At 48.1% G+C, this 226,126-nt stretch carries 242 protein-coding genes, 3 tRNA genes, 1 other RNA gene and 2 pseudogenes (2 of these 248 cut by a window edge); 160 read left to right on the top strand and 88 right to left on the bottom strand.

The features are described 5' to 3' along the window. Both XMD579_RS02995 and XMD579_RS02990 read right to left on the bottom strand, forming a co-directional pair. Positions 1-241 carry the 5' portion of a hypothetical protein gene (locus XMD579_RS02995; protein ID WP_173505790.1) on the bottom strand. Its footprint begins 2,108 nt before the window's first position, so only the first 241 of its 2,349 coding nucleotides appear in the window; its start codon is at positions 239-241; its stop codon lies beyond the left edge, outside the window. Continuing rightward, positions 242-988, bottom strand: coding sequence for an SH3 domain-containing protein (locus XMD579_RS02990; RefSeq protein ID WP_173505789.1), 747 nt, complete (start codon positions 986-988; stop codon positions 242-244). Between the two features lie 697 nt (positions 989-1,685). Here XMD579_RS02990 and XMD579_RS02985 point away from each other — a divergent pair. Then, positions 1,686-1,874, top strand: a complete 189-nt coding sequence (locus XMD579_RS02985) for a hypothetical protein (protein WP_173505788.1) — start codon at positions 1,686-1,688, stop codon at positions 1,872-1,874. Between the two features lie 517 nt (positions 1,875-2,391). Beyond that, positions 2,392-2,844 carry a JAB domain-containing protein gene (locus XMD579_RS02980; RefSeq protein ID WP_173505787.1) on the top strand — a complete coding sequence of 151 codons (453 nt, stop codon included), beginning with the start codon at positions 2,392-2,394 and terminating at the stop codon, positions 2,842-2,844. A 230-nt stretch (positions 2,845-3,074) separates the two neighbouring features. On the opposite strand, the gene XMD579_RS02975 is transcribed toward XMD579_RS02980, so the two are convergent. From XMD579_RS02975 to smpB, 7 genes are all read right to left on the bottom strand, one after another. Continuing rightward, positions 3,075-3,572: a hypothetical protein gene (locus XMD579_RS02975; protein ID WP_173505786.1), complete on the bottom strand. Its 498-nt coding sequence runs from the start codon at positions 3,570-3,572 to the stop codon at positions 3,075-3,077. Between the two features lie 225 nt (positions 3,573-3,797). After that, complete coding sequence (locus XMD579_RS02970) at positions 3,798-5,243, bottom strand: phage/plasmid primase, P4 family (protein WP_173505785.1); 1,446 nt, start codon at positions 5,241-5,243, stop codon at positions 3,798-3,800. Further along, a complete protein-coding gene (locus tag XMD579_RS02965; RefSeq protein WP_173505784.1) occupies positions 5,243-5,437 on the bottom strand; it encodes an AlpA family transcriptional regulator in 195 nt (64 codons plus the stop codon). Before XMD579_RS02965 ends, XMD579_RS02970 begins: the two co-directional genes overlap by 1 nt. A gap of 121 nt (positions 5,438-5,558) precedes the next feature. Further along, complete coding sequence (locus XMD579_RS02960; protein WP_173505783.1) at positions 5,559-6,188, bottom strand: hypothetical protein; 630 nt, start codon at positions 6,186-6,188, stop codon at positions 5,559-5,561. Further along, positions 6,169-7,362: an integrase arm-type DNA-binding domain-containing protein gene (locus XMD579_RS02955; protein ID WP_173505782.1), complete on the bottom strand. Its 1,194-nt coding sequence runs from the start codon at positions 7,360-7,362 to the stop codon at positions 6,169-6,171. The genes XMD579_RS02960 and XMD579_RS02955 overlap by 20 nt, the downstream gene beginning before the upstream one ends. Before the next feature lie 186 nt (positions 7,363-7,548). Then, positions 7,549-7,908, bottom strand: a transfer-messenger RNA (tmRNA) gene (gene ssrA, locus XMD579_RS02950). Positions 7,909-7,951: 43 nt separating this feature from the next. Then, on the bottom strand, positions 7,952-8,428 hold the full coding sequence (gene smpB / locus XMD579_RS02945) for an SsrA-binding protein SmpB (protein ID WP_173480194.1): 477 nt from the start codon (positions 8,426-8,428) through the stop codon (positions 7,952-7,954). Positions 8,429-8,541: 113 nt separating this feature from the next. Between smpB and XMD579_RS02940 the strand changes: the two genes are divergently transcribed. Further along, positions 8,542-8,973, top strand: a complete 432-nt coding sequence (locus XMD579_RS02940; RefSeq protein ID WP_173494981.1) for a type II toxin-antitoxin system RatA family toxin — start codon at positions 8,542-8,544, stop codon at positions 8,971-8,973. A gap of 8 nt (positions 8,974-8,981) precedes the next feature. Beyond that, positions 8,982-9,281 (top strand): RnfH family protein, encoded by a 300-nt coding sequence (locus tag XMD579_RS02935; RefSeq protein ID WP_173482670.1) that lies wholly within the window; start codon positions 8,982-8,984, stop codon positions 9,279-9,281. 31 nt (positions 9,282-9,312) lie between these two features. Here the strand turns inward: XMD579_RS02935 and XMD579_RS02930 are convergent, their stop codons facing one another. Beyond that, positions 9,313-9,633 (bottom strand): outer membrane protein assembly factor BamE, encoded by a 321-nt coding sequence (locus XMD579_RS02930; protein ID WP_173480197.1) that lies wholly within the window; start codon positions 9,631-9,633, stop codon positions 9,313-9,315. A 67-nt stretch (positions 9,634-9,700) separates the two neighbouring features. Then, complete coding sequence (gene recN / locus XMD579_RS02925; RefSeq protein ID WP_173505781.1) at positions 9,701-11,377, bottom strand: DNA repair protein RecN; 1,677 nt, start codon at positions 11,375-11,377, stop codon at positions 9,701-9,703. 166 nt (positions 11,378-11,543) lie between these two features. On the opposite strand from recN, the gene grpE reads away from it, so the two are divergent. From grpE to dapB, 5 genes are all read left to right on the top strand, one after another. Next, entirely contained in the window at positions 11,544-12,134 is a 591-nt protein-coding gene (gene grpE, locus XMD579_RS02920; protein WP_173505870.1) for a nucleotide exchange factor GrpE, read from the top strand. A gap of 105 nt (positions 12,135-12,239) precedes the next feature. Continuing rightward, on the top strand, positions 12,240-14,165 hold the full coding sequence (dnaK, locus tag XMD579_RS02915) for a molecular chaperone DnaK (protein WP_173489029.1): 1,926 nt from the start codon (positions 12,240-12,242) through the stop codon (positions 14,163-14,165). 114 nt (positions 14,166-14,279) lie between these two features. Further along, on the top strand, positions 14,280-15,407 hold the full coding sequence (gene dnaJ, locus XMD579_RS02910; RefSeq protein WP_173480200.1) for a molecular chaperone DnaJ: 1,128 nt from the start codon (positions 14,280-14,282) through the stop codon (positions 15,405-15,407). A 3-nt stretch (positions 15,408-15,410) separates the two neighbouring features. Beyond that, entirely contained in the window at positions 15,411-16,208 is a 798-nt protein-coding gene (gene cysE, locus XMD579_RS02905; RefSeq protein ID WP_173494985.1) for a serine O-acetyltransferase, read from the top strand. A gap of 22 nt (positions 16,209-16,230) precedes the next feature. Beyond that, positions 16,231-17,040 (top strand): 4-hydroxy-tetrahydrodipicolinate reductase, encoded by an 810-nt coding sequence (gene dapB, locus XMD579_RS02900; RefSeq protein ID WP_173505780.1) that lies wholly within the window; start codon positions 16,231-16,233, stop codon positions 17,038-17,040. Between the two features lie 175 nt (positions 17,041-17,215). Here the strand turns inward: dapB and XMD579_RS02895 are convergent, their stop codons facing one another. The 3 genes from XMD579_RS02895 to XMD579_RS02885 form a co-directional block, all read right to left on the bottom strand. After that, entirely contained in the window at positions 17,216-18,448 is a 1,233-nt protein-coding gene (locus XMD579_RS02895) for a glycine betaine/L-proline ABC transporter ATP-binding protein (protein WP_173489032.1), read from the bottom strand. Continuing rightward, positions 18,441-19,337, bottom strand: coding sequence for a proline/glycine betaine ABC transporter permease (locus tag XMD579_RS02890; protein ID WP_173482989.1), 897 nt, complete (start codon positions 19,335-19,337; stop codon positions 18,441-18,443). Before XMD579_RS02890 ends, XMD579_RS02895 begins: the two co-directional genes overlap by 8 nt. Before the next feature lie 77 nt (positions 19,338-19,414). After that, positions 19,415-20,410 carry an ABC transporter substrate-binding protein gene (locus XMD579_RS02885; RefSeq protein WP_173482988.1) on the bottom strand — a complete coding sequence of 332 codons (996 nt, stop codon included), beginning with the start codon at positions 20,408-20,410 and terminating at the stop codon, positions 19,415-19,417. Between the two features lie 203 nt (positions 20,411-20,613). On the opposite strand from XMD579_RS02885, the gene XMD579_RS02880 reads away from it, so the two are divergent. Beyond that, positions 20,614-21,096 (top strand): MarR family winged helix-turn-helix transcriptional regulator, encoded by a 483-nt coding sequence (locus XMD579_RS02880; protein WP_173480206.1) that lies wholly within the window; start codon positions 20,614-20,616, stop codon positions 21,094-21,096. On the opposite strand, the gene XMD579_RS02875 is transcribed toward XMD579_RS02880, so the two are convergent. Then, the gene (locus XMD579_RS02875) at positions 21,090-21,407 is read right to left on the bottom strand and encodes a helix-turn-helix domain-containing protein (protein ID WP_173480207.1); all 318 of its coding nucleotides are present in this window, start codon (positions 21,405-21,407) and stop codon (positions 21,090-21,092) included. The genes XMD579_RS02880 and XMD579_RS02875 overlap by 7 nt on opposite strands. Beyond that, entirely contained in the window at positions 21,407-21,988 is a 582-nt protein-coding gene (locus XMD579_RS02870; protein ID WP_173505779.1) for an NUDIX hydrolase, read from the bottom strand. The genes XMD579_RS02875 and XMD579_RS02870 overlap by 1 nt, the downstream gene beginning before the upstream one ends. Before the next feature lie 53 nt (positions 21,989-22,041). Between XMD579_RS02870 and XMD579_RS02865 the strand changes: the two genes are divergently transcribed. Together XMD579_RS02865 and XMD579_RS02860 are read left to right on the top strand one after the other, a co-directional pair. Continuing rightward, a complete protein-coding gene (locus XMD579_RS02865) occupies positions 22,042-22,638 on the top strand; it encodes a CoA pyrophosphatase (RefSeq protein ID WP_173505778.1) in 597 nt (198 codons plus the stop codon). Next, positions 22,638-22,856 carry a DUF1289 domain-containing protein gene (locus tag XMD579_RS02860; protein WP_173480210.1) on the top strand — a complete coding sequence of 73 codons (219 nt, stop codon included), beginning with the start codon at positions 22,638-22,640 and terminating at the stop codon, positions 22,854-22,856. The genes XMD579_RS02865 and XMD579_RS02860 overlap by 1 nt, the downstream gene beginning before the upstream one ends. Here the strand turns inward: XMD579_RS02860 and XMD579_RS02855 are convergent. Then, positions 22,804-24,081, bottom strand: a complete 1,278-nt coding sequence (locus tag XMD579_RS02855; RefSeq protein ID WP_173480211.1) for an HlyC/CorC family transporter — start codon at positions 24,079-24,081, stop codon at positions 22,804-22,806. The two genes, XMD579_RS02860 and XMD579_RS02855, sit on opposite strands and share 53 nt — an antisense overlap. Before the next feature lie 65 nt (positions 24,082-24,146). Next, positions 24,147-24,941 carry an inner membrane protein YpjD gene (locus XMD579_RS02850; protein WP_173480212.1) on the bottom strand — a complete coding sequence of 265 codons (795 nt, stop codon included), beginning with the start codon at positions 24,939-24,941 and terminating at the stop codon, positions 24,147-24,149. Positions 24,942-25,102: 161 nt separating this feature from the next. On the opposite strand from XMD579_RS02850, the gene ffh reads away from it, so the two are divergent. From ffh to XMD579_RS02740, 22 genes are all read left to right on the top strand, one after another. Next, the gene (gene ffh, locus XMD579_RS02845) at positions 25,103-26,485 is read left to right on the top strand and encodes a signal recognition particle protein (protein WP_173482986.1); all 1,383 of its coding nucleotides are present in this window, start codon (positions 25,103-25,105) and stop codon (positions 26,483-26,485) included. A 168-nt stretch (positions 26,486-26,653) separates the two neighbouring features. Continuing rightward, positions 26,654-26,902 carry a 30S ribosomal protein S16 gene (rpsP, locus tag XMD579_RS02840; RefSeq protein WP_173480214.1) on the top strand — a complete coding sequence of 83 codons (249 nt, stop codon included), beginning with the start codon at positions 26,654-26,656 and terminating at the stop codon, positions 26,900-26,902. A 20-nt stretch (positions 26,903-26,922) separates the two neighbouring features. Next, a complete protein-coding gene (gene rimM, locus XMD579_RS02835) occupies positions 26,923-27,456 on the top strand; it encodes a ribosome maturation factor RimM (RefSeq protein WP_173480215.1) in 534 nt (177 codons plus the stop codon). Between the two features lie 3 nt (positions 27,457-27,459). Further along, positions 27,460-28,200, top strand: a complete 741-nt coding sequence (gene trmD, locus XMD579_RS02830) for a tRNA (guanosine(37)-N1)-methyltransferase TrmD (RefSeq protein WP_173480216.1) — start codon at positions 27,460-27,462, stop codon at positions 28,198-28,200. A gap of 28 nt (positions 28,201-28,228) precedes the next feature. Then, entirely contained in the window at positions 28,229-28,585 is a 357-nt protein-coding gene (gene rplS, locus XMD579_RS02825; protein WP_173480217.1) for a 50S ribosomal protein L19, read from the top strand. A gap of 127 nt (positions 28,586-28,712) precedes the next feature. Continuing rightward, on the top strand, positions 28,713-30,047 hold the full coding sequence (locus XMD579_RS02820) for a hypothetical protein (RefSeq protein WP_173505777.1): 1,335 nt from the start codon (positions 28,713-28,715) through the stop codon (positions 30,045-30,047). Then, entirely contained in the window at positions 30,047-30,973 is a 927-nt protein-coding gene (xerD, locus tag XMD579_RS02815) for a site-specific tyrosine recombinase XerD (protein WP_371731422.1), read from the top strand. Before XMD579_RS02820 ends, xerD begins: the two co-directional genes overlap by 1 nt. Positions 30,974-31,008: 35 nt before the next feature. Beyond that, positions 31,009-31,725 (top strand): DsbC family protein, encoded by a 717-nt coding sequence (locus XMD579_RS02810; protein ID WP_173480219.1) that lies wholly within the window; start codon positions 31,009-31,011, stop codon positions 31,723-31,725. Positions 31,726-31,964: 239 nt separating this feature from the next. Further along, a complete protein-coding gene (locus XMD579_RS02805) occupies positions 31,965-33,266 on the top strand; it encodes a homoserine dehydrogenase (RefSeq protein ID WP_173480220.1) in 1,302 nt (433 codons plus the stop codon). A 12-nt stretch (positions 33,267-33,278) separates the two neighbouring features. Further along, the gene (gene thrC / locus XMD579_RS02800) at positions 33,279-34,673 is read left to right on the top strand and encodes a threonine synthase (protein WP_173480221.1); all 1,395 of its coding nucleotides are present in this window, start codon (positions 33,279-33,281) and stop codon (positions 34,671-34,673) included. Between the two features lie 35 nt (positions 34,674-34,708). Then, positions 34,709-35,506: a YdcF family protein gene (locus XMD579_RS02795; protein ID WP_173505776.1), complete on the top strand. Its 798-nt coding sequence runs from the start codon at positions 34,709-34,711 to the stop codon at positions 35,504-35,506. After that, entirely contained in the window at positions 35,503-37,233 is a 1,731-nt protein-coding gene (gene recJ / locus XMD579_RS02790; RefSeq protein ID WP_371815169.1) for a single-stranded-DNA-specific exonuclease RecJ, read from the top strand. Before XMD579_RS02795 ends, recJ begins: the two co-directional genes overlap by 4 nt. Before the next feature lie 21 nt (positions 37,234-37,254). Then, positions 37,255-37,437: a hypothetical protein gene (locus tag XMD579_RS02785; RefSeq protein WP_173505775.1), complete on the top strand. Its 183-nt coding sequence runs from the start codon at positions 37,255-37,257 to the stop codon at positions 37,435-37,437. After that, positions 37,425-38,312: a deoxyribonuclease IV gene (gene nfo / locus XMD579_RS02780; RefSeq protein WP_173505774.1), complete on the top strand. Its 888-nt coding sequence runs from the start codon at positions 37,425-37,427 to the stop codon at positions 38,310-38,312. Before XMD579_RS02785 ends, nfo begins: the two co-directional genes overlap by 13 nt. Then, on the top strand, positions 38,309-38,944 hold the full coding sequence (locus tag XMD579_RS02775) for an NUDIX domain-containing protein (protein WP_173505773.1): 636 nt from the start codon (positions 38,309-38,311) through the stop codon (positions 38,942-38,944). The genes nfo and XMD579_RS02775 overlap by 4 nt, the downstream gene beginning before the upstream one ends. After that, positions 38,937-39,389, top strand: coding sequence for a DUF1249 domain-containing protein (locus XMD579_RS02770; RefSeq protein ID WP_173489036.1), 453 nt, complete (start codon positions 38,937-38,939; stop codon positions 39,387-39,389). Before XMD579_RS02775 ends, XMD579_RS02770 begins: the two co-directional genes overlap by 8 nt. Then, positions 39,389-39,976, top strand: coding sequence for a YqiA/YcfP family alpha/beta fold hydrolase (locus tag XMD579_RS02765; RefSeq protein ID WP_173489037.1), 588 nt, complete (start codon positions 39,389-39,391; stop codon positions 39,974-39,976). Before XMD579_RS02770 ends, XMD579_RS02765 begins: the two co-directional genes overlap by 1 nt. Positions 39,977-39,988: 12 nt before the next feature. Further along, positions 39,989-41,881, top strand: coding sequence for a DNA topoisomerase IV subunit B (parE, locus tag XMD579_RS02760; protein WP_173480227.1), 1,893 nt, complete (start codon positions 39,989-39,991; stop codon positions 41,879-41,881). Positions 41,882-42,087: 206 nt separating this feature from the next. After that, positions 42,088-43,227 (top strand): glutamine-hydrolyzing carbamoyl-phosphate synthase small subunit, encoded by a 1,140-nt coding sequence (carA, locus tag XMD579_RS02755; RefSeq protein WP_173480228.1) that lies wholly within the window; start codon positions 42,088-42,090, stop codon positions 43,225-43,227. A 46-nt stretch (positions 43,228-43,273) separates the two neighbouring features. Continuing rightward, entirely contained in the window at positions 43,274-46,495 is a 3,222-nt protein-coding gene (gene carB, locus XMD579_RS02750; RefSeq protein WP_173480229.1) for a carbamoyl-phosphate synthase large subunit, read from the top strand. Then, on the top strand, positions 46,492-46,974 hold the full coding sequence (greA, locus tag XMD579_RS02745) for a transcription elongation factor GreA (protein ID WP_173480230.1): 483 nt from the start codon (positions 46,492-46,494) through the stop codon (positions 46,972-46,974). The genes carB and greA overlap by 4 nt, the downstream gene beginning before the upstream one ends. A 51-nt stretch (positions 46,975-47,025) precedes the next feature. Further along, a complete protein-coding gene (locus tag XMD579_RS02740) occupies positions 47,026-47,442 on the top strand; it encodes an acyl-CoA thioesterase (protein ID WP_173483789.1) in 417 nt (138 codons plus the stop codon). A gap of 262 nt (positions 47,443-47,704) precedes the next feature. On the opposite strand, the gene XMD579_RS02735 is transcribed toward XMD579_RS02740, so the two are convergent. From XMD579_RS02735 to yhbY, 4 genes are all read right to left on the bottom strand, one after another. After that, positions 47,705-49,018: a TRAP transporter large permease gene (locus XMD579_RS02735; protein WP_173482976.1), complete on the bottom strand. Its 1,314-nt coding sequence runs from the start codon at positions 49,016-49,018 to the stop codon at positions 47,705-47,707. Continuing rightward, complete coding sequence (locus XMD579_RS02730; protein ID WP_173480233.1) at positions 49,015-49,527, bottom strand: TRAP transporter small permease; 513 nt, start codon at positions 49,525-49,527, stop codon at positions 49,015-49,017. Before XMD579_RS02730 ends, XMD579_RS02735 begins: the two co-directional genes overlap by 4 nt. Positions 49,528-49,542: 15 nt before the next feature. Further along, the gene (locus XMD579_RS02725) at positions 49,543-50,586 is read right to left on the bottom strand and encodes a TRAP transporter substrate-binding protein (RefSeq protein ID WP_217361972.1); all 1,044 of its coding nucleotides are present in this window, start codon (positions 50,584-50,586) and stop codon (positions 49,543-49,545) included. Positions 50,587-50,830: 244 nt separating this feature from the next. Beyond that, a complete protein-coding gene (gene yhbY / locus XMD579_RS02720) occupies positions 50,831-51,133 on the bottom strand; it encodes a ribosome assembly RNA-binding protein YhbY (protein WP_173480234.1) in 303 nt (100 codons plus the stop codon). Between the two features lie 98 nt (positions 51,134-51,231). Between yhbY and rlmE the strand changes: the two genes are divergently transcribed. The 14 genes from rlmE (at position 51,232) to pnp (ending at position 65,686) form a co-directional block, all read left to right on the top strand. Next, a complete protein-coding gene (gene rlmE, locus XMD579_RS02715) occupies positions 51,232-51,855 on the top strand; it encodes a 23S rRNA (uridine(2552)-2'-O)-methyltransferase RlmE (protein ID WP_173498470.1) in 624 nt (207 codons plus the stop codon). Between the two features lie 52 nt (positions 51,856-51,907). Next, positions 51,908-53,899: an ATP-dependent zinc metalloprotease FtsH gene (ftsH, locus tag XMD579_RS02710; protein WP_173480236.1), complete on the top strand. Its 1,992-nt coding sequence runs from the start codon at positions 51,908-51,910 to the stop codon at positions 53,897-53,899. 57 nt (positions 53,900-53,956) lie between these two features. Beyond that, the gene (folP, locus tag XMD579_RS02705; RefSeq protein ID WP_173494991.1) at positions 53,957-54,826 is read left to right on the top strand and encodes a dihydropteroate synthase; all 870 of its coding nucleotides are present in this window, start codon (positions 53,957-53,959) and stop codon (positions 54,824-54,826) included. 1 nt (position 54,827) lies between these two features. Next, a complete protein-coding gene (gene glmM, locus XMD579_RS02700) occupies positions 54,828-56,177 on the top strand; it encodes a phosphoglucosamine mutase (protein WP_173482973.1) in 1,350 nt (449 codons plus the stop codon). A gap of 77 nt (positions 56,178-56,254) precedes the next feature. Next, positions 56,255-56,617 carry a preprotein translocase subunit SecG gene (secG, locus tag XMD579_RS02695; protein ID WP_173480239.1) on the top strand — a complete coding sequence of 121 codons (363 nt, stop codon included), beginning with the start codon at positions 56,255-56,257 and terminating at the stop codon, positions 56,615-56,617. 7 nt (positions 56,618-56,624) lie between these two features. Continuing rightward, positions 56,625-56,709, top strand: a tRNA-Leu gene (locus tag XMD579_RS02690). Positions 56,710-56,754: 45 nt separating this feature from the next. Further along, positions 56,755-56,831, top strand: a tRNA-Met gene (locus XMD579_RS02685). Positions 56,832-57,170: 339 nt separating this feature from the next. Beyond that, positions 57,171-57,626, top strand: a complete 456-nt coding sequence (rimP, locus tag XMD579_RS02680; RefSeq protein WP_173480240.1) for a ribosome maturation factor RimP — start codon at positions 57,171-57,173, stop codon at positions 57,624-57,626. 32 nt (positions 57,627-57,658) lie between these two features. Further along, positions 57,659-59,152, top strand: coding sequence for a transcription termination factor NusA (gene nusA / locus XMD579_RS02675; RefSeq protein ID WP_173480241.1), 1,494 nt, complete (start codon positions 57,659-57,661; stop codon positions 59,150-59,152). A gap of 28 nt (positions 59,153-59,180) precedes the next feature. After that, the gene (gene infB / locus XMD579_RS02670; RefSeq protein WP_173480242.1) at positions 59,181-61,688 is read left to right on the top strand and encodes a translation initiation factor IF-2; all 2,508 of its coding nucleotides are present in this window, start codon (positions 59,181-59,183) and stop codon (positions 61,686-61,688) included. Between the two features lie 8 nt (positions 61,689-61,696). Next, a complete protein-coding gene (gene rbfA, locus XMD579_RS02665) occupies positions 61,697-62,077 on the top strand; it encodes a 30S ribosome-binding factor RbfA (RefSeq protein ID WP_173480243.1) in 381 nt (126 codons plus the stop codon). A 1-nt stretch (position 62,078) separates the two neighbouring features. Continuing rightward, positions 62,079-63,023, top strand: coding sequence for a tRNA pseudouridine(55) synthase TruB (gene truB / locus XMD579_RS02660; RefSeq protein WP_173480244.1), 945 nt, complete (start codon positions 62,079-62,081; stop codon positions 63,021-63,023). 102 nt (positions 63,024-63,125) lie between these two features. Further along, positions 63,126-63,395, top strand: coding sequence for a 30S ribosomal protein S15 (rpsO, locus tag XMD579_RS02655; protein WP_173480245.1), 270 nt, complete (start codon positions 63,126-63,128; stop codon positions 63,393-63,395). Between the two features lie 179 nt (positions 63,396-63,574). Continuing rightward, positions 63,575-65,686, top strand: a complete 2,112-nt coding sequence (gene pnp, locus XMD579_RS02650) for a polyribonucleotide nucleotidyltransferase (RefSeq protein ID WP_173482972.1) — start codon at positions 63,575-63,577, stop codon at positions 65,684-65,686. A gap of 596 nt (positions 65,687-66,282) precedes the next feature. On the opposite strand, the gene XMD579_RS02645 is transcribed toward pnp, so the two are convergent. From XMD579_RS02645 to rsuA, 3 genes are read right to left on the bottom strand one after another with little or no spacing between them, the layout of a single operon-like run. Next, a complete protein-coding gene (locus XMD579_RS02645) occupies positions 66,283-66,966 on the bottom strand; it encodes a YciC family protein (RefSeq protein ID WP_173480247.1) in 684 nt (227 codons plus the stop codon). Positions 66,967-66,972: 6 nt separating this feature from the next. After that, a complete protein-coding gene (locus tag XMD579_RS02640) occupies positions 66,973-68,007 on the bottom strand; it encodes a methyltransferase (protein ID WP_173505772.1) in 1,035 nt (344 codons plus the stop codon). Then, positions 68,000-68,698 carry a 16S rRNA pseudouridine(516) synthase RsuA gene (gene rsuA, locus XMD579_RS02635; RefSeq protein WP_173480249.1) on the bottom strand — a complete coding sequence of 233 codons (699 nt, stop codon included), beginning with the start codon at positions 68,696-68,698 and terminating at the stop codon, positions 68,000-68,002. The genes XMD579_RS02640 and rsuA overlap by 8 nt, the downstream gene beginning before the upstream one ends. A gap of 122 nt (positions 68,699-68,820) precedes the next feature. On the opposite strand from rsuA, the gene XMD579_RS02630 reads away from it, so the two are divergent. Beyond that, positions 68,821-69,654 (top strand): 6-carboxytetrahydropterin synthase, encoded by an 834-nt coding sequence (locus XMD579_RS02630; RefSeq protein ID WP_173505771.1) that lies wholly within the window; start codon positions 68,821-68,823, stop codon positions 69,652-69,654. Here XMD579_RS02630 and panC read toward each other — a convergent pair. The 6 genes from panC to dksA form a co-directional block, all read right to left on the bottom strand. After that, on the bottom strand, positions 69,651-70,499 hold the full coding sequence (gene panC, locus XMD579_RS02625) for a pantoate--beta-alanine ligase (protein WP_173480251.1): 849 nt from the start codon (positions 70,497-70,499) through the stop codon (positions 69,651-69,653). The genes XMD579_RS02630 and panC overlap by 4 nt on opposite strands. Positions 70,500-70,502: 3 nt before the next feature. After that, positions 70,503-71,297 (bottom strand): 3-methyl-2-oxobutanoate hydroxymethyltransferase, encoded by a 795-nt coding sequence (gene panB / locus XMD579_RS02620; RefSeq protein WP_173482967.1) that lies wholly within the window; start codon positions 71,295-71,297, stop codon positions 70,503-70,505. 35 nt (positions 71,298-71,332) lie between these two features. Then, on the bottom strand, positions 71,333-71,815 hold the full coding sequence (gene folK / locus XMD579_RS02615; RefSeq protein WP_173505770.1) for a 2-amino-4-hydroxy-6-hydroxymethyldihydropteridine diphosphokinase: 483 nt from the start codon (positions 71,813-71,815) through the stop codon (positions 71,333-71,335). Between the two features lies 1 nt (position 71,816). After that, positions 71,817-73,250, bottom strand: a complete 1,434-nt coding sequence (gene pcnB / locus XMD579_RS02610; protein WP_173505769.1) for a polynucleotide adenylyltransferase PcnB — start codon at positions 73,248-73,250, stop codon at positions 71,817-71,819. Between the two features lie 389 nt (positions 73,251-73,639). Continuing rightward, a complete protein-coding gene (gene gluQRS, locus XMD579_RS02605) occupies positions 73,640-74,509 on the bottom strand; it encodes a tRNA glutamyl-Q(34) synthetase GluQRS (RefSeq protein ID WP_173505768.1) in 870 nt (289 codons plus the stop codon). Positions 74,510-74,558: 49 nt separating this feature from the next. Further along, positions 74,559-74,990 (bottom strand): RNA polymerase-binding protein DksA, encoded by a 432-nt coding sequence (dksA, locus tag XMD579_RS02600; RefSeq protein ID WP_173480256.1) that lies wholly within the window; start codon positions 74,988-74,990, stop codon positions 74,559-74,561. A gap of 171 nt (positions 74,991-75,161) precedes the next feature. Here dksA and XMD579_RS02595 point away from each other — a divergent pair, with 171 nt between their 5' ends. Further along, positions 75,162-76,334, top strand: coding sequence for an aminotransferase class I/II-fold pyridoxal phosphate-dependent enzyme (locus XMD579_RS02595; RefSeq protein WP_173480257.1), 1,173 nt, complete (start codon positions 75,162-75,164; stop codon positions 76,332-76,334). Here XMD579_RS02595 and XMD579_RS02590 read toward each other — a convergent pair. Next, entirely contained in the window at positions 76,331-76,645 is a 315-nt protein-coding gene (locus XMD579_RS02590; RefSeq protein WP_173489050.1) for a Rieske 2Fe-2S domain-containing protein, read from the bottom strand. The two genes, XMD579_RS02595 and XMD579_RS02590, sit on opposite strands and share 4 nt — an antisense overlap. Before the next feature lie 52 nt (positions 76,646-76,697). On the opposite strand from XMD579_RS02590, the gene XMD579_RS02585 reads away from it, so the two are divergent. Further along, entirely contained in the window at positions 76,698-77,324 is a 627-nt protein-coding gene (locus XMD579_RS02585; RefSeq protein WP_173505767.1) for a hypothetical protein, read from the top strand. On the opposite strand, the gene XMD579_RS02580 is transcribed toward XMD579_RS02585, so the two are convergent. Continuing rightward, on the bottom strand, positions 77,288-78,832 hold the full coding sequence (locus tag XMD579_RS02580; RefSeq protein ID WP_173483795.1) for a bifunctional aminoglycoside phosphotransferase/ATP-binding protein: 1,545 nt from the start codon (positions 78,830-78,832) through the stop codon (positions 77,288-77,290). The genes XMD579_RS02585 and XMD579_RS02580 overlap by 37 nt on opposite strands. Before the next feature lie 80 nt (positions 78,833-78,912). Between XMD579_RS02580 and mrcB the strand changes: the two genes are divergently transcribed. Together mrcB and XMD579_RS02570 are read left to right on the top strand one after the other, a co-directional pair. Further along, positions 78,913-81,249, top strand: coding sequence for a penicillin-binding protein 1B (mrcB, locus tag XMD579_RS02575; RefSeq protein WP_173505766.1), 2,337 nt, complete (start codon positions 78,913-78,915; stop codon positions 81,247-81,249). Positions 81,250-81,311: 62 nt separating this feature from the next. Then, complete coding sequence (locus tag XMD579_RS02570) at positions 81,312-81,896, top strand: type IV pilus biogenesis/stability protein PilW (protein ID WP_173489053.1); 585 nt, start codon at positions 81,312-81,314, stop codon at positions 81,894-81,896. A 42-nt stretch (positions 81,897-81,938) separates the two neighbouring features. Here XMD579_RS02570 and XMD579_RS02565 read toward each other — a convergent pair whose 3' ends face one another. From XMD579_RS02565 to XMD579_RS02540, 6 genes are all read right to left on the bottom strand, one after another. Then, entirely contained in the window at positions 81,939-82,253 is a 315-nt protein-coding gene (locus XMD579_RS02565; protein ID WP_173494998.1) for a type II toxin-antitoxin system RelE/ParE family toxin, read from the bottom strand. After that, a complete protein-coding gene (locus XMD579_RS02560) occupies positions 82,241-82,498 on the bottom strand; it encodes a type II toxin-antitoxin system Phd/YefM family antitoxin (protein ID WP_173480264.1) in 258 nt (85 codons plus the stop codon). The genes XMD579_RS02565 and XMD579_RS02560 overlap by 13 nt, the downstream gene beginning before the upstream one ends. Before the next feature lie 117 nt (positions 82,499-82,615). After that, the gene (locus XMD579_RS02555) at positions 82,616-86,362 is read right to left on the bottom strand and encodes a calcium-binding protein (RefSeq protein ID WP_173505765.1); all 3,747 of its coding nucleotides are present in this window, start codon (positions 86,360-86,362) and stop codon (positions 82,616-82,618) included. Positions 86,363-86,645: 283 nt separating this feature from the next. Then, a complete protein-coding gene (locus tag XMD579_RS02550; protein WP_173483800.1) occupies positions 86,646-86,894 on the bottom strand; it encodes a hypothetical protein in 249 nt (82 codons plus the stop codon). Beyond that, the gene (locus XMD579_RS02545) at positions 86,895-88,202 is read right to left on the bottom strand and encodes an HlyD family type I secretion periplasmic adaptor subunit (protein ID WP_173505764.1); all 1,308 of its coding nucleotides are present in this window, start codon (positions 88,200-88,202) and stop codon (positions 86,895-86,897) included. After that, on the bottom strand, positions 88,199-90,352 hold the full coding sequence (locus XMD579_RS02540; RefSeq protein WP_371815167.1) for a type I secretion system permease/ATPase: 2,154 nt from the start codon (positions 90,350-90,352) through the stop codon (positions 88,199-88,201). Before XMD579_RS02540 ends, XMD579_RS02545 begins: the two co-directional genes overlap by 4 nt. Positions 90,353-91,432: 1,080 nt before the next feature. Here XMD579_RS02540 and rfaH point away from each other — a divergent pair. Next, on the top strand, positions 91,433-91,912 hold the full coding sequence (rfaH, locus tag XMD579_RS02535; protein ID WP_173505763.1) for a transcription/translation regulatory transformer protein RfaH: 480 nt from the start codon (positions 91,433-91,435) through the stop codon (positions 91,910-91,912). On the opposite strand, the gene XMD579_RS02530 is transcribed toward rfaH, so the two are convergent. After that, positions 91,905-92,852 carry a tyrosine-type recombinase/integrase gene (locus XMD579_RS02530; protein ID WP_173505762.1) on the bottom strand — a complete coding sequence of 316 codons (948 nt, stop codon included), beginning with the start codon at positions 92,850-92,852 and terminating at the stop codon, positions 91,905-91,907. The two genes, rfaH and XMD579_RS02530, sit on opposite strands and share 8 nt — an antisense overlap. A 142-nt stretch (positions 92,853-92,994) precedes the next feature. Between XMD579_RS02530 and XMD579_RS02525 the strand changes: the two genes are divergently transcribed. The 12 genes from XMD579_RS02525 (at position 92,995) to XMD579_RS02470 (ending at position 104,097) form a co-directional block, all read left to right on the top strand. After that, complete coding sequence (locus XMD579_RS02525) at positions 92,995-93,423, top strand: helix-turn-helix domain-containing protein (protein WP_173480272.1); 429 nt, start codon at positions 92,995-92,997, stop codon at positions 93,421-93,423. Beyond that, positions 93,420-94,151 (top strand): nucleotidyl transferase AbiEii/AbiGii toxin family protein, encoded by a 732-nt coding sequence (locus XMD579_RS02520; RefSeq protein ID WP_173480273.1) that lies wholly within the window; start codon positions 93,420-93,422, stop codon positions 94,149-94,151. Before XMD579_RS02525 ends, XMD579_RS02520 begins: the two co-directional genes overlap by 4 nt. A gap of 172 nt (positions 94,152-94,323) precedes the next feature. After that, entirely contained in the window at positions 94,324-94,656 is a 333-nt protein-coding gene (locus XMD579_RS02515; protein ID WP_173483803.1) for a MarR family EPS-associated transcriptional regulator, read from the top strand. 145 nt (positions 94,657-94,801) lie between these two features. Then, positions 94,802-95,068 carry a type II toxin-antitoxin system Phd/YefM family antitoxin gene (locus XMD579_RS02510; RefSeq protein ID WP_173480275.1) on the top strand — a complete coding sequence of 89 codons (267 nt, stop codon included), beginning with the start codon at positions 94,802-94,804 and terminating at the stop codon, positions 95,066-95,068. After that, positions 95,065-95,382 carry a type II toxin-antitoxin system RelE/ParE family toxin gene (locus tag XMD579_RS02505; RefSeq protein ID WP_173480276.1) on the top strand — a complete coding sequence of 106 codons (318 nt, stop codon included), beginning with the start codon at positions 95,065-95,067 and terminating at the stop codon, positions 95,380-95,382. Before XMD579_RS02510 ends, XMD579_RS02505 begins: the two co-directional genes overlap by 4 nt. A 236-nt stretch (positions 95,383-95,618) precedes the next feature. Next, positions 95,619-96,743 (top strand): non-hydrolyzing UDP-N-acetylglucosamine 2-epimerase, encoded by a 1,125-nt coding sequence (gene wecB / locus XMD579_RS02500; protein ID WP_173505761.1) that lies wholly within the window; start codon positions 95,619-95,621, stop codon positions 96,741-96,743. 38 nt (positions 96,744-96,781) lie between these two features. Next, a complete protein-coding gene (locus XMD579_RS02495) occupies positions 96,782-97,969 on the top strand; it encodes a nucleotide sugar dehydrogenase (protein ID WP_173505760.1) in 1,188 nt (395 codons plus the stop codon). Next, entirely contained in the window at positions 97,966-98,718 is a 753-nt protein-coding gene (locus tag XMD579_RS02490) for a glycosyltransferase family 25 protein (RefSeq protein ID WP_173505759.1), read from the top strand. Before XMD579_RS02495 ends, XMD579_RS02490 begins: the two co-directional genes overlap by 4 nt. Positions 98,719-98,767: 49 nt before the next feature. After that, entirely contained in the window at positions 98,768-99,727 is a 960-nt protein-coding gene (locus XMD579_RS02485; RefSeq protein ID WP_173505758.1) for a glycosyltransferase, read from the top strand. A gap of 1,073 nt (positions 99,728-100,800) precedes the next feature. Beyond that, positions 100,801-101,724 carry an EpsG family protein gene (locus tag XMD579_RS02480; RefSeq protein ID WP_173505757.1) on the top strand — a complete coding sequence of 308 codons (924 nt, stop codon included), beginning with the start codon at positions 100,801-100,803 and terminating at the stop codon, positions 101,722-101,724. A 158-nt stretch (positions 101,725-101,882) separates the two neighbouring features. After that, complete coding sequence (locus XMD579_RS02475) at positions 101,883-102,782, top strand: hypothetical protein (RefSeq protein ID WP_173505756.1); 900 nt, start codon at positions 101,883-101,885, stop codon at positions 102,780-102,782. Between the two features lie 91 nt (positions 102,783-102,873). Next, on the top strand, positions 102,874-104,097 hold the full coding sequence (locus XMD579_RS02470) for a glycosyltransferase family 4 protein (protein ID WP_173505755.1): 1,224 nt from the start codon (positions 102,874-102,876) through the stop codon (positions 104,095-104,097). Between the two features lie 410 nt (positions 104,098-104,507). On the opposite strand, the gene XMD579_RS11340 is transcribed toward XMD579_RS02470, so the two are convergent. Beyond that, complete coding sequence (locus XMD579_RS11340) at positions 104,508-104,768, bottom strand: hypothetical protein (RefSeq protein WP_254443730.1); 261 nt, start codon at positions 104,766-104,768, stop codon at positions 104,508-104,510. Positions 104,769-104,945: 177 nt separating this feature from the next. Here XMD579_RS11340 and XMD579_RS02460 point away from each other — a divergent pair, with 177 nt between their 5' ends. Both XMD579_RS02460 and XMD579_RS02455 read left to right on the top strand, forming a co-directional pair. Then, entirely contained in the window at positions 104,946-105,404 is a 459-nt protein-coding gene (locus tag XMD579_RS02460; protein WP_371815166.1) for a Fic family protein, read from the top strand. A gap of 2 nt (positions 105,405-105,406) precedes the next feature. Continuing rightward, positions 105,407-106,483 (top strand): transposase, encoded by a 1,077-nt coding sequence (locus XMD579_RS02455; protein ID WP_217364069.1) that lies wholly within the window; start codon positions 105,407-105,409, stop codon positions 106,481-106,483. A 390-nt stretch (positions 106,484-106,873) separates the two neighbouring features. Here XMD579_RS02455 and XMD579_RS02445 read toward each other — a convergent pair whose 3' ends face one another. After that, positions 106,874-107,770: a tyrosine-type recombinase/integrase gene (locus XMD579_RS02445; protein ID WP_173505754.1), complete on the bottom strand. Its 897-nt coding sequence runs from the start codon at positions 107,768-107,770 to the stop codon at positions 106,874-106,876. A 49-nt stretch (positions 107,771-107,819) separates the two neighbouring features. Between XMD579_RS02445 and XMD579_RS11485 the strand changes: the two genes are divergently transcribed. Beyond that, positions 107,820-108,056 (top strand): helix-turn-helix transcriptional regulator, encoded by a 237-nt coding sequence (locus tag XMD579_RS11485; RefSeq protein WP_173505753.1) that lies wholly within the window; start codon positions 107,820-107,822, stop codon positions 108,054-108,056. A gap of 74 nt (positions 108,057-108,130) precedes the next feature. Here the strand turns inward: XMD579_RS11485 and XMD579_RS02435 are convergent, their stop codons facing one another. Further along, positions 108,131-109,030 (bottom strand): hypothetical protein, encoded by a 900-nt coding sequence (locus XMD579_RS02435; RefSeq protein ID WP_173505752.1) that lies wholly within the window; start codon positions 109,028-109,030, stop codon positions 108,131-108,133. 576 nt (positions 109,031-109,606) lie between these two features. Between XMD579_RS02435 and wecA the strand changes: the two genes are divergently transcribed. The 7 genes from wecA (at position 109,607) to XMD579_RS02395 (ending at position 113,642) form a co-directional block, all read left to right on the top strand. Continuing rightward, positions 109,607-110,665 (top strand): UDP-N-acetylglucosamine--undecaprenyl-phosphate N-acetylglucosaminephosphotransferase, encoded by a 1,059-nt coding sequence (gene wecA / locus XMD579_RS02430; RefSeq protein WP_173505751.1) that lies wholly within the window; start codon positions 109,607-109,609, stop codon positions 110,663-110,665. Between the two features lie 77 nt (positions 110,666-110,742). Beyond that, complete coding sequence (locus XMD579_RS02425; protein ID WP_173505750.1) at positions 110,743-111,885, top strand: Wzz/FepE/Etk N-terminal domain-containing protein; 1,143 nt, start codon at positions 110,743-110,745, stop codon at positions 111,883-111,885. 2 nt (positions 111,886-111,887) lie between these two features. Continuing rightward, positions 111,888-112,121 (top strand): DUF2442 domain-containing protein, encoded by a 234-nt coding sequence (locus XMD579_RS02420; protein WP_173505749.1) that lies wholly within the window; start codon positions 111,888-111,890, stop codon positions 112,119-112,121. Between the two features lie 141 nt (positions 112,122-112,262). After that, positions 112,263-112,508, top strand: a complete 246-nt coding sequence (locus XMD579_RS02415) for a type II toxin-antitoxin system CcdA family antitoxin (RefSeq protein ID WP_173498274.1) — start codon at positions 112,263-112,265, stop codon at positions 112,506-112,508. After that, positions 112,508-112,804, top strand: a complete 297-nt coding sequence (locus XMD579_RS02410) for a CcdB family protein (RefSeq protein ID WP_173498273.1) — start codon at positions 112,508-112,510, stop codon at positions 112,802-112,804. Before XMD579_RS02415 ends, XMD579_RS02410 begins: the two co-directional genes overlap by 1 nt. A 327-nt stretch (positions 112,805-113,131) precedes the next feature. Next, entirely contained in the window at positions 113,132-113,386 is a 255-nt protein-coding gene (locus XMD579_RS02400) for a type II toxin-antitoxin system Phd/YefM family antitoxin (RefSeq protein ID WP_173498272.1), read from the top strand. Continuing rightward, a complete protein-coding gene (locus tag XMD579_RS02395) occupies positions 113,379-113,642 on the top strand; it encodes a Txe/YoeB family addiction module toxin (RefSeq protein WP_173505748.1) in 264 nt (87 codons plus the stop codon). Before XMD579_RS02400 ends, XMD579_RS02395 begins: the two co-directional genes overlap by 8 nt. Positions 113,643-113,911: 269 nt before the next feature. Here the strand turns inward: XMD579_RS02395 and XMD579_RS02390 are convergent, their stop codons facing one another. Both XMD579_RS02390 and XMD579_RS02385 read right to left on the bottom strand, forming a co-directional pair. After that, positions 113,912-114,238, bottom strand: coding sequence for a type II toxin-antitoxin system PemK/MazF family toxin (locus tag XMD579_RS02390; protein ID WP_173498270.1), 327 nt, complete (start codon positions 114,236-114,238; stop codon positions 113,912-113,914). Next, positions 114,238-114,492, bottom strand: a complete 255-nt coding sequence (locus tag XMD579_RS02385; protein WP_173498269.1) for an AbrB/MazE/SpoVT family DNA-binding domain-containing protein — start codon at positions 114,490-114,492, stop codon at positions 114,238-114,240. The genes XMD579_RS02390 and XMD579_RS02385 overlap by 1 nt, the downstream gene beginning before the upstream one ends. Positions 114,493-114,701: 209 nt before the next feature. On the opposite strand from XMD579_RS02385, the gene XMD579_RS02380 reads away from it, so the two are divergent. Both XMD579_RS02380 and XMD579_RS02375 read left to right on the top strand, forming a co-directional pair. After that, positions 114,702-114,959 (top strand): AbrB/MazE/SpoVT family DNA-binding domain-containing protein, encoded by a 258-nt coding sequence (locus XMD579_RS02380; RefSeq protein WP_173494777.1) that lies wholly within the window; start codon positions 114,702-114,704, stop codon positions 114,957-114,959. Further along, positions 114,959-115,324, top strand: a complete 366-nt coding sequence (locus XMD579_RS02375; RefSeq protein ID WP_173498267.1) for a type II toxin-antitoxin system PemK/MazF family toxin — start codon at positions 114,959-114,961, stop codon at positions 115,322-115,324. Before XMD579_RS02380 ends, XMD579_RS02375 begins: the two co-directional genes overlap by 1 nt. Before the next feature lie 64 nt (positions 115,325-115,388). Here XMD579_RS02375 and XMD579_RS02370 read toward each other — a convergent pair whose 3' ends face one another. Continuing rightward, on the bottom strand, positions 115,389-115,928 hold the full coding sequence (locus tag XMD579_RS02370; RefSeq protein ID WP_173505747.1) for a cytochrome b: 540 nt from the start codon (positions 115,926-115,928) through the stop codon (positions 115,389-115,391). Positions 115,929-116,065: 137 nt separating this feature from the next. On the opposite strand from XMD579_RS02370, the gene moaA reads away from it, so the two are divergent. From moaA to glp, 3 genes are all read left to right on the top strand, one after another. Beyond that, positions 116,066-117,067 (top strand): GTP 3',8-cyclase MoaA, encoded by a 1,002-nt coding sequence (moaA, locus tag XMD579_RS02365; protein ID WP_173488487.1) that lies wholly within the window; start codon positions 116,066-116,068, stop codon positions 117,065-117,067. Positions 117,068-117,144: 77 nt separating this feature from the next. Beyond that, positions 117,145-117,690: a molybdenum cofactor biosynthesis protein B gene (gene moaB, locus XMD579_RS02360; protein ID WP_173488488.1), complete on the top strand. Its 546-nt coding sequence runs from the start codon at positions 117,145-117,147 to the stop codon at positions 117,688-117,690. Next, a complete protein-coding gene (glp, locus tag XMD579_RS02355; RefSeq protein ID WP_173505746.1) occupies positions 117,690-118,895 on the top strand; it encodes a gephyrin-like molybdotransferase Glp in 1,206 nt (401 codons plus the stop codon). Before moaB ends, glp begins: the two co-directional genes overlap by 1 nt. A gap of 70 nt (positions 118,896-118,965) precedes the next feature. Here glp and XMD579_RS02350 read toward each other — a convergent pair whose 3' ends face one another. The 3 genes from XMD579_RS02350 to fusA form a co-directional block, all read right to left on the bottom strand. Further along, complete coding sequence (locus tag XMD579_RS02350) at positions 118,966-119,229, bottom strand: type II toxin-antitoxin system RelE/ParE family toxin (RefSeq protein ID WP_173482924.1); 264 nt, start codon at positions 119,227-119,229, stop codon at positions 118,966-118,968. Next, positions 119,226-119,486: a type II toxin-antitoxin system Phd/YefM family antitoxin gene (locus XMD579_RS02345; protein WP_173480304.1), complete on the bottom strand. Its 261-nt coding sequence runs from the start codon at positions 119,484-119,486 to the stop codon at positions 119,226-119,228. The genes XMD579_RS02350 and XMD579_RS02345 overlap by 4 nt, the downstream gene beginning before the upstream one ends. Positions 119,487-119,680: 194 nt before the next feature. Further along, positions 119,681-121,765, bottom strand: a complete 2,085-nt coding sequence (fusA, locus tag XMD579_RS02340) for an elongation factor G (protein WP_173480305.1) — start codon at positions 121,763-121,765, stop codon at positions 119,681-119,683. A 294-nt stretch (positions 121,766-122,059) separates the two neighbouring features. Here fusA and tuf point away from each other — a divergent pair, with 294 nt between their 5' ends. The 29 genes from tuf to rplQ all read left to right on the top strand — a co-directional run bounded on the left by tuf (position 122,060) and on the right by rplQ (position 137,413). Continuing rightward, positions 122,060-123,283: an elongation factor Tu gene (gene tuf / locus XMD579_RS02335; RefSeq protein ID WP_173480306.1), complete on the top strand. Its 1,224-nt coding sequence runs from the start codon at positions 122,060-122,062 to the stop codon at positions 123,281-123,283. Positions 123,284-123,642: 359 nt separating this feature from the next. Continuing rightward, positions 123,643-123,954: a 30S ribosomal protein S10 gene (gene rpsJ / locus XMD579_RS02330; RefSeq protein ID WP_173480307.1), complete on the top strand. Its 312-nt coding sequence runs from the start codon at positions 123,643-123,645 to the stop codon at positions 123,952-123,954. Between the two features lie 116 nt (positions 123,955-124,070). Continuing rightward, complete coding sequence (gene rplC / locus XMD579_RS02325; RefSeq protein WP_173480308.1) at positions 124,071-124,709, top strand: 50S ribosomal protein L3; 639 nt, start codon at positions 124,071-124,073, stop codon at positions 124,707-124,709. 11 nt (positions 124,710-124,720) lie between these two features. Then, complete coding sequence (rplD, locus tag XMD579_RS02320) at positions 124,721-125,326, top strand: 50S ribosomal protein L4 (protein ID WP_173480309.1); 606 nt, start codon at positions 124,721-124,723, stop codon at positions 125,324-125,326. After that, positions 125,323-125,622, top strand: coding sequence for a 50S ribosomal protein L23 (gene rplW, locus XMD579_RS02315; protein ID WP_173480310.1), 300 nt, complete (start codon positions 125,323-125,325; stop codon positions 125,620-125,622). The genes rplD and rplW overlap by 4 nt, the downstream gene beginning before the upstream one ends. Before the next feature lie 14 nt (positions 125,623-125,636). After that, entirely contained in the window at positions 125,637-126,464 is an 828-nt protein-coding gene (rplB, locus tag XMD579_RS02310; RefSeq protein ID WP_173480311.1) for a 50S ribosomal protein L2, read from the top strand. A 12-nt stretch (positions 126,465-126,476) separates the two neighbouring features. Further along, complete coding sequence (rpsS, locus tag XMD579_RS02305) at positions 126,477-126,752, top strand: 30S ribosomal protein S19 (RefSeq protein ID WP_173480312.1); 276 nt, start codon at positions 126,477-126,479, stop codon at positions 126,750-126,752. Positions 126,753-126,764: 12 nt separating this feature from the next. Then, entirely contained in the window at positions 126,765-127,094 is a 330-nt protein-coding gene (gene rplV / locus XMD579_RS02300) for a 50S ribosomal protein L22 (RefSeq protein ID WP_173480313.1), read from the top strand. 25 nt (positions 127,095-127,119) lie between these two features. Then, positions 127,120-127,800: a 30S ribosomal protein S3 gene (gene rpsC / locus XMD579_RS02295; protein WP_173480314.1), complete on the top strand. Its 681-nt coding sequence runs from the start codon at positions 127,120-127,122 to the stop codon at positions 127,798-127,800. Positions 127,801-127,811: 11 nt separating this feature from the next. After that, the gene (gene rplP, locus XMD579_RS02290; RefSeq protein WP_173480315.1) at positions 127,812-128,225 is read left to right on the top strand and encodes a 50S ribosomal protein L16; all 414 of its coding nucleotides are present in this window, start codon (positions 127,812-127,814) and stop codon (positions 128,223-128,225) included. Continuing rightward, entirely contained in the window at positions 128,225-128,416 is a 192-nt protein-coding gene (rpmC, locus tag XMD579_RS02285) for a 50S ribosomal protein L29 (protein WP_173480316.1), read from the top strand. The genes rplP and rpmC overlap by 1 nt, the downstream gene beginning before the upstream one ends. Further along, on the top strand, positions 128,417-128,680 hold the full coding sequence (gene rpsQ / locus XMD579_RS02280; protein ID WP_173480317.1) for a 30S ribosomal protein S17: 264 nt from the start codon (positions 128,417-128,419) through the stop codon (positions 128,678-128,680). Between the two features lie 84 nt (positions 128,681-128,764). Further along, positions 128,765-129,133 (top strand): 50S ribosomal protein L14, encoded by a 369-nt coding sequence (gene rplN, locus XMD579_RS02275; RefSeq protein ID WP_173480318.1) that lies wholly within the window; start codon positions 128,765-128,767, stop codon positions 129,131-129,133. Between the two features lie 100 nt (positions 129,134-129,233). Further along, entirely contained in the window at positions 129,234-129,548 is a 315-nt protein-coding gene (gene rplX / locus XMD579_RS02270; protein WP_173505745.1) for a 50S ribosomal protein L24, read from the top strand. A gap of 14 nt (positions 129,549-129,562) precedes the next feature. Then, positions 129,563-130,102 carry a 50S ribosomal protein L5 gene (rplE, locus tag XMD579_RS02265; RefSeq protein ID WP_173488491.1) on the top strand — a complete coding sequence of 180 codons (540 nt, stop codon included), beginning with the start codon at positions 129,563-129,565 and terminating at the stop codon, positions 130,100-130,102. Positions 130,103-130,116: 14 nt separating this feature from the next. After that, positions 130,117-130,422 carry a 30S ribosomal protein S14 gene (gene rpsN, locus XMD579_RS02260; protein WP_173480321.1) on the top strand — a complete coding sequence of 102 codons (306 nt, stop codon included), beginning with the start codon at positions 130,117-130,119 and terminating at the stop codon, positions 130,420-130,422. Positions 130,423-130,516: 94 nt separating this feature from the next. After that, positions 130,517-130,909 (top strand): 30S ribosomal protein S8, encoded by a 393-nt coding sequence (gene rpsH / locus XMD579_RS02255; protein ID WP_173480322.1) that lies wholly within the window; start codon positions 130,517-130,519, stop codon positions 130,907-130,909. A gap of 11 nt (positions 130,910-130,920) precedes the next feature. Continuing rightward, entirely contained in the window at positions 130,921-131,454 is a 534-nt protein-coding gene (gene rplF, locus XMD579_RS02250) for a 50S ribosomal protein L6 (protein ID WP_173480323.1), read from the top strand. 9 nt (positions 131,455-131,463) lie between these two features. Next, complete coding sequence (rplR, locus tag XMD579_RS02245; RefSeq protein WP_173480324.1) at positions 131,464-131,814, top strand: 50S ribosomal protein L18; 351 nt, start codon at positions 131,464-131,466, stop codon at positions 131,812-131,814. 11 nt (positions 131,815-131,825) lie between these two features. Then, on the top strand, positions 131,826-132,329 hold the full coding sequence (gene rpsE, locus XMD579_RS02240) for a 30S ribosomal protein S5 (RefSeq protein ID WP_173480325.1): 504 nt from the start codon (positions 131,826-131,828) through the stop codon (positions 132,327-132,329). 3 nt (positions 132,330-132,332) lie between these two features. After that, positions 132,333-132,512 (top strand): 50S ribosomal protein L30, encoded by a 180-nt coding sequence (rpmD, locus tag XMD579_RS02235; protein WP_173480326.1) that lies wholly within the window; start codon positions 132,333-132,335, stop codon positions 132,510-132,512. A 16-nt stretch (positions 132,513-132,528) separates the two neighbouring features. Beyond that, complete coding sequence (rplO, locus tag XMD579_RS02230) at positions 132,529-132,963, top strand: 50S ribosomal protein L15 (protein WP_173480327.1); 435 nt, start codon at positions 132,529-132,531, stop codon at positions 132,961-132,963. After that, positions 132,963-134,288: a preprotein translocase subunit SecY gene (secY, locus tag XMD579_RS02225; RefSeq protein WP_173480328.1), complete on the top strand. Its 1,326-nt coding sequence runs from the start codon at positions 132,963-132,965 to the stop codon at positions 134,286-134,288. The genes rplO and secY overlap by 1 nt, the downstream gene beginning before the upstream one ends. Positions 134,289-134,304: 16 nt before the next feature. After that, positions 134,305-134,421: a 50S ribosomal protein L36 gene (gene rpmJ / locus XMD579_RS02220; RefSeq protein ID WP_007021200.1), complete on the top strand. Its 117-nt coding sequence runs from the start codon at positions 134,305-134,307 to the stop codon at positions 134,419-134,421. A 144-nt stretch (positions 134,422-134,565) separates the two neighbouring features. Then, the gene (gene rpsM, locus XMD579_RS02215; protein ID WP_173480329.1) at positions 134,566-134,922 is read left to right on the top strand and encodes a 30S ribosomal protein S13; all 357 of its coding nucleotides are present in this window, start codon (positions 134,566-134,568) and stop codon (positions 134,920-134,922) included. 19 nt (positions 134,923-134,941) lie between these two features. Further along, entirely contained in the window at positions 134,942-135,331 is a 390-nt protein-coding gene (gene rpsK, locus XMD579_RS02210; protein ID WP_173480330.1) for a 30S ribosomal protein S11, read from the top strand. 20 nt (positions 135,332-135,351) lie between these two features. Next, entirely contained in the window at positions 135,352-135,972 is a 621-nt protein-coding gene (gene rpsD / locus XMD579_RS02205; RefSeq protein WP_173480331.1) for a 30S ribosomal protein S4, read from the top strand. Positions 135,973-135,994: 22 nt separating this feature from the next. Continuing rightward, on the top strand, positions 135,995-136,999 hold the full coding sequence (gene rpoA / locus XMD579_RS02200; RefSeq protein WP_173480332.1) for a DNA-directed RNA polymerase subunit alpha: 1,005 nt from the start codon (positions 135,995-135,997) through the stop codon (positions 136,997-136,999). A gap of 33 nt (positions 137,000-137,032) precedes the next feature. After that, positions 137,033-137,413, top strand: a complete 381-nt coding sequence (rplQ, locus tag XMD579_RS02195) for a 50S ribosomal protein L17 (protein ID WP_173480333.1) — start codon at positions 137,033-137,035, stop codon at positions 137,411-137,413. Here the strand turns inward: rplQ and XMD579_RS02190 are convergent. The 15 genes from XMD579_RS02190 to paaG all read right to left on the bottom strand — a co-directional run bounded on the left by XMD579_RS02190 (position 137,410) and on the right by paaG (position 150,029). After that, positions 137,410-137,805 (bottom strand): iron-containing alcohol dehydrogenase, encoded by a 396-nt coding sequence (locus XMD579_RS02190; protein ID WP_254443729.1) that lies wholly within the window; start codon positions 137,803-137,805, stop codon positions 137,410-137,412. The two genes, rplQ and XMD579_RS02190, sit on opposite strands and share 4 nt — an antisense overlap. Beyond that, positions 137,756-137,983 carry an iron-containing alcohol dehydrogenase gene (locus tag XMD579_RS11330; protein ID WP_371731426.1) on the bottom strand — a complete coding sequence of 76 codons (228 nt, stop codon included), beginning with the start codon at positions 137,981-137,983 and terminating at the stop codon, positions 137,756-137,758. The genes XMD579_RS02190 and XMD579_RS11330 overlap by 50 nt, the downstream gene beginning before the upstream one ends. A 57-nt stretch (positions 137,984-138,040) precedes the next feature. Further along, positions 138,041-139,048, bottom strand: a complete 1,008-nt coding sequence (locus XMD579_RS02185) for a TRAP transporter substrate-binding protein (RefSeq protein WP_173505744.1) — start codon at positions 139,046-139,048, stop codon at positions 138,041-138,043. 94 nt (positions 139,049-139,142) lie between these two features. Next, positions 139,143-140,471: a TRAP transporter large permease gene (locus XMD579_RS02180; protein WP_173480335.1), complete on the bottom strand. Its 1,329-nt coding sequence runs from the start codon at positions 140,469-140,471 to the stop codon at positions 139,143-139,145. A gap of 12 nt (positions 140,472-140,483) precedes the next feature. Beyond that, complete coding sequence (locus XMD579_RS02175; protein ID WP_173480336.1) at positions 140,484-141,014, bottom strand: TRAP transporter small permease; 531 nt, start codon at positions 141,012-141,014, stop codon at positions 140,484-140,486. Next, positions 141,011-141,469: a DUF3237 domain-containing protein gene (locus tag XMD579_RS02170; RefSeq protein ID WP_173480337.1), complete on the bottom strand. Its 459-nt coding sequence runs from the start codon at positions 141,467-141,469 to the stop codon at positions 141,011-141,013. The genes XMD579_RS02175 and XMD579_RS02170 overlap by 4 nt, the downstream gene beginning before the upstream one ends. 118 nt (positions 141,470-141,587) lie before the next feature. After that, a complete protein-coding gene (gene paaZ / locus XMD579_RS02165) occupies positions 141,588-143,645 on the bottom strand; it encodes a phenylacetic acid degradation bifunctional protein PaaZ (RefSeq protein ID WP_173480338.1) in 2,058 nt (685 codons plus the stop codon). A gap of 28 nt (positions 143,646-143,673) precedes the next feature. After that, on the bottom strand, positions 143,674-144,750 hold the full coding sequence (gene paaE / locus XMD579_RS02160) for a 1,2-phenylacetyl-CoA epoxidase subunit PaaE (protein WP_173480339.1): 1,077 nt from the start codon (positions 144,748-144,750) through the stop codon (positions 143,674-143,676). A 14-nt stretch (positions 144,751-144,764) separates the two neighbouring features. After that, a complete protein-coding gene (paaD, locus tag XMD579_RS02155; protein ID WP_173480340.1) occupies positions 144,765-145,283 on the bottom strand; it encodes a 1,2-phenylacetyl-CoA epoxidase subunit PaaD in 519 nt (172 codons plus the stop codon). Further along, a complete protein-coding gene (gene paaC / locus XMD579_RS02150; RefSeq protein WP_173505743.1) occupies positions 145,270-146,031 on the bottom strand; it encodes a 1,2-phenylacetyl-CoA epoxidase subunit PaaC in 762 nt (253 codons plus the stop codon). Before paaC ends, paaD begins: the two co-directional genes overlap by 14 nt. Before the next feature lie 8 nt (positions 146,032-146,039). Then, positions 146,040-146,321 (bottom strand): 1,2-phenylacetyl-CoA epoxidase subunit PaaB, encoded by a 282-nt coding sequence (gene paaB / locus XMD579_RS02145; RefSeq protein ID WP_173480342.1) that lies wholly within the window; start codon positions 146,319-146,321, stop codon positions 146,040-146,042. A 14-nt stretch (positions 146,322-146,335) separates the two neighbouring features. Beyond that, on the bottom strand, positions 146,336-147,325 hold the full coding sequence (gene paaA, locus XMD579_RS02140; RefSeq protein WP_173480343.1) for a 1,2-phenylacetyl-CoA epoxidase subunit PaaA: 990 nt from the start codon (positions 147,323-147,325) through the stop codon (positions 146,336-146,338). Positions 147,326-147,444: 119 nt separating this feature from the next. Further along, positions 147,445-148,752: a phenylacetate--CoA ligase PaaK gene (gene paaK, locus XMD579_RS02135; RefSeq protein ID WP_217364075.1), complete on the bottom strand. Its 1,308-nt coding sequence runs from the start codon at positions 148,750-148,752 to the stop codon at positions 147,445-147,447. Positions 148,753-148,779: 27 nt separating this feature from the next. Beyond that, positions 148,780-149,235 carry a hydroxyphenylacetyl-CoA thioesterase PaaI gene (gene paaI / locus XMD579_RS02130; protein WP_173480345.1) on the bottom strand — a complete coding sequence of 152 codons (456 nt, stop codon included), beginning with the start codon at positions 149,233-149,235 and terminating at the stop codon, positions 148,780-148,782. 2 nt (positions 149,236-149,237) lie between these two features. Further along, the gene (gene paaG, locus XMD579_RS02125; protein ID WP_173480346.1) at positions 149,238-150,029 is read right to left on the bottom strand and encodes a 2-(1,2-epoxy-1,2-dihydrophenyl)acetyl-CoA isomerase PaaG; all 792 of its coding nucleotides are present in this window, start codon (positions 150,027-150,029) and stop codon (positions 149,238-149,240) included. A 158-nt stretch (positions 150,030-150,187) separates the two neighbouring features. Here paaG and paaX point away from each other — a divergent pair, with 158 nt between their 5' ends. Next, positions 150,188-151,111 carry a phenylacetic acid degradation operon negative regulatory protein PaaX gene (gene paaX, locus XMD579_RS02120; protein WP_173480347.1) on the top strand — a complete coding sequence of 308 codons (924 nt, stop codon included), beginning with the start codon at positions 150,188-150,190 and terminating at the stop codon, positions 151,109-151,111. A gap of 26 nt (positions 151,112-151,137) precedes the next feature. Here the strand turns inward: paaX and XMD579_RS02115 are convergent, their stop codons facing one another. From XMD579_RS02115 to XMD579_RS02100, 3 genes are all read right to left on the bottom strand, one after another. Then, entirely contained in the window at positions 151,138-151,335 is a 198-nt protein-coding gene (locus XMD579_RS02115) for a hypothetical protein (protein WP_173505741.1), read from the bottom strand. Positions 151,336-151,374: 39 nt separating this feature from the next. Further along, the gene (locus tag XMD579_RS02110) at positions 151,375-151,653 is read right to left on the bottom strand and encodes a hypothetical protein (RefSeq protein WP_173505607.1); all 279 of its coding nucleotides are present in this window, start codon (positions 151,651-151,653) and stop codon (positions 151,375-151,377) included. Between the two features lie 559 nt (positions 151,654-152,212). Further along, the gene (locus XMD579_RS02100) at positions 152,213-152,815 is read right to left on the bottom strand and encodes a transferase hexapeptide repeat family protein (protein WP_173480350.1); all 603 of its coding nucleotides are present in this window, start codon (positions 152,813-152,815) and stop codon (positions 152,213-152,215) included. An 82-nt stretch (positions 152,816-152,897) separates the two neighbouring features. On the opposite strand from XMD579_RS02100, the gene XMD579_RS02095 reads away from it, so the two are divergent. The 8 genes from XMD579_RS02095 to XMD579_RS02060 all read left to right on the top strand — a co-directional run bounded on the left by XMD579_RS02095 (position 152,898) and on the right by XMD579_RS02060 (position 160,171). After that, on the top strand, positions 152,898-153,698 hold the full coding sequence (locus tag XMD579_RS02095; RefSeq protein WP_173480351.1) for an enoyl-CoA hydratase-related protein: 801 nt from the start codon (positions 152,898-152,900) through the stop codon (positions 153,696-153,698). 398 nt (positions 153,699-154,096) lie between these two features. Beyond that, positions 154,097-154,501, top strand: coding sequence for an alpha/beta fold hydrolase (locus tag XMD579_RS02090; RefSeq protein ID WP_173505740.1), 405 nt, complete (start codon positions 154,097-154,099; stop codon positions 154,499-154,501). 21 nt (positions 154,502-154,522) lie between these two features. After that, positions 154,523-156,064: a 3,4-dehydroadipyl-CoA semialdehyde dehydrogenase gene (locus XMD579_RS02085; RefSeq protein WP_173480353.1), complete on the top strand. Its 1,542-nt coding sequence runs from the start codon at positions 154,523-154,525 to the stop codon at positions 156,062-156,064. Further along, the gene (locus XMD579_RS02080) at positions 156,064-156,846 is read left to right on the top strand and encodes an enoyl-CoA hydratase-related protein (protein WP_173480354.1); all 783 of its coding nucleotides are present in this window, start codon (positions 156,064-156,066) and stop codon (positions 156,844-156,846) included. Before XMD579_RS02085 ends, XMD579_RS02080 begins: the two co-directional genes overlap by 1 nt. Positions 156,847-156,850: 4 nt before the next feature. After that, entirely contained in the window at positions 156,851-158,401 is a 1,551-nt protein-coding gene (locus tag XMD579_RS02075) for a 3-hydroxyacyl-CoA dehydrogenase (protein WP_173505739.1), read from the top strand. A 14-nt stretch (positions 158,402-158,415) separates the two neighbouring features. Continuing rightward, entirely contained in the window at positions 158,416-159,618 is a 1,203-nt protein-coding gene (gene pcaF, locus XMD579_RS02070; RefSeq protein WP_173480356.1) for a 3-oxoadipyl-CoA thiolase, read from the top strand. Positions 159,619-159,733: 115 nt separating this feature from the next. Further along, positions 159,734-159,988, top strand: a complete 255-nt coding sequence (locus tag XMD579_RS02065; RefSeq protein WP_173505738.1) for a hypothetical protein — start codon at positions 159,734-159,736, stop codon at positions 159,986-159,988. Continuing rightward, positions 159,989-160,171 carry a hypothetical protein gene (locus tag XMD579_RS02060; protein WP_173488503.1) on the top strand — a complete coding sequence of 61 codons (183 nt, stop codon included), beginning with the start codon at positions 159,989-159,991 and terminating at the stop codon, positions 160,169-160,171. Positions 160,172-160,322: 151 nt separating this feature from the next. Here the strand turns inward: XMD579_RS02060 and XMD579_RS11325 are convergent. The 3 genes and pseudogenes from XMD579_RS11325 to fabA form a co-directional block, all read right to left on the bottom strand. Further along, positions 160,323-160,601, bottom strand: a pseudogene (locus XMD579_RS11325) (helix-turn-helix domain-containing protein); the annotation flags it as partial. A gap of 105 nt (positions 160,602-160,706) precedes the next feature. Beyond that, positions 160,707-161,927, bottom strand: a complete 1,221-nt coding sequence (gene fabB, locus XMD579_RS02050; RefSeq protein WP_173480359.1) for a beta-ketoacyl-ACP synthase I — start codon at positions 161,925-161,927, stop codon at positions 160,707-160,709. Between the two features lie 41 nt (positions 161,928-161,968). Continuing rightward, positions 161,969-162,484 (bottom strand): 3-hydroxyacyl-[acyl-carrier-protein] dehydratase FabA, encoded by a 516-nt coding sequence (fabA, locus tag XMD579_RS02045; RefSeq protein WP_173480360.1) that lies wholly within the window; start codon positions 162,482-162,484, stop codon positions 161,969-161,971. Between the two features lie 121 nt (positions 162,485-162,605). Between fabA and tmpT the strand changes: the two genes are divergently transcribed. Further along, positions 162,606-163,238 (top strand): thiopurine S-methyltransferase, encoded by a 633-nt coding sequence (tmpT, locus tag XMD579_RS02040; protein ID WP_173483846.1) that lies wholly within the window; start codon positions 162,606-162,608, stop codon positions 163,236-163,238. 150 nt (positions 163,239-163,388) lie between these two features. Here the strand turns inward: tmpT and XMD579_RS02035 are convergent, their stop codons facing one another. After that, positions 163,389-164,357, bottom strand: a complete 969-nt coding sequence (locus XMD579_RS02035; RefSeq protein ID WP_173483847.1) for a polyprenyl synthetase family protein — start codon at positions 164,355-164,357, stop codon at positions 163,389-163,391. Positions 164,358-164,611: 254 nt separating this feature from the next. On the opposite strand from XMD579_RS02035, the gene rplU reads away from it, so the two are divergent. The 4 genes from rplU (at position 164,612) to proB (ending at position 167,758) form a co-directional block, all read left to right on the top strand. Continuing rightward, positions 164,612-164,923 (top strand): 50S ribosomal protein L21, encoded by a 312-nt coding sequence (gene rplU / locus XMD579_RS02030; protein WP_173480363.1) that lies wholly within the window; start codon positions 164,612-164,614, stop codon positions 164,921-164,923. A 24-nt stretch (positions 164,924-164,947) separates the two neighbouring features. After that, positions 164,948-165,205: a 50S ribosomal protein L27 gene (rpmA, locus tag XMD579_RS02025; RefSeq protein WP_173482883.1), complete on the top strand. Its 258-nt coding sequence runs from the start codon at positions 164,948-164,950 to the stop codon at positions 165,203-165,205. A 227-nt stretch (positions 165,206-165,432) separates the two neighbouring features. Further along, the gene (gene cgtA / locus XMD579_RS02020) at positions 165,433-166,632 is read left to right on the top strand and encodes an Obg family GTPase CgtA (RefSeq protein WP_173480365.1); all 1,200 of its coding nucleotides are present in this window, start codon (positions 165,433-165,435) and stop codon (positions 166,630-166,632) included. A 1-nt stretch (position 166,633) separates the two neighbouring features. After that, positions 166,634-167,758 carry a glutamate 5-kinase gene (gene proB, locus XMD579_RS02015; protein ID WP_173483848.1) on the top strand — a complete coding sequence of 375 codons (1,125 nt, stop codon included), beginning with the start codon at positions 166,634-166,636 and terminating at the stop codon, positions 167,756-167,758. 240 nt (positions 167,759-167,998) lie between these two features. Here proB and rpsT read toward each other — a convergent pair whose 3' ends face one another. Continuing rightward, on the bottom strand, positions 167,999-168,265 hold the full coding sequence (gene rpsT, locus XMD579_RS02010) for a 30S ribosomal protein S20 (RefSeq protein ID WP_173480367.1): 267 nt from the start codon (positions 168,263-168,265) through the stop codon (positions 167,999-168,001). Positions 168,266-168,508: 243 nt separating this feature from the next. Here rpsT and murJ point away from each other — a divergent pair, with 243 nt between their 5' ends. From murJ to XMD579_RS01950, 12 genes are all read left to right on the top strand, one after another. Further along, positions 168,509-170,002, top strand: a complete 1,494-nt coding sequence (gene murJ / locus XMD579_RS02005) for a murein biosynthesis integral membrane protein MurJ (RefSeq protein ID WP_173505866.1) — start codon at positions 168,509-168,511, stop codon at positions 170,000-170,002. A gap of 112 nt (positions 170,003-170,114) precedes the next feature. Next, a complete protein-coding gene (gene ribF / locus XMD579_RS02000) occupies positions 170,115-171,047 on the top strand; it encodes a bifunctional riboflavin kinase/FAD synthetase (RefSeq protein WP_173483849.1) in 933 nt (310 codons plus the stop codon). A gap of 15 nt (positions 171,048-171,062) precedes the next feature. Next, complete coding sequence (ileS, locus tag XMD579_RS01995; RefSeq protein WP_173505737.1) at positions 171,063-173,873, top strand: isoleucine--tRNA ligase; 2,811 nt, start codon at positions 171,063-171,065, stop codon at positions 173,871-173,873. Next, the gene (gene lspA / locus XMD579_RS01990) at positions 173,851-174,351 is read left to right on the top strand and encodes a signal peptidase II (protein WP_173505736.1); all 501 of its coding nucleotides are present in this window, start codon (positions 173,851-173,853) and stop codon (positions 174,349-174,351) included. Before ileS ends, lspA begins: the two co-directional genes overlap by 23 nt. Continuing rightward, positions 174,352-174,780, top strand: coding sequence for a peptidylprolyl isomerase (locus XMD579_RS01985; protein WP_173505735.1), 429 nt, complete (start codon positions 174,352-174,354; stop codon positions 174,778-174,780). 57 nt (positions 174,781-174,837) lie between these two features. Beyond that, the gene (locus tag XMD579_RS01980) at positions 174,838-175,254 is read left to right on the top strand and encodes a type IV pilin protein (protein ID WP_173498248.1); all 417 of its coding nucleotides are present in this window, start codon (positions 174,838-174,840) and stop codon (positions 175,252-175,254) included. Continuing rightward, entirely contained in the window at positions 175,254-175,721 is a 468-nt protein-coding gene (locus tag XMD579_RS11310; RefSeq protein ID WP_173505734.1) for a GspH/FimT family protein, read from the top strand. Before XMD579_RS01980 ends, XMD579_RS11310 begins: the two co-directional genes overlap by 1 nt. Before the next feature lie 7 nt (positions 175,722-175,728). Then, a complete protein-coding gene (locus tag XMD579_RS01970; protein ID WP_173494741.1) occupies positions 175,729-176,349 on the top strand; it encodes a PilW family protein in 621 nt (206 codons plus the stop codon). Positions 176,350-176,351: 2 nt separating this feature from the next. Further along, entirely contained in the window at positions 176,352-177,434 is a 1,083-nt protein-coding gene (locus XMD579_RS01965; RefSeq protein ID WP_173505733.1) for a hypothetical protein, read from the top strand. Further along, entirely contained in the window at positions 177,434-179,464 is a 2,031-nt protein-coding gene (locus tag XMD579_RS01960; RefSeq protein ID WP_173505732.1) for a hypothetical protein, read from the top strand. Before XMD579_RS01965 ends, XMD579_RS01960 begins: the two co-directional genes overlap by 1 nt. A gap of 35 nt (positions 179,465-179,499) precedes the next feature. After that, positions 179,500-179,982: a prepilin-type N-terminal cleavage/methylation domain-containing protein gene (locus tag XMD579_RS01955; RefSeq protein ID WP_173505865.1), complete on the top strand. Its 483-nt coding sequence runs from the start codon at positions 179,500-179,502 to the stop codon at positions 179,980-179,982. 308 nt (positions 179,983-180,290) lie between these two features. Continuing rightward, positions 180,291-181,919, top strand: a complete 1,629-nt coding sequence (locus tag XMD579_RS01950) for an NAD+ synthase (protein ID WP_173495185.1) — start codon at positions 180,291-180,293, stop codon at positions 181,917-181,919. A 135-nt stretch (positions 181,920-182,054) separates the two neighbouring features. On the opposite strand, the gene XMD579_RS01945 is transcribed toward XMD579_RS01950, so the two are convergent. Then, a complete protein-coding gene (locus tag XMD579_RS01945; protein ID WP_173505731.1) occupies positions 182,055-185,975 on the bottom strand; it encodes a NahK/ErcS family hybrid sensor histidine kinase/response regulator in 3,921 nt (1,306 codons plus the stop codon). A gap of 278 nt (positions 185,976-186,253) precedes the next feature. Here XMD579_RS01945 and XMD579_RS01940 point away from each other — a divergent pair, with 278 nt between their 5' ends. From XMD579_RS01940 to XMD579_RS01865, 16 genes are all read left to right on the top strand, one after another. Further along, positions 186,254-186,508 carry a DUF4212 domain-containing protein gene (locus XMD579_RS01940; protein ID WP_173482871.1) on the top strand — a complete coding sequence of 85 codons (255 nt, stop codon included), beginning with the start codon at positions 186,254-186,256 and terminating at the stop codon, positions 186,506-186,508. A gap of 10 nt (positions 186,509-186,518) precedes the next feature. Then, positions 186,519-188,234 carry a sodium:solute symporter family protein gene (locus XMD579_RS01935; RefSeq protein ID WP_173482870.1) on the top strand — a complete coding sequence of 572 codons (1,716 nt, stop codon included), beginning with the start codon at positions 186,519-186,521 and terminating at the stop codon, positions 188,232-188,234. Between the two features lie 244 nt (positions 188,235-188,478). Then, positions 188,479-190,305 carry a DUF294 nucleotidyltransferase-like domain-containing protein gene (locus XMD579_RS01930; protein WP_173482869.1) on the top strand — a complete coding sequence of 609 codons (1,827 nt, stop codon included), beginning with the start codon at positions 188,479-188,481 and terminating at the stop codon, positions 190,303-190,305. 40 nt (positions 190,306-190,345) lie between these two features. Next, on the top strand, positions 190,346-190,966 hold the full coding sequence (locus XMD579_RS01925; RefSeq protein ID WP_173480382.1) for a 3'-5' exonuclease: 621 nt from the start codon (positions 190,346-190,348) through the stop codon (positions 190,964-190,966). 79 nt (positions 190,967-191,045) lie between these two features. Then, positions 191,046-191,696 carry a cytochrome c biogenesis heme-transporting ATPase CcmA gene (gene ccmA / locus XMD579_RS01920; RefSeq protein WP_173505730.1) on the top strand — a complete coding sequence of 217 codons (651 nt, stop codon included), beginning with the start codon at positions 191,046-191,048 and terminating at the stop codon, positions 191,694-191,696. Continuing rightward, positions 191,696-192,376: a heme exporter protein CcmB gene (gene ccmB, locus XMD579_RS01915; protein ID WP_173505729.1), complete on the top strand. Its 681-nt coding sequence runs from the start codon at positions 191,696-191,698 to the stop codon at positions 192,374-192,376. The genes ccmA and ccmB overlap by 1 nt, the downstream gene beginning before the upstream one ends. A 5-nt stretch (positions 192,377-192,381) precedes the next feature. Further along, entirely contained in the window at positions 192,382-193,131 is a 750-nt protein-coding gene (gene ccmC / locus XMD579_RS01910) for a heme ABC transporter permease CcmC (RefSeq protein WP_173480385.1), read from the top strand. 55 nt (positions 193,132-193,186) lie between these two features. After that, complete coding sequence (gene ccmD, locus XMD579_RS01905) at positions 193,187-193,366, top strand: heme exporter protein CcmD (RefSeq protein ID WP_173480386.1); 180 nt, start codon at positions 193,187-193,189, stop codon at positions 193,364-193,366. Further along, positions 193,363-193,824, top strand: coding sequence for a cytochrome c maturation protein CcmE (gene ccmE, locus XMD579_RS01900; protein ID WP_173480387.1), 462 nt, complete (start codon positions 193,363-193,365; stop codon positions 193,822-193,824). Before ccmD ends, ccmE begins: the two co-directional genes overlap by 4 nt. Next, a complete protein-coding gene (locus tag XMD579_RS01895) occupies positions 193,821-195,782 on the top strand; it encodes a heme lyase CcmF/NrfE family subunit (RefSeq protein WP_173488515.1) in 1,962 nt (653 codons plus the stop codon). Before ccmE ends, XMD579_RS01895 begins: the two co-directional genes overlap by 4 nt. Before the next feature lie 9 nt (positions 195,783-195,791). After that, complete coding sequence (locus tag XMD579_RS01890; RefSeq protein WP_173480389.1) at positions 195,792-196,325, top strand: DsbE family thiol:disulfide interchange protein; 534 nt, start codon at positions 195,792-195,794, stop codon at positions 196,323-196,325. Further along, positions 196,322-196,783: a cytochrome c-type biogenesis protein gene (locus tag XMD579_RS01885; RefSeq protein ID WP_173505728.1), complete on the top strand. Its 462-nt coding sequence runs from the start codon at positions 196,322-196,324 to the stop codon at positions 196,781-196,783. Before XMD579_RS01890 ends, XMD579_RS01885 begins: the two co-directional genes overlap by 4 nt. After that, positions 196,783-198,030 carry a c-type cytochrome biogenesis protein CcmI gene (ccmI, locus tag XMD579_RS01880; RefSeq protein ID WP_173488517.1) on the top strand — a complete coding sequence of 416 codons (1,248 nt, stop codon included), beginning with the start codon at positions 196,783-196,785 and terminating at the stop codon, positions 198,028-198,030. The genes XMD579_RS01885 and ccmI overlap by 1 nt, the downstream gene beginning before the upstream one ends. Positions 198,031-198,076: 46 nt before the next feature. Next, positions 198,077-199,684, top strand: a complete 1,608-nt coding sequence (gene zipA / locus XMD579_RS01875; RefSeq protein WP_173505727.1) for a cell division protein ZipA — start codon at positions 198,077-198,079, stop codon at positions 199,682-199,684. Between the two features lie 11 nt (positions 199,685-199,695). Further along, the gene (ligA, locus tag XMD579_RS01870) at positions 199,696-202,023 is read left to right on the top strand and encodes an NAD-dependent DNA ligase LigA (protein WP_173505726.1); all 2,328 of its coding nucleotides are present in this window, start codon (positions 199,696-199,698) and stop codon (positions 202,021-202,023) included. Next, positions 202,023-202,274, top strand: a complete 252-nt coding sequence (locus tag XMD579_RS01865) for a YheU family protein (RefSeq protein WP_371731417.1) — start codon at positions 202,023-202,025, stop codon at positions 202,272-202,274. Before ligA ends, XMD579_RS01865 begins: the two co-directional genes overlap by 1 nt. A gap of 45 nt (positions 202,275-202,319) precedes the next feature. On the opposite strand, the gene mnmC is transcribed toward XMD579_RS01865, so the two are convergent. The 4 genes from mnmC to galU are packed head-to-tail and all read right to left on the bottom strand — an operon-like array spanning position 202,320 to position 208,072. Next, positions 202,320-204,287 carry a bifunctional tRNA (5-methylaminomethyl-2-thiouridine)(34)-methyltransferase MnmD/FAD-dependent 5-carboxymethylaminomethyl-2-thiouridine(34) oxidoreductase MnmC gene (mnmC, locus tag XMD579_RS01860; protein ID WP_173505725.1) on the bottom strand — a complete coding sequence of 656 codons (1,968 nt, stop codon included), beginning with the start codon at positions 204,285-204,287 and terminating at the stop codon, positions 202,320-202,322. Between the two features lie 15 nt (positions 204,288-204,302). After that, entirely contained in the window at positions 204,303-205,568 is a 1,266-nt protein-coding gene (locus tag XMD579_RS01855) for a UDP-glucose/GDP-mannose dehydrogenase family protein (RefSeq protein ID WP_173505724.1), read from the bottom strand. Continuing rightward, entirely contained in the window at positions 205,565-207,184 is a 1,620-nt protein-coding gene (pgi, locus tag XMD579_RS01850) for a glucose-6-phosphate isomerase (protein WP_173505723.1), read from the bottom strand. The genes XMD579_RS01855 and pgi overlap by 4 nt, the downstream gene beginning before the upstream one ends. Before the next feature lie 9 nt (positions 207,185-207,193). Next, positions 207,194-208,072: a UTP--glucose-1-phosphate uridylyltransferase GalU gene (gene galU, locus XMD579_RS01845; protein WP_173482860.1), complete on the bottom strand. Its 879-nt coding sequence runs from the start codon at positions 208,070-208,072 to the stop codon at positions 207,194-207,196. Positions 208,073-208,202: 130 nt separating this feature from the next. Between galU and XMD579_RS01840 the strand changes: the two genes are divergently transcribed. After that, positions 208,203-209,981: an O-antigen ligase gene (locus XMD579_RS01840; protein ID WP_173505722.1), complete on the top strand. Its 1,779-nt coding sequence runs from the start codon at positions 208,203-208,205 to the stop codon at positions 209,979-209,981. On the opposite strand, the gene XMD579_RS01835 is transcribed toward XMD579_RS01840, so the two are convergent. Genes XMD579_RS01835 through tsaD form a run of 9 tightly spaced genes read right to left on the bottom strand, consistent with a single transcriptional unit; the run spans position 209,966 to position 217,686 of the window. Continuing rightward, positions 209,966-210,337, bottom strand: coding sequence for a Na+/H+ antiporter subunit G (locus tag XMD579_RS01835; RefSeq protein ID WP_173480399.1), 372 nt, complete (start codon positions 210,335-210,337; stop codon positions 209,966-209,968). The two genes, XMD579_RS01840 and XMD579_RS01835, sit on opposite strands and share 16 nt — an antisense overlap. 19 nt (positions 210,338-210,356) lie before the next feature. Beyond that, positions 210,357-210,626, bottom strand: coding sequence for a K+/H+ antiporter subunit F (locus XMD579_RS01830; protein WP_173480400.1), 270 nt, complete (start codon positions 210,624-210,626; stop codon positions 210,357-210,359). Further along, positions 210,620-211,117, bottom strand: a complete 498-nt coding sequence (locus tag XMD579_RS01825; protein ID WP_173482858.1) for a Na+/H+ antiporter subunit E — start codon at positions 211,115-211,117, stop codon at positions 210,620-210,622. The genes XMD579_RS01830 and XMD579_RS01825 overlap by 7 nt, the downstream gene beginning before the upstream one ends. Continuing rightward, the gene (locus XMD579_RS01820; RefSeq protein WP_173505721.1) at positions 211,114-212,625 is read right to left on the bottom strand and encodes a monovalent cation/H+ antiporter subunit D; all 1,512 of its coding nucleotides are present in this window, start codon (positions 212,623-212,625) and stop codon (positions 211,114-211,116) included. The genes XMD579_RS01825 and XMD579_RS01820 overlap by 4 nt, the downstream gene beginning before the upstream one ends. Further along, complete coding sequence (locus tag XMD579_RS01815) at positions 212,622-212,966, bottom strand: Na+/H+ antiporter subunit C (protein ID WP_173480403.1); 345 nt, start codon at positions 212,964-212,966, stop codon at positions 212,622-212,624. Before XMD579_RS01815 ends, XMD579_RS01820 begins: the two co-directional genes overlap by 4 nt. Then, positions 212,966-215,758 carry a monovalent cation/H+ antiporter subunit A gene (locus tag XMD579_RS01810; RefSeq protein ID WP_173495194.1) on the bottom strand — a complete coding sequence of 931 codons (2,793 nt, stop codon included), beginning with the start codon at positions 215,756-215,758 and terminating at the stop codon, positions 212,966-212,968. Before XMD579_RS01810 ends, XMD579_RS01815 begins: the two co-directional genes overlap by 1 nt. 43 nt (positions 215,759-215,801) lie before the next feature. After that, on the bottom strand, positions 215,802-216,281 hold the full coding sequence (gene folK, locus XMD579_RS01805; protein WP_173480405.1) for a 2-amino-4-hydroxy-6-hydroxymethyldihydropteridine diphosphokinase: 480 nt from the start codon (positions 216,279-216,281) through the stop codon (positions 215,802-215,804). Beyond that, positions 216,281-216,637, bottom strand: coding sequence for a dihydroneopterin aldolase (gene folB / locus XMD579_RS01800; RefSeq protein ID WP_173482854.1), 357 nt, complete (start codon positions 216,635-216,637; stop codon positions 216,281-216,283). The genes folK (XMD579_RS01805) and folB overlap by 1 nt, the downstream gene beginning before the upstream one ends. After that, complete coding sequence (gene tsaD / locus XMD579_RS01795) at positions 216,637-217,686, bottom strand: tRNA (adenosine(37)-N6)-threonylcarbamoyltransferase complex transferase subunit TsaD (protein WP_173505720.1); 1,050 nt, start codon at positions 217,684-217,686, stop codon at positions 216,637-216,639. The genes folB and tsaD overlap by 1 nt, the downstream gene beginning before the upstream one ends. Before the next feature lie 175 nt (positions 217,687-217,861). On the opposite strand from tsaD, the gene rpsU reads away from it, so the two are divergent. The 5 genes from rpsU to XMD579_RS01770 all read left to right on the top strand — a co-directional run bounded on the left by rpsU (position 217,862) and on the right by XMD579_RS01770 (position 222,656). Further along, entirely contained in the window at positions 217,862-218,077 is a 216-nt protein-coding gene (gene rpsU / locus XMD579_RS01790) for a 30S ribosomal protein S21 (RefSeq protein ID WP_169451420.1), read from the top strand. 70 nt (positions 218,078-218,147) lie between these two features. Continuing rightward, positions 218,148-218,591, top strand: a complete 444-nt coding sequence (locus XMD579_RS01785) for a GatB/YqeY domain-containing protein (protein WP_173483871.1) — start codon at positions 218,148-218,150, stop codon at positions 218,589-218,591. 35 nt (positions 218,592-218,626) lie between these two features. Then, positions 218,627-220,543 (top strand): DNA primase, encoded by a 1,917-nt coding sequence (gene dnaG, locus XMD579_RS01780; RefSeq protein WP_173505719.1) that lies wholly within the window; start codon positions 218,627-218,629, stop codon positions 220,541-220,543. Positions 220,544-220,684: 141 nt separating this feature from the next. Continuing rightward, a complete protein-coding gene (gene rpoD, locus XMD579_RS01775) occupies positions 220,685-222,517 on the top strand; it encodes an RNA polymerase sigma factor RpoD (RefSeq protein WP_173505718.1) in 1,833 nt (610 codons plus the stop codon). A 62-nt stretch (positions 222,518-222,579) separates the two neighbouring features. Then, positions 222,580-222,656 (top strand) — tRNA-Ile (locus tag XMD579_RS01770). A gap of 459 nt (positions 222,657-223,115) precedes the next feature. Here the strand turns inward: XMD579_RS01770 and XMD579_RS01765 are convergent. Beyond that, positions 223,116-223,469, bottom strand: coding sequence for a hypothetical protein (locus tag XMD579_RS01765; protein WP_173480417.1), 354 nt, complete (start codon positions 223,467-223,469; stop codon positions 223,116-223,118). A 340-nt stretch (positions 223,470-223,809) separates the two neighbouring features. After that, positions 223,810-223,915: pseudogene (locus XMD579_RS11280) on the bottom strand (prepilin-type N-terminal cleavage/methylation domain-containing protein); the annotation flags it as partial. Positions 223,916-224,188: 273 nt separating this feature from the next. On the opposite strand from XMD579_RS11280, the gene pilB reads away from it, so the two are divergent. Continuing rightward, positions 224,189-225,904 (top strand): type IV-A pilus assembly ATPase PilB, encoded by a 1,716-nt coding sequence (pilB, locus tag XMD579_RS01755; protein ID WP_173505717.1) that lies wholly within the window; start codon positions 224,189-224,191, stop codon positions 225,902-225,904. Positions 225,905-225,940: 36 nt separating this feature from the next. Next, positions 225,941-226,126, top strand: partial view of a type II secretion system F family protein gene (locus XMD579_RS01750; RefSeq protein ID WP_173505716.1) — the start only. The gene runs 1,062 nt beyond the window's last position; the window shows 186 of its 1,248 coding nt (coding positions 1-186); its start codon is at positions 225,941-225,943; its stop codon lies off the right edge, out of view.

Genomic DNA, 226,126 nt, shown 5'->3' with positions numbered 1-226,126 from the left:
GATTATCTTGGGAAATGGCTTTTTCAGTATCTGACTTTATTTGTATGACGCTGCTGCTTTCAGCGCACCAATTGCCAGAACTATCAGTTTTTACCTGAACTGATATGCCCAACTTTGTTGATCTGGCTAGCGTTGTAAACTCCGCAGAATTACTTGCAGTTGAAGCGGGGGCTACCAGTCCACACGAAATTGTTCCCATTAATATTAATAATGGAGTTCTATTTGTGAAACGCAACATCATTTAAATCTCCCAAACACCATCGCTGCCCTTGCAGGCTGTGAATGAGGAGTTTTCAGTTTCGCCATTCCCGCTCAAAGTTGATTCAATTTCTTTACATTCTGTCTCGGCTGCTACATCGTCAAGCTCTATACCCTGATCAGCGAATAAACTGTCAAGATCGATTGCTTGCTCACCTGCAATAGCATTCTTGGTTGACGTGTTTTCATCGGCTTCTTTCATGAGAGTATGAAACACATAGCCAAATGAAGTGCCATTGTTTGAAATGAGGTACCAAGTTCCATTTTCTACTGATCCAACAACTTCAAAAGTTGAAGACTGTTTAACGTTTGTGATTATAGGCTTACTTGTGCTTGGACCACTTCTAACGTTAACTGATGCCGCTGTTATCTCGTATGGTTTACCAATAACTTTCAGATTGTTAGGTGCGTCGACAGTCTTGATCTTGGCAATCTTCATGTTTCTTGTCTCTACGCTTGTATTGGTTACTCGCATGGATCCTGAGACATTTTCACCATTGATTTTTACATCATCCCTGCCATTTAAAAGATCATTAGCACTTTGATTAATCAGAGTGCGATCATTTGTGCTCATTGCTATTTTTATCTGTTGATCTAGCGCGGCTGTGAATGTGTTTATATTTCTTTCAAGATCACTCAGAATAGCTTGAGTGTTTTGTCTAACCATAGCCTCGTTACAGCCTGTTAGTAGAGTAGAAGCGAGTGCTATTGGAATAATCTTATTTTTCATATGCTTAGAGGTCTGTTTTATTTTAATTAGCGGAACAATTTATCATTGAACGCTTTGCTTACACACTATACATAAGTCACAAATATCTCTTGTAGGCCTTTAAGCTTAAGACGTATTTCATACGTTTTATATGCTTGCTTTGTGTCTGTAACCGCCGACCATTATTGCTAGTACATACACCAAAACTAGCACTTCTGAATTGCGTACACGACCATACGCCTAGTTCTCATGTACCAATCCAAGAACCTTTACATACAAGCCTCTTCACAAAACGTGTTTTGAAGTACGCTGAAGTACAGAAAATTCATGAAGGAGAGTTCTTGTAACTAGGCGCTTGGGTAGTGAACGGACGGATAACCAGATACGTAGCGATACTAAATCCGTCTGCTTTTGACTATTGTTGAGCGGCTATTTACGACCTAAGCTATCACTATCTATTGATGGTATAGTTGAAACGGAGTTAGCAATAAACTCTTTGGAGAGAAGTTAGAACTGAGTGGACACATCGATCCCTGCCCCAAAAAACCAACAGTATGTCACTAATGTCTAACGGATAGATCCTGCAGCATTAGAAACTATAACGACATTGTTTAGGGGAGGGTCTATTTACAATATCTTGTCGATACTACCGTAGGGAGATTTTTCCTATTAATTAATAGTTTTGACTGACGAATTACGAGTTTGATGGAGAAAAATCTTGAGCAGAAATGCAAATAAAGTTAATGGCAAAACAGGATGCTTGATATGGATTGTCATCTTCCTTTTTATTGCTTTTTTTATCGCTGCTGTTGCTGATGAACATCACAACCCTGCATTAAATAAATTTATGGATTTCTTCAAATTAAGTGGAAGTGAATACTACATATCAACCAAGAGTAGACGCTAGATAATATTTCACTTCGGATGCTGAATCCAAGAATATCCCACTGATCATACACTCTTGCTTAGGCCCTAACCGCTCAGCAGCCATTGTTGGTTCTTTTCATTAAACCTCGTTAGTCTCGCCAAAGTTTTCGTCTTAACACAGGTCAAATACTTATAGCAGCAGAAGGGGATGGCGTGTGCTCAAACCCAGATATTCAAAAAGACATTTGTCGATTTATAAGACAATCCGCTGGATTCAACCAATCAAAATAAACAGGAAAATAACAAATGGCCAAAAGAGCAGAAGCCATGTGCTAGGCTTATTTTATGCTTTCAGCCTCGTTAACCATTACTCCCTAGTTCCCCTTCAATGCTAACCAAAACGGTCATACGTAAAATTGCTCGCGTTTAGTGAGAGTGTATTACTTACTTACACAACTTACTGATCACACATGCCCCCCTAGTTGTATTTATCCAAGGTGCTCTTTTCCCGAAGTTCGATTCTTGTGGGTGGAATCTAATAACTAGGGGATAAGCCCATGAGTAAATATACAAACCAAGAGCGGCGGATTATCAATGCTGCGTTACACGTCATACACAACAAGCTCAGCCAAGAGAATGGCCTGGCATTACCAGTAGAGATACAGAACTATCTGCGAATAAGACTGGCATGTGACAAGGACGAATGGCTCTGCGCCATGTTTATGAACAATCAATACAGGATGATCAGCTTTGAGAGGCTCTTTAGAGGGCCTGTGAGTATTTCTAGCATCGTGCTTAGAGTGATTGCTCGTAAGGCCTTAGAACTAAATGCTGGGGCTGTGGTGTTGTGCCAGAACCATTCGGAGGGTGACGTAGTACCTAGGGATGAAGATCGGGAGTTAACAGGTAAGGTCAGAGATGCGCTGGCGTTGTTTGGCATTCAGTTGCTAGATCACATCTTCGTATCTAGAAAGGATTCGTACTCGTTGGCTGAGTATGAGTTGTTGTAATGGCTAAAAGCATACATCCCCTAGTTTTATGAACAGGACCCAGGCGATGTTTTTGATTTCTTCAGGATAGATGGCATAGCCATAAGAACGTTCTCAGCCTCTGCCGAGGCTTCGTCATCTTTACCCCTTAGTCTTTTGCTTACGGAACATCGAAGCACTTCGCTTCGCTCCGTAGCTTCCAGTTCCGACGCAACGACACGGGGTAAATCTGACCACTAGGTGTGTGAGGATTATGATTTGGTTGTCATATCCTTCCAAATCTGTGCAATCCTCTTAAATTCATAAGGCGGTATGAACATGTAGGGGTTAAGCATGTATGTGCCTGGCTTAGGTTGCTTCAGTACTCCTAGTTCCTGAAGTTTGGCTCCATTTTTGTTCTCACTCATCCTAGTTCTAATGCTCTTGTGCAGCTCGTTATCTTTGTTTTTATCTAGAACGATCTGATTAGGATTATCCACTCTCCGCTTTTTATAGTGGTTCCCAATAGTTTGGTTAACTAGGATGTCTTTCAGCTCCGCTATCAGGCCAATCTGTGTTGGTGATAACGTGCTTAAAACTCTAATGGCATCGATGGCTACATCTTCAGGGAAGTCCTTCGTTGCTTTGCCATTCCCTATAACTAGGAAGGGTGGCACTTTTTCATTTTTCTTTTTGTTAACTAGGATCTCGTAGTGTTCGTTTGAGTTTAGATCTCCTAGTTTCTGATCAAGTTCAATCATGCTGGTCATAAATAAATTCCTATAATTTCAATAGATTTTGATCCTAAAAATCGATAATACTCATAGGTCAAAACTGTATTAAGTATCTGTTTTATATGTGTTTTTATGTATTATTTAAATAATATATAAGGGTTCGTTATCTAGAAGGTTTTGGCTGGGGCGTGGAGTGACAGCAGTTTGCAGCTTGTACTTCACAAAAAAGTTAACTGTAAATTGCCGTCACTCGTGTCACTCTCATTCGATCAAGCGGTATTGATCATCGAATTGAATGCCCTGGTAACCGCGATCTTTGTTAGATCTGTATGGGCTCACCTGGCCTTTCATGTGGGTATCGAAGTACCAAGCAATGCGTTTGCTAAAGCCCTGTTTGGTTTCTGGGTGTTTAAGGTTGGTCTCGCACCATTGTTGGTAGTATTCAAAAAGCTGTTTGGTTGTTAGTTTTTGGCCAGGTACAGACTTGGTGTTTTCTTGAAGGAATTCAGAAACTGAATCCAGGTCACGCCTGTAGTTGTCACGTTCATCAAGTACCTTTTTAGGGGTCTGAATACCGTTTTTACGCCAGTCAGCAAGTCCAGCTAACGCCCAATTAAGGATGCCAGGTAGTTCGTCTTTGAGCTTCACAAGGAGGTTTTTATCCTTTTGTGAATCAGGCACTACATGACCAAACTCAATAAAACGGAATCGACGCCAAAAACCCTCATCATTAATGTTTCCGTATGGCTTATCGTTGCCGTACATCACTACTTTTGCGGTAGATTTGAACGTGATTGGATTGCCACGAAGGAACCTGCCAGTAATCTCTTCATCACCAGAGATTGATTTCAGCATCTGTGCATTGAAGGTTTCGTTATCGTTGGTTTCATCTGTAATAGCTAGTCGTGAACCAGCTAGCGTTGCTAGGCTTGCATGAGCGCCTAGGTTTAGTGCACTGCTTTTTTTCTGCATGAAGCTATCAGATGAAGCTTTAACGCCGTAGGTACCTAGCAGGGATTTAACCAAGTCGATAAACGTTGATTTTCCGTTAGCGCCTGTTCCGTAGAAGTAGTAGATCTCCTGTTCTTTTGTGCTAGCGGTTAGGAAGTAACCAACAAGGCGTTGCAGGTACTTGATCATATCCTGATCACTCTGCATCGAGGTAGCCAGGAAGCTTTCCCATAGCGGGCATTTAGCGTCTGGATGGTATGTTGTGCCCAATGACTTCATGACTAAGTCGCCTGCTACAGCTGGTCGAGTTGAACCTGCTTCAATGTCGTATACCAAGTCCTGAATGCCAATAAGGTTATGATTTGCGTTTAGCTTTTTTACACCCTTTGCTGTTCTGATCTGTACGACCTTCAATACAGCATTCACCTTGCTTTGGTTCATTTGTTTTTTCAGCCATGCTGGATCACTTGCTTCAATCTCTGGGTATTCACCGTGGAAAATATCGAGAATGATTTGGTAGTAGAAGTCCCAAACTAGGTTTTCTGCATCTTCAGCTTCATGCCAAACGCCGTTCTGGAATACTTTCCACTCTTTGCGAGCGGTATCAAACAGAATGTTGTCCTTGTGCTTTGCTACAAGTAATTCAGCAATAATTATGTTGTGCTCCCCGTCAAGAAGCTTTTCCGTGATCTGGTCAGTGTTAACTCCAGTTGTCGGAGCCGCTTCTAGGATGCTAGTTGTGTTTAGAGAGTTCATTACGCTGCCTCCTGATCACGAAGGGCGATGCGAGATTCAATCCACTCTTCTAGTTCTGATTGAACCCAAGCGCTTGAGCGCTCGCTTAGTTTGATTGGTTTTGGGAATGCGCCTTGCTGAGCAAGGGCGTAGATGTATGAACGTGATAGGCCGGTAGTGGCGATTACGTCTTTAAGCTTTAGTAGTTTAGGCATGATATGCACCTTTTCCTTTTCGAATTGCGCCGTCATTCGGCGTAGGTGCATTACAAATTTTTAGAGGGGTTGCTCCCTCACAGGTGGGGGAAGAGGATTCCCCAGGTGGGGAAAGTCCTAATTAGTTCTTTTGTGTCTCCAGGTACTTCATGGCTTCAGCAAGCAAGCGTTCATCGACCTTGCTGAGGCCGTAATTGTTAACGTCTAATTCTGATGCTAGCTCCAATAACAACTCCTTAATCTGGCTCTTATTGGGGCTTGTGCCTGATGCATACTTGGGGCTTTTGGCTAGGTGGTGCATTAGTAGTCCGATTACTTTCAGAGCCGTGGTGGATGGTTGCTGGATTGTTTGTTTTTGGTCATTCGTAGCAGCCATAACGCCCTTCCTGAGATACAAGTCTTCTGCGGTTATTGCAAAATCATCTTCATTTGGAAAATTGATTACCTCAAAGCCAGCAGGACTATCAGAATTAAGAACCTGGCTCAAAGAAGTCTTCCCGGTTATCCATAGTTCTTTAATTACGTGTTCGGATAGAAGTATGGTATCCCCTATCTCGAAATCTTGGACGTAACTTTCATTTTTTACAGGACCACGCCAGGGTTCGGTGTAATGGAATGTGACAAAAGTCATTTCTGGTATTACGTAAAATATTTCAGTCCCGCCATCTAGCGCTTGGTGCATTAAAGACTTAAACGTAATTTTTTTGCTTTGAATATGGTCGGATATCGCTTCAAGGTCTTGTAGATTCATTCTTTAACTCATCTAGGTAGTCTGCCCAGTGTTGCATCATCTCAGTTCTTTGAGCTAGGTGCTTGGTGCGGTTATAAGCACGTCCGTTAGGATCTTTAACGACGTGGGCAAGTTGCTGTTCGATCCACTCTATCCTGTAATCCAATACTTCGTCTAGAAGTGTCCTTGCCATAGCTCTAAAGCCGTGGGCTGTCATCTCTTCGTTGCTATATCCCATTGAACGTAACGCTACTCTCAAAGTGTTTTCTGACATGCATCTAGAAGCGCCGCGGGTAGAGGGGAAGATGTACTTTGATTTTCCTTTCAATGCATCAAGTTGATCTAAAATTTCTCTAGCTTGGCTACAGATCGGAATGATGTGCTGTTGTTTAGTCTTTTCTGAAACTAGCTCAACACGGTTCTCATCAATATTAATATTTGACCATTCTAAGTGTCGTAATTCACCCGGGCGGCAAAACCATAGTGCTGAAAGCTTTAGTGCAGACTTTACATGAATTGAGCCTGGGTACTCTTCAATAGCTACTAAAAGCTTACCAACTTCCTTAGGGTCCGTTATAGCGGAAAAATGTTTTTTTATTGGAGTCTTTAGTGCTGATTCAAGACCTTCAGTTGGGTTTGAAGTTGTCATGCCTATTATCTTTGCGTGATTGAATATTTGGCTGGCAATTTGCTTTGTTCGGTGTGCAGTTTCTATAGCCCCTCTAGATTCGATGATTCTTAAAGTTTCTAGTAGGGTAGGTGTATCAATGTTTCCAATATCCAGTTGCCCCAGTCTTGGGATTAAGTCGTTTTCTACAGCTCTGGTAACGCGCCTTTGATGCCCTTCTGACTTGTCATGCATACGAGCCTGAAACCAGTCTCTAGCTACAGCCGAAAATGTGTTGGATTCGTTTGTTGGTGTTCCTTTTCGTTTTGCCTTTTTGGCTGCACTAGGATCTATTCCATCTCTTAATAATTGACGTGCTTTTTCATGTTCAATTCGAGCAGCTTTTAAAGATATTTCCGGATAAACCCCAATAGCTAGCTTCTTCTCCTTCCCATCGAATCGGTACTTGTAACGCCAGTATTTTCTACCAGTCTTTGTTACTTCAAGATAAAGGCCCTTCTCATCGGACAGGCGGTAGGTTTTTTCTTTTGCTTTAGCTGCTTTGGCTTGAATGTCTGTGAGTGGCATGAGGCGTCTCCAAATTATTATCCGGGGGCTCCAAATGTATCGCCCAAAGGAAAGGCCCCCTGATGAGCCCCCAAGATCGTCTGGATGGTAGTGGATTTTGGAGGATTGTATAGGAAGGAGAGTATCCCCAAGGCCCTTTAATTTCAAGGCCTTGAGGACTTCTTAGGACTTTCTAAGATTTGAATTTGGTGGAGGTGGCGGGTTTCGAACCCGCGTCCGTCAATCCTCTGCCTCAAGCTCTACATGCATAGACATCTCTATTGAGTTAACCCGTCACGAGCCGAGAGTCAGGCTGTTATGGGCGAGCCTTTTTGAGTTTTAACCCTTTGCCTTAAGGCGAAGTCTCCGGGCGATTCTATCTCATATGACACTGCCGAAACTCTGAGTTATAGACACCTTAGAGGGCAGCGCTAGCAGGCTTAGGCTGCTAGAGCGTAGTTATCGTCGTTTGCAACTATAACTGTGTGATGAGGGATTTACGAGAATCATCACATTCTCGACATGCACCTAAGGGTTCGCAATCGGCGTCGAATCCAAGTCACCCCCAGAACTGGCCAGTATAGCGTTTGCTATCTGGGTTACAAGAACTCTATTGGTTCTTGCTTAGAACACGCTGCTTTTCACGGTTCCAATCGCGCTCTTTTTCAGTCGCACGTTTGTCGTGAAGCTTCTTACCTTTTGCTAAACCGATCTCACACTTAATTTTGCTCTCTTTCCAGTAGAGGCTCAGTGCAACACAGGTGAAACCTTTGGCTTCGACTGCACCGGCTAGGCGGTTCAGTTCTGTGCGGTTTAGAAGCAGTTTGCGTGGTCTAACCGGATCTGCAACAACGTGTGTGCAGGCGGTTTTTAATGGCGAGAAGTGGGCACCTAATAGCCAAGCTTCACCGTTTTTAAAATCGATGTAAGACTCAACCAGTTGTGCGCGGCCTTCGCGTAGGCTTTTGACTTCCCACCCGGTCAGCACAAGGCCAGCTTCGAATTTATTTTCGATGCTGTACTCGAATCGTGCACGTTTATTTTGGCAGATGGTGTTTCCGCCAGGAGCTTTCTTCTTTTTTGCCATGCGGCGGATTATATAGAGCTGTTGTAAGCAAAGGAAGGAATCCTCTTGTTCAAAGCGTATATAAACTGGACAATAAGCAGCTTGTAACTGTTATTTGAGACTTGCCACCCGTTATGACGGTCGTAAATAGAACCGCCCTTGTATTACACACCGCTGAGCAGATGTTTGATCTGATCAACGATGTGCGTCGCTACCCAGAGTTCCTGCCTTGGTGCTCTGGCACGGAAGTGATCGCTGAGAGTGATGATATGCTCGAAGCGACACTGAAGCTCGCTAAAGGGGGGCTTAGTTATGATTTTACGACGCGTAATCGTCTGGTCCGTCCCGCTTCAATGACCATTGGTTTGGTTAATGGCCCCTTTAAAAGTCTTGAGGGGGTTTGGACGTTCACTGAGTTGTCAGATGAAGCTTCTAAGGTAGAACTCAATCTCAGTTTCGAGTTTGAAGGCAAGCTAACTGGAATGGCGATGTCTAAAGTGTTTAATAGTGTCGCGACAACTTTGGTGGATGCCTTTGTGTCGCGCGCTGATCAAATTTACGGATGAGGTGATCAGTGATTAATGTTGAAGTGGCCTATGCTCTGCCGACTGAGCAGAAGATCATTGCTCTGCAAGTAGAAGAGGGCACAACGGCTTATGATGCGGTTGTTCGCTCGCGCATTGCTGAGCTGTATAAACAGATCGATATCAACAGCGACCCAATGGGTATCTTCAGCCGTGCGATCAAGGACCCTAAAGCAGAGGTCTTGCGTGACGGTGATAGAGTAGAGATCTACCGCCCGTTAATTGCTGACCCTAAAGAGGTTCGCGCTCGTCGAGCAGCCGAAGCTAAAGCCAAAAAAGCCAACTCGTAAGTTGGCTTTTTTGTATTCGTTGAGCTCTGCGTTACTGAGGTTTCAGATCGCCTTCCAAACGCACCAGCTTGTCGTTTTCAAAGTAGACGCGAAACTGACGTAGCTCTACCACTTCATCCTCTTGTACCAACTGGAAGACATAGTCCCATCGGTTCTGGTTGAAGGTATCCGTTAACAGGGGTGTTCCTAGCACATAGCGAACTTGGCTCGGCGTCATTCCAGGGCGAAGCTGATCTACCATCTCTTGTGTCACCTGGTTGCCTTGCGGAACATCCATTTTGTACACGCCTGGAAAGGTTGTACAGCCGGTCACGAGAGTAGCAAGAAAGGCAGAGATGATGAGCTTGCGCATGTTCAGGTTGTTCCTGTTACTGTTCAAAGTGGCTTTAGTTTACACGCCACTGTTTGAATCGACCAGTCTATAGCGCGCTGGTCAGCATCTCTTTAGCGTGCTCAAGGGTGGTATCAGTCATCTCAAGTCCACCCAGCATTCGAGCGATCTCATTAATGCGCTGATTTTCGGTGAGTGGTGTGATTTTGGTCTCAACCGAACCGGTGTCTGCGCCTTTGCTGACAAACAGGTGTTGGGTTCCTTGTGAAGCCACCTGAGGTTGGTGTGTGACACAGAGAATTTGTGCTCGTTCACTCAATTGACGTAACAGCCGTCCAACGACTTCGGCAATGCCTCCGCCAATACCGACATCGACTTCGTCAAAAATGAGTGTCGGGGTGTCAGTCGTCTTAGCCGTTACAACTTGAATCGCAAGGCTAATTCGTGACAGCTCACCACCCGAGGCAATTTTGGCCAGCGGTTTTGCGGTTTGGCCCTGATTGGTATTGATCAGGAACTCAATCTCTTCCAAGCCCTGAGCCGTAATGTATTTAGGATCGATATCACTCAAACTGGCTGTGAAACGCGCGCTGTTCATGCCCAGCATGGCAAGTTGTTCATTCACCTCTTTATCAAGCTGTTTGGCTGCTTTGCTGCGCAGCTTGCTAAGTTGGCGGGCTTTCTCAATCAATGCGGCATAAGCCGTCGCAACCTCTGCTTCGAGTTGCTCTAAGTTCTCATCGACGTGTGCCAAAGAGTCGAGTTCAGTATTTAGTTGGTCTTTTAATTCCGGTAACTGCTCTGGTGCAATGCGGTGCTTTCTGGCTAGATCGTAGATGCTGGTTAAGCGATCTTCCACCTCTTGTAGGCGCTCAGGGTCCAACTCAACGCGTTGAACAAAATGGCTCAGCTCGCGTTCGGCCTCTTCCACTTGAATCAGAGCGGCGTTAAGCATCTCGGCGGTCTGCTGAAGGGCAGGAGAGTCCGCTTCAATGTCGCCCAACAGGTGCAATGCTTGGTTGAGTATTGCCGTGGCGTTGCTCTCTTCACCCTCACTAAGAAGCATCTGGATCTGTTGGCCACTGTTAAGGATTGACCCTGCGTTGGAGAGTATCTTCTGCTCCTCTTCTAAGGCTTGCAGTTCACCTGTTTGAGGGTCTAAACGGTTGAGCTCTTCCGTTTGATAGCTCAGCAGTTGCAGTTGCGCATTCGCCTCTTCACTCATGTCTTGAAGGCGTTTCAACTCACTCTGCTTTGATTGCCACTGGGTAAAGAGTTTACGTACTTCCTGTGCTGTCTCATTGGCTTTGGCGTAGTTGTCTAGCAGGGTGCGGTGAAAATCACGCTTTAATAGTCGTTGGTGTTCGTGCTGGCCGTGTATATCGACAAGCAGCTCACCCAGCTCTTTGACGCGGTTCAGTGGGCAGGGGTGGCCATTAATATAGCTACGGCTGCGACCGTCGGCACTCAGTGTACGGCGTAAAATACACTCGTTAATCTCTTCCGACTCTAGCTCATTCGCCTCTAACCAGCGTTTCGCTTCGGGTAGTGCTTGTATATCGAACGCGGCGCTAATCTCAGCTCGTTTTGCCCCTTCTCGAACCGAGTCGGCTTCAGCGCGTTTGCCTAAGGCTAATCCCAGTGCATCAAGCATGATCGATTTACCGGCACCGGTCTCACCGCTGACGACGGTCATTCCCGATTTCAGTTCCAGGTCGAGTGTCGAGACGATCGCAAAGTTTCGAATGCTGAGTAGCGTTAACATGGCTTAATACCTGTTTGGATATACAGTTACTGTATTTTTAACCAATGTTTGTGAATTAGGCAACAGAAAAGTGCAGTCTTAGGTCAAAAAAGCGCGTGGAAGGGTTGAATTTCAGATGGTCGATACCACATAGGAGACAAGATTGAATGATTCTGGAGATAACACCATGGCGAATGAAGATCAGACACACCAAGATCAGGTTGAAGAGAGTCAAGTTGACGCGACGGCTGAAGAGAATCTTGTAGAGCCTGAGCTGGTTGAGACGGAAGAGCTGACCGTTGAATCCCTTCAAGAAGAGCTAGCCGCTGCGAATGCGACGATTGCTGAGCTGCAAAAACAGCTGGCAGAGCTTGAACCTCGTGCCCAAGCGGAGATCGCTAACCAGCGTCGCCGTGCCGAGGTTGAGGTGGATAAAGCGCGTAAGTTTGCCGTTGAAAAATTTGCCGAAGAGCTACTGCCGGTCATCGACAGTTTAGAGCGCGCTATTGAAGCGAGCCAGGTCGAAGATGAGGTGGTTAAACCGCTTCGTGAAGGCGTTGAGATGACGCACAAAATGTTCATCGATGGCGTTGCTAAATTCAATCTAGAAGTGGTCAACCCAGAGGGTGAGGCGTTCAACCCAGAGCACCATCAAGCGATGTCGATGGTTGAAGCGGAAGGTGCAGCACCAAACTCTGTCATTGCTGTGATGCAGAAAGGCTACCTACTTAATGGTCGCCTAGTTCGTCCTGCGATGGTGATGGTTGCTAAAGGTTAATACCTTTTTACAAACCAGACTTGATATTTGAAAGACCACACCCATATAGGGGTTAAGGTAAAACAGTTTTAAACACCCAGTGCGGTGTCATTAGGAGATTTAAACATGGGTAAAATCATCGGTATTGACCTAGGTACTACCAACTCGTGTGTAGCAGTACTTGAAGGCGATAAAACTAAAGTTATTGAGAACGCTGAAGGCGATCGCACCACTCCGTCGATTATTGCTTACTCAGCAGAAGGCGAAACTCTGGTTGGTCAGTCGGCGAAACGTCAGGCAGTTACTAACCCAGACAACACTCTATTCGCGATCAAGCGTCTAATCGGTCGTCGTTTTGAAGACGATGTTGTACAGAAAGACATCAAAATGGTGCCTTACAACATCGCTAAAGCGGACAATGGCGATGCCTGGGTTGAGGTAAAAGGCGAGAAGCTAGCACCGCCTCAGATCTCTGCAGAAGTTCTTAAGAAGATGAAGAAGACTGCTGAAGATTACCTAGGCGAATCGGTAACGGAAGCGGTTATTACGGTTCCTGCTTACTTCAACGACTCTCAGCGTCAAGCAACAAAAGATGCGGGTCGTATCGCAGGCCTAGAAGTTAAACGTATCATCAACGAGCCAACCGCTGCAGCACTTGCATACGGCATGGATAAAGCAGCCGGTGATCGCACGATTGCAGTGTACGACCTAGGTGGTGGTACTTTCGATATCTCGATCATCGAAATTGCAGACGTTGATGGCGAGCACCAGTTTGAAGTACTTGCAACCAACGGTGATACATTCCTAGGTGGTGAAGACTTCGACCTTGCGGTTATCAACTACCTAGCAGACGAGTTTAAGAAAGAGTCTGGCATCGATCTACACAACGATCCGCTAGCGCTACAGCGTCTAAAAGAGGCGGGTGAGAAAGCGAAAGTTGAGCTTTCATCGGCACAGTCTACTGACGTTAACCTGCCTTACATCACTGCGGATGCAACAGGTCCTAAACACTTGAACGTTAAACTGTCTCGTTCGAAGCTAGAGTCACTGGTTGAAGATCTTGTACAACGTTCACTTGAGCCATGTCGCATTGCACTGCAAGATGCTGGCCTATCCGCTTCTGAAATCGACGACGTTATCCTCGTCGGTGGTCAGACTCGTATGCCAATGGTGCAGGCGAAAGTGGCTGAGTTCTTCGGTAAAGAGCCACGTAAAGACGTTAACCCAGACGAAGCGGTAGCGATGGGTGCTGCGCTTCAGGGTGCGGTACTGTCAGGTGATGTGAAAGACGTTCTTCTACTGGACGTAACACCACTGACTCTAGGTATCGAAACCATGGGTGGCGTTGCTACACCATTGATCGACAAGAACACGACTATCCCTACGCGTAAGTCGCAGACCTTCTCGACAGCGGAAGACAACCAGACAGCGGTAACCATTCACGTTGTTCAGGGTGAGCGTAAGCAAGCGACTCAGAACAAGTCGCTGGGCCGTTTCGACCTTGCCGATATCCCACCAGCACCACGTGGCATGCCACAGATCGAAGTGACCTTCGACATCGATGCTAACGGTATCCTAAACGTTTCTGCTAAAGACCAGGCGACTGGCAAAGAGCAGTCGATCGTTATTAAAGCCTCTTCTGGTCTAAGCGATGACGAAGTTGAGAAGATGGTTCAGGATGCCGAAGCGCACGCTGAAGAAGATAAGAAGTTTGAAGAGCTAACGGCAGCTCGTAACCAAGGTGATGCCATGGTTCACACAGCACGTAAGACGCTAGAAGATGCGGGTGATAAGGCTTCTGATGAAGAGAAATCGAACATCGAAGCAGCCATCACTGCACTTGAAGAGGCGTTGAAAGGCTCTGACACTGCAGAGATCACAGCAAAAACTGAAGCGCTAACAGAAGCGGTTTCGGGTGTTGCTCAGAAGATGTATGCAGAGGCTGCACAACAAGCAGAAGCTGGCCAAGGCGCTGAAGCGGAAGCAGCTCGCGATGCAGGCGATGACGTTGTTGATGCTGAGTTTGAAGAAGTCAAAGACGACAAGAAGTAAGCTTAGCAAGCAATAACGAGAGTTAAGACTCTCACAAAATCGTGTGTCAGCGCGGGGGTCTTTACTCCCGCGTTGTCATATTCACGATAGCGTAATTACAGGTTTACACGCAGTATGAGCAAGCAAGATTATTATGAACTCTTAGGTGTCTCTCGTGATGCATCTGACCGTGACATCAAAAAGGCTTACCGTCGCTTAGCGATGAAGTATCACCCTGACCGCAACCCGGATGACGAGGCGGCTGAACTCAAGTTTAAAGAGATCAGCGAAGCGTACGAAGTACTGTCGGATGCGCAGAAGAAAGCGGCCTACGATCAGTATGGTCATGCTGGGTTGGGTGGCCAAGGTGGTATGGGCGGCGGCTTTGAAGGTGGCTTCTCAGATATCTTTGGCGATGTCTTTGGCGACATGTTCGGTGGCGGCGGTGGTCGTGGTCGCGGTCGTTCCAGCGTGCGTCGCGGTGCCGATCTGCGTTACAACCTCGATTTGAGTCTTGAAGAGGCTGTGCGCGGTTGTGAAAAGACGCTAAAAGTTCCTACCTACGTCTCTTGTGAAACCTGTGATGGTAGCGGCGCTAAGAAGGGCACAACGGCTAAGACCTGTGGTACCTGTGGTGGTGCCGGTCAGGTCCGTATGCAGCAAGGTTTCTTTGCGGTTCAGCAGACCTGTCCAACCTGTCATGGCGAAGGCAAAGTCATCTCTGATCCTTGTAATGTCTGTCACGGCCAGGGCCGCACGCAGAAGACCAAGACATTGGAAGTTAAGATCCCAGCGGGTGTTGATACCGGTGATCGTATTCGTCTATCTGGCGAGGGCGAAGCAGGAGCCCACGGCGGCCCTTCAGGCGATCTCTATGTTCAAGTGAGTGTTAAAGATCACCCAATTTTTGAACGCGACGGTGCCAATCTCTACTGTGAAGTGCCGATCAGCTTTGTCGATGCGGCGTTGGGCGGTGAACTAAACGTGCCAACACTGGATGGTCAGGTTAAACTGAAGATCCCGGCCGAGACACAGACTGGCAAAATGTTCCGTCTGAGAGGCAAGGGTGTGAAGCCAGTGCGCGGTGGCGCGTTGGGTGATTTGATGGTTCGCGCGGTTGTTGAAACTCCGGTCAGCCTCACTTCACGTCAGAAAGAGTTGCTAGAAGAGTTCCGTGACTCTACGGAAGAGCACCAGAAACATGGACCGAAGAAGCACGGCTTCTTTGATTCAGTAAAAAAATTCTTTGAGGATATGACCTAAGTTATGGGTGATCAGGCGGTTGCAGAGGTATGGCAAGCACTTCAGAGTGAGGCGAGTACATTAAGTGCTAACGAGCCGCTTCTGTCGAGTTTCTATCATACGACGATAAACAGCCATCCGACCTTGCGTTCGGCACTCTCTTATCTGTTGGCTGAAAAGCTGTCGGATGATGTGGTGCCGGCCGTGGCGATGCGTGAGATCTTTGAGGTCGCTTATGAAGCGGACCCTAAACTGATCGAAGCTGCCTGTGCCGATCTCCTTGCCGTCTACACGCGTGACCCTGCAATCCGTGACTACAGCACGGTACTGTTGTACTTAAAAGGGTATCACGCGCTTCAATCCTATCGAGTGGCTAACTATATGTGGCGTCAAGGGCGTCAATCCTTGGCAAACTATCTACAGAGTCGCATGAGCTCAACCCTGCAGGTTGATATTCACCCCGCTGCTAACATCGGTCAGGGTGTAATGTTTGACCACGCAACAGGCATTGTTATCGGTGAAACTTGTGTCATTGAGAATGACGTCTCGATACTGCAATCAGTGACCCTAGGGGGTACCGGTAAGGAGTCGGGCGATCGACATCCGAAAATCCGTGCTGGGGTTTTGATTGGCGCTGGTGCTAAGATTCTTGGCAACATCGAAGTCGGCCAAGGTGCCAAAGTGGGTGCAGGTAGTGTGGTTTTAGAGCCTGTAGAGGCGCATACGACGGTAGCGGGTGTCCCTGCCAAAGTGGTGGGTTGCCTAATGAGTGATATGCCAGCCTTGGATATGGACCAAGGGCTGAGTGTCACTGACGAATAGATTTTTAGTTAAGGAAAAAGAGATGACACGTATTGCCATCACGGGTGCCGCAGGGCGCATGGGGAAAACATTGATCGAAGCTGTAGACGCGGCAGAGGGTGTGACCCTAGGCGCAGCCATTGTGCTTCCTGATAGTTCTTTGATCGGTGCCGATGCAGGTGAGTTGGCAGGCGTGGGTCGTCTGGGTGTCGCAATTACTGGCTCGTTGGAGACTGTGACAGACGATTTTGATGTATTGATCGACTTTACTAGCCCAGAGTCGACCCTTGCTAATCTTGAGATCTGTAAAGCGGCCGGTAAGTCGATGGTGATTGGTACGACGGGGCTAACCGAGTCGCAGAAGGCGAAGTTGGCAGAGGGCGGTGAGACTATCTCAATTGTCTTTGCGCCGAACATGTCTGTTGGCGTAAACCTCTGTTTCAAACTGCTTGAAGTGGCTGCCAAGGCTTTGGGTGATGATGGTGGATACGACATCGAAGTGATCGAAGCACACCACCGTCATAAGGTGGATGCGCCATCAGGCACAGCATTGCGTATGGGTGAAGTGGTTGCCGATGCGCTGGGACGTGATCTGAAAGAGTGTGCGGTCTATGGTCGTGAAGGTCAGACCGGTGCGCGCCCTGAAAAAGAGATCGGTTTCGAGACCATTCGTGCTGGTGATGTGGTTGGTGATCACACTGTACTCTTTGCCACAGAGGGTGAGCGAATCGAAATTACCCACAAAGCGTCTAGCCGTATGACCTTTGCAAAAGGCGCTGTACGAGCAGCAGGTTGGTTGTCAGGCAAGGGTGCAGGTTTGTTCGATATGCAGGATGTTTTAGAGCTTCGTTAAGCCCGCTCCAGAGAGTTGAGGACTGTACTTTTCCTACCGCTCTCTGATAATATTTATCTGTTGTTGTTCCTTTTATGGGCCCGTGTCGAGTTACTCGCACGGGCCCTGTTTTATTCAGGGCGAAAAAAAGCCAGCTACATGAGCTGGCTTTTTTGTGTCTGTATCAATGGGCTTGTTAAACCTTTTGATTCTCTACAGATTCTGACTCTGTTTCAGAAGAGTCGACCAGTACTTCCGCCAAGCTTGAGCGAGATAGCTCACCTTGCAGCTGGCCCTCCTCATCCACAACAGGGATTGGGTGATCCGCTTCAAGCGTCTCCGGGATAACCGTTTCAAGTACTGCATCAGAGGTGATGGTCGTTGTCTCGGTTAGATCGGCTTCTTCCCAAGTGGAATCTGCATTACCGCCCTTAGCTTCCTCTTCAAGCCATTCTTGAGTGACGGTGCCTTGGTAGCTACCTGAATCGTCCACCACGTGACCGTAATCGTAAGCGCCTCTCTTCATCTCTTTCAGCGCTTCACCGATGGTTTCAGCTGTAATACGGTGTTCCGGCTCCTTCATAACAGTCTCTACCGTCAATGCGCGGGCACGGTTCACATCCTTAACGAACGCTTCTACGTATTCATCGGCAGGGTTAAGTAGAATCTCTTCTGGCTCACCTTGCTGGACCAGCAGGCCATCTTTAAGAATCGCGATACGATCACCTAGGCGTAGTGCTTCGTCCAAATCGTGCGTGATGAAGATGATGGTCTTATTGAGCTTGTGTTGCAGTTCAATCAGTTGATCCTGCATCTCTGAACGGATCAGAGGATCCAGTGCCGAGAAGGCTTCATCCATCAAGAGGATTTCAGCATCAGTACAGAGTGCGCGAGCAAGACCAACACGCTGTTGCTGACCACCCGATAGCTGGTTTGGGTACTGCTCTTCATAGCCTTTCAGACCAACCGTCTCTAACCACTCAACCGCTTTCTGCTCACGAACTGACTTGTCGACACCTTGGATTTTAAGCCCGTATGCGACGTTATCGAGTACTGTGTAGTGAGGCATCAAACCGAAGCGTTGAAACACCATCGACATCTTGTGACGACGGAACTGTTCAAGCTCCTTAGTGTTGAGTTTCATGACGTCGGTGCCTTCAACAATGATCTCACCCGCAGTCGGTTCAATTAGGCGGTTGAAGTGGCGAATCAGTGTTGATTTGCCTGAGCCGGATAGGCCCATGATGACAAAGATCTCACCGCGTTTGATTTCGAGATCGATCTCTTTAAGACCGACGGTGTGGCCAGTTTCCGCTAGGATCTCATCCTTGCTTTTACCCGCTTTAACCATCGGCATAACGCTTTCTGGTTTGTCGCCAAAGACTTTGTAAAGATCTTTAACCTGAATCAATACGTCTGAATTACTCATGGCCACCTCCTAGGTGCGCCTGAGTGCGCTTTCCGTATGCCTGTGAAACGCGGTCAAAGATGATCGCAAGTACAACGATGGCTAAACCATTCAGAAGACCGATGGTGAAGTATTGGTTGGTGATCGATTTAAGTACCGGTTGCCCAAGGCCTTTTACACCGATCATAGAGGCAATAACGACCATGGCGAGCGCCATCATGATGGTCTGGTTGATGCCCGCCATAATTGTCGGCATCGCCAACGGCAGCTGAACACCTAAAAGACGCTGACGTGGGTTAGCACCATAGGCCGTCGCTGCTTCAAGTACCTCTTTATCAACCAGGCGAATACCCAAATTGGTTAAGCGAATTACAGGCGGGATAGCATAGATCACTACCGCGATCACGCCAGGGATACGGCCAATACCCAGAAGCATAACGACCGGGATCAGGTAGACGAAGGCTGGCATGGTCTGCATGATATCGAGCATCGGAGTGACAGTGGATTGCACGCGGTTAGATCGCGCCATGGCAATGCCGATTGGGATACCCAATACAATAGAGATCAGTGTGCAGACGGTGATGATACTCATGGTCCGCATGGTGTCGTCCCACATGCCAAAGTAGCCAACCACAACCAGGGATACAGCAACGCCGATCGTCAGTTTAGCTGAGCGACTTGCAGCATAGGCAAGACCAGCAATGACACCCAGAACCAACCACCAAGGGCTGTTGAGTAGGAGTTTTTCAAACCAGATTAAGAAGGTAAGAAGCGGATCAAAAAATGCTTCGATAGAGTCGCCATATTCACGTGAAAAGTCACGATATGCACCGTCCATCGTTTTGCGAAGCTGCAGTAGTGAGCTTCGGTCCATCTCAGGAATATCCGTTAACCAGGATTTCTCTGCCATAGATACCTCTTGTTATTACACAGAAACGCCTCGCTTTTATTCAAAGCGAGGCGTGAGTATAACGCAGTTGTTAAGGATTAAAGAGCGCCTTCAACCTTAGCCGCTTGATCAGCTGTTAGCCACGTTTTCCAAATGTCTGCGTGCTCGGTTAGGAAGTACTCAGCTGCGTACTCACCATCTGCTTGGTTCTCATCCATCCACGCTAGAAGGCTGTTAAGCTGTGGGTTTGTGAAAGAACGGTTAGCTAGGTACTCAGCTGCTGCTGGAGCGCGATTAGAGAACTCAGCAGTTGTGTATGTGTAGACAGGTGATTCAGGGTACATAGACGGTTTTGGATCCTGACAGTCTGCTTTGTAGATACAGTCGATGAAATGCTGCTCATCAACACCTGAACCGAAGTCCACTTTAACCATCTCGTACTTACCAAGAATCGCTGTTGGTGCCCAGTAGTAACCGAACCAACCTTGGCCGCGCTCGTATGCACGTGCAATCGAACCGTCTAGGCCTGCTGCAGAACCTGGATCAACCAGTTCAAAGTTAGCATCGGCTAGGTTAAGTGCTTTGTGAAGGTTGCCTGCAGTGATCTGACAGCCCCAACCAGAAGGACAGCCTACGAAACCTGCTTTTGAATCATCTTCTGGGTGTGGGAACAGTGCTGCGTTTGCTTTGATACCCTCGATTGTTGCAAGGCTTGGATCCTTCTCAACCATGTATTTAGGTACCCAGAAGCCCTCTTCACCGCCATCGCTGAAGACTTTGCCAGCAACCGATAGTTTGCCTTCTGCTACCGCTTTCTCTAGACCCTCTTTGAAAGAGTTAGTCCAAAGCTCAGGTGCGATGTCTGGCTGCTGTTTCTCAATCATTGACGTTGAAGTCGGAACGGTGTCGCCAGGAACAACTTCAGCGTTACAGCCAAATGCGTGCTCTAGGATGAAGCGGTCAACGTTGGCGATAAATGTTGCTGATGCCCAGTTCATGTCGGCAATCTGAACGTCACCACAAGACGCGTGTGAACCTGCAAATGCAGTTGAGCTAGCGGCTAGCAGTGATGCAGCAAGAATCTGTTTTTTCATGTGTCTGTTCCCATTCGTTTTCAGTTTCTTATTAGGTTATTAACCTGTCGTGATGAACATCCTAACAGGTCTAATTATTAGAGTTCAAATAATTATAGTTGTAATTATTTAAATAGTGATTGATGATGAAAAGGGGATGGGCTATAAATGCGCCCGCTCAGCAGGTTGTTAATCGTGCTACTTATCTCAATGACAGGCTTTACATGACAGACATTCAGCAATCACAAGATGTACTCATTGCTCTACGTAAGATTATTCGTGCGACGGATATTCAATCAAAGCGTATTGCGAAGAGCTGTGGCCTCACCATTCCGCAGGTAATGGTGTTGCGTGCAATTGGGGATCTGGGTGATGTGACTGTTAAGACGCTGTCGGAAAGCGTTTCACTGAGTCAGGCGACGGTAACGACTATTTTAAACCGCTTAGAGCAGCGCGGTTTAGCGGTGCGTGTTCGTTCAGTGACCGATAAGCGTAAAGTAAATGCGCGTCTGACCGAAGAGGGTGCTTCTACCCTTGGTTCCGTTCCACCACTTCTGCATGAGCGTTTTGAAGAGCGCTTTTCTAAGTTATCTGAAGCGAAGCGATTCCAGGTCGTTAATACCCTGCAGGATCTTGCTCAGATGATGGATGCTGAGGCGATCGACGCTTCGCCGCTTCTCGATTTGGCGGCGACGGCGAATCAGTAGTCGAGCTGAAGTTTTATCTCTAACGATTCTGCGATTGATTCAATATTCTGGTTAACCCAGTCTGGATCAATACAGCCCCACTGATCAATGCGGTAGACGCCCTGGTTATTCAAAGCCCCCTCAGTTTGTTGAAATGAACACTCGATCGACAGATCATCCAGATCTTTAATGGCATCCTGCAGTGTCCGTCTTGGCATGCCTGTGAGTTTCTGTAGGTGGGTGAGGTTGCCTGGGTGCTGATCAATACACCAAGCGATCAGCAGTTTGCGTTGGAAGGCTTTGGCCGCTTTGCTCTCTTTTAACACTGGCATTAAATGTGAATCTCATGCTGGGTGGTCGATGCGTTGTTCTGCTCGTTGTGGCGATCGATACTGATTCTGTGGAAGTTAAACGGCCCGCCAGCGTTTCTCTCTTTAAAGAACAGACGCAGTGCGTTGCTGACCGTCGGGAAGGCGATCTCATCCCAAGGGATCTCATCTTCGCTGAACAGTGCGACCTCATTGGATTCTGACGTCGTTGAAAAGCTTGGGGTGCGCATCTTGGCTAGGAAGAAGAGCTGCAGCTGATTCACATGCACAATGGAGGTGTGGGTGTAGAGCGAGATAATATCGACTTCCGCTTCAGCCTCCTCCCAAGTCTCACGCATGGCGCCCTGTTCGGTCGTCTCACCATTCTCCATAAAGCCTGCCGGTAGGGTCCAATAGTTTTTGCGTGGTTCGATGTTGCGACGACACATCAATACCTTGTCCTCCCAGATGGGTAGGCAGCCGGCGATGATTCTGGGGTTGGAGTAGAAGATCGTCTCGCAGTTGGGGCAGACGTGTCTGGGAAGGTGGTCACCCTCTGGAATGGTCCATTCAACAGGTGTGGCGCACTCGCTGCAGAACTTCATCGAATCTCCTATCTTTTGCGTAGCTTTCTTCTATTAGGTGTATGATTAAACTAATGATTTCGAAAATAGAGCAAACCCTGACTCACTACAAGCCTTGGCAGCTATCTGACCACTATTCGTTTGATCAGCAGGCGGGTGTGATGATGTTAATCACCGATCTGGCGGTACCAGAGGTGATACTGACCTTGCGACACAGCAAACTGTCGAGTCATGCCGGAGAGGTGGCTTTTCCAGGCGGTCGTAGAGATCCCGAGGATCAGGATATTCTTGCTACGGCTTTGCGTGAGACCCATGAAGAACTGGGTATTGAACCCTCACAGGTTAGGCCATTGGGCGCTTTAAGTGATGTGCTCTCTAAGCATCGCCTCAAAGTGGTTCCCTGGGTTGGTGTTGTGCCGCATACGGTTGTCGAGCAACCTAATCCCGATGAGATCGAAGCTGTTTTTCGAGTACCGTTGAGCTTCTTTATGGAGCCGGGCCGTGCGCGATTTGATCAGTTCATGGATCTATCCGGTAAGACTCGATATGCACCAGCATGGGATTATCAAGGCTATGAGATCTGGGGGCTAACCGCCTGGGTCATTGCTGAGCTATTAAACAGTGCCTTTGATGCACAGATTCAAACCAGACCGAGGCCAGAGCGAACATAATGGATTCAGAAAAACCGATTCCCAATCCTTGCATGGGCGTGTGTGCTCTCGATGAGGACGATCTCTGTATTGCCTGTCGTCGTTCAGGTCTAGAGATCGCCTATTGGAGTACTTACTCCAACGAGAAGAAGCGTGAAGTCTGGGCGTTGATTCGAGAGCGGGAGGCTACTCCTCCTCGTCACTCTCGATCTCGAGACGCTGGACACGAACCGTCTTAATCAGGTTGTCACTGATTTGTAGCGTCTCTAAACGGTACTCATTCAGTTCGATACAGACGTTAGCGTCGGGAATGGATTCGAGCTGCTCCGTGATCAAACCGTTAAGCGTTTTTGGCCCTTCGGTCGATAGCTCCCAATTCAGTGCTTTATTGATCTCACGAATATAAGCCGAGCCATCGATAAAGTAGCTGCCATCTTCCTGTTGGTGGATGTCTTCATGGATATCCGATTGATCGTTGGAGAGCTCGCCGACGATCTCTTCTAAGATATCTTCCAGGGTGACAATGCCTTGTACATCACCGTACTCATCCACTACGACGCCGATGCGGCGGCTCTCTTTCTGAAAGTTAAGGAGCTGTGTCTGCAGCGGTGTGCTCTCTGGAATAAAGTAGGCCTCATGAACCACCGCCATAATAGCGGGTTTGGTGACCTTGCCCTGTTGAATCAACTGGGCCAGATTGCGCATGTGAAGTACGCCGACGATCTGATTGATGTCGCCACGGTATACCGGCAGGCGGGTATGTTTGGTCTTAGAGAGCTGCTCAAGAATCTGGTCCATCTCATGGTCCAGATCGATGCCCTCTACCTCGTTGCGTGGAATGATGATGTCATTAACGGTCACTTCACCAAGCTCCAGGACCCCAAGTAGCATCGATTGATTCGATTGAGGGATCAGAGCGCCTGACTCATTCACGATGGTACGTAACTCTTCGGTACTAAGATTGTGGGCATCTTCCCCGGTCGTCTTGATACCGAGTAGACGGAAAATTCCATTGGTAATGAGGTTGACGGCAAACACCAAGGGGTAAAACACTTTAAGTAGCAGTACTAAAACATAGGAGGCCGGAAAAGCCACCTTCTCTGGATACATGGCTGCCAGTGTCTTTGGTGTCACTTCCGCAAAAATCAGCACGACCAGCGTCAAGGCACCGGTCGCGATGGCGATACCTGCATCCCCCCAGATTCGAACCGCAATGACGGTCGCGATGGCTGATGCGAGAATGTTGACGAAGTTGTTGCCAATCAAAATCAGGCCGATCAGACGATCTGGGCGATCTAGCAGTTTGGCGGCTTTGCGTGCACCTAGGTGGTTATTCTTCGCTAAATGCTTCAAACGGTAGCGATTGAGCGACATCATGCCAGTTTCTGAACTAGAGAAAAATGCAGAACAGAGGATCAGAATAAACAGAAGAATTGAGAGCGAGCTTATCGACGCGTCTTCCAAGGGGAAATGCCTATATTGTTAACGGAAGCTCATTTTGTGTAGATGGGGCGTGGGTGTCAACCCAATTAAGCCCCAAGTATTAGCTCTAGAACGGCTTTTGAACCAAAGAAGCCGAGCATCAGCAGAACAAATCCGCTGAGTGTCCAGCGTAGAGCCGTGCGGCTTCGCCAACCAAACATCGCACGTCCTGTTAGCAGAATGGTGAAGACAACCCAAGCGCCAAGGGATAGCAGCGTTTTGTGAGCGAGGTGTTGTGCAAACAGATCATCGGTGTAGACGTAACCCGTTATCAACGCCAGCGTCAGTACCACCTGACCCGCAGTAATCAAATCAAACAGTAGGTTCTCCATCACCTGCAGTGGTGGCAGGGTATTCAGTAAGCCTCTGGTCTTATGGCTTTTCAGAGCATGCTCCTGCTTAGAGAGCAACAGAGCTTGCAGTGCGGCAAGCGTGAACAGGCTGTAGGAGATAATAGACAACAGAATGTGGCTTAGCAGTCCAGCGCTGTAGCTTGATTTGGTCCCTTCGCCAGGGAAAGCATAGGCCAGAGCCAGAGTGATGGCGGCCATTGGAAAGACCCACATAAACAGATTGTCGAGCTTATGACGTAGGCTACCCAATAGCAGAAGAACGACCACGGCGATCGAGATCATCGAGCCGGCAACAAAGAAGCTGAGGTTTAAGCCAAATCCGCCCGAAATGATCTGTAAAGTCGCGATCAGTTGAAAAATGACGGCGATGAAACCAAAAGCCTGTATGCGGTTGCGCGGTCCGCCTTGTTGAGTCGCGAACTGCTTCATTTGCCACTGGCTGGCAATCAGATAGAGGCCAATGGCGGCAAGGGTAAATAGCGATAGCATCCAAAACTCCGGACTGTGTAAACCTAATTCCACAAGTGTGGCACAAATTGCTGGGATGCGAAATATACAGTCAGCCTGTCCCTGCGCTATACTACGGCGCAAATTTGGCGGGATATCTCGATATCGAAACGACCCATTAGACCCGCGCAATGAGGAATAGAATGTTTGCAAATCTTCAAGAACGCTTAACTGGCACGCTTCGCTCCGTTACAGGACGCGCGAAACTGACCGAAGACAATATTAAGGATACGCTGCGTGAAGTACGTATGGCGCTTCTTGAGGCTGATGTTGCCCTGCCGGTGGTTAAAGAGTTTGTAAACGCGGTCAAAGAGCGTGCGGTTGGACAAGAAGTTTCTAAGAGCCTAAGTCCTGGTCAGGTTTTCGTTAAGATCGTTAACGAAGAGTTGGTTCGCGTGATGGGTGAAGCGAACGAGCAGCTTAACCTTGCGGCAACGCCACCTGCTGTGGTGATGATGGCCGGTCTGCAGGGTGCGGGTAAAACCACCTCGGTTGCAAAGCTGGCGCGTTTCCTCCGTGAGCGTGAAAAGAAGAAAGTGTTGGTCGTATCAGCTGACGTCTACCGTCCAGCAGCTATTCGTCAGCTAGAGACTCTGGCCGGCGAGGTGGATGTCGAGTTCTTCCCGTCGACTATTGAACAGAAGCCGATCGATATCGTTAATGGCGCGACGGCGCATGCAAAAATTCAGCACCATGATGTTGTCATTGTCGATACCGCGGGTCGTCTAGCGGTTGATGATGCCATGATGGCTGAGATTAAAGAGCTGCATGCAGCGGTTAATCCGGTCGAGACGCTGTTCGTCGTTGACTCTATGACGGGTCAAGATGCAGCGAATACTGCAAAAGCCTTTAATGAAGTCTTGCCTCTTACCGGTGTGATTCTGACTAAGACCGATGGTGATGCCCGAGGCGGTGCGGCTCTGTCGGTACGCCACATTACTGGCAAGCCTATTAAGTTCCTAGGTGTTGGTGAGAAGGTCGATGCCCTTGAGCCTTTCCACCCTGATCGTGTTGCTTCGCGTATTTTGGGTATGGGTGATGTGCTCTCCTTAATTGAGGAAGCTGAGCGCAAGATTGATAAGGATAAAGCGGAAAAGCTGGCGAAGAAGGTCAGCAAAGGTAAAGGCTTTGATCTAGAAGACTTCCGTGATCAGATCAATCAGATGAACAACATGGGCGGTATGATGTCGATGATGGAGAAGATGCCGGGTATGGGGCAGATGATCCAAGCGGCACAAACGGCTCAGGCTGAGCAGGGCATGAAGAAGTTTGCCGTGATCATCGACTCGATGACGGCTAAAGAGCGTCGCAACCCAGATATTATCAGCGGCTCGCGTAAACGTCGTATTGCAGCTGGTTCGGGTACCAACATCCAAGAGATCAATCGCCTGCTTAAACAGCACAAGCAGATGGCTAAGATGATGAAGAAGTTTGGTTCTAAATCGGGTATGGCGAAACTGGCGCGTGGCATGAAAGGGATGATGCCACCGGGTATGGGCGGTCCTGGTGGTTTCCCACGTATGTAATTGATCAAACTCTGATCAAAAAATAGCTTTTAATGGGCGCAGTATTCACGTAGAATCTGCGCCCTATTTAATTTGGCCTTCATCTGTCTGGGCGATTTGCTGGGATTGGTGAAGAAACAACAATGATGGGCGATCTCAAAACCCATCCGCGAAATAAAGGGGTCCTTAATGGTCACTATTCGTTTGTCCCGTGGTGGCGCTAAAAAGCGTCCGTTCTATCACATTCATGTCGCAGACTCTCGTTTTGCGCGTGACAGCCGCTTTATTGAGCGTGTTGGTTTCTTCAATCCGGTTGCTCGCGGCCAGGAAGAGCGTCTACGTCTTGATCTAGAGCGCGTAGAGTACTGGGTTAGCAAGGGCGCTCAAATGAGCGAACGTGTTAGCACACTGGTTAAAGAAGCACGTAAAGCTAAGTAATTGATTAAGGCCTGATAGCAGTGGCAGAGATTGCAGCAGAGGACTACGTAGTTCTTGGACGCTTCAACTCACCTTTCGGTGTACAGGGTTGGATTAAAGTCTACTCATACACTGATTCGATGGAGAATATCCTCAGCTATCGCCCCTGGTTGGTAAAACAACAAGGTGAATGGGTACCGGTTAAGGTAACCAGCGCTAAAAAACAGGGTAAGGGTTTAATCGCAAAATTGGACTCTATAGATTCACCCGAAGCAGCCCGCCAATATTGTGAAGCGGAGATTGCAGTACCACGCTCGGTTCTACCAGTGTTGGATGACGGTGAGTACTACTGGAGTCAATTAGAGACATTATTGGTTTATACCGAATCCGGCGAATTGTTGGGTCGGGTAGATCACCTAATAGAGACCGGCGCAAATGATGTGTTGGTTGTTAAAGGTACAGACGAGAGCGTTGATCGTGAGACACGATTGATCCCATATGTACCGGATCAGGTGATCAAACAAATTGATTTAAACGCTGGAACAATGCGGGTCGATTGGGACCCAGAGTTCTAAGTTGTGTGGTTTGGGATCGTATCGCTGTTCCCTGAAATGCTTGAGGCGGTTAGCCGTTTTGGTGTTACAGGCAGAGCAGTTAAAAACGGACTGATCCAAGTCGAGAGTTGGAATCCAAGAGATTTTACTCACGACAAACATCGCACCGTCGATGATCGCCCCTTTGGTGGTGGTCCTGGGATGTTGATGAAGGTTCAGCCATTGAGAGATGCGATAGCGGCGGCGAAAGCGGCAGCACCCAGTCAGGCTAAAGTGATCTATCTGTCGCCACAAGGCAGACGCTTAGATCAACAAGGTGTGACAGAACTGGCCACGGCAGAGAGTTTGATCTTTGTCTGCGGTCGCTACGAAGGGGTTGATGAACGCCTGATCGAAGCGGAAGTGGATGAAGAGTGGTCACTCGGTGATTTTGTCCTGAGTGGTGGTGAGCTCCCAGCCATGGTGATGGTTGATGCGATATCAAGAATGGTGCCTGGTGTACTGGGTGACCAAGCCTCTGCTGAAGAGGACTCCTTCTCGGAAGGATTGCTTGATTGTCCACACTACACACGACCAGAACAGTTAGATGGCGTTGGCGTACCGTCGGTATTGATGAGTGGAAATCACGCAGAGATACGTAAATGGCGCCTAAAACAGCAGTTAGGAAGGACCTATGAGCGTCGCCCTGATCTGCTAGAGAAGATCGATTTGGACCCAGAACAGCAAACGTTGTTAAACGAATACATCGGCGAGACTAAAAAGTAGTCCGCAGTTGAAAAGTTAGGAGCGAGCGATGAGCAGCAAAAACTTAATCATTCAGCAGATCGAAGCTGAACAAACTGGTAAAGAAGTACCGAACTTCGGCCCAGGTGACACTGTAGTAGTTCAAGTACGTGTAGTAGAGGGCAACCGTAGCCGTCTACAGGCGTTCGAAGGTGTAGTTCTAGGTAAGCGTAACCGCGGCCTAAACTCTGCTTTCACTGTACGTAAAATCTCTCACGGTGTGGGTGTAGAGCGTACTTTCCAGACCTACAGCCCAGCGGTTGAAGCGATCGAAGTTAAGCGTCGTGGTGACGTTCGTCAGGCGAAACTTTACTACCTACGTGAGCGTAGCGGTAAGTCTGCACGTATCAAAGAGAAGCTTAACTAAGTTAATTTTATTAACTGAGTTGATCTCGATTAAAAAAGGCGACCATGGGTCGCCTTTTTTATTGCTCAAATTTCTCCTATTTCTAATAGTGGTCTAGTATGAAGTGATGACTGTTGGGGGGAATCCTTTGCGTTGGTTTAAAACCGTTCTACTGTTATTGATAGCGACGCTACTGGTCGGTGGGGGCGGTTATGCCTATGTCTATTACAAAGCTAAAGCCTATATCGATGATACGTTGACGGTTCTGCTGCCTGGCTATCGTGTGCACTATGAGCAGTTGGTTCTGGATCCACGCGGTGAAGTCCGAATTGAGTCGCTGCAGGCGGCTCCTTTCGGTTATGAGTCTGCCATTAAAGTGGCCAATATCAGTATTCGAGCGGACGCGCCGCTCTTCTTCCTGCAGCCCTCTCCTGTCAGCAGTGCTTCTGACTGGCCCAGTTTCTTGGCCATCAAAATCGATAAGTTAAGAATGGATCTGGCATCCGATTTTATGGAGACGGCTCTTGCGAACCAGAGTGCTGCTGCGAGCAAAGGGTTGGTCAACATCGCGGCACTGGGTTGTGGCGATGTACGTGAATTCTCTCTGCCTGTGTTGCGAGATATGGGATACCCCGAAATTCAGGCGGATCTTAACATTCGCTTAGACCCAGATAACGATAATGGACGTCTAGTCTTGGGTAGTCAGATTCAGCTGTTGGGTATCGCCTCGCAGCGATTGGTGTTGGAGGTCAGCTTTACACCAGGATATTTGGCACCACAAACGTTGTTGGCGGCCAGCCCGCGAGTCCAGCGTTTTCAGTTTGCCTACCAAGACCTTGGATTTAATGCTCGCCGCGATACCTACTGTGCTGAACAGACTGATGTAACCGAGGCGGAGTATCGCTTGGCGCATGCCGATCTGTTAAAAGCTCAGGCTACACAGTTGGGTATGCAGGTACCAGAGCGGCTTTGGAATGCCTATGAGCAGGCCATTGCTCCGGGCTCAAGTGTTGATTTGGGCATCTCACCCGCAGGCGGTATGGGCAGTGAGCTGTTCGTATTGATGAACGCCCCCCACGTCTTAGCTGAACGCTTGAATCCCTCTTTGCGCATTAACTCTGTGGGGCTTGATTTAGCGGGATTGGATTGGGAGTCCTTGTTGCCAGATGCGGAGCAGGCTGAACAGTTAACCCCTCAGGAGGAGGGGTTGGTCAATGTTGAGCAGCTCAAGGAGAAGATTCTCTCTAGCCGCGAAGTGCAAAAGCTTGAGGATTCTAAGCAGTTCTATCCTGCTAGCTTTGATGAGTTGGATGACTATCTACAGTATCAGATTCGTCTCTACACCCACTTCGGGCGCTTTATTGAGGGGCGTTTGATCGAGGTGGCAGACAATAAGTTAGTTCTACTAAGAAGGGTCGATCAAGGGTATGCTTCCTACTCTGTTGATCGAAACTTTTTAGAAACTATTGAGGTCTACCGTTAGTGCCGGATGCACGTTTTACTGCGCAAAGCCCTGACTCCAAAGATGCCGCGTTAATCAAAGAGTTTATTCAAGGCTTGTGGATGGAGCGTGGCTTAAGTGATAACACGCAGAGCTCCTATCGACGCGATCTTAATCAGTTTGCCTGTTGGTTGAATCAGCAGGGAAAATCACTGATGGCTGTTACGCAGTCTGATTTACAGCACTATCTTGCCTGGCGCCTCTCTGAAGCGTTTAAAGCCAGCTCTACTGCACGACAACTCTCCTGTATCCGTGGATTTTATCGCTACCTATTGCGCGAAAGTGTGATCGACGTTGACCCTACGTTGAATATCTCCAATCCAAAGCGCGGGCGCGCGTTGCCAAAGTCCATTTCCGAAGCAGAAGTGGATGCGCTGCTTGAGGCGCCGGATGTTGAAGATTCACTGGGGTTGCGAGATCGAGCTATGTTGGAGCTGTTGTACGGATCCGGGTTGCGTATCTCTGAGTTGATTGGGCTTGAGGTGGGTCAAATTGACCTGAGGGCTGGGCTATTACAGGTTGTCGGTAAGGGTGATAAAGAGCGACTGGTCCCTGTTGGCGAGGCGGCCATTGATTGGTTGAAACGCTATCAATCAGCTGCACGGCCACTGTTGATGGGTGCTACCAACCCTGAAGCGCTCTTCTTGAGTCGTCGAGGACAGCAGATGACCCGACAGACCTTTTGGCATCGTATTAAATTTTGGGCCCAGCAGGCGGGCGTTAAATCAGAACTATCGCCCCATACGCTTAGACATGCGTTTGCAACACACTTGTTGAATCATGGGGCGGATCTTCGTGCCGTGCAGATGCTATTGGGGCATGCCAATTTATCGACCACCCAGATCTATACGCAAATTGCCACGCATCGCTTAGAGCAGTTGCACAAGCAGTTTCATCCGCGGGGTTAAACTGGCACACTGGGCGCAATTTTTAAGGAGTTAAGATGAAAACCTTGTTCGTACTGTTGTTGTCCCTTGTGACTTTGCCGGCTCTGGCAAATACAGAGACCCTGATTGAAGAGAAGCTGAAAGCGGTTGATCCTTCGATTCCTATTACGCTGATTGAGCCGTCCGATATGACCGGTTTTTATGAGGTGCTACTCGGTTCTGGTGAGGTGCTCTACGTCAGTGAAGATGCGCAGTTTATTCTGTCGGGCAAGGCGTATCAGATCACACAAGAGAACCGTCTGATCAATCTTACCGAGAAGCGCTTAAGTGGGATGCGTTTAGATGCCATGCAGCAGGTGGCTGATAGCGATATGGTTATTTTCCCAGCTAAAGGTGAGAAGAGAACTCGACTTTATGTCTTCACCGATATCGATTGCCCCTACTGTCAGAAGCTGCACGAAGAGGTGGATGCTCTGAACGAAGCGGGTGTCGAAGTCGCTTACTTAGCCTTTCCTCGCTCTGGTCCTGGCGGTGCTACTGCGTCACGTATGGATCAGATCTGGTGTGCCGATGACCGCTTAGCAGCAATGGAGTCAGCGCTAGATGGTGGCTCTGTTAAAGCGGATGGCTGCCAAACACCCGTGCTTGAACAGCTGGCGCTGGGTCAAAAGCTAGGGGTTACCGGCACCCCTGCGATGATTACCGAGACGGGTGATCTATTACCGGGTTACATGCCAGCCGAGCGTCTGCTGCCGGTGTTGGGGATTAAGTAATCTCTGGAAAATGCTGGTAGGGTCGTGACAGGCTGAAAGCCAGTCACGGTTCTCTGTAGTTGGGTTGAAGCACTGGTGTCAGGCTTCAGCCTGACATCCGCCCTCTAATTACGCTTTTTATCAGTAAAACCTCCCTAATACCCATAGTTCAAACACCCTTTTTTAGCTATAATATGCCCCATTTTTTAACGCTCTGGGTCGGGTGAACCGCTCGAGCTCACTTCGAATGAGGTAAGGTTGTGAAGCCGGTAAAAGTTGGCATCTGTGGAATGGGTACTGTCGGTGGCGGTACGTTCGATGTTCTTAATCGCAATGCGTCTGAGATTGCACGTCGTGCGGGTCGTCGAATTCAGATTGAACAGGTCGCTATGCGTCGCCCTAACCCTGCGTTTGATACGACAGGAATCCACGTTACATCGGACATTTTCGAGATCGCAACCAACCCTGAGATCGATATCGTCATTGAGCTGATCGGCGGTTACGAGACAGCCTTTGATCTCGTGATGACGGCCATTCAAAACGGTAAACACGTCGTCACTGCGAACAAGGCGTTGATCGCGGTGCATGGCAACGAGATTTTTGCGGCTGCGCAAGAGAAGAATGTGATGGTCGCGTTTGAGGCCTCAGTTGCTGGTGGCATCCCAATCATCAAAGCGATTCGTGAAGGTCTATCTGCGAACAAGATCGACTGGTTGGCTGGCATCATTAACGGTACCGGTAACTTCATTTTGACCGAAATGCGTGACAAAGGTCGTGCCTTTGAAGATGTATTGGCGGAAGCTCAGGCGTTGGGCTACGCAGAAGCGGATCCGACCTTTGATGTTGAAGGCATAGACGCAGCGCACAAGCTGACCATACTTGCCTCAATCGCGTTTGGTATCCCACTGCAGTTCGAAAAAGCCTACACCGAGGGTATCAGTAAGATCACTTCACAGGATGTGAACTACGCTGAAGAGCTAGGCTACCGCATCAAGCACCTAGGTATTAGCCGCCGCACAGCGAAGGGTATTGAGCTACGTGTTCACCCAACGATGATTCCAGAGAAAGCGTTACTGGCCAATGTCGATGGTGTCATGAATGCCGTCCTTGTTGATGGTGATGCGGTGGGTCAAACCCTCTACTATGGTGCGGGTGCCGGTGCTGAGCCAACGGCTTCTGCAGTAGTTGCTGATGTGGTGGATGTGGTTCGTACACTCACTGCTGACCGTGACAACCGAGTTCCCCACTTGGCTTTCCAGCCTAGCGAGCTTTCAGATGCTGAAGTGCTTCCTGTTGAACAGGTTGAGAGTGCTTACTACCTTCGCTTGCAAGCCGTTGAGCGCCCAGGCGTGATGGCTCACATTACCCGCATCCTCGGTGAAAAAGGGATCAATATTGAAGCCGTGATTCAGAAACCGATCCGTGAATCACAGGTGCCTGTCATTCTGCTGACTCAACGAGTGGTTGAATCGACAATGAACGAAGCGCTTCGCGAGATCGAAGCACTGCCAGACGTTGTGGGTGAAGTGACCCGCATCCGTGTTGAACAGCTGGCTGATTAAGAGGAATTTTCGATGCGTTATATTTCGACTCGTGGTGATGCGCCCGCACTCAATTTTGCGGATGTGCTATTAGCTGGTTTGGCGTCTGATGGGGGTCTCTATGTACCTGAGACTCTACCGACTTTCTCGAAAGAGGAGATCGCAAGCTGGGCAGGCCTTAGCTATGCGGATCTTGCCTTCAAAGTGATCAAGCCGTTCGTTGAAGAGTGCATTAGCGACGGGGATCTTAAATCGATGATCGATGAGACCTACGCTGTCTTTAAACACGATGCCGTAGCACCTTTGGTTCAGATCGATAGCAACGAGTTCGTTCTTGAGCTGTTCCATGGTCCTACCTTGGCATTCAAAGACTTCGCACTGCAGTTGCTCGGTCGTTTGATGGATCATGTGCTGAAACAGCGCAATGAACGCCTGGTGATTATGGGTGCTACCTCAGGTGACACGGGTTCTGCAGCGATCGAAGGCTGTCGTCACTCTGATCACTTGGATATCTTCATTCTTCACCCTTACAACCGTGTCTCTGAAGTACAGCGTCGTCAGATGACGACCGTATTGGAAGACAATGTCTTCAATATCGCCTTGGAAGGTAACTTTGATGACTGTCAGGAGATGGTGAAAGACAGTTTTGCTGATCAGAGCTTCCTAAACGGTATGAAGCTGGGTGCAGTGAACTCAATCAACTGGGCTCGTATCATGGCTCAGATCGTCTACTACTTCTCAGCCTCGCTGACCTTGGGTGGCCCTCATCGTCCAGTCTCTTTCTCGGTTCCAACGGGTAACTTCGGTGATATTTTTGCCGGCTACCTCGCTAAACAGATGGGTCTGCCGATCGATCAGTTGGTGGTAGCGACTAACCGTAATGACATTCTTCACCGCGTCATCAGCGGTAACGATATGTCTAAAGGTCAGCTTGAGCATACTCTGTCGCCATCGATGGATATTATGGTCTCGTCGAACTTTGAGCGTCTTCTATTTGATGTTTATGGTCGTGACGGTAAAGCCGTTGCTGATCTGATGGCGCGCTTTAAGAGAGAGTCTGTTCATCTTGGTGATGGTGAGTGGGATAAGGTTCGCGAGCTGTTTAACAGCTACGCCGTTGATGATGAGACAACCTGTCAGGTTATTGCTGATGTCTACGAGTCGACTGAGTACCTACTGGATCCGCACACAGCGATTGGTGTTAAAGCAGCACGCGAATGTCGTCGTGATATGAGTGTTCCGATGGTCACTCTGGCCACCGCGCACCCGGTTAAGTTCCCAGATCCAGTTGTGAAAGCGGGTCTTGAATCGCCTAGCTTGCCGGCTCATATGAGCGATCTGTTTGAACGAGAAGAGCGTCTGTCGGTGCTGGATAATGATCTGGCCACAGTACAACAGTTTGTGGCGACTCACTCGCACAAGAGCTAAATGAATCGCCCCTCACTTGAGGGGCGTTTTTTTGTATGGACAGTTTCTTCTCACTCTCAAAGCTTTTCTGGTTTCTCGCTGCACCTGACCATCTTTTGGTCTGGTTGATGCTGCTTGGCCTTTTTTTGCTTTGGTTAGGTAAACGCCGTTTAGCCGGCTGGTTGCTCTCCATTGATCTACTGCTGTTGATGGCGGTTCTATTGATGCCCTTGGGAGATGCGGTTTTGTGCCCTTTGGAGTCACGTTTTAAGCAACCGGATCTGAATCAGATTGAGCCCGCCGGGATCGTGATTTTGGGCGGCGGTGAAAACCCTGAGCTCTCTTCGGTTTGGCAACAGTCCCAGTTCAATGCCGCTGCTGAGCGGGTGATGGTGATTCCAGCCTTGGCTAAGCGTTTTCCTGAAGCGAAAATCATCTTTACCGGTGGCAGTGGGTCCGTTCTCCGTCAATCGTTCAAAGGGGCGGATGGTGTGGCCGATTATCTGGGGCAAATAGGTCTTGCGGATAGGGTCCTTTTGGAGAACCAGTCCCGAAACACCTATGAAAATGCGCTATTGTCGGCAAAATTGTTGGGTGCTGTGCCTGATAAGCCGTGGTTGTTGGTGACCTCGGCTTTTCATATGCCGCGCTCTGTAGGTATCTTTGAGAAACAGGGTTGGCAGGTCATTCCCTACCCAGTGGATTACTACACGACGACTACAACAGGCTTTAAGTTGGATCCAAGGCTGTGGCGTAACATGCGAGACCTTCACACCGGTTTGCGCGAATGGATAGGCCTGGTTGTCTACTACCTAACCGATAAAACTGATCAGCTTTTGCCAGGTGAGTCTTGAGCGAAGCGATGATTATTGAGCGCCCAATAGGCGCTGTCTCAACCTCACTTGCCTCCTTGCATCCGGTGATTGCCCGTATCTATGCCGGACGCGGAGTGTCTGAACTCAGCGAGCTTGAAAAGGGGTTGGAGACCCTGCTTCCCGATGGTGCCATGTTAGGCATCGATGCGGGGGTGGCAAGGCTTGTCACTGCTCTTCAGCAGCAGGAGTCGATCCTGATCGTTGGCGATTTTGATTGTGATGGTGCGACCAGTACGACGACGGCGTTACTGGCTCTGCGTGCGTTTGGTTTTAATCAGGTCGACTATCTCGTTCCAAATCGATTCGAATACGGCTATGGCCTCTCTCCGGAAATTGTTGAGGTTGCTCAGCAGAAGCAGCCCGATCTAATCATTACCGTCGATAATGGCATCTCCAGTATCGAAGGTGTTGATCGAGCCAATACGCTAGGGATCGATGTGATCGTGACCGATCACCACCTGCCGGGCTCGGTATTGCCCAAGGCGGTGGCAATCATTAATCCCAATCAGGCCGGTTGTCAGTTTATGGCGAAATCGACCTGTGGTGCCGGTGTCATCTTCTACCTCTTAATCGCACTTCGTCGTCAGCTGCAGCAGCTTGGTTGGTTTGAGAAGAGCGGAGTTAAGGCTCCGAATTTGGCTAACTATCTTGATCTTATTGCCCTGGGTACGGTAGCGGATGTGGTGCCTCTGGAGCGGAATAACCGAACACTGGTACATCAAGGGTTGGCGCGAATCCGTGCTGGTAGAGCGCGCCCGGGCCTGCTTGCGCTTTTAGAGGTTGCTGGGCGTGATCATCAACGCATCAGTAGCTCTGATCTGGGGTTTGCCGTTGCACCACGCCTAAATGCAGCAGGTCGTTTGGATGACATCAGCTTGGGTATAGAGTGTCTTCTAGAGGAGGACCCACAACGTGCACGAGAATACGCTGAGCAGCTGGATGCCTTAAACCGCGAGCGACGCTCCATTGAGTCTGAAATGCAGGCTCAAGCGATGGCCTATTTAGAGTCGTTGGATCTCTCTGAAGCTGAACGTCCAGCCGGCATAGCGCTCTTTAACGAGCAGTGGCATCAGGGCGTTATTGGTATTCTAGCCTCTCGCGTTAAAGAGAAGCTGCATCGACCGGTGATTGTGTTTGCGCCGGGTGAAGAGGGTGAGATTAAAGGATCGGCTCGTTCCATTGAGGGGTTCCATATACGCGATGGGTTGGATCGTATAGCGACCGAACACCCTGGCTTAATTTCAAAGTTTGGTGGTCATGCGATGGCAGCCGGTTTGACCATTTCTAAAGCGGATCTAGCCCGTTTCGAGACTGCTTTTGCGGCTGAAGTGACTCGTCAGACACGCAAAGAGGATCTGGATCGAGTGATCGAGACGGATGGTGAGCTGGCGCCTAATCAATTTACCATGGAGCTGGCCCAGATGATTCAAGAAGCGGGCCCCTGGGGACACCAATTCCCAGAGCCAAGCTTCCATGGTGAGTTTCGACTGTTGCAGCAGCGTATCGTCGGTCAAAAACATCTGAAAATGGTACTGCAAGAGCCGACAACAGGCTTGGCACTGGACGCAATCGCCTTTAATGTAGAGTCTGATATTTGGCCGAATGCGTCGATTACTCGTGTACGTGCCGTCTACCGATTGGATATCAATGAATTTCGTGGGCAGCGCAGCTTACAGCTGATGGTGGAGTGGCTTAAGCCACTCTAGCCCGATAATAAGGAGAAGAGAATGAACGATTTTACGACAGACGAACTGGGTATTTTGGTCTCTGTATTTGAGCGTGCTGGAGTCGCTGAAGATGGATCCGCTGAGGGCAGTCTTTTGAAGGTGATCAAAGGCGCACACTCTGAGCGAATGGAGCTTGAGTCGATGGACTTTGATGACTGTGCAGGTGGTGCGTGCAAGCTGTAAGCAATACTCAGAAGCCCTACTATGTTGGTGCTCATGTCAGTGCAGCGGGTGGGGTGCAAAATGCGCCATTGAATGCGGCGGCGATCGGTGCCAATGCGTTTGCGCTGTTTACTAAAAATCAGAGACAGTGGGTAGCCAAGCCGCTTGCCGATGAGACAATCGAGCAGTTTAAAGCGAACTGTGCCGAGCATAGCTTTCTTCCAGAGCAAATTCTTCCGCACGACAGTTACCTGATAAATTTAGGGCACCCAGAGGCAGAGCCTCTGAAGAAGTCACGCGACGCCTTCGTTGATGAGATGCAGCGTTGTGAGCAGTTAGGACTCTGCTATCTGAACTTTCATCCGGGCAGTCATCTTAAAAAGATCGATGAGAAAACCTGTTTAGCGACCATCTCGGAATCGATCGATATCGCGACTCAGGAGACAGAACAGGTCATCGCTGTGATTGAGACGACGGCGGGGCAGGGATCCAATTTAGGTTACCGATTTGAAGAGATCGCAGCGATCATCGACAAAAGCCGATTCCCTGAACGCATCGGTGTCTGCATCGATACCTGCCATATTTTTGCTGCAGGTTATGATCTGCGCACCTTTGAAGCCTGTGAGCAGAGCTTTGCCGAGTTTGAACGACTGATCGGCTTTGATAAGTTGTGCGGTATGCACATTAACGACTCTAAAATAGCGCTCGGTGGCCGCGTCGATCGTCACCACTCATTGGGTCAGGGGGAAATTGGCTGGGAGGCGTTTCGTTACATCATGCAGGATGATCGTTTTCGCGGAGTACCTCTCTGCCTTGAGACGATTGATGAGACGACTTGGCCAGAAGAGATTCAGCAGTTGCGTCAATTTGCGGGCGAGAAACAGGCTGCGCAATGAGTTCTGAGCACTCCAAATCGGCTTGGGCTCCCAGCTTTGGGCAACAAGATTACCGATTGATCAACGATGAGACGGCCTTTCAGGGCTACTTTCGGGTTAAGCGGCTAACGCTTGAGCATAAGACTTTTTCAGGTCAATCGATTGAGATCACACGCGAGCTGTTTCAGCGCGGAGATGCGGTCTGTGTGCTGCTTTATGATCCTGCGAAGGACTCTGTTGTGTTGGTTGAGCAGTTTCGGGTTGGGTCTCTGCAGGGCCCCTCTCCTTGGATGCTTGAGGTGGTTGCTGGCGTGGTGGAAGAGGGTGAAACCTCTGAGCAAGTCGCTAAGCGTGAGTCGATTGAGGAGGCGGGCTTGGTGATCGGCGAGCCGCGTAGAATTATTCGTTATCTGCCCAGTGGCGGTGGCTGTGATGAGTGGATCGATCTGCTTTATGCTGAGGTGGATTCGGAACAGGCTAGAGGCATTCATGGTTTGCCGGAGGAGGGTGAAGATATTCGTGTTCACGTCCTTTCGAGTGATGATGCCATAGAGTTAGTCAATCAGGGTGTTATTAATAGTTCGCCTGCCATCATAGCTTTGCAGTGGCTGGCGCTGAATAAATTGAGTTTACAAGGTGCTGTTGATGCATGATGTGAAGCGTAAGTATGTGCCGGATTTGGTAAAACAGAGTGTTGTCTCTGAGACCAACTATGCCCGTCTGATGCGTCTGCTTCCTGCTCAGCAGGAGTCCGTTGAGTTTCGTATCGAGTGGCATCAACACGCCTATGTTGTCGCCATTAAGCGCGATGAGGAGTTTGCCTACACTTCGACCTGGACACTCTCTTACTGGCCAGAACAGGCCTCACCATGGTTTAACCCTCAGTCTTTTGTGATACGTCTCTATCATGATGCACGGATGGCGGAAGTGGTCTGTTTAAAACGTCGCTCACAACTGCCTGGACGTTACGATTACCCTAATGATGCGATGCATCAGCCAGATGAAAAATACCAGCTTAATCAACATCTTGCGGAGTGGTTAGGACACTGTGCGACTCAGGGTGTGCGTCATGATGTGAAGGTGGTGAGCGGACAGTAATGCATTTTCTCTATATTCACGGTTTTAACAGTTCACCCGAGTCGCTTAAAGGTCAGCAGTTGATACGCCACTTTGAGTCGATCGGTAGGGCATCGCAGCTATCAGTACCCGCATTGTCGCACTGGCCAGAAGAGGCGATGCAGCAGCTAGAGACGATTGTTCAGCAGCATGACGAGCTACTATTGATTGGCAGCTCTTTGGGTGGTTTTTATGCGACTTGCCTCAGTGAGCGCTACGCACATGTAAAAGCCATTTTAGTTAACCCGGCGGTTGCGCCACACACACTGTTGGGTGCGTTACTAGGTCCGCAAAAGAATTTCTACTCTGGCGAAGAGTATGAATTGACGCTTGAACATATGGCTCAGTTAGAGCGGTTGTATTATCCTCAACTGACATACCCGGAACGTCTACTGCTGATGCAGCAAGAGGGAGATGAGACCCTCGACTATCGTGAGGCTGTAAGCTATTACAGTGAGTCCTCGCAGATTGTTCAACCGGGCGGCCATCACGGCTTTGAGAATTTTGAATCCATGTTGCCGACGATTTTTGCCTTTGCTGAGAATCGCTGGCAGCCTGAGAACGGCTAGGAAAAGAGAGATATGTCAAAGGACTATAATGCTGGTTCGATCGAGGTACTAAGCGGGCTAGACCCAGTAAAGCGTCGCCCGGGAATGTACACAGAAACGGATCGTCCCAATCACCTAGCACAAGAGGTGATCGACAACTCAGTCGATGAAGCTTTGGCGGGCCATGCAAAGCAGATCGATATCATTCTGCACCCCGACAACTCACTCTCTGTGTCCGATGATGGTCGCGGTATGCCGGTGGACATTCACCCAGAGGAGGGTGTCCCCGGGGTTGAGCTGATTCTGACCAAGCTGCATGCCGGCGGTAAGTTTAACAATGACAACTACAACTACTCGGGCGGTCTCCACGGGGTAGGTGTCTCTGTTGTTAACGCACTCTCTAAACTGTTGGAGGTGCAAATTCGTCGTGGTGGTCAGGTGCATCGCATCGGCTTTGCAGACGGCGAGAAAGTATCGGATCTTGAAGTGGTCGATACCTGTGGTCAGCGCAATACCGGTACCACCGTTCGATTTTTGCCCGACCCTAGTTACTTCGATTCGCCTAAGTTTAGTGTCAGTCGTCTGAAGCATAATCTGCGTGCCAAGGCGGTTCTCTGTCCCGGTTTAAAAGTGACCTTTACCGATCTCTCTACGGGTAAGAAAGAGAAAGAGGAGTGGTACTACGAAGATGGCTTAGTGGCGTATCTGAAAGGTAATACACAAGTTTATGAGACCCTTCCTGAAGAGCCATTTTGTGGCTCTTTGCAGGGTGAAGAGGATGCCGTTGAGTGGGCTGTCCAGTGGCTAAAAGAGGGTGGCGAGATGACCTGCGAAAGCTACGTCAACTTGATCCCGACCGCGCAAGGCGGAACCCATGTGAATGGCCTGCGTACCGGTCTTTTGGAGGCGTTGCGTGAGTTTTGTGACTTCCGCAGTCTGCTGCCACGCGGTGTGAAACTGTCGCCAGAGGATGTCTGGGATCGTTGCTGCTTTATTCTTTCAGCCAAGATGCGTGACCCGCAGTTTTCTGGTCAAACCAAAGAGCGTCTCTCTTCGCGTCAAATTGCGGCGTTTATCTCGGGTGCGGTAAAAGATGCCTTCCTATTATGGCTCAATAAGCACGTTGAAGAGGGTGAGGCGATTGCTGAATTGGTGATCGCCAATGCACAAAAACGTCTGCGTTCTGCTAAGAAAGTGGTACGTAAAAAGGTAACGCAGGGGCCCGCTCTACCAGGTAAATTAGCCGACTGTTCGGGCACCGATCCTATGCGCAGTGAGCTCTTCTTAGTCGAGGGTGACTCGGCAGGCGGTTCAGCAAAGCAGGCACGTAGCCGAGACTTTCAGGCGATCATGCCGCTGCGTGGTAAGATTTTGAATACCTGGGAGGTCGACTCTTCAGAGATCCTCGGTTCGCAAGAGATTCACGATATTTCGGTGGCTATTGGCGTGGATCCGGGTGCCGAGGATCTGAGTAATTTGCGTTACGGTAAGGTCTGTATTCTTGCCGATGCCGATTCTGATGGTGCGCACATCGCTACGCTGATCTGCGCACTTTTCCTAAGACACTTCAAACCTTTGGTGGCTGCAGGGCATGTCTATGTCGCTATGCCGCCGCTGTTCCGAATTGATGTGGCGAAAGAGGTCTTCTACGCTCTGGATGAGTCTGAGAAGAATGGCATCGTTGAGCGCATCAAAGCGGAGCGCAAAAACGCGCGCATCGGTGTGCAACGATTCAAGGGCTTGGGTGAGATGAACCCGATGCAGTTGCGTGAAACAACGATGGATCCCGATACCCGTCGTTTGGTTCAGTTAACGCTGGAGTCTGGAGATGATACTCACCAGGTGCTTGATATGTTGTTGGCGAAAAAACGGGCTTCGGATCGCAAGAGCTGGCTTGAGGAGAAAGGCAACTTAGCTACAGTTTAAGTTGACTTTTACTCACCATATTCGACCGATTCGGCATGGACTTGCGCAGCTAATTCCCTTAGAATACCGCAGGTTTTGCCCGCGATAGCGGCGCATCCCACCGAAGAGATGTTTTTGAAAGCGAGGCGGACCCCAAGTTGGCCTCGCTTTTTTGCAGCCAAGCCACAGTAATTTTTCATATCTAGCCAGCGCGCGGGGAGGTTCTTTTGACGCAGCCAGCCATCTTAGCCCTTGAAGACGGTTCTATTTTTAGGGGTATTTCGATCGGCGCCGAAGGCGAATCATCAGGTGAGGTTGTATTCAACACCTCAATGACCGGTTATCAAGAGATCCTTACCGATCCATCCTACTGCCGCCAGATCGTGACACTCACCTACCCACACATTGGTAACGTGGGTTGTAACGCTGAAGATGCAGAATCTGATCGTACTTGGGTTGCAGGTCTTGTGATTCGTGATCTGCCACTGCTTGCGAGCAACTTCCGTTCTGAGCAGGCGCTAGATGAGTACCTAAAAGAGCGCAACATCATGGGTATTGCCGGCATCGATACACGCCGCTTAACTCGTATTCTTCGTGAGAAAGGTGCCCAGAATGGTTGCATCGTTGCGGGTGATAACATAGATGAAGCGAAAGCACTCGATGCTGCTCGTGGCTTCCCTGGCCTGAAAGGCATGGACTTAGCAAAAGTCGTTACACGTGACAGTTCTGATGCTTGGCGCACGTCCACTTGGGAGCTTGGTACTGGCTACACAGAGAAAGCCGATGCTGATCAACCGTTCAACGTAGTGGCTTACGATTTCGGTGTTAAACAAAATATTCTACGCATGCTGGTTGAGCGCGGCTGCCGTTTGACGGTTGTGCCTGCACAGACTCCAGCATCTGAAGTGCTTGCAATGAATCCAGATGGCGTTTTCTTGTCGAATGGTCCTGGTGACCCAGAACCATGTGATTACGCGATCGATGCGATCTCTGACATTCTAAAAACAGAACTGCCAGTTTTCGGCATCTGTCTTGGTCACCAGCTACTTGCGCTTGCGTCAGGTGCTAAAACTGAGAAGATGAAGTTTGGTCACCACGGTGCCAACCACCCCGTTCAGGATCTAGATAGCAAGCAGGTGATGATCACCAGCCAGAACCACGGTTTCGCGGTGGCTGAAGATTCACTACCTAGCACACTACGTGCAACACACAAATCACTGTTCGATGGCTCACTACAGGGTATTGAGCGTACTGATCGTCCAGCGTTCAGTTTCCAAGGGCACCCAGAAGCGAGCCCTGGTCCACACGATGTGGCACCACTCTTCGATCGCTTCGTTGAGATGATGCGCTCACGCCAACAGGGCTGAGTTGTAACGGGTAACTTAGAGAAACAGATTTAGACCAGGTTTTACGATGCCAAAACGTTCCGACATACAAAGTATTCTTATCCTAGGTGCAGGCCCGATCGTTATCGGTCAGGCGTGTGAGTTTGACTATTCTGGCGCACAAGCGTGTAAAGCGCTTCGCGAAGAGGGTTACCGAGTTATTCTTGTTAACTCAAACCCAGCAACGATCATGACCGATCCAGCGATGGCTGATGCGACATACATCGAGCCAATCAACTGGAAAACGGTTGCTAAGATCATTGAGAAAGAGCGTCCAGATGCGCTGCTACCGACTATGGGTGGTCAGACTGCACTGAACTGTGCGCTTGATCTCGACCGCGAAGGCGTATTGGCTGAGTTTGGTGTAGAGATGATCGGCGCTACTCAAGATGCGATCGATAAAGCGGAAGACCGTGAACGTTTTGACAAGGCGATGAAGAACATCGGCCTTGAGTGTCCACGCGCCTCTATCGCTCACTCGATGGAAGAGGCTCTTCAGGTACTGGATCAGGTTGGCTTCCCAGCGATCATCCGTCCATCATTCACTATGGGTGGTTCTGGTGGTGGTATCGCCTACAACCGTGAAGAGTTCATCGAAATCTGTGAGCGTGGTCTGGATCTATCACCAACCAACGAGCTTCTTATCGATGAGTCGTTGATCGGTTGGAAAGAGTACGAGATGGAGGTTGTCCGCGACAAGAACGATAACTGTATCATCATCTGTTCGATCGAAAACTTTGATGCCATGGGCGTACACACTGGTGACTCGATCACAGTCGCACCAGCGCAGACCTTGACCGATAAAGAGTACCAGTTGATGCGTAATGCTTCGATTGCAGTTCTGCGTGAGATCGGTGTTGAAACAGGCGGTTCGAACGTACAGTTCGGTGTTTGTCCAAAGACTGGACGCGTTGTGGTGATCGAAATGAACCCACGCGTATCGCGCTCTTCAGCACTGGCTTCAAAAGCAACAGGTTTCCCAATTGCGAAAGTGGCGGCAAAACTGGCGGTCGGTTACACCCTTGATGAGCTTCAGAACGATATCACTGGCGGTCAAACACCAGCTTCCTTCGAGCCTGCCATCGACTACGTGGTAACGAAGATCCCTCGTTTCACCTTTGAAAAATTCCCACAAGCAAATGATCGCCTAACGACTCAGATGAAGTCGGTGGGTGAGGTGATGGCGATTGGTCGTACTCAGCAAGAGTCTTTGCAGAAAGCGCTACGTGGTCTAGAGGTTGGTTCTGAAGGCTTCGATCCGATTGTTGATATTACCGCTGAAGATGCACGCGATAAGATCGTTTACGAGCTAACAACTCCAGGTTCTGAGCGCATCTGGTACATCGGCGACGCCTTCCGTATGGGTATGAGCGTTGATGAGATCTACAAGCTGAGTGGCGTTGATCCTTGGTTCTTGGTTCAGATCGAAGACATCATCAAAGATGAGCAGCGTGTATCGGAAACCGCACTGAGTGAACTCTCTACAACCGATCTGTTCATGCTGAAGCGCAAAGGTTTCTCAGATGCTCGTCTAGCCAAGCTATTGGGTGTTTCAGAGAAGCAGTTCCGCAAGCATCGTCAGGCAGCTGGTATTAAGCCAGTCTACAAACGTGTCGATACCTGTGCCGCAGAATTTGCGACTGATACCGCTTACATGTACTCAACGTACGAAGAGGAGTGTGAAGCGAACCCATCGGATCGTGACAAGATCATGGTCATCGGTGGTGGCCCTAACCGTATCGGTCAGGGTATCGAATTTGACTACTGCTGTGTTCATGCAGCGCTTGCAGCGCGTGAAGATGGCTACGAGACCATCATGGTTAACTGTAACCCTGAAACCGTCTCTACCGACTATGACACATCAGACCGCCTCTACTTCGAGCCGATCACTCTAGAAGATGTGTTGGCAATCGTTGAAGTTGAACAGCCTAAAGGCGTGATTGTTCAGTACGGTGGTCAGACTCCTCTGAAATTAGCCGTAGCTCTAGAACAGGCTGGCGTTCCAATCATTGGTACCTCGTCTGAAGCGATCGACCGTGCTGAAGACCGTGAACTGTTCCAGCAGATGCTTAAGCGTCTTGGTCTGAAACAGCCAGAGAACTCAACAGTACGTAGCCTTGAAGAGGCGATCATTGAAGCCGAGAAGATCGGTTACCCACTGGTTGTTCGTCCATCTTACGTATTGGGTGGTCGTGCTATGGAGATCGTCTACAAAGAGGACGAGCTGCGTAAGTACATGAATACAGCCGTTCAGGTCTCTAACGAATCACCTGTCCTGCTTGATCACTTCCTAAACGCAGCGATCGAAGTGGATATCGATGCGGTCTGTGACGGTAAGCAGGTCGTGATTGGAGCGATCATGCAGCACATTGAGCAGGCGGGTGTTCACTCAGGTGACTCAGCATGTTCATTCCCTCCGTACAACCTTGCAGCAGACGTCCAGGACGAGATGCGCGAGATGGTGCGCAAGATGGCACTTGAATTGGGTGTTGTTGGCTTGATGAACGTCCAGTTAGCCTACCAAGATGGCGAGATCTACGTGATCGAGGTGAACCCTCGTGCATCACGTACAGTTCCTTTCGTATCTAAGTGTATCGGTGTTTCTCTAGCGAAAGTCGCTGCACTGGTTATGACCGGTAAGTCATTGGAAGAGCTAGGCTTTACGAAAGAGATCGTACCAAGCTACTTCAACGTGAAAGAGGCGGTATTCCCGTTCAATAAATTCCAGGGCGTTGACCCAATCCTTGGCCCAGAGATGAAGTCTACGGGTGAAGTCATGGGTACCGGTGAAACCTTCGGTGAAGCATTCATGAAGGCTCACTTGGGAGCTGGCGACAAGCTACCTAAGCCAGGTACTGCGTTTGTTTCAGTGCGTGACGTCGATAAAGAGGCCGCTTGTGAACTGACTAAACAGTTGGTTGAACTTGGCTTCGATATCGTTGCAACCAGCGGTACAGCAGCACTACTGGAGACTCACGGCATTACAGCTAAGGTTGTGAACAAGGTCACTGAAGGTCGTCCAAACATCGTTGATATGTTGAAGAACGGCGAAGTTAACTACGTTGTAAACACAACGGAGGGCCGTAAAGCGATTGCTGATTCAGCCGATATCCGTCGTGCAGCACTGCAGCATAAAGTGCCTTACTCAACGACGATGGCCGGTGCCGTCGCGATTACCGAAGCACTTCGTTACGGTGAAGAGCGTACCGTGCGTCGTCTTCAAGAGATCCACGCGGAGGCGTCTGCATGAGTGTCAATCGTGTTCCCATGACCGTTGAGGGCGAAGTGGCACTTCGCGCTGAACTGGAGCGTCTTAAAACCCAAGATCGCCCAACCGTGATTGCAGCGATTGCTGAAGCACGTGAGCACGGTGACCTTAAAGAGAATGCTGAGTACCACGCAGCGCGTGAACAGCAGGGCTTTATCGAAGGTCGTATCGCGGACATTGAGAGCAAGCTTTCAGTGGTTCAAGTGATCGATGTCACCAGCCTGCCTCACACGGGTAAAGTGATCTTTGGTACGACGGTTGATCTAATTAACGTCGATACCGACGCGGAAGTGACCTACAAGATCGTCGGGGACGATGAAGCAGACATCAAACTGAATAAGATCTCTATCAACTCCCCGATTGCACGAGCACTGATCGGTAAAGAGGAGGGTGACATCGCCGCGGTTGAGACCCCGGCCGGTGTGACTGAATATGAGATTGCAGAAGTTAAGCATATCTAAGCTGATTCAAAAAACCGCCTTCGGGCGGTTTTTTATTATTTGGAGTTCCTCATGTCCCAAGAAACCCCTACAGGCCGTCTTACTACCCGTACCATCGCAATGCCGGCTGATACCAACCCCTCAGGCGATATCTTCGGTGGTTGGGTATTGTCACAAATGGATATGGCGGCCGGCATCTGTGCGGGCCAGCGTGCACAGAGTCGAGTGGTGACGGTTGCACTGGATGGTATGAGCTTTATCCGCCCGGTTCGTGTAGGAGATGTACTGGGTGTCTACACCGAAGTGGTTAGAGTCGGCAGTAGTTCAATGGATATCAAAGTGGAGTGCTGGGTGCGCCGCAGTCGCATAGGTCATCGTGAAAAAGTGACCGAAGCGATCTTCAAGTTTGTCGCACTGGATGATGAGGGTAACTCCAAGCCAGTACCACCAGCACAAGAGCTTCCGGAGTATGTAGAGACACTGCTCTAGCGTAATTTCAAAGCAGGTGACAAGCTTCGGAATATTTTCGCGGTTTGCCCTACGGGCAATTCGCTCCTACAGTAGGACTCCGTTACGGGCTTGTCGCGAAGTCCTATTGTAGGAGGGAATTCAGCTCTGCTGAAACCCCGATCGATTTCAACAGCGGATGACAGGCTGAAGGCCAGTCACCGAAAAGATCGCCACATCTTCGATATGGCTCCAACAAAAAAAACCGCCATAAAGGCGGTTTTTGCAGTACGATTTAACGCGCTTAATCTGGAATAATACCCCAAGTCAGAACAGGGAATAGCAGTAGCAAAGCTACGCGGACGAAGTCTGACGCCAAGAAGGGTAGAACACCCACAAAGGTATCCCTCATCGGAACGCCCTCTGCAATCTTGTTGATAATGAAGACGTTCATCCCTACCGGTGGGGTGATCATGCCGACCTCAACCACGATCAAACAGATGATACCGAACCAGAGCGCGGTCTGCTCTTCAGTCATGCCGAAGTCTAAACCCATGATGGCTGGGAAGAAGATCGGTACTGTCAGAAGGATCATCGAGAGTGAATCCATCAAACAGCCCAGCACTAGGTAGACAGCTAACATCAACATCAGTACCAGCATAGGCGACAATTCGCGATCCAGAATCCACTCCGCCAGTGTCTCTGGCATGCCGCTTAGACTCAGGAAGGCGTTGAAGATGTCGGCACCCAGAAGGATGACAAAGATCATCGCGCTGTTGATAGCGGTCTGCTTGATACAGTCGATGAATCCATCCCAGGTAAGTTGGCGGTTGATTAGCGCAATGACGATTGTACCGACCACACCGTAAGCGGCTGCTTCAGAAGGTGTGAAGATACCGCCGTAGATACCACCCAATACACCAATGAATAGGAAGCTTGCAGGTAGCAGTTCAAGCAGTGCCTTACCGCGTTCAGACCAGCTCGCTTTCGCGCTCTTGTCCGCGTAGTGAGGCTTCAGCTTCACCAGAATCGCGATAACCAGCATGTAACCCATGATCGCCATGATGCCGGGTACCATCGCTGCCATGAAGAGCTTGACGATGTTCTGCTCAGTCATGATTGCGTAGATGATCAGCACGATGGATGGTGGGATTAGAATGCCTAGGGTACCACCAGCAGCTAGTGCGCCTGTTGCCATAGCACCGTGGTAGCCGTGGCGTTTCATCTCTGGAAGTGCAACCTGACCCATAGTCGCAGCCGTCGCCAAAGATGAACCACAGATCGCACCAAATACACCACAGCCGCCAACAGCGGCTAGCGCCAGACCACCGCGGTAGTGGCCAATAAAGGCGTTAACACCGGTGAATAGTGAACGGCTAATACCTGAACGAGTTGCGAGGTTACCCATCAGTAGGAACAGAGGAATGATCGATAGCGAATGGCTTGCCATCTGCCCGAATGATGAGCCCTTCATGTAGAACATTAGGGTGCTGAAGTCGTCGATGATTGAGTAACCGACCGCACCGGCTAGCATCATTGCGATGCCGATCGGCACACGCAAAAACATGATGACTAGCATGAACAGGATAATGACGCCTGCCGTTAATTCGTCACTCATTTCACACCCTTATATTCTGCAATCATCGCCAGTGGTTTAAGTACACCAGCGATAGAGGTAAGGCTAAAGCCAAAGGCGATGGTCATATAGAACCACCACTCTTTCATCCGCAGCATCATCGTCTCATTGCCGTATTTCTGAGCGGCTAAACCGCCTTCATAGGCTTGTGTCGCAAGGAAGTAAAAGAGCACGGCCAAAATTATGCTGCCGATTACATCCATAGTGAGACGGAAAGGCGCGGGAGCTGAGGCTGTTAAGACGTCTACAATGACGTTGCCAAAGCGCATTTGGCAGTAAGGCATTGCTAACGCAACAACCACAGCGGTAAACATTTGGACAATCTCGGTATCACCATTAATGGGTGAGGAGAAAAAGTATCGTCCTGCCACGCTGGTCACCGTAGTGAATGCCATGATCGTCAGGATGAATCCTGATAAAAGAGCGAGCCACAAAGTGGCTCGCTCGTAGAGGTCTGCTAGAGACCGGGTTTTCAGTAACAGTGTTGTCACTTGAACACCTTTTGTTTATTTGCTGTATTTCTCAAGCATAGCGTTAGCAGAGTCAAGAAGCTTCTGACCTGGTAGACCTAGGCCGTCCATCTCTTTAACCCACTCAACAGGTACGTTAGCGGTTACTTCCTGCATTTTCTTCACTTCTGCAGCTGGCATCTGTGAGCGAGTTGCGTTCTCGTCAATCAGCTTACGACCGTAGTTTTCAGCGTTTTTGAAGAACTCACCGCCTAGCTTGGCGAAGTACATGCCAGCGTGGTCATCCATGATCTGTTGAAGATCAGCAGGCATTGATTCGTACTTAGCTTTGTTCATGCCCAAAAGGAATACTGCGGTGTATAGACCACGGCCATCTTCTGTTTGAACTTCAACCGCGTTGTCGACAAGCTCATGAAGTTTGAGAGCAGGTACGATTTCAAATGGAATCACTGTGCCGTCGATCACGTTTTTGGCCAGTGCCTGTGGCATCTCTGGTACAGGCATACCGACTGGAGTAGCGCCTAGAGCATCTAGAGCAGCAGCAACTGGACGGCTTGGGTTACGAATCTTTTTGCCAGCGAAGTCAGCAACAGAGTCGATTGCGTCACCTTTAGAGTAAACAACGCCACGGTCATGCGTCCAGAATGCTAGAGGGTGCATATCAGCAAACTCTTTCTGAACTTCTGGGTTAGCTTCGTAGTAAGCCTGAAGTGCCTGCGACGTTTCGTATGCATCCGTTACCATGAATGGGTTTTCAAATGCAGAGATCGCTGGGAAACGGCCTGGAGTGTAACCAGGAAGCGTCCAGATGATGTCAACGAAACCGTCTTGAACTTGGTCAACTAGCTGAGGTGGTTTACCACCCAGAGACATTGAACCGTAAATCTTGATCTTGATACGGCCTTCAGACGCTTCTTCAATAGAATCAGCCCATGGCTGGAAGAACTTAGCGTGTGCAGGTGCCTTCGCAGGAAGGAAGTGGTGCATCTTTAGGTTAAATTCAGCGGCCTGTGCAGAAGCTGCAATAGCAGCGCCAAGAACTGCAACACCGGCAGTCTGAGCGATAATACGTTTGATCATTATTTTTCTCCTTGGGGTTTTAAACAAGACATCGACTAACTTGTTAATACTAGCTCAAGAATCATTAAACTCGTTGAATTGGATCTAGATATTAGTAGTTGGTTTTCTTCTATTAAAGCGTCTCGTTGCTTAACACTATTTTTTAAATGGATATTCAACAACCCCTTATTCACATTTTTGAATAGGGGGTTGGTTACATTTAATTAAGCTGTAAGGCCTGTAATATCAATAAATTAACAAATGGTTAACGCATTAGATTGGAGAGTTTTGGATTTGGTTCATCCGATGCTCTGAATAGCACGGCTACGTTACCGATCTCTTGCACCAGTTCCGCTTCAACGACAGCGACTAGCTCTTTGATCAGTTCGCGCTTTAGGTCACGATCGCCAACGGCGAACTTTACTTTGATCAGTTCGTGATCTTCCAATGCTCGGTCGACTTCTAACTGAACGTTTTCAGTCAGTCCGTTGCCGCCAACCATAACGATTGGGTTTAGAGTGTGTGCACGCGTGCGAAGACGCTTTTTTTGATCAGTTGTTAAGCTCATATTAGAATTAGTGCCTTAAATTTGGTGGGCGTTACAATTTCTTCATTTTAACCCCTTTGTTGCATGCATCATAGAGTGATGCTTTCTAGGAACATCCCTTGGCAAGATCTAAAAGCAGTGGTCGTTGGTTAAAAGAGCATTTTGACGATCAATACGTAAAGCGTTCTAAAGATGATGGGTACCGTTCACGCGCCTGCTACAAGTTGATGGAGGTGAATGATAAGGATCATCTTCTAAAGCCCGGAATGACGGTTGTCGATCTGGGCGCTGCGCCAGGTGGTTGGTCTCAAGTGGCGGCCGAAATTGTTGGTGACTCCGGCCGTGTAGTGGCTTCGGACATTCTTGAGATGGCTCCGCTGGGCGGTGTTACATTCGTTCAGGGCGACTTTACGGAAGATTCCGTCTTCGAGGAGATCCTCTCTGCGATAGGAGATGAGCCAGTAGACCTTGTAATTTCAGATATGGCCCCCAATATGAGTGGTAATGCATCTTCCGATCAGCCAGCTGCGATGTACTTGGTGGAGTTGGCGTTGGATATGGCGCGTCAGATACTGAAACCGAACGGCAACTTTTTGGTGAAAGTATTTCAGGGTGAAGGGTTTGATCCCTACCTGGCAGAACTGCGCAGTAACTTTAAATCGGTGGTCACCCGAAAGCCAGATTCGTCTCGTGCGCGTTCGCGTGAGGTCTATCTGCTCGGAAAAGGTTTTAAAGACGTATAGCTTTTATATAGAGCTTTCGTTTTAGTTTATAGAGGGTAAGAAGTTGAACGATATGGCAAGAAATTTGGTGCTATGGTTAGTGATTGCAGCCGTACTGCTAACCATCTTTAATAATTTTAGCGCCGAAACCGAGAGCGGCCGCTTGAGCTACTCTGACTTTGTGGCAGAGGTTCAATCAGGCCGAATTGAGCGTGTGACGGTTGATGGTTTTACCATCGAAGGTGTGCGTCAGAATGGCGATCGCTTTGAAACGGTTCGCCCAGCGATCTCGGATCCCAAGCTGATTGATGACCTTCTAGAGCACAATGTCGTCGTTGAAGGCAAAATGCCTGAGCAGCAGAGCCTATGGCAGCAGCTGCTAGTCGCGACCTTCCCGATTCTTATCATCATTGCCATCTTCATGTTCTTTATGCGCCAAATGCAGGGCGGTGCCGGCGGTAAAGGTGGTCCTATGTCTTTCGGTAAATCGAAAGCGCGCATGATGAGTGAAGATCAGATTAAAACAACCTTCGAAGATGTCGCTGGTGTTGAAGAGGCCAAAGAGGAAGTTGCAGAGTTGGTCGACTACCTTCGCGATCCAGGTAAATTCCAGCGTTTAGGTGGCCATATCCCTCGTGGTGTCCTAATGGCGGGTAACCCTGGTACCGGTAAAACGCTGCTTGCCAAAGCGATTGCTGGCGAAGCTAAGGTGCCTTTCTTCAGTATTTCGGGTTCTGACTTCGTTGAGATGTTTGTCGGTGTCGGTGCTTCACGTGTGCGTGACATGTTTGATCAAGCTAAGAAACATGCGCCTTGTATTATCTTCATAGATGAGATTGATGCGGTTGGTCGTTCACGTGGTGTCGGCCTTGGCGGTGGTAATGACGAGCGTGAGCAGACGTTGAACCAGCTTCTTGTCGAGATGGATGGTTTCGAAGGCACTGAGGGTATCATCGTGATCGCGGCAACCAACCGTCCCGATGTGCTTGACCCTGCTCTGCTACGTCCAGGTCGTTTTGACCGTCAGGTGCACGTTGGTCTGCCTGATATTCAAGGTCGTGAAAAAATTCTTAAAGTCCACATGCGCAAAGTTCCGCTGGGTGATGATGTTAAGCCTGAGTTGATTGCGCGTGGTACGCCGGGCTTCTCGGGTGCTGATTTGGCTAACCTGGTTAACGAAGCAGCCCTGTTTGCCGCACGCGATAGCCGTCGCACTGTCGGTATGGAGCAGTTCGAGAAAGCGAAAGATAAGATCATGATGGGTGCTGAGCGCCGCTCTATGGTCATGTCTTACAAAGAGCGTCTGAATACGGCATTCCACGAGGCAGGTCACGCGATTGTCGGTCGTCTGATGCCTGAGCATGATCCTGTCTACAAAGTGTCTATCATCCCGCGTGGTCGTGCGTTGGGTGTCACGATGTTCCTTCCTGAAGAGGATCGCTACTCGTTCAGTCGTCAGGGCATTATCTCGCAAATCTGTTCGCTTTACGGTGGCCGAATTGCGGAAGAGATGACACTGGGTAAAGAGGGTGTAACAACCGGTGCCTCAAACGATATTCAGCGTGCGACTCAGCTTGCGCGCAACATGGTGACGCGTTGGGGTCTGACCGATGAGTTGGGTCCACTGCTCTACGGTGATGAAGATGATGATCCATTTGGTCGCGGCATGGGGCAGCCATCTAAACCGATGTCGGGTGAAACTCAGAACAAGATCGATGCCGAAGTTCGCAAAATCATCGATGAGTGCTACCAGAAGGCTTACCAAATTCTGACGGATAACCGTGATATCCTTGACTCAATGTGTGAAGCGTTGATGACCTACGAGACGATCAGCAGCGATCAAATTGATCAGTTGATGGCGCGTCAAGAGGTGACTCCGCCAGAGGGTTGGAACGACTCTCAAGAGCGTGTTGATGCAGTCAAAGAGGAAGAGGCGGCTAACAGTTCTGAGGCTGAGTCTGATGTGCCAGAGGTAGATCAGGATGATCAGGCGTCTCACTCTAATGAGGGTCAGTCAGGTTGGGGCGATCCTCAAGATGATCAAAAAGACGAGCCCAAACAGTAATATCGTGATTCACAAAAGCCCTCACTCGTGAGGGCTTTTTCGTTGTTTGCAGAGTGTATGAATAAAGGTAGAAATGTGACGCAGCTACAGTGTGCCGGTCGAGTACTCGATCTCTCTAAAACGCAGGTAATGGGTATTCTTAACGTGACGCCTGACTCCTTTTCGGATGGCGGTCACCTCTATCAACACTCTGCGCTCTCGATTGATAAAGCGCTCCAGCATGCCCAGCAGATGGTTAACGACGGCGCGACGATTGTTGATATCGGCGGTGAATCGACTCGCCCTGGTGCCGCTGAAGTCAGTGAGCAGGAGGAGATGGATCGTGTATTGCCGGTTCTGGAACGAATCAATGCCGAGATCGATGTGGTGGTCTCTATCGATACCAGCTCTGCTAAATTGATTTCAGAATCGGCTAAGCTAGGGGCTGGTCTCATTAATGATGTTAGAGCGCTTGGGCGTGAAGCCGCGCTAGAAGCTGCTGCGAAAACGGATCTGCCAATCTGTCTGATGCATATGCAGGGCAGCCCTGCGACAATGCAGCGACAGCCAGAGTATGCCGATGTGGTCTCTGAGGTGATGGATTTTCTCGATCAGCAGTTGAGTCGATGTGTGGCTGCAGGGATTGCGAAACAGCGATTGATCGTAGATCCCGGTTTTGGGTTTGGCAAAACCTTGCAACATAATTTACAGTTACTCAATCGCTTGGATAAATTATTGGACTTAGGCGTGCCAGTGTTATCGGGCACCTCTAGAAAAACCATGGTGGGCCAGGTGCTTAATCGTGAGGCTGACCAGCGACTCTTTGGTAGTCTTGCAACCGTTGCGCTCGCGGTTGAGCGCGGTGCAAAAATTATTCGTGTGCATGATGTTTTAGCAACCGTCGATATGGTTCGTATGACGGAAGCCGTTTTAAAGGAAGGGATCTAAATTGGGTCGTCGTTATTTTGGTACAGATGGTATTCGTGGACAGGTAGGAACCTTTCCTATCACCCCAGATTTTGTGTTGAAGCTCGGTTGGGCTGTGGGTCGTGTGTTTGCCCGTGAAGGACGTAGTAAAGTCCTGATTGGCAAAGATACTCGAATCTCCGGTTATATGTTTGAGTCGGCGCTTGAGGCAGGCCTGTCTGCCGCCGGTGTTGATGTGTTATTGCTAGGCCCTATGCCAACGCCAGCGATCGCTTACCTAACTCGTACCTTCCGCGCTGATGCCGGTATTGTGATCAGTGCATCGCACAACCCCTATGACGACAATGGTATTAAGTTCTTCAGCTCGGCGGGCACTAAGCTGCCAGATGATGTCGAAGAGCGCATTGAAGCCCAGCTTGATCTGGCTATGACTACGGTTAGCTCAGCCGAATTAGGCAAGGTTCGTCGAGTCAATGATGCCGCTGGGCGATACATAGAGTTCTGTAAATCGACTGCCGCGGGTTGTTTGAATTTAGCGGGCCTTAAGGTTGTCGTTGATTGTGCCAACGGCGCTGGTTATCACATTGCGCCTAAGGTCTTTGCTGAGCTAGGCGCTTCAGTCATCGAGATTGGTACCGATCCAGACGGCCTAAATATTAACGAGCAGTGTGGTGCGACGGCGCCTGCAGCACTTCAAGCTAAAGTGCTCGAAGCAGAGGCAGACCTGGGTATTGCATTAGATGGTGATGCCGATCGATTGATTCTTGTTGACCATAAGGGAGAGATCGTCGATGGCGATGAGATCCTCTTCATCATTGCCCAGGCGTTACAGCAGAGCGGTGAGTTGCAGGGCGGTGTCGTTGGTACGCTGATGACTAATCTTGGTTTAGAGCAAGCGCTGGCAAAAATGGATATTCCCTTCGTGCGAGCTAAAGTGGGCGATCGCTATGTATTAGAGCAGCTCGCAGAGCACGACTGGAATTTGGGTGGCGAAGGGTCAGGTCACATTGTCTGTCGTAATATTCTACCGACGGGTGATGCGACCATTGCCGCTGTTCAGGTGCTTAAAGCGGTCGCGCAGTCAGGCAAAACGATTAATCAGCTGAAGCACGGTATGCAAAAACTACCGCAGAAGATGATCAACGTGCGCTTGGCTAAGAAGGTAGATATCGCATCTTCGCCAGCCGTGGCAGAGCATGTTGCAGCAGCCGAGGCGCGTTTGGCTGATCGTGGTCGCGTATTGCTACGTCCCTCCGGGACTGAGCCTGTGGTCCGTGTTATGGTTGAAGGCTCCGATCTTGATGAGGTGGATCAGGTCTGTGAGACACTGGCGGGGCAGGTTGAAAAAGAGCTGCAGGCGCTTGTATCTTGACGGGTGCTCGGGTAAGATTTGCGCCTCTTTTAAATGGCACCCCTGTTTTCGGTGCGTAATTAAGGTTTAAAGCTAGAATGGAAACCATCGTTCTTATCATTCACGTATTGCTTGCAGCAGCGGTTATCGGCCTGATTCTTATTCAGCAGGGTAAGGGTGCAGAAGCGGGTGCGTCATTTGGTGGTGGTGCCTCTCAAACTGTTTTCGGTAGCCAGGGTAGCGGTAGCTTCCTAGGTCGCGTTACAGCCATTCTTGCTGCGGGTATCTTTGTAACCAGCTTCGTTTTGGCTGTGTTCGCGAAAGAGAAAGCCGCGTCTGTTGGTGATGCAGGTATCCCTGATGCTGCAACGATTGAAGCGGCTGCCCAGGTTGAGCAAGCGTCAACAACGGAACTGCCTGTTGTGTCGGAATCAGAGATTCCAACAGCAGGAGACAACTAAAAGTTTAGCCCAGGTGGTGGAATTGGTAGACACGCTATCTTGAGGGGGTAGTGTCTTAGGACGTGCCGGTTCGAGTCCGGCTCTGGGCACCAAGTTGTAAACGCAGTGGGTGAAGCGTAAAATTTACCTGTTTTTGATGCGGGGTGGAGCAGCCTGGTAGCTCGTCGGGCTCATAACCCGAAGGTCGTCAGTTCAAATCTGGCCCCCGCTACCAATACTTAGGTTGGTAATACTAGCAAGAGGCCCGACGGTCGGACTCAGCTCTTCATTCGGCGCAGCCGCTGAAGGTCATCAGTTCAAATCTGGCCCCCGCTACCAACTTTACGTTGGGTATTTGTGAAAATCCTGAAGACTAGTTTTGACGGGTTTTTACTACCACTTTTAGGATGTTACATCCTTGTTTGGTAAGCCCCTTTATGGGGCTTTTTCGTAGCTATTTGATGGCCGCGTCCAAACAGAAGACAGTGATATCTGCCTTCCGTACATGGTGGTAGATAAGTCAAAAATGGGTCTATATGACCCATTTTTTGTTTTTGAAATTTATAGGTGAACAGTGTCAGCAAAATTAAAGCTGTTACAAGAGTTGATTGATCCAGTTGTGCAGGGCTTAGATTTGGAGCTTTGGGGGCTGGAGTACAACGCGTCAGGTAAAAATAGCCTGTTGCGTATCTATATAGATGGCCCTAACGGAGTGTCGGTCGATGACTGTGCGCGCGTTAGCCAGCAGGTGAGTGCTGTGATGGATGTAGAAGACCCCATCTCAGAGAACTACACCCTTGAAGTCTCATCCCCAGGGATGGATCGTCCCCTTTACACTCTAGAGCAATTCGCTGCGTATGCTGGCCATACGATTCAACTGCGTCTGCGCTCGCCGTTTGAGGGGCGTCGCAAGTTTAAAGGGATTCTTAACGGCATCGAAGGCGAAGATGTGCTTTTGGTCGTTGATGATCACGAATATTTATTACCGCATGACCTGATCGATCGGGCCAATGTGGTGCCGCAATTTTAATCCGCTTTGACTATTAGGAGCGAAGAACTGATATGAATAAAGAGATTCTACTGGTTGCTGAAGCCGTCTCTAACGAAAAAGATGTCCCGAAAGCGGTCATCTTTGAGGCGATTGAAGTCGCGCTGGCAACAGCCACTAAGAAGCGCTACGACGAAGAAGCTGATATCCGAGTGGTTATCGACCGTGCAACGGGCGATTATGACACCTTCCGCCGTTGGTTGGTTGTGGATAACGAAGCGGTTCCTGCACTGGGTACCGAGTTGACCATGCAAGAGGCAGAAGAGATCGACACTAATCTGCAGCCTGGTGATTACCACGAAGAGCAGGTTGAGTCGGTTGCATTCGGTCGTATCGCAGCTCAAACAGCGAAGCAAGTTATCGTACAAAAAGTCCGTGAGGCTGAGCGCGCTAAAGTAGTTGATCTTTACCGTGATCGCCAGGGCGAATTGATCGCGGGTACTGTTAAGAAAGTGACTCGCGACAATGTGATTGTTGATCTGGGTAACAACGCAGAAGCACTTCTGCCACGTGAAAACCTACTACCTCGTGAAATCTTCCGTATGGGTGAGCGTGTTCGCGCGGTGCTTCAAGAAGTTCGTTCTGAAGGTCGCGGCCCACAGCTTATCCTTAGCCGTACTTCAAACGAGATGTTGATCGAACTCTTCTCTATCGAAGTGCCAGAGATCGCCGAGCAGATGATTGAGATCCGTGCAGCGGCTCGTGATCCAGGTGCTCGCTCTAAGATCGCTGTTAAGACTCAGGATCGTCGTCTAGATCCTGTAGGTGCCTGTGTTGGTATGCGCGGTGCGCGTGTTCAAGCCGTCTCTGATGAGTTGGGTGGTGAGCGTGTCGATATCATCCTTTGGGACGACAACCCTGCGCAGCTTGTGATCAATGCAATGGCGCCTGCTGAAGTCGCTTCGATCGTTATGGACGAAGAGACTCACTCAATGGACGTCGCGGTTGATGAAGATGCTTTGGCTATGGCGATCGGTCGTGCCGGTCAGAACGTTCGTCTAGCAGCAGAGTTGACTGGTTGGGAACTGAACGTGATGAGCGAAGCGGAAGCGGCGTCTAAACACGAGTCTGAAGTGGGTAAAACAGTGGATCTGTTCATCAAGCACCTTGATGTCGACAGCGACCTTGCTGAGATCCTAGTTGCTGAGGGCTTCACCACGCTTGAGGAAGTTGCCTACGTACCGGCTAACGAAATGCTTGAGATCGAAGAGTTTGACGAGGAGATCGTTGACGCCCTTCGTGAACGCGCAAAAGATGCACTGCTTAACCTTGCAATTGCAGGTGAAGAGCAACTTGGCGATGTAGAGCCAGCAGAAGACCTCCTAACTATGGAAGGTATGGAACGTACCCTAGCGTACACATTAGCAAGCCGTGGTGTGGTTACCATGGAAGATCTTGCAGAACAGTCTATTGAAGAGCTGCTAGACATTGAAGGCATGACCGAAGAGCGCGCAGGTGAGTTGATTATGACAGCGCGTGCACCTTGGTTTGCAGAAGATCAGCAGTAATTAGACAACGGAAAAGGAGAACCCATTTATGGCAGAAGTAACGATTAAACAGCTTGCCGATGTGGTTGGTGTATCCGTTGAGCGTTTGTTAACACAGATGCAGGAAGCGGGAGTCGAAGGTAAATCCAACGATTCAACTGTCACAGAGATAGAGCGTCAGCAGCTATTAGCCCATTTGAAACGCAGTCACGGCGAAGATGCCGATGACGTTGGCGCACCGAAGAAGATCACGCTTAAGCGTAAGACAACCTCTACGCTGAAAGTGGGCGGTGCCGGCAGTCGTAAAACCGTTAACGTTGAAGTGCGTAAAAAGCGTACCTACGTGAAACGTACAGAGATTGAACAGGCTCCAGAAGCTCCAGCAGTGGAAGAGACTCCAGTGGCAGCGCCTGAACCACAGGTTGAAGCACCGGTCGTTGAAGCGGCACCAGAGGTGGCGGTTGAAACGGCTGCAGAGCCTAAAGTGGAAGCGCCAAAAGCAGAAGTTAAAGAGGCCGCTGAACCGGTTAAAGCTGAAGAGCCTAAGCCTGAGCCAGTGGTTGAAACGCCGGTTGAGAAGAAACCAGCTGCGGAACCTAAAACTGAAAATCCTCGCAACAAGAACAAGCAGCGCGATGAGCGCCGTAACAACCAGCGTGATAACGACGATCGTCGTAAGTCGAAAGGTCGTGGTAATGGCACGCTGAACGCTCGTCCGGGTAAAGGCGGTAAGCCAGGTCGTGGTAAGCCAATGCGTCAAGGCGATAACCAGCACGGCTTTAAAGAGCCGACGACTGCGATTGTTCATGAAGTCTCTATTCCAGAGAGCATCACGGTTGCTGATCTGGCTAAGAAGATGTCGATCAAAGCGGCTGAAGTGATCAAGGTGATGTTCAAGATGGGTGCGATGGCAACCATCAACCAGCCAATCGACCAAGATACTGCGATCCTTGTGGTAGAAGAGATGGGCCACAAAGCGGTGCCTATGGTAGAGAACGCGATCGAAGATGAGTTGATGGAGTCGGTAGCCGCTCACAGCGGTGAGTCTGTGACACGTGCTCCGGTCGTTACCGTTATGGGTCACGTTGACCACGGTAAAACATCCCTGCTCGATTACATCCGTTCAACACGTGTAGCTTCTGGCGAGTCTGGCGGTATTACCCAGCACATCGGTGCTTACCACGTTGAGACTGACAACGGCATGGTGACCTTCCTAGATACTCCTGGACACGCCGCGTTCACCGCTATGCGTGCCCGTGGTGCCTCTTTGACGGATATCGTTGTTCTAGTAGTTGCCGCAGATGATGGTGTGATGCCACAGACTGAAGAGGCGGTTCAGCACGCTAAAGCGGCTGGTGTTCCTCTTGTTGTTGCGGTCAACAAGATCGATAAAGAGGAAGCGGATCCAGATCGAGTTAAGAACGAGCTGGCTCAACGTGATGTTATTCCTGAAGATTGGGGCGGCGATGTTCAGTTCTGTCCAGTCTCTGCTAAAACAGGTCAGGGCATTGATGAGCTGCTTGAAGCGATCCTTCTTCAATCAGAAATTCTTGAGCTTGAAGCAGTTCCAGATGCGCCAGGTACAGGTGTTGTCGTTGAATCACGTCTAGATAAAGGTCGTGGTCCGGTTGCTACGCTACTGGTTCAAAACGGTACCCTTAAGCGCGGTGATATCGTACTAGCTGGCCTTCACTACGGCCGTGTACGTGCGATGCTTGACGAAAACGGCAAGCCGCTAGAAGCGGGTGGTCCTGCGATTCCTGTTGAGATTCAAGGTCTAGACGGAACGCCAGATGCAGGTGAAGACTTCACCGTAGTATCCACCGAGAAGAAAGCGCGTGAAATCGCTCTATTCCGTCAGGGTAAATACCGTGAAGTTAAACTGCAGCGTCAGCAACAGGCGAAACTTGAGAACCTATTCTCGAACATGGAAGCGGGTGAAGTTAAGTCGCTTAACATCGTCCTTAAGACCGACGTTCGAGGCTCTCTAGAGGCGCTGACTAGCTCACTAGAAGATCTCTCTACCGATGAAGTAAAAGTGAACATCGTCTCTGGCGGTGTTGGTGGTATCGGTGAAACCGATGCTAACCTTGCGTTGGCCTCCTCAGCGATCCTAATCGGCTTTAACGTTCGTGCAGACGCTCAGGCGCGTGCGATTGTTGAGCGTGAAGAGATGGAGCTTCGCTACTACAGTGTTATCTACGACATCATCGATGACGTGAAACAGGCGATGAGTGGTCTACTCTCTCCTGAGTTCAAAGAGGAGATTGTTGGTATTGCTGAAGTTCGTGATGTCTTCCGTGCGCCTAAGATCGGTGCGGTTGCCGGTTGTATGGTTATCGAAGGTACAATCTTCCGTAATAAACGCATCCGTGTCCTACGTGATAACGTCGTTATCTACGAAGGTGAGCTTGAGTCACTGCGTCGCTTTAAAGACAACGTCAACGAAGTTCGTCAGAACATGGAGTGTGGTATCGGCGTGAAGAACTACAACGATGTTAAAGTCGGCGACCAGATTGAGGTTTACGACACAGTTGAAGTTCAACGTACCATCTAAGAGGTTGTATGGCTCGCGATTTTAAACGCACAGACCGAGTAGGGGACCAGATCCAGCGTGATTTGGCGACCCTTATTCAGCGTGAGATTAAAGATCCACGCATTGGAATGGTGACGATTAACCACGTCAAAGTAGCGAAAGACTTAGGCTATGCGGATGTCTACATTACCGTTCTCCCACTGGGTGAACAGGATGAGGCGGAAGCGACCAAGCAGAGTCTAGAGGTGCTTAAGCAGGCTGCAGGTTTCCTTCGTGCTGAACTGGCAAAAGGCATCTCACTGCGAGTCATGCCGGCGTTACGTTTCCATTATGACGAGAGCATTCATCGCGGTCGTCACCTAACGAGCTTGATCGAGAAGGCTCGCCGTCTCGAAGATAACGAGGGCTAACATGGCTCGACGTAAAAAAGGACGCCGCATTGACGGCGTCTTTTTGCTTGATAAGCCTCAGGGCATCAGCTCGAATGCTGCCCTGCAGAAGGTAAAACGTCTGTATGACGCAGCGAAAGCGGGTCACACAGGCGCACTAGACCCTCTAGCTACCGGTATGTTGCCCATCTGTTTGGGTGAAGCGACTAAGTTTTCACAGTTTCTTCTCGATTCTGATAAGCGCTATATCACAACGGCAAAGCTAGGGGTTCGCACTGACAGCAGTGATGCTGATGGCGAAGTGATCGAAACTAAGCCTGTTCCTGAGTTAGATCGAGACGCGTTAAACGATCTGATTCAAGCCAAATTCTCTGGCGAAATCGAACAGGTTCCATCGATGTTCTCGGCCTTAAAGCACAATGGCCAGCCGCTTTACAAGCTGGCGCGCAAAGGTGAAAAGGTCGAAGTTAAGCCGCGTCAGGTATGCATTTACGAGATCAAACTGCTGGATCTGCGTGCTGATGAGATTGATCTTGAGGTGCACTGTTCTAAAGGCACCTATATTCGCTCCATCGTCGAAGACCTAGGTCTGGCACTTGGCTGTGGTGCGCATGTCAGTATGTTGCGACGGCTTGCCGTGGCTACCTACGATCGAAGCGCAATGCTGACACTCGAACAGTTGAATGAGATTGCACAACATCGTGAGTCAGATCAGTCGTTAGAGTGCATACAAATGCGTTTAGATGCGCTATTATTGCCGCCCTGGAGTGCAGTGGAGTCATTGCCTTCAATCGAATTACCCGCAGATTTAGCAAATCGTCTTCTGCAGGGGCAACGTTTAGGGGAGTTATTCTCAGAGCGCGGCCTCGTCAGACTCTTTGCTGAAGAGCGATTCTTAGGTATGGCTGAAGTGGATGATGAGGGGCGATTACGCGCTCGTCGACTACTCGATACCTCTGAAAACTGATTTACCCTCAAGGGTATGACGCTTCACTGAAAATATGCTCGGTGTTGCGCGACTTAACCCGCAGCCTAGGCTGTGTGCATATTGCTAATAGGAGATAAAACAATGGCATTGTCTGTTGAAAAGAAAGCTGAAATCGTTGCAGCGTACGGTCGTGGTCAGAACGATACTGGTTCACCAGAAGTTCAAGTTGCCCTTCTAACTGCAAACATTGAAGGCCTTCAGGGTCACTTCAAAGCGAACAAGCAGGATCACCACTCACGTCGTGGTCTAATTCGTATGGTTAACCAGCGTCGTAAGCTGCTGGACTACCTTAAGAAGAAAGATGCTACTCGCTACGTTGAGTTGATCGGTCGTCTAGGTCTTCGTCGCTAAGAGCTAGATACCCAGTTAGGGCCATACTTAGTATGGCCCTTTCTACTTTAAACCCTCCGCAAAACCAAATGATCTGACAGCCTGTACTCACTTGAGTTTACTGAATTCAACTGAGTACTGGCTTTAAAAGAGTGAAGATCAGGGGACGCGGAACATAGTTAATTACTAGGAGTTAATCGATGTTTAACACGGTTACTAAAACGTTCCAGTTCGGTAATGACACCGTAACGATCGAAACTGGTAAGGTCGCTCGTCAGGCGACTGGTGCAGTTATGGTTACTGTTAACGAAAAGACACAGGTTCTGTGTACTGTCGTTGGCGCAAAAACAGCGAAAGAGGGACAAGACTTCTTCCCACTTTCAGTGCACTACCAAGAGAAATACTACGCAGTTGGCCGTATCCCTGGTGGCTTCTTCAAACGTGAAGGCCGTCCAACTGAGAAAGAGACACTAACGTCTCGTCTAATCGACCGCCCAATTCGTCCACTGTTCCCTAAAGGGTTCATGAACGAAGTTCAGGTGGTGTGTACTGTGGTCTCTTCTGATAAGAATGTTGATCCAGATATCGCTGCAATGATCGGTACCTCTGCAGCACTCACCATCTCTGGTATCCCATTTGTTGGCCCAATCGGTGCAGCACGTGTGGGCTTCACGGAAGATGAAGGTTACATCCTTAACCCAACCTACGAAGCGCTAGCAAACTCTGAACTAGACATGGTCGTAGCGGGTACCAACGAAGCGGTACTGATGGTTGAGTCAGAAGCGAAAGAGCTTAGCGAAGATGAGATGCTAGGTGCGGTTCTATTTGCTCACCAAGAGATGCAAGTGGTTATCAACGCCGTTAACGAATTTGCCGCTGAAGCCGCTAAACCTAAGTGGGATTGGCAGCCAGCTGCTAAAAACGAAGCGCTGACTGATGCGATTACTGCTGCATTCGGTGCACAGGTTGAAGCAGCCTTCCAAGTAGCAGACAAGATGGAGCGTCAAGACACGCTTAAAGCACTTCGCGATGCCGCTGTAGAGCAGTTTGCAACAGGTGAAGAGGGCGCACCAGGCGCTGGTGAAGTCTCTAAAGTATTCGCGTCTATCGAGAAAGCAACTGTACGTGAGCGCATCCTTAGCGGTCAGCCACGTATTGACGGTCGTGACGGTAAAACCGTTCGTCCAATCGAAGTGGAAGTGGGCGTTCTTAAAAACGTACACGGTTCAGCTCTGTTCACTCGTGGTGAAACTCAGGCAATCGTTACCTGTACACTGGGTACAAGCCGTGACGTACAGATCATCGATGCGCTAGAGGGCGAGCGTCGTGATCCATTCATGCTTCAGTACAACTTCCCTCCATACTCTGTTGGTGAAGCTGGCCGTATGGGTGGTGCAGGTCGTCGTGAAATCGGTCACGGTCGTCTGGCTCGTCGTGGTGTCTCTGCGGTACTTCCAACTCAGGAAGCCTTCCCATACACCATGCGTCTTGTTTCTGAGATCACTGAATCAAACGGTTCATCATCAATGGCCTCTGTCTGTGGCTCTTCACTTGCCATGATGGATGCGGGTGTACCAGTAAGTTCAGCGGTTGCCGGTATCGCAATGGGTCTGGTTAAAGAGGGCGATCGTTTCGCTGTCCTAACCGATATCCTGGGTGACGAAGACCACCTAGGTGATATGGACTTTAAAGTAGCGGGTACCGAAGCGGGTGTTACAGCTCTGCAGATGGATATCAAGATCACGGGTATCACTGAAGAGATCATGGAGATCGCTCTAGAACAGGCACTGGACGCTCGTGTTCACATCCTACGTGAGATGGCGAAAGTGATCGGTTACGCTCGTCCAGAACTGGCTGACCACGCTCCTGCCATGACTCAGCTTAAAGTGAACCCAGAGAAGATCCGCGACGTTATCGGTAAAGGTGGTGCAACTATCCGCTCTATTACTGAAGAGACAGGCGCTTCAATCGATCTAGATGACGACGGTACTGTTCGTATCTACGCAGACAACAAAGCAGCTTCACAAGCAGCTGTTGACCGTGTTGTTGCGATCACTGCAGAAGCAGAGATCGGCAAGATCTACGAAGGTAAGGTTGTTCGCATCGAAGAGTTCGGCGCATTCGTTAACATTCTTCCTGGTAAAGATGGTCTAGTACACATTTCACAGATCGCTAAAGAGCGCGTGAACGCAGTAACTGACTACATCAACATGGATGACGTCATTAAAGTTAAGGTACTGGACGTCGATAACCGCGGCCGTATCAAGCTTTCAATGAAAGATCTTGAAGAGGACGAAACTGCAGAGAACTAATCACTGCTGATTCGCACTAAAAAAACCGCCTTTATGGCGGTTTTTTGTTGGAGCGGTCTTAAAAAGGCCGCGATTGTTTTAGAAAGCAGATGACAGGCTAAAGCCAGTCACTGGAGCGCTGATCTTCCTACGAAGTATGGTGACTGGCCTTCAGCCTGTTACCCGCTGTTGAAATCGATCGGGGTTTCAGCAGAGCTGAATTCCCTCCTACAATAGGACTTCGCGATAAGCCCGCAACGGAGTCCTACTCTCGATCGGACGTGGACGACTGGCACGAGATTTGAATCTGGCACCCTGTTCCCCGTCCGACTGAGAACGAGCACGGTGCTCTTTTTCGTTAAGACGTTGAAAGGATCGAGCCCCGGATGGGCGAGAGTTTCAGCGCCTGCACGGAGCAGGCTCTGAAATGTGCCTTTCAATGTTAGAAAAAGAGTATCGCGCGCAGTGTGCCGAAGGCCGAAGGAGCGGGGTGTGTTTTCTTGCTTCTTCTTTGCTCACACAAAGAAGAAGGCTAGCCGACGCTAGTCGGATAGAGGTGCTTTTGATCTAAATCTTAAAGAAAAGATCGCGATCTCTTCGAGATCGCCCCAACAACATTAAAGAACCGAAGGTTCATCCTCAACCGGTTCTTTGTCACGCCATGCGCGGTAGACGCGATAGGCGTAGATGGTGCCTAGGACATTTAGGAAGTCTAGGGTGACTGAGATCAGCATCGAGATCATGCTGCTTGGATCGACCATCGGCGATAGGATCACCTCTAGAATGAACAGGCCACCAAAGATCAGAGCCAGACCTTTGAACATGGTCCAGAACAGGCCGTCAGTGCCTTCCCAGCTCTCTTTCATCGAGTCGATTGGCCCTTTACCTTCAATGACACAGATGGCGTTAGCCAGGGCTAAGCGAACGGCTATATAGATACCGGGGGCGATCAGCAACATGAGTCCCAGTGCTGTTACCAATGCCGAAAGCACGAAGGTTAAAAATAGTCTGCCCCAGCAGCGGAATGCCATAAACCAGCTTTGCGTGGTTGTGATCGAACCTCCATCGATGACGGCTTGCATATAGAAGATGGTCGCCGCTAGGTAGATAGGAACAAACAGCATGTCCATACCGGTTAGCAGAATCAGCTGTGCCTGCATGTTGCTCGACTCATCCACTCCGGAAATAGTGCTCATCTGGATGATCATCAGAATGATCAGAAACGGCAGTTGAATGCTCAATAGAGCACTGAAGTTGGAACGGAAGAAGAAAAACGATTGTTGTAGATAATCTTTAGTCATAAAACTCTAGCGCTTAGGCTTAGTCAGTAAATAGGTGCTAAAATGTCCTGTATCTTGGTCAAGCTCGACAGACTCGAAGTAGCTTGATGCGATACGTTTCAGTGGTACATGCTGGTTCACGACGAAACAGGCTTTCCCCTCTGCTGCTAACAGTCTAGCGGCATTTCTCGAAAAGCGGTCAGTTAAATCGTAATCGATCCCAAAACCACTATGAAAGGGCGGGTTACATAGTATCAGATCGTACTCAGAGGCCAACTCTTCACCGGCATTGGTTAAGCAAACTTCAGCCTGAAAGTTCGCTGCTGCCAAGGTTGCTTGCGTCGCTTTGATTGCTGCTGCGTTATTGTCAGTCGCTGTGATGAAAGATGCTTGGCTACAGGAAGCGAGAGTAAGATAACCTGATCCACAGCCCAGGTCTAACACACGATCGGCTCCAATCGGTAGCTGACGATTGAGGATATAAGGTAGGCACTCAATCAGCTGCTGGCTACCTTGGTCGATTTTTTTCCAACCATATACACCGGGCTTTGATAGTAGTGAGTATTCACTTACTTTGGAAACCTCTCGGACTTGATGATAGTCTTGATCATCTAACGGTGTGCCTGTTGCCTGGCCTACTGTGAGTTCGACCCTCCAGCTATCGCCGCCCAATTTAACCTCAGAGCGATCACCGTTTAGGCATTTTTGGCCATTTTTGGCGTAGCTTTTTATCCCTTCTGATTTATCACCCAACAAGATTAGGCGAGCACCGGACTTTAACTGCTCTGCTGCCAAATTGATGAGATGATTAACAACCGCCTTCTCTTTGCTGATGCGATACAGAATAAGATCAGTGGTTAAGTCTGTAGGCCACTCAAAATCAGAGAGTGAGCATTGCCAGCCTTGAGCGCAAAGTGCTTGTTGCTGATCAAAGCGGTTGGTCAGAGCCTGCCAACCGGAGGCGGCTTGAACTGTTTTTGGGTTGAGGTTTTCATCAACAATCAGAAGGCCGTTTGGATTGGCTTGAATCTCCTGATTGATGAGCGATTCGAAGTTAGCCATTAAAGATGCTGGCTACCTCGTCGTCAGTGAGCTCTCGCCACTCACCCTCATAGAGATCATCATCCAGTGCGATCGGTCCAATCGATTCGCGATGCAGCTCTTCTACTTTGTTACCCAGTGCTGCGAACATGCGCTTTACTTGGTGGTAGCGTCCTTCGAACAGCTCCACTCTGGCTACCTGCTCAGAGAGAATCTCTAATTTTGCCGGTTTAGTGAGCTCTTTCTCACCATTAAGCTGAATACCGCGCTCGAATTTCTCGATGTAGCTCTCATCAATCGGGTCTGCCAAGGTCGCTTCATAGATCTTACCCAGCTTATGACGTGGCGAGGTGATACGGTGACACCACTGCCCGTTATCACTGAGCAGTACTAACCCTGTTGTATCAACATCTAACCGACCGGCAATCGTGAGGTTATCGACACGTGGAAGTTCGATAAGGCCCAGCACGGACGCATGATCACCCTCATCGTGTGAGCAGACATAACCCAGGGGCTTATTAAGCATGATGTAGCGATCACGCGGGGCTTCAATTTCGTAGCCGTCCAGAATGACTTCATCCTCTTCAGCCACTTTGCGAGCGGGGTTCTTTTCAAGTTCGCCATTCACTCGTACCTCTTCGGCGTGCAGCATACGCTTCACCTCTTTACGAGAGAAACCGGTGGATTGAGCAAGGTACTTATCGAGTCGCATAGGAAGGGTTCACCTGAATTAAGATTTTTGCATTATACCGGAGCAACCGATGGCTGCGAACAATCAGGTGATTTCTTATCCCGATTCGCTAAAATAGCTGCACAAACTGTTAGGAGTCGTGTGTGAAGCTATTTGTTGATGATCTTACCCATGTTGATTTTACCTATCTGGACGCGCAACGCGGTCTTGTGGGTGAATCCTGGGCTGTCCGTTTAGAGCTGGACGGCCAATTAAACGATGAGGGGATGATTGTCGATTTTGGCATCGTTAAAAAGCGCGTGAAACAGTGGTTTGATGCTGGCTTAGATCACTCGTTAGTGATTGCTGATAAGACACCTAACCTAAAGGTGACTTTAGCCGAACAGAACACGACTGTGGAGTGGCTCTACCCATCGGGTGAGCCCCTTCGTTGCAGCGCGCCACATCAAGCGTTTGAGATCCTTCCCGTGGATGCGATAGAGCCTGAACCCGTCGCTCGTTGGTGTGAACAGGAGTTAGCTGCGATCTTTCCAACGGTCAGTGGTATCAAAGTGACCCTATACCCGGAAGTGATTGACGGTGCCTACTACCATTACACACACGGTCTACAGAAGCATGAGGGTAACTGCCAACGTATCGCTCATGGACACCGCTCAAGAATCCATATTCTAATTGATGGTGAGCGTGATCTAGCACTTGAAGCGCAGTGGGCAAAGCGCTTTGAAGATATCTACATAGGGACAGAAGATCATGTCGTCAGTCGTACCGAACAGTCTGTCAATTTTGCCTACCAAGCACCCCAGGGGGCATTCAGCCTGACGCTTCCTACCTCAGTGGTCTACATGATCGACACGGAATCTACCGTGGAGTTGATCGCCAATCATCTGGCGCAAACCATTGCGGCAACCCTACCTGGAAAACAGATTGAAGTGCGTGCGTTTGAGGGAATTGGTAAGGGTTCGATCGCAACGGCTTAGCGATCGAACTCAAGATTATCAATTAGACGAGCGTGACCTAAATAGGCGGCCGCTAAGATCACCAGTTGAGTGTCATCCGGTGTCGCCGGCTGAAGCGTATTGCGATTAACGATATGCACATAATCACGACGGAACCCCGCCTCTTCTAATGCTTCACTCGCTTTGACCTGTAGCACTGCAAACTCGTTGCTACCCGCTTGAACCTGATCACGGATTTGGCTCAGTTGTTGGTAGAGCGCTGGCGCTGCAGCCAGTTCGCTGTCGGTCAGATAACCGTTACGAGAGCTCAGGGCTAAACCTGAGTCAGCACGGGCTGTCTCTTCCCCAACAATCTCAATGGGCATCGATAGATCATCGACCATACGGCGAATTACGTGCAGCTGTTGAAAGTCTTTTCGTCCAAATACCGCTAGGTCAGGTTGGACCAAATTAAACAGTTTGTTGACGATGGTCGTGACACCGCGGAAGTGTCCGGGGCGGCTAGCACCGCAGTAAAGATTAGAGACTTCTGGTACTTCAACAAAGGTCTGTGAATCACGACCCTTGGGGTAGACCTCTGCCTCAGCTGGCGCAAACAGCAGATCGCAACCAAACTCCTTCAGACTCGCCTGATCCTCTTCAAGGGTTCGAGGGTATCGTTCCAAGTCGTCAGCGTTATTAAACTGTAACGGGTTAACGAAGATCGATGAGACAACAAAGTCTGAAAGCTCGCGAGCCCGAATCAAAAGATTTAAGTGACCTTGATGAAGGTTGCCCATGGTCGGCACGAAGCCGATCTTTTTACCTGCAGCACGTGCTGCAGTGACCGCAGCTCGAAGCTCGGCAATGGTCGTAACGGTTTTCATAGATTATTCGAAACTGTGCTCTGGGCCAGGGAATGTGCCGCTTTTAACGTCGGCAACGTACTGTTCAATCGCCTCTTGGATCGAGCCAGCACCTTCCATAAAGTTTTTAACGAATTTGGGACGCCGTCCAGGTGTAATACCTAGCAGATCATGCATTACAAGCACTTGAGCATCGGTAAGATTACCTGCACCGATGCCAATCACTGGGATGTCGAGGTTTTTAGTGATTTCACAGGCCAGTAGGGTTGGCACACACTCTAACACCAGCATATCTGCGCCTGCGTCCTGTAAGCGCTGAGCGTCCTCAAGCATCAACGTCGCGGCATGGTTGTCGCGTCCCTGTACCTTGTATCCACCCAATTTATTGACCGATTGTGGTGTTAAACCTAGGTGTGCGCAGACAGGTACGCCTTGGCGGCTGAGTGCTGAAATGGTGTCAGTTAACCAAGCGCCGCCTTCCAGTTTGACTATGTGGGCACCAGCGCGCATCAGTTTTGCGGCACTCTCTTCCGCTTGCTGAGTGTTTGAGTAGCTCATAAAGGGCAGGTCAGACACGATGAGAGACCCTTGGTTGCCCATAGCCACCGCGCGAGTGTGGTAGGCCATATCGTCAACCGTTACCGGCAGCGTGCTGGATTCACCTTGCAGAACCATACCCAATGAATCACCGACCAGAATCAGGTCTACGCCAGCACTGCTGGCGACATGGGCGAATGTTGCATCGTAGGCAGTTAGAACCGCAAATTTCTCTCCCGCCTGTTTTTTCTCAATTAAACGGTGCAGGCTTGGTGTGCTCATTTAATCAGTCTCTCTATTCGATAAGATGCGCACTATTATAGTGCGATTGGTTCCAGTGTGCCCATAGGACATTCCAGCAAAATTTCGCTTAGGTGATCACCATTTGGTAGCACTAAATTGGGTTCAATTTCAGCGAGAGGGTAGAGGACAAAGCTTCGCTCACACATAAAGGCGTGGGGTACTGTGAGTCGCTCAGTATTAATGACTTGATCACCAAAGAGTAAAATATCCAGATCTAAGGTTCTCGGCCCCCAGTGTTGCACTCGAACACGATCATGGGCTTGCTCTATCGCTTGCAGTTCATCCAACAGTTGTTCAGCTTCTAAGCTTGTCTCGAGGCAAGCAACCGCATTGATGTAGTCGGGTTGTCCAGGAGGACCCACTGGATCTGAGCGATAGAGTCTGGAGTGCTCTACAAGGTTGGTGTTGGGAATCGCCTGCAGTTCTCGCAGAGCATCAGCCACCTGCTGTAGAGGATTCTCTAAATTGCTGCCCAATCCGACGTAGGCGCGAATCATCTTATGACTGCTCTTTTGGCTTACGATTAGGACGGCGACGGCGAGAGCGTTTGCGGCGCTCTTCAGCGGGTACCTGAGGACGAGCATTGGGTTGGCTGTTCTGGTATTCGGTCCACCAACCACTGATTCCGTTAAGATCTTCACCACTCTCTTCGCGCAACACTAAAAGATCGTAGCCAGCACGGAAGCGTGGATGCTCCATCAGTTGATCGGCACGATCGCGGCGCATTAGACGGTGCTGCATCTCCCAGATTTCACGAATCGTCGTGGAGAAACGTCTTGGAATGGCAGTCGCTCGGACCTGTTCACCTAGGATCTGATTAGCGGCCTCGTGAAGTCGCTGTAGAGGCGGTAGGTCTTTGTGTCCTTCAAGATCACGCATGCGATCCACCAGCGGGTACCAAAGCATCGCTGCAAATAGAAAAGCGGGGTTGACGCTCTTATCCTGAGCAAGGCGGCGATCAGTATTGCGTAACGCATTGTTAACGAGCTGCTCAACTGGGTACTCATCGCTACCTAACATGCGATCAGTGGCCGGTAGAAGGTACTTAAATAGATCAAAACGGAGCAGTTGGCGAAGGCAGGCTTCGCCGTAACCGGTTTGTAATAGCTTAAGTACTTCATCAAACATGCGAGCAGGAGCTACTTTGCTGATTAAGCCTCCCAGTTTATGAATCGGTTGGGCGGTGTCGGGGTCGATATCAAAGCTCAGTTTTGCAGCAAAGCGAGCGGCGCGCAGCATGCGAACAGGGTCTTCACGGTAGCGCTCTTCAGCATCGCCGATGATGCGAATGCGTTTTTCCAGAAGATCTGGGTAGCCATTAGCGAAGTCGTAAACGGAGTTGTCTTCAACGTTGTAGTAGAGCGCGTTAATCGAGAAGTCGCGGCGCTTTGCATCCTCTTCGATCGTGCCGTAGACATTATCACGCAGCAGCATGCCAGAGGCGGCCTGTCGTGATTGATCCTTAGAGGTTGAAACGCTGTCGTGTCCGGCACGGAAAGTGGTGACTTCGATGATCTCTCGACCAAAACGGACGTGGACGATCTTGAAGCGGCGACCAATAAGTCGAGCACGGTTAAATAGGGGTTCTGCTTGCTCAGGGGTTGCGGAGGTAGCAACGTCAAAATCTTTAGGGTTTTTGCCGACCAGAAGATCGCGTACACAGCCACCGACTAGATAGCCATCGTAGCCGTTATCAAGCAAACGGTAGACGACACGCATGGCATTGTCATCCAGAGCGTGGCGAGGAATGTTATGGATCGACTCGGGAACAACGCGACGTTCACCTTCCGGCAAAATGGCTGTGACTAGATCATCCGCTTGGGTGTTTTCAATATTGGCTTCAGTGATCGGTGCCGCTTTAGTACGAAGCGCAAAGTAGAGGCCAGCAATAGCGGCAATGCCTAGAAGGAATAGAACAATTTGAGAGGTCATTTAAAAACAGTTCGAGTCTAATACAAAGGCGCTAGTCTACCAGTAGTTAGTAAGAATTAATAACTGGTCCGTACAGGTCTTTAAGTATGGGAGTTTTTAAGTAGGGTGGAGGTTTTTCGTTTGGGGGTTCGAGCGTGAGGCTGCCACCAATAATTTGGTGTTATTTTTATTGTCCCTTGCGGTGACAGTCCTCACGATCGAGTAATGCTCCATTTTTATTTTTATTCGGAGCAGGTATTTCGTCGGCACCTTTTGCTCTTGTTATTTTTATTTGAGCTAAGTATTGCGCCGTCCTTTCTTGTTGTTGTGGAGCGACTATAGGTAATCCATTAGCTCTATTCAACCCTAAAGTGAAAAAAATTTAACACTTCATACCAAAGTCTAAATCACTAGCTGTTTTTAATAACTTTTGGAACTTTTTGTATATCCCAAACATCTAGCGCGAACTGAATAAAAGCCCCTACATCGCTCGGTATATCGCACTTTTCATCAATCTGCCCAAGCCTAACCATCGCCTTTTTAAGTTGTTTAATGATTTCCAATGGTTCTGTTGGCAAGGCGCACGCAAAGGTCTGTTTCGATAGTTTTTGTCCATCAGCGGCTAACACCAACGGCAAATGAGCATATTTCAGCAGAGGGTAGTCCTGTGTGAGCTGCAGTGCTCGCTGTTTATGCGTTTCATCAAGCAGATCTGACCCTCTAACAATGTCAGTCACTCCCTGTTCATAGTCATCCAGTACGACTGCAAGCTGATAAGCAACAATGCCATCACGACGGTAGAGAATGAAATCACCAACCCCTTCTGAAGGAGTCGGCTGAGAGCCTTGAAGGAGGTCATCAAACCCTGAACATTGCTCCACTTTAAATCGGACTGCGGTTGGCTCTTTATTGGCAGGGTGCAGCAAACAGTACCGATCGTAATGCGGTAAGGCGTGCCGACTCTTTAAGTCCGTTCGGCTACAACCACAGCGATATGCCTGCCCTTGAGCGATGAGCGACTGAAAGAGATCAGTGTAGCGATCGATTCGGTCAGTTTGACGCATGACCGTTTTATCCCAATGGAGACCGTAGGCTTCTAGCGCTTCAAGAATCGCCTTTTCATGCGCCTGCTGACAGCGTGGTTGATCAAGATCCTCTATTCGGACTAGCCAAAGTCCATGATGCTTTTTAGCTTCTAGGTAACTGGCCAGCGCGGTTAGCAGTGAGCCTTCGTGAAGAGGGCCTGTTGGAGAGGGGGCGAATCGACCAATGTAGTTCATTGTATGAATATAAAGGACATAAAAAAGCGCGGTACAAACCGCGCTTCTATTATTTGCCTGTCTGCTTTTCTTTTATCTCTGCAAGCGTCTTGCAGTCGATACAGAGAGTTGCCGTTGGTCGAGCTTCGAGTCGGCGAATACCGATCTCTACACCGCAGGCTTCACAATAGCCGAAATCGTCTTCATCGATTGACTCGAGTGCTTTATCGATCTTGCGAATCAGCTTGCGCTCACGATCTCGTGTGCGAAGTTCAAGGCTGAACTCCTCTTCCTGGCTGGCACGATCGGCAGGGTCAGCAAAGTTGCTAGCCTCTTCCTTAAGGTGGTTGATGGTCATATCGACCTCTTCCATCAGTTCGCGCTTCCACTCTTTAAGAATAAGTCGGAAGTGATCCTTCTGCGCATCGTTCATGTACTCTTCTGAGTCTTTGATGTCGTATGGCGCAATGTGAGTAAAAGATTCAGTATTACTGCTTGGCATAGTGTCTGCCTCGTACCCTGTGATTGTATTATTGCTCTCGATTATTGGGTAATACGTTGGATCGAGAGAGTCCGTTTTTTAGTAAGTCAGCGAAGTTACCAGAACAGTATAAAGATGGCTAGTCTCTGTTGGTGTAACAAGTATACTGTGTCGATTCGATCGGGAGGTGATATGTCTAAGAGTTGGAGTCAGCGTTCGCAGTTAATTGAATCCTTTAAAGTGATGGATCTGCTTAAACACGCTCATGCGTTAGCCGATCAGGGGCGCTCTATCATCCATTTAGGGGCGGGCGAACCCGATTTTGGTGCGGCACCCCAGGTGATCGAGGAGGCAAAACGTCTGCTGGACACTACCCCTATGACCTACACACCGGCAGCAGGTATTTCGGCTCTTCGTGAAAAAATTGCAGCCTTTCACCAACAGCGTTACGGGCAGAAGATCGCCGCAGACAATGTGTTAGTCACAGCAGGTGCTTCAGCTGCACTGCAATTGACCTTTGCCCTGTTAGCCAATCGTGATCAAAAGATATTGATGGCCGATCCAGGCTACCCCTGTAATCGTCAATTTTTGCGCATAGTGGAGGCCCAAGCGGTCTCTATTCCCGTGGATCATGAACAGAACTACCAATTAACCGCTGAATTGGTTGAGCAGCATTGGGATGAACAGACTGCAGGCGTTCTTATTGCCTCGCCAGCTAACCCAACCGGAGCGGTCATCGATCCACAAGAGCTTGCCAATATTGCAGCAACGGTCTCTCGTTTAGGTGGCACCTTGGTTGTTGATGAGATCTACCACGGCCTAACCTACGGTGCAGAGACTCCCAGTGCCTTTAGCATCGATACAAACTGCATCGTGATCAACTCGTTTTCAAAATATTTCGGCATGACGGGCTGGCGCTTGGGTTGGTTGGTAGCGGATGCATCAGCGGTGGCTGAAATGGAGAAGATGGCACAAAATCTCTACATTTCTCCCACGACCTTGTCTCAGTATGCTGCGCTCAGAGCATTCGAACCTGATGCGATTGAACTGTTCGAGTTGCGAAGAGAGGAGTTGCAGCAGCGACGTGATCGCCTGTTAGAAGGGCTCAAGCGAATTGGTTTTAAAGTCCCTAGAACGCCAGCGGGTGCTTTTTATATCTATGCCGATGCTTCAGACTTGTGTGATGACAGCTTTAGTTGGTGCTGGGAGTTACTAGAGAGGGCGGGCGTGGTCGCGACGCCTGGTGCCGATTTTGGTGAGTATCAGGCGCACAAATTTGTTCGCTTCGCTTACACCACCTCTTTGGCCAATATCGATGAGGCGCTTAACCGAATTGAACAGTTTGTCAGCGACACTAGAGGTTAAATCGTTAACCTAATATTCCCGTCGATGATTTCAAAGGGGATCGCCTCTAACCGTTCACCTGGGCAGGGGCCCGCAATGCATTCACCCTCGTTTATCGTGAATAGCGCGCCGTGCGTGGCGCATTGGATGAACTGCTTTTCGACATCCAAGAAAGTGTCTGGTTGCCACTCTAGGCGAATACCGCGATGGGGGCAGCTGTTTTTGAAAATTGAGATTTGGTCGCCCTGTTTTACAACAAAAAGGGATAGGCCCTCCCGTTCAAAACCACGGCTTTCACCGTCGACTAAATCCGATACACTGCACAGAATCATGGGTTACACCTAAAATTTTTCCAAATTTTAATGCTTTACAGAGAGAAACGGTATGCCTGTTCATCCCTTTAAACGTCACAAAGTCAGTGTCATTTTACAGGCCTATGACGTGGATCTGTTTGGCCATTTTTCTGAGTTAAGCCAGTCTCTCTCAAAGTTTAATCTTGATCCTGATATGAATGTTTCGTCTCTGCTTCTGCAGGCCGGTCACTCTTCGGGTGCTGATGAAGTCTTATTCGAATCGCGCAGTGAAAGGGTAAAAACTCAGTTGTTACTCGAATCAATATTGCAGCGCCCCTTTAAAACGCTCTCGAGAGGCGAGAGGCAGCGTGTGCAGCTGGCCTGTGATTTGGTGAGTCGCCCCAATGAGCCCAGCCTAATATTAATTGAAGAGCCTTGCACTGCTATGGATGCGGAGTTTAAACGTCGGACAGTGGAGCTGCTAAGATCGTTTAAAGAGGAGGGGTATGCGGTTGTGGTGACCCTTCAAGAGGCGAGTTTAGCTTCACGAATGGGGGACTGTTTTTACCTACTTGGTATGCAAGGCTCTGTTGTAGAGGGTGATCATTCCGTTTTGACAACCGCTCACTTAAGGCAACTGTTCGAGGTGGAAGTCGAGAGTGCAGAGCCCACTGAGGAGGGTTATCCGCAGTTTACCGTCTCTGGTAGCAGCTTCTGATCAATCAAGTATTGAATGATCTTAAGGTGCGCATTCTCTTCGCTGGTATCGATGTGAAGGGCGATCTTCTCTTCCTCTTCACTTAATGGCTCAGCGACGCGTTTTTGCGCTTGCATCACTTCAATAGTTGCATCTGTTGGGTCTTCACGCTCTTCGGAACGTTTAGCCAGGCGCGCCTCGATGACTTTCTCTGGGGGTTCGCAAGCGATGATTCGTGCTGGGCAGCCCAGCTCTTCGGCCAGTTGCAGAAACTGTCGACGTGAACGTTGGCGAATGTATGCGGCATCCAGAATCAGAGTCTGGCCCGCTTCTAACAGAATGCCAGAGACGCGCTTCATCTCTAGGAAAGTGCGCATATTCATGTCTGCACCGTACATCTCAAGGCTTTCACCTTCGCGAGACGCTTTGCGATAGATCTTTTTACGCTCAGCACTTGATCGTACACGAACACCGGAGATCAGCTCGGCTAATTTGCTAGAGATATGTGATTTACCGGAGCCGCTAATCCCCTGCATCATCACCAACATCGGTAGTGGCGCAGCCGCGTATTCGGCGGTCAGTTTAAGGTAGTGTTGGAACTCAGCAAGATTGGGTTTCTCGCCTAACATGGCGACTTTCGCTCGTACCATCGCGCGGTGCGCTTTGTAGTAGGGCAGTAGAATTAACCCTTCGTAATCGCCGGTGATCTCCATATAGCGGTTAAGACAACGGTTCGCCCAACGAGGGTGGCCGTTAGCCTCTAGGTCCATCAACAGGAAGCCAAGGTCCGACATCTTATCGATCCAACGGAACTCTAGGTTGAACTCAATGCAGTCAAACACGAGGAGTGAATCACCATCTAAGGTGATGTTGCCCAGGTGAAGATCACCGTGACACTCACGAATCGAGCCATCGAGCTTGCGACGACGCATTAAGGGTTCAAGCAGTTGGTAACGATCTTTAATGTGCTGCCAAAGACGGTCGAGCTCTTTGGCATCCTCTTCGGGAATAAGCGAACGATCGATGTCCCTGTAGTTATCTTCGGAAATGGCGGCAATGCTATCGGGTTCACCCCATGGACTTCCGGGGGCAACAATGGGTGCGCGCTGATGGAAGTCAGCAATTTTATCAGCCAGTTTATCGATCCAGTTGGGGTCGAATTTGTAGACGTTTAGTAGCTCGGAGAGCAGTAGCCCTGAAGCAAACTCACGCATTTTGACGGCGTATTCGATCGGCTCACCTGTCGCTCCAATCACTGGATCGCTCTCAGTACCGCCGATAGCCACAACTTCAATATAGGTATTTTCAGAAAGACGTTGATTGAGGCGAAGTTCCTCCTCACAAAAGTACTTTCGCTTCTCAAGTGTAGTAAAATCTAAAAATCCAAAGTTGACCGGCTTTTTGATTTTGTAGACGAACTCGCCGGTTCTGATAAGCCACGCGATGTGCGTCTCAATCACTTCAAACTCGCTCACCTCATGCGGGTAGCAAGCTGGATTGAGTAGATTGTTTACCAGCGTGGATTCCATAGTTCGACTAAACTGCCCTTACTAAACATAAGCTGGCCTAACGAGATACGCGCCAGCGGGTCGAAGATTATACTGAGAAGATGACAAAAAAGAGACATCAATCTAAGCAAACCAAAGCAAAATCGAGCCGCAATTGGGCTAAATCGCTGTTTTGGTTTCTTTTTAAATTGGGTTTAGTCGCCACGGTTGTTGCTGCGGTGGGTCTGGTCTACCTCGATGCGCAGGTGCGTGAAAAGTTTGAAGGCAAACGCTGGTCGTTGCCGGCTAAGGTCTATGCACGCCCATTAGAACTCTACCCAGGCCAACGCTTGGACTCTGCTGCTTTGCAGCTTGAACTAAAAGCGCTGGGTTACAGTATTGGTAATCAGGTCAATCGCCCTGGCACAGCGCGAGTCAGTGCCAATCGAGCCGACATCTACACTCGTGGCTTTGATTTTCCTGAGGGCGCTGAACGATCAAAACGCGTCACCCTTAGCTTTCAGCAAGGCCAGATAGCCCGCCTGATGGATGCTAATAATCGCTCCATGACGCTGGCGCGTTTAGAGCCAGTGCTGATAGGGGGGATCTACCCCGGTGATAATGAAGATCGTGAACTGGTGCGTATTCAAGATGTGCCCAGTCTACTGCCCCAGGCCCTAGTTGCCGTTGAAGATCGGGCCTTTTACGATCATTTCGGCATCTCTTTGAAAGGCATTGCCCGTGCGATGTGGGTCAATCTTCGTGCGGGTCGATTTGTTCAGGGGGGGAGTACCCTTACTCAGCAGTTGATCAAGAACTTCTACCTGACCTCTGAGAGAACCCTCTCGCGTAAATTGCTTGAACTGCCGATGGCGGTTCTGTTGGATCTTCACTACGAGAAAGATGAAATTCTTGAGGCCTATCTTAATGAGGTTTATCTGGGACAGGATGGCGCGCGTGCGATCCACGGTTTTGGTCAAGGTAGCCTCTTCTACTTCGGCCGTCCCGCCGCTGAACTCGAGCTGCATCACATTGCATTGCTAGCTGGGTTGGTTAAAGGGCCTTCTTATTATGATCCTCGGCGTCACCCAGAGAGAGCTCTAAAACGCCGTGATCTGGTACTGAAACTGCTGTTGGATCAAGCGATGATCAGCCCCAATCAGTATCAACGTGCGATACAACAACCGCTTGATGTCATTAAACGAGGCACCCGTTTAAAAGGGGCTTACCCAGCCTACCTCGATGTGGTGAAACGTCAGCTTCGACAGGAGTATCGCGAAGAGGATTTGAATTCTGAGGGGATTCGTATTTTTACAGCACTGGATCCTTTAGTGCAGCAGAATGCGGCTTCTGCGTTAAGTGAACGTATCGCGTTGTTAGAAAAACAGTACGGCAAAAAAGCACAGCCTCTGCAGGGCGCAACGGTGGTTACCGATCCGCAAACAGGAGAGTTGTTAGCGGTTATTGGTGGACGTAATGCCCGATTTGCTGGATTTAACCGGGCCTTGGATGCTCGCCGCCCGATTGGTTCCTTAGTTAAACCGGCCACCTTCTTGGCCGCGTTAGAGAAGGGGTACACCCTAACGACACTGATCGAAGACAGCGCCTTTCAGATGCAGCAGCCGGACGGGTCGGTCTGGTCACCTGAGAACTTTGACGGCAAAGAGAAGGGTATGGTGCCCCTGTATGAGGCCATTTCGCGCTCCTACAATCTCTCCTCAGCACGTTTAGGTCTGGATATAGGAGTCGATTCGGTCATCGATATGTTGAAGCGACTAGGCGTTGATTCAGAGATCAAACCCTACCCATCGCTGCTATTGGGAGCGCTCAACTTGGCACCTATTGAAGTAGCGCAGGTCTATCAAACGCTAGCCGCGAATGGGTTTAGAATGCCGCTTCGCGCCATTCGTCGAGTGACCGATGCCTATGGGCAAGAGCTCTCTCGCTACCCCTTTAAGCTCAATCAAGTCGTTGATCCTAAACAGGTTCACTTGATTCATTACGCAATGCAATCAGTGGCTCGTGAGGGTACGGCTAGATCGCTCTACAGAACCTTGCCCGCCAACTTAAATGTGGCGGGTAAAACAGGGACATCTGATCAGCAGCGAGACAGTTGGTTTGCTGGATTTACCGGCAGCCGTTTAGCCGTTGTTTGGGTTGGCCGGGATGACAATGCGACCTTACCTTTTACTGGATCAGGCGGCGCATTAAAGGTGTGGACGGATCTGATGAAGAGAGAGCAGCCCGAACCCTATTTAGCTTTAAAACCTAGAGAGGTGGAGTACGTTTGGGTCGATGCATCTCAAAATGTTCAAACTGATCAGCAGTGTGAGGGGGCTCGTTCGGTTCCCTACATTCAGGGCACAGAACCGGTTCAACGTGTCAGCTGTGGTGGCAAACGCAAACCTGGGGAGGCGATTAAATCGCCATTAGACTGGTTCAAAGGTTGGTTTAATTAGATTTTCTGCAATCAACTGATTATTCTTAGTTCTTGTTAATCTTGATAACATCGAGCCGGTTCATGAATCTGTACCAATCTTTATCCATTACAGCTGTGCTGACCTTGCTGGTCGGTTGTGCGGGCCCAAGCCCTTACCTAACTCCGGTAGAGGAGCGCGATGTGTCGCCTCGCAATGCAAAGGTTGCACCCGGTGCGGTTGTTCCGGTGGAACCACGTGGTGATGTGAATGTTGCCCCCATCTACGATGTGCCGAACTTCGCACCAACTCAACCTTCACAACAACCCGTTCAAATTGCTCCCTCTGAGCCGCTCGCGATTGATGAAAGCTCCAACTCAGCAACAGTATCGTTGCTCGCTGAAGCAAAACAAGCCGCAGACAGAGGGGATCTGGCAGCTGCTGAATCCCAAGTTGAGCGCGCACTGCGTATCTCACCGCGCGATCCTCAGGTCTATTTGCATTTAGCGTCTATTAAACGCCGCCAGTTGAATCTGATTCAGGCAGAGCAGGTTGCGCTAAGAGGTGTTGCCGTTGCAACGGGACTTCCCGATTATCAGCGCAAACTCTGGCGTGAACTGGCGTTGATTCGCGAACAGGCAGGGGATGCAGCTGGCGCCGCTGCTGCACGCGCAGAAGCTACTCGATAAGTTGGAGCGGTCTTATTAAGGCCGCGATTTTATTTGAATGACTTATCGGTTATGAGTGTTAAGCCCTAGCATTAACCGCCTTAAATCGCGTTCTTGTCGTATCACCCTAATTACGAAGACATTTTCTTTCTCGATTCTGTAGACGATGCGTGAGGGTGGAGTGATCACTTCCCTGTAGTTTTGTAATGGAAGCTCAGGTAAGCGGCGACCTGATTCAGGATATTGTTCCAGTCGCCTGACGCTAGACAGTATTCTCTGCACTAACTGCTTTGCTGCGGCTCTGTCACTAATAGCAACATACTCTGCTAATTCTGAAAGGTCATCGATCGCTTTTTCTGTCCAGATTAGCTTAGCCATTTGTCCAACTTGGCTTCTACTTCAGCTTGAGTATGAACTTTGCCTTCAGCAACGTCTTTTTCACCAAGCGCAATCGCTTCAAGCAAAGCCAATCGGTTTTGCATGTACTCGTAATCTTCTACGTCTACTAGGTAGGCCGAAGGCTGTCCATGTTCTGTAATCAAGATAGGCTCCTTGTTGACGTGCAACTCACTAAGAATTTTAGTCGCGTGCCTTTTAAGGTTGGTTACTAACTCTGTTTTCATAGATAACCCCTGAGTTTTAAGTGATACAATTGTATCACTTTATCTAAATGGAATTCATCTCAGGGGTAACTTAAGGGGTCTGACCTTTCAGTCTGACCCCTTTATCGATGATCAAGATCACTCACTATGCCAAGCGGTTGCTAAGGTGTTGTTGAGAGTGTTTCTATCCTCCAGCGTCACCTCCTCTTCATCGAGTGCATCAAACTGGGCAATTGCATGAATGATGGCGTAGATATCAGCCATGTCAGCCCAGCCATCTTCAGTTTCTACCCTCTCAATGCCACTTTTATTAGCCGATTGAATTGTCACCTCCGTACTGGAATCACGGTCTTTTATCAGTAGCGAATCATTCAGCATCTCAAGTTGAAGACGCTCCCAGTTGATGCCTTCCAATACAAGCGTATCGCTCCCACTGCTATCGGCTATTTGGTCAGATCCATCATGCGCTCGAATAATGTAAGTATCATCCCCTTTTCCGCCTTCCAGCAGGTCATCCCCTTTACCGCCGGTTAACTGGTCATCGCCATTGCCGCCCATAAGCCTGTCTTGGCCACTGCCCCCAAAGAGATGATCCGTGCCGTTGTCGCCTGATAGCTTATCGTTTCCGGATCCACCATAAAGTTGATCCGACTCGTTGCCGCCAAACAGGTGGTCCGAACCGCTACCGCCATGCAGACGATCTTCTCCCTGATCACCAAATAGTTCGTCATCGCCGGAATCGCCATAGATGAGATCGTTGTTCTGATCTCCGTGGATAAGATCATCACCGCCACCTCCGGATATAGTATCGTCACCACCATGACCACTGATGACATCAGCAGAGGCTAAGCCTTGGATATGATCATCGCCGTTGCTGGTCGCAAGCGTCTGCTGGGCAATGTCCGATAGATTCATCTGTTCACCGTTACTGAACTCAATCAATTTGATGGTGTCGAGTGAGATAAGATCGCCATTAAAGAAGGATTTGACGGTAATTAGATCCCCCGGCTGCCCTGTTTCGATTAAGAGATCATCGTTGATCCGGCTGATATCAACTTGCTTTTTGCTAATAGTGGAATCAAACAACACCCTATCGATGGAGTCACGGTCGCGGTTGTTGATCACATCTTGACCGTGACCTCGGCTAAAGAGGTAGGTGTCTTTGCCTTTACCTCCTTGCAAAACGTCAGCCCCTTCACCACCTACTAACAGGTCACCTCCTTCACCTCCAGATAAGTGATCATCTCCACGGTTACCTATTAAATGGTCGTCACCACCGGCGCCCTCTAGGTATTCATTGGCATCGGCTCCCTGCAACCTATCATCCCCCTCAAGTCCATAGAGCCTATTGGAGTCTAGTGATTGGTAGAGGCTGTTAAGCTCAAAAATAGAGTGCTGTGTTGAACCCCCCTCCGCATTCACTAGTTCAATTGTTTCAATCAGATTGGGTGTGATAATACCTTTGTCATAGACCTGTTTGATGGTGATCTGATCTCCCGTCAATTGACCGTTTTGGTCTGAGAATTGGATCAGTAGATCCTCTCCAGAAGTTCCAATGCGTCGAAGAGTTAGCTGATCAGATTGCTCTATTCCAACGATGCGAATTGTGTCTCTGCCGGAATGTTCAATGTAGGTGTCTTGCCCATCCCCTTGAGTAAATAGGTAAAGATCATCCCCGGAACCACCGTAAAGTGTGTCATTACCTTGATTGCCTTGAAGTGTATCCGCCAGATCGGAACCGAATAAATAATCGTCGCTGTTGCCGCCTTTCGTCGAAAAGTGAGTGATCACTTCTGATAGATTAAGAGCTTTGCCATCATAAAAACGTAGGGTTTCAATGGTGCCCTCCTGAAGGCTGCCATCAAAGTCGAATACGTTTTCTAACCGAATAGCAGCGCCACTTTTTGCGCCATCTTCATTCAGCAGAAGAATATCGATGTGACTGATGCCTCGCTCAAACAGAAGGTTGCTGACTGAAATACCCTCGCCAAATAGAAGTACATCGTTTCCTTGGCTGTCATAGATTTGATCAGAGCCGTCTCCAATGCTGTAGTGGTAAATATCATTACCCACGCCGCCAAAGAGTTGGTCGTCGCCTAAACCACCGGTGATCAGATCATCATCATTTGAGCCCGTCAGGGTCTCAGAAGCATCTGTACCTGTGATCTGTGAATCAATAAGCCACGGGGCAAGAGCTGGGTTCTCTTTCAGATCATCCATTACATCGTCATAAGCGGGCGACAGATTCGATAGCTGCTGCACTGTTTTGAAGAGTAGATTGGCTTGTGACAGGTCGTTTTGATCGATAAGGCTTTGCAGATGGGCCTCGAAATCCGCGGTATCTGGAGCGAACTGACCGGTGCTTGAATCAAATTTAACCCCAATCAAATCAAAAGCCTCAGCATAGTGGGTTTGGGCGTTGAGCTGCCCTTCGACATAGTCGCTAAACGCTTTGAATTGTGCGATCAGAACCGGTGCCGCGCGGCCATGTGGGTTTGGGTCATGTTCGCCCCAGCACCAGGTACCGACATAGTCTTTAGCCGTTAACTCTTCTAACGCCTCAAGCTGTCGAGCATCCATGACGTGCCCATAAATGCGGCTTGGGTCGCGACTGTAGGGGTCGACGTCGGCTACCCCCGTCCACTGGTAGATGATCTCATTAACCAACGCAGATCGTGCAGCAGGGTCGGACTCTTGAATGAACTGGTCAACCATCGATTTGAGCTCTGTATTGTGTGTCATTACCTGTTGTAGGTTGGCCACATAACCCCAGCCCTTACTATCAGGGTAGTTGATTAGGTCATCAGCTGTTTGAGTGGAATCCTGATAGATGGATTGCGTTTCATCAGTTTGAAACCAGACATCGACCAGCTCATTGGAAGGGCTATTTGTATTTGCAAACGAGCTCGTTTGAATGAAGTGGTTGCCTTGTTGTTGCTGTGAATCTTCAGAGTAGTCCAGGTTGATCGATGTGATTCCGAGCTCTTCTAGAGTTTTCAGTTCAAACTCTTGAGTTTGTCCATCTAAATTGAGGTCTTGCCAGACTTTAAGCGCTTGGAAATCTCGATCAAACTCATCGATCACCCCATCGGAATTAGAGTCGTACTCTTTTAGAGCCTCAAACCCATTGGCGGCCGTTTCTCCGATAGATAGCTCGGTGTTATTACCAAACAGCTCCGTTCCGTCATCGATTTTGCCATTATTATTCAGGTCGATGGCCAACACGCCATCATCAGGTGATACCCATCCAGTTTTTTCAGCAAAACCATCGCCAGCGTGGTCGAAATAGACACCTTGATCAATACCAATAGTTTCGACTCCGTCTCCGTCCAGATCTAAAACGAGTGGTGAGGTGATCGACTCTGCATTGGCGAAACTGGGTGCCTCAACATATTGATCGTTCGCTGCAAACTCCCAATCGTTCCAGGTGAGTTCCACATCAGGCTGATGCAAAATCATGTCAAAGATAGGATCAAGAGCCCCTTGTTCAGCTAAGTGCTCTCCTAAATCAGTAGCTAATGGGTAACTGGTTAAAATAGAACCCAAAAGACGCGTCTGTGGAGTAGGGATTGCATACAGTATTGAGCCAAGTGTAGATATATAGTCTGATAAATTTGCTGTTCCTTCTTTGTGTTTATCTAATGTATCCGCTATGGAAGATGCAAAAGTTAAGCTGGCGAAATGGTGTTGTATAACCTTAAGAAGGGTGGATTTGTTGTTGTCTGGAATTGTATCTATCGTTGCGCCGATAAGGGCTATACCAGCCGCAGCAGCTTGTAGCGGTGTACTGTCCTTGCTCTCAAAAATACCTATAGCATCATCAAAACTTTTAATTGATTTAGCTAGCTCAAAAACATCCAGTAGTTCCTCGCGAAGATTGCTCATAGTAAAAGTCCTTTTTTACTTTGTTTAGTTTTTTATAAATTGTGTACTACTAGAAATACCCAGGTAGCCACTAAGATTTGTAGTAAGAAGAAAAGAATTTTCCCTAAAGTATTGATTCCAATTACCTTCCACTTAGTTAAGTAGATAGATATCAGCATCACAAAAAGGGTCATAAAAAACACCTTTGTATTGTGCTCTGGAGGTACAAAAAACATAGATATAAGGGTTATGACAAACGTTAGCTTCCATATCACAACATCTTTAACCGTTATGTTTTCTGTATTCATACCATCACCTTCAAAACACGCACCATCAATACAGGTATCAACAGGCCAATGAAAAATGGATTGGCGAAATCCACCCATCGTCCTACTTTGATTTTTTTATATTTGATGTAGCTACACAATCCGACAGCAGATGCTGTTGCGGCAGCGTAGAGGTTGAAGTTATCGGGTCTTATGAATACTAATAAGATCAGAAAACCCATAATGATTGAGGTGGTCCATTTCAGAATGGATAACAATTTTTTCATCTATCGCTCCTCTATTGAGTCTGTTTTCATTCTTAGTAACGGTGAAAGTAGATATTCGATGATCCTCCTTTTGCCTGTTTTTAATTCCGCGCTGACGCTCATCCCGGGTTGCAGGGGGTGGGAATTGCCGTCGATTTCTAAGGTTTCTGAGAAGAGTTTAAGTTCTGCAGGAAAGAGTAAAACGCCTTGTTCATTTTGATGTGCATCGGCGCCAAGGTGAACGATCTCAGCATCGATTACGCCGTATTTTGTGAACGAGAATGCATCCACTTTAATTTCGGCGCGTTGGCCTGTTTGTACAAAACCTACATCGCTGTTTTGCAACCAGGCTTCGACTCTTAATGATTGATTCAGTGGCACAAGATTCATTAGGGTCTCAGCGCTGGTAGCGATAGCGCCAACTGTAAATGCGTTGAGATCACTGACTATCCCGTCAATCGGTGCGCGAATGTTATGCTGCTCAATAAACCACTCTAATTGGGTGATATCGCCGTTAAGAACTCTGGCTGCCTCTTGCAGTCGAAGCAGCTCGTTCAACGTCTGCGCTTTGCTCTCTGCTTTAAATGCTTGGATCTGCTTTTGAATTGAAACGGCCTGGCTCAAGGTTGAAGCTACGTCCAGTTGTAAAGCCCTTAGGCTACCCTCCACTTCAATAAGCCGTTGGCGTTGGGTAAGAAGAGCACTCTTTGATGCAGCACCGTTGTTAACCAATGACTCAATCGCTTCTGTCTCTGCCTCTACAATTGAGTAGAGCTGTGACATTGAATCAAGTTGCGTTTTAGCCTGTGAATGACTCAATTCTGAGCTGCGCAGTTGCGCGTTTAACTGTTCAAGTTTCTTGTTATAGCTCTCTATCTGTTCTGAAAAGAGCGCCTGTTGAGGGTTAGAGGATGACAGCAGCTTGACGTTGCCTTTCTCTAAATACTCAGCAAAGAGCCGGGTGCGTTCTATCTCGTGTTGCTTAAACTTCTGTTGCTCCAGTTTCTGCTGGAGTTGATTAAAAGGTTCTGTGGCATCCAGTTCAATTAGGGTTTCACCGGCATGAACCGCATCACCATTGGTGATGTTGATCGAATCGATTTTCCCTGTGATAGACGATTGAACTCGTTTTGTTTGTCCGGTTGGTATGACTTTTCCAGATGCCCTTGCCACAATGTCTACCTCACCAATAGACGCCCAGGTGAGGCCTGACATCATCAGCAGGGCGATTAAGTAGGCAGTTACCCTCGGCCATTTCTTGGGTGGTCGCTCTTGAATCATTAGCGCACCAGGTAAAAAATCGTGCAGCTCTTTTGATGTCAGCCTCATGCGATGGCCTCCTTAAATTCTGATGGTTGATCGGCCGATTGAAGACGAAACATTTCGGCGTAGCGACCGTTTAATCTCAACAGCTCTTGATGGGTGCCAGACTCAGCTAACTCGCCTTGATCAAGTACAATAATTCGATCGCAGTGTCTTACTGTGTTCAGGCGGTGCGAGACGGTGATGACGGTGCGCCCTTTGCAGATCAAGTGCATCTGCTGACGGATTTTCTCTTCTGAAATGTAATCGAGCGCGCTCGTTGCCTCGTCAAAGATCAGAATTTTAGGGTTGCTGATCAGGGCTCTCGCTATCGCGATTCGCTGGCGCTGCCCCCCTGAGAGGTTGCTGCCACGCTCACCCACCAAGGTGTCATAAGCGGCTGGAAGCTCAGTGATAAACGCGTGTGCACCGGCCAGTTTGGCGGCTTTGACAATGGTTTCCAGTGATTCGCCGGGTGTGCGTATTGCAATGTTGTCGCGCACACTTTTATTGAATAAAAAACTCTCTTGTGGAACGACGCTGATATTGGATCTAAGCCAATCGGTATTGACCTGTGCTAAATCGATACCATCAATGAGCACCTTTCCTAAGTTGGGTAGGTAAGTTCGTTGAATCAGCTTGGTCAGTGTGCTTTTGCCAGAACCTGAAGCGCCGACAATACCAATCGATTCGCCGGCTTTGATCTCAATGTTGATCCTATTCAGAACCGTGGGGCTATTCAGACTGTAGCGAAAACTGACGTGTTGAAAGGCAATGGAGCCTTGCAAGCTAGGGAGAGACGCTTGACTTGTCTGAGCGTCAGACTCAGAGGGCGTATTGAGTATATCGCCGAGACGTTTCAAGGATATACCCGCTTGTTGGACGTCTTGCCAGAGTTGAACCAGTTTCAAAATGGGTGCACTGACTCGACCCGCGATCATATTAAATGCGATCAATTCACCGATGGTTAACTGATTGTCCATGACCAGAAGGGCACCAAACCAGATAATTAACACCGTGGTGAACTTGCTAATAAACTGAGCAATTTGAGTCGCGATATTACCGAGGTTTTTAGCTTTGAAGCCGATGCTGGTCGCTTGGGCAATCTGCTTTTCCCAGCGTTGCTGCATCTTTGGCTCAAGCGCCATTGATTTAACGGTATCGATGCCCGTGATCGATTCAACCAGAAACGCTTGGTTTTCGGCACTGCGTTTGAAACTCTCATTTAAGCGATGGCGCAAAGTGGGTGTGATGAGTATAGATAACAGCAAGTAGCACGGAAGTGACCCAAGAACGATCCACGTGAGCGTAGGGCTAAACATCCAAAGCACAGCGATGAAGAGCAGAAGAAAGCTAAGATCAATCATCAGGGTCAATGCACCCCCAGTGATGAACTCCCTTAGTGTGTCTAGCTCTTTGATTCTCGCCACGGTATGCCCTACTTGGCGTGAATCGAAATAGGCTGCAGGTAAGCGCATGACATGGTTAAAAAGCTTAGCGCCAAGCTCCACGTCAATTCTGCTGGTGGTATGAACCATCAGGTAGTTGCGAACGATGCCCATCACCAATTCAAACATCAGCAGTGCAGCAAATCCGATGGCCAGAATATCCAGCGTAGTGAAGCCTCTATGCACCAGCACTTTGTCCATAACGATTTGAAAGAAAAAGGGCGTGGCTAGGGCAAATAGCTGAAGGAATACAGAAATTATGATGGCTTCGGTAAAAATCCCTTTGTGTTTAATCAGGGAAGGGATAAACCATTTCAGATCAAATCGGCGATCATGACCTAGGGTTTCTCGCTCTTTAATGAAAATAATTCTGTTATCCCAGAGCTGATCAAACTCTGCCAAATTGAGTTTTCTGGGTGTGGTCTCGCCGGGCTTGATGACTAAGCAGAACCAATCCTGCCCATTTTGATTAACGCGAAGAAGGGTGAGGTATTGCCCATCGGACATAGGTGCTGCAACGGGCATAAATTCATTGTGTAAGTCACTGATTTTACAGTTTCTTATCCCTGCTTTTAGGTTAAGTGAGTTTAGCGCTCTTATGAAATCCGTTTCTGTCAGTGTGGATTTGGATGTTTGCCATTGATGGCGCAACTGCTCTGTATCGCAAGCTTTATGTCTAAGCTTGGCTAATGTCGTAATGCTGTATATGGCTGATTCAAATGAATTCACAATAACTATCCCTCCGTGGACACCTCATTAAGGTTTAGCAGAGGATTTGAAAATGTGCGTAATTTTTTTGTTTTTTATTCCACTAGTTAGTCTTAGATTTGCGATGGCCATCATTTTTTAGAAAAAAACGACAAATTTTTTTAGTTTTTTAAAATCTACCTGAAAGTCAATATCCATAGGGGTTTGAGAGAGATGTTGCTCTGGGTTTTTGTTAAAAAATCGAACTTTTTTAAACTTTTTTTCATTTTTTATTACGCAAAAATTTAAATCTTGTTCTATACCTATATACATCCCCGACGGAATGGGGATAACGAGAGAGATCTCGAATCGGTTTTCCACCTAACCAATCCATCCAGCATAGTGGATTAGTTAGTGAGCTCCCCCTTCGCTCCTGAGAGCTGATTGAAATCGACATGTTGATCGATCAAGGATGATCCGATGCATGCAAATACCCAAAGGGATTTGGGTTTGGAGAGGGATCTTCGGCAATTGCCAAAATCTGATGCGCCGCGAAAAGAGGGAGTTTTTCAATGCGCATCAACCATATATTTAACCGTGTTATGAGGGCGGTTAAGGGTGCCGCAGGATGGGCACAGCAGGGAGGGATCCCTGAACGATAGACTCTGACTCTGTAGTGTTCCCTAGCAGGCACTACAGTTTTACAGGAATGAGTCCCTTCGATTGAGTCTGTCGTTTAATGTCCAGTGATGTGATCGGCAAAGGATGGCAATGATGCATTACACTCAAACCTCAACGGAGTGAGGTTTGGAGAGGGATCTCAAGTTTCGACTAAAATCTGTTGCGTGGCGAGAAGAGGGAATTTTTCAAAGCGCACCCTATTTTTGATTTAGTTACCTAGGTAGCTAAAGGAGCCAACGGAGTGGCTCGTATGGGAGTGATCCCAGTAAAGTGAACTGCAATGGATTGCTGTGAGCTTTACAAACACTTCAAAGGATTGAAGTGATGAGAGGGATCTCAGGCAAATGCCAAAAATCTTACGCGCCGCGAGAAGATGGAATTTCTCAAGGCGCGTTCTTTTTTGTTTATAATGCTTTTAAGAATAGTTCTTGAGACAAAGTCATGTATAACTGGTTCGTTATTCAATCAAAGCCTGGTCAACTGTTTAAAGCCCAATTTGAGCTTGAACAGCAAGGTTTTGAAACCTACCTGCCGCTGCTTAAAACTGAGCAAATCAAACAAGGAAAGCGAACTGAAATAGAGACACCGCTTTTTCCAGGTTATCTATTCATTTACCTCTCCAAAGAAGAGAGTAATTGGCGCCCTATTCGATCAACACGCGGAGTGGCTAAGCTGATTAGCTTTGGAAATGAACCGGCTATCGTGCCAACAGCTGCCGTCAATGCCATTCGAGCTCAGTTAAGGCACATCGATTCTGAAAAGCAGTTCACCAAAGACGATAAGGTTTCTATCAATGATGGGCCATTCAAAGACCTGCAAGCAGTGTTTTTAGAATACGACGGTGAACAAAGAGCGTTTGTCTTGCTCGAGTTATTGGGGCGTTGGCAGAAGATGTCCGTAGAGCTGTCGGCTCTTAGTTAGAGGCCGTAACCTCCCAAATCGGCGTACACTCCTCAATTTGAAGTTCGGCTGGGTTTACGTTATCGACCCAACTTTGCAGATACCTTAATGTGGTTGTCTCTTTTCGCCATCCGCCACGCAGCATAATCTTCTCTAACGGCACGCCTGCATTCAACATATCCAGAGCAGCGCCTACTCGAAACGAGTGGCCGCTTAAGTGTGGCAGATCTCTACGCCTAGCCCTATATTGCAGATCGACCAGAATAATATTAATGGATGCCGGGTTGAGTTTGTCACCCAAGGTTTTGTTGTCTTTGCGGATGGATCGCAGAATACGCCCCTCTGTAGCACCGATTCGACGCTTCCATTTATTTATCTTGGTTGCTAGTAGATCGCTTATAGGGATGAGTTTGCCATCGCCCAACTGATCGGTTTTAGAGCGTTTAAGGTTTAACGCAAAGTGACCGTTTGGAAGTGTCTTTAAGTCCTCGAAACAGAATGAACAGATCTCTGAGGAGCGGCGCATGGTCTCATAACCGATTCTAAGCAGAAGTTCATTGCGCCGACCGGCTAGAGAGGAGTCACATTTTTTTAAAAGTTGCTCTAAAAGATCGAGTGTCAGCGGGTGCGCCTGTTTCTGCTGCCTACCGATTTTTCGATGCATCTTTTTCAGAGCAATTTTAACTTCTGGTGTTTTGGTAGGACTACCAAAGCCAGAGAAAAAGCAGATGGATCCCAACGTGTCTATACGGCGTCGAATCGTTGCACTCTTCTGACGTTCGGACATATCGGCGATGTAGGCTGCTAGATCTGAAGCTTTAGGGGGTAGAGGATCTAAACTATTGGATATTGCCCAGTTAGCAAAGTGCTTAAAGTCACTGCGATACGCTTTGAGGGTGTTTTCAGCAAAGGCACCATCGAGTTGTGCCATCAAATCATCTAAAAATTGTTTTACGTCCATCACTTACCTCCCTGTATCGTGATGTTTTAAGTGTAGACGCAAAGTGTGGATACTGTTTTAAAAAGTTCATAGATAAAAATGTATCAAAAATTTATCAAAAACACTATATTGTAAAAAATATGAAACAAAAATGGTGTTTTAAGTGGACGCTGAAAATATTGGGATAGCAATAAAGCAAGAACGAAAACGCTTGAACGTAACCGCTGAAGCATTGTCAGGTGCTTCGGGTATTTCAAGAGTTACATTGCATCGAATTGAGAAAGGTGAGGGAGCATCAAGCTTGAATAGCTATCTCGCTGTAGTCGATGCGTTAAATCTTGAGCTAACGTTAGCCGAGAAAGTAAAAGAGGGGTCTCGCCAGCTCAATCCAGATGACTTTATCCCTGTCATCATTCGACTTAAAGACTATCCAGAACTTAAAAAGCTCTCTTGGCATATAACGGGTAGAGACTACCTAAAACCTTTCGAAGCACATGCCATTTACGAAAGGAACTCCCGTCACTTTGATGAAAATGAAATGGCAGAATCAGAAAAGTTATTGATGGCAAATTTAAATAGAGCGTTTTCATGAAGACTTGCGATTACAATTTTAAAAGACCCCACCATCAACTTATTGCTAAGGTGCTTGAGGCGATTAATACAGATCTCTTTGATATGAGTGAGTGCTTTTTTGGTGGAGGAACGGCAATCGCCCTTGCTTATGGGGAATACCGAGAATCTATTGATATAGATTTTGTGGTCTCTAGCAAGGAAGGTTATCGCGCATTGCGAGAGGTAGCGAAAGGACACCAAGTGGGATTGGGTCTGTTTAAAGAGCACCAAGAAGGGTTAGCTATAGATCGAATGCGAATGGATCAGTATGGAATACGTATGGTGGTGAGTATTAACGAAAGTGCATTGATAAAATTTGAAATAGTGAATGAGGGTAGAGTAGAGATTCAAAAGCCTGGTGTAGTCTCGAGGATATGTGGAGTATCCATATTGAGTAGGCTTGATATGGCGACTACAAAATTACTTGCTAATTCAGATCGTTGGGCGGATCGCGCGGTTTATTCTAGGGATATTATTGATTTATCGATGTTGGGACTATCAAAGAAAGAGCTTGGTCAGGCCATCTCCAAAGCTGAAACAGCCTATGGATCCTCAATTATGCAAGATTTGAAAAAGTCACTTACCTACCTAACTGAAACACCGAAACGACTCGATCAATGTATGGAGGCAATGAGTATCGATCTCCCTAGAGCTGTGCTGTGGCAAAAATTGAAAAAGTTAGAGCGAGATTCCGCTAATTGTTTGTAACATCTTATAGGTAATTCGGTTCCTGAGTGCCTTATTAAAGTCTGCATATTAGATCGATATAACTAACAATGCTTTGTAAAGGTATTGCAACATTGTTAGTCTATGTTCATAGATTGAACGAACGTTTTAAATGTAACCGCACTGTGGCAAGCAGGGGCGGTAGCGTGCCTAAATGACCCAAAACAGCGATACCCTTGAATACGATTACCGGGTTCTTCAGTTAATAGAAGAGCGCCCAGATATTTCACAGCGCGAACTGGCTTCGCAGCTGGGGGTGAGTGTGGGTAAAACCAACTACGTATTGTCTGCACTCATAGAGCGTGGCCTGGTTAAAGCGGAAAACTTCAAGCGTTCAAATAACAAATCCGGTTACTTGTACCTTCTGACTCCCAAAGGCATTTCAGATAAAGGGGTTATTACTGCGCGATTCTTAAAACGGAAGGTGGAAGAGTACGAGCGTTTAAAGGCTGAAATAGCGGACATTCAATCAAGAATCGAAGAGTGAGTGTTGAGAACTAAAAATCAAAATTGGGTACGAGGTGTTGCTTTAGAGTGGTTTTTCCCTGGGCAAAACCATGAGATGCACATTCGACAAAACATCGCTTTCGCATCTATAATGACGCATATTAAGTGTTTATATGGTGTCTATTATGGATATAACTAAAGATATTCGACCGCTAACTGAATTTAAGCGAGATACGGCTAACTTTGTAAGTCATTTAAAAGATAGCGGTCGACCTTCCATCTTAACCGTGAATGGAAAGCCTGCCCTTGTGGTTATGGATGCAGATGCTTGGCAAGAAGCACAGGATCAACTTGAATACGCGCAAAGTGTGGCAGGAATTCGTAAAGGCCTATCTCAAGCCCTAGATGGTGACGGACTTGAGGCGAGTGACTTTTTTGCGACGTTAAAATGAAGCATTACGCTGTCGTTATTACGCCATTTGCTGGGGAAAACATTCTTGAGGCTTTCAGGTGGTATCAGCTTGAAAATCCTGTTTATGCCGCGAAATGGAAAAGTGGCCTTGAGGAAAAAATTCTAAGCCTGGAGATATTTCCTGAATCGCATCCTTTGGCGCCTGAAAACTCCGAGTTCGAAGAAGAAATCCGACAATTACTGTATGGAAAAGCAAGCCGTTGGAGAGTTCTTTTTACTGTTATAAATTCCAAGGTTTACGTTCTCCATGTGCGACATGGTCAAAGAGATTATTGGCGACCTAGTGTTAGATAGTTTTAACCGATTGGTTGAAAAGTTTTGTCGCTAAGCCCCTAATGAGTGCGCGATACGTGGCCCTTATCGCTATCTAAAGTAGATTAAAATAGAAAGGTTTAGTGTTTTTAAATTTCAAGGTTACCTCAAGGATATTTGGGTTGTCTCCAAGAAGTGTCATTCTGTTCACTGTTTTTTGAAATTTTTATGATCTGGCTCGCAGAGTGAAAAGATTTAAGTAAGAGAGTTTTGGTAACATGAAAAAAGTTCTAACCGTATTTGGTACACGTCCCGAAGCTATCAAGATGGCACCGCTTATCCACGCTCTGTCTGAAGATAACCGGTTTGAATCGCGTGTCTGCGTGACCGCTCAGCACCGTGAAATGCTCGATCAAGTACTGGGGCTGTTCGAGATCGCTCCAGAATACGATCTGAACCTGATGAAGCCTGGCCAGACACTGAGTGATGTTACATCTGCGATTTTGAAGGGCATGGAGAGCGTGCTGGATGACTTTAAACCAGATGTAGTGCTTGTACACGGTGATACCGCGACAACATTCGCTACAGCGTTGGCGGCCTACTACAAGCAGATACCCGTCGGTCATGTTGAGGCAGGTTTGCGCACCGGAAATATCTACTCCCCCTGGCCGGAAGAGGGCAATCGCAAGTTAACGGGAGCGTTGGCGCGGTATCATTTTTCACCCACGGATACGTCGCGTCAGAATCTGCTGAACGAGAATGTGGATCCATCAACCATAGCAGTGACCGGAAATACCGTTATAGATGCACTGCTGTGGGTGAAAGAGAAGCTCGATGCTGACTCGGCGATGCAGGCGGAGTTGGCTGCTCTATTTCCGATGTTAGATGCTGAGAAAAAGCTTATTCTTGTAACAGGTCATCGAAGAGAGAGCTTCGGTGGCGGGTTCGAGCGTATTTGTGAAGCCTTACGACAAATTGCGAGTAAGCACCCAGAGGCGCAGATCATCTATCCTGTTCACCTCAATCCAAATGTGCAGGAGCCGGTTAATAGGTTGTTAAGTGACGGTGACAATGTGCATTTGATACCGCCGCAGGATTATCTTCCATTTGTGTACCTTATGACCAAGAGTCATCTGATTCTGACGGACTCGGGTGGTATTCAAGAAGAAGCACCATCGCTCGGAAAACCTGTGTTAGTAATGAGGGATACGACCGAACGACCAGAAGCAGTTCAAGCAGGAACCGTAAAACTGGTGGGCACTAATGTGAGCTTGATCGTAAATGAGGTGGAACGCCTGCTGAATGACGTAAGTGAATATTCTGTGATGTCCCGCGCCCACAACCCGTATGGCGATGGTTCAGCTTGCAAGTCAATTATAAAGGTATTGGCAACGGGTTTGTAAAAAATAAAATATTTAATTTGTAGAAGGCTAAAGGTCTTATGAAAAAACTCAATATAGTAGTGATAGGTCTAGGATATGTTGGACTGCCGCTGGCTAGTCATCTTGCACTAGCTGGCCATCGAGTGAAAGGATTCGATATCGATGGCACAAAACTACAGAAGCTCAGTAAGCGAATCAATATCGATAATATCCTTACGAAGGATGAAGTATTCGGACTAGAAAAAATTGATTTTATCGATGACTTAAACGAATCCTTTCAAGAAGCAACTGTATATATTGTTACAGTTCCGACACCGATCGATGAAAGCAGAATTCCAGATATGCAACCGCTGTTTGGCGCATCCGAAGCGCTAGGAAAAGTAATTCAGAAAGACGATATTGTTATTTATGAATCAACTGTGTTTCCAGGTGCTACAAGAAATTACTGCATTCCGAAAATAATTGAAAATAGTGCCCCGCGTGGAATAATGGAGATTAGATTTGGTTATTCTCCTGAACGAGTTAACCCAGGGGATCATGATCGTACTTTGGATAAAATAATAAAGATTGTGTCTGGGAGCGATCCTGAAACGACGATTAAAATAAAAACGCTTTATGAAAGCATTATATCCGCTGGAGTATTTGTTACCTCAACCATTGAAGAAGCAGAGGCCGCGAAAATAACGGAAAACATTCAACGTGATGTCAATATAGCACTTGTAAACGAACTAGATACTATTTTTAAAGAACTTGAAATCAACACTTTAAATGTGATTGAAGCAGCTTCGACAAAATGGAACTTTATGAAGGTTTTTCCGGGATTAGTCGGAGGCCATTGCATAGGGGTAGACCCATATTACATGATACACATTGCAAAAAAATTGAATGTGCCGCCGGCGCTAATCGAAAATGCTAGGCAAGTAAACGAAAGCTATCTTAATTTTGTTCTGAATGGCTTCTATAAATGGATCATAAAAAAGGAAATCAATATTTCGGATGAACGAGTTATGTTTTTTGGAATAACCTTTAAACCTGATTGCGCCGATACAAGAAACTCAAAAAATTTAGAAGCCTATCATAGCCTAAAAAAAATCATACCGAATTTGACATGTTACGATCCATATTTAAGCAATACAATATCTGTTATTCCCACGATAATTATAATAGGCGCAAAACATAAAGAGTTAGGTGAAGCTAACGATTATTTCAAAGATGAAACTGTAAAAAAATACAGCTTAACGCTATGATAAAAGTACTAAGCCAAGCATATTCCGTTCGTCGAAATAAAGTACTAGAAAAGCTAAATTGTTTAGGAGACTTGGACTGGGATTTCTTCGATGCAATAGATGTAAATGGAATCCATAACTTTGACGATCATACTTCGCAGAAGCGCTACGAAAGGCAAGTATCAAACCCCGAGAAAAGTTGTGCTGTCTCACACTTTAAAATCATTACTGATGAGAAAACAAATCTTGTATTTGAAGATGACTTTAAGTTGTTAGTTAAAGTAAATTTTAAAGAAATAGTTGATCAGTTGAACAATTTGAATCACCCGGCAGTGCTGATCTTGGGTCATTCGAGAACATCGCCTAGGGATTTCTGGCTTCAAAAATTAAAACAACCACTAATCAACAAACATTTTCTAGCAAATCGTGTTGTTGGCGAAAACTATAAAATAAACTTCTATGGAGCTGTGGGGTACGCGTTTAATGATGAATTTAAATGCACGATGCGTTTAGTAGAGTCAGTTTCTTGGGTGGCGGATGATTGGAACACAATAAAGGAAATAAGCAAATGCCGGATCTATCATCTTTGGGACAAAATCATTGTAGAAGACATCGATGAAACTTATCACAGTAGCTTAGAAAACAAAGTTCATTTTCGTCATGATTCAAGAAAAAAAATAATCTCGAATATTTTCAAGGCGCTGAGAGCTCAGCTAATATACATATTAAATCAAAAGTACTTTTCCTATGATTCTAATCATACACAATGAGGGAGACCTTTATAATCTTGATGATTGTAGCGGAACCGGATACCAGATAGTGAAATTCTGTTCACTTTTCTCAAGATCAGTGCAAATAGATGAGCGATATGTAGATGAAAAATTGATAAAAATCTACGATTCGGTGGGTTCAATCGTCATATTTGTTACACGAGCTACTAATTATTTGAAAAGTTTTAAGTCAGCTAAGACGATATATTGGAGTCATAATTTCTACCTTCCGCCCAATAAGTCAGAGATTCATGCCTTCGATAAAATTGTTGGTGTATCCACATTTCATCAGTTATGGCTAACGTTGAAATTCAGAAGGCCTTGTTACCGAGTTTACAATACTTATAATATAGAAAAACCAACGAATATTTTAAGAGACTATAATAAACTATCAGTAGCCTTTGTGGGCAGCTTGAATAAATCTAAGGGTTTTCATGATTTTATAGATATAGTAAATGAAGTTGCTAAATGTGTTGACTCGGTAACAGTAAAAATATTTGGAGATGGTAACTCTGCCCATCTTATTAAACCTTTAACAAAAAATTCTTCTGTAATTGTAGAGTATTATGGTCGTAGAGATAAAAAATTTATTCATAAGCAGCTATCAACAACGATATTTCTGCTATATGGATTAAGCGAAAGCGGCCCATCTGAAACTTTTGGTTTATCTTTCCTCGACGCTCAAATGTGTGGTTGCCTTCCGATAACAATTAACCGAGGTGCATGTATCGAAATTGTCGATGCGTCCTTGCATGCCTATTCTTTAAAGCATAACCAGAGCCAGATTATAGATCTGCTGTGTAATTATAAACCTGAAAATGCTGAAGAGTATTCGACAGCCCTTGTCGATGGTTACACTGCAAGTTCAAAGTTCAGTGATTCCAATTTCAAAAAAACATGGGGAGACGTGTTAGATTCTAGAAATTGGCCAAATTACGATCTGTCTTTAGCTATGAGATACTTTGTACGTGAATTTCGTAAGTTTACTATTAAAAAGCTCAACCGCTAGTCTCCTTAATAGCGGCATAAATATAGTGCAGGTAATTTATATTTATGCGAATTATGATTCGAGTTCTGTTAACAAATACCTTACTTTTATGTCGGTTGTGGTAACCGTTGATTTGATTTGTTCGTTACAGCTAAATAGTTTTATTTCGCGGGAAAAAAAAATCACAAGGGAAATTGTTCTGGCGTGCGCTAAGTTTGAACAATTTAATTTTCTATTTGCGATACCGTTAGTGTCTTCGGTAATATTGTTCTTCTCGGAAGACCCTTACTTGTTGATCGTTTGCGTGATGTTTTTTTTCAGAAATATTTACACTATTAATGGTTTTCTTCGAAGAGAATTTGCGGAGCACATATTTTTCAATTTTCTGCTTATATCTACGATATCAAAAACTTTAGTGGTTTTTTTTCAATTCGATATTTATTTCCTTCTGGCTCTCTATTGTTTTTTTGATTCGCTCATGGTAATTATGCTTAATTGGTTTTTAAAGTGGCGATATGATGCTTCTCTCTTTGGGTTTCCAAGATTTGACTTAAGTATTTTAAAATCGGTCGCAAAATTGAACCTCCACCAATTGATCAATCTCCCATTTAATCAGTTTGATGTGGTTTTGCTTAACTTGTTTTATCCGCCTACCGATGTGAATAATTATAAATTCGCAAGGAGAGTTGTTGGGTTTTCAGGTCGTGTAATTAATCCTATGAATAACATATTGCTAAATTACTTGATAAAGGGTGTTTTGGCAGATAAGACAATTTTAAATGTTATGTTTGCGATAGGCGCTTTATGCTTTATTACTTTACTGTACTTTTTCATAAATCCGATTGTTACAGTCGAGTTTACTTATAAGAACGTTCTAATCAATAGTGAGAGTTTGGTTGTGGGGTTTTTCGAGATTCTTCTTGTTTTATCCTCGTCGCTTTATATAGTGTATTTGTATAGAAAACATGATGCAAGATATCTAAAAGTTGTGCTTCTGGGCAACTTAACGGGGTTGACCTGTTTGTATTTTGTTGCACCGCTACATGTTGTATTTGGGACCTACGCCGCGACAATATTTTTTATGGGATTGCTTTATGCGCGCAAGTAAGTACTATATTTCGCTTATATATTTATCTTTTTTTAGCTTTATTGTATTTGCTATTCCTCATGGTGTTGACTGGCAAGCTTATAGTTCAATATATGTTAATTTTGAAAGGTTCTACTTCCTTAGAGAGCCGCTGGGTTGGCTTGTTTCAATTGCGTTTCGTGATTTTGACAATGGGAATACTGCTGCTGCTCTTTTGATTGGGTTGATGCTGATTACATCGAGCGCCTTTATATTGCATTCTGACAGACGCATGAGTTTTGTCGTTGGTTTTCCTGTTTTATTTTTGCTTGTATTTAGCAACTTTTTTTTACTTCTTAGTGTAAATGGATTGAGACAAGGATTAGCTCTATCCTTTTTATTATTTTCATTAGGTTTTCTAATGCGCGACAAAGTGTTTTTTAGTATCCTTTTCTTTATCGCTGCCGTTGCTAGTCACAATAGTGCATTACTATTTTTGGTTGTTCTTTTTTCCTATAGATTTCCCGCCAAGTTCTTTGTCAACACAGGTCTATTATTATTGATACCTCTTGCCCCTTTTATAAATAAGATTTCCGGAAAGAGTAGTCAATTGTCTGTAAATAATAATACATTAGAATTTACTGTTGTCATTGTTTTTTTATTGATTATTATGATTTTTTTTAGATTTTTAAATCGCAATGTAGTTTCTCTTAATAACCTATATGCTATGTTAGGGGTCTTTTCGATTTCGATCGCTTTTATACAGATCAATTCGGTATATGAGAGAATAGTTTATTATACTATTCCTGTTGCGGTTTTATTGGTCGCTATTTGTTTATCTCATATAAAAAATGAATACGTTATTTTTTTTGTGCTTTTCTTTTTTGCCCTTCTTAACTTTTTCTACAGTTTAACCCACCCGTCGGTGATAGGTAATTTTTACAATCTATGAATATTTTAATTCTCACTGAAGACTACCCGTGTGAAAATAATCCGTATGCACTTTCGTACATACACACAAGAGTATCTGCATATATCAGATATGGATTAAAATGCACCGTTTTATCTTTTCGATCGCAGAGGGATTATGTGTTCGAGAACGTTTCTGTAGTGTCTTCGATTTCTAATATCGAGAGGTTTGACCTTGTTGTTTCGCATGCCCCCAATCTACGTCATCACATTAGGTTTTTATATTTTAATATAGAGTCGATAAGTAAATTGATTTTTTGGGTACATGGCCATGAGGTTATGAATGTTTTTAGTCAGTATCCGGTACCCTACAAATGGGCATACAGGCAACGATTAAGCAGAATTGCTCATTTGTTCTATTCGCCCTTAAAGTTGAGATTGCTTAAGTTTTTTCTACAAAAGTTCTGCAAGGTATCTTCTGTTCATTTTGTATTTGTTTCTGCTTGGATGAAAAATGTCTTTTTCTCTAATATTTTTCAATTACCCGATTCTTGTTTTTCAGTTATAAATAACCCTGTAAATCCCGTTTTTACAGACCATTCTTACGAATTTGATGCAGCATACAGTCCTAAAAAAGGTGTTTGTATACGGCCATGGGATAATTCAAAGTACGCTGTTGATATGGTAGTTGATTTTTTTCAAAACAATCCAGAGTTAAAATGCGATATATATGGGCGTGGATCTTTCCCCAAACGCAACCGTACTCCCCAAAATGTAGTGTTTTATTCTAAATTTTTAGTTCAGTCAGATCTTTCATCGCTAATTTCAAAATATGATTTTGCAGTTCTGCCGACTCGTTTGGATGCTCAGGGAGTCTTTGCATGTGAACTTGCAACATTTGGTATTCCGCTCATCGTCAACGATATACCAATAATGAGGGAGATGCTTAAAGGTTTTCCTAATGTTGTATTCATTGAAGATGCCGACTTCTCTAAAGGTTTTGATACAAGCCGCTTAGCGCCGAGTAAGTTTTCAAATAATAGGTTTTTTATTGATAACATAGTTAGGCAAGAAATCGCGCTAATGCAAGATGCTGACTGATGTATTGATAATGGAATTCTAGTGATTTTTTAGCAATGTCTTTTGGTTTTAGCTTTGTGCTATTCGCTTTTAATTATTGCAATAGAGTATTATGAAAAAAAGTATATGGATCATAAATCAGTGCGCTAGTACGCTTCGCACGGGATTCGGCGGCAGGCATTATTATTTTGCAAAGGAATTATCAAAAAAGGGTTATGATGTTCATCTTTTTTCATCGTCGGATCATCATTTACTTAGAAGCAAACCACCTGTCCATAATCTATTAACTATTGAAGAAGTTGACGGATTTAAATATGTCTGGATCAAAACCTTAAACTACGATGGTGCACATGATAAGAAACGGATACTCAGTGAGTTTGACTTCTTAACGAAGATATCGCGTTTACACCGATATTATAATTCGCCGCGTCCAGATGTGATCTTATATTCATCGCCTTCTCTAATACCTTACCTCGGCGCTAAGTCTCTCGCGCAGAATTTGGGGGTCGATATTGTGCTCGATATAAGAGACCTTTGGCCGCTTACACTAACTGAGATGGGAGTATCCAAATTTCATCCTTTCGTGCTTTTGTTGGATTACATACAACGGGTAGCCTATAAGAGCGCCTCTCATATCATATCTAACTGGCCTTATTCGATCGATTATATGGAGAAGCGAGGTGCTTCCAGAGAAAATTTCTCCTGGATACCAAATGGGTTTTCACCTGAGGAATTTGATAACCCTGAAGATATTTCATTACACGAATTCCGAGATCTTATTGAAACTGATAAGTTTGTTGTCGGTTATGCGGGAACGGTCGGAAAGGCTAATGCGTTAGAAACTTTTATAGAGGCTGCATCACTTTTGTCAGACCGTAGCGATATCTGTTTTGTTATAGTAGGGTCCGGAACTCATAAAGAAAGTTTGATACGTAAGGCAGTTTCAAGAAATTTAGATAACGTCTGGTTTTATGAATCTGTATCAAAAAATCAGATACCCAGTATTCTTTCTAAATTTGATGCGTGTTATGTTGGTTTTCACAATATCCCACTTTATAGATATGGAAGCTCACTTACGAAACTACCTGAATATTTGGCGAGTTCGCGCCCTATAATCTACGCAAGTTCCTCACCGTTTCAGCCTATTAGAGATGCTTCAGCTGGTATTACTATTGAGGCTGGTGATGCAAGGGCAGTTGCCGATGCGATTGTCAGATTGCGTCAAACATCTATCTCTGAACGATTATTGATGGGTGAAAATGGTAGAAAAGCCGCTAGGAGTGAATATGACTATAGTATTCTTGCGGATAAATTGGCTTCAATTTTGTTTCGTTAATTTTCGCTGAGATTATGAAACTTTTTTAACTGGATTTGCTGGCTTTGTCGACAAAGGTAGTATTCCAAGTCAATTAGGTTGATATGTCTACCCTGGAACTACTGGCTGCGGCAGATGGGAAATGTTCGTCTCGAACTATTTCAAACATATTTTTCAGACTGTGGCTGGAGAGGGTACAGGTGATAGTTAAAAGTGTGAATCACTTTTGCTTTTCAAACACCCGCCCCAAAAACCAGAAATTCAATCCGCCAGCCCACAACGCCTGATCCGATTCAGTCCAAACTTGTTGGATGGCTGAAGTGTAATTATCGCCAGTATCGAACGCTAATATCATAGAAGCAGTCTTTGATGCGCAATAGAGAGCCAAGAATCAGTAGGTGATAATGGGACGCACGCTGCTTGAGAGTCCATCAGCCCATTTTGCCTGTAATCGAGCCTTGTGTGGCTACTGCAGTTTTCAGGGTGTTTACGATTGTGGCATGTTTGGATGCCTCGGCTTCGATTTTTCGTTCATTAGCTGTTGCTGCAGATCTTAGCCGTTCCAGTTCAAGTGTATTGTTCTGTATAGCCAGCTCGTGAAGTCTTTCGCCTTTGCGGTCGATCCATTTGAGGATCTCTGGCGTTAGGCGGAATACCCAGCCCATCAGCCCACCAAGCAGTGTTTCAATCATTGCGTACCTCCCATGATTTTAAGCTTGATGGCGATGCCGACTATTAGTGCAGCGAGCAAGCCAGTCGTCAGTACTTTGAAGAAGGTGTTACGGTTGGTGGACACTCCCTTTCAGATCAGCAAATTACTTTGAATCAGGGCAGTGCATGGCGTTTTCTTTTTAAGACCGTAAAAGATAATGAGTTTGAGTTGTCATCCAGTTTTGCTTGCTCCCTCCATGCTGTTTGCGAGTAAGGAAGAGGCTTTGGAATGGGGTAGGTTCCGCTCTAGCGGTGTAACCATTGCTGGTACACCGTACATGCCGCCACAATCTAATTTACTACCGTCTTTGTTTGCAGAGATGGTTGCTGCAGCTAGCGATATCCGTGATGTATATGATCGCGCCATATTTGTGTTTCTTACCATGGCTCGTCAGCAGTTCTTTTATGATGCGAACAAGCGGAAGGGGCGTCTTATGATGAATGGTGTCCTTCTCTCCAGCGGTTATCCGGCACTTAATCTACCGGCCTCTCGTCAATTGGAGTTCAACCAACTGATGCTAGACTTTTATGAAACGGGCGACCAGTCTGCGATGAATCGTTTTATGCGCTCTTGTATTGATTCTCGCATCGTTAAGATTATGTCTGAGGGCGCTTAGCTATGACGGTTGCTCGTGCTTCACAGGTTTCGCTAGAAGATACTTCCTATTATCACTGTTATGTTCGCTGTGTAAGGCGCGCGTACTTGTGTGGTTCTGATTATGTAACGGGTGAGAATTACGATCATCGTAAGCAGTGGATCGTGTCTCGGTTGCGCTTTCTTTCGTATGTATACGCTATTGATGTGTGTGCCTATGCCATTATGGATAACCACTACCATACGGTTTTGCATGTCGATGCCGAGCGAGCTAACAATTGGTCCCACTCAGAGGTGGTTGAACGTTGGATGCAGCTCTATAACGGACATACTCTCGTTGATCAGTGGCTGGCAGATTGCAAGCAAGAGTATATTGACCCAGCAGGTCGCGTACTTGAGCTTATCGAAACCTGGCGAGAGCGTTTATATGACATCAGTTGGTTTATGCGTGGTGTAAACGAAACCATAGCGCGTATGGCGAATGAGGAGGAGGGTGTTAAAGGGCGCTTTTGGGAGAGGCGGTTTAAGTCTCAGGCGCTTTTAGATGAAGCGGCTCTTCTATCTTTTATGGTCTATGTGGACCTTAACCCTGTTCGTGCGGCTATTGAGTCCGATGTGGTTACCAGTGACTTCACCTCAATTCAGCAGCGTATTTATGATTATGCTAAAACGAATTCAGATTCTGCTGTTGTTGGATTGGATGAGTTAGAAAGTCGTATTGATAATCAAAAGGCGATCAAGAAAGAGTTGCAACTTGATAAGTTGCCAGAAGCGCATTTGATGGCGTTTGATGGAAGTTTACATACAGATGTCCATCAGGCTCTGCCGTTTACTCTGCAAGACTATTTCGATTTAGTTGATGCGACAGGGCGCTTGGTGCGTGTCGATAAACGTGGTTCAGTTGATTCTAAATTACCTGCACTTGTTAATCGCTTAGGTATAGACCCTGATAAGTGGTTAGACTACGTTAAATTCTTTGGTCATCAGTACTGTGCCTGTGCTGGATCGGTAACTTCGATGCGTGATTACTCACAACGGCATAATAGGAAATGGAGTAAAGGGATAACTGCTGCTAGTCGGGTCTATTTGAGGGCGGGGTAGCCGTCCCACTGGCTTTCAGCGAAATTCTCGACTGTATAGCGTTTGATCTTTTGTAGGTGTTCTTGGACAAGCTGAATGAGCCTGTATACCTTATCTTGCATTAAACAATCGCTCATATTGAGTTCATGAATGCCTTCTAAAGAAGCTCAGGATTCTTTAGAAAAGGTCTAAAAGCTTAGACTGTGAAAGTTGTTTATGGGGGAGATGTCAGATAGTTGAGCTTGGTTGGTTCGCTTCGGTATTACTGGGCTGTCTCAGTGAGCAAGATTTATATGCCCACGCCGAAACCGTTGGCTGAGTCAGATTTCAATATCATTGCTAAGAGGTCTATCTTTAATTAATTCAAAAATATCTTTCGGGAAGACACTGGAATGGTATCTGGCGATAGGGTCAATAATTAGATTCTTCAAATACATCTAAGTCACTTCCTACCCAGCTTGCTAGGTACTTTAGTGCTGTGGATTTAGATGACCAGCCGCCACGTAACATAATCTTTTCTAATGGGACTCCTCTCTCTAAAAGATCTAACGCAGAACCTACCCTGAAAGAGTGACCACTGAAGTGAGGTAGGTGTCTTAGTCTAGATCGGTATTGCAGATCGACAAGGATGTTCGTCATTGCTGCTGGTGAAAGAGGACCGTTTACTGCACCGTTTTTGCGGATGCTTCTTAGAATCACTCCTTTGTTAATATCTATTCTCTTTTGCCATTTTGTAATTAGGTTTGCCAATTTTTCTGATATGGGTATTAGTCGTCCATTACCTAATTGGTCTGTTTTTGACTGGCGTAACAGCAGTGCGTATTTGTTGTTGGGCATTTTCTTGAGATCTTCGAATCTGAATTGGCAGATTTCGCTTCTACGACGCATGCTTTCGTAGCCGAGTTGAAGTAGAACTTTGTTTCGTAGGCCCATAACAGAGTTGTCGCACTTTGCCATCATTTTATCTAAATATTCTCGGGTTAAAGGAGATGCTTGTTTTTGTGCGCGGCCAATTTTTCGGTGCATGCGTTTAAGCGCTAATAGTACTTCTGGATCGCGAGTTGGGTTTGGATTGCGGGATAGCTGGAAGATTGAGCTTAGAGAGTTTAAACGTCGACGGATTGTGGCGCTTTTGTAGTGTTCGGACATCTCTTCTACGTATAGGGCTAGGTTGTCTGCTTTAGCGGGGATTGTTTGGAAGTTATGTGTTTTGCACCACTTTTCGTAGTGGTTGAAGTCTGCTCGGTAAGCACGGATGGTATTTTCCGCGAAAGCTCCGTCGAATGATGCTAGTATTTTGTTGATCATAGGGAAATGTCTCTATATGTCTCTTTTAAGGTCAATATAGTCTCTAATAGTGATAAGTTCAAGTCAAATTCGAGCTGCGCGTGCACTTCTTGGGTGGAGTGGTGAAGAACTAGCTGCTAAATGCGATGTTAGTTTAAAGACGCTTAGGCGTTATGAGCCTCAGGAGGGGGTGCCCTCAGGGAGTACTGCGACTCTTCTCCGTATCAAGTCTGTCTTTGAAGAAGCTGGTGTAGAGTTTCTAGGGGATCCTTTGGCGAACCCTGGAGTTATGTTGCGTTTGAAGTGAGGTCGCTGCTTCCAGCATAGCTGGAATGAGCTCCTACAGTTTTCGCTTCGTCGTTGGCTATCTCCTACTTCAATTTAATGACTCATTTTTAGAATTCGCTCTTTTTTGAATCTTCTTTCTTGAAGTTCAAGCAGTTCTCCAATGGCTTTGGATAATTGTTTGTCAGTTGCTACCCGCTCTTTGTGAATTTTTGCCATATCTGAGTTAGATGGTGTAGCTGCTGCTTTTGCCAGTTCGAGTTGCTCAAAATACTCTCCCTTTAGCTTTTGGAGGCCTTGTAACATTGAGAATTCTTCCGCCTTTATTTCGATATAGTCGTGTAGGTCAGAGATACTAAATTTGCCATTACTGTTTTTTAGAACGTTGTTTTTATCATCTTCGTAATTTCTTTCTTTGCTACCGTTGCTAATACTTGGAAGTCTATCTACTCCCTTACGGTACGCTTTTATGTATTCTCCTATGTCTGTATTTCTTTTGATGCATTCACCTATCAAGTGTTCATGTAGGTTAGGCATTTCGCTTCTAAAGTCATCCATAGAATTTATATTGCACAAGTTGTGGCATGCGATTTCGATGACGATGTCACGATCATCTAGTCCTATTGGTGTTTGATAGATGCCAGCTAGTTCCTTTCCAAATTCTTGTACTACTAGGCGGTCATTCTCCATATCAAATCCCCAGCTTTCGACAAATTGCGTCGGATCTTCTGAGCGTCTTTGGGCTTGCAGGAACATCGCAGTTTCAATTGATTGGATTCTCTCAAGGCGAACTTTACAGTTTGCTATCCGTTCAATTTGAATGTGCTCCAGTGTGCCTGACGGCTCGTGCTCTTCTGTTAATTGGTTTATGAGATCCTGGTATCTGCCTTCTTCCTCGTGATCCAACCACCGCTTTGCGGTTAAGCCGTGTTTGAGTGAGTTTTGGCTGCTGATTAGCTTACCTTCGATGGTTTTTGGGCCGCCTTTGTTTGTCATGTATCGACTACTCAATTTGGTTGATATTTAATCAGTATGCCAAATGCAAATGGGTGGTCAATGCTATTTCTGTTGCAGAATAATTGTGTCAATACATTGTGTTTACTGGGCTTTGAGGGTGGTTCGCTATTGTTAAATGAATGATTCTTATTCGTATTAATTGGCTTTTTTCAAAATGAACTGCTGTGAGGGCGGGTGTCAGGCTGAAGGCCTGACACCAAGGTTTTTTAACGTTTCCGAAAACTCGTCTTTTTCGGTTATGCAAAATTAAGCAGAAAGGGTTAAAAGTGGGGTCAGATCGGAGGTCGGACCCCGTTTAGGCAAGGTAGGATGCGATAAGTGTTGGTTAACGTGTTTGAATCTTCCTTTGATAGTAAGAGTTTTGTTATTTGGCAGGCAATCTTGTTTGATTGCCTAGAATATCTATAGTGAGTTTAATTCTTTTGTCATATAAAGTTTATAATCTATAATAGTCCATAAATTAACACTTCATCAGGATCAGGATCAGGATCAGGATCAGGATCAGGATCAGGATCAGGATCAGGATCAGGATCAGGATCAGGATCAGCGAGTTATATGAGTTTATCGCCAGTTTTATCAATTATTCTTATTAGCATATCTGTAGCGTTCGCTAGCCTATTGGTATTGCGCCCCTTTGCTGTGGCTATTGGTCTGGTAGATAAGCCGTCTGAAAGAAAGCTGCATTCTGGGTCTATACCTCTTATTGGTGGGATAGCAATATTTGTAACAGTTGTGGCCTACGCTCTATTTTCGCCATCTTTAAGCCAGAAAGTTCTTCCTTTATTGGCCACTGGGTCAATATTGTTTTTGGTTGGCGTTGTGGATGATTATCGCCCAATTGGTGTTCGTATCCGTGTATTTGTTCAAGTCATTTGTGCGCTTTTAATGGTATGGATGACAGATTTGAAAATTGAATCGCTCGGTTCTTTATTTGGTTTGCCAGAATTACATCTCGGCTTTTTATCGATTCCCTTAACGGTACTTGCTGTTGTTGGCGTAACAAATGCATTCAACCTTATTGATGGTATCGATGGACTGGCTGGATCTTTGGCGCTTGTTGCAATAGCAGGGATCTTAATTTTTCAGAGCCAGCTGGGAACTTATCGGGATTACGGCTACATCGTCGCATTGGGCGCGGCACTTATTCCCTATCTAATCCTTAATATATGGGGTGGGGCAAGATTCAAAGTCTTTATGGGCGATGCTGGAAGTTTGTTCATTGGGTTTGTAATTGTATGGACGCTTATACATCAATCCCAGGTAGGTACATCAAAAATTACGCCTTCTAGTGCCCTTTGGTGTATAGCTATCCCTTTAATTGATACCGTGGGTGTAATGTCTCGTCGCATTATGAAAGGTGATTCACCTTTTAAACCTGATAGAAATCACCTTCACCATATTCTGATGCGAGCAGGTTTTTCGTCCTTCGGTGCGTTAGTCTTTTTAGTATCTGTTTCTTCGTTGCTGCTAGTTATTGGTTTATTCCTCGAAGCTTACGCACCAGCAATGAGCTTTCCGGCATTTCTAATGGTTTTTGCTATTTATACTTTGCTGCTGCTTAGGGCGTGGAAAGTTCAAAAGTTTCTTAAAAAGTCACCTTCGACTCTAGAGTAAGTCACTTTCCGAAAAGTGTTACACTTCAAACTCATTTGTACCTTCAAAAATAAGAGCGCCCTATAAGGAATGTCAGGATGTCAGAAGAGTTAAAGCCAACATACCAAGATGATGAGATTGATCTTGTTGAGCTGTTGCAAACTATTTGGGATGGTAAGTGGTTAATTGCGACATTTGCAGCGATTGCTGTTCTGTTTGGTGGTGCTTTTGCATTTTTAAAACCTTCTACCTTTGAAGCGACAACTGATATTAGGCCAGTAACAACGATTCATGCGCAGCTATATAGCCCTTCAAACGCGTTAGGTTTCTTTACTGTATCTAGGGAGTTGTTGCTGAATTCCTTTGTTGAGTTTCTTGATGAACGATCTCTTTTTGAAGCGGCGATTCGGAAGTATGAACTGATTGATCGTTCGAAATTCGAAACTGAGCAAGATTACGATAATGCCATTGTTGAGCTCGCTGCTTCTATCGAACTTCTTCCACCTATTAATGAAGATGGTGCTGATAAAGGCGAATCCCGTCGCTATTGGAGTATTAAATTCGAGGGTAGTGAAGCCAAGAAATGGTTGGCAGTTCTGTCTGAGGTGACACAAGCTGCAACATTAAATGTACAAGAGAACTTGATCTCGCGATTTGATACCGCACTGTTGGTTGCTCAGCAAAGTAAAGGCTTCAAGTTAGAAGACTTGCAACTTGCTATTCAGAATGCAAATTCAGACTACACTCGAAAGACTTCAGACCGTCTAGCTTTTCTCCGTGAGCAAGCAGCCATTGCGCGTAAATTAGGAGTTGCGAAAAACACCCTTGAAGCACAAACCTTTATGGCAAATACAGGTGTTGTTGCAAACGTTAAGTCAGATACACCTTTTTATCTGCGTGGTTATGAAGCTATCGAGAAAGAGATTGAGTTGATTGAGTCTCGTGATGATATCCGTGCGTTTGTTGATGGCCTTGTGAAATTAGAGCAAGATAAACGTGCATTAGAACAAGATCGAACACTTGATCGTGCAAAGGTTCTTTTTGAGTCTACACCAATTAAATCATCAGAACCCTTTATGGCTGCTGAGTTTGATGTGTATGCGACAGATATTGAGAGTAAAAGTAAGCGCTCTTTGATTGTTGCTTTGTCTTTGGTTCTTGGTGTTATGGTAGGTGTGATGTTTGTGTTGATTCGATCTGCGGTTCGGAATCGTAAAGCTAAGGTCACACCTTTAGTGTAGTTATGTTGCATGTAAAGTCTGCGAAATACTTAAAAAACCATCGTCTTTGGGTCTCTTTTGATGACGGCACAGAAGGTCAAGTTGATCTATCTAATGCTTTACAAGGCATGATGTTTGAACCACTCCGTGACGAAGGTTACTTTTCACGCGTTTCAGTTGATCCTGAATTAGAAACTGTCGTCTGGCCGAACGGTGCCGACTTCGCACCTGAGTTTCTAAAAGAGCACCTACTCTAGGCTATATTTCAAAATGACTAAGCACCTAAAACTAGGTGTTTTTTTGTGTCCGATAATCGCGTCTTATTAAGGCCTAAACTGCTATTTGCATAGCAATCTATATGCGCATAAAATTTACACATCAATATGTGAGGTTTTCATATGCGCACGGCGAGTTCACGATCCACCACTAGGCGTCCTACTAATTTATCAATTGATGCAGAGCTATTAACTATAGCCAAAGAGGTTGGAGTTAATATTTCTAGATCGGCAGAAGTAGGTATTCAGCAGGCCGTTAAGCAAAAGCAAAGAGATCTTTGGCTTCAAGAGAATAAGGAGGCTCTAATGTCTTCTAATGCATTCGTTGAAGAGAATGGATTGCCTCTTGAAAAGTTTAGGTCATTTTAATGGCTAGGTACGATGTTTACCGTTTAAAAGATGGCGGGCTTGTTGTGGATTTGCAAGCTGATCTATTGGATAGCCTCAGTACTCGTGTTGTAGCTCCGCTTCTAGATGTTGGTGGCGCGTTTAAGCCAGCAGTTAGTCTCAATCCGGTATTTGCGGTTGATGGAGAAAAGCGAATTTTAGCAATCCAATTTTTGGCAGCCATTCCGAATCGAGAGTTGCAAGATTATGTCTGTTCTCTTTCGAGTGATGAGCAAATAATACTTAAATCAATTGATATGTTGTTTTCGGGCTTTTAATTCCATGCTCTCCTCCGTCATGCGTTTGGCTGTGAGAATATAAAATTGTTTTTGTTCGTTTCGTAGGAACACACAAACAGTATGATCTTATTGATGTGGAGGTTATCTGATGGACGAATTGTGATTGAACCCTAAAGGAAGGGTAAAAGCTTAAAGTTGCCTTCAATCAGCAAACAGGCTTGCTTATTTGCTGTCCGGTAAGCGCTATTTACTGAAGTGCTCCTGAGCAAACCCGGTGGCTTCGAAAAGACATCATGTTCAGCTTGCTGTACATGTAGATCAATAGCCTATATATTTTTGCTATTGGATGTATATGAAGAGGTTCTTATGAGAATTGTATCTTTTACTGAAGCAAGAAATGGCTTAAAAACCGTTTTGGATAACGTAGTCAACGATGCTGATGCAATCGTTATTACACGCCGAGATTCTGAAGACGCAGTCGTTATGTCTTTGGAGTATTACAATAGCCTTATGGAAACCGTCCATTTACTTCGCTCACCAAGTAATGCAGCGCACCTAAACCGTTCAATTACACAGTACCGTGCTGGTAAAACGGCAGCACGAGATGTGATTGATGAGTAGTTGCTTGCTGGCATGGACTGATGAGGCTTGGGGTGACTATCTGCATTGGCAAACTCAAGACAAAAAAACACTCAAGCGTATTAATAAACTCATTGCTGATGTAAAGCGTTCTCCCTTTGAAGGGATCGGCAAACCAGAACCCTTAAAGGAAAATTTATCGGGCTTTTGGTCCCGTCGAATTGATGATACGAATAGGCTTGTTTACGTAATTGATGACGATGCAATAACAATCATCTCGTGTCGTTACCATTACTGAGCTAATTTCTAGAAAAGCTATAGGCTATGTAAAAGCCCGGCTCAAAAATGTTGTAGCAAGCCGTTTCTATATTAAACGGCTGTTTATGGCCTCTTTTTGCAGCTGATAGTTTTGTTGTCTTTAGTATATGGTTTCGAGCAGTTCGGAGAAGCGCAGGCTGATTGCTACTTTTGGGGATTCTTTGAGTGCTTTGAAAAGATAGCTGAAGTTGTATTTTATCTGAGGTTAATTGGACTCGTTCCAATCACCGCATAAATTGTTCACAATTTTTAGCTAATGATTGTGAAAGCAATTTTTGTGACTTTTGCGGTTACAGAGGTTGAGGCTTTTTCTATAAACTTGATATCGCGACTTTTGCCATCGAGTGAGCGTAACTGATGTACAAGAATGACTCCTTTGGTCGATGTATCTTCCAATTCAACTTCTAAGGCATTGCCCCGTACAGTACTGGTAATGGGTGCGACAATTACGAATCCAGTATGCTTATTGAAGGCGTTTCGGGAAATCACTAAGGCAGGCCTTCTTTTGATGATTTCTTTTCCTGAGCTGGGATCAAAGCTAAGTAGTACAATGTCTCCTTTCTCTGGAACGTACATCAGAGTTCCTTACCAATGGGTTTCATGTCCAGCCACTCTCTGTCTTCGTCTAGCGGAGCAAAGGACTCCTTTGGACTATTGGCAAGTAATCCTTCTAAGGTCAACTTTTCTTCAATCGGTGTGAGCACAATGTTTTGCTCGACAATTGAAAGCTCAAGTTTTGATCCAACGTGGAGGCCTAGTGTTTTTACAATAGCTTTTGGAATGCTAATTATATTAGCCCCACCTGACTGGCGAACTGCTACGGAAGCCATGATGCTCTTCTCCTTTTTAGTTATACTATGATATAACTCTTTGTCGTGTTTTACAATTGTAAAACTTAAGGGTTTCGCTTTTAGTGGATGTCTACGAAAGAACTTTATGCATGCTAATTCATTTTTAACCAATTATTGGATGTATATACAAAGTTGACACTGGGTGTTTGTGTTAGTGTATATACATTGAATAAACTATAGGGCTTGTTATGGAATCTCAAATCAATAAATGGGGTAATAGTGCAGCTATAAGAATCCCATCTACTTTCATGTCCGACTTAGGGCTTTCGATAAATTCAGCCATCAACATTGAAGTGTCTGAGGGGCGAATTGTTATTGAGCCCAAAAGGAAGGGTAAAAACTTAAAGTTGCCTTTTACTGAAGAGTCCTTGCTTGAAGGGTTAGATACATACTCTGCTCATGCGGATGAGCTGGCTTCGCCAATGACTTCGGAATTGTGCGAGTAATGTCTAATTCTTACGTTCCTTCTCGTGGTGACATAATTTGGTTAGATTTTGAACCTGTTAAGGGTAAAGAGATCGGTGAGTATCGTCCCGCTCTAGTCCTATCATCTAAAGCATACCATCAACAAACAGGCCTGCTTATTTGCTGTCCTGTAAGTACAAGCATCCGTGGTGCTTCTACTGAAGTACCAGTCAACAATTTAGACCAGCCATCTGTAGTTGCTTCGAGTTTAGTCCAAACTCTCTCCTGGAAGCAGCGCAAAGCTAAGTTTATTATTCAGTCAGAGATTCAGGTTGTTGAGCAGGTTTTGCTGCGACTTCTTCCTTTAATGGGTGCTGATAAAGTGTTGGAGCAATACCTGGATTAGTTTTGCTCCAGCCTTTATTTACTTACCAAGATCTTTGGAGTTTATGCAGCCCTTTGGCGTTAGGCTAAACCCTTCTCCCAAAAATGCGGGCCATGGTGCCGTCTTTTGCAAACAGCATATGTTTGAAGCTGGCAGCGACGTGCAGGAAGAAGGCGAGCATCAGTAGTTTGCTGCCGAGGCCATGGCCGATGTGGCCGAGCTTTTCTAACCATTCGATCTCTGTGTTGCTGCGTGCGATCACTTCCATTCCAAAGACAATCACGGCGTGACCTTCGCCAACTTGCATCAATACACCAGATATAGGCATGAATAGTGTCGCTGCGATCAGGAAGCTCATGACGATGATGGAGATCTTCTTCTGCATCGGTGGTACGTCACTCAGTGATTCAGGGAATCCGTTTTTCACACGAACCATTAAGCGCCAAACGGCAAAGCCAAACACAACGGCGCCGGCCGTCATGTGGAGTTTAAGTAGGTCGAACTTCTCTGGGCTGCGCTCCATCTCTTCCAGGGTTAGGCCAATGATCATTGAGCCGATCATCAGTAGGGCGACGATCCAGTGCAGTGCGACGCTGGTGTGGCTCAATTTTGCTTTGGTATCCATGGGAAGTCCTTTTTAAGGCTGTTAAATTAGATTTAACTAATCATAGTGTTTTGGTTGATCAAAAGCATTGATCTAGAGCGTAAAGTTTCGCAAAGAATTGCTAAAAAACTGTGACATGAGTCGTTATACTTAAGCCCATGAATACACCCTTGAAACTGATCGATAAGTTTGGTCGCCACATCGACTATGTGCGTATCTCGGTGACGGATCGTTGTGACTTCCGTTGCGTCTACTGCATGGCCGAGGAGATGACCTTTCTTCCGCGCGAGCAGGTGCTGACTCTGGAGGAGATCTATGAGGTGGGCGCGGCGTTTGTGCGTCTTGGTGTCAATAAGCTGCGTTTAACTGGCGGTGAGCCGTTGGTGCGGCGTGATATTTTGACGCTGATCCGCAAGTTGGGTGAGTTGGACATTGAGTTGGTGTTAACGACCAATGGTTCGCAACTGCCGACTATGGCAAGCGATCTGGTTGAAGCCGGTGTAAAGCGCATTAACGTCTCTCTGGATACGCTCAAGGCTGATCGTTTTAAAGAGCTGACGCGCAAGGATAAGTTTGATCAGGTCATTGCCGGTATCGATGCCGCCTGTGCTGCTGGCTTTAAACGCGTTAAGTTAAATGCGGTGATCTTGAAAGGTCGTAACGACGATGAAGTAGTCGATTTGGTCAACTTCGCGCGTGATCGTGACATGGACATCAGTTTCATTGAAGAGATGCCCTTAGGTGCTATTACTGAGCATGATCGCGAAGAGGCTTACTGTTCTAGCGATGATGTGCGTCAGTTAATTGAGCAAGTCTACCCACTGGAGAAGACACAAGAGCAGACTGCGGGTCCTTCTACCTACTACCGCATGGCGGATTCGAATACGCGCATCGGCTTTATCTCGCCGCACTCGCACAACTTCTGTTCCGAGTGTAACCGTGTGCGTGTCACCGTCGAAGGGCGCTTGTTGCTCTGTTTGGGTAACGAGCACTCTATGGATCTGCGTGATCTGTTGCGCTCTGAGGCAGACCCTGAAGTACGTGCTGCTAAGCTAGAGCAGGCGATCATCGACTCGATGGATCTTAAACCTGAAAAACACCATTTTGATCTAGCGAACGAGCCGCAAATACTTCGTTTTATGAATGCCACCGGTGGTTGATGCGCGTCAGTGCGCCTGCCGGTAAAGTTCGCAATAATACCCCTTGAACTAAACCTCTGTATGAGCTTGGAGAGATAATGAGCAGTAACGGTAAAGAGTTTGTCAGTCTGAATGTTGCAGTATTGACCGTATCGGACACTCGTAACGAGTCAAATGACACCTCGGGTGACTTTCTAGCGAATGCAGCTGTTGAAGCGGGGCATACCCTGATCGATCGTGCACTGTTGCCGGATGATGTCTATCTGTTGCGTGCACAGGTTTCACACTGGATTGCGGATCCTGAAGTGCAGGTTGTGTTGAGTACCGGTGGTACCGGATTTGCGATGCGTGATTCAACGCCTGAAGCACTTAAGGTGCTATTCGATAAAGAGGTCGAAGGCTTTGGTGAGATGTTCCGCAAGGTCTCTTGGGATGAGATCGGTACCTCGACGATTCAGTCGCGTGTGTTTGCCGGTTTGGCTAACGGAACCTTGATCGTCTGTATGCCAGGTTCAACCGGTGCTTGCCGTACTGGCTGGAGCATCATTGAGTCACAGCTTGATAACCGTCACCGTCCATGTAACTTCGTGGCGTTGCTTGAGCAGGTAAAAGAGCAGCGTCTTGCTATTGAGGCGGCAGAGTAATGTCGGCATTGAAGCCGTTGATTCCACTGGATGATGCGCGCCAAGCACTGTTTGATCAGCTCTCTGTTATTGCAGAGATAGAAACGGTCACGCTGAATGATGCAGCAGGCCGAATTTTAGCGGGATCGGTCGTCGCTTCGATCAATGTGCCGCCTAAAGCGAACTCTGCGATGGATGGCTATGCATTAGCCGCTAAAGATGCGGTGGCGGGTGCCGAACTGGCTATTTCACAACGCATTCCTGCTGGCGCAGTCACTACGCCATTAGTCAGCAGTACTGCGGCTAGAATCTTTACCGGTGCCGAACTTCCGGACGGTGCGGATTGTGTGGTGATGCAGGAGAATACCGAGCTTTGCGACAAGGGCGTGCGTATTCTGCAAACGGCCAAAGCGGCCGAAAATGTTCGAGCGGCCGGTTTGGATATTACGGCCGGTGAGGTGATTGTAGAGGCGGGTTCGCGACTTACAGCACCGGCTCTAGGAATCTGTGCCTCAACCGGTATTACTCATGTAAAGGTCTTCAAGCGATTAAAGGTAGCACTGCTTTCAACAGGAGATGAGCTTATAGAGCCAGGTGTTGCACTGCAACCCGGGCAGATCTACAACTCCAATCGACCCATGTTGGTTGAGTTGCTCCGACAAGCGGGCTTTGTGGTGGTTGATATGGGGCGGGTAGCTGATAATCATCAAGCGACCCGCGATGCATTGATTGCAGCTTCAGTACAGGCGGATGCGATTCTGACCATGGGCGGTGTCTCAGTAGGTGAAGAGGATCACGTTAAGAGTGCGATCGATGAGTTGGGTTCAATTAACTTATGGCGAATTCGTATTCGCCCAGGTAAGCCTTTTGCCGCAGGTCGGGTAGGGCAGACCCCGATTTTTGGTCTGCCGGGTAACCCAATGTCAGCCTTAGTGACCTTCTCGTTGCTGGCGCGTCCTTGTTTGATGCATCTTCAGGGAGCGGAGTACAAGCAGGCGTTGCGCATTCCGGTTGAAACGTCTGTGGTTCGAGCTGCACAGTCTCGCGATGAGTATATGCGTGTTGAGCTGCATGCCGGTGTCGCTCACCGTCTGGTGAATCAGAGTTCAGGCGTTCTATCCTCAGCGTTGAATGCGGATGGTTTGCTGCATTTACCAGCGGATGTTGAGATTAAAGCGGGTGAGCGTTACGACTTTATTCCGTTTTGCTCGCTGTTGACGAGTTAATCGATCGCTTCATCTTCGATAAAGCTCCAACACTCAGCGCCAGTTGGAGCGGTCTTAAAAAGGCCGCGATCTAATCACCATAGTGTGTCTTAGCCCGAATAATAATCACCACACAGCGATCATCTTCAATTCGATAGACGATTCTGTCCTGAAAGGTGAGTCTTACAGAGTAAAAACCGGCTAAGTCGCCTAGCAGTGCTTTTCCTGATAACGGATCCACTGCAATCTTGTTCCTTAGTATATCTTTGAGTTTCTCTTTCAGCTTCGGTGATAGTTTCTTAATGTCTTTTTGGGCTTGTTTGGTTAGTTCTATGTCGTAACGTCTGTCGGTCACAATGACTCACCGAAAACATTATCAAAGCTGTCCGTCTTGCCGCTGTTGGCCTCTTCAACAGCCTCTTTAAACGCCTTGGCAAAACCCTCTTGCGATAGGAGGTGGAGGGTTTCTTGTAGGCTTTCATACTCTTCAGACGACATGATTACGGACTTGCCGTTTTTATGTTGAACCTCAACGATTTCATGCTGTTGATTGGTTCGTTTAATGATGTCGAAGAAAGATTTGCGTGCTTCGGTTGCGTTTAGAGTAATCATAACACCCTCCATTCGTGTACCATATAGTGTACCACTTGGTGATGGTGATGCAATTAGCTTATCGCTTCATCTGCGATAAAGCTCCAACACTCAGCGCTTGTTGGAGTGGTCTTAAAAAGGCCGCGATTAATTGAAAAGTGGGCATTAAAAAACCCCGGCATCTTGCGATGGCGGGGTTTTTTGCGTTGGGCGAATTACTTGTTCGCTTTACGCTCTTTCGCTTCAGCGATAACAGTCTCTGCTACGTTAGCTGGACACTGTGAGTAGTGGCTGAACTCCATAGAGAACTGACCACGACCCGATGTCATAGTACGTAGGTGACCGATGTAGCCGAACATCTCAGATAGAGGTACGTCTGCTTTGATGCGAACGCCAGTTACGCCAGCTTCCTGGTCTTTGATCATGCCGCGACGACGGTTAAGGTCACCGATAACATCACCAACGTGATCTTCAGGAGTGAAGACGTCAACTTTCATCACAGGCTCAAGAAGCTGTGGGCCCGCTTTTGGCATAGATTGACGGAAGCCGCCTTTCGCTGCGATTTCGAATGCGATAGCAGAAGAGTCGACTGCGTGGAAGCCACCGTCGAACAGTTCGATTTCAACGTCCACAACTGGGAAGCCTGCAACCGTACCTTCTTGCATCATAGACGCGAAGCCTTTCTCAACAGCTGGCCAGAATTCCTTAGGAACGTTACCACCAACAACTGAAGAGCTGAATGTGAAACCAGAACCTGGCTCACCTGGCTTCATGCGGTAATCGATCTTACCGAACTGACCAGAACCACCCGACTGTTTCTTGTGCGTGTAGCTGTCTTCAACAGGGATAGTGATTGACTCACGGTAAGCAACCTGTGGCTTACCAACGTTAAGTTCAACGCCGTAAGTACGCTTAAGGATGTCGACTTTAACGTCTAGGTGAAGCTCACCCATACCTTTAAGGATGGTTTCGCCTGAATCTTCGTCAGTTTCAACGCGGAATGATGGATCTTCTGCAACCATCTTACCGATTGCGATACCCATCTTCTCAGAACCACCTTTGTCTTTCGGTGCAACAGCGATCGAGATAACTGGCTCTGGGAATACCATCGCTTCAAGAGTACATGGGTGCTTCTGATCACATAGTGTGTGACCAGTCTGTACGTTCTTCATACCAACGATCGCGATGATGTCACCCGCCGTTGCAGAAGATAGTTCGTTACGCTCGTCTGCGTGCATCTCAACCATACGGCCGATACGCTCAGTCTTACCTGTTGCAGAGTTAAGGATTGTGTCACCTTTGTTCAGTACGCCAGAGTAGATACGTACGAAGGTTAGAGCACCGAAGCGGTCATCCATGATCTTGAATGCTAGCGCACGTAGAGGCTCGTCTGGTGATACGATCGCTTTCTCGCCAGTTGCGTTACCTTCTTCGTCTGTTAGATCCTGTGGATCAACTTCAGTTGGGCTTGGTAGGTAGTCAACCACTGCGTCTAGTACTAGCTGAACACCCTTGTTCTTGAATGCAGAACCACAGAATGTTGGGAAGAAATCTAGAGCGATAGTACCTTTACGGATACAGCGCTTGATGTCTTCGATAGATGGCATTTCGCCTTCCATGTAAGCCATCATTAGATCGTCGTCTTGTTCAACCGCTGTTTCGATTAGTTGCTCGTGGTACATCTCCACGTCGTCAACCATGTCAGCAGGAACGTCTTGGATTTCGTAGTTTTCTGGCTGGCCAGAATCATCCCATACGTAAGCTTTCTTAGTCAGAACGTCTACAACACCCACGAACTGATCTTCAGTACCGATAGGAAGAGTACATACAAGTGGGTTAGCACCTAGTACGTTTTTGATCTGGTCTACAACGCGGTAGAAGTCAGCACCCATACGGTCAAGTTTGTTGACGAAGATAACACGTGCAACTTCTGACTCGTTCGCGTAGCGCCAGTTAGTTTCAGACTGAGGTTCTACACCGCCTGAACCACAGAATACACCAACACCACCATCAAGTACTTTAAGAGAACGGTAAACTTCTACAGTGAAGTCAACGTGCCCAGGAGTATCGATGATGTTGAAACGGTGGTCCTTCCAGAAACAGGTCGTTGCTGCAGACTGGATAGTAATACCACGCTCCTGCTCCTGTTCCATGAAGTCGGTAGTAGCAGCACCTTCGTGTACTTCACCAGTTTTGTGGATCTTACCTGTTAGTTTCAGGATACGCTCAGTAGTTGTGGTTTTACCCGCATCAACGTGGGCGAAGATGCCTATATTTCGGTATTTGTTTAGATCAGTCATGTTCTCACTCGAATTCATGGACGTTTTAAAAAGTCGCGAGATTATACGCTTGTATAAGCCTCGATGGAATAGCTGATCGAAATGTAACCAAAAAGATGTGACATATATATGTATAAGTAAAAACGAACAGGCTTATTATTTGCCTTAAACCGGTTGGAGAGATCTTTTTTAAAGAAAATTGATCACATTGCTTGACTATATAGGCAATGACGTTAAAATTTCGCGCCCAGTAGGATTGCTAACTCGAATTGGCAGTCTTCTTATTTTTTTAAACCTAACACAGGAATTAAGCTCGTGGCTAAGCAAGCATTTGAACGTTCCAAGCCCCACGTTAACGTTGGTACTATCGGCCACGTTGACCACGGTAAAACAACTCTAACTGCAGCACTTACTCGTGTATGTGCAGAAGTTTTCGGTGGTGAAGCTGTCGCATTCGACGGTATCGATAAAGCTCCTGAAGAGCGTGAGCGTGGTATCACGATCAACACTTCTCACGTTGAGTACGATTCAAACATCCGTCACTACGCGCACGTTGACTGCCCAGGGCACGCCGACTACGTTAAGAACATGATCACTGGTGCTGCACAGATGGACGGCGCTATCCTAGTTTGTGGTGCGACTGATGGTCCAATGCCACAGACTCGTGAGCACATCCTTCTTTCTCGCCAGGTTGGCGTACCTTACATCGTAGTATTCCTAAACAAAGCTGACCTTCTTGCTGAAGACTGTGGCGGCGTTGGTACTGAAGAATACGAAGAGATGCTAGAGCTAGTTCAGATGGAAATCGTTGAACTTCTAGACACTTACGACTTCCCAGGCGAAGATACTCCAATCATCGCTGGTTCTGCTCTAATGGCTCTTAACGGTCAGGACGACAACGAACTAGGTACTACTGCTGTTAAGAAACTAGTTGAAGCGCTAGACTCTTACATCCCAGAACCACAGCGTCTAGTAGACATGCCATTCCTAATGCCAATCGAGGACGTATTCTCGATCTCTGGTCGTGGTACTGTAGTAACTGGTCGTATCGAGCGTGGTGTCATTAAAGTTGGTGAAGAGATCGATATCGTTGGTATCCGTGAGTCTTCTAAGACTACTTGTACTGGTGTTGAGATGTTCCGTAAGCTTCTTGACGAAGGTCGTGCAGGCGAGAACTGTGGTATCCTTCTTCGTGGTACTAAGCGTGACGAAGTTGAACGTGGTCAGGTTCTATGTGCTCCTGGTACTACAACTCCTCACACTCAGTTCGAAGGTGAAGTATACGTACTAAACAAAGATGAAGGCGGTCGTCACACTCCATTCTTCAAAGGCTACCGTCCACAGTTCTACTTCCGTACAACTGACATCACTGGTGCTGTAGAGCTTCCAGAAGGTGTTGAAATGGTAATGCCTGGTGATAACGTTAAGATGAACGTTACACTAATCAACCCAATCGCTATGGACGAAGGTCTACGTTTCGCAGTTCGCGAAGGTGGCCGTACTGTAGGTGCAGGTGTTGTATCTAAGATCATCGCTTAATTGCTGATAATCTTCTAAAAGAAACCCGCTCTCGAGCGGGTTTTTTTGTGTCCACGGTTTGGGGTTGGGTGGTTGCTGGTAAAGCGGGTGACAGGCTGAAGCCAGTCACCGTAACTGAGAAAGGTGCGCGCTAGTAAGGCGGGTGACAGGCTGAAGGCCGGTCACCGATACTGCGTAGGTGGTTAGGTGCTCCGGTGACTGGCTTTCAGCCTGTCATCCGCTGTCTAATTACGCACCAATCATTTGGCAAATCTTTAGTTGACCTGTGGCCCAAAACTCAAGTAGAATTTGCGTCCCTTCATTTGAGGGGAGGTCGGCTATTGCCGTTTATTTAATATTTTAGGAAATGCGTGATCAAAATGCAGAACCAAAAAATCAGAATCCGCTTGAAGGCTTTTGACCATCGTCTGATCGATACTTCGGCTCAGGAGATCGTTGAAACTGCAAAGCGTACTGGTGCTCAGGTCCGTGGTCCGATCCCACTTCCTACTCGCAAAGAGCGTTACACCGTATTGGTCTCTCCGCACGTCAACAAAGACGCGCGTGATCAGTACGAAATTCGTACGCACAAGCGTGTTCTAGATATCGTTGAGCCAACTGAAAAAACAGTTGATGCTCTAATGAAGCTAGACCTCGCAGCGGGTGTAGAAGTGCAGATCAGCCTAGGCTAATAGCACGCGCAGATTTATTAATTTTTTATTAATGAAGCGCTATTTGTGGAATACCCCTGAAAAGGGTAGCCGTAGTGGGTAACAGCCCCGTACACAACTGGCAAGAGGTATATAAAATGTCATTAGGACTTATCGGACGTAAAGCGGGCATGACCCGTGTCTTCACTGAAGACGGCGTGTCCGTGCCAGTCACCGTCATCGAGGTGGAACCGAACCGAGTGACTTGCGTTAAAACTGTCGAAACTGACGGTTACGCTGCTGTACAAGTGACTACTGGTACTAAGAAGGCTAACCGCCTTTCTAAACCAGAAGCTGGTCATTTTGCTAAGGCAGGCGTTGAAGCAGGTGCAGGTTTGTGGGAGTTTCGCGCGAAGGGTGATGAGGAAATCAACGTAGGTGATGCACTTACTGTTGAGCGCTTCCAAGCAGGCGAAAAAGTAGATGTAACTGGTCAATCTAAGGGTAAGGGCTTCCAGGGTGGCGTTAAGCGTCACAACTTCCGTACTCAGGATATGACTCACGGTAACTCACTTTCTCACCGTGCTCCGGGTTCAATTGGTCAGTGCCAAACTCCGGGTCGCGTTTTTAAAGGTAAAAAGATGGCTGGGCACATGGGTGCAGAGCGTTCTACCGTACAGAGCCTTGAGGTTGTACGCGTAGATGCTGAGCGCGGCCTGCTGCTAATCAAGGGTGCCGTACCTGGTGCTCCTGGTGGTGACGTCATCGTTAAACCAGCTGTTAAAGCGCGCGGCTAAGGGAGATTGTCATGAATTTGAATCTAACTGGTGCCAAGGGTTCGGTTGAAGTAGCCGATACTGCGTTTGGCAAAGAGTTTAATGAAGCTCTAGTACACCAGGTTGTCACTGCTTACATGGCAGGTGCGCGTCAGGGTACTAAAGCTCAGAAAAACCGTTCAGCTGTAGCTGGTGGTGGTGCTAAGCCATTCCGTCAAAAAGGTACAGGTCGTGCTCGTCAGGGTACTACTCGTTCTCCTATCTGGCGTACTGGTGGCGTAACATTCGCTGCTACTCCACGTGACCACTCTCAGAAAGTTAACAAGAAGATGTACCGCGCTGCGATGCGTTCTATCTTGTCTGAGTTGGTGCGCCAAGAGCGTCTAGTTGTTGTTGAAGACTTCGCTGTCGAAGCTCCAAAAACTAAGCAGTTCTTAGCAAAAATGAAAGAGTTTGACCTAAGCAACGCTTTGGTTATCACTGAAGAGGTTGATCTAAACCTATTCCTTGCTGCTCGTAACGTACCACACGTTGACGTACGTGATGCGGCAGGTATCGATCCAGTGAGCCTAATCGGTTTCGATAAAGTCGTTGTGACTGTCCCAGCTCTTAAGAAGATCGAGGAGGTGTTTGCATGAACCCGGAACGCATCTACAAAGTGCTACTCGGACCACACATCTCTGAGAAAGCAACGATCGTAGCGGAAGATACTCAACAAGTAGTATTCCGTGTCGCTAACGATGCAACTAAGCCTGAAATCAAGGCTGCTGTTGAACAGCTGTTCAACGTGACTGTTGCAAACGTGAACGTGCTTAATGCGAAAGGTAAAACGAAGCGTACTATGCGTGGCATGGGTAAGCGCAACGATGTTCGCAAAGCATACGTTCGTCTAGCTGACGGTTCAGAAATCGATTTTCTGGCTGCTGGCGAATAAGGAGGGGTTAAGAAATGGCAACTGTTAAAGCTAAGCCAACCTCTGCAGGACGTCGTCACGTCGTTTCTGTTAAAGGCCAAAACCTTCACAAAGGTAAGCCTTTTGCAGCGTTGGTTGAAAAGAAATCTAAGTCTGGTGGTCGTAACCACAATGGTCGCATCACTACGCGTCACATTGGTGGTGGTCACAAGCAGGCTTACCGTGTAATCGACTTCCGTCGCAACAAAGATGGCATTCCTGCTGTCGTTGAGCGTCTGGAATATGATCCAAACCGTTCTGCGAACATCGCTCTGTTGAAGTACGCAGATGGTGAGCGTCGCTACATCATCGCTCCTAAGGGCGTTGAAGCAGGTGCTGCTCTGATGTCTGGCGAACAGGCTGACTTTAAACCAGGTAACTGTATGCCTTTGCGCAACGTACCTGTAGGTTCGACTGTTCACTGTGTTGAATTGAAGCCTGGTAAGGGTGCACAGATGGCTCGCTCTGCGGGTACATCAGCTCAGCTAGTTGCTCGTGAAGGTCAGTACGCGACTCTACGTCTACGTTCTGGCGAAATGCGCAAAGTGTTGTCTGAGTGTCGTGCGACTCTTGGTGAAGTAGGTAATGGTGAACATAGCCTACGTCGCTTGGGTAAAGCTGGTGCTACGCGCTGGCGTGGTGTTCGTCCTACCGTCCGCGGTGTGGCGATGAACCCAGTCGATCACCCACACGGTGGTGGTGAAGGTCGTACATCAGGTGGTCGTCACCCAGTGACTCCATGGGGTGTTCCGACTAAGGGCCACAAGACCCGTAAGAACAAGCGTACTGATAAGCTTATCGTACGTCGTCGTCAGGCTAAGTAAGAGGAATCAGCTGTGCCACGTTCACTTAAGAAAGGTCCATTTATCGACCTTCACTTGTTGAAAAAGGTAGAAGCTGCAATCGAGAACAGCGATCGTAAGCCAATTAAAACTTGGTCTCGCCGTTCTACAATCTTTCCGAACTTTGTCGGTTTGACGATTGCGGTACATAACGGCCGTCAGCATGTCCCAGTATTCATTACTGAAGATATGGTCGGTCATAAGCTGGGTGAGTTTGCAGTGACTCGTGCCTTTAAAGGCCACGTTGCAGACAAGAAGGCTAAGAAGTAATAGGAGTTGATGATGGAAGCTATTGCAAAGCATAACGGCGCCCGCATCTCCGCTCAGAAAGCTCGTCTGGTTGCTGACCAGATCCGCGGCAAATCTGTTGGCGAAGCTCTGAATATTTTGGCGTTCAGCACCAAGAAAGGTGCACACCTGGTTAAGAAAGTGCTTGAGTCTGCTATTGCTAACGCAGAGCACAATGAAGGTGCTGACATTGACGAACTTCGCGTTGCGACTATCTTCGTTGATGAAGGCATGACCATGAAACGTATCCGTCCGCGTGCTAAGGGACGAGCTGATCGTATTTTGAAACGCTCGTGTCATATCACTGTTAAGGTCGCAGACTAAGAGCTGAGTACTAGGAGATTTAATCATGGGTCAAAAAGTTAACCCAACCGGTATTCGACTTGGTGTCGTAAAAGACCATACTTCTGTGTGGTATGCGGACAAAGCCGATTACGCGAAGAAGCTGTTGAATGACCTTGAAGTACGTAAGTACCTTGAGAAGCAGCTAGAAAAAGCATCTGTAAGCCGTATCGAAATCGAGCGTCCTGCACAGAATGCGAAAATCACCATCCACACGGCGCGTCCAGGCATCGTGATTGGTAAAAAAGGTGAAGACGTAGAAGTTCTACGTTCAACTGTTTCTAAGATGATGGGTGTGCCAGTTCACATCAACATCGAAGAGATTCGCAAGCCAGATATGGATGCGAAGCTAGTTGCGCAGAACATTGCAGGTCAGCTAGAGCGTCGTGTTATGTTCCGTCGTGCTATGAAGCGCGCCGTACAGAACACCATGCGTGCTGGTGCAAAAGGTATCAAGATCTCTCTTGCAGGCCGTCTAGGTGGTGCTGAGATCGCACGTACTGAGTGGTACCGTGAAGGTCGTGTACCTCTACACACTCTACGTGCAGATATCGACTACGCTACATACGAAGCCCACACTACTTATGGTGTGATCGGCATCAAAACTTGGATCTTCAAAGGTGAAGTTCTTGGTGGTATCGAACAGGTACGCGCTGAGAAAAATGCACCTGCGAAGAAAGCGAAGTGAGGTAGCGGAACATGTTGCAACCTAAGCGTTTAAAATTCCGTAAGGTAATGAAAGGCCGCAACCGCGGTTTGGCTCAACGCGGCAGCAGCGTTAGCTTTGGTGAATTCGCACTGAAATCGACCGAACGTGGTCGCATCACAGCGCGTCAGATCGAAGCGGCTCGTCGTACCATGACTCGTCACGTGAAACGTGGTGGTAAAATCTGGATCCGTGTCTTCCCAGACAAGCCGATCACAGGTAAGCCACTAGAAGTACGTATGGGTAAAGGTAAGGGTAACGTTGAGTACTGGGTCGCTCAGATCCAACCAGGTAAAGTGCTGTTTGAAATGGCAGGCGTACCTGAACAACTCGCGAAAGAAGCCTTTGAACTAGCGGCAGCTAAGCTTCCGCTTTCAACAACTGTAGTTAAACGGACGGTGATGTAATGAAAGCTACTGAACTACGTGATCAATCCGTAGAAGAGCTTCAGCAAACATTGCTGACTCTCCTAAAGGATCAGTTTAACTTGCGTATGCAAAAGGCTACTGGCCAGTTGGCACAGACTCACATGTTGGGTCAGGTTCGTCGCGACATCGCTCGCGTTAAGACAGTACTTAACCAAAAAGCAGGTGACTAAATGAGCGCTGAAAAACGTACTCGTACCGTTACTGGTAAAGTTATCAGTGACAAGATGGATAAGACCATCACTGTGTTGGTTGAGCGCAAGGAAAAGCACCCGATCTACGGTAAATTCATGAAGCGTTCAACTAAGTTGCACGCACACGATGAGAAGAATGAATGCCAAGCGGGTGACCTAGTGACAATCGCGGAAAGTCGCCCTCTGTCTAAGACTAAGTCTTGGTCATTGGTACGCATTGAAGAACGTGGAGCAAAGGTGTAAACTATTGCACCTTTGCTTCACTAGCCGCCTTATTCGACGGTCGATTGAGGGTCGAATGAGGCACTAGAGATTGTGGAGTAAACCATGATTCAAACTGAAACGATGCTTGATGTCGCTGATAACAGCGGCGCTAAGCGAGTGCAGTGTATTAAAGTACTAGGCGGTTCACACCGTCGTTACGCTAACGTTGGCGATGTTATCAAGGTATCGGTTAAAGAAGCGATTCCTCGTGGCAAAGTTAAAAAAGGCCAAGTACTTAAAGCTGTCGTAGTACGTACCCGTAAAGGTGTTCGTCGTCCCGATGGTTCATTGATCCGTTTTGATGTTAACTCAGCGGTTCTTTTGAACGCGAACGACGCTCCAATCGGAACTCGTATCTTCGGCCCAGTAACGCGTGAGCTTCGCTCTGAGAAGTTCATGAAGATCATTTCCCTGGCGCCTGAAGTGCTATAAAACCTCGAAAAATTCGAAGTTTTTAAGGAAAACGTCAAGCTCTAACGAGTTTGGCGTTTTTCAGCATGAGGAAGGTAGTAGGAAACGAAGGTAAATTAAAATGCGCAAGATTAAACGTGACGACGAAGTCATCGTTATCGCAGGTAAAGACAAAGGTAAGCGTGGCAAAGTTTCTCGCGTACTTGAATACGATCGTTTGATCGTGTCTGGCATCAACATGGTGAAAAAACACCAGAAGCCAAACCCTATGCTTCAGCAACCAGGTGGCATCATTGAGAAGGAAGCGGCTATCGCGACTTCTAACGTTGCTATCTTTAACGCTGCGACTGGTAAAGGCGATCGTGTAGGCTTCAAGACTCTTGAAGACGGCACTAAAGTTCGCTTCTACAAATCAACTGGCGAAATCGTTGAGTAAGAGGAGTAGAACAGATGTCTAGATTGAAAGCGCTTTACGAGACTCAGATCAAACAGAGTCTTAAAGAAGAATTGAATTCGCCAAACGTAATGGCTGTTCCACGTGTTACTAAAATCACACTTAACATGGGTGTTGGTGAAGCACTGGCAGACAAGAAGCTTCTAGAGAATGCAGTAAATGATATGACTGCAATCGCTGGTCAGAAGCCTGTTGTTACGTTGGCTCGTAAATCTGTAGCGGGCTTTAAAGTTCGTGAAGGTTGGCCAATCGGTTGTAAGGTTACTCTACGCGGCGAGCGTATGTGGGAATTCCTAGACCGTCTAGTTGACGTTGCGGTTCCTCGTATCCGTGACTTCCGTGGTCTTAACCCTAAGTCATTTGACGGCCGTGGTAACTACAGCATGGGTGTTAAAGAGCAGATCATCTTCCCAGAGATCGACTACGACAAAGTAGACGCGATCCGTGGTCTTGATATCACTATCACGACAACTGCGAAGACAAACGACGAAGGTCGTGCTCTTTTGACTGCACTGCAGTTCCCGTTCAAGAAATAAGGAAGGGATAAGATATGGCTAAGGTATCTATGTGGGAGCGTGAAGTTAAGCGCGAAAAACTAGCGGCTAAGTTCGCTGAGAAACGCGCTTCTCTGAAAGCTATCATCGCTTCACCAGCTTCTTCTGAAGATGAAGTGTGGGAAGCACAAGTTGCGTTGCAGAAACTGCCACGTGACGCTAGCCCAGTACGTAAACAGCGTCGCTGTCAGGTAACAGGTCGTCCACATGCGGTTTACCGCAAGTTCGGTCTTTGCCGTAACCAGCTACGCGAAGCTGCAATGCGCGGCGACGTACCAGGCCTTAAGAAAGCTAGCTGGTAATCCACCGGTTAGTTAACGGTAAGCGTAGTGGTCAGGGCCACGTCAGTGATGACGGGGCTACCGCACTACGCTGCACAAGAGAGGAAGTAAAAGCATGAGCATGCAAGACACGCTCGCGGATATGTTCACACGCATCCGCAACGGTCACATGGCTGAGAAAGTTGCTGTTGCTATGCCATCTTCAAAGCAGAAAGTTGCTATCGCAGCGGTTCTTCAAGAAGAAGGTTACATCAACGGTTACTCAGTTGAAGGTGACGTTAAGCCTGTGCTGTCTATCGAACTGAAATACTTCGAAGGCAAGCCAGTTATCGAAGAGATCAAGCGAGTATCTAAGCCATCTCTACGTATCTACAAATCTGCATCTGATCTTCCAAAAGTATCAGATGGCCTAGGTTGCGCAATCGTTTCTACTAGCAAAGGTGTAATGACCGATCGCGCTGCGCGCGCTGCTGGTATCGGCGGTGAAGTGATCTGCACAGTATTCTAAGGGGATTTACGATGTCACGTATCGCTAAAGCGCCTGTTGCTGTGCCTGCTGGTGTAGAGATCTCAATCTCTGGCCAGACGATCAGCGCTAAAGGCAAAAATGGTCAGCTATCACACGAAGTACACCCATCAGTTACTGTTGAACAGGCTGAAGGTGCATTGAACTTCGGTACTCGTGACGGTGCTAAACAATCTGTTGCACTGGCTGGCACAACTCGTTCTATCGTTAACAACATGGTTACTGGTGTTAGCGAAGGCTTCAAAAAAGAGCTAACACTGATCGGTGTTGGTTACCGTGCTGCGGTTTCTGGAAGCACTCTAAACCTGACTCTGGGTTTCTCACACCCAGTAGAGTACGCACTGCCTGAAGGTATCAAGGCAGAAGTACCTAACCAAACGACTGTTGTCATCTCTGGTGCCGACAAACAAGTTGTAGGCCAGGTTGCTGCTGAAGTTCGTGGTTTCCGCCCACCTGAGCCATACAAAGGTAAAGGTGTTCGTTACAGCGACGAATTTGTTCGCCGTAAAGAAGCTAAGAAGAAGTAAGGCAGGGTTATGAACGTTAAAAAAGAATCTCGTTTACGTCGTGCTCGTCGTTCACGCGCTAAAATGCGTGAGATCGGTACTGCACGTCTGTGTGTTAACCGCACACCGCGCCATATCTACGCGCAAATCGTAACTGCAGATGGCGCTACAGTTCTTGCTGCAGCTTCTACAGTTGAAAAAGATATGCGTGAAAGCGCAACTGGTAACATCGAAGCGGCTAAAAAGGTCGGTACTCTGATCGCTAGCCGTGCAAAAGAAGCAGGTGTTAGCCAGGTAGCGTTTGACCGCTCTGGTTTTAAATACCACGGTCGTGTAGCTGCTCTAGCAGACGCTGCACGTGAAGGCGGTTTGGAATTCTAAAGGTTTCTATTATGGCAAATCACGAACAGAAAGACGGTGAACTGCAAGAGAAGCTTGTTCAGGTAAACCGTGTAGCCAAAGTAGTTAAGGGTGGTCGTATCTTCGGCTTTACAGCTCTTACTGTAGTTGGTGACGGCAATGGCCGTGTTGGTTTTGGTCGCGGTAAAGCGCGCGAAGTACCTGTTGCAATTCAAAAGGCAATGGAACAAGCACGTCGTAACATGGTGAGCGTTTCTCTAAACGGTCACACGTTGCAGTACCCAATCAAAGCACGTCACGGTGCTTCAATGGTCTACATGCAGCCTGCATCTGAAGGTACTGGTGTTATCGCCGGTGGCGCGATGCGTGCAGTTCTTGAACTGGCTGGTGTAGAAAACGTATTGGCTAAGTGCTACGGCTCAACTAACCCAGTGAACGTTGTTCGCGCGACTGTTAAAGGTCTTGCGTCTATGGCGTCTCCTGAAGATGTTGCAGCTAAGCGCGGTAAGTCAGTCGAAGAGATCCTGGGGAACTAATCGATGGCTAATACAGTTAAAATCACTTTGGTACGCAGCCCAATCGGTATCATTCCGAAGCATAAAGCTACCCTAACAGGTCTTGGTCTACGTCGCATGAACCACACTGTTGAGTTGGAAGACACTCCTGCAGTTCGTGGCATGATTAACAAAGTCAACTACATGCTTCGTGTAGAAGACTAATAGAGGAGTCACCCAAATGCGTTTGAATACTCTTCGCCCGGGTGCCGGTTCTAAGCACGCTCCTAAGCGTGTTGGACGTGGTATCGGCTCCGGCCTAGGTAAGACTGGTGGTCGTGGTCACAAGGGTCTTAAATCTCGCTCAGGCGGTAGTGTTAAGCCAGGTTTTGAAGGCGGTCAAATGCCTTTGCAGCGTCGTCTGCCAAAATTTGGTTTCACATCTCGCCAAGCGCGTTACGTAGCTGAAATTCGTCTAAACGAATTGGCTGCTTGCGGTGTTGACGTAGTTGACCTCGCAGCGCTTAAACAGGCTGACATTATCCGTGAAGAGATCACCTCTGCACGTGTAATTCTGTCTGGTGAAATTACTAAAGCAGTTACCGTTAAAGGTCTTAAAGTGACTAAAGGCGCTCTAGCTGCAATCGAAGCTGCCGGTGGTAAGGTAGAAGCGTAATGGCAACTAAAGGACAAGTACCAGCAGGAAATGCAAGCGGACTAGGTGAGCTTTGGGCTCGTCTACGTTACGTTGCGATTGCGATCATTGTGTATCGTATTGGCGCGCATATTCCGGTTCCGGGTATTAACCCAGATCGTCTTGCTGCTCTGTTTGATCAGAACCAGGGTACGATCCTAAGCCTATTCAATATGTTCTCGGGTGGTGCACTCGAGCGCATGTCGATCTTGGCTCTAGGTATCATGCCGTACATCTCTGCATCGATTATCATGCAGTTGATGACAGCGGTTAGCCCTCAGCTTGAACAGTTGAAGAAAGAGGGTGAAGCTGGTCGCCGTAAGATCAACCAATACACACGTTACGGTACGGTTGCACTAGCAACTGTTCAGGGCTTGGGTATGACCGTTGGTCTAGCTAATCAGGGTGTGGCATTCAGCACAGCGTTTAACTTCTACTTTGTAGCTGTTATTACACTGGTCGCTGGTGCAGTATTCCTAATGTGGCTTGGTGAGCAGATCACTGAACGTGGTATCGGTAACGGTATCTCGATTCTGATCTTTGCTGGTATCGTAGCGGGTCTTCCTGGTGCGATCGGTCAGTCCTTTGAATCGGCTCGTCAGGGTGATCTTAACATCCTGGCGCTGCTAGCAATTGCAGTGTTAGCGGTAGCGACGGTTGGTTTTGTCGTGTTCATGGAACGCGCACAACGTCGTATCACCATTAACTACGCAAAACGCCAGCAGGGTAACCGCGTTTATGCGGGCCAAACCAGTCACTTGCCTTTGAAGGTCAACATGGCGGGTGTTATCCCACCGATCTTCGCAAGCTCTATTCTGCTATTCCCTGCATCTCTAGGCCAATGGTTTGGTCAGAGTGAGGGTATGGATTGGCTTCAGGATGTTGCATTGGCTCTAGGCCCAGGCCAGCCGTTGTACATTCTGTTGTTCTCGGCAGCAATTATATTTTTCTGTTACTTCTACACGGCGATTATGTTTAATCCTCGTGAAGTGGCAGATAACCTGAAGAAATCGGGTGCTTTCATCCCAGGTATTCGTCCAGGTGAACAGTCTGCTCGTTACATCGACTCAGTATTGAGCCGCCTTACTCTGTTTGGTGCTCTTTACATCACTGCGGTATCTCTGATGCCACAGGCGATGGTAGTTGCATGGAACGTACCTTTCTACTTCGGTGGTACTTCGTTACTGATCGTTGTAGTGGTGGTAATGGACTTCATGGCACAAGTGCAATCGCACCTAATGTCACACCAGTATGAATCATTGATGAAGAAGTCGAATCTAAAGGGTGGCGCAGGTCTACTGCGTTAAACCATTGAGGTGAATTATGAAAGTACGCGCATCTGTTAAGAAAATTTGCCGTAACTGTAAGATCGTACGTCGTAACGGTTCCGTTCGCGTGATCTGTAAGGTTGAACCTCGTCACAAGCAGCGTCAGGGTTAATCCTAAGCTGTAAACGAGGCGGAAGGGTGCATGGGTTGATTTAATAATAATCAACCCGTATAATTGCGCGCCTTCCACGAACTGAATGTAATTTCGTACCCAGTTCTTGCTGGAAGCGAATAATTAACTAATGGAGTACATTGAATGGCCCGTATAGCTGGCGTCAATATTCCTGACAACAAGCACGCGGTAATTTCACTGACTTACATTTATGGAGTCGGCCGCACAACTGCACAGCAGATTTGTGACACAGTAGGTATCGATCCAACGACTAAAGTTGGCGATCTTTCTGAAGAGCTACTCGACAATGTTCGTGGTGAAGTTACTAAGTTGACTGTTGAAGGCGACCTTCGTCGTGAAGTCAACATGAATATTAAGCGTCTTATGGACCTTGGTTGTTTCCGTGGTATCCGTCACCGTCGTAATCTACCGGTGCGCGGACAGCGTTCTAAAACTAACGCACGTACCCGTAAGGGCCCACGTAAACCGATCCGTAAGTAAGCGATAGGAATTACTAACTATGGCTAAGCCGAGTAATCGCACACGTAAAAAAGTTAAAAAGCAAGTTGCGGATGGCCTTGCGCACATCCACGCTTCTTTTAACAACACCATTATTACTATTACCGATCGTCAAGGTAATGCTCTTTCTTGGGCAACTTCTGGAGGCTCTGGCTTCCGTGGTTCTCGTAAGAGCACGCCGTTCGCTGCACAGGTTGCTGCTGAACGTGCTGGTCAAGCTGCACTAGAGTACGGCTTGAAAAACCTAGACGTGTTTGTGAAGGGTCCTGGACCAGGTCGTGAGTCTGCAGTGCGCGCACTGAACGCTTGTGGCTACAAAATCGCAAACATCACGGATGTGACACCTATTCCACACAATGGTTGTCGCCCTCCGAAGAAACGTCGCGTTTAATCTGGAGACGGTAAGTAATTATGGCTCGTTATATTGGACCTAAGTGCAAGTTGTCTCGCCGCGAAGGCACTGATCTCTTTCTTAAGAGCGGTGTTCGCGCACTAGACAGCAAGTGCAAGGCTGAAACTGTACCTGGCGTACACGGCGCTCGTCGCGGTCGTTTGTCAGACTACGGTCTACAGCTTCGTGAAAAACAGAAAGTTCGTCGTATCTACGGCGTACTAGAAAAGCAATTCCGCGGCTACTACAAAGAAGCAGCACGTCGTAAAGGCGCAACAGGTGAAAACCTTCTGCAACTTCTTGAAAGCCGTTTGGATAACGTTGTATTCCGCATGGGTTACGGCTCTACACGTGCTGAAGCACGTCAGATCGTTTCTCACCGCTCAATCACTGTTAACGGTGAAGTAGTAAACGTTGCTTCTTATCAAGTAGCAGCGGGCGATGTGGTTGCAGTACGTGAAAAAGCTAAAAACCAACTACGTATTAAAGCGGCGTTGGAACTGGCTGCACAGCGTGCACCGGTAGAGTGGGTTGAAGTTGACTCTGCAAAAATGGAAGGCACTTTTAAAGCCATGCCAGAACGCGCAGAACTACCAGCTGAGATCAACGAACAGTTGATCGTCGAACTTTACTCTAAGTAATTTTTAATTAAACGGTGGAACTATGCAGAGTTCAGTAAATGAGTTTCTAAGCCCACGTCACATCGACGTACAGGAGATTAGCAAGACTCGCGCTAAGGTTACATTGGAACCTCTAGAGCGTGGCTTCGGTCACACCTTGGGTAATGCGCTGCGCCGTATCCTTCTATCTTCTATGCCAGGTTGTGCAATTACAGAAGTAGAAATCGACGGTGTTCTGCATGAGTACAGCAGCATCGAAGGTGTTCAGGAAGATGTCATTGAGATCCTCCTGAACCTTAAAGGTGTTGCGATCATCATGCACAACGGCGACGAAGCGGTGCTGACAATCAACAAGTCGGGTCCTGGTGCAGTTACAGCTGCAGATATCCAGCTAAACCAAGACGTTGAAATCGCTAATCCGGAACACGTGATTGCTACGCTAACTAGCGCTGGCAGTCTGAACATGCGCCTAACTGTTTCCCGCGGTCGCGGCTACGTACCTGCTGATGCTCGTACTAGCGAAGACGATGAGACACGTGCTATTGGCCGTCTGCAGCTAGACGCTAGCTACAGCCCAGTACTACGTGTTTCTTACGCAGTTGAAGCTGCGCGTGTTGAACAGCGTACAGACCTAGACAAACTGGTTATCGATATTGAGTCTAACGGCACAATCGATCCAGAAGAGTGCATCCGTCGTGCGGCAACGATTCTGCAGCAACAGCTAGCAGTATTTGTTGACCTTGAAGATGCAAGCGAACAAGCGAAGTCTGAGCCAGCAGAGCCAGAGATCGATCCAGTACTTCTTCGTCCTGTTGATGATCTTGAGCTAACTGTGCGTTCCGCGAACTGTTTGAAGGCTGAGCAGATCTACTACATCGGTGACCTAATTCAGCGCACCGAAGTTGAACTGCTAAAAACTCCGAACTTGGGTAAAAAGTCACTTACAGAGATCAAAGACGTTCTTGCGTCTAAAGGTCTGTCACTAGGTATGCGTCTTGAGAACTGGCCACCAGCTTCTCTTAAAGGCGACGACAAAGTGGCTTCTTAAGTCGACTTAGCTAAGTTTTAAAGGATAGATAAGATGCGTCATCGTAAATCTGGTCGTCATTTGAACCGTACCAGCTCACACCGCAAAGCGATGTTCAAGAACATGGCAGTTTCTTTGATCGAGCACGAATTGATCAAAACAACTCTGCCAAAAGCTAAAGAACTTCGTTCTGTTGTTGAGCCACTAATCACATTGGCGAAAAACGACTCTGTTGCTAACCGTCGTCTGGCTTTTGCCCGTACACGTAGCGATGCAGCAGTAGGTAAACTATTCAACGAACTGGGTCAGCGTTACGCTACTCGCCCAGGCGGCTATGTTCGTATCCTTAAGTGCGGTTTCCGTGCTGGTGATTCGGCTCCAATGGCTTACGTAGAACTAGTTGATCGTCCAGTTGCTGAGTCTTCTGAAGACTAAGCACTGTGTTGATCCATAAAAAACCCGGCTTGTGCCGGGTTTTTTGTTTCTAGCGCGCCGCTTCTAGTATCTCTCGACTTGCTTGTAGATCGATCTTTTGATGTTCTCCCAGTGCTGTCATACCATACTCTTTCTGCGTATTGCAGTAGCTTCTCTCGTTTTGACTCTTTTTGGTGGGTCATTAGGCTTGGTAGAACGATGGCAAGTGTTTGGGCATGATCTAAACCATGTTCTGCTGTGATTTCATGGCTAATCATGTGTGTCACCCATTCCTGAGGTACACCGGCGCCAATCAAGGCGTTCAGAGCCATTGTCGCCGACCAAATAATATTTGCTCTTACCTCATAGTTTTCTGGCTCCTGTAGCGCGACGGCTAATGACCGCGTTACCATTTGACTCCGATCCTGTTGCCGGCAGAGTCAACACTGCTCCAATAGGGAGTGCTGTTTGTGCTGCTCTTCCACCGCTTCTTACAATTTCCCATGGATCAACAGTTGGATTCGCGATACCAGCAGCGATTAATTTAGAACCGTCCAGTACGCTGCCACCACCGACTTTATACCTATTTATAATACGTCGAGCACAAAAAAGGGAAGCATATGCTTCCCTTTGATTATTTAGAACAGATTACTTTTGGTAGTTACGGAACGCTTCAAGAGCGGCTTTTGCATCGACACCGCGATCGGCTACCGATTCCATCCACATTGCGTCAAGACCCTTCATAGTGTTACGCATGTCTGCAGCGAGTTTTTCGTAGCTATCAACCATATGGATGTTAGTACCTACCTCTTTTGCATGCGTCATGCCGATCGCATTCATATCCTGCCATGTCTTACCTTGCATTCGAGATAGATTTTCACCTAGAGCTGCACGGATTGCTTCAGCATCTTTTGGATCTAGATCTTCCATGAATTCCTGGTTAGCTACGAAGCTGAACACAGTGGTGTAAAGCGCTGTTGGGAAGACGGTTAGGTGGTCAGTGACTTCATCCAGTTTAAAGAACTTGTGTTCACCAGCTGGAAGGAAGGTACCATCAACAACACCTTGCTGCAGCTTCTCGTAAGAGCTAGGCGCTGAACCGCCGACAGGGGTCACTTCCAAGCGTGCAGCTAGTTCATTGACCATACCGCCGCCAAGACGGATCTTTTTACCCTTGAGGTCGTCTAAGCTGTTGATACGGAATTTAGAGTGGATAATGCCAGGTGCGTGTACCCACATGCCTAGTAGTTCTAGGCCTTCGTATTCGTTGGCATCAGCAAAATACTCTTGCTGCACCTTCCATAATGCTACAGATGCATCTTCTGCATCCGACATTTCACCTGGGATTTCAGCAACACCGGTTAAAGCAAAGCGACCTGGCGTGTAAGCGTTTACACCCCAAGAGGCATCAATGATGCCATCTTCTACTGACGAGTAGATTGTCTTTGGGTGACCTTGGAAGTTTTCGATAACAACCTTAACGCGGCCTTCAGTTGCCTCTTCAACCATCTTTTTGAACTCTGGCATCGCAACAGAGTTTTGTGGGTGAGTAGGTGGTAGCCAAGTCGCAACACGCATGGTTGTTTCAGCCATTGCGTTCATTGAGATTGCAGCGCCTACCGCTAGGCCGATTGCTTTAAGTTTTAGGTTGGTCATGTTTATTGCTCTCATTTTAAATGGTTATTTTTATAGTAAAAAAACAGTAAAAGTTATTTTAGGGATGACTTCCACTGCACCTTAGTCGAAACTGTTAACGATATAGCAGATCCGGCAAGAATAGGGTGATCGGTACAAAAGCGACGATCAGTGCTAAGCGTACAATGTCGGCACACCAGAATGGTGTTACGCCTTTAAAGATCGTGCCGGTTTTAATGTCTTTGAGAACAGCGCTGAGGACAAATACGTTCATACCCACCGGCGGTGTAATCAGACTGATCTCTGTCACTACAACCACCACGATGCCATACCAGACAAGATCGAATCCTAGGCTATCAATCAACGGGTAGAACACAGGGACCGTTAGCAGCAGCATTGATAGGCTTTCAAATACCATTCCCAAAAGAATGTAGATGCAAAGAATAACGATAATGACGGCCATGGGAGAGACATCAAGCGACTGCACAAACTCAAGAAGCCAAACGGGTAGACCGGCACGGTTGATGAAGTCAGAGAAGATCAATGCGCCGATGATCACGGCAAATAGCATGGTCGATGTTCGAACGGTATCCGACAGTACTTCGTAGGTTTTCACCAGATTGAGTTGTCCACGAAGTAGGGCGATCAAGAATGCGCCTGCCGCACCAATACCGGCTGCTTCGGTAGGCGTAAAGACGCCTAAGTAGATACCGCCCATTACGATCGTGAACAGCAGAAGTACACCCCAGATGCCTTTCAGTGCCTGCATGCGTTCTGCCCAGGTGAATTTCTCACCGGCTGGGCCCGATTTAGGATTGCGCATAACGACCCAGCGCACAGCTAACATGTAAAGAATGACGCCTAAAAGACCTGGTATAAAACCTGCCGCAAACAGTTCGCGGATACTGGTCTCTGTCAGTAGGCCGTAAATAACAAGGATGACTGACGGTGGTATCAGAATGCCAAGTGTACCGCCCGCTGCAATGGATGCGGTTGCAAGTGAATCGGCATAACCAAACTTACGCATTGGTGGCAGTGCAACCTTGGCCATGGTCGCCGACGTTGCTAGGCTGGAGCCACAAATAGCAGAGAAGCCACCACACGCAACAACCGTAGACATGGCGAGACCGCCGCGACGATGACCCAAAAAAGTATAAGCGGCGTTGTATAGCTCTTGAGACAGGCCTGAGCGAGTGACAAAGTTACCCATTAATATGAACAGAGGGACTACTGAGAGAGAGTACTCCTGTGCCGTCTCAATGACACGGTTAGAAGCCAAAGTCAGTGATGCTTTCCAACGGAAGTCGAAAAGGTTATCAAGAGTTAGGCCCTGTAAAATAGCGAAACCAAAGAACCCGACGATCGCCATCGCAAAGGCGATGGGCATTCGGATGACTAGAATTAAAAAGATAAGGAGCGCGAAGCCTATAATTACTGCGGTCATCGTGATAAATCCTTAATGCTTCTCTTTGTATATACGATAGATGCCATAGGTGATCATACCCAGTGCAGTGAACCAACTCATGACGGCGATGTACTCAATTAGATAGCCTACTGGTAGTTCCAAGTATTCTGTTACCTCGCCTCGGCGCAGTTTTCGTGCACCCAGTTGCCAAATACGTACACCGACAACGTAGAAGGAGGTTGAGATCGCCAGTGCCGAAAACATAGCCAGAATACGCACGATTTTGTGGCCAAGCGTTGAATCCAGTAGGTCCACTAAAATGTGTCCACCGCGCCAGGTTACAACAGGCATTTCGGCGAAGATAATGATGGCAAGACCTAGTTGGGTGATCTCAAAAGCACCATCAACCCCATTGTTGAAGAGATAACGGCCGAAGACATCGGCAACGGTCAACATCATTAAAAAGAAGAGGCCACAAGCCGCTATGACTTCTAAGCCAAAAGCGATCCATCTAAAAGGGCCGGGCTCTGGGTAGTGTTGATCAAGCCACTCCGCGCGGCTAAGGGTTGTCTCGTTACTCATATGACCTCAAAAAAATCGATCTCTACACAGTCAGGCTTTCGAACACCCGTGCCGATAAACAGACGTTCCGTAATCCACTGAAAACGTTCGGCACTGGTTTCAAAAATAGGGGTACACTTGAAGTAGACTTCGCTTGGATCGACGGGGATTCCATCGATGATCTTTTGTGTTACTTCTGGATCAGCAGCGCGCAGTGCTCGATTCTGTACAAATATGGTCTCGCCATCATCCGACTCAAGCACATAACGTGCATCCAGTTCGGCTAATCTTGGTGAAACGATACGTTGAAAGTCAGCACCACCAGTTAAAACACGGCCATTCCAGCCATTACCTTGAACGGTGCCACCTGTAATCGGAATCACTCTGCGCGTGCCGAATTGTGCTGCACCTATCTCCTGGGGTGCAGCAATTTCAACACGAAGTGATGCGAAGTGCTTTAAATGTGGAATATCCATTAACGCTATACTCTACTTATTATCTGGAGTTTTTGGATACGAAGCTTATTGTTTAGGAGTACAACATATCACGTGTCGTCTCTAAATCTATGCACTTTTCCAACTAATTCACAAAAAATTATGGCTTTTGCGATTTTTGAACAAGGGTCAGGATATCGTAGCTTGCGACAAGCTCGCCGTTTTGATTTACGACTTCGACATCCCAAGAGACAACGCCGATAGCATCGCCCTTGTTGTTGACTTTACCTTGATCAATTTTCGTCTTACATGTGATTCTGGCTTGTATGGTATCGCCGATACCAACAGGGTTTACGAATCTGAGTGTGTCTAATCCATAGTTGGCGAGGACAGGCCCTACACCCGGATCAACGAATAGGCCAGCGGCCGCTGAAAGCACAAAATAGCCATGAGCGATGCGTTTCTCGAACATGGAGTCACAGGCCGCTTGCTCATCGAAGTGCATGTAAAAATGATCGCCTGAGAGGCATCCAAAATTAACAATATCAGCTTCTGTAACCGTTCTTCTGTGAGTTAATAGAGTCTGACCGATCTCGAGCTCATCGAAATGGTAACGGAATGGATGAAGCGGTTTTTCGATTTTGTCTGCGCCACGAACATATTGGCCTGTCACCGCCATCAACATCGTTGGTGATCCTTGAACAGAAGCACGTTGCATGTAGTGTTTAACCGCTCGAATTCCGCCTAACTCTTCACCGCCGCCAGCTCGACCTGGTCCGCCATGTTTAAGCATGGGTAACGGTGACCCGTGACCAGTAGATTCTTTTGATGAACGTTCGTCCAAAATGTGAACGCGTCCATGCCATACAGCCAGTTTAGGTACTACCACGCCTGCGATGGCAGGATCTTTAGTGGTTAATGTGGTCACCAAAGAGCCTTTGCCGCGTGCGGCGAGTGTGCAAGCGTGATCAACGTCTCTGTACGGCATCAGTGTGCTTACAGGTCCAAAAGGTTCAATATCGTGAGCACCCCCCTCTGCGTCTGGAGAAGTGTTTAGAAGCAATGTAGGTTCAAAAAACGCGCCCTTTTCAGCGCCTTCTCCAACGGGTTTGCACTCTGCACCTCTACCCAGAAGCACGTCGCTGCTGGTCATCAAAATCTCTAGTTTTTCTTGTACATCACGCTGCTGATCTATTGAAGCAAGGGCTCCCATTCGAACACCTTCAATCGATGGATCACCTAAAGTCGTTTTACCCAGTCTCTGTGTTAACGCACCTGAAACCGGTTCGATAAGATGCTCTGGGACTAGGATACGACGGATTGCAGTACATTTTTGTCCTGCTTTGACCGTCATCTCACGCGCCACCTCTTTAACAAAAAGCTCGAATTCCGCATCCTCTGGTGTCACATCAGGTGCTAGGATCGCACAGTTTAATGAGTCTGCCTCTGCATTGAATGGAATAGAGTGATTTAGAATGTTCGCATTGCTTTTTAACATCAGAGCGGTGTCTGCAGAGCCGGTAAAGGTTACGATGTCTTGAGAATCAAGTCGATCCAACAGGTCACCTGTAGACCCTATGATCAGTTGTATAGATCCTAATGGAAGCAGATTAGATTGATGCATCAGCTTCACGCACGCCTCGGTTAAGTAAGAGGTTTGCGAGGCAGGTTTAACGATAGCGGGCACGCCAGCAAGAAAATTGGGGGCGAATTTTTCTAACATTCCCCAAATAGGAAAGTTAAATGCATTGATGTGAACCGCAGCACCTTGCTTCGGAACTAGGATGTGGCTGCCAAAAAATTGTCCGACCTTACCCAGTTGGACAGGATCTCCCTCGTGAAGTGTATTGCCAGAGGGGAGTTCATTACGCCCCATGCTTGCATAAGCAAACAGTGTTGCAATACCACCTTCTATATCGATCCAGCTGTCATTTCTTGTAGCACCAGTATGAGCAGAAATCTGATAAAGAGACTCTTTGTGCTCCATCAGATATTTGCCTAGGTTTCTCAACACCGTGGCTCGTTGTTGAAAATCGAGAGCCAACAGACTTTTGTGACCAATCGTCTTTGCGTAGTCCAGACTTGAACTAAAATCTATTGCTTCAGAGTGAGTAGAAAAGACGGCATCACCATTAATTGCACTATTGAGTGTTTGATGAGCATTCTGACCAATCCATTGGCCTGCGATGAAACTTTGAACGATTGGTGTTGATGTCATGATAAATCCGTTTATTGATTATAGTTTTTTATATTTGATCGAAATCTAGAACGACTTTGTCGCTTACTGGGTACGATTGACAGGAGAGTACGAACCCCTCTTTGACCTCATAGTCTTCAAGCCCGATGCTAACATCCATCTCAACCTGCCCCTCAACCACCTTGCATTTGCAGGTTGAACAGACGCCTGCTTTACAAGAATAGGGAAGTTCTGCCCCTTGTTCGTTAGCTGCATCTAGGATGTTTTGCGTGTTCTGCGCAAGATCAAACTGCTTAACATGCCCATCGCGCATGATTTCAATGCTAGATAGGTGTGTTGCACGCTCAGCAGCTTCTGTTCTCTGTGCTCTTTTTTCACTGCCCTGAGTCGTTCCGAAGAGCTCAAAATGAACGTTTTGCTTCGCGACTCCCGCTTTAATAAGTGATTCACTCACGGTTTCTGTCATTGATTGAGGACCACAAATAAAGATATCCGTTAATCGCTTAACATCGATCCATCTAGAGAAGAGGGCTTCACATTTCTCTGCGTCGATATGACCGTTATAAAGGTCTATGTCCTGTTGTTCGCGACTGAAGATGAAGATGAGATTTAAACGTCCCATGTAACTGTTTTTAAGATCTTCCAATTGATCTTTGAACATGGTGGAACCCGTCGCTCTGTTGCCATATATCAGTGTGACGTGGCTTTTTGGCTCCGATCTCAAAATGGTTTTTACCTGCGATAGAATAGGTGTGATACCGCTGCCTGCTGCCACTAAAAGATAGTTACCTGAGTGCTCTTCATTAAGATCGGTATAGAAGTGCCCCATGGGTTCCATGACATCAATTTCATCCCCAATTGCCAACTGATCATTGGCAAAGTTGGAGAACAAACCGTCAGGCACTCGCTTTATAGCAACTCTAAGCTCGTTGTCATGGACACCACTGCAGATTGAATAAGAGCGGCGTACCTCTTCGTTATTGATGTTAGCTTTTAATGTTAGGTATTGACCTTGATTAAATCGAAAACGTTCCTGAATCTCGCACGGTACTTCGAAAGCTAACGAGACTGAGTCGCGTGTCTCTTCTGTGCGATCAGCAATTTTTAAACGGTGGAAGTTGCTCATTTTATCTCCCTGGCCTAGATGCATTTGAAGTAATCAAATGGTTCTAGACAGTCGTTACATTGGTACAGCGCTTTACACGCTGTGGAACCAAATTCTGTAATCTCTTTGGTATTGGTACTATCACAAACTGGACAAGGAATCGCTTGATCGAGTTGTGGCTTGTCAGCACTGCCGATGGGCGGTGCTATGCCATACTCTTTTAAACGGAGTCGACCGCGTTTTGTAATCCAGTCTGTCGTCCAAGCGGGTGCAAGTCTTTGCTCAATGGTGACGGCGTTGAACCCCGAATCTTCAAGGGCTCGTTTAGCGCTCTGTTCAATGTGCTCAGTGGCTGGACAACCGGAATAGGTTGGCGTTAAAACGACTTGTAATAGTCCACCAACGGGTGTGATTTCGCGAACAATACCCAAGTCAGTAAGACTCACAACCGGTACTTCCGGATCCATGACTTCATCCAGAACTGACCAAGCTAACTTAATTGACTCTTCTGTCAGCTCAGGTCGATCAGTTGCAATCAACTCACCAGCTTGCATTCGGGTATGCTCGTTGTAAAAACTGCATCTCAGCTAAGATAAAACCAAGGCTTTCTGTATGCAGACCCTTAGCTCCACTGAGGTAGTTGTTATCAGCAGCCTCAGGTTGCATCAGTGTTGCTTCAGTTAATGTCTTTGAGATGATCGCGTGCCAATCACTGCAAAGATCATTTACACCTGGTGCAATACCAGATGAATCCAATGTCTTGAACAGTTCGCACGGCTTGGCTAGCTCGAATGTGAAATGCCAGATTTTGTCTAATGCGGATTGCATGCGTTCGTGGCTTTCAGAAGTGCCGTCGCCCAGTCGTTTTATCCATTCACTCGAACGACGGATATGATAACTAGACTCTTTAAGGGACTTAGCCGCGATGCCCGCTATTTTCTCATCAGATGAACTACACAGTTTTTCAAGAAGAGGATAGTGCCAAGCATCAAATAGAAACTGCTTAGCCATCGTCATCGCAAAGTTACCGTTTGGCTGTTCAACAATTAGAAGATTTCTGTACTCGCCTTGGTCTCTCAGGAAGACCAGATCGTCGGCTGTGCGACCATCACCAATACGTTCAGCGGCATACTCTAACCAGTTACGCGCTTGTCCGACTAGATCAAGGCCGACATTCATCAATGCGACTTCTTCTTCAAGAGCGGGTGCTCCTCCAACAAGTTCACACAGACGCTGGGCCTGTATCATGGCGCTATCGCCAAGTTGAAGCAGAAGTTCCGTTGTATCATCAAAACGTTTCATAGGGGCCTCTACATGTGTCCAACTTCATCAGGCAGTTTGTAAAAGCCAGCATGTCGGTAAATTTTGTCATCGGATGGATCGAATAACGCCTCTTTTTCATCCGTTGCTGTGGCCGTTATCGATGCAGATGGTACGACCCAAATACTCACTCCCTCGTTGCGTCGTGTATATAGATCGCGCGCGTTCTCGATAGCCATCTCAGAATCCGCGGCATGCACACTCCCGACATGCTTATGGTTTAGGCCGTGTTTACTTCGGATAAACACTTCAAATAGGGTCCAATCAGCCATAGTAGTTCTCCAAATTAAGCAGCATTACGCTGTTGTTTTTTGTTGGCGTAAGCAACAGCAGCTTCACGAACCCAAGCGCCTTCATCAATCGCCTTTTTACGCTGGGCAACACGCTCTTTATTACAAGGGCCGTTACCTTTGAGTACTTCGAAGAACTCTGTCCAATCGATTTCGCCATATTCCCAATGTCCGGTCTCTTCATTAAATTTTAGATCAGGGTCAGGCGCAGTACAGCCTAGAATTTGCAGTTGTGGAATGGTTTGATCGATAAAACGCTGGCGCAACTCATCATTTGAGTGACGTTTGATTTTCCAAGCCATTGATTGGGCGCTATTGGGTGAGTGAGCATCGGATGGCCCAAACATCATCAGTACAGGCCACCAGAAACGGTTAATGGAGTCTTGAACCATCTCCTTTTGAGCGTCGTTTCCTTCGCGCATAAGGTGCAGAAGAATTTCATAGCCCTGGCGTTGGTGGAAACTCTCCTCTTTGCAGACTCGGATCATTGCTCGAGAGTAGGGTCCATAAGAGGTTCTTTGCAAAGGTACTTGGTTCACTATGGCCGCACCATCGACAAGCCAACCAATGGTTCCCATATCAGCCCAGTTCAAAGTAGGGTAGTTGAAAATACTGGAGTATTTCGCCTTGCCCTCGTGCATTTTTTGGACCTCTTCATCACGATCAGCGCCCAGTGTTTCCATAGCACTGTAGAGGTACAGACCATGCCCGGCTTCATCTTGAATTTTGGCCATCAATTGCAACTTTCGCTTCAGTGTGGGTGCGCGAGTAACCCAGTTACCCTCAGGCAGCATGCCCACGATTTCTGAATGCGCATGTTGTGAAATTTGACGTATCAGTGTTTTCCGGTATGCCTCTGGCATCCAGTTCTTAGGTTCAATCTTTATTTCCGCGTCAATACGAGCCTGAAATGCCTGTTCTTCTGATGACATCTCTGTAGTTGATTTGACACTTTTAACACCGGTTTCAACCATCTGTGCGTACATAACAGACCTCTCTATAAGTGATTCAAGTCATGATATCAAAAGCGACACTAAAAAATAACAAATATTTATTTTATGTATCGCATTTGGGCTCAAGTTCACACGATATTGCGTGTGTTCATTTATCTCTCATCAAATACGCGCTGTGCTTTACCTTCTGAACGAGTTATGGACCCTATGTCTCGAAGTTGAACACCGATACTGATGCCGACTGACGATTTTACATGATGCTTCAATGCCGCGATTTGTTGAGCCGTTGTCTCCTCAGGTTGTTGAGCAAACTCTGGACGTAACTCTATATGAACCATCATGCTATCCATGTTTCCTTCGCGGTGCAGGTGGATTTCGTAATTTTCCGAGAATTGCGGAACTTTACAAACCTCTTCCTCAATTTGAGTAGGAAATACGTTTACACCGCGAATGATCATCATGTCATCACTACGGCCGGTGATTTTATCGATTCGACGCATAGGGCGAGCGGTACCCGGAAGAAGCCTTGTCAGGTCTCGCGTTCGATAGCGCAGCATAGGCAAAGCTTCTTTGCTCAGGGTTGTGAAGACTAATTCACCAAGCTCACCATCGGGCAGTACTTCACCGGTTTCAGGGTTAATAATCTCGGGGTAGAAGTGATCTTCCCATACTGTGGGTCCATCCTGTGTTTCGCCACACTCTTGTGCTACACCTGGTCCCATGATCTCTGAGAGACCGTAGATATCGGTAGCCGTGATGCCAAGACGTCGCTGCATGGAAAGACGAAGATCATTTGTCCAAGGCTCAGCACCAAATATCCCGAGTTTTAGACTCAATTGATGTGGGTCGATACCCTGTCTCTCCATCTCATCGGCAATATTGAGCATGTAAGAGGGTGTGACCATAATGATGTCAGGATTGAAATCCCTAATTAAGCGAACCTGCTTTTCTGTCTGTCCACCGGACATAGGGATGACAGTACAGCCAAGCCGCTCTGCACCATAGTGGGCGCCTAGACCACCCGTAAATAGACCGTATCCATACGATACATGAACCTTATCGCCCGGTTTTCCTCCTGCCGCACGAATCGATCGTGCTACGAGATTGGCCCAGTGATCGATATCATTTTTAGTATAACCCACCACAGTTGGATTACCTGTTGTGCCACTTGAAGCATGAAGTCGCACGATCTGATCCATGGGCGTTGCAAACAACCCAAATGGGTAGTGGTCTCTCAAGTCACTCTTGGTGGTAAATGGGATAATAGATAAATCATCCAGTGTTTTGATGTCTGAAGGGTGTATACCTTTATCATCAAAGCGCTTTTTGTATAGAGCGACATTATCATAAGCGTGAGATACGCTTTTCTTTAAACGATCTAGTTGTGTGGCGCGAAGCTCATCAATACTGGCCCGTTCCATCGGGTCCAGTTGATCTGGTGTGAAAGAGGTATCAACCATCATTGCTTAATTCCTTTTAAAATCTTGTTATGAGTGCTCACTTTCCGGAAGAACAGTTCCTTTTAAGGCATAGGATTTGCCTCTAAAAATCGCAATTAATTTATTATCTTGATTACGTATCTCAACATCATAATTACCCGTACGCCCTGATCGACTTCTCTCTTGTGCAGTTGCAGTTAAATGATCACCCATCAAACCAGGTGCAACGTAGTCGATGCTGCAACCTATCGCAACGCAGGGCTGATTGTAGGTATTACAGGCGAGTGCAAAGGCTGAGTCAGCCAGTGTGAACAGATAACCACCATGACATGTATTGTGGCCCTGTACCATAAAGTCTTTAACGAACATCGACATAGAGGCTTGACCAGGTGACACGCTGCTCATCTTCATTTCAAGATGATTGGTTGCAGTATCACGGGAATAGAGCTCCTTTGCGCAGGCTTCAGCAAGCTCTTGTGCTGTTTGAGATCTTGAATCCTTCATAATTAGCAACCTTTATAGTCAGGCTGGCGCTTTTCAATGAAGGCGTTAACACCCTCTTTATAATCATCTGAATTGCCAAGACGGGTCTGTATGTCTCGTTCAACGTCCAATTGATCCTCAAGAGAATTGTTAAAGCTTAGGTCCAGTGCCTGCTTTGTTTTAGTCAGCGCAAGTGTGGGTTGTGTCGCCAGTTGCTTTGCGAATGCGATCGACTCTTCATGAAGGAGGTCATCATCAACGGCTTTAAATATAAGGCCCCAATTAACGGCTTGTTCGGCACTCAAAGGGTTCCCAAGCATAGCGAGTTGCTTCGCACGTGCCAGGCCAACCAGGCGAGGTAATAGCCATGTGCCGGCTGAATCGGGTATCAGACCTATCTTACAAAAAGCTTGAACAAACTTAGCGGATTTAGCCGCGATAACGAAATCACACGCCAGTGGAATATTGGCACCTGCGCCTGCTGCGATGCCATTGACTGCACAAACGACGGGTTTTTCCATGTGGTAGAGACGTTTTACAGTGTTGTTGTAGTAGGACTCAATCACATTTCCGAGATTTGGCATTGGCTCAGCAGGCTTTACCATCGGATCAGAGAGATCCTGACCAGCACAGAAAGCACGTCCAGCACCGGTTAAATAAACAGCTCTTACTTGAGAGTCCTTGGCGGCTGAATCCAATGCTAAATGCAGCGAATGGTGCATTGCTTCATTAAAACTGTTTAAAGTGTCTGGTCTATTGAGTGTAATCATAGCTACACCCTCAGACACCTCATATATGATATCGGTTAAATTCATTACTTAGACTCGTGCTATTGTCGTTATTAATTAATGCACAGAAATTAAGTACCCGTGTACTGGATACTTTGTTAACGTATCTAAATATGCCGTAAAAAAAGATACAATTCAAATTATGTTTTCTGTATTTTCGTATCGCTTTATTTGGAAATAGATTAATGCAACAAACCTTATGCGCCGATTTGTGCATCCAGCGCTTTCAATCTCAAACACCTCTCAGGGTTCCTTCTCTTATTATTAGTGTTTGGGGAGATTCGATTGTTGCCCATGGCGGGGAAGTATGGCTCGGAAGTCTTATTCGACTTTTGGAACCCTTTGGTATCAATGAACGTTTGATGCGAACATCCGTTTTTCGCCTGACCCAAGAGGGCTGGCTCCTATCCCATAAAGTGGGCCGCAAAAGTTTTTATCGACTAAGCCCTGATGGTGAGTACCGTTTTAGAGCAGCGTTTAATCGCGTCTATCGGCTGAATGTCCCTCAGTGGCAAGGAATTTGGACGTTATTGCTAATCTCCGCTCTAACTGCAGATGAGAAAAAGTCGCTTTCAGATGAGTTATCACTCTGTGGTTTTGGTTCGCTCAGCCACTCTGTACTCGCGTCATCTCACGCTGATCTCAATGAGGTTAAATCAATACTCAGAGAGAAGGGATTTGCTGACAGAGTGGTTCTTTGCGAATCTCAAGTAACTAATGAGAGTAAACAAGCACTCCGCAATTTAATTTGGCAGGGCTGGGGACTTCAGTCTTTAAATGATACCTATATTAACTTTGTCGATTTTTATCAGTCCCTGACGGCCTCTGCAATCGCGGCTCAACTCAAAGACCCCAAAACGGCTTTTATCACTCGAACGCTAATGATTCATGAATATCGAAAACTAGCATTAAGAGACCCTAACCTGCCGGATTTGATACTCGGGAGTCGCTGGCTTGGTAATGAAGCGCGCGCTTTGTGTGCCTCGTTGTATAAACAGCTCACACCAGCAGCTCACCAATGGCTTATCAGTGAGTTAGAGGGTAGGCAGGGTAACTTACCGCTGGCATCCGAAGAGTTCTTAAGCAGATTCGGCGGTTTAGAAATCTAAAAATTGAAAAATCTACAATCAAGTCATTAGATTCTAATGACAGCATCTTCATCTAAAGAGTAGAGCTTTTTTACCTCTTCTGAACGCTCAGTTAGGCATACTCTCTGGTTTATGTAGCCTTTATCAGTTATTTCACCTGTTTTTAGGTTGGGCGGCGTATCTAAGATAAGCAGTGAACAGATGTGTTGGGAAGAGCCTGAGTGATCATTTTTAAACTCTTTCATCCGTCCGATTATCATCTCTTTTACGGCAGGAATGTTAGCTCACTCATGAGGTGCGAGGTTTTCAGCTTCTGCACCAGCGAGTTCTCTGAGGGCTGGTGTAATAAAACCTAATGCACCGACAGAGTCCTCATTGTGACCACATATGACAAAATCCTGGAAATAAGGACTGAGTTTGCTTGCCAATGCTGGTCGAAGAGTTCCCACGGACACCCAAGTTCCTGTGGTTAGTTTAAAGTCTTCGGTGACGCGACCGTCGCTCAGGATCGATAAACTTGCCTGCGTCTTCAATTTTGTAAAAGCAACCTTCATCAAAAGCATCTTTTGTCTTTTCAGAGTTGTTTCGATATCCAGGAAAAATAGATGGCCCTTTAACTCTCATTTCCAATTTGTCGCCGGAGGGAACGAATTTAAGAACTATCCCAGGTAATGGAAGTCCGAGATTACTTGTTTTGTCCATTTCAAAGTGGATGCTAGTGATGGCCGGAGCCGTTTCAGTGGCACCCCATGACGACGTGAAAAAGGATAAGTCGCCTCGAACACAAAATGCCATTTCTCACATTCTGTTCCACGCATCTATTAAAAGACAGCTCACAAAACGAGAATTAGATTTTCTCTATTGGGCAGCTAGAGGTTGTAAAGCAGAAGAGTCGTCTAAAAACCTTGGTCTTAAACCAGAAACGGTCAGCAGTCTCAGCAACATGGGGAACAGGTTATTTTTCAGCACAGTCCATGAAGTTGATGCCTTGATCCATTGAGTATTGGATCTGCTCGTGGGCATCTGCTTCACTGTTCTGCTCACCTCAAGTCATAGTGCCTAGGCAGAGCTTGGAGATCTTTTTTCAATCAATGCGGGTTAGTGACATGTTTAGTTACTTAACTACTTAACGGTGTCCTGTTTTGGTAAGACCTTCTCACCAATGCTGATCGTTTTTCTATTTGGCTCTGCTTCTGTGAGTGGCTTTACTTCCACGCATGATTTGAGAGACTCTTTCGCCAGTGCAATATAAGCCTCAGTGCCTTTGTGTTTCCAAGCCAACTCTTGCTCTGATAGTTCGCGCACTACTTTAGCGGGTGTTCCCAGAATCATCGAACTCTCAGGAAAAGAGTCTCCTGTTTTTACAAAGCTGTGAGCACCGACAAAGCTTCGAGCACCGATTTCGACTTTATCCATAACGGTAGCGCTCATACCTACCAGTACACCCTCGCGGATGGTGCATCCATGCAATATTGCACCGTGCCCTATGTGGCCATAATCCTCGACAATGACCGTGATATCTTGGAAGCTGTGGACCACTACGCAGTCTTGGATATTGACACCCTTACCTAGTTTGATGGCTCCAAAATCACCTCGCAGGCTTGCCAGAGGTCCTACATAGCAATCTTCACCAATGTGTACATCACCCAAAACGACAGCTGTTGGATGAACATAGGCGCTAGGGTGAATGACGGGTGTGACACCTGCTAATTGATAGATGGGCATGTTACTTTACCAATATTATTTTGATTGAATTTGTAATATATTGCATGTCTGGTTTTATTGATAGTCAGCTTAAAGCTTTGGTATGGATACTCTAGAAAATTTTAATAGCGATCGTTTTCCGTCGCTTAATCTTTCACTTCATGGATCCGTGTTATTGATTCAATTCAATAGACCTCGTGAGCTCAATGCGTTATCGACTGATATGTTGGGTCAAATAGCGACGTGTTTGGTCGAGGCGGATGCTGATACTAACATTTCAGTGATGGTTCTAACCGGTAATGAACGAGCTTTTGCTGCGGGTGCTGATATTGATGAGCTGCAACGTAAAACAGGCGCGGACGTAGCTACCGATCCGCGAAATCAACACTGGGCAGCCATACGACAGTTGCAAAAGCCTTTACTCGGGGCCGTGAACGGCTTTTGTTTGGGTGGCGGTAATGAGTTGGCTATGCTGTGTGATTTCTTGGTAGCAGGCAATAATGCTAAGTTCGGGCAGCCTGAGGTTAATCTTGCTATCTTGCCGGGTGCAGGGGGGACCCAAAGGCTTGCTACCCTTGTTGGAAAGGGGAAAGCGATGCGTTGGTGTTTAACGGGCGAGTTTATTGAGGCCAATGAGGCTCTCTCTTGTGGTTTGGTAACTGAAGTTTGTTTACCCGAGCTAACGGTCGAAAAGACTTTGGATATTGCTACCTTGATCTCAACCAAAGCGCCACTTGCAGTTATCGAAAATAAGAGAGCTATTAAAGCAGCCGTTGATCTGCCACTTGATGCAGGTTTGGATGCTGAGCGCTCATCATTTTCTCGTCTTTTAGATACTGAAGATAAGCTAGAGGGTATTTCTGCTTTTAAGGAAAAACGACGCCCTAACTATCAGGGGAAATAATAATATGAAATATATTGCATCGACTTATCTCAAGGATAATGCAATATATAGCCTATAACAATATACAAAATAGGCTTCCTGCTCTAACCGACCCCCTCAACTCAGAGTTTTCCTGTGACAGTGAATGGTTTTCTGAACTCAAAATAGACCCTAACTTTGTCCCAACGTTTAAAGAGTTTCTTGGTAAAGTACCGACGTTATAAACTCTGATTGTAACAGGATCAGAGTCCTTGGATGGATGTGCTTCGGTGGCTGATATAGAAGCAAAAAGCTCCGACTCATTTGTAGGGCCTATGTCGACCTGTGATGATCCCTGTTTTTCGTTGTACTCATCAGGTTCGACTGGTGCAACCAAGGGTACGGTTCATATTCACTCCTCCATCATTTAAACGGCGGAATTGTTTGGCAAGGGCGTTCTTGATCTTCAGCAGGACGAACCTGTTTATGTAGCAAGTATCGAGAAGGCCCGTGACGCTTATGAGTCAGGCGGTCTTCGTAAAAGGTTGGCTCGTTACCAAGATGACAATGTTGACTGCGCCTTTTGGGGATGGAATAAGGCTTGGCTTGAGCCAGACTTTCTCGATTTTAATATCGAGTCCTACTTGGCGTCGATCCGAGTGCCTTTGCTCGTTGTTCAAGGTGATCTAGATGAGTATGGGACTCTTGAGCAAGTTGATGCTATTGTCTCACAGGCCGTTTCTAGATCTGGGTCATTAGTCATCCCAAATTGTTGTCACTCTACCCATAGAGTTGCACCGGAGCAATTAATTGCTGCGATAAAAGAATTTAAGCACAGTTTATAAGACGTTAAGGAGTAAATAACCATGCGAATGATGAGTTACCTATTAGGTGAGTGGCAAGATAACGGTAGCACCGCAGCAGAAGTTCATTGTGCGTTGGATGGCTCAGTAATGGGTAGCATCGCAGGTTACGAGGTCAGTGGGGGTGACATTCTCGACTTTGCTCGAACAGAGGGTGGTACAGCACTGCGTGGCATGACCTATTTAGAGCGTGCCGGCCTATTGAAACAGATAGGCGCTGTTCTGGGTGAGAACAAAGAGGAGTACGCTGAACTCAGCGCGAAAAATAACGGTGCCACCGCAATGGATACATTTCTAGATGTGGAAGGCGGTATCGGTACATTAAAATACTACGCTTCACTGGGTAAGAAGCTTGGTGATCGTAAATGGATTGCAGATGGTGAATTGGTACAGCTCACAAAAGATGAGAACTTCAGGGCGATTCATGTAAAGACGCCACTGCGAGGTGCTGCTGTTCACATAAATGCATTCAATTTCCCAGCATGGGGCATGCTAGAAAAGCTCGGTGTTGCGCTTCTGTCTGGTGTGCCCGCGGTGGTTAAACCAGCGGCTGTCTCTTTGCCGGTTGCATGGGCCATGGCGCGCGATATTGTTAATGCAGACATTCTTCCTAAAGGTGCATTTAGCTTTTTGGCGGGAGGTGGTCGAGATTTAATGGATCACATTACATCGGCAGACGCGGTAGCGTTTACAGGTTCAGCGGATACCGCGGCCATGCTTGCATCGAACCCAAGGGTTATCAGTGAATCAGTTCGATTCAATGCCGAAGCCGATAGTATTAATTCATCCATCCTTGGACCCGATCTTACTGAAGGTTCAGACGGATTTAAGTCATTTATTCACGAGGTCTCTAAAGAGATGACGATTAAGTCGGGGCAAAAATGTACCGCTGTTCGTCGTATCTTTGTGCCTGCTTTGGAGTTAGAGGCTGCGAAGGAAGCGTTGGTTGCCAAGCTTTCTAAAGGAAAACCAGGTAACCCAATTAATGAAGGTGTTACTTATGGTCCATTAGTCAGTGCGGCGCAACAGATAGCGGCAGAAGAGAGTGTCAAAACACTGCTAAGTGAGACAGAGATCGCTTTTGAGGGTGATATTGGAACATTAGATGGCGAATCATCTGGTTTTTACGTCACGCAGAAACTATTGGTATGTCAGGATCCTAAATCAGCTACTCAAGTACACGAGACAGAAGTGTTTGGCCCTGTTGCAACACTGATGCCTTACAGTAGCGAAAAGGAACTTTTCGAGTTGGTGCGCCGAGGTGGAGGTTCATTGGTGAGTTCAATCTTCACTAACGATGATCAATTTGCAATGAACGCAGTGGTCGAGCTCGGCTCGACTCATGGGCGTCTTTTGATTGTTGACGACAGTATTAGTCGCGGCCACTCAGGTCATGGCAGTGTTATGCCGATGTGTGTTCACGGTGGCCCGGGTCGTGCCGGCGGTGGTCAAGAATTAGGTGGTTTACGAGGATTAGACTTCTATCATGTGACAACAGCTGTGCAGACTAATTTAGCGCGTGCAGCTGCGTTAAGAGGTGAGTGATGTCTTTGTCAAATAACTATGAATGTCTTCAAGTTACTGAGACGGATGGTGTTGTTGAATTAAAATTGAGCCGACCTGACAGACTCAATGCGTTCAGCAAAACTATGCACGCAGAGTTAAAAGTAGCTCTTAAAGAGATTGAGCGTTTTGAGTCGTTACGCTGTCTCATTTTGACAGGGCAGGGTCGTGGCTTCTGTGCTGGGCAGGACCTTGAGGAGCGTCGTATTCCTCAGGGAGAACCGAAGCCTGATTTAGGGGACTCTCTAAAAAATACCTACAGTCCTCTGGTTACTAGATTGAGAAATCTGCCTGTTCCAGTTATCGCTGCAGTTAATGGTGTCGCTGCTGGAGCTGGTGCATCGCTCGCGCTAGCTTGTGACATTGTTATTGCAAAGAAACAGGCAAAGTTCACGTTTCCTTTCAGTCATCTAGGTTTGGTGCCTGATGCTGGTGCAACAGCTACGCTTGTGAGGAATGCCGGTCAGGCTAAAGCAATGGCTATTACCATGCTCGGTGAGGTTGTTACGGGTGAAGAGGCGGCTGAATATGGACTCATCTGGAAAGCGGTAGAAGAGGATCAGTTCTCATCAGAGGTGAATAATATTGTTTCCAACTTAAAGGGTAAGCCTCGGTTGGGCTTGGAACTCATTAAACGTAGCCTCTACCGCGCTTTTGATAATGACTTTGCCGCTCAACTGGAACTGGAAAGTCAATGTCAGAAGCTAGCCGGTCGCAATCCGGAATTTTGGCAGAAAGTTCATCAATTTTTAGATAAGAAGTAATGATATGACCACACAATACAAAACGGTTGACCAAATTAAACAGGTGGGCGTAGTTGGTGCAGGCACTATGGGTGCAGGAATCGCTCAGGTCGCTTCTCAAGCTGGTTTAGATGTAGTGCTCTTTGACTTGAGTGAATCGGTACTCGAGGCTGCAAAAGCGAATTTAAAAAAATCGATGGATAAGCTGGTGTCACGCGGTAAATTCAGTGAGGAAGATGCTCAGGGCATTTGCGATCGAATTTCCTACGTCAATGATATCAACTCTATGGAACGGGCCGATCTGGTTGTAGAAGCCATTGTTGAGCGTTTGGACATTAAGCAACAGCTGTTTCAACAACTGGAGTCGATCTGTTCAGACCAAACTATTTTAGCAACTAATACCTCCTCAATCTCAGTGACTGCTATTGGATCGGCGTTGAAAGATCCTGCTCGCTTAGCAGGTCTGCACTTTTTTAATCCTGCACCTATTATGAAGTTGGTTGAGGTGATTCATGGCTTGGCGACCGACGCTAATGTTGTTGAAACATTACTTGCACTGTCTAAGCAGTGGGGCAAAGTAGGTGTGGCTGCTAAATCCTCGCCAGGTTTTATTGTTAACCGAGTAGCACGTCCTTTTTACGCTGAAGGTCTTCGAATGGCTGAAGAGGGTGTTACTGAACCTGAGCGAATCGATCTTTTATTAAAAGAAGCCGGCGGTTTTCGTATGGGGCCTTTCGAGTTGACTGATCTTATTGGGCAGGACGTTAACTACGCAGTGACGAGCTCAGTATTTGAATCTTACTATTTTGATCCTCGATTTAAACCATCGCTCATGCAAAAAGAGTTAGTTGATGCCGGTTGGCTTGGACGTAAGAGTGGTCGTGGCTTTTATCAGTACCCTGAGGGTAAACAGTTAGTCCCAAACCTTGAGTGGGATGATATCCGTTTTGGTGGGTTCTTTAATATCAGCAGTGCTGTGGTATCACCCGCGATTAAGTCGCTTATTGATAGAATTAAGGCGCGTGGAATAGATATTCCTACCGAGACTGAAGGTGATGAGGGCGAAATCGTGTTTGCTAACGGCGCAACACTGGTTTTGACGGATGGTCGCACAACCCTAGAGCGTTCTCTGGCTGAAGATAATCGCAACATTATTCAAATGGATCTCGCTATCGACTATTCGACATGTGAATCTCTAGCGCTATCAACACATCCTGAAATGCCTGAAGAGGTTTGGGCCGAAGTCTATGCAATGTTTGATTTCTTGGGTGTCAAAACTCGGGTTATAAAGGACTTGCCGGGTCTGATAGTGATGCGAACAGTCGCTATGCTTATTAATGAAGCGTCTGATGCGCTTCATTTAGGAATTGCTGATGCCACTGGAATAGATGCTGCTATGCAGGCAGGTGTTAACTATCCGACCGGTCTATTAGCATGGGCCGATAAGCTTGGCACCAGTTTCGTAGCCGATGTGTTGAATAACATCAGCCTATTTTATGGCGATGATCGTTACCGAGTATCGCCTGCGCTGCTCCAGCGTGCATTCGTAAATGCCCCTTTTCATCAGATTGATTAAATAAGGATATAAAAATGACTGAAGCTTTTATTTGTGCAGCAAAACGCTCTGCTATTGGTCGTTACGCTGGTTCACTGGCCACCGTTCGTCCTGATGACTTGTTAGCTCAGGTTATTAAAGCAACTCTGGCTGAGGTTCCTTCTTTAGATACTGCGTCGATTGATGATGTGCTGATGGGCTGTGCCAATCAGGCGGGTGAAGATAATCGAAATGTTGCTCGCATGTCAGTATTGCTCTCTGGTTTGCCCACATCGGTTCCTGCGTCAACCATCAACCGCCTATGTGGTTCTGGTTTGGATGCCATTGGTACGATGGCTCGAGGCATTAAAGCCGGTGAGCTCAATATTGCTCTTGCCGGTGGCGTCGAATCGATGACGCGAGCTCCCTTTGTTATGGGTAAGTCTGAAACTTCTTATGGGCGCTCTCAAATTTTAGAAGACACCACGATGGGGTGGCGATTTACTAACCTTTCGCTTAAAGCGATGTATGGCGTTGATACCATGCCACAAACGGCTGATAACGTAGCTGCTGAATATGGTATCAGCCGCGAAGAGCAAGATTTGTTTGCATTTAACAGTCAGGCTAAAACGGCGGCTGCTCAAAAAGCGGGCCTTTTTGCTGATGAGATTGTACCAATCGAAATCAAAGACCGTCGCGGCAACATTAGTTATTTTGATGTCGATGAGCACCCACGTGAATCAACACTCGAGAAGTTAGCTCAATTAAGAACAGTCAATGGTGGTGATGGTTCGGTAACTGCGGGCAACGCTTCTGGCATAAATGATGGCGCTTGTGCCGTGCTGCTGGCCAGTGAATCAGGTGCCGTTGCTAACGGGTTAACACCTCGAGCGCGTGTTGTTGCTATGGCAACCGCTGGTATAGATCCTCGAATCATGGGTGTTGGCCCAATCGAAGCAGTCAATAAAGTACTAAAACTATCGGGTCTATCATTGGATCAAATGGATCTTATTGAGTTAAACGAGGCCTTCGCTTCTCAGGCATTGGGCGTATTGAGAGGACTCAATATTGATCCCAATGATACTCGACTTAATCCTCAGGGTGGTGCTATCGCGTTGGGTCATCCACTTGGCATGAGCGGTGCACGTCTTGTCACAACTGCTATGACTCAGCTTGAGCGTAGCGGAGGTAGATATGCACTGTGTACCATGTGTATCGGTGTGGGGCAGGGTATTGCTGCCATTATCGAGCGAGTTTAGCGTATTTGATGACCTAGAGTTCCGGTTTCATTTCCATTATCAGAAATTCGTTCGTCACTTAAATCGGAAGGTAGGTATCATATAGATACCTATTTATTCGTTAAGAGTCTTACCAATGAATGCCCCTCTGATTTATGAGCGTCGCCCCCAATGGGGCGACAAAGACGCTGCTCAAATAGTCTATACAGGCCGGATTGATGATTACATTTTAGAAGCGATCGATCACTTTATGAGTGAGGTGTTAGAGATGCCCTGGTTTGAACTCAATATAGATGAGCATATTGGTACGCCTTTTGTGTCCGTGAAATACGATATCTTTGCACCGTTGACTCCTCGATCTGAACTCCACTGTAAAGTTCTTGTAAGTTAGGTGGGACAAACCTCTGTTGGGTTTCATGTCACCATTTTGAGTGATCAAGGTTTGAAGTGTGTAGTTGCTGAAACGGTTAACCTGTTCGTCAACAATCAGTCGATGACCAAGATCGATTTTCTTGAAAAGTATCGTGATCGACTCGAGTCTTATGTACAGGCCTGTGGAGGTATTGATGAGTAACTCAGTTATTGATACCAAATTCGATGAACTTGCGTTGCAATAATACATAGAAGAGATTGGTAATAGAGTCAGATCTCTTAGAGCTAAGCGTGGTATGACTCGAAAGAGCCTATCCAAGTACTCAGATGTTTCATAGCGTTATCTTGGTATCAGCTAACTCTTTTTCAAGCATTTTTGTACGTTGCTCAGGAGTAAGTTCTTTCTTAGGTAAATTCATATCATGACCTTTGGCAAGCATTGGTGGGGTCCCAAGTGACCAATTGAATCGTCCATACCTGCGAAGCCAAACTAGAACAGTAGAGCGCCCCTGTATACCGTAGCGATCTTGAGCTTGTTTATAGGTACATTCGCCTTTTTCGACCTCATCAACGACTGATAATTTAAAGGCCAGGGAATAATCACGCTGAGTACGTTTAGTGTTTGAATTCATTACACTCTCTAAATTTAAGTTTGAAAAGTGTCAACGTTATTTAGGACGGGACAACAGGCAAAAAAAAGCGACCCGTAGGTCGCTTTCTTTTTGGCAGTAAGTTGGTTAACCGTTGTACTTCTCGAAGACAAGTGTCGAGTTGGTACCACCAAAGCCGAAGCTGTTAGACATGACTCGCTGTAGGTCAACGCCATCTTTACGAGTTGTCACGACTGGAAGGCCTTCTGCTTCTGGATCGATCTCTTCAATGTTCGCTGAAGCACAGATGAAGTTGTTCTCTTGCATTAGTAGACAGTAGATCGCTTCTTGTACGCCTGTGGCGCCCAGTGAGTGGCCTGCCAGTGATTTGGTCGAGCTGACCGGCGGCATCTCTGTACCGAAGGTCTCTTTCATCGCTTTCAGCTCTTGGATATCACCTGCAGGTGTCGAAGTGCCGTGTGAGTTGATGTAATCGATCTTGCCATCAACAGTGCTCATCGCCTGCTGCATACAACGAACAGCGCCTTCACCGGATGGGGCAACCATGTCATAACCATCAGAGGTTGCTCCGTAGCCAACCAATTCTGCGTAGATCTTCGCGCCGCGTGCTTTAGCGTGCTCTAGCTCTTCAAGAACCAGCATGCCGCCGCCACCAGCGATAACGAAACCGTCACGGTTTGCGTCGTACGCACGAGAAGCTTTCTCTGGCGTTTCATTGTATTTGCTTGATAGGGCGCCCATGGCATCAAACATGACGCTCAAAGACCAGTGAAGCTCTTCACCACCACCGGCAAAGACGATGTCCTGTTTGCCTAGTTGGATCTGTTCCATCGCGTTACCAATACAGTGTGCACTGGTCGCACAAGCCGAGGTGATTGAGTAGTTCACACCCTTGATCTTGAACGGCGTTGCAAGACAAGCTGATACGGTAGAACCCATGGTGCGAGTAACACGGTAAGGGCCGACACGACGAACGCCTTTGTCGCGAAGGATATCGGCCGTTTCAACGATGTCAGCTGATGATGCACCGCCAGAGCCTGCGATTAGGCCTGTGCGTACATTCGATACCTGATCTTCAGTTAGACCCGCATCTTTAATAGCTTGTTCCATTGAGATGTATGAGTAAGCTGCTGCATTACCCATGAAGCGGCGCAGTTTACGATCGATCAGTTCATCCAGATCCAGATCATCAATACTGCCTGCAACCTGGCTACGGAAGCCAAGATCAGCGTATTCCTGCTGGAATTTAATGCCTGACTTGCCCTCTTTTAGTGATTCCAGAACGCTCTCTTTGTCAGAACCTAGACAAGAAACGATACCCATTCCGGTAACAACTACTCGACGCATGTTTACTCTCTCTCTAATTGTGTTTCTAAGCGTTAACGCTCTTAGAAGTTTTCGGTGCTGGTGAATAGACCGACTTTAAGATCCGTTGCTGTGTAGATCTCGCGACCATCCACTGATACCGAACCGTCTGCAATACCCATAACCAATTTACGCTCAATCACGCGTTTCATCTGGATGTTGTAAGTGACCTTCTTAGCAGTCGGTAGTATCTGACCTGTGAATTTAACCTCACCTGAACCCAGTGCGCGACCGCGACCTGGGTTGCCTTTCCAGCCTAGGTAGAAGCCAACGATCTGCCACATTGCGTCTAGACCAAGACAGCCAGGCATAACAGGATCGCTAGGGAAGTGACAGTCGAAGAACCAAAGATCTGGACGAATATCTAGTTCAGCGATGATTTCGCCTTTACCGTGCTCGCCACCTTCAGCAGAGATCTTGGTAATACGGTCCATCATAAGCATGTTGCCAACAGGTAGGCGGGCATTGCCTTCGCCAAACATTTCGCCGTGGCCACAGCTTAGAAGTTCGTCACGGTTAAAAGATGATTGTCTAGTCATGGTGTTCTAATTCACAGTCTTAATTACAAAAATTTGCCGGATTATACCTTTTTAGGGCTCGCTAAGCACGACATCGATCAGTTAAATTACCTGAATCACCCCATTTTAAGGAAAAACCCCTATGAAACACGCCTTCTGGCATGAGCGCTGGTCTGAAAATCGCATCGGTTTTCACCAGTCAGATTTTAACCCTTGGTTGACGAAATATTGGTCCACACTTGAGCTCTCTGGAGAGGAGTCTATCTTTGTGCCGCTCTGTGGTAAAAGCCGCGACATGCTTTGGTTGCGTGAGCAGGGTCATAAGGTCATCGGTGTTGAGTTGAGTGATCTGGCGTGCCGTGACTTTTTTGCAGAGCAGGGTGTCGATATCGATGCCATTGATGAGGGTGCTTTTCACCGTCGTGAGCGTGATGGAATCTCTCTGTTGGCTGGTGATGTCTTTAAAACCACCCGCGCTGCGCTCAATAACCCACGAGCCATCTACGATCGAGCGGCACTAATAGCACTTCCGCCCGAGATGCGAATCGACTACTCCGCGCACATCGCAAGGCTCACAGTGGTAGGCGATCAGATTTTGTTGATTGCGCTCGAGTATGACAATCCTAGAAACGAACCACCTTTTTCAGTAAAAGGTGATGAAGTGCAACGTCTATTCTCTGCTGAGTTTGAGATTGAAGAGCTTGATAGCGCTGATCTAAGTGAAGGGCGTTTTGAAAATCAGCGTGAAGTGGTTTATCGGTTGGTGCGTCGGTAGGTCGAAGCCAGTGAAGGTGACAGGCTAAAAGCCAGTCACCGGCCAAGAATCGTGACTGACTTCAGTCTGTCATCGGCTATTTCGGCGTATTCCAGATATTTCATGTTATTGGAAAGCGGATGACAGGCTGAAGGCCTGTCACCAAAGTGTTCACTGGGTTCTTGCGATAGCCAAATCAGCAATCTGATTCAGCGTCACTTTAAACGAAGTGTCTGGTAGAGAGGCGATCGCGTTTTTCGCTTTATCGATCTCTTCGGCTGCTTTTTGACGCGAGTAGTCTATCGATCCATTGCGTTGCACGATCTCGAGTACCGGTGATAAATCATCCAGTCCACCTTTGCGGATCGCTTGGCGAATCAACTCTCTATCTTCATCGCTGCCGACGCGCATTGCATGAATCAGCGGCAGTGTGGCTTTGCCTTCGGCGAGGTCGTCTCCAACGTTTTTACCCATGGTTTCGCTATCAGATAGATAGTCGAGTAGGTCATCGACGATTTGGAAGGCGATGCCAAGGTGGCGACCATAAAGTCTTAGGGCTTCACGATTCTCTGCAGAGCTGTCCGCTAGAATTGCTCCGACCTCTGTTGCTGCTTCAAACAGCATGGCCGTTTTGCCAAGAATGACCTGAAGGTAAGACTCTTCACTGGTATCTGGGTTGCGCTGGTTTAACAGCTGCAGAACTTCGCCTTCGGCAATGATCGTAGTGGCGTGTGAAATGACCTGCATGATCTCCATGCGGCCAATCTCAACCATGATCTGGAATGAGCGAGAGTAGAGGAAGTCACCGACTAATACGCTCGGCGCATTACCCCACTGAGCGTTTGCGGTGGCGTTACCGCGACGTAGCTCAGAGTTGTCGACCACATCGTCATGCAGCAGTGTTGCCGTATGAATGAATTCGATGACCGCTGCCAGTGGAATGTGTTGTTCCCCTTTATAGCCAGCGGCATTGGCAGCCAGTAGAACCAACAACGGACGCAAGCGCTTACCGCCACCTTCAACAATGTGATGTGCAATCTTCTCTACTAGAGGGACATTGGAGCCAAGATTGTTAAGGATGTAATCCGTAACGGCATCGAATTGAGGCTCGATCAGTGGGTTGAGTTGGTGTGGTTGCATTTTGGTTACTACTTATAAATGACAGTCGGATGCTAGGGGGTGAGAGCGGGGGTGTCAATATGACTCTGGTGTATAGGCCTTCCAATGCCTCAATTTAGTGTAAATAAGGGTTGAGTTTGAGTGGAGGGTTCTGTATTATTTTGCGCCCTAGCTTGTCCAAATAACGCTCCCTGTGCGAGGGTGTCGTAAGACATCAGCCCTTCAGAGCAGGTTTCGTATTAGTAGCCGGGTAAGCAAAATATTGGAGAACACAGATGTTTGCAGTAATCGTAAGCGGTGGTAAACAGTACCGCGTACAAGAGGGTCAGACCCTTAAAGTAGAAAAGCTAGCGGTTGAAGCTGGTTCAAACGTTGATTTCGATCGCGTACTACTTGTTAGCAACGGCGACGACGTTAAAGTTGGCGCGCCAGTTGTTGAAGGTGCTAAAGTTTCTGCTGAAGTGGTATCACACGGTCGCGGTGACAAGGTGAAAATCATCAAGTTCCGTCGTCGTAAGCACCACATGAAGCGTCAGGGCCACCGTCAGTGGTACACTGAAGTTAAAATCACTGGCATTAACGGCTGATCAACGAATCTAGGAGATTAGAGAATGGCTCATAAGAAGGCAGCCGGCTCAACGCGTAACGGACGCGATTCGGAGTCGAAACGCTTAGGCGTTAAACGTTTTGGTGGTCAGGAAGTACTTGCGGGTAACATCCTGGTTCGTCAGCGCGGTACTAAATTCCACGCTGGTACAAACGTAGGCATCGGCAAAGACCACACTCTATTTGCGAAAGCAAACGGTGTTGTTAAGTTCGAAGTTAAAGGCCCTTACAACCGTAAATTCGTTAGCATCGAAACTGCCTAAGTTTCGTTGTTACGTAAAAAACCCGCTTAGGCGGGTTTTTTTGTTTTTTAGGCCGTGTCAGCGTGTCAGGCTGAAGCCAGACAGGGCTTGAAAAACTATTAAGTTCAAAAAAGCATGTAAGGTTGATTCTTACCAGAGTAAAATCAGCCCACTGAGGGAAAATAGGATCATGTCGTTAGGTTTGACAGACGATCTGGCCCTATTTTTCCTCCATTTAGGAGAAAGAGATGAAGTTTGTTGATGAAGCACTGATTACCGTACAAGCCGGTAAAGGCGGAAACGGCTGTATGAGTTTCCGTCGCGAGAAGTACATTCCAAAAGGTGGCCCAGATGGTGGCGACGGTGGTGATGGTGGTTCTATTTTTGTCGAAGCCGATTCAGGTCTTAATACGCTAATCGATTACCGCTTTACGCGTCACTACAAAGCACAAAACGGTGAGGGCGGTCAGGGTCGTCAGTGTACCGGTTCCAAAGGGGAAGATCTGGTGCTTAAAGTGCCAGTCGGTACCACCATTGTGGATGTGGATACCGATGAGGTGTTGGCGGATCTGACGGCTGTCGGTCAGGTCGAAAAGATCGCTCAGGGCGGTTGGCACGGCTTGGGTAATACGCGTTTTAAAAGCAGTGTAAACCGTGCGCCTCGTCAAACGACTAAAGGTTCCGAGGGTGAGTTGCGTAACGTTCGTCTGGAGTTGCGTGTCCTGGCTGATGTCGGCCTTCTTGGTCTGCCAAATGCCGGCAAATCGACGCTGATTCGTTCTATCTCAGCCGCTAAGCCTAAAGTGGCTAACTACCCATTCACTACCTTGGTACCTAACCTGGGTGTCGTTCGCACCGAAGCGCACCGCAGTTTCGTCGTTGCCGATATCCCTGGAATCATTGAAGGTGCCGCAGAGGGTGCCGGTCTTGGTATTCGCTTCCTAAAACACTTGGCGCGTAACCGTGTACTGTTGCACCTGGTTGATATGGCGCCTTGGGACGAGGTGACACCTGCTGAAGCAGCGGTCACTGCAGTTAATGAGCTGAATAAGTTCTCGCCTACCTTGGCTGATCAGCCTCGCTGGTTGTTGCTGAATAAGATCGACATGGTGCCAGAAGAGGAGCTTGAAGAGCGTTGTCAGTCAGTGATCGATGCGTTGGAATGGGATGGTCCGGTATTCCGTATCTCTGCGATTAACAAGCAAGGCACTGATCTTTTGGTCCATCAGTTGCAAGACTATCTTGATGAGAAGAAAGAGGCGCTTGCAGAGAATCCAGAATTGGTGGATGCAGAGCGTGAGCTGCGTATGCAGATTGACCGTGAAGCGCGTGAAAATCTTGAGCGTATGCGTGCCGAAATGCGTGCGCGTCGTGAAGCGGGCGAAGCTGATGATTGGGATGACTTCGATGATGACGATTACGATGTTGAAGTGGAGTACGTAAAGTAACATGTCTGCATCACGTCAACGGTTAACAGAAAAGGGTCGTTGGGTCGTCAAAATCGGCAGTGCGCTGCTGACGGATGATGGTAAAGGTCTAGATCAGCAAGCGATTGTTGGCTGGGTTGAGCAGATCGCTAAACTGGTGCAGCAGGGTGTTGAAGTGGTTCTTGTCTCTTCAGGTGCTGTAGCCGAGGGGATGAATCGTTTAGGCTGGTCAGAACGCCCAAGCGAGATGTATAAGCTGCAAGCCGCCGCCGCTGTCGGTCAGATGGGTTTGGTTCAAGCGTATGAATCTATTTTTCAGCAACACAACCTTCATACCGCGCAGGTTCTTCTGACGCATGATGACCTCTCTAACCGTAAGCGTTATCTAAACGCACGTTCAACGTTGCGCTCTCTAATCGATCTGGGCGTCGTAGCCATCGTTAATGAGAATGACACGGTTGTGACCAGTGAGATTCAGTTTGGTGATAACGATACGCTCGGTGCGTTGGTGGCTAATGCCATTGAAGCCGATGCGCTGATTCTGCTGACGGATCAGAAAGGTCTGTTCACCGCAGATCCTCGCTCTAACCCTAATGCTGAATTAATCGCCGAAGGTCGAGCTGAAGATGATCACTTCCTTCAGATTGCAGGCGGAGGCGGTAAGTTGGGTCGCGGTGGTATGGCAACTAAAGTACGTGCCGCTCGACTTGCGGCTCGTTCAGGTGCTGTAACGGTTATTGCTAGCGGTCGTGAAGAGAGTGCGTTGTTAAGAATCTTCTCGGGTGAAGAGATTGGTACGTTGTTAGTACCTGATCACGGTCGCCAAGCTGCGCGTAAACACTGGATCGCAGGGCATCTTCAGGCGCGTGGTCGTCTAGTATTGGATGCTGGCGCGGTTAAAGCGCTTAAAACGGGTGGCAAATCACTGCTGCCTGCGGGTGTTGTCAAAGTAGAGGGTGATTTCTCACGGGGTGAGATGGTCGAGCTGGTCGATACTGACGGTGAGGTTATCGCACGCGGCTTGGTTAACTACGCCTTCGATGAGGCGGACCGTATCAAAGGTCACGCCAGCCAAGAGATCGAATCCCTTATCGGTCACATCACTGATCCAGAGCTAGTCCATCGCGATAATATGGCGTTGGCCTAAACCGTTGGAGCGGTCTTGAAAAGGCCGCGATTGGTATTTATTAGAGTTTATCTAAAAGCACCAGTGACTGGCTTCAGCCTGTCATCTGCTTTATCGGTGTTTTCCAGATTGGCAGTAAAATCTACCAGCGGATGACAGGCTAAAGCCAGTCACCGGTATGGACTCTGTCAGCATCTTCCAGATTGCAGGCAACAAAAAACCCGCTAATTAGCGGGTTTTTGAAAAGCTTTCAGCAGTCGCTTATGCAGCCATCGCTTTGATGCGTGCGTTTAGGCGGCTCTTAGTGCGTGCAACAGCGCTTTTCTTGAAGATTCCTTTGTTTACTGAGCTATCTAGGATAGGCTGAGCAACTTTGAATGCTTCGTTAGCAGCAGCTTGGTCACCACCAGCAACTTCTTTTAGTACTTTCTTGATGTAAGTACGTACCATGGAGCGCAGGCTAGCGTTATGTTGACGACGCTTTTCCGCCTGGCGAGCACGTTTACGAGATCCTGCGGAATTTGCCACAGCTGAGCTCCTTAAATTTGAGTTAAACAAACGAGACAAGTGTCTCTCAAAATTGGATGCGAAATTATTCCGATATCGTTGCCGTCTGTCAAGCATTAAACACAGAAGAAATGCACTTTTAGTTGACCTTCTTCTTAGGTAGGCGATAATCGACGGATTAATTCGGCACTTTGAGGTTAAAAGTTGAGTCAAAAAGCGACATCTGGCGGCGGTCTGCTGCGCTCAAGTGCTGTAGTTGGCATCATGACCATGATCTCGCGAGTGCTGGGATTAATTCGTGATGTGGTGGTCGCGGGTTACTTTGGTGCCAGCGGTGCATCCGACGCCTTTTTTGTCGCATTTAAAATTCCCAACTTTTTACGACGTCTTTTTGCTGAAGGGGCTTTTGCTCAGGCTTTCGTGCCGGTGCTCTCTGAGTATCGATCGCAACGTGATCTAACTGCGGTTCAATTTCTCGTCAATCGTACCGCCGGCAGCTTGGGTTCGGTGTTGTTGCTGGTCACGCTGCTGGGCAGTCTGGGTTCGCCCCTATTGGCGATGCTGTTTGCGCCTGGGTTCTATATGTCAGGCTCCGAGAGCTTTGGTCTTGCGGCTGACATGCTGCGCATTACCTTCCCCTATCTGATGCTGATATCCCTAACCGCATTTTGTGGTGCCATTCTTAACTCCTATGAGCGATTTGCGGTGCCCGCGTTTACCCCCGTGTTGCTCAATGTCTGTCTGATCGGTTCAGCGGTCTACCTAAGCCCCATGTTTGATCCGCCCATTATGGCGCTGGCTTGGGGTGTGTTGATGGCCGGTACCGTCCAACTGCTGTTCCAGTTGCCGTTTTTAGCGCGCTTGCGTCTGTTGCCCGTGCCGCAAGCCGGTTGGAAGGATGAAGGGGTTCGGCGCATCCTGAAACTGATGCTGCCGGCTCTATTTGGTGTATCGGTTGCACAGATTAACCTGCTACTGGATACCGTGCTTGCCTCGTTCTTGCAGACGGGCAGTGTCTCTTGGCTCTACTACTCAGATCGTCTTGCAGAGCTACCCTTGGGGGTATTTGGTATCGCGATTGCGACGGTGATTCTGCCAAGCCTCTCTCGTAAACACGCTGAAAAGTCAGGGGAAGAGTTCGCTAAGATGTTGGATTGGGCGGTGCGAATGGTGCTTTTGATCGGCATTCCTTCGGCTGTGGCGCTGATTCTGTTGGCGGAGCCTCTGCTAACGACGCTGTTCCACTATGGTGAGATGACCGATCGCGATGTCAGTATGGCGGCTATGAGTCTTCGCGCTTATGGCTTAGGTCTGCTCGCATTTATGCTCATCAAGGTGCTGGCGCCTGGCTACTTCTCTCGCCAAGATACCAAAACCCCCGTCAAAATTGCTGTTAAAGCGATGGTGGCGAATATGGTGTTTAACTTGATTCTCATCTTCCCTCTGGCGCATGCAGGACTTGCTTTAGCCACCGCGCTATCGGCCTTCATGAATGCGGGTTGGTTGTTGCATGGCTTAATTAAACAGGGTGTCTTTAAGTGGCAAGCTGGCTGGTTAAGATGGTCGATGCAGTTGTTGTTTGCTAATGCATTGATGGCGGCGGTTATTCTGCTGTTTGCACCGGCTGCTGCCGACTGGTTATCGGCTAGTCTATGGCAGAGAGTCGAGTGGATGTTCCTACTCGTGGCCGGTGCTGTTCTGGTTTATTGCATCGCTTTGATCCTTTCCGGTGTCAGAATTCGTCATTTGCGTGGCTAAAGCCAACAAATTCCTTCAAACATAGCGCTTTAGGTCTTAATTAGAGGGGCCTGCATGCGCTATAATCGCGCGTTTATTATTTGTCTGATTCTTGGGTGAAACTGATAACGCAATGGAACTGATTCGAGGGCTTCACAATTTACGCGATCATCATCGCGGCTGCGTTGCGACGATCGGTAACTTTGACGGCGTTCACTTAGGCCATCAGATGATACTGTCAGGTGTGCGAGAAAAAGCGCAACAACTGGGGTTGCCCTCTGTTGTGATTGTGTTTGAACCGCAACCACGTGAGTTTTTTTCGCCAGAGTCTGCGCCACCTCGTCTAACGCGTTTCGGCGAGAAGCTTCGCCTGTTAGAAGCTGAAGGGGTTGATCGCGTGCTTTGTCTTAGCTTCAACGAGCGTTTACGTTCACTGTCAGCTGAGGCGTTTATTGATGAGCTGCTGCTGAAGGGCTTGGATGTAAAGCATTTTGTGGTGGGTGACGATTTTCGTTTTGGTTGTGATCGCCGTGGCGATTACGCACTGCTTAAGGCTGCAGGTGAATCACACGGTTTTACCGTCGCTGACACACCGACACTGATTTTAGAGGATGAGCGAGTCAGCAGTTCACGCGTTCGTGAAACGCTTGCCGCTAACAACTTATCCTTGGCTGCTCGATTGTTAGGGCGTCGCTATCGTGTCACCGGCCGTGTGCAACATGGGCAAAAAGTGGGTCGTGAGCTCGGCTTTCCGACAGCCAATGTACGCATGCACAAGTATGCCTGCCCTATGCGGGGTGTCTACACGGTAAGGGCGCACTTGGCGGGTAAGGCCTACAACGCGATTTGCAATGTTGGCAGTCGGCCGACACTTAATGGTGTTCGTCCTGTATTGGAAGTGCACCTGCTAGATTTTACGGGGCAGCTCTATGGTGAGCTGCTCAGTGTTGAATTTTTACATCCAATGCGTGCGGAGCAACGCTTTGATGGATTGGATGCTTTGCGAGAACAGATCGCAAAAGATATCGCTGCAGCGCGCGCTTGGTTCGCTGCCGCAAATACCTAAACTGGGACTGGATTGATGACCGATTACAAACCGACTCTAAACCTGCCGGAAACTGCGTTCCCAATGCGCGGTAACCTGCCATCTGCTGAACCTAAGCGTCTTGCTAAATGGAAAGAGATGGATCTTTACGCACGAATTCGTGAAGTGAGCGCAGGTCGACCAAAATTTATTCTGCACGATGGCCCTCCTTACGCTAACGGCAGCATTCACATTGGTCACGCGGTGAATAAGATCATCAAAGATATGATCATCAAATCCAAAACCCTAAGTGGTTTTGACTCGCCTTACACGCCGGGTTGGGACTGTCACGGTCTACCAATCGAGCACAAGGTTGAGACACTGATCGGTAAAGCGGGCGAGAAGGTCTCTTACGCGGATTTCCGTGCTAAATGTCGCTCCTATGCGACTGAGCAGATCGCCGGTCAGAAAGAGGACTTTATTCGTCTAGGTATTCAGGGTGATTGGGATGACCCTTACCTAACGATGAACTTCAAAACCGAAGCGAATACCGTTCGTGCACTGGGCAAAATTGCAGAACGAGGCCACCTAGTGAAAGGTTACAAACCGGTCTACTGGAGTGTTGTCGGTAAATCAGCTTTGGCTGAGACTGAGGTTGAGTACCAAGACAAAACATCTACTGCGATTGATGTGCGTTTCACCTTTGTTGATCAAGCCAAAGTGAATGCACTGTTCGGTACTGACAAACAGAACGTCTCGCTCGTCATCTGGACAACCACACCTTGGACAATTCCTGCTAACCAAGCGGTATCGGTTAACGGTGAGTTGGAGTATGCCTTGGTAGAGGTGCACCTAGAGAGCGGTGTCGATTATCAGGTTCTAGCCGAGTCGATGGTTGAGTCGATCATGGAGCGCTGGGGCGTAGATAAGTTTGAAGTCCTAGGTCGTGTAAACGGCGCTGCGCTTGAGCTACTTAAACTAGAACACCCTGTGTTCGATCGTGAAGTGCCTGTGATTTTGGGTGATCACGTTACAACCGATGCAGGTACCGGTGCGGTCCATACGGCGCCTGATCACGGTATGGACGACTTCATTGTTGGTAACCGTTACGACCTTAAGACCCTAAACCTTGTTCAAGCGGATGGTGTCTACACTGACGCGGCAGGTGAGTTTGCTGGCATCCATGTCTACAAAGCGGATGCACCAGTGACGGAAGCGCTAGAGCGTGAAGGTAAATTGGTGCACCTGAAACGTTTCCAACACAGCTACCCACACTGCTGGCGTACCAAAACGCCACTGATCTACCGTGCAACGCCGCAGTGGTTCATCTCTATGGAGAAAGAGAACCTGAAAGCGGACGCAATGAATGCGATCAAGGGCGTACAGTGGTTCCCAGATTGGGGTCAGACACGTATCGAAGCGATGGTTGGTCAGAGCCCAGATTGGTGTGTATCACGTCAACGTACTTGGGGTACGCCGATTACGCTATTCACTCACAAGCAGACAGGTGAACTTCACCCACGCACGACTGAGTTGATCGAGCAGGTTGCGCAGCGTATCGAAGAGACCGGTATCGACGCATGGTTTGATCTAGATCCAGCAGAGCTGTTGGGTGAAGAAGCAGCGGATTACGATAAAGTGACCGATACCATGGACGTTTGGTTCGATTCGGGTGTCACGCACCACTCAGTTCTGCGTACCAAAGAGAGCCTGCACTTCCCGGCTGATATGTACCTAGAGGGGTCGGATCAGCATCGTGGTTGGTTCCAGTCGTCACTGAAAACATCGATTGCGATTAACGGTTGTGCACCGTACAAGCAGGTTCTGACTCACGGCTTTACTGTCGATGAGAAGGGCTACAAGATGTCTAAGTCACTGGGTAACGTCATTGCACCACAGCAGGTGAATGACAAACTAGGTGCGGATATTCTTCGACTTTGGGTTGCCTCTACAGACTACTCAGGTGATATGGCTGTATCGGATCAGATTCTTCAGCGTACGGCAGACAGCTACCGTCGTATCCGAAATACATCGCGCTTCCTATTGGCGAACCTAAACGGCTTTGACCCAGAAGCGCACAGCGTAAAACCAGAAGAGATGCTGGCGCTGGATCGTTGGGCGGTTGATTCGGCTTACCGTCTGCAGCAACGTGTGATCGATGCTTACAACAGCTACCGTTTCTTGGATGTCTACCAGCAAGTTCACAACTTCTGTGCACAAGAGTTGGGTGGTTTCTACCTAGACATTATTAAAGATCGTCAGTACACCACTAAGCCAGACAGCTTGGCGCGTCGTTCATGTCAGACCGCTCTGTACCACATTTCACAGGCGCTGGTTCGCTGGATTGCTCCGATCTTGAGCTTCACCGCTGATGAGATCATCGAAGTGCTACCAGGTAACAACCCTGAAAGTGCCATGCTAACGACTTGGTACGAAGGCTTGTTTGAGATGACTGCAGACGATGCTTTTGGTCGTGAGTACTGGGAGCGTGTGCTGCAGGTTAAACAGGCGGTTAACAAGTGTCTTGAAGAAGCGCGTAACGAGAAGCTAGTTAAAGCCTCGCTAGCCGCTGAAGTGACACTCTATGCTGATGAGCAGATCACTGCCGATTTGAATCGCCTAGGTGATGAGCTTCGCTTCGTATTGATTACATCGACTGCTAGCATTGAGCCGCTAGCGAATGGCGCAGACGCTCGTGAAACAGCGGTTGAAGGTCTTAAAGTCGCAGTTAAAGCGTCGGAAGAGGCGAAGTGTGCTCGTTGTTGGCACCACCGTGAAGATGTCGGTCAAAACGCCGATCACCCAGAGCTGTGTACACGTTGTGTCGATAACGTAGAGGGCGAAGGTGAGCAGCGTCACTACGCGTAACCCTTCAGCACTGCAGTGGCTATGGCTCAGCCTAGCCATTGTAGTGCTTGATCTTGGCAGTAAAGCGTTGGCATCCAGTATGCTGAGCTACAACCTGCCGATCGCTATTCTTCCCATCTTCGATCTAAGACTGCTGCATAATACGGGCGCAGCCTTTAGCTTTTTAGCCAGTGAAGCAGGGTGGCAGCGCTGGCTGTTTGTGGCCATTGCGGTTGTCGTGAGTGGGTTGATCGTTCACTGGCTACGCCAAACAGAGCCACAGCAAAAGATACAGGCCTTTGGCTATGCCGCTATTTTAGGCGGTGCTCTGGGTAATCTTTTTGACCGTATTGTTCACGGTTATGTGGTGGATTTTCTATCCTTTCACTACGCAGGTTGGTACTTCCCAGCCTTTAATATCGCCGATGTGGGTATTACCCTTGGCGCCATCGCATTGATTGTTGATGCACTATTTTTATCAAAAGACCGGAGCAAATAGATGAGCGAACTCACCATTGAACAGGGCCGTAAAGTGACCATGCACTTCGCGATCAAACTCACCGATGGACAGATCGTAGACTCTAACTTCGAAGGTTCTCCGGTCGAATTTGAAGTGGGCGATGGTAATATCCCAGAAGGCTTTGAAGCCGCTTTGACGGGGCTAAAAGTGGGCGATCATCTCGATCTAACCATCGATCCAGAACGCGGCTTTGGTCAGCACAATCCAAGCAACATCCAAACCATGAAACGCTCAGACTTCAAAGATATGGAGCTAGAGCCAGGCTTGGTCATCTCATTCCAAGAGCCCGGTGGCGAACTGCCCGGTGTCATCGTCGAGTTCGATGACGAGCGTGTGGAGGTTGATTTCAATCACCCTCTTGCAGGAAAAACGATTCTTTTCGAAGTTCAGGTTCTGAATATTCAGTAAAACCCCCTCCATTTTCTGTTCCTCTGCTATATTTAATGAATGTAACGGAGGGACTCAATGCGTCACCAAAAAGGCTTTACTCTGATTGAATTGATGATCGTAGTGACGATCATCGGAATTCTTGCGGCCATCGCTTATCCGGCTTATCAGGATTATGTGCTTCGAGCCAAGCGTGGAGACGCGATGAATGGATTGGCTGCGCTTCGAATTGCTCAAGAGAAGTATCGGGCTAACAACGTATCGTTCGCTACAGATTCATCAAGTGTCTTAGGTGAGGATCTTTCTGTTTCGCCTGAAGGCTATTGGAGTATAAGTGTTGTATCGGGTGCGTCTGCACCTACAGAATCGTTATATTATCTATCGGCAGTACCAAAATCACCTCATACTGACTCTACTTGTACTGAATTTATTGCTGACCGGGCTGGTGCAGTTGATGTTTCTACTGCTCCATTAGATACCTGTTGGGAACGATAATGCAGCGCATAGGCATAAATCAGAAAGGCGTCACTATGGTTGAGGTGATGGTGACAGTCGCTATTATCGGAATCATTGCGGCTGTCGCTATACCTTCATACCAAGATTACATCGCTAGAGAGCGTCTGTTAGGTGCTGCTCAGGCAATCTACAGTCAGGCAATATTGGCTAGGCGCCAAGCGGTATCGAACAATCGCACTAGATACTTCTTTGTCAGCGATGATTCGGGTGACTGGTGTGCCTATGCATCCAGTGCGAGTGACGCAACTTGTGCATCATCGGATGCACCAATCTATGCTCACGGACGTGATTACCCTGGCGTCACGGTTTTAACAGGAGTAAGTACAGCGTTTGTAATGCCGGCATTGTCAGCTGCGTCAGTCTCTATTTCAGTCACTGGTGAAAACGGTGATTCTCGAAAAATATCCATTTCCAATAATCAGTTGATTAGGGTGGTAGATGAGTAGATTGAGAATGAAGTTTCAGTCTGGCTATACCTTGATTGAACTGATGATCGGTATAGCGGTTGGTCTCATCGTTCTCTCTGGGGCGCTGTTTCTCTACCTTCAAATTGTCACCGTTGCTGAGTCGACTCTTGCTGCAACAAAATTGAATCGAGAATTAGGAATATTGGTAGATTCGATGAGCGGCGAAATTAGAAGGCATGGCTATTCAGCGGCGGGTAGTGCAAGCTTTTATCAAACTTCTAGCTCTGCAGGGCTTTCAGTTTCCGGAGATAACCAATGCATTCTCTACGCATATGATGGCGGGGAGAGTGACTCGGGTAGTGCTGAAGTTGTAGCTGATCGTAAAGGCTTTAGAAAAGTAGACAATGCTATCTACATTAAAACCAATGCTGTGGGTGAATGTAGCGATCCATCGGATTCTGTAAATTGGGAGCAATTCAGTAACTCTCTAGCAGTATCTGTGGCAGGTATGAGTGCTGAGGTAGATGTTTCCGCTTCAACAAGTGACGGAACTACTATTTATACACGGACTGTTGAACTAACAGTTTCAGCTGCAGATCCTTCGGGGCAGGTTAGCTCCTCCAAAACTGTTTCAATTCTTATTCCCAACAATGTTTTAGAGGAATAGAGATGATTTCTAGCGGCTTAGGAAATTATAAGAGAGAGCAGGGCATAGCCACACTTGTTACGGTTGTGGTGCTTCTGATTATTACGACACTCGCTGTGTTTACTGTCTCTTCATCGGTGGTTAATGAGAAGCAGGTTGTGGCTAATGAGTTGCGAGCACTCGCTGCATTTGAGGCTGCTCAAGCCGGATTAGCAGAGGGCGTCGCTGCATTTCGTGAGAGTCCACAGGAGTCGGCTTCATCATCAGGAGCTATGCCCTCAGGGCAAGGTCGTTGGGGTTATAGTGTGACTTCGGGTGATGAGACTGTTATCTCCTCAATTGGTACGAGTGATGACGGGTCTGTTCAACGACAGATGCGGATGAATATAACCTTCTCCAGGTTGGACTTGCCCGATGCACCAGTAGTTGCTGCTGCGGGCGCGAATTTTAGTGGTAATTTTGAAGTTAAAAATCTCAACGGAAACCTTACAGTTTGGTCTGGCGGTACCGTTGATTTGAGTGGTTCATTTTCAACAAAAGTACCTCATCCTACGGATGATGGCGTCTATATCACCTCTTCAAGTAGCAGTTATCGAGGCAGTGATCTGATCGAAAACGACCCTAATTTAAGTTCGTTGAATGAAGAGGATTTTCAGCGTGCCTTTCTTGGTAGTACCGTAGATGAGTTTTGCAAAAGTGCATATATAGATCAGAACGACGATACCATCGATTTTCAAGCTGAGATTGAAAGTTCAGGTAGCGTTATATGTATTACAAATACTAAAGTCGTCGAGTCTTTTCCAGATACAGTATACGAAGCAGTAACGATACCTACAGGTACTGATCTTGGTGGTATCCCCAAAACTATTATTATCAATGGGGATTGGGATCAATCAAATCCTAATGACTTTATGGGTCTGGTGTTTGTGAATGGTTCAGTCGATAAGTTGAATGGTAGTAGTACCTTTAAAGGCTCGTTGCTTGTCAATGGTGATGTTGATATGGGTAATGGTGGCCCCGATTTAGAGTTTTCTATCGACTATACTTCGAACTTAGGAGACTCTGTGACAGCCTCTGCAGTGGCAGGTAGCTGGAGGGATTGGTAATGCAAAAACTGCGTGGATTTGTGCTAATAGAGGCGATGGTGGCACTTGTTGTGTCTGTGGTCGGATTGCTTGGGATTGCACTTTTTTCATCACAACTCTTCTCTGAGACTACAAACTCCAAAGCTCGCGCGGAGGCTATCGTTGTTGCGCAAAAAGAGATGGAGCTATTACGTCACTATGCGGGTCAGTATGAGTTGGCCTCCATAGCGACTGTATCAGTACCTTGGCCTAGTCAATCTACTTACATATCTACAAACCAATCTTACTCAGTTGGCGGTAGTCTAGCATCTGAATCAGGAGGGTCATGTCCTGGATCAGGTAACAAATGCTCTGCAGTTATTGAGGTCTCATGGGGTGAGCCGGGTGCGTTAGAATCGGTTCAGCTAAGCACAATTATTGTAAGTGATATATTCGATTCAACTGCAGTTAATGGTACGGGAACGGGTGTTGTTGTGGGAGGAAACCCCTACGCTATTGATCCTCCATCGGGAAATGCTCAGTACGGAGATGATGCGCAAGGCGGTGTTCTTCCCTCGGGGTTGTCTTTGGAGACTGTGACTGTCTCTTCTGCAGTAGGCTCAAGTGAGATACGACTTCTTGGAGAAGTTGAAAGCGTAACTAAAGAGTTGCTTACATATAGCGGCACTGCATTCGCAGAGATTCGTGGTGTTGTTTATGTAGATAATGCATCCACTACGCTTAGTGAAAGTGACTTGGGCACTATTGTTATACGTCCCTCTGATACGGGGGTATGCCCTAAAGGACCAGCGAAATCGATTACAGGTTCTGATGATTGGTTTTTTGAGTACCGATGCTTCTTTGGCGATGGTTGGTACGGCAGTATTCAGGTGTCGGTAGTAACTGGTGATAGTTTTGAGACTGATAAAACTCAGTGTGTAGGCGATCCAACGGTACTTTCAAATGACGGCACACTAGTATCCCGACATGCGCAAATTGCCGTAGGTGCAGTGCGCAGGTATAGAGGATATTCGATCGCTTATGGGGAAAGTGGCCCTCTTTTTGATGGCTCAGGTAATTTGCTTCTAGTTACACATGGTATGGATGCTGGCGATGTGTATGGGTATGGGACTGCACTCACGGGCCAGGACTTAATAGTGGGAGATGGCCAGCACGACTTTGTTCTAGTTTCGAATCAAGGGGGTGGATCAGTCTCAACTGATGCGGAATGTGAAACGAGACTCGGATCAGCGGTTAATTCCGTTGCTTATACCAGTTATATCCCAGGCTTTACCGCAGGGTTTGAAAATTTTGTTGGTAATACGGGTGACTACGTCTGTCTTGAGGTTAACGGTACCAGAAACTGTCCTACCGCAGTGACATCTATAGATAGTGAGGAGGTGTCTGCTGCTGTTGTTAGTATTACAGGGGCAATTACCGCTCCGGAAGATTTTACTTCTGCGGCTCTTTTTTCTACCACATCACAATTCCCCACTGGTTTGATTTCGCCTTGTTATCGTTTAGATGATGGTTCCTGTGATCCTGAGCGTGTGACACCAATTAATGTTTGTTCTAACGATGCAGAAACATTCTCGTGCAGTGTGTTTACTTCAGTAAGTGGAAGTGGATGGAGTGGGACGATCACACATACGATTAGTGGGGCAGATTTTAGTATCTGCGACCCATTAGGAGGTGTTGAGTCAATTACCGCGAGTTCACCATCAGGTCATGATATAACCGTGGTGAGCGGTAGCTGCGCAATAAACTACTTAGGTAACTATGATCTAATATTAACCAACGGCATGGGTAATAAGGTAACAATCAAAGGGGATAGTGTAACCTATACTGGAAACGCAATTGTTAGCTGTGGCGATGTTGATGATACTAATGATTATATAAATATCGCAGATGGCGCTGTTGCTCCCACGTTAAGTGGTTTGTGTAGTGTAAATGCTGGTGACCTGTCATTGAGTGACACGATAACCGTAGGGTCATTGACTGCAGATGTGACGGCTATTACTCCAGCCTCCGGTGGTTCCGGCGGCTCGATATCTGCCACTTTACAGCCTTAATAGGAAATTTTTTCTCAAGGATCGAGGAATAAAAAATGGAAAGAAAGCCAAACCCAAGGACGGGTGGCTACACCCTCATCGAACTGATGATCGCAGTCGTGATCATCGCTCTTCTCTCTTCAATTGCGCTGCCTGCGTATACTCAGTTCACGGTTCGTACCAAGTTGATGGATGCTTTGGGAGCAACGGAGCCAATTAAGCTGGCGCTGGTTGATTATGCCATCGCGAATGGTGATACTTCCGGGTTAGCTGGGCTTCACTGGAGTACTGCATTGAGTGAGTTAGGCGTCAGTAATGAGTATTTTGGTGATAACTCTGCTTATGTGAAAAATGCCTGGTGGAGCCATACTGCCGGCGAGATTCGGGTATCGATTGCCAATATTGATGAGCTGGAAGGGCGGCGGTTTGTGTTGCGGGCGGAGAATCCGGATTTTCCGACGACTTGGCGTTGTATTAGTGATGATTCGGATGAGTCGTTGATTCCTAGTAAGTATTTGCCGGGGTTTTGTCGGGAGTGAAAGTATGGGTGATTGTGCGGATGACAGGTTAAAACCAGTCACCATATCTAAAAGCGGTCGGCGTCCCTTTGGGAGGCCTCCTACAGGGTGTGTTTTTCCATGGTGCGGATGACAGGTTAAAACCAGTCACCTGATCGCTTCCTCTTTGAGAAAGCTCCAACAGGGTGCTTTTTATTGGGGTGGTGATAGGCTGAAGCCAGTCGCCATGAATGAATTTTCGGGCTTTTTCGCTTTGCTCAAATTCCCTCCTACGGGGGATGTGCGTATACTTTGGCAATCTATTTAATTTGAAGATTTCAGATCGCTTTATGTCTCAACAACTTGTCGTCGCGCTCGCTCAAATCAATTTTCTTGTCGGTGATATTCCGGGTAATACACAAAAGATGATCGATGCTGCTATGGATGCAGCGTCTCAAGGTGACACGGATATTATCGTCTTTTCTGAGTTGTCGATTACTGGTTATCCGCCCGAAGACTTGCTGCTGCGTCCAAGTCTTAAGCGTCGAGTTGATGAAGCTCTAAATCGCTTGAAAACTGAGGTCCGTGGCATCGCTCTGTTGGTGGGCTATCCAGCTGAAAAAGAGGGCGAGTTACGCAATATGGCGGCCATCATTGAGGATGGTGAGGTGTTGATCGAGTATGCCAAACAGCATCTGCCAAACTACCGTGTATTTGATGAAGATCGCTACTTTGAACCGCACACTAATGACGGTGTGTTTGAGTACAAGGGTCACACTTTAGGGTTGCAAATCTGTGCCGATATTTGGGAGAAAGAGCCGACTCAACGTCAGGCCGAGGCTGGTGTTAAAGCGATTCTTGTACCAAATGCATCGCCCTATCACATGGGTAAAACCAATGAGCGTACTGAGGTATTACAAGACCGTGCAACTACTTCCAATGCACCGATTGTCTATGTAAACCAAGTGGGTGCGCAGGATGAGTTGGTCTTTGATGGTGGTTCGCAGGTCGTGGATTTCACTGGGCAGCTAGCCTACATGGCCCCTCATCATGAGGAGGGTATCTACAAGGTCTCTATCGATCTTGAATCGGGTGCTGTTGAGCCGCTACAGCCTTCAACGCCCGAAGCTGATCGATACAGCATGGTCTACCAAACGTTGGTAATGGGTGTACGCGATTACGTTAACAAGAACGGCTTTAAGGGGGTAGTGTTTGGCCTCTCTGGCGGTATCGATTCGGCATTAACGGCTGCAGTTGCTGTGGATGCCTTGGGTCCGGATCGCGTTGAGTGTGTCATGATGCCGTTTAAGTACACCTCCTCTATCAGTGTCGAAGATGCTGCACTGGAAGCAGAGGCTCTAGGCATTCGCCACTCAGTGATCTCGATTGAACCGATGTATGAAGCATTCATGCAGGAGTTGGCGGGCGAATTTGCTGGCACAGAGGTCGATGCAACGGAAGAGAACCTGCAAGCACGCTGTCGGGGTGTCTTGTTAATGGCGATTTCCAACAAGAAAGGCTACCTCGTTCTGACGACCAGCAATAAATCGGAAACGGCCGTTGGTTATTCGACCTTGTACGGTGATATGGCGGGTGGTTTCTGTGTCCTTAAAGATATTCCGAAAACTCTGGTCTATGAGCTATCGCGTTACCGCAATACGATCAGCCCGGTCATCCCAGAGCGTGTCATCACTCGTCCACCCTCGGCTGAACTTCGTCCAGATCAAACAGACCAAGACAGCTTGCCAGATTACGATCAGTTGGATGCGATCATCGAGATGTACGTCGAGCATGATTACAGCGCAGAGATGATTATTGCTGAGGGGTACAACGAAGCCGATGTACTGCGAGTGATTCGTCTAATCGATATTAATGAGTATAAACGTCGCCAAGCGCCGATCGGAACGCGTATTACCAATCGTGGCTTTGGCCGTGATCGACGTTATCCGATAACGTCTGGTTGGAAGGCTGGGGTGTGACGCTGAAGTGTCACCGGGTCAGACCGGAGGTCAGACCCAGGTTTACTGTGTCAGGCTGAAGGGCAGACACCGCCACCAAAAAATCGCGGCCTTTTTAAGACCGCTCCAACAACAAGTTTAAGACCGCTCCAACAGCTACTTCGAGACGTTTTTGCTGATCAGCTGGCGCAGAGCGGCTGGTTTGACCGGTTTGTTCAGCAGTATCGCGCCGTGTTCTGTTATCTCAGCTTTGACCTCGTCGGTTCGGTCGGCGGTGATGATGATCGCTGGTACATCGCCTAGACCCAGTTCAGCTAGCTCTTGCAGTGCCATGATGCCGGTATCGGTCTCGCCAAGGTGGTAATCGACCAGCATGATGTCGGGTGTGAATGAACCTTCGCTGCAGGTTTCAACGGCCGCCTGAATGGAGAGGGCGGTTCGTACTTCACAGCTCCATCCTGTAAGTAGCGCGGTCATCCCCTCTAGGATCTTCGGTTCGTTATCGATCACCAATACGTTGACGCCGTTTAGGCCTTTCGAGCGGATCCAGCCACGCTGTTGTGGTTTCTGCTTCACAGCAAGTGCAGGGTCGCCCAGCGGAACATCAACACTGAAGACCGTGCCTTTGGTCGGCCAGGATCGAACATTCAGCTTATGCTTCAGCATCTTGGCGATACGTTCTGTAATCGCCAAGCCTAATCCGAGACCCTGTACCTCTGAGTGGCGTGGGTTGTCGATGCGACGAAACTCTTCAAAGACTTCAGAGATCTTATCCTCTGCAATGCCGACACCGGTATCCCATACTTCAATGCGGATAAACTTGCTGTGGTGGCGAACACCCAGCAGTACTCGGCCCGAGTTGGTGTAGCGGATCGCATTTGAGATGAAGTTCTGCAGAATACGACGCAGTAGTGTTTGATCTGAATGCACCACCGCTTTGCAGTCGATACTCTTGAATTTCAGCCCTTTCTTCTCCGCCATAGCGGTGAATTCAGTATCCAGGTTCGAGAAGACGTTTTGGACAGAGAAGTGAGTCATGTTGGGCTCTAGCGCACCGGCATCCAGCTTGGAGATGTCCAGTATGGCAGTAATGAGCTCTTCCGCTGATCGCAGAGCACCATCCAAGTTATCAACCAACTGTGCGGTCTCGTTCTGGTGACTCTGTTGAGCCAGCGCCGATGTGAAGAGACGAGCCGCATTCAGTGGTTGCAGCAGGTCGTGGCTGGCCGCAGCCAAGAATCGTGTTTTACCTAAGTTGGCCGCTTCAGCATCCGATTTGGCCTGGCGTAGTTCATCTTCCATTAGCGCACGGACGGTGTTCTCTTTGCGCAGCTCTTTGTTAATTAGGGATACCGCTTGGGTGCGCTCTTCAACACGTTTCTCAAGGTTTTCATTAGTCTCTTGCAGAGCGATCTCGGCATTACGGCGCTCTGTGATATCTTGGTAAAGTGTGAAGTAACCCAAGATGTCCCCGTACTCGCCAATGTGCGGAATCATCGTTAACTCAGCAAAGCGCAGTGAATCGTCTTGGGTCGGTAAGCGAGCTTCAAATTTGACACGTTCACCCTGCAATACACGTCTCACGAACGGCTGGCGCAACTCATACTGATCTTTAGGCATGATGGTATGACTAGGTGTGCCGGCAATGGTATGTCGGTTAATGCCAACGCCATCAGCAAACGCTTTGTTGACGAATAGGTAGTTCTGCTCCGGATCGAGATAGCTGATCATGACCGGCACGTTGTCGGTATAGACGCGGATGTTCTGCTCACTCTCACGCAGTGCGTCTTCGACACGCTTGTGCTCGGTAATATCCATGTAGGTGTTGACGTAACCGCCATCGGGCATCGGGTTACCGCGTACCTCTAACACTTGGCCGTTCGGGCGATAACGTTCAAACCCGTGCGGTTTGCCAGAACGCAGCAGCTGCATGCGCTGTTCAACCTGTTCATCGATGGAGTTTCCAGAGAATCCATACTCACCATGAACCGCGTTGAAACGGATAATCTCCTCGATGGGGCGGCCGACGCTAATTAGCTCTTCTGGGTAGTCGAACATGTCGATGAACTTTTGGTTCCATGCAACCAGACGATACTTCTGATCGACTACGCTGATGCCCAGAGAGACGTTCTCAATGGTCGACTGTAGCAGCGATTTGTTGAAACGCAGTGCCTGTGATGCCTCATCAACAATCGCAACGACATCGCCAATCTGCATATCTTTACCGCGCAGTGTCGAGTCCATGACGATTCGAGCTGAAGACGCACCGATCACACCGGCCAGTAAGCGTTCGATGTATTGAATCAGTTCGTTATCCGCTTTGACACCCGCTGGCAATGGCTCTTCATCGCGACTGCTCCAATACTCGTTCATCGCCTCTTGTGTGCGGCGAATGCCCAAGAAACGCTCGGCAAGCATCTGCAGGTCGCTGATGGTGACGGGTGTCGTCTGACGGCCTGGCTCTGTTGTTTCATCGCGTCGGCTATCGACATATGCACTGGCCTGAATACGATCCACCAAGCGGGCGCGCGTTAGGTTGGATACTAGGTAGTAGGCCAGAATGTTAATGCCCAGAGACCAGATGACACCATGAGTCAGTGGGTTAATTCCTTGAATTCCAAATAGGGAGGTTGGTTGTAACCAAGTTGGAATGACACCGTCACGTATCAGTGTATCAGGAACTAAATTGGCGACTTCGAATACAGGGTAGACTAGCGTATAGCACCAGAGTGCAAAGCCGCTTACTAAGCCAGCAATGGCACCGCTTCGGTTGCCCTCTTTCCAGTACAACGCACCGATGATACTGGGTAAGAATTGAATCGCTGCGACAAAGGCGAGTAGACCAAAGGAGGCGAGGGAACCCTGGTCCCCCAAAATTCGGTAGTAGAAGTAGCCCATCAACAGAAGCATGAAGATGGTGATACGGCGCACACTTAACAGTAGTCGGCCAAGATCTTTGCTCTCTGCAATGCGAAGACTCGGAATGCGCAGCAGAATAGGAATGACTATGTCGTTACAGACCATGGTAGCCAGAGTAATAGAGGCCACGATAACCATACTGGTCGCCGCTGATAGGCCACCGATAAAGGCAAAGGTTGCCAGTCCAGGATAGCCCTGGCTTAACGGTAAGGTCAGTACCCAAGAGTCCGGGTTAAGCGCGAAGGTTGGCAGTGAGATAGCACCGGCCGACGCGATGGGCAGAACAAATAGCGCTAGCAGGAATAGGTAAGTGGGGAAGAGCCAGCGGGCGATTCTAAGGTTGTTGTGTTTGATGTTCTCGACAATGGTCACGTGGAACTGGCGTGGTAGACAGATGATCGCCCCACAGGCCAACAGAATTTCAGTTAAGAAACTCCCCGCAAACAGTGAACCTGAAAAGTTTATCGAGTGCAGTTGCGATTGAACGCTGGCAACGGTCTGCTCTACACCACCATAGAATTCAAAGGTGACAAAGAAACCGACCGCAAGGAAGGCGGTCAATTTGATGACCGACTCAAACGCAACGGCTAATACCAAACCCTGATGGTGCTCAGTGGCATCGATATGGCGAGTACCAAACAGAATCGCGAATAGGGCCATTGTTAGTGCTACTACAAGGGCGGTATCACTACCTTTGCTCAGTGCCTCGGTCGCAGCAGGCGCAATCGCGTTGTAACTCACTGCAACCGCTTTTAGCTGAAGTGCGATGTAGGGAATGGTTCCCAACACCGCTATGACTGTAACCAGAACGGCGATGGTTTGACTTTTGCCGTAACGTGACGAGATAAAGTCGGAGATAGTAGTAATGTTCTGCTGTTTACTGACACGACTGATCTTTTCGATGACCTGCCAGCCCAAAATGAAGACAATGACCGGCCCTATATAGGTCGCCAAAAACTCCCAACCAGTGGTATGAGCTCGTCCGACGGCACCATAGAAGGTCCAAGATGAACAGTAAACCGCTAAGGAGAGAGAATAGATGATCGGGTTGCCCGCCCAGCTCTTCCCGGCACGACTTCGATCGCCCAAGTAAGCGATCGCAAAGAGTAGGCCAAGGTAGCCTAAAGCGATGAGGGTGACGGATAGACCTGATAGCATGGTGTGATTCCTAACAACAGTTGCCTGCATTCTAACGATTTGTGCCGTTTCGACCAAAAGTTTCAGTTTAATGCTTAAAAACAGTGTTTTTGATGTAATTTTGGTTATAAAGGTATATCTAAAAGTTTGAAAAATCATTAAAATCAGCCACTTACTTAAGTCTGTGCGACTAAAGTTGCTCTCCTTTTAGGGAGATGGCTTAGGTATGATGTCTACAACTGTGGTAATCACAGCCTTTTTGTTTATAACAACAACTTGTAAAGGGATAGGTTATGTCAATGACCAAAGAAAATGCGCAGGCATACTGGGGTGAGAACCTTCGCATTATTATCACCTACATGGCGATCTGGTTCGTCGTATCGTTTGGATGCGGTGTGCTATTCGTCGATGCTCTTGATCAAATCCAATTCTTCGGTTTCCCGCTAGGATTCTGGTTTGCTCAACAGGGTTCAATCTTTGTATTCGTCGCGTTGATCTGGGCTTACGTGTCTAGCATGAACAAACTTGACGAAAAATATGACGTTCACGAGTAAGGAGTAAATCATGAGTCTTGACGCGTTAACGTTTCTATTTGTAGGTGGCTCTTTCGCCCTTTACATTGGTATTGCGATCTGGGCACGTGCCGGATCAACTAAAGAGTTCTACGTTGCAGGCGGTGGTGTACCACCAGTTGCAAACGGTATGGCGACTGCTGCGGACTGGATGTCAGCTGCATCGTTCATCTCACTAGCGGGTATCGTATCGTTCATCGGTCGTGATGCTTCTGCCTACCTAATGGGTTGGACAGGTGGTTACGTACTACTAGCGATGCTACTTGCACCTTACCTACGTAAGTTTGGTAAGTTCACAGTGCCTGACTTCATCGGTGATCGTTACTACAGCAACACTGCTCGTACGATTGCGGTTATCTGTACCATCATCATCTCGTTCACATACGTAGCTGGCCAGATGCGCGGCGTTGGTATCGTATTCTCACGTTACCTACACGTAGACATCAATACTGGTGTAATCATCGGTATGGCGATCGTATTCTTCTACGCTGTACTAGGCGGTATGAAGGGTATTACTTACACTCAGGTTGCTCAGTACTGTGTATTGATTCTTGCATTCATGGTTCCTGCGATCTTCCTATCAGTTCAGGTAACTGGTCACTTCCTTCCACAGACTGCACTAGGTGCAACTCTGGAGAGCGGTCAGTCAGTACTTGCGACTCTGGATGCATTGTCTGTTGAGCTAGGTTTTGCTCAGTACACTGCAGGTTCTAAAACTACGGTTGACCTATTCTTCATGACGGCTGCACTAATGTGTGGTACTGCAGGTCTTCCTCACGTAATCGTTCGCTTCTTCACTGTACCTCGCGTAAAAGATGCGCGTATCTCAGCTGGTTGGGCGCTTATCTTCATCGCTATCCTTTACACATCTGTACCAGGTGTTGCGGGCTTCGGTCGCGTAAACCTAATCCAGACTGTAAACGGTACTGCTGAAACTGCGGCTTCTGGCGTTGCTAACACGGGTGTTAAATACGAAGACATCCCTGAGTGGTTCGCTCGTTGGGAAAACACTGGTCTTATCAAGTGGGAAGACAAAAACAACGATGGCGTTGTTTTCTACAGCAAAACAGATGCAAACGAGCTAACAGTTAACCGTGACATCATGGTACTTGCTAACCCAGAGATCGCTCAGCTTCCAGCTTGGGTAATCGCTCTAGTGGCAGCAGGTGCGGTGGCAGCGGCACTATCAACAGCAGCGGGTCTTCTGTTGGTAATCTCGACATCGATCTCGCACGACTTGATGAAGAAAACCATCAATCCGAACATCACCGACAAGCAGGAGCTTCTATACGCACGTGGTGCAGCAGTCGTTGCGATTCTTGTGGCTGGTTACTTCGGTGTTAACCCTCCAGGCTTCGTAGCACAGGTTGTTGCATTGGCATTCGGTCTAGCAGCATGTTCTGTATTCCCTGCGATCCTAATGGGTATCTTCAGCAAGCGCATGAACACTCAAGGTGCAGTCGCTGGTATGGTCGTTGGTATCGTATCGACTATGGCTTACATCGTGTACTTCAAGTTCATGGGCGGCACTAAAGACGAAATGTGGTTCGGTATCTCTCCAGAGGGCTTCGGTACTGTGGGTATGATCCTGAACTTCGTTGTGGCTAAAGTTGTCTCTTCTATGACAGCTGAGCCACCTGCTGAAATCCAGCAGATCGTTGAAGACATCCGTATCCCACGTGGTGCGGGCGCAGCTCAGTCTCACTAAGAGCTAGCTGACAATGAGAAAGGCGTCCTTCGGGGCGCCTTTTTTAATTGCCGATGGTGGCTTTGTATAGATGTCGGGGTTTGTCGCTGCGCGCCAATTCCCTCCTACAACCTAACTTTGTAGGAACGAATTTAGTGAAACTAAAACCGTGACGCTTTTCAGAAAAAGTTGATTTGAGTTCCTGCAATTTTTTCTAAAACGCGCAATACTCAATTGATTATTCGACGACCGAAGTGAGGGTCCAATGCCTGATTCTTTTAAGATGGGGAATCTCCCTTTTAGCCTGCTGACTGAGTCCGAACAGGAGTTCTTGCGCTCCAATCTTGATATCGGCTACTACCAATCTGGTGAGGTGATCATTAAAGCGGGTGATCAGTCAGAAGGTGTCTATGTGGTCTTTCGAGGTCGCGTAGCAGAGAGTGAGCCTCAGGATGAAGATGATGAGATGCTACACGTCTTCATGCACTACGAAAATGAGGACTACTTTGGTGGTTGGTCCGCGATGCATGGCTCTGCCATTCATAACTTTACCGCTGAAGAGGAGACGATCTGTCATATCTTCTCGACCGATATCCTGCTTGAGCTGATCGACTCGAATCCCGGTTTTGCCGACTATTTCCAACAAAATCTAGCCGCGAAATCAGAAATCGTTGCGCAGCAGGGCGAAGGCCAGGATATGGCTGAGTTTATGCTGGCGACGATAGAAGAGGCGGTGGTTCGTGACCCTCTGATCGTTAATGAAGGGACTAGCATTAAAGAGTCGACTCAACTGATGCGCGAGACTAAGTCGGATTCGGTCTTAGTTCGTCGTGGTAGTCGTATTGGTATGGTGACTGGTACCGATATTCTCAATGCTATTGTTCTCAATGATGGTTCAGTCGATGAGGATGTTGCGACCATCGCGACCTATCGATTGATCACCTGTAAGCCGGATGACTTCCTTTTTAACGCTTTGGTCATTATGACGCAGCAACAGATCGAGCGTGTGGTTGTCATGGAGGGCGATACCCTGGTTGGCGTGGTGCAACTGACGGACGTGCTCTCCTACTTCTCTAGTCACTCGCACGTGATTGGTCTGCGCCTTGAGCGAGCCAGTACGATAGAGGATCTCAGAGAGGCAGCAACAGGGTTGAACAACCTCATCAAAGCGCTGATCTCTACCGGTGTTCGTATTCGTTTTACTATGGATCTTCTTGCGGCGATGAATAAACGGATCATCGCTAAGCTGTTTGATCTGGTGGTGCCGGCCGATATGCAGCCTCACGTCTGCTTGATTGTGATGGGGTCTGAAGGTCGCGGTGAGCAGATCATGAAGACGGATCAAGACAACGCGTTGATCTTTCGTAATGGCCTTAACTGGGCTGAAAAGCGACAGACCATGCAGCGCTTTAGTGAGACGTTAATTTCGTTTGGCTTCCCGCCTTGTCCCGGCAATATCATGGTCTCTAACCCTGAGTGGATCAATTCAGTCGATGACTGGACCCAGAAACTGCAGGACTGGTCGATGAGCAGCGATCCCGAGGACCAGATGCGACTGGCGATAGCGGTGGATGCCAAGCCGGTCGCGGGTAACGTAGCACTGTTTAAAGTGGCTCGAAACTGGTTCCTGCGTACTATGCGTAACAATGATCTGTTCTTCTCGCATTTTGCTAAAGCGGCGGTTGAGTTTGATACACCGTTAACCTTCTTTGGCAATTTAAAAGAGCGTGGAGAGTTGGATATCAAGAAGGGCGGAATTTTTCCTATTGTTCATGGCGTAAGAACCTTCGCGCTTGAGCAGAGAATCCTTGCTACCAATACCTTTGAGCGTTTAGAGGCCCTGGTCGATGCAGGGGTAATGCAAGAGAGTGTCTCTAAAGATATCTCAGAAGCACTAGGTCTGTTTGTGAACATTCGTCTGCGTCAGCAGATCCGTCGTGCAGAGCAGGCAGAGGATGGTATTGACCCAACGCCTAATATCATTGAGTTGCAACAATTGAATAAAATGGATAGAGAGTTGTTAAGGGATGCTCTGTTAGTCGTGAAAAGCTTTAAGAAATCACTAACGTCCCGATTCCATCTGTCGAGCTAAGCTGAATAGTGCTTCTGAACCAAAAGGATATTGGTTAAACATGATATTGCCTCGTGCTATACGCAAATTTAAAGACAAACGTGCGGTTAAAGATCCGCGTTGGGTCTCTCTTTTTGATCAGTATGAGGGTGATGAGGTTGTCTCGTTAGATTGTGAGACAACCAGTCTTGATGTCAGCGAGGCATCAATACTGTCGATTGGCGCCGTCAAAATCAAAGGTAAGCGCGTAAAGACCAGTGATCGTCTTGATATTAAATTGAAACCACCGGCTGATTTGACGGCTGAATCGATCAAAATCCATAAAATCCGCGCAGCCGATCTGGCCGACGGTGTCTCCATTGAGGAGGCGCTGGAGCAGGTGTTGGAGTTTGTCGGTAATCGCCCCATCCTCGGCTACTACGTCAACTACGATATTCGCATGCTCGATAAGTTCTTGCGTCCTGCGTTTGGCTTTGGTCTTCCTAATAAGGCGATCGAGCTGTCGCACGTCTATCACGACATCATTAAGTGGCGTCACGTTGGGGGTGATGTCGACCTGCGGTTCGACACTATTGCTGACAAACTGAATATGCCTATGATTCAACGTCATACGGCGTTAGGTGACGCAATCTCCGTAGCGTTGATGTATGTCCGTCTCAAGCACGGCGATACTCCGCTTTAACTGCTATCTCTACCTGACTACAGATGGTAATAAGGTTATAATTTCGCGAATTGTAATTTGCTAACCTTTTGGAGTCTTTGTGGCGCAGGCGCTTTTAACAGCCCAATCCCTATTTTGTGAGCGTGATGATCGTATTCTGTTCGATCATCTACAGCTGACTGTCTCCGAAGGTGAAATCTGGCAGGTTGAAGGACGCAATGGCTCCGGTAAAACGACGCTGCTGAGTATTTTGTGTGGTCTCAGCTCCCATTATGAAGGTGAGCTCTATTGGCGCGGTGAGCCAATGGATGAGGTGCGTGAACAATTCCTATCAGAACTACTATACATAGGTCACCAAGCCGGTGTCAGTTCCATGTTGACGGCAGAGGAGAATCTGCATTGGCAGTGTGCATTACACCCCTCTTTGGACGCTAGTCGAGCGCAACAAGCACTAGAGAGTGTGGGTTTGAAAGGGTTTGAAGATGTTCCTGCGCATCAGCTTTCCGCCGGTCAGAAGCGTCGTATCGCACTGGCAAAACTCTATATGAGCAGAGCGAAACTCTGGATACTCGATGAGCCGTTTACAGCAATCGATAAAATTGGTGTGGCAGCGAAAGAGGCGTTAATGGTTGAGCACATTCAAGCGGGTGGCAGTGTCATTATGACTACGCACCAGGATCTTAGTGCAGAGATTCCTCTGCATACCATCAATGTTGAACACTTCGCCTCGTCTCAACGGGAGTGGTCATAATGAGTTCCACTCTACAGCTGTTTAAGCAGACCTTTAGACGTGATCTTACGCTCGCGTTTCGTCGCAAAAGCGAACTGGTGAATCCGCTGATCTTCTTTTTAATTGTCGCGTCACTCTTTCCCATCGGAGTTAGCCCAGAGCCGAATTTTCTCTCTCAGCTAGCTCCCGGTCTGGTCTGGGTAGCGGCTCTGTTGGCAACACTGTTGTCGATGGAGACCCTATTTAAATCGGACTACGAAGATGGCTCGTTAGAGCAGTTGCTGCTATCACCTCAGCCAGTCTTTTTAGTGGTGCTATCCAAAGTGTTAGCTCACTGGTTGCTATCAGGTTTGGCGTTGACTTTAGTGGCACCCCTTTTGGGTGTGATGTTGTTCTTGCCTTCGGAGGGGATGCCCGGGTTGATGCTCAGTCTGTTGTTGGGCACTCCAACGCTGTCACTGATCGGTGCGATCGGTGCAGCACTGACGGTGGGTCTGCGTCGTGGTGGCGTGTTGATCTCTCTGTTGGTTTTGCCCTTGTATATTCCGGTGCTCATTTTTGGCTCTAGCGCCGTACAAGCAGCAGTAACAGGTTTGCCCCTAGATGGTTATCTGGCGCTGTTGGGGGCTATGTTGGCATTAGCATTGGCATTGGCGCCTATTGCAGCCGGTGCGGCATTACGAATTTCAGTGAGTGGATAAAAGTTATGGCTAGTAGTTGGTTACCTCGTTGGTTCTATCAGTTGGCATCACCTCGTTGGTGTTACTCGATCACCGGTAAATTGATTCCCTGGTTTGCGGCCATTGGTGGTCTTTTGTTTGTTATTGGTCTGGTGTGGGGGCTAGCGTTTGCGCCATCGGATTATCAGCAGGGCAATAGCTTCCGCATCATCTATCTGCATGTACCGACGGCGATTCTGGCGCAGAGCTTCTATATGTTGATGGCGATTGCCGGTGCAATTGGCCTGATCTGGAAGATGAAAGTGGCCGATATGGTGGCCAAATCTGTGGCGCCACTGGGAGCTGCGCTCGCTGTGTTAGCTCTGGCAACCGGTGCTATTTGGGGTAAGCCTACCTGGGGCTCTTGGTGGGTTTGGGATGCGCGTTTAACCTCAATGTTAGTGCTTCTATTCCTCTACTTGGGGGTGATGGCGCTCAACTCGGCTATTGAGAGTGAAACCACAGCCGCTAAGTCGACGGCGGTATTGGCGTTAGTGGGTCTGGTTAACATTCCGATCATTAAATACTCGGTGGAGTGGTGGAACACACTGCATCAGCCAGCCACTTTTAAAATCACAGAGAAACCAGCCATGCCCGCTGAGATGTGGATGCCACTTCTGGTGATGGTGATCGCTCTCTACTTAGTGTTTGGGCTAGCGATGATGTTGCGTCTTCGTAATGAGATTTTAACTCGCGAACGCCGTGCAGGCTGGGTAAAAGAGCTTCTTGGTAGTTAAGGTTTGCGTCAGAAAATGACACTACCTTACAGCCAACTCAAATTTTAGGTGAACTATGGCGTTTGAAACCTTTGCAGATTTTTTAAATATGGGCGGTCATGGCCTGTATGTCTGGTTAAGTTATGGGCTGGGTCTGCTGACCATCGCACTCTGCCTTTATCTGCCCATTATTCAAGGCCGCGAGACTCGTCGTTCGCTTCGCCGCCGCATTCAACGTGAAAGTGTTAAGTCATGAATCCAAAACGTAAAAAGCGATTAATCATTGTTCTTATGATTGTATTTGGCGCCAGTGCCGCGATCGGTCTGACGATGTATGCACTGAGTCAAAACATTAACCTATTCTACTCTCCGACTCAGATTGCCAAGGGTGAAGCCCCTGCAGACACCCGTATTCGTGCCGGCGGCATGGTCGTTGAAGGCAGTGTGAAACGCGATCCAAACTCGTTGCGTGTTACCTTTGAGGTGACCGACTACGAGAACAAGGTTGCCATTGAGTACAGCGGTATTCTTCCTGATCTGTTCCGTGAAGGGCAGGGCATTGTTGCGCAGGGTAAACTTGACGCCTCTGGCACACTGCAAGCCGTTGAAGTTCTTGCGAAGCATGACGAAAACTACATGCCGCCTGAAGTGGCAGAAGCGTTAGAGAAGAGCGGTAAGATGCCGATGCCTTCAAAAGAGGAGTTCAACAAGTGATTGCCGAACTGGGAACCTACTCTCTAATCTTAGCTATGTTTTTAAGCATTCTGCTGTCGGTTGTTCCGATGGTAGGTGCTCAGCGTTCGAGCCTGTTGTTAGTCAGCTACGCTCGCCCGCTGACGATCGGTGTAACTTTTTTTGTTGGTCTGGCCTTTGCTTTTCTGGTCTACGCCTTCTTAACCAACGACTTCAGTGTTGAGTACGTTGCCAATAACTCTAATACGGCCCTACCTTGGTACTACCGTGTCAGTGCTGTCTGGGGTGGTCATGAGGGGTCTCTTCTACTTTGGGTGCTCACCCTTGCTGGCTGGACTTTGGCTGTTGCTCTGAAGAGTAAAGCCTTGCCCTTGGACATCATAGGTCGAGTTTTGGGTGTGTTAGGCATCATCACGACCGGATTCCTGTCTTTTGTCATCTTTACTTCAAGCCCGTTCGAGCGTCTTTTACCTCGTTCTCCGGCACAGGGTGCTGACCTTAACCCACTGCTGCAAGATTTTGGTTTGATTGTTCACCCTCCAATGCTCTACATGGGCTATGTTGGCTTCTCGGTTGCGTTTGCCTTTGCTGTTGCAGCCCTGTTGAGCGGACGTATGGATGCCGCTTGGGCTCGCTGGTCACGTCCATGGACTAACGTCGCTTGGGCGTTCCTGACGCTGGGAATTGCACTGGGCAGTTGGTGGGCCTACTACGAACTTGGCTGGGGCGGCTGGTGGTTTTGGGATCCGGTCGAAAATGCGTCGTTAATGCCTTGGCTGGTTGGCACCGCACTGATTCACAGTCTGGCAGTCACTGAAAAACGTGGTGTCTTCAAAAGCTGGACGCTACTGCTTGCGATCTTTGCCTTCTCGCTCAGCCTGTTAGGAACCTTCTTAGTTCGTTCCGGCGTTCTGACCTCGGTGCATGCGTTTGCATCGGATCCAGCACGAGGTTTCTACATTCTGGTGATGCTTGCAGTGGCCATTGGGGGTTCCCTTCTGCTCTACGGCATTCGTGCCGCTCAGGTGAAGAGTGACTCTAGCTTTACCTTGGTCTCGCGTGAAACTCTGCTGTTGGTCAACAACGTTCTACTGACAGTCATCGCATTCACTGTGCTACTAGGCACCCTCTATCCTCTGCTAATTGATGCTCTGGGCATGGGTAAAATGTCGGTTGGACCTCCCTACTTCAATGCTTTGACGGTTCCTCTAGGCGCTCTGCTGATGGTGGCTCTGGGTGTCGGCGCGCTGGTGCGCTGGCGTCAAACTGATGCATCTCAACTGCTCAAACGTCTGATCGGTCCTTTAGTGCTTGCCGTCGTCTTTGGCGTCGCAACCATGATGATTCGTGGTGGCGAGGGTTGGGATCACTGGACTTATGTGGGCATTATCTTGGCCTACTGGATCGTCTTCTGTGCACTGGTCGATCTATACGATCGTGCCGGTAAGCGTTCAGGTTCACTCTTTGCCTCTCTGAAGAAACTACCTCGTGCTTACTGGGGTATGCATTTGGCACACTTGGGTATGGCAGTGCTTGCGGTGGGTATCGCGATGGTCTCAGCGTTTACTGAACATCGTGATCTGCGTATGGCGCCCGGTGATCGCCAAGAGGTTGGACAATATGTCTTTGAATTTAAAGGTATCGAGCACGTTGAAGGACCTAACTACACCTCTGACAAGGGTGTCATCAACGTCTACCAGGATGGTCAACTCTACGAAGTCATGACACCCGAGAAGCGTCTCTATACTGCCCGTGGCAACGTGATGACCGAAGCGTCGATTGATGCGGGTCTATTCAGAGATCTCTATGTGGCACTGGGTGAGCCTCTAGAGGATGGTGCTTGGGCGATTCGTCTGCAGTTTAAGCCCTATGTTCGCTGGCTCTGGTTGGGCGGTCTGTTGATGACTTTTGGCGGTTTCCTTGCGGCGATGGACAAACGTTACCGTAAGATGTCGCAGCGCGATGCGAAATTGGCCTAAGGAGTCGTCATGAAGAAACTGTTTCTATTTGCACCGCTGGCGCTCTTTATCGGTTTAGGCTTCTTTCTTTGGAAGGGTCTATACCTAGACCCGCGTGAACTGCCATCGGCACTGTTGAACAAGCCGATGCCTGAGTTTGAGTTGACCTCTGTTACTGATCCAAGTCGCAAGCTGACGGTGGACGATTTTAAAGGCGATATCGCACTGGTTAATGTCTGGGCTACTTGGTGTCCCACCTGCAAAGAGGAGCACGCCTTCCTTAATCAGTTGGCCAGCCAGGGTGTCACCATTTATGGCATCAACTATAAAGACGATTTAACCAAAGCGAATGATTGGTTACGTCGCTATCTAGACCCTTACAAAGAGGTTGTTTTTGACCCCCAAGGTCGTCTCGGATTGGATCTAGGGGTCTACGGTGCTCCAGAGACCTACGTGATCGATCAGCAGGGTGTTATTCGTTACCGTCATGTTGGTGCGGTGGATGCAACAGTTTGGCAGGATCTCTCGTCCGTCATTGAGACGATCAAGGGTGAAGCTTCATGATTCGCGCACTGTTTCTGTTGGTTCTATTGTCGAGCTCCAGCTTCGCAGCCATTGATACCCACAACTTCAAATCAGTGGAAGATGAGAAGCGTTTTCATGCTTTAGCGGCTGAACTGCGTTGCCCTAAGTGTCAAAACCAGAATATTGCCGATTCGGACTCCCCCATCGCAAAAGACCTACGCACCGAGGTGTTTCGTATGATCGATGAGGGTGCTGAAGATGAGACCATCATCGATTTTATGGTGACTCGCTACGGTGACTTTGTTCTCTATCGCCCCAAAATGAACAGCCAGACCTGGTTGCTATGGAATGGGCCGTTTTTAGTATTGGGCTTTGGTGTGTTAGTGATTTTAGCGGTTGTATGGCAGCGCCGTTCGCGTCGAAAAGTGAGCGAGGCAGCGCTAAGCTCTGATGATCAGGCACGTCTCGATGCGCTTTTAAAACAGGATAAAGAGTAATGTTGTATTTGTGGTTGGGTATTGCGCTGTTATCGGTCGTAGCCATTCTGTTTGTTATCTACCCGGTTTGGAAACAGTTCAAAGATAAAGTCGATACGGTCGTTACCTCTGACCCGCAACGCGATAACGTCGAAGTCTTTAAAGATCGTCTTCAGGAGTTGGAGCAAGAGGTCGCATCGGGATCATTGTCACAAGAAGACTTTGCCGTTCTTAAAACAGAGCTTGAAAAGAACTTGCTGATTGATGCCAGCACGGAGAGTCGTTCGCTCAGTTCCGAATCGATCTCAACTAAACAGTTTATGGCTGCCTCTTTTATCGCGTTAGTGGTGGTGGTTGCTTCATTAGGGCTTTACGCCAAAGTCGGTAGTGCACCAGCGCTAGAAGTGGCACTGAACATGTCTGAGGATCCTTTTGATGGTCGTCAGCCCACGCTGCAAGAAGCGATTGATCAGCTGCGTAAAGAGCTGGAGCTACAACCCGCAAACCCAGAAGGATGGTATCTGTTAGCCAGCACTCTGATGGGCCAGCAAGATTATCAGGGTGCGCTGGAGGCTTATCAAAATACCTTAGCCTACCTCACACCTCAGGATGTTCAGTATGCGACGGTGATGGGGCAGTTGGCACAGTCTATGTTCTTCGTTGCCGGTGGCATGACGCCTGAAGTTCGTGACCAAGTTGATAAAACGCTAGCGGCGGAACCGTTTGAAATCACAGCACTAGGCATTTTGGGAATCGATGCCTTTGAGCGTAAGGCCTATCGCGATGCGATTGGCTTCTGGTCAAAAGCGCTGATCAATGCCGATGGTGCTTCTGCTCAGTCGTTACAGAATGGCGTTGAGCGTGCTCGAAATGAGTTAATCGCCTTGGGTGAAGATGTCAGCGATATCGAAATGCCTGCGATGGCGGCTATACCCGTAAAAGTTTCAGTGGCTGCTGAACTGCTCGCTAATGTACCAGCAGAGACGCCAGTCTTCATTGTTGCGCGTCCTTTAGAGGGTGGTATGCCACTGGCAGGTGTGCGTTTAACGGCGGCCGATTTGCCGGTTGAGTTGGTGTTAAGTGATGCCAATGCGATGACACCTCAAGCCCGTCTATCGGGTTATGAGACCGTTTCAGTCAGCGCCCGAATCAGCCTCAGTGGTGATGTGACTCCACAGCCAGGCGATATGATTGCGGAAATCACTGATATACCTACAAAAGGTTTGTCTCAACCACTAGAAATAGTGGTCTCTGAAGTTGTAAAGTAGGGGTTTACAAAAAGCATAAATTTCAGTGGTTCAAGGATAGCGTTTAATGGAGTTAAGAGATTGGTTGATGGCGGCAGGTGCCGTGCTGATTCTGCTTATCCTTGTCGATGGATGGCGACGTATCAGCGGTGGCTCCAATCGAATCCGCATGAAGATCGATCCCTCCTCTGAATCGACTGACACTGATGAAATTGCCGATAAACATAATCCTGAACTGCCTAACGGGGGTGCTCGAGTAAAGCGCAAAGTTGAGCGCCCCGATATCGATGCCTTAATGGCAGCCGAAGCTCAGCAAGCCAGTCAAACTGAAGACCCACTTGATAGTCTAACGGCGCAGCCTGAACAATCCTCTGTTGAAGCTGAGCCAGTGATTGATGACCCTCTCGCTGATCTTCGAGTCGATGATCTTGAGCCCGATCCATTTGATAGCCTATCGGATGAAGGTATCGTATCGGCTCCTCGCAAAACCAATCTTAAGCCCAGTGAGCCGACGCTCTCTATTGACAGCCCTGAGTCTGAGAACAGCCCTGAGCTTGAGAGCAGTCCTGAGCCTGTAAGTAGCCTTGAGCTTGAGAACAGTCCTGAGCCTGAAGATAGCACTGAGCCTGAAGAAACGCTTGAGCAACCCATCGAAGAAGCCGTTCTAGAAGAGTCTGTCCAAGAAGAGGCAATCCAAGAGGAAGCCGTTCAGGAAGAGCCCGCAGCACCTGAAGTTGAAATTGCTGACGAGTCACCTGAAGAGGCGCTTGAACAAGAGATTACAGTCGAACAGACTGCAGAGCCAGAGCCAGAGCCAGAGCCAGAGCCAGAGCCAGAGCCAGAGCCAGAGCCAGAGCCTGAACCCGTTGCAGAACAACCTGTCGGTCACGTCGATGACCTATTTGGTCTAGATCTAGATCGCCCAATTCATGAGTTGGTCGATGCGGGCGCCAAAAAAGAGAAGCCAGTTCGTAAACGCAAATCACCTGTCAAAAAGCCCGAACCAGAGACCAGTGAGTTCGATCAGCTTCTTGAGCCTAATGTAGATGCCGTTGATGAACCGCTTGAGGATATTGAATCACTGGTGAGCTCGCTGCCAGAGATCGAAGAGCCTGAGCTGAACGACCAGAGTGATGCTATGCAGGACTCCGAGACTCAAGAGGCTGCAGTCGCCGCTGCATCTCCATCGACCGGACGACAGTTCCGTGAACTTGATCTCAGTGATCCAGAAACCCGCTTAGTTGTCTTTGTCGTTGCACCTAAGGGTGGCTCGCTATCGGGTGCTCATATTCAAACCGTGGTTGAGCGCTGTGGTATGGAGTTTGGTCAGATGGATCTTTTCCATCGTTACGAAGACAACAGTGATCACTCACCGATTCAATTTACCATGAGTGATGTGGGTGAACCTGGCTCATTCAACATAGAGACCTTGGCTGAACATGAGACGCCTGCGGTCACCTTCTTTATGTCGATGACCGAACCACGTGATCCTTCCTACGCGGTTGATTGCATGTTGGCCACGGCGGAGACGTTGGCTAAGGCACTGGGCGGTGAGATGCTCGACAGTGATCGTTCAGTGATGCGCCCACAAACTCAAGAGCACTATCGTGAGTTGGTGAAGGCCTACAAGCTTCGTTCACGCGCTAAGAGCCGTCGTACTCGCAAATCCAAATAAGTCCAAACCTTATGTCGATTGAACAACAGATTCTGGAGCTCAGAGAGCAGCTCCAACAGCACGCCTATCGCTATTATGTACTCGATGATCCCTCGGTCACGGATGCTGAGTATGACCACCTCTATCGCCAACTCGAATCACTGGAAGCAGATCATCCTGAGCTAGTTACCGCGGATTCGCCAACACAACGTGTCGGCGCTAAACCCGAGGGTGGCTTCGCCGAGGTGGTGCACGAGATCCCTATGCTGAGTCTGAGCAACCAGTTCAATCGTGACGAGGTTCATGCATTCTACCGCCGTGCTCAAGAAGGGTTGGATAGCGATGACTCTCTGGCGATTACGCTTGAACCTAAACTGGATGGTCTGGCCGTCAGCGTCCTCTATGAGAACGGCATGTTGGTTCGAGCAGCGACCCGTGGAGATGGCTCTACCGGAGAAGATATCACCAGCAACGTACGCACCATTCAAAGTGTCCCTCTGAAATTGATGGGAGCTGGTTGGCCAGAGCGCATTGAAGTACGTGGCGAGGTCTATATGCCGCGTGCTGGGTTTGAAGCGCTCAATCAACAGGCGCGTGAGACGGGTCAAAAGAGCTTTGTGAATCCGCGTAATGCTGCAGCAGGCAGCCTGCGTCAGCTCGACCCATCCATTACCGCCAGTCGTCCTTTGACCTTCTGCTGTTATGGAACGGGTGTCGGTTCGGATGAGCTGCCTGATAGTTACTATGAGACTCTTCAGTTAATTAATAGCTGGGGCCTCAAGATCAGTGATCAAATCGATCGTGTTGAGGGCGCGGATGCCTGCTTCGACTACATCGAGGCTCTGGGTGCTAAACGTGACGCCCTCCCTTATGACATAGATGGCGTGGTATTGAAGTGCGATTCGCGAGAGGTGCAAGAGACCCTAGGCTTCCGCTCACGTGATCCTCGCTGGGCGACTGCGTTTAAGTACCCTGCCCAAGAGGAGGTGACACAGCTTCTCGATGTTGATTTCCAAGTTGGCCGTACAGGTGCAGTGACCCCTGTTGCTCGTTTAGAACCCGTATTCGTCGGTGGAGTCACGGTCAGTAATGCCACCCTACACAACATGGATGAGATCGCGCGACTGGATGCGAAAGTAGGGGATTGGGTCGTTATTCGCCGTGCAGGTGATGTTATTCCTCAGATCGTCAAAGTGGCTACCGATCGTCGCACCGGTGATGAGAAGCCCATTGCTATCCCGTCTGCTTGTCCTGTGTGTGGCTCTGAGGTAGAGCGTGTGCAACTCGTTAAGCGCAGCAAAGGTCAGGAGCAGAAGGTCGAAGGCTCGGTCTACCGTTGTGTTGGGCGCCTCAGTTGCAGTGCTCAGTTAAAGCAAGCATTGATCCACTTCGTCTCACGTAAAGCGCTCGATATTGATGGTCTTGGCGACAAGGCGATTGAACAACTGGTGGATCGTGAGCTGGTCAAATCTCCAGCGGACCTGTTTAGACTGACCAAAGATCAGGTGTTAAGCCTCGAAGGCTATGCTGAGCTGTCAGCGCAAAACCTGATCGATGCGGTCGGTCAGTCTAAAACCATCTCTCTAGCTCGCTTTATCTATGCCCTCGGTATTCCTGAAGTAGGGGAAGAGACTGCTCGAACTTTAGCGCTAAGTCTGGGGACGCTTGAACGAATTCGTCAGGCGCAGTCTCGTACTTTGACCCTTCTTCCCGATATTGGTCTGGAAGTAGCCCATGAGATTACCCACTTTATGGCGGAGGAGCATAACCAGAAGGTTCTGGATGATCTCCTGTCGTTAGGCATTCAACTGGAAGAGCAGGAGCAGATTGCCGCCAAGCTGCAGGCCAGTGTCAGCTTTGCTGAGCTGATTGAGGGGTCTAACATTAAAGGTGTAGCAGCGACCGGTGCTAAGGCTTTGGCAGCCCATTTTGAAACAGTCGAAGCGCTTTTGGCTGCAGATGAAGATGCGCTTAAAGCTGTGCCTAAATTGAGTAGTCGTGCGGCAGCTGGCGTCCTAGAAGCGATCCAAGATGAGACTTGGTGCCAACAGTTGCAGCGTTTTGAAACGCAGCTGATTGAGTTCGGTATGCATTGGTACTCTGAGAGAAGGGTCAGCGACGCCAGTGCGCCATTAGAAGGGCAGACTTGGGTGCTTACTGGTACGCTTGAAACTATGGGACGCAGTGAAGCGAAAGCGCTTCTTCAAGAGATGGGTGCGAAGGTCTCTGGCAGTGTCTCGTCCAAAACGGATGCGGTGGTCGCAGGACCCGGTGCTGGGTCCAAATTGGCCAAAGCAGAGCAGTTGGGCATCCGCGTGCTAGATGAAAATGAATTTAACCAGTTGTTAGGAAGAGTGTAGTGATTGTTCCAGCGAATATGCTTTCGGATGATGCCCTACGTGGCATGATCGAAGAGTTTGTTACCCGTGATGGGACAGACTACGGTGAACAGGAAGTGAGTCTTGAAGAGCGTGTCGAAGAGGTGAGAGAGCAGATCCTTACCGGTAAAGCGCTGATCATGTTCGACAGTAAAACCGAGACCACAACCATTATCCCTGCTGAAGATCTTGCCAAGATTCAGCAGCAGAACGCAGAGCAAGCCTCAGAATAAGCGATTAGCTGATTAAACCTGGCTCAAGCTTACTAGCGGTTCGCATTAGCCTTTTGAATGAGCCGCTCTAATCAGATCGCGGATCGCAAATCGCTGTGGCGATAAGATATCCACCAACTCCTGCTCTAAGGGGTAGGGCTGGTGGGTGATTTGCGCGGCAATGATCTCCGCTGCGATAGGGCAGGTGATCAACCCTTTAGAGCCATGCCCCACACTGACATAGAGCCCCTCAAGCCAAGGCGCTGTGTCATTGAACTCTGTACTGGCATCGACACTTAAGCGCTGGTACTGCTCAACCAATTTCTCTGTATCACACAAAGCCCCGACCATCGGCAGGTAGTCGCGAGTCCCTGCTCGCTGCGATGCTCGTCCAGAGAGTTCTCTGTTTTGCACCGATTCAGACAGCTCAGGCAGCGCCCGTTCAAGAAGATCTAAGTTGTGTTGGTGCTCTGCCTGTTTCAGATCCTGACTAGTGTCATTCACCTTAAATGAGGCGCCAAAACAGTACTGTCCATTCAGAGCCGGTGAAATGTACCCCTCACCGCACACCACGGTTTTTAAGTTCGGTGTCTCTTCGGATGAGCACCAGCTGGTCTGGCCACGAATAGGCTTCAGATCAAGCTTCGCTAACCCTGTTAGTAGCTCTGTCTCATACGCACTGCAGATAACCACCTGTGAATAGGCTTCACCGTTGATTAGCCATTGGCTGCCGTCACGCTCAAGGGTTTCAATGGGGCAGTTAAAGTGGCTGCGAATATTGTCATGTTTGAGTAGATAGTCGACCAGTTTAGGAGGCGATGCCCAACCCGCGTCTGGAAAATAGAGTGCTGAATGTTCTGTGACGGTACCTGCCAGTTCAGACGCCTCTTCTGCAGATACCCGTTTAACCAGCGATTCAGGGTAGTTGTTTGCTTCGATCAACTTCTGCTGCAGTTTTTGATCTTTTTCACTGACAGCGAGCTGTAACACCCCACACAGATCGGCGTGCTGTTGGTCATCAAGGTTTAATGCCTTGAGTTGATTGACGGTGAACTGCAGGCCGTTGGCGTGGACGCGGGATGCCGCAGTCGGCACCGCCGGTAACTTGGCATAGAGCGCCCCTTGTGGGTTACCGGAGCCGCCCGTTGCGGGTTTCGGTGCTCGCTCATAGAGATCAACCTCTATGCCCCGCTCAGCTAATGCGTGAGCAACGCTAGCACCGGCAAGCCCAGCCCCGATGACAGCGCAGTTTTTGCCTCTCTCTTGAGCAGTCGGGCGAGCTAACCATGGCTTAGTCTGCGACTGTGAATCTCTGGCCTGAATAAATTGGCCGTGAATCATCTCTCGCTTTCGGCCGAATCCAGGAATCTTTTTGATCTCAAAACCCACCGATTGCAGGCCTCGTTTAACGATGCCGGCAGAAGTAAAAGTCGCAAAACTGGTGTTCTCACTGCTCAATCTGGCCAGCTGTTTAAACAGACCTTCGTGCCACATCTCAGGGTTTTTTGACGGAGCGAACCCATCTAAGAACCATGCATCCACTCTGGCGTCGATCTGCGACAGTTGTTGGGCTGCATCGCCGAATAGGAGCCATAACTGAATTCTCCCGTTGTCGAAGCTTAATTGGTGAAACCCAGGTAGAGCAGCAGGCCATAGCCTCACCAGTTGATCAACGCCCTCTGCGAACGGCTCTTTTGCACCAATGGGTGTCAATGCGCGCTTAAGATCAGCGAGGCGCATTGGGTACTTTTCACAACTGATGAAGTGCAGTGTTTGCTGCGGTTTAGCCGTCGTTAAAAAATGGTGACGAGCTACTAGGAAATTAAGTCCGGTACCAAATCCGGTTTCACCAATGGTGAACATTGGCTTGTCGAGTGATGCTAGTCTCTCTGGAAGCTGATTGGATTGAATGAACACATGCTCAGTCTCAGCGATACCATCTTCAACACTGAAGTAGATATCACCAAACTGAGTCGACTCGGGTTGTTCGTCACGCCAGTTTAGCTGGGCGTGTTCAATCTTTTTATGGGTCACAGCAACCTTTTGAAATTAGGCGTTGGTTAAACAGCTGCGTCCCATACAGTAGTAGGTAATTCCCGCTGATTGGACGCGGTTTGGATCATACAGATTGCGCCCATCAATGATAAGAGGATTCTCCAACTGAGAGGCGATGCGATTGAAGTCGGGTGATGCGTACTCTGGCCAAGCCGTCAGTACCAACAGCGCATCGGCGCCCTCACAGGCGTCATAGTTATGTGTCATCAGTTGTATCTGCTGGTTGCCTGGATAGCGCGCGGCCAGTGTCTGTAGCGCTTCAGGATCATGGATCTGTAGTTTAGCCCCTTGCGCCAACAGTGCATCGATGACGCGCAATGCGGGTGAGGTCTCAACGTCGGCCACACCTGGCTTGAACGCAACGCCCCAGATAGCAAAGGTCTTGTTACTCAGGTCACACTGATAGTGTTGCCACAGCGTTCTAAATGGCCACTCTTTATTGACCTCATTCTGCTGCAGTAGGGTATCGACAAAGACAGAGCCCTTCTGTTCACTGAGTAGTGTTGATAGTCCTTCTAGATATTGGGTGAACTGCTGACCACCAAATCCAGAGCCTGGTTGCAGGTAGTGACTACCGATACGCACATCGGTAGTCATGCCACGGCGAATCGCATCGATATCGATGCCTAGCTGATCGCACAGTCCCGCCATCTCGTTAATGTAGCCTAGACGGAGCGCCAAGATACCGGTGATCGCATACTTAACGAACTCGGCCTCACGGCGTGTCATACGCTGAATGGCTCTCTGCCCTAAGTGGAAGGGGCGTAACAGGCTGAGTAGTAGCTCTGTTGCTACCTCGTGCTCACTGCCGATTAGCAGAGCTTGAGGGTTGGCAAACTGCTGCATCGCTTGGCCCGCTTGCAGCACATCCGGGAAGTAGACAACGTACTGCCCTTTGCTCTCATCCAGCATCGACTGCAGTTCATCGCTGGCGCCGACGCCAAAGTTACTCTGGTTAATTAGAAGCAGAGGTTTGTCCGATTCAGCTAAACGCTCGACCAATATTTTCGCTTCAGCAAAATCGCTCGACTCCATGGCTATCCAGTGAACTTCGGACTCCAGAGCCTTGTGAGGGTCGATAATCAGACGCTGATTAAACTCGGCCGCTTGGATGCTGGTCAGAAGTCCTGGCTCAGATCGTAAGTGGCTCTCAATGGGTTCGTTATCAGCGACTGCGTGGTAGATGTCATTACCATAGGCAGCCAATTGCGCACGGGCAATCCATGCGCTGAGTTCGTGTCCCCAAACGCTGATCTTCATTGTCCGTTACCTCGCAAATTTTGAATCTCATTCAGTAGTCCCTCCGTAGCAGGGTCGTACTGATGGTCGGCACTTTGGTTGAGTGCAGTAATTAGATCGTTCGCCACTTTTTTACCCAGCTCAACACCCCACTGGTCAAATGGGTTGATGCCCCAGATGACCGCTTGAACGTAGACCTTATGTTCATAGAGTGCGATCAGGCTCCCTAAATTATAGGGCGTTAGCTCATCCAGCATCAGAACCGTGCTAGGCTGGTTGCCGAAGTAGCGCTGCCAGGCTGGACGCTCAATGCCATCGGTCAGCGCAGCATCGCCTAGCGCCAGCACGCGAGCTTGAGCTAAACAGTTGGCCAGCGCCAACTGGTGCTGCTCTTGCAGTGAGCTCTCTCGATCGACGTAGCGACGTGCAGGGACAATAAAGTCACACATCACACGCTCGGTACCCTGGTGAAGAAGCTGGTAAAACGCATGCTGTGCGTTCGGGCCAATCTCGCCCCAAAGAATCGGACAGGTGCGCTGTGCAATTGAGCTTCCGTCAATGCCAACACTCTTACCGTTACTCTCCATCTCCAACTGCTCTAGATAAGCGGGAAGATGGGCTAATCGACCGTCATACGGCAAGATCGCATGGGCATGAATGTCCTGGAAGTTGATGTTCCAGATACCGATCAGAGCCAGAAGCACTGGAAGGTTGTTGGCAAACTCAGCCTCTTCGAAATGTTTATCCATGCTGTGTGCACCAGCCAGCAGATCACGGAAGCCCTGCATCCCTATGCTGATAGCAATCGGTAGGCCGATCGCGGACCAGAGCGAGTAGCGTCCACCGGTCCACTCCCAAAACTCTAGCAGTGTCTCTTCAGAAAGGCCCCAAGCGATGGCTTTTTCAGGAGCGGCAGTGACGCCAATGAAGTGCTGTTTGATCAGAAGCTCACGATTTAAACCGCTACGCTCTTGAAGCCAGTCCACTGCTGTTGCCGCGTTAGCCAGCGTATCAATGGTGCCAAAGGATTTGGACGATAGAACGAACAGGGTGGTCTCTGAATCCAACTCAAGCAGAAGATTTGAAAGCTGACTACCATCCATTGAGGAGACAAAGTGCAAACCGATGTTCAATGACGCTTCTGGTCGGAACTGGTGGGTCGCTTCACAGATCATCAACGGACCAAGATCAGACCCGCCGACACCGATGTTGACCACGTCGGTGATCGGTTTACCGGTGTAGCCACGCCACTGACCCTGATGGATCTGGTTAACAAACTGCTCCATGCGATCCAAGGTTTTGTGAACATCACTGACAACATCTTGGTCATCGACTTGGAGCTGTGCACTTTTAGGTAGGCGCAGTGCAGAGTGAAGCGCCGCTCTGTCTTCCGTGTTGTTGACGTGCTCACCTTGTAACAGCGCTTTGATGGCTGACGGAAGCTGCTTCTCGTCGGCCAGTGCAAGTAGCTCATTCATCACCTGAGCATCAATGCGCTGACGACTGAGGTCCATCAACATCCCTTCATGTCGGAACGAGAGTGATTCAAAGCGTTGATCGGTATCGATCAATTCACGAAGATGCTGTGCACTCAGGCGTGCAGCTGATTGTTCCAGTTTCGACCAAGCTTGAGTCATATCGACCTCTTAGAGTTGCTTCTTAGCTAGGAAGTCACGCATCGCATCAGCGGTTTCAGGGTGCTTCAAACCGAATGCAAGGTTAGCTTGTAGAAGACCCGCTTTGTTACCACAGTCATAGACGGTGCCGCGCATGCTGTAGGCCTCCATTGTTGATTCTGACAGTAGCTCAAGCATCGCATCGGTCAGTTGGATTTCGCCGCCGGCACCGGGTTGTGTCGTCTTCAACAGCTCCATCACACGGTTAGGCAGAATGTAACGACCGACAATCGCTTGGTTTGATGGCGCTTGATCGACGGGTGGTTTCTCAACCATGCCATGAATTGGGGCGCCTGTGCCGGCGGTCAACTGTTGGCCGCCGCAATCAACGATACCGTAACGATCCACATGTTCCTGTGGTACGCCCTCTACCATGATCTGGCCAGAACCGTTTTTCTGGTAACGTTTCACCATCTCAGAGAAGTCGCTGGCAAGACCCTCATCGTCAATCACCATATCGGGCAGCATGACTGCAAAGTCCTCTGAACCAATGACGTGGGCAGCACACAACACCGCATGCCCCAAACCTTTTGCACTAGGTTGGCGCACAGAGATGACCTCGATGCCCTTTGGTAGTGAGTTCTCTACCGCATTCAAAAGAGCAGTCTTATTCTTAAGGGCAAGCATCTGCTCTAGCTCGTAGTTGGCATCGAAATGGTTTTCGATCGACTCTTTGCCAGAACGAGTTACTAGAACAATCTGGCGAAATCCTGCGCGTGCGGCCTCTTCTACGACGTGTTGGATAACCGGTTTATCGACGACGGGCAGCATCTCTTTAGGAATGGCTTTAGAGGCTGGAAGAACTCGAGTACCGAGGCCGGCAACGGGGATGATCACTTTAGAGAGCATTGAATTTCCTTTATCAACAAATCTACTTTGTAGGTATAACTGTCATTATAAGCATAAATGCACGACAATTTTCTTACATGTGCTATTACTTAATAGTCATCAGCTATTTACCCAAACTTACGGAGATTACATGCAACTATTGGGCCAAGATTCAGATGAGAGTCGTGCATCTAAAGTTTTAACGATTCTTTTGAGCCTGCTGTTTCTGGTTGCGCCCTTCTATTACCAAGACAATTTAGGTGGTGAAGGGTTGAATCTACCGTTTAATGCGGTGGTCTGGTTGCCGGTGCTCTTTATCATTGCGGGCGCCATTTTCAAGATTATAGAGTCTGGTGAATGGGTGCGTCCAAACTACCTTTGGTTAATTTTAGCAATGCCGATAGGGCTCTACCTGACGGGGTTTGTCTCAGGTATGGATCGCCCCGGCGAGTGGCTGATTCGACTCGGTGTGGTGTTTGGTGGTATCGCGCTCTGGTTATCCGTGTTGCAGTATCGACTCAGTGAGCAACAGATGAATCAGTTGCTCTATCTGTTATTGGCGTCGATGTTGATTCATGCTCTGGTCGGCCTGGTACAGATGATTTCACACCCACTGTTTAGAGGTTGGGTGCCTATCTCATCGGGCAATCGGCTGCTGGGGATGTTCCAGCAACCCAATTTACAAGCCTCATTGATGGCAACAGCGGTGGCGTTGGCACTCTGGTTAGCGACTACGAAAACCTTCAATGAACAGCGCTGGCCGCAAAAATCAGCGCTCTTTCTAACGCTGTTTCTAGCATCACTAGAGGTCACTGCATCCGGTTCTAGGGTCGGTTTGATCGGTGCTGTGCTAGCGCTGTTGTTGATCTGCGCAGGGCGTATTAAAGCGTTGATCAGTCAGCCGCTATTGGCGATTGCGTTGGCATTCACACTGGGAACCGGAGCTATTGCCGGTTATCAAGCCAATGATGGGGCGCTGCAGGCCTACAACAAGATCGAAAAACTGGCTGAAGAGGGTAAGGACGCTCGTCCTCATATCTATCGTATCGCCTATGATGTTTTTGAACGCTCGCCGCTGTTTGGTCACGGCATCGGTAGCTTCCAGTCTGAATTCCAAAAAGAGCGTGTCACCTACTATCAGACAACGGACGCGTCAGCGGTCGATGGAAGTCCTCGATTCTCCCATCCTCACAATGAACTGCTGTTTTGGATGGACGAGGGCGGCTTGGTCGCAATGCTGGCCATTGGTATCGCGGTCTTAGGGGTTGTGTTGCAGTTGATCCGTTTAGGGTGGGGAGAGGGGTTGGCGCTTGCCGCACTGCTATTACCCATCGCTCTGCATACCCAGACAGAGTTACCTTTTTATATTTCAACATACCACTGGATTCTACTGACACTGCTGTTAGCCGTGCTCTTCTCGTACCGCACTCTTATCAAACCGGTCAAACTCTCGCTGGGTGCGACCGCTCTTTTGAAAGGTAGTCCACTATTCATTGTGCCGATTATGGTGCTCTTTTTGGTTCACTCGCTGTTGTCGCAGACCGGAATCATGCAGTACTACAAACATCGCGGCACTGAGCCCACCCATTTGAGGTTCGCGCTCAACAATGTCTACTTTAAAGAGTTGGGTGAGTACTTTGTAATGCGCTCTTCACTCTATGGTGCGATAGAGCATCAAGATCAGAATGCTGTATTGGGCTTTATTGAGTGGGGCGAAGCTTATCTTGAACAGATACCGGATATTCAACTCTATAGAGATGTGGCGATTGCTCGTCAGAATATTGGGGATGAGGAGGGTGCGCTAGCGCTGATTGATCAAGCAAAAGCGATCTACCCTAAGGATCGATCCATCGAAGATACTCACCGTCGATTAGAGGCCGGTGAGCCGTTGGTGACGTCGAGCCTAGCCTTGCCTCAATCCGAAGAGTGATTGGGAGCTTCTCGATCCCGAGCTACTTCAATCAGTTCCGCGTTTTTGGTCTTGTCGATCTGTTTTAAGCGCTGATGCATGGCTGTTTTGGCTAACAGGTGCCCTGTCAAAGGGGCGCTGATGAACAGGAACAGCGTGATCAAGAGTTGCTGCACACTTAATGAACCCTGATCGAACAGAGTGAATAGCATTGATGCAATCAAGATCGCACCCATACCGAGGGTGGTCGCTTTTGTAGGCGCGTGCAAACGAGTGTAAACGTCAGGAAGACGAATCAGACCCAGTGAGCCAATCAGAATTAACGATCCTCCTAGCAGTAGTAGCAGAGATAGGATCAGTTCAATCGCAAAATTCATAGTTGTTCTGTCCTATCCCTTACTCAATGATATCGCCGCGCAGAAGGTATTTGCAGAGGGCGGCCGTGCTGACAAAGCCAAGCATGGCGATTAACAGTGCGGCTTCAAAGTTGATGGAGCTGGCTTGCACAATGCCATAGATCAGAATCAAACCAATACTGTTAATGTAGAGCGTATCCAAACTCAGAATGCGCTCGGGCAACGAGGGTCCTCTCACTAAACTGTAAGTGTTCATGATAAGAGCGATGCTGATCATGACGAGGACGATTTTAAGACTGATCTCTAACATTGGAATATCTCCTTCAGCGGGGTCTCGTAACGCTGTTTAATCTCATCAATCAGCGCTTGCTCGTCGGGAAGATCAAGGGCGTGTATGTAGAGCCACTCTCGATCCTTGCTCACTTCGGCACTCAAGGTTCCAGGCGTTAGTGATATGGTTGAGGCAAGCAGGGTGATCGGTAGATCCCCCGTTAGGTTAAGCGGGTAGGCGATAAAACCAGGTTGCAGTGCTTTGGTTGGCCCTAGAATTAATTTGGCTACCGCAAGATTGGCGACCACGATATCCCACAGTAATACCAGAATGTATCTGATCAGTTTTAGCGGTCTCTTAACCGCCATCTGTTGAGTCTGTAGAGGTTCTGTCAGTAGTGGGATTCCCAAGGCTAGGATCAACCCCAGCACTATTTGCCCGAGCGAGAAACTGTTGTTCATCAGCAACCAGACAATTAACAGAACCAGTGATAAGAAGGGGCGTGGTAGCCAAGATCGTACGAAACTCATCGTTGCACTCCTTTAGCCATAATCTGTGTCGGGTCCTGCTCAAACGCCTGTAACTGCTCAACAGTTGCGTCTGTGTACTGGGTGATTGGGCCGGCAAACAGACTCATCAACGGTGCAGCGCTCAACAGTATGCCGACCGCAACAAATTTACGAGTTGCTGAAGCCTTGCTGCTATCCGGTTTACCGTTGGAGCGCCAAAACAGTGTCGATCCGGCGCGTGAAAAGGCGACCAGTGCTGCCAAACTGCCGATCAATAACAGCGGCCAAGCCCAGACCAGTGCGGAGCTGCTGTCGATCGACTTCATGATCAAAAACTTACCAATAAAGCCCGACAGCGGTGGCATGCCGATCAGAGTTAGAGCTGCAATGAAAAAGAGTATGCCAATGCTCATCGGCTGCGCTAAAGAGCGACCTGCCACAATTCGGTCAAACGATCGTTCACGCTGCTCAGCGATAATGTCCCCGATTAAGAAGAAAGCCGCGCCCGCTAGCGTAGAGTGAACGGCGTAATAGAGCGCTGCTGATAGCGAGTTTGCACTGCCAAAACCGACGGCCACCAACAGCGTGCCGACAGACAAAATGACTAAGTGAGCGGCTAGACGTTTCACGCTCGGTGCTGAAATAACCCCCAGAGTTGCCATCACCAGTGTGCCGAGCGCCAATACCCAGATCCAATCCTGTCCTAGATCGGTTAGAGCACCAGCGCTGTCACCAAAGATCAGGTTTTGAACGCGAATGATTGAGTAGATGCCCACTTTGGTCATGATGGCAAAGAGCGCCACAACGGGGCCTGGGGCCGATGCGTAGGTTCTTGGTAGCCAAAATTGTAGAGGCAGTAGCGCCGCTTTCAGAGCGAACACCGAGAGCAGCATCATGCCGCCAATCTTAGTCAGTTGAATCTCAGACTCATTAAGCTCACGTACTCGCAGCGCCATATCGGCCATGTTTAGGGTGCCGAGCGTGCCGTAGATGATGCCTAACGCAAACAGAAAGATCGCAGAGCCGACAAGGTTCAGGAAAACATAGTGCACAGCTGCACTGGTTTTGTGTTTTCCGCCACCGTGAATCAGTAGAGAGTAAGAGGCGATCAGCAGGATCTCAAAAAAGACGAATAGGTTGAATATATCCCCTGTCAGAAAAGCACCGTTGATCCCCATCGCTTGGAACATCATCAATGGGTAGAAGTAGCGCCCTTGGTTATCGTCACCTGCGCTGGCATAGAGATTGGCGGCCAATAACAGAACAGAGGTCAGCAGAACCATCAGACTCGATAGACGATCTCCAACTAGCTGGATGCCGAACGGCGCATCCCAGTTACCCAGTGCATAAAGCGTTACATTACCTGCTGATGCTGACATGAGCAGAGCGACTGAGACGATCACCATAGTGAGCGAACCTACCAGGCTGATGACACGTTGGCGCTCAATGCTTTTTTCAAACAGAGGCAGTAGCTGCAGCGTGGCTAACAGAAGCGGCAGAATGATAGGCAGAGTGATTAGGTGATTCATTTCTGCTCTCCGCTCTGTTCTGGTAGTCGGCCATCGACATGATCGTTACCTAGGTCGGCACGGGCTCGAATGGCCAGGATGACCGCGAAGGCGGTCATCGCAAAACCGATAACAATGGCGGTGAGAACCAGCGCCTGCGGAACAGGGTCCGGTATTGCTAGGCCAGATTTCAATACCGCGGCACCATCAATGACGAGTCGACCGGCGGAAAAGATAAACAGGTTCACAGCGTAAGAGAGCACCGTTAAGCCAAGTACCACTGGGAAAGTACGACCACGAAGTACTAGAAATACCCCCACAGCGGTGAGTAGGCCAATAATCAAACTGATCAATAGCTCCATTATTTAGACTCCTCTGGACGTGCGTGGGTCGTTAATGCGCCTAGATTCCCGAGTATAAGTAGGGTGGATCCAATGACGGTTAGGTAGACCCCTAGATCAAACAGCATGGCACTGGCCAACTCGAACTTTCCGATACCCGGCAGATAGAAGTAATCAAACCACGAACTTAAGAAGGGGTAGCCAAACAGCCAGCTGCCCATTCCCGTAGCGCCTGCGATGATCAAACCGACAGAGATCAGCCACTGGTAGTTCAGTTTCGAGCGTTCGCGCATGAAATCGACACCGTTGGCGATGTACTGCAGGATCAGTGCTACAGCGGTTACTAGGCCGGCAATAAAGCCACCACCTGGCAGGTTGTGGCCACGTAAGAAGATGTAAGCCGACACCAAAAGTGCTAAAGGAAGCAGTGCTCTTGAGACGGTCGCAAGCATCATCGGGTGGTGATCGTTGCTCCAAGGTATGCCGTTAAGATCAGCTGATGGCATGAAGAGTTTCATACGTGCGATCAGTTTGTAGATACCTAAACCGGCAATGCCCAGTACGGTGATCTCGCCAAAGGTATCAAAGCCCCTGAAGTCGACCAGAATCACGTTGACCACATTGGTACCACCACCGCCTATTTTTGAATTGGCGATGAAGAAGTCGGCAATCGAGGTTTGCGGATGCGTCATCATGGCGTAACTAATGGTTGCCATTACACCACCAATCAAGGTTGCCAAACCAAGATCACGTACCACCGATGAGGGGCTAGCGGCTTTTGCAGTGACCTGTGGTAAGAAGAAGAGTGCGAGCATCAACAGTATCACCGTGACCACTTCAACTGAGAGTTGAGTCAGTGCTAGGTCAGGTGCTGAGAAGCGGGCAAAGATAAGCGAGACGATTAAGCCGACGACCGAGACAGCAATCAGTGCGATCATCCGTTTGCGGTGCCAGATCAGCGTCACCAGTGTGGAGACGACCAAAATGATGGTAGCGACGATGCTAATACCATCGACCGGCAGCAGTGGGCGTGCTCCCTCTAAATTGATCAGCTTCGTCATTGGAACCGTCGTAAAGAGCGCAACACTCAAGATGAACAGCATGGTGTAGCGTTGCAGCGATCCGTTCTCAAGTGTGCCGTAAATTCTTGTGGCAGCATCCACAATGCGCTTGATGTTTTGATCAAAGATCGCTTTAGCGTCTCGTTCAGGGAATTGCGCCTGAAACTCAAACAACTGCTTACGGGTCGCGTAGACGACAATGCCACCCAACAGTGCAATGAAACTCATCAGCAGTGGGAAGTTAAATCCGTGCCATATGGCCAAGCTGTAGTAGGGCGTCTCGCCTTGCAGCAGAGAGGTTGCAGCGCTGTGTAGAATCTCTGCAACTACCAGACCAGGGGCAATACCCACGACAAAACAGAGTGCGACCAGTATCTCGACCGGAATCTTCATGTAGCGTGGAGGCTCATGCGGTGTTTTAGGAAGATTGATCGGTTCACCGTTAAAGAAGACGTCATGAATGAAGCGCAACGAGTAGGCAACTGAGAAGATGCCTGCAACGGTCGCTAGAACAGGCAGAATCCACGAGAGCGCACCGAGTGACCCTTGCTGTAAGGTCTCTGCAAAGAACATCTCTTTTGATAGGAAACCGTTCAGTAGCGGTACCCCTGCCATGGCCAGTGCCGCGACCATCGCTAGCATTGCTGTGTGAGGCATGTATCGCCACAAGCCGTTCAACTTGCGCATATCCCGTGAACCCGTCTCATGATCGATGATGCCCGCTGCCATGAACAGTGAAGCCTTAAAGGTCGCGTGGTTAATGATGTGGAAGGTGGCAGCGACCGCCGCAAGCTTCGAGTTTAAACCGAGCAGTAGTGTGATTAGACCTAAGTGACTGATAGTGGAGTAGGCGAGAAGCCCCTTAAGATCGTGCTTAAACAGAGCCATGTAAGCGCCAACCAGCAAGGTGGCAAGGCCGGTCAAGGTGACGATCAAGAACCACATGTCGGTACCCGCAAGCGCCGGGTAGAGTCGAGCCATTAAAAAGATGCCCGCTTTCACCATGGTTGCTGAGTGAAGATAAGCAGAGACCGGCGTTGGCGCCGCCATTGCGTGGGGCAGCCAGAAGTGGAATGGGAACTGTGCCGACTTAGTAAAGGCTCCCAGAAGCACTAGGACTAGAATATAGGGGTAGAGCTCAGAGCCACGGATTAGATCCCCTTGAGCCAATACATCCGTCAGGTTGTAGCTGCCGACTACCTGGCCGATCAGCAAAATGCCTGCAAACAACGCCAAACCACCCATGCCAGTAATGGTCAGTGCCATGCGAGCACCTTTGCGCGCTTCGCTCTTATGATTCCAGAAGCTGATCAACAAGAAGGAGCTGATGCTGGTCAGTTCCCAAAATAGCCAGAGTTGAATCAGGTTCTCTGACAGCACAATACCCAACATGGCGGTCATGAAGAGAATCAACATCGCATAGAAGCGCGGCATGTTGTCCTGCTCTGAGAGGTAGTAACGAGCATAGAGGATAACAAGAAGACCGATGCCTAAGATCAACAGGGCAAACAGCAGTGCAAACCCATCGAGTCGGAAGGCGAGTTCTAATCCGGCTGCTGGAATCCATTCGAATCGCTCAACAAAGCGCTCGCCATCGAGTACCGAGGGTGCGTAAGAGATCAGGGTAGCTAAAGCGACCGCTGGCAGTGCGGCCGTCGCAAACGCACAGGCCGTTCTCGACACCTTGTTGGCAGAAAGTGAAACGAACACCCCTATGAGTGTCAGTAGGGGGATCCAGAACAGGTTTAGCACCGAAGTAGACCTCTGAAATGTAAGGTTTTATCTTATTTCTGATCTATAAAGAGTGCGGGTAAAGGGATTGATTTTCAAGCAACTGATCCCTTTTTTTATTCCATAATTCAATAAAGGTATAACCAAGCGTTGGGTGTTGCTGGTTTGGGCATAGATCGGCGGCTGGCAGTAACACGTGTGCGTAATTTTCCAGGTCCTTATGTGGCAGGTTGAACTGCTCGGTTTCGACGATCTCTTGGTCAAAGCAGAGCAGGTCGATGTCGAGGGCGCAGTAACGACCGCTCATGCGTCCCTGCTGAATTTCAATCGACTTCAGTGCATCAATCAACGACGCCTTGTCTAGTTCTGTTTCAGCTTTGGTGACCAGATTAAGGTAGTCGGGTTGGGATGGATCGATAGCGGAGCTGCGGTAGCAGGGTGAGTGTTCGATGCTGCTGCAAAAGTGAGTGAGCTGCTCTAGGCCGGCGCGAATGTTGGATTCAGCATGATGGTTGCTACCGACGCCGAGCAGAATGTGGTGCACTAGAAACTTACTCCGCGAGCAATTCGAACGCCGACCAGTTCCGCTTCAGCTACGGCGATCGGTTTGCCGATCTCAAGACGCAGTCCAGGAATATTGAATTGAGCCATTAAGAACTCGGATAGGTTTTCGGCGAGTGTCTCCAGTAGCTCCGCTTTGGCCTCTTGGCAGAACTGAATAACCGCTTCACTGACGGCGGCGTAATTGATAGAGGCCTCTAGATCATTGTTCTTGGCCGCGTCGCTAATATCGTTGGCCATCTCTAAATTGATCACCATAGGCTGAAGTTCTGTCCGTTCATGCGGATAGATGCCGATGATCGCTTCGAATCTAAGATTTTTTATAAAAATTGTGTCCATTATTGCACCTCTCCAACTGAACCAAGGGCAGTTAGTGTCTCCATTGGCCAGCGTGGCTGGGCTGTAATGGCGAGTGGTGATCGCTCCCCAGCCATTAAGCGCTGATTGCCTGCATAGGCAATCATCGCGCCGTTGTCGGTACAGAACTTGGGGCGGGCGTAGAAGAGTTTAGCGCCCTCTTTTTTGGCCATATCGCCCAATTTTTTACGCAGTTTTTTGTTGGCGCTAACGCCACCTGCGATCACCAGCTCTTTAAAGCCGGTCTGCTGGATCGCACGGCGACACTTAATCGCCAATGTATCGACCACGGCATCTTCAAAGCAGGCCGCAATGTCAGCTGAGGCTTGTTGATCCAGTTCGCCCATTTCGCGCTTTGCTGCTTCGACCGTGTTCAAGGTGAAGGTCTTCAAACCTGAGAAACTAAAATCGAGCCCGGGACGATCGGTCATCGGTCTTGGGAAGGTGTAGCGATCGCTGTTGCCACTTTCGGCAAGTTTGGCGATCAGCGGGCCACCAGGGTAGTCCAACCCCATCATTTTCGCCGCTTTATCAAAGGCTTCGCCGGCGGCATCGTCCAAAGATTCCCCCAGTAGAGAGTATTCGCCGATCCCTTTGACGCTGACGAGCTGGGTGTGGCCACCTGACACTAAAAGCGCGACGAAAGGAAAGCTTGGTGGTGTCTCCTCTAGCATCGGGGCTAGTAGGTGCCCCTCCATGTGGTGGACGCCCACCGCAGGGATGCCCAGAGCTAGAGCCAATGCTCGACCAGTAGAGGCGCCCACCATCAGGGCACCAATTAGACCGGGGCCAGCCGTATAAGCAATGGCATCAATAGAGTGCAACGTACACTCTGCCTCTTTACAGACTTCTCTAATCAGTGGGATTAGCTTGCGCACGTGATCTCGCGAGGCGAGTTCTGGTACGACGCCACCATACTCGGCGTGCATCTCTACTTGCGAGTAGAGCGCGTCACCTAAAAGGCCGCGTTCGCTGTCATAGAGCGCTACGCCGGTTTCATCACAGGAGGTTTCAATACCGAGTACAAGCATTCAGAGCTGGCCTTAATCATTGCTATTAATGGTGCCTCATATTATTCAGAAATCTGGCTAGTTAGTGAAGCGTTAAATTGCTTTACATCAGCTGTGGTGCTCTGTATTATTTGGCGCCCTCGGAAAATTACGTCCGAGGTTAATTTAAACCAAACTTGAAAGGTAATTGGAAAACATGCCAGCCGTTAAAGTTAAAGATAACGAGCCATTTGACGTTGCACTACGTCGTTTCAAACGTTCTTGCGAAAAAGCAGGTATCCTAGCTGAAGTTCGTAAACGTGAAGCGTACGAAAAGCCAACAACTGCTCGTAAGCGTGCAGCTGCAGCAGCAGTTAAGCGTCACGCTAAAAAGCTTCAGCGTGAAAACGCTCGTCGCGTTCGCCTTTACTAATTAAGTAAAGACGCAGACTAGATTCCTTGTGGTCGAGTCTTTGTAGTAAACGATAGATTAGGTTATTGAGATGTCTTCATTGAAGAGTCAGATTACTGATGAAATGAAGGTTGCAATGCGCGCTAAAGATAAAGTGCGTCTTGGAACGATCCGATTGATGCTGGCTGAGTTAAAGCGCATCGAAGTGGATGAGCGCATCGAACTTGATGATGATCGCGTGCTCGCGGTGCTAGACAAGATGGTCAAGCAGCGCAAAGACTCGATTGCCCAGTATCAGGCGGCTGAGCGTCCTGAACTGGCGGAAAAGGAGCAGCAAGAGACGGAGGTGATTAAAACTTTCTTGCCGCAGCCTCTCAGTGATGTAGAGATTGATGCAATTATCGATGCAGCAATTGCTGCAACCGATGCTTCCGGCATGCAGGCGATGGGCCAAGTAATGGCCATCATCAAGCCGCAACTTCAAGGTCGTGCCGACATGGGAGCCGTTTCAGGTAAGGTCAAAGCGAAACTCTGATAGAGTGTTCGCTGGAACAGACAGCGAGCAGTTGAATGTCAGGAAGAATTCCGCAGCACTTCATAGATGACCTTTTAGCGCGAGTAAACATCGTTGATGTGATCGATTCGCGTATCAAGCTTAAGCGTGCCGGTAAAAACTACTCCGCACTCTGCCCATTCCATAAAGAGAAATCCCCGTCGTTTTCAGTCAGTCCTGATAAGCAGTTCTACTACTGTTTTGGTTGTGGTGCTGGCGGCAATGCGCTCGGTTTTGTTATGGAGTATGAGAAGCTCAACTTTCCTGAAGCTATTGAAGAGTTAGCGCGTACCGTTGGTGTGGATGTGCCGCGTGAGCATGATCGTCAGCGCGATGTGGCTTATGAGAAACAGGTCAAGAAACAGTTCGATCTGCTCGAGAGTGCTAACGCCTTTTATCAACAGCAGTTGCGCAATCATAGCGACAAAGCCAAAGCAGTAGCCTATCTGAAAGAGCGTGGCCTAAGTGGTCAGATCGCTGCGCGTTTTCAATTGGGTTATGCCCCTCCGGGTTGGGATAATCTGCAGAAACACATTGCCAAAGAGACTGAGGACGCCGATTCGCTGCTGCTAAAGTCCGGCTTGATGGTCGAGAACGAAGAGCGCGGCCGTCGTTACGACCGTTTTCGTGACCGTATTATGTTCCCTATTCGTGATATGCGTGGTCGCACGATCGGTTTTGGTGGACGTGTATTAACGGACGAAAAACCGAAATACCTTAACTCCCCAGAGACCGATACCTTCCATAAGGGTAAAGAGCTTTATGGCCTCTATGAGGCGCGTCAGCATACCGGCTCATTAGAGCGTCTGCTGATCGTGGAAGGCTACATGGATGTGGTGAGTTTGGCGCAGCACGGTTTAACCTGGTCGGTGGCTACCTTGGGTACAGCAACCACTGAAGCGCACCTCGAGCGTATCTTTAAGATAGTGACTGAAGTGATCTTCTGTTTTGATGGGGATGCTGCAGGGCGTCAAGCGGCCAAGCGTGCGTTGGATACCTGTGTTCCGGTTATGAAAGATGGCCTAACAGCCCGTTTTCTATTCCTGCCCGATGGTGAAGATCCCGACACACTGGTGCGCAGTGAAGGTCTGGATGCCTTTACGGCAAGAGTGGATGAGTCTCTGCCGTTCAGTGAGTATTTCTTTAAGGCGTTGAGTGACAACATCGATCTCACTTCTATGGATGGTCGAGCTCGATTTTCGACCCAGGCGCTGCCCAAAATTCGTAGCATGCAGACCTCGGTGCTGCAGCAGATGATGTTGGATCGGGTTGCCGAGATGACCGGCTTAACAATAGAACAGTTGGATACTATCGCTAACCTGCACTCCAAAGTGGAGACGATCGCGCCTGAGCCTGCCGCTCGACCCAAACCCTCGTATAAGCCAGAGTCGATGCCGGATTATGACTCGGGTGAGTATCAGCATCCGCGCTATTTCGAATCGGAGCCGAGCTACTCAGATTCTTACTCCTCTCAGACTTCACAAGCTTCAGGGCCGGTGAGATCGGGTATCAGTACTAAGATCAACTTGGTTAACTCTGCAATCTCGATACTGCTGCACCGTCCTGACTTAGCGCATCAGGTGGTTCAGGCGACTGAATTGGAAGGGCTCTACGTTGAGAATATATCGCTGCTTAGGCAGTTGCTCAGCTACCTGCAGACCACTCCCGATGCTAGCCTAGGTACGCTGCTGTTGGATTGGCAGCGTGACCCAGAAATGGCGCCCAATCTGCTAATGCTCAATGAGATCTCACAGGTCGATCCAGTGCTCGACAATGTCGATGCCAAGGTGTTGCTGGATGATGCCATGGGGCGCTTATTATCACGTAAATACGAGCACGAATTGGCTGAATTGACACGTCTCTCGCGTGAGCGACCACTGACTAACGAAGAGAAACAACAGCTGGCGCAACTCTTGGCACGTAAGGCCTTGTAAACCCTTCTTTCTGTCCCCACTTATAAACTATTAATAACCCTGCCGTTAATCCGTCTTTAACTGGCAGAGGTTGAACTTTTTAGCTATACTTCGGCGCTTGCAATTTTTGCGCGCCCAACGTGGCTAGACACAGGATTTTAAATGTCTGACAACACTGAACAGCAGCAATCACGCCTTAAGGAACTTATCGCTAAAGGTAAGGAACAGGGCTATTTGACCTACGCTGAGGTGAACGATCACCTCCCTGAAGATATCGCCGATCCCGATCAGGTAGAAGATATCATCCGCATGATCAATGACATGGGTATCTCCGTGTCTGAAGTTGCGCCGGATGCTGAAACGCTTCTTATGACCGACGGTGATGCAGGTGACGATACTGACGAAGAGGCGGTTGCCGCTCTTGCTGCAGTGGAGTCGGATGCCGGTCGTACTACCGATCCCGTGCGCATGTACATGCGTGAGATGGGTACCGTTGAGCTGCTGACTCGTGAAGGCGAGATCGAAATTGCGAAACGTATTGAAGAGGGTATCCGTGGTGTCATGGGTGCGCTTGCTCAGTTCCCAGGCAGTGTTGCCTTGGTGCTTGATGCCTACAAAACGACCGTTGAAGAGGAGGGTCGTTTAAGCGATTTGTTCAGCGGTTACATCGATCCTGATGCTGAAATCGCCAATAACAATCCTATTCCTGAAGAGGAGGAGGTTGAAGACGCAGACGATGATTCGGATGACGACGACAGCAACGATGATGATTCAGAAAAGGATCGTGGTCCAGACCCAGAAGAGGCGGCTGAACGTTTCGGTGCCATCGAAGAGGCTCTGGCTAAACTGATTAAAGCAGAGAGCAAAGGTCGTGATTCATCAGCATTTGGTGCAGCCCTTGAAGAGCTAGCACTGGTGTTTGCTCCCGTTAAACTGTCTCCACGCTACTACGATATGTTGGTTAGCCGTGTTCGTGGCTACATCGATCGTATCCGTACACAAGAGCGCAACATCATGCGTATGTGTACTCAGAAGTGCCGTATGCCGCGTGATCAGTTCATTAAAACCTTCCCAGGTAATGAAACTAATCCTGATTACTTCGATGATCTCGTTAAAGCGGGTAAGCCATACTCTGATGCGATCTCAGCAAGCCTAGATGATCTTAAACGTGCACAGCGTCGTCTGGTTGCCGTTGAAGAGGAGCTAAACATTGATCTAACCGAGATCAAAGAGGTTAACCGTCAGTTATCGATCGGCGAAGCGCGTTCACGTCGCGCGAAGAAAGAGATGGTTGAAGCCAACTTACGTCTGGTTATCTCGATCGCTAAGAAGTACACCAACCGTGGCCTGCAGTTCTTGGATCTGATCCAAGAGGGTAACATCGGTCTGATGAAAGCGGTTGATAAGTTCGAATACCGTCGCGGTTACAAGTTCTCGACCTATGCGACCTGGTGGATTCGTCAGGCGATTACTCGTTCGATTGCCGACCAAGCACGTACTATCCGTATTCCAGTTCACATGATCGAAACGATCAACAAACTGAACCGTATCTCACGTCAAATGCTGCAAGAGTTTGGTCGAGAAGCGACACCGGAAGAGCTAGCAGAACGTATGGAGATGCCGGAAGATAAGATCCGTAAAGTATTGAAGATCGCGAAAGAGCCGATCTCGATGGAGACTCCAATCGGTGACGACGAAGATTCGAGCCTAGGTGACTTTATCGAAGATACAACGATGGACTCACCGATCGATTCAGCAACGGGTGAAGGCCTACGTGAATCGACTCGTGCTGTCTTGGCGGGTCTTACTGCTCGTGAAGCAAAAGTACTTCGTATGCGCTTTGGTATCGATATGAACACTGACCACACTCTAGAAGAGGTGGGTAAGCAGTTCGACGTAACGCGTGAGCGTATTCGTCAGATCGAAGCGAAAGCACTGCGCAAGCTTCGTCACCCAAGTCGTTCTGATCACCTACGTGGTTTCATCGACGAATAAATCTTTGATTTATAAGTTATTGCGCCCATAAAACCAGCTAGGTATTATGGGCGCGCTTCTTAGGGCCCATAGCTCAGTTGGTTAGAGCGCTCGACTCATAATCGATCGGTCGCAGGTTCAAGTCCTGCTGGGCCCACCACTCTTTTCTCTCTGTTTTTTTAAGATCAAAAGCTGTCTATCCGACTGCGTCGGCTAGCCTTACTTTTTGGTCAGCAAAAAGTAAGCAAAAACTGACCACGCTCACTCGGCCTGCGGCACGCTCCGTTCAATGCTTTTTCACTGAAGTCCAATAGGACACTGCAAAGTCGGCTCCTGCCTCCGTTGCAGACTTCGGCCATCCGGGCCTCAGCCGATTGAACTCTTAACCGTGAAAAAACATCGTACTCACTCTCGATCGGACGTGGACGATTGGCACGAGATTTGAATTTGGCAGTGTTGGAGCGGTCTTGAAAAGGCCGCGATGGGTATTAATGTGAATTTAGCTAAGGGCACCAGTGACTGGCTTTAGCCTGTCATCTGCTATATCGGTGTTTTCCAGATTGTCTTAAAGTCTACGAGCGGATGACAGGCTGAAGGCCTGTCACCGATGATGCTTCATCTACCGGCTACAAACCGCCCCACCAATCTGTACCCACTCATCATCATTTTGAATCTGCAGTACATCAAACACCTGCACTTCGGCGGGTTTGATGTCGTAGCGGGTCAGTAGTTGGCAGACGCGTTCTGCGTCGCTATTACGGTTTTGGCCGTTGGGTAGAACACCTACCCCTAAGATATGCCCCTTATCCCACCAAACAGGACGTGCCGGGAAGGTAGGGTCTTTAGCGAGCTCCGCCTCAACTTGTGCACGGGTCTGCAGTGACACTTCAGGCTTACCACTCTCAATGTAGTAGGTAACGGCAGCAGCTAAGATAATCAGTATGAGCAGGGTAAGACGCTTATAGCTTTTCAAGGGGAGACCTCATTTATCAATTGAGGCGCAGTGTAGTATGAGGGGAGGGGAAGAACAACTCGACCAAAGAAAAAGGCCGCTGATGCGGCCTTATAAAAATTTTGATCTTACTATGGAAGGGAACAATTGCCGTTTGCATCACAGGTTACGGTTGCAGTATTCGCAGTTGAAACTGAGAAACCTGGTAATGAGGTTGCATCAGTTACTGTTGTGTTAATATCTCCACATGATGACAAAAAGCCGGAGCCATCCGCTAAAGAAACACTCTGAGAGTATTGAACTACACGTTTGTTAGCAATGCCTTTAGCCTCAGCCAAACATGCTGCATCTTCGCTATCATCAACGTAATCTTGATAAGCCGGCAATGCAATCGCAGCCAAAATACCGATAATCGCTACAACGATCATCAATTCGATTAGGGTGAAGCCCTTTTGTGTTTTCTTCATCATAAGAAACTCTCCAGTGAGTTAACTATTAAATAAAATAAGCGGTACATCCCTTGTGCCACTTGAACCCTCCCTGAGGGCTTCTCAATCCGTTACCTTTAAAGTAGACCAGATTTGGGAAGTTCCAAGTAAAAAAGTAAAAAAAATGCCAAAAAATTTTAAAAATACTGATTTAACTCACTTTTTTATCTTTAAACGTGCAGGTTTTCGATATCTTTGCCATAGTTAAGATAGTTAATAGAGAATTTTTGACCCATTATTTAGGAATCTTCTGTGCAGGCATCGAGTAACTTAAGCGGTTTAGCGAAGCGGTTGGTTAGTGACGGTGTGTTTACAGCCGAGACTGCGCAACAGGCTCTGCTTAAAGCGCGTGCCGAGCAACGCTCGTTTATCTCTTACCTGATTGCCAATCGTGTTATCAGTGCCCGTCGTGCCGCCAGTGCTGCATCTGAAGAGTTTGGTCTGCCGGTATTGGATCTAGATGCGATCCCATTAGATGTAATCCCTAAAGATGTGGTCGATTCTAAGGTGATTGTTCGCCACCACGCACTGCCGCTGATGAAGCGTAATTCTCGTCTCTATGTGGCGATCTCGGATCCGACCAATATCAAAGCTCTTGATGAAATGCGCTTTACTAGCGGTCTTCCGACCGAAGCGATATTGGTGGAAGAGGATAAGCTGACTCGTAAGATCGAGATGGTACTCGATTCCGAGGACAGTTCTGCCTCCCTTGGCGATCTGGGTGATAGTGACTTAGATAACCTCGAAGTGAGCGATACGGAGCTGCCGAAAGAGGAGAGCAGTGCCGAGGATGCCGCATCCGATGCGCCAATTGTTCGCTTTATCAATAAGATTCTGTTGGATGCCATTAATGGTGGTGCGTCCGATATTCACTTTGAGCCCTACGAGAAGAGCTACCGTGTCCGTTCGCGCATCGATGGTATTTTACAAGAGGTCAGCTCGCCGCCTAGAAACCTGGCAGCGCGCCTCTCTGCCCGTCTTAAGGTGATGTCTAATATGGATATTGCTGAGCGCCGTGTGCCGCAAGATGGTCGTATCAAGTTAAAGATCTCGGCTAAACGCTCGATCGATTTTCGTGTGAATAGCCTTCCGACTTTATGGGGCGAGAAGATCGTACTGCGTATCCTGGATCCCTCCAGTGCCAAGATGGGCGTTGACGCACTGGGTTTTGAGCCAGGTCAGCGTGAGCTCTACCTAGATACTCTGGCTCGTCCTCAAGGTATGGTGCTGGTGACCGGTCCAACTGGCTCGGGTAAAACAGTGACGCTCTATACCGGTTTGAACATCCTCAATGAAGAGGAGCGTAACATCTCCACTGCGGAGGATCCGGTCGAGATCAATATGGATGGAATCAACCAGGTCCATGTGAATCCGAAAGTGGGTTTAACCTTTGCCGAAGCGCTGCGCGCCTTCCTGCGCCAAGACCCTGATGTCGTCATGGTCGGTGAGATTCGAGACTTGGAGACTGCCGAGATCGCGATTAAAGCGGCTCAAACCGGCCACATGGTGTTATCAACCTTGCACACCAACTCGGCACCCGAGACATTGACGCGTCTGCGTAACATGGGGGTGGCGTCGTTCAATATTGCCACCTCGGCCACTCTGATCATTGCGCAACGTCTGGCACGCAGACTCTGTACCGGCTGTAAAAAGCAGACCGATATCCCACATGAGACCTTATTGGAACAGGGGTTTGAAGAGTCTCAACTGGCTGATCTGCATCTGTTTGAACACAACCCAGAGGGTTGTCCTCGCTGTAACCGTGGTTACCGGGGGCGTGTCGGTATCTATGAGATGCTGGAAGTGACGCCGGCGGTGGCTGAGTGCATTATGGAGAATGGCTCGTCGCTCGACATCCTTGAGGTGGCGAAACGTGAAGGCTTTGCTACGCTTAGGACAGCAGGGCTTAAAAAGGTTGCTGAGGGACTGACCAGTCTCGAAGAGATGAACCGCGTCATTAAGAACTGATCATTGACGCTTAATTGATTGATAGAAGTACTCTGAATGGCGAAGACCGTAGCGCGAAAAAAAATTAAAGAGCCAAAGATTCTGACCTTTGCTTGGACCGGCAAAGATAAAGCCGGTAACAAAAGTAAAGGTACGGTTGATGCGTTGACGCTCTCTGAAGCAAAGATCCAGTTGCGTAAGCAGGGTATCAACTACGACAAGGTCAAAAAGCAGAGCGTTTCG

It is taken from the genome of Marinobacterium sp. xm-d-579, assembly GCF_013282935.1.
In the GTDB taxonomy this organism is placed as follows: Bacteria; Pseudomonadota; Gammaproteobacteria; order Pseudomonadales; family Balneatricaceae; genus Marinobacterium_E.
The sequence above is the reverse complement of the archived record's forward strand: the minus strand, read 5'-3'. Positions and strand labels throughout refer to the sequence as shown.

Excerpts from the sequence above, each read along its gene's own strand:
- XMD579_RS02990 (WP_173505789.1), bottom strand. The coding sequence starts at position 988 with ATGAAAAATAAGATTATTCCAATAGCACTCGCTTCTACTCTACTAACA.
- XMD579_RS02980 (WP_173505787.1), top strand. The coding sequence starts at position 2,392 with ATGAGTAAATATACAAACCAAGAGCGGCGGATTATCAATGCTGCGTTA.
- XMD579_RS02975 (WP_173505786.1), bottom strand. The coding sequence starts at position 3,572 with ATGACCAGCATGATTGAACTTGATCAGAAACTAGGAGATCTAAACTCA.
- XMD579_RS02970 (WP_173505785.1), bottom strand. The coding sequence starts at position 5,243 with ATGAACTCTCTAAACACAACTAGCATCCTAGAAGCGGCTCCGACAACT.
- XMD579_RS02965 (WP_173505784.1), bottom strand. The coding sequence starts at position 5,437 with ATGCCTAAACTACTAAAGCTTAAAGACGTAATCGCCACTACCGGCCTA.
- XMD579_RS02960 (WP_173505783.1), bottom strand. The coding sequence starts at position 6,188 with ATGAATCTACAAGACCTTGAAGCGATATCCGACCATATTCAAAGCAAA.
- XMD579_RS02955 (WP_173505782.1), bottom strand. The coding sequence starts at position 7,362 with ATGCCACTCACAGACATTCAAGCCAAAGCAGCTAAAGCAAAAGAAAAA.
- smpB (WP_173480194.1), bottom strand. The coding sequence starts at position 8,428 with ATGGCAAAAAAGAAGAAAGCTCCTGGCGGAAACACCATCTGCCAAAAT.
- XMD579_RS02940 (WP_173494981.1), top strand. The coding sequence starts at position 8,542 with ATGACGGTCGTAAATAGAACCGCCCTTGTATTACACACCGCTGAGCAG.
- XMD579_RS02930 (WP_173480197.1), bottom strand. The coding sequence starts at position 9,633 with ATGCGCAAGCTCATCATCTCTGCCTTTCTTGCTACTCTCGTGACCGGC.
- recN (WP_173505781.1), bottom strand. The coding sequence starts at position 11,377 with ATGTTAACGCTACTCAGCATTCGAAACTTTGCGATCGTCTCGACACTC.
- grpE (WP_173505870.1), top strand. The coding sequence starts at position 11,544 with ATGGCGAATGAAGATCAGACACACCAAGATCAGGTTGAAGAGAGTCAA.
- dnaK (WP_173489029.1), top strand. The coding sequence starts at position 12,240 with ATGGGTAAAATCATCGGTATTGACCTAGGTACTACCAACTCGTGTGTA.
- dnaJ (WP_173480200.1), top strand. The coding sequence starts at position 14,280 with ATGAGCAAGCAAGATTATTATGAACTCTTAGGTGTCTCTCGTGATGCA.
- cysE (WP_173494985.1), top strand. The coding sequence starts at position 15,411 with ATGGGTGATCAGGCGGTTGCAGAGGTATGGCAAGCACTTCAGAGTGAG.
- dapB (WP_173505780.1), top strand. The coding sequence starts at position 16,231 with ATGACACGTATTGCCATCACGGGTGCCGCAGGGCGCATGGGGAAAACA.
- XMD579_RS02895 (WP_173489032.1), bottom strand. The coding sequence starts at position 18,448 with ATGAGTAATTCAGACGTATTGATTCAGGTTAAAGATCTTTACAAAGTC.
- XMD579_RS02890 (WP_173482989.1), bottom strand. The coding sequence starts at position 19,337 with ATGGCAGAGAAATCCTGGTTAACGGATATTCCTGAGATGGACCGAAGC.
- XMD579_RS02885 (WP_173482988.1), bottom strand. The coding sequence starts at position 20,410 with ATGAAAAAACAGATTCTTGCTGCATCACTGCTAGCCGCTAGCTCAACT.
- XMD579_RS02880 (WP_173480206.1), top strand. The coding sequence starts at position 20,614 with ATGACAGACATTCAGCAATCACAAGATGTACTCATTGCTCTACGTAAG.
- XMD579_RS02875 (WP_173480207.1), bottom strand. The coding sequence starts at position 21,407 with ATGCCAGTGTTAAAAGAGAGCAAAGCGGCCAAAGCCTTCCAACGCAAA.
- XMD579_RS02870 (WP_173505779.1), bottom strand. The coding sequence starts at position 21,988 with ATGAAGTTCTGCAGCGAGTGCGCCACACCTGTTGAATGGACCATTCCA.
- XMD579_RS02865 (WP_173505778.1), top strand. The coding sequence starts at position 22,042 with ATGATTTCGAAAATAGAGCAAACCCTGACTCACTACAAGCCTTGGCAG.
- XMD579_RS02860 (WP_173480210.1), top strand. The coding sequence starts at position 22,638 with ATGGATTCAGAAAAACCGATTCCCAATCCTTGCATGGGCGTGTGTGCT.
- XMD579_RS02850 (WP_173480212.1), bottom strand. The coding sequence starts at position 24,941 with ATGCTATCGCTATTTACCCTTGCCGCCATTGGCCTCTATCTGATTGCC.
- ffh (WP_173482986.1), top strand. The coding sequence starts at position 25,103 with ATGTTTGCAAATCTTCAAGAACGCTTAACTGGCACGCTTCGCTCCGTT.
- rpsP (WP_173480214.1), top strand. The coding sequence starts at position 26,654 with ATGGTCACTATTCGTTTGTCCCGTGGTGGCGCTAAAAAGCGTCCGTTC.
- rplS (WP_173480217.1), top strand. The coding sequence starts at position 28,229 with ATGAGCAGCAAAAACTTAATCATTCAGCAGATCGAAGCTGAACAAACT.
- XMD579_RS02810 (WP_173480219.1), top strand. The coding sequence starts at position 31,009 with ATGAAAACCTTGTTCGTACTGTTGTTGTCCCTTGTGACTTTGCCGGCT.
- thrC (WP_173480221.1), top strand. The coding sequence starts at position 33,279 with ATGCGTTATATTTCGACTCGTGGTGATGCGCCCGCACTCAATTTTGCG.
- XMD579_RS02795 (WP_173505776.1), top strand. The coding sequence starts at position 34,709 with ATGGACAGTTTCTTCTCACTCTCAAAGCTTTTCTGGTTTCTCGCTGCA.
- XMD579_RS02785 (WP_173505775.1), top strand. The coding sequence starts at position 37,255 with ATGAACGATTTTACGACAGACGAACTGGGTATTTTGGTCTCTGTATTT.
- XMD579_RS02775 (WP_173505773.1), top strand. The coding sequence starts at position 38,309 with ATGAGTTCTGAGCACTCCAAATCGGCTTGGGCTCCCAGCTTTGGGCAA.
- XMD579_RS02770 (WP_173489036.1), top strand. The coding sequence starts at position 38,937 with ATGCATGATGTGAAGCGTAAGTATGTGCCGGATTTGGTAAAACAGAGT.
- XMD579_RS02765 (WP_173489037.1), top strand. The coding sequence starts at position 39,389 with ATGCATTTTCTCTATATTCACGGTTTTAACAGTTCACCCGAGTCGCTT.
- parE (WP_173480227.1), top strand. The coding sequence starts at position 39,989 with ATGTCAAAGGACTATAATGCTGGTTCGATCGAGGTACTAAGCGGGCTA.
- carB (WP_173480229.1), top strand. The coding sequence starts at position 43,274 with ATGCCAAAACGTTCCGACATACAAAGTATTCTTATCCTAGGTGCAGGC.
- greA (WP_173480230.1), top strand. The coding sequence starts at position 46,492 with ATGAGTGTCAATCGTGTTCCCATGACCGTTGAGGGCGAAGTGGCACTT.
- XMD579_RS02740 (WP_173483789.1), top strand. The coding sequence starts at position 47,026 with ATGTCCCAAGAAACCCCTACAGGCCGTCTTACTACCCGTACCATCGCA.
- XMD579_RS02735 (WP_173482976.1), bottom strand. The coding sequence starts at position 49,018 with ATGAGTGACGAATTAACGGCAGGCGTCATTATCCTGTTCATGCTAGTC.
- XMD579_RS02725 (WP_217361972.1), bottom strand. The coding sequence starts at position 50,586 with ATGATCAAACGTATTATCGCTCAGACTGCCGGTGTTGCAGTTCTTGGC.
- yhbY (WP_173480234.1), bottom strand. The coding sequence starts at position 51,133 with ATGAGCTTAACAACTGATCAAAAAAAGCGTCTTCGCACGCGTGCACAC.
- ftsH (WP_173480236.1), top strand. The coding sequence starts at position 51,908 with ATGGCAAGAAATTTGGTGCTATGGTTAGTGATTGCAGCCGTACTGCTA.
- folP (WP_173494991.1), top strand. The coding sequence starts at position 53,957 with ATGAATAAAGGTAGAAATGTGACGCAGCTACAGTGTGCCGGTCGAGTA.
- secG (WP_173480239.1), top strand. The coding sequence starts at position 56,255 with ATGGAAACCATCGTTCTTATCATTCACGTATTGCTTGCAGCAGCGGTT.
- nusA (WP_173480241.1), top strand. The coding sequence starts at position 57,659 with ATGAATAAAGAGATTCTACTGGTTGCTGAAGCCGTCTCTAACGAAAAA.
- infB (WP_173480242.1), top strand. The coding sequence starts at position 59,181 with ATGGCAGAAGTAACGATTAAACAGCTTGCCGATGTGGTTGGTGTATCC.
- rbfA (WP_173480243.1), top strand. The coding sequence starts at position 61,697 with ATGGCTCGCGATTTTAAACGCACAGACCGAGTAGGGGACCAGATCCAG.
- truB (WP_173480244.1), top strand. The coding sequence starts at position 62,079 with ATGGCTCGACGTAAAAAAGGACGCCGCATTGACGGCGTCTTTTTGCTT.
- rpsO (WP_173480245.1), top strand. The coding sequence starts at position 63,126 with ATGGCATTGTCTGTTGAAAAGAAAGCTGAAATCGTTGCAGCGTACGGT.
- pnp (WP_173482972.1), top strand. The coding sequence starts at position 63,575 with ATGTTTAACACGGTTACTAAAACGTTCCAGTTCGGTAATGACACCGTA.
- XMD579_RS02645 (WP_173480247.1), bottom strand. The coding sequence starts at position 66,966 with ATGACTAAAGATTATCTACAACAATCGTTTTTCTTCTTCCGTTCCAAC.
- XMD579_RS02640 (WP_173505772.1), bottom strand. The coding sequence starts at position 68,007 with ATGGCTAACTTCGAATCGCTCATCAATCAGGAGATTCAAGCCAATCCA.
- rsuA (WP_173480249.1), bottom strand. The coding sequence starts at position 68,698 with ATGCGACTCGATAAGTACCTTGCTCAATCCACCGGTTTCTCTCGTAAA.
- panC (WP_173480251.1), bottom strand. The coding sequence starts at position 70,499 with ATGAAAACCGTTACGACCATTGCCGAGCTTCGAGCTGCGGTCACTGCA.
- panB (WP_173482967.1), bottom strand. The coding sequence starts at position 71,297 with ATGAGCACACCAAGCCTGCACCGTTTAATTGAGAAAAAACAGGCGGGA.
- folK (WP_173505770.1), bottom strand. The coding sequence starts at position 71,815 with ATGATTCGCGCCTACGTCGGATTGGGCAGCAATTTAGAGAATCCTCTA.
- pcnB (WP_173505769.1), bottom strand. The coding sequence starts at position 73,250 with ATGACCTCTCAAATTGTTCTATTCCTTCTAGGCATTGCCGCTATTGCT.
- gluQRS (WP_173505768.1), bottom strand. The coding sequence starts at position 74,509 with ATGAACTACATTGGTCGATTCGCCCCCTCTCCAACAGGCCCTCTTCAC.
- dksA (WP_173480256.1), bottom strand. The coding sequence starts at position 74,990 with ATGCCAAGCAGTAATACTGAATCTTTTACTCACATTGCGCCATACGAC.
- XMD579_RS02595 (WP_173480257.1), top strand. The coding sequence starts at position 75,162 with ATGTCTAAGAGTTGGAGTCAGCGTTCGCAGTTAATTGAATCCTTTAAA.
- XMD579_RS02590 (WP_173489050.1), bottom strand. The coding sequence starts at position 76,645 with ATGATTCTGTGCAGTGTATCGGATTTAGTCGACGGTGAAAGCCGTGGT.
- XMD579_RS02585 (WP_173505767.1), top strand. The coding sequence starts at position 76,698 with ATGCCTGTTCATCCCTTTAAACGTCACAAAGTCAGTGTCATTTTACAG.
- XMD579_RS02580 (WP_173483795.1), bottom strand. The coding sequence starts at position 78,832 with ATGGAATCCACGCTGGTAAACAATCTACTCAATCCAGCTTGCTACCCG.
- mrcB (WP_173505766.1), top strand. The coding sequence starts at position 78,913 with ATGACAAAAAAGAGACATCAATCTAAGCAAACCAAAGCAAAATCGAGC.
- XMD579_RS02570 (WP_173489053.1), top strand. The coding sequence starts at position 81,312 with ATGAATCTGTACCAATCTTTATCCATTACAGCTGTGCTGACCTTGCTG.
- XMD579_RS02565 (WP_173494998.1), bottom strand. The coding sequence starts at position 82,253 with ATGGCTAAGCTAATCTGGACAGAAAAAGCGATCGATGACCTTTCAGAA.
- XMD579_RS02560 (WP_173480264.1), bottom strand. The coding sequence starts at position 82,498 with ATGAAAACAGAGTTAGTAACCAACCTTAAAAGGCACGCGACTAAAATT.
- XMD579_RS02555 (WP_173505765.1), bottom strand. The coding sequence starts at position 86,362 with ATGAGCAATCTTCGCGAGGAACTACTGGATGTTTTTGAGCTAGCTAAA.
- XMD579_RS02550 (WP_173483800.1), bottom strand. The coding sequence starts at position 86,894 with ATGAAAAAATTGTTATCCATTCTGAAATGGACCACCTCAATCATTATG.
- XMD579_RS02545 (WP_173505764.1), bottom strand. The coding sequence starts at position 88,202 with ATGAGGCTGACATCAAAAGAGCTGCACGATTTTTTACCTGGTGCGCTA.
- rfaH (WP_173505763.1), top strand. The coding sequence starts at position 91,433 with ATGTATAACTGGTTCGTTATTCAATCAAAGCCTGGTCAACTGTTTAAA.
- XMD579_RS02530 (WP_173505762.1), bottom strand. The coding sequence starts at position 92,852 with ATGGACGTAAAACAATTTTTAGATGATTTGATGGCACAACTCGATGGT.
- XMD579_RS02520 (WP_173480273.1), top strand. The coding sequence starts at position 93,420 with ATGAAGACTTGCGATTACAATTTTAAAAGACCCCACCATCAACTTATT.
- XMD579_RS02515 (WP_173483803.1), top strand. The coding sequence starts at position 94,324 with ATGACCCAAAACAGCGATACCCTTGAATACGATTACCGGGTTCTTCAG.
- XMD579_RS02510 (WP_173480275.1), top strand. The coding sequence starts at position 94,802 with ATGGATATAACTAAAGATATTCGACCGCTAACTGAATTTAAGCGAGAT.
- XMD579_RS02505 (WP_173480276.1), top strand. The coding sequence starts at position 95,065 with ATGAAGCATTACGCTGTCGTTATTACGCCATTTGCTGGGGAAAACATT.
- wecB (WP_173505761.1), top strand. The coding sequence starts at position 95,619 with ATGAAAAAAGTTCTAACCGTATTTGGTACACGTCCCGAAGCTATCAAG.
- XMD579_RS02495 (WP_173505760.1), top strand. The coding sequence starts at position 96,782 with ATGAAAAAACTCAATATAGTAGTGATAGGTCTAGGATATGTTGGACTG.
- XMD579_RS02490 (WP_173505759.1), top strand. The coding sequence starts at position 97,966 with ATGATAAAAGTACTAAGCCAAGCATATTCCGTTCGTCGAAATAAAGTA.
- XMD579_RS02480 (WP_173505757.1), top strand. The coding sequence starts at position 100,801 with ATGCGCGCAAGTAAGTACTATATTTCGCTTATATATTTATCTTTTTTT.
- XMD579_RS02470 (WP_173505755.1), top strand. The coding sequence starts at position 102,874 with ATGAAAAAAAGTATATGGATCATAAATCAGTGCGCTAGTACGCTTCGC.
- XMD579_RS11340 (WP_254443730.1), bottom strand. The coding sequence starts at position 104,768 with ATGATTGAAACACTGCTTGGTGGGCTGATGGGCTGGGTATTCCGCCTA.
- XMD579_RS02460 (WP_371815166.1), top strand. The coding sequence starts at position 104,946 with ATGAGTTTGAGTTGTCATCCAGTTTTGCTTGCTCCCTCCATGCTGTTT.
- XMD579_RS02455 (WP_217364069.1), top strand. The coding sequence starts at position 105,407 with ATGACGGTTGCTCGTGCTTCACAGGTTTCGCTAGAAGATACTTCCTAT.
- XMD579_RS02445 (WP_173505754.1), bottom strand. The coding sequence starts at position 107,770 with ATGATCAACAAAATACTAGCATCATTCGACGGAGCTTTCGCGGAAAAT.
- XMD579_RS02435 (WP_173505752.1), bottom strand. The coding sequence starts at position 109,030 with ATGACAAACAAAGGCGGCCCAAAAACCATCGAAGGTAAGCTAATCAGC.
- wecA (WP_173505751.1), top strand. The coding sequence starts at position 109,607 with ATGAGTTTATCGCCAGTTTTATCAATTATTCTTATTAGCATATCTGTA.
- XMD579_RS02425 (WP_173505750.1), top strand. The coding sequence starts at position 110,743 with ATGTCAGAAGAGTTAAAGCCAACATACCAAGATGATGAGATTGATCTT.
- XMD579_RS02420 (WP_173505749.1), top strand. The coding sequence starts at position 111,888 with ATGTTGCATGTAAAGTCTGCGAAATACTTAAAAAACCATCGTCTTTGG.
- XMD579_RS02415 (WP_173498274.1), top strand. The coding sequence starts at position 112,263 with ATGCGCACGGCGAGTTCACGATCCACCACTAGGCGTCCTACTAATTTA.
- XMD579_RS02410 (WP_173498273.1), top strand. The coding sequence starts at position 112,508 with ATGGCTAGGTACGATGTTTACCGTTTAAAAGATGGCGGGCTTGTTGTG.
- XMD579_RS02400 (WP_173498272.1), top strand. The coding sequence starts at position 113,132 with ATGAGAATTGTATCTTTTACTGAAGCAAGAAATGGCTTAAAAACCGTT.
- XMD579_RS02395 (WP_173505748.1), top strand. The coding sequence starts at position 113,379 with ATGAGTAGTTGCTTGCTGGCATGGACTGATGAGGCTTGGGGTGACTAT.
- XMD579_RS02390 (WP_173498270.1), bottom strand. The coding sequence starts at position 114,238 with ATGTACGTTCCAGAGAAAGGAGACATTGTACTACTTAGCTTTGATCCC.
- XMD579_RS02385 (WP_173498269.1), bottom strand. The coding sequence starts at position 114,492 with ATGGCTTCCGTAGCAGTTCGCCAGTCAGGTGGGGCTAATATAATTAGC.
- XMD579_RS02380 (WP_173494777.1), top strand. The coding sequence starts at position 114,702 with ATGGAATCTCAAATCAATAAATGGGGTAATAGTGCAGCTATAAGAATC.
- XMD579_RS02375 (WP_173498267.1), top strand. The coding sequence starts at position 114,959 with ATGTCTAATTCTTACGTTCCTTCTCGTGGTGACATAATTTGGTTAGAT.
- XMD579_RS02370 (WP_173505747.1), bottom strand. The coding sequence starts at position 115,928 with ATGGATACCAAAGCAAAATTGAGCCACACCAGCGTCGCACTGCACTGG.
- moaA (WP_173488487.1), top strand. The coding sequence starts at position 116,066 with ATGAATACACCCTTGAAACTGATCGATAAGTTTGGTCGCCACATCGAC.
- moaB (WP_173488488.1), top strand. The coding sequence starts at position 117,145 with ATGAGCAGTAACGGTAAAGAGTTTGTCAGTCTGAATGTTGCAGTATTG.
- glp (WP_173505746.1), top strand. The coding sequence starts at position 117,690 with ATGTCGGCATTGAAGCCGTTGATTCCACTGGATGATGCGCGCCAAGCA.
- XMD579_RS02345 (WP_173480304.1), bottom strand. The coding sequence starts at position 119,486 with ATGATTACTCTAAACGCAACCGAAGCACGCAAATCTTTCTTCGACATC.
- fusA (WP_173480305.1), bottom strand. The coding sequence starts at position 121,765 with ATGACTGATCTAAACAAATACCGAAATATAGGCATCTTCGCCCACGTT.
- rpsJ (WP_173480307.1), top strand. The coding sequence starts at position 123,643 with ATGCAGAACCAAAAAATCAGAATCCGCTTGAAGGCTTTTGACCATCGT.
- rplC (WP_173480308.1), top strand. The coding sequence starts at position 124,071 with ATGTCATTAGGACTTATCGGACGTAAAGCGGGCATGACCCGTGTCTTC.
- rplD (WP_173480309.1), top strand. The coding sequence starts at position 124,721 with ATGAATTTGAATCTAACTGGTGCCAAGGGTTCGGTTGAAGTAGCCGAT.
- rplW (WP_173480310.1), top strand. The coding sequence starts at position 125,323 with ATGAACCCGGAACGCATCTACAAAGTGCTACTCGGACCACACATCTCT.
- rplB (WP_173480311.1), top strand. The coding sequence starts at position 125,637 with ATGGCAACTGTTAAAGCTAAGCCAACCTCTGCAGGACGTCGTCACGTC.
- rplV (WP_173480313.1), top strand. The coding sequence starts at position 126,765 with ATGGAAGCTATTGCAAAGCATAACGGCGCCCGCATCTCCGCTCAGAAA.
- rpsC (WP_173480314.1), top strand. The coding sequence starts at position 127,120 with ATGGGTCAAAAAGTTAACCCAACCGGTATTCGACTTGGTGTCGTAAAA.
- rplP (WP_173480315.1), top strand. The coding sequence starts at position 127,812 with ATGTTGCAACCTAAGCGTTTAAAATTCCGTAAGGTAATGAAAGGCCGC.
- rpmC (WP_173480316.1), top strand. The coding sequence starts at position 128,225 with ATGAAAGCTACTGAACTACGTGATCAATCCGTAGAAGAGCTTCAGCAA.
- rpsQ (WP_173480317.1), top strand. The coding sequence starts at position 128,417 with ATGAGCGCTGAAAAACGTACTCGTACCGTTACTGGTAAAGTTATCAGT.
- rplN (WP_173480318.1), top strand. The coding sequence starts at position 128,765 with ATGATTCAAACTGAAACGATGCTTGATGTCGCTGATAACAGCGGCGCT.
- rplX (WP_173505745.1), top strand. The coding sequence starts at position 129,234 with ATGCGCAAGATTAAACGTGACGACGAAGTCATCGTTATCGCAGGTAAA.
- rplE (WP_173488491.1), top strand. The coding sequence starts at position 129,563 with ATGTCTAGATTGAAAGCGCTTTACGAGACTCAGATCAAACAGAGTCTT.
- rpsN (WP_173480321.1), top strand. The coding sequence starts at position 130,117 with ATGGCTAAGGTATCTATGTGGGAGCGTGAAGTTAAGCGCGAAAAACTA.
- rpsH (WP_173480322.1), top strand. The coding sequence starts at position 130,517 with ATGAGCATGCAAGACACGCTCGCGGATATGTTCACACGCATCCGCAAC.
- rplF (WP_173480323.1), top strand. The coding sequence starts at position 130,921 with ATGTCACGTATCGCTAAAGCGCCTGTTGCTGTGCCTGCTGGTGTAGAG.
- rplR (WP_173480324.1), top strand. The coding sequence starts at position 131,464 with ATGAACGTTAAAAAAGAATCTCGTTTACGTCGTGCTCGTCGTTCACGC.
- rpsE (WP_173480325.1), top strand. The coding sequence starts at position 131,826 with ATGGCAAATCACGAACAGAAAGACGGTGAACTGCAAGAGAAGCTTGTT.
- rpmD (WP_173480326.1), top strand. The coding sequence starts at position 132,333 with ATGGCTAATACAGTTAAAATCACTTTGGTACGCAGCCCAATCGGTATC.
- rplO (WP_173480327.1), top strand. The coding sequence starts at position 132,529 with ATGCGTTTGAATACTCTTCGCCCGGGTGCCGGTTCTAAGCACGCTCCT.
- secY (WP_173480328.1), top strand. The coding sequence starts at position 132,963 with ATGGCAACTAAAGGACAAGTACCAGCAGGAAATGCAAGCGGACTAGGT.
- rpmJ (WP_007021200.1), top strand. The coding sequence starts at position 134,305 with ATGAAAGTACGCGCATCTGTTAAGAAAATTTGCCGTAACTGTAAGATC.
- rpsM (WP_173480329.1), top strand. The coding sequence starts at position 134,566 with ATGGCCCGTATAGCTGGCGTCAATATTCCTGACAACAAGCACGCGGTA.
- rpsK (WP_173480330.1), top strand. The coding sequence starts at position 134,942 with ATGGCTAAGCCGAGTAATCGCACACGTAAAAAAGTTAAAAAGCAAGTT.
- rpsD (WP_173480331.1), top strand. The coding sequence starts at position 135,352 with ATGGCTCGTTATATTGGACCTAAGTGCAAGTTGTCTCGCCGCGAAGGC.
- rpoA (WP_173480332.1), top strand. The coding sequence starts at position 135,995 with ATGCAGAGTTCAGTAAATGAGTTTCTAAGCCCACGTCACATCGACGTA.
- rplQ (WP_173480333.1), top strand. The coding sequence starts at position 137,033 with ATGCGTCATCGTAAATCTGGTCGTCATTTGAACCGTACCAGCTCACAC.
- XMD579_RS02190 (WP_254443729.1), bottom strand. The coding sequence starts at position 137,805 with ATGGTAACGCGGTCATTAGCCGTCGCGCTACAGGAGCCAGAAAACTAT.
- XMD579_RS02185 (WP_173505744.1), bottom strand. The coding sequence starts at position 139,048 with ATGACCAACCTAAAACTTAAAGCAATCGGCCTAGCGGTAGGCGCTGCA.
- XMD579_RS02180 (WP_173480335.1), bottom strand. The coding sequence starts at position 140,471 with ATGACCGCAGTAATTATAGGCTTCGCGCTCCTTATCTTTTTAATTCTA.
- XMD579_RS02175 (WP_173480336.1), bottom strand. The coding sequence starts at position 141,014 with ATGAGTAACGAGACAACCCTTAGCCGCGCGGAGTGGCTTGATCAACAC.
- XMD579_RS02170 (WP_173480337.1), bottom strand. The coding sequence starts at position 141,469 with ATGGATATTCCACATTTAAAGCACTTCGCATCACTTCGTGTTGAAATT.
- paaZ (WP_173480338.1), bottom strand. The coding sequence starts at position 143,645 with ATGACATCAACACCAATCGTTCAAAGTTTCATCGCAGGCCAATGGATT.
- paaE (WP_173480339.1), bottom strand. The coding sequence starts at position 144,750 with ATGAGCAACTTCCACCGTTTAAAAATTGCTGATCGCACAGAAGAGACA.
- paaD (WP_173480340.1), bottom strand. The coding sequence starts at position 145,283 with ATGCAAGCTGGTGAGTTGATTGCAACTGATCGACCTGAGCTGACAGAA.
- paaC (WP_173505743.1), bottom strand. The coding sequence starts at position 146,031 with ATGAAACGTTTTGATGATACAACGGAACTTCTGCTTCAACTTGGCGAT.
- paaB (WP_173480342.1), bottom strand. The coding sequence starts at position 146,321 with ATGGCTGATTGGACCCTATTTGAAGTGTTTATCCGAAGTAAACACGGC.
- paaA (WP_173480343.1), bottom strand. The coding sequence starts at position 147,325 with ATGTACGCACAGATGGTTGAAACCGGTGTTAAAAGTGTCAAATCAACT.
- paaK (WP_217364075.1), bottom strand. The coding sequence starts at position 148,752 with ATGGTTGATACCTCTTTCACACCAGATCAACTGGACCCGATGGAACGG.
- paaI (WP_173480345.1), bottom strand. The coding sequence starts at position 149,235 with ATGAAGGATTCAAGATCTCAAACAGCACAAGAGCTTGCTGAAGCCTGC.
- paaG (WP_173480346.1), bottom strand. The coding sequence starts at position 150,029 with ATGAATTTAACCGATATCATATATGAGGTGTCTGAGGGTGTAGCTATG.
- paaX (WP_173480347.1), top strand. The coding sequence starts at position 150,188 with ATGCAACAAACCTTATGCGCCGATTTGTGCATCCAGCGCTTTCAATCT.
- XMD579_RS02115 (WP_173505741.1), bottom strand. The coding sequence starts at position 151,335 with ATGAAAGAGTTTAAAAATGATCACTCAGGCTCTTCCCAACACATCTGT.
- XMD579_RS02110 (WP_173505607.1), bottom strand. The coding sequence starts at position 151,653 with ATGCTTTTGATGAAGGTTGCTTTTACAAAATTGAAGACGCAGGCAAGT.
- XMD579_RS02100 (WP_173480350.1), bottom strand. The coding sequence starts at position 152,815 with ATGCCCATCTATCAATTAGCAGGTGTCACACCCGTCATTCACCCTAGC.
- XMD579_RS02095 (WP_173480351.1), top strand. The coding sequence starts at position 152,898 with ATGGATACTCTAGAAAATTTTAATAGCGATCGTTTTCCGTCGCTTAAT.
- XMD579_RS02085 (WP_173480353.1), top strand. The coding sequence starts at position 154,523 with ATGCGAATGATGAGTTACCTATTAGGTGAGTGGCAAGATAACGGTAGC.
- XMD579_RS02080 (WP_173480354.1), top strand. The coding sequence starts at position 156,064 with ATGTCTTTGTCAAATAACTATGAATGTCTTCAAGTTACTGAGACGGAT.
- XMD579_RS02075 (WP_173505739.1), top strand. The coding sequence starts at position 156,851 with ATGACCACACAATACAAAACGGTTGACCAAATTAAACAGGTGGGCGTA.
- pcaF (WP_173480356.1), top strand. The coding sequence starts at position 158,416 with ATGACTGAAGCTTTTATTTGTGCAGCAAAACGCTCTGCTATTGGTCGT.
- XMD579_RS02065 (WP_173505738.1), top strand. The coding sequence starts at position 159,734 with ATGAATGCCCCTCTGATTTATGAGCGTCGCCCCCAATGGGGCGACAAA.
- fabB (WP_173480359.1), bottom strand. The coding sequence starts at position 161,927 with ATGCGTCGAGTAGTTGTTACCGGAATGGGTATCGTTTCTTGTCTAGGT.
- fabA (WP_173480360.1), bottom strand. The coding sequence starts at position 162,484 with ATGACTAGACAATCATCTTTTAACCGTGACGAACTTCTAAGCTGTGGC.
- tmpT (WP_173483846.1), top strand. The coding sequence starts at position 162,606 with ATGAAACACGCCTTCTGGCATGAGCGCTGGTCTGAAAATCGCATCGGT.
- XMD579_RS02035 (WP_173483847.1), bottom strand. The coding sequence starts at position 164,357 with ATGCAACCACACCAACTCAACCCACTGATCGAGCCTCAATTCGATGCC.
- rplU (WP_173480363.1), top strand. The coding sequence starts at position 164,612 with ATGTTTGCAGTAATCGTAAGCGGTGGTAAACAGTACCGCGTACAAGAG.
- rpmA (WP_173482883.1), top strand. The coding sequence starts at position 164,948 with ATGGCTCATAAGAAGGCAGCCGGCTCAACGCGTAACGGACGCGATTCG.
- cgtA (WP_173480365.1), top strand. The coding sequence starts at position 165,433 with ATGAAGTTTGTTGATGAAGCACTGATTACCGTACAAGCCGGTAAAGGC.
- proB (WP_173483848.1), top strand. The coding sequence starts at position 166,634 with ATGTCTGCATCACGTCAACGGTTAACAGAAAAGGGTCGTTGGGTCGTC.
- murJ (WP_173505866.1), top strand. The coding sequence starts at position 168,509 with ATGACCATGATCTCGCGAGTGCTGGGATTAATTCGTGATGTGGTGGTC.
- ribF (WP_173483849.1), top strand. The coding sequence starts at position 170,115 with ATGGAACTGATTCGAGGGCTTCACAATTTACGCGATCATCATCGCGGC.
- ileS (WP_173505737.1), top strand. The coding sequence starts at position 171,063 with ATGACCGATTACAAACCGACTCTAAACCTGCCGGAAACTGCGTTCCCA.
- XMD579_RS01985 (WP_173505735.1), top strand. The coding sequence starts at position 174,352 with ATGAGCGAACTCACCATTGAACAGGGCCGTAAAGTGACCATGCACTTC.
- XMD579_RS01980 (WP_173498248.1), top strand. The coding sequence starts at position 174,838 with ATGCGTCACCAAAAAGGCTTTACTCTGATTGAATTGATGATCGTAGTG.
- XMD579_RS11310 (WP_173505734.1), top strand. The coding sequence starts at position 175,254 with ATGCAGCGCATAGGCATAAATCAGAAAGGCGTCACTATGGTTGAGGTG.
- XMD579_RS01970 (WP_173494741.1), top strand. The coding sequence starts at position 175,729 with ATGAAGTTTCAGTCTGGCTATACCTTGATTGAACTGATGATCGGTATA.
- XMD579_RS01965 (WP_173505733.1), top strand. The coding sequence starts at position 176,352 with ATGATTTCTAGCGGCTTAGGAAATTATAAGAGAGAGCAGGGCATAGCC.
- XMD579_RS01960 (WP_173505732.1), top strand. The coding sequence starts at position 177,434 with ATGCAAAAACTGCGTGGATTTGTGCTAATAGAGGCGATGGTGGCACTT.
- XMD579_RS01955 (WP_173505865.1), top strand. The coding sequence starts at position 179,500 with ATGGAAAGAAAGCCAAACCCAAGGACGGGTGGCTACACCCTCATCGAA.
- XMD579_RS01950 (WP_173495185.1), top strand. The coding sequence starts at position 180,291 with ATGTCTCAACAACTTGTCGTCGCGCTCGCTCAAATCAATTTTCTTGTC.
- XMD579_RS01945 (WP_173505731.1), bottom strand. The coding sequence starts at position 185,975 with ATGCTATCAGGTCTATCCGTCACCCTCATCGCTTTAGGCTACCTTGGC.
- XMD579_RS01940 (WP_173482871.1), top strand. The coding sequence starts at position 186,254 with ATGACCAAAGAAAATGCGCAGGCATACTGGGGTGAGAACCTTCGCATT.
- XMD579_RS01935 (WP_173482870.1), top strand. The coding sequence starts at position 186,519 with ATGAGTCTTGACGCGTTAACGTTTCTATTTGTAGGTGGCTCTTTCGCC.
- XMD579_RS01930 (WP_173482869.1), top strand. The coding sequence starts at position 188,479 with ATGCCTGATTCTTTTAAGATGGGGAATCTCCCTTTTAGCCTGCTGACT.
- XMD579_RS01925 (WP_173480382.1), top strand. The coding sequence starts at position 190,346 with ATGATATTGCCTCGTGCTATACGCAAATTTAAAGACAAACGTGCGGTT.
- ccmB (WP_173505729.1), top strand. The coding sequence starts at position 191,696 with ATGAGTTCCACTCTACAGCTGTTTAAGCAGACCTTTAGACGTGATCTT.
- ccmC (WP_173480385.1), top strand. The coding sequence starts at position 192,382 with ATGGCTAGTAGTTGGTTACCTCGTTGGTTCTATCAGTTGGCATCACCT.
- ccmD (WP_173480386.1), top strand. The coding sequence starts at position 193,187 with ATGGCGTTTGAAACCTTTGCAGATTTTTTAAATATGGGCGGTCATGGC.
- ccmE (WP_173480387.1), top strand. The coding sequence starts at position 193,363 with ATGAATCCAAAACGTAAAAAGCGATTAATCATTGTTCTTATGATTGTA.
- XMD579_RS01890 (WP_173480389.1), top strand. The coding sequence starts at position 195,792 with ATGAAGAAACTGTTTCTATTTGCACCGCTGGCGCTCTTTATCGGTTTA.
- XMD579_RS01885 (WP_173505728.1), top strand. The coding sequence starts at position 196,322 with ATGATTCGCGCACTGTTTCTGTTGGTTCTATTGTCGAGCTCCAGCTTC.
- ccmI (WP_173488517.1), top strand. The coding sequence starts at position 196,783 with ATGTTGTATTTGTGGTTGGGTATTGCGCTGTTATCGGTCGTAGCCATT.
- zipA (WP_173505727.1), top strand. The coding sequence starts at position 198,077 with ATGGAGTTAAGAGATTGGTTGATGGCGGCAGGTGCCGTGCTGATTCTG.
- ligA (WP_173505726.1), top strand. The coding sequence starts at position 199,696 with ATGTCGATTGAACAACAGATTCTGGAGCTCAGAGAGCAGCTCCAACAG.
- XMD579_RS01855 (WP_173505724.1), bottom strand. The coding sequence starts at position 205,568 with ATGAAGATCAGCGTTTGGGGACACGAACTCAGCGCATGGATTGCCCGT.
- pgi (WP_173505723.1), bottom strand. The coding sequence starts at position 207,184 with ATGACTCAAGCTTGGTCGAAACTGGAACAATCAGCTGCACGCCTGAGT.
- galU (WP_173482860.1), bottom strand. The coding sequence starts at position 208,072 with ATGCTCTCTAAAGTGATCATCCCCGTTGCCGGCCTCGGTACTCGAGTT.
- XMD579_RS01840 (WP_173505722.1), top strand. The coding sequence starts at position 208,203 with ATGCAACTATTGGGCCAAGATTCAGATGAGAGTCGTGCATCTAAAGTT.
- XMD579_RS01835 (WP_173480399.1), bottom strand. The coding sequence starts at position 210,337 with ATGAATTTTGCGATTGAACTGATCCTATCTCTGCTACTACTGCTAGGA.
- XMD579_RS01830 (WP_173480400.1), bottom strand. The coding sequence starts at position 210,626 with ATGTTAGAGATCAGTCTTAAAATCGTCCTCGTCATGATCAGCATCGCT.
- XMD579_RS01825 (WP_173482858.1), bottom strand. The coding sequence starts at position 211,117 with ATGAGTTTCGTACGATCTTGGCTACCACGCCCCTTCTTATCACTGGTT.
- XMD579_RS01820 (WP_173505721.1), bottom strand. The coding sequence starts at position 212,625 with ATGAATCACCTAATCACTCTGCCTATCATTCTGCCGCTTCTGTTAGCC.
- XMD579_RS01815 (WP_173480403.1), bottom strand. The coding sequence starts at position 212,966 with ATGGAGCTATTGATCAGTTTGATTATTGGCCTACTCACCGCTGTGGGG.
- folB (WP_173482854.1), bottom strand. The coding sequence starts at position 216,637 with ATGGACACAATTTTTATAAAAAATCTTAGATTCGAAGCGATCATCGGC.
- tsaD (WP_173505720.1), bottom strand. The coding sequence starts at position 217,686 with ATGCTTGTACTCGGTATTGAAACCTCCTGTGATGAAACCGGCGTAGCG.
- rpsU (WP_169451420.1), top strand. The coding sequence starts at position 217,862 with ATGCCAGCCGTTAAAGTTAAAGATAACGAGCCATTTGACGTTGCACTA.
- XMD579_RS01785 (WP_173483871.1), top strand. The coding sequence starts at position 218,148 with ATGTCTTCATTGAAGAGTCAGATTACTGATGAAATGAAGGTTGCAATG.
- dnaG (WP_173505719.1), top strand. The coding sequence starts at position 218,627 with ATGTCAGGAAGAATTCCGCAGCACTTCATAGATGACCTTTTAGCGCGA.
- rpoD (WP_173505718.1), top strand. The coding sequence starts at position 220,685 with ATGTCTGACAACACTGAACAGCAGCAATCACGCCTTAAGGAACTTATC.